We start from the raw sequence: 228,033 nt of genomic DNA, 5'->3' as shown, positions 1-228,033 counted from the left end.
AAAGCGGTTGGTGGTCAATGAGTTCGGTCTTGCAGCTGCTCTTACCGATCCGGCCAGCGCGTTGTCGAAACTATCGCTGACCGATCCGATCGAACGCACGATCCTCTCGTCGGTCAGATGCTCCGTGAACGCCACAGCGGTATATTGAGAGTCTGCGTTGCTGTGATGGATTAAATCAACCAAAGCGGTTGCACCAGAACGCTTCCTGGTATTGATAGCGTGATTGATCGCACCGTGCGCCAGGCAAGTGATTCGTCGGCGTCCTGCACGGTTGCCTACGCCACCACACCGCCTACGACGAACAAGGAGCCTGGACGCACCGACAACCTGACAAGGCAACGTGGCAACTTAAGACGGCGGTATGTCTGACCGAAACTTCACCTGCTCGAGCACTTCGCGTGTTGCTGCCGCGGCAGCGGATTGCTGGCCGCGGCAAGGGCTAAGCGGCTGGACAGATGCCGCGGCCTGCCAGCCGACGCGCCGGTATTGTCAGAAACGCCCGAATAGGAGCTAGGCAATTCGTTGAGAACCTGGCGCCCTCAGACCGACGGTGCGGCGCCCCACGGGGCAGGGCCTAGAAGAGAAAGCGTGACAATGAGCCCAAAACGTGTCGTGATCCTTTCCACTGCGGACTTCAACAGCGCAATATGGACGAACAAGCAACACTTAGCGCGCGAACTTGTCCGTCAACTTCCTGTCAGTTACATCGAATCCTTCGGGCTTCGGCGGCCCACATTGGGGTCGACTGACATACGCCGCGCGATATCGCGACTGCGGGCTAGCCGAGCCGTCACCATTTCAAGTGCCGAAACGTGGGGCATTGAAGTCATACACCCCATGGTGGTCCCTCTTCACGGTCTCCGACCGGTTCGTGCTTTGAACAAGCGTCTTGTGGAACGCCTACCCGTCGACGGGCAAGACGCCGTACTGTGGACATTCTCGCCGGTTACCTACGGCCTCGAAGACCGCTTTGCCCGCACGGTTTACCATTCGGTCGACTTGTTGCATACTCAACCTTTGTGGCCGGCCGAGGTTTGCCTGGCCGCTGAGGAGTCGCTCCTCGCAAAGGCCGACTGTGTCATTGCGAGCAGTTCGGGGGTCCGCAATCACCTGCAGAGCATGGGCCGTAAAGACGTCCTGCTCTGGGAGAACGTAGCCGATACCGACCTTTACGAAGCCGCTAACGAAATGCGCCAGCCTCGCGCAGTTTTCGCTGGAAACTTGACGCCGACCAAAGTGGATTTTGACCTGCTGAGGTCGTTGACTGCCGCGCAAGTGCCAGTCGTTGTGGCTGGACCGACAGCGATCGACGGCACGTCCGCCCGACGAGAAATGGACGATCTATTCGCTTCACCAGGTATCGACTACGTCGGTAATCTGGCGCCCCAAGAACTTGCTCGACTCTTGGCCTCATCAACTGTTGGAATCATTCCGTATCGATTAAATGATTACACTTCGGGTGTCTTTCCGATGAAAGTTTATGAGTACTTGGCTGCGGGACTACAAGTTGTTTCAACCGCGCTGCCCAGTCTCGAGCATACGAAATCGGAAGATATTGTCTTGGCAGAAGGCGGTGCATTTCTGCTCGCCGTTCAAAAAGGCATAGCGACATGGTCCGAGCAAGCGGCCGCGCGGCGGCGAACAGTAGCGCGAGGCCACTCCTGGCGCTCACGCGGCGAGCAGGCGCTAACGCTGCTGGAAGGCCTGTTTCCCAAGTGACGGCGTTACTCGTCGAATAAGGTCAAGTCTGGGGACGTCGTGTATGACGTCGGTCAACGGCCCGAGGGTGATCTGCGGTTCCAGTCGGCATTGGACAAGCCGGGTTCGCGGAATCCGGCGCCTGCACGGTTCCGGAGTGCAGCGTGGACATATTGAAGAGCACCCAGCGCTGTGCGTTGAGCCCAGGTGTTCGATCGAGCGCGATTCTCACCGGTTTGACCCACGATCTGCACCTCGGTCGCACCCGAGGCGGTCTTTACGGTGCGCACATAGGCCACCCCCGCAGCCTACGGCGCCAACTTAATGCACAAATTCTCGCCGAACCGAACAATAAAACACAGGTCAAAATCCTACGGCCACCATCAAGCCAAGAACGTGATCCAAGTCAGGTCAAACCCCTGCGCTCGGCCACCATCGACATCAACGGCGTCTGTCAGTGTGCGGTCTCAGGACATGCTTGACGACTCTGCTTCCGGGCGCCCTTGACAGATTCGCTCTGCGTCGACGGCTGCGGAGAACAGATGCTGTGGCGCCGGGACAGGCCTCGAAGATGGTGACGTCGCTGTCGAGTTGTCTTGCGTGGGTGCAGATCTCAGTGCCGTCGATGAAAACGCGAAAAACGGTGTCTTCAATGGCGATAGCGACCGTCTGGCCTTGGTAACTGTGTCCGATGCGTAGCCGTTGGCCGGCGACGGTGTCTGTTCCGTTGGCCGCTACGCGGCGCAAGGCTCGGTGTGAAGGCGGTGGCAAGGGTTCAGAGGTGGGTCGCGTACCGCGCGGAGCGGTGCGCCGGCAGTGTCTTGAACAGTCTGCCGTTGGCCACGATGTGCGTCGGTGTGCCCTCGGGGCGCACGATGACGCGCCGGCCGTCCATCGCTGACTCCAGCAGCACTTTGTGGCCACCCAGTCGGTGCAGCCTTCGCGGGACACGGCGCGCGCGCTAGCCGGGCAGGCCGGGCAGGCTTCGCACGATCTCGCCGGCTCAGCTTCCGGCCTTGCGCCGCCTTCCCGGGGCCGGGGCTTCCTCCGACTTGGAAACGTCCGCGCTTGGCGATCCGGGGTCAAGCGCAGCAGGCGGCGCGGCAGGCATTTGCGAGCTATCAACCCCGTAATAGGTGTAGCTGTAGCTATACGACGAACTTCCGCGCGTGGGCATAAGAGTGAACACTGCACCGAGCAGTGGAGCACCCACACTCTCAAGATTGCCTACCGCATGCTCGAGTTGGTCTAGCTTGGTGTGCCCGAACCGCGCAACCAGCAGGACGCCATCTCCGCCAGCCGCCAAGATTGCAGCGTCAGTCACCGCTAGCAGCGGGGTCGAGTCGACAATCACATAATCAAACTTCGAGCGCAGCTCGCTGAGCAGATGTTTTGCCGACTGAGAGCCGAGCAGTTCACTCGGGTTTGGAGGGATCGTTCCCGATGTGAGAACAGTAAGGCCAGGAAAGCGCGTCTTCTGGAGCGCCTCATCGAGGGAAGCCGCGCTGCTCAGCACTGTACTGAATCCAACGGCGCCCACTAAATCTAGGTACTTATGAATCGTTGGACGTCGCATATCGCCGTCGACGAGAACCACATTGTGCTCCGCCTCTGCGAGTGCCAGAGCAATGTTTATTGACGTAGTGGATTTTCCCTCGCTCGGCATCGAACTCGTAACAACGATTACGCGAGGCGGGTTATCCACGGACACGAACTGCAGATTGGTCCGGAGCTTTCGAAAAGACTCCGCTATCCCGGAATTATCGTTGTCGAACGAGATCGCCGGATGCTTACGCCGCTCTTTGTCGAGCGGGATACTTCCCACTACCCCAGTGCCGGTGATTTCTTCAAGGGCCTCGCGACTCTTGACGGTGTTATCTAGCAAATCACGAACAACTGCAAGCCCCACACCCAATGCAACACCAAATGCCAGAGCGATCGCTATGTTTTTAGCGGTCTCTGGCACTACAGGGTCACGAGGAATCGAGGCGCGTTGCTCTACCACCACGCGGGAGTCCGGCGGTGCACCATTCTCCGGCGTCTCCAATTCCCGCACCATGGCAACGAACTCATCGGACAAGGTATTGGCAATATCACGAGCCCTGACCGGGGATTCGTCGAGAACTTCGACGTTAATCAGGACGGTATCGGGCTTCGCGCTGGCTGTCACATTCTCCCGAAGCTCAGCTGCGGTCATATCTAAACCCAGTTTATCGACAGTGTTCTGAGCCAAAGTCTCGCCCATCAGCAACTCTGCGTACGACACCACGCGTTCTTGCGAGAAACGGCTGCCCTGATACGCATCGGAGAGAGAGGAACCGGCGTTCGTGGAGACGAACAATCTTGTCGTCGCCTGGTACAGCGGCGTCGTGAGTAAGCTGAGTACAACTCCTCCGAGCACTGCCACAAGGACGGTTACGCACACCGTGATCCACCGAGAGCGCAGTACTTTGACGAAGTCTCGCAGATTCAATGCAACCCCCCTCTTGCTGTGTTCATTTGCTGCGGAGCTTCGCTCTGCTTGATCTGCCCCGCGCTCAAGAACCCGATCAACCCGAGCACTCAGGCACCATCACCTTCGGAGTCACCGTCTCCACTAGAGGCTGGCTGGGCGCTTGGGGCGGTCCCGACACCGTTGGTTCAGAGAGTTGAAACATGATGTCAGCGGTTTGGCCGGCCGTCATGATTACCTGCACCTCGAACACCGGGTGACCCCTTTCGGTGTAGTGAATCGCCGGTACTCGTTCGCCGTTGAGGATCACGCCCGACAACTCCGAGCCTTTGGTGGCGAAAAGCCGCACAGACGTGACGCTCGTGCCCTCGGGAAGATTGAGCCCTAGATCGGGTGACAGTCCGGAAGCTCCCGCGACGTAGTCGGGTAAGGGTCCGTTCGGTACTGCGTTCGTCAACTTGACAGTGACCGTCGATGCTCGAGTCGGACCGTGACATTCATCTGCCGCGTATTCGATCTGTGTCTTGAGGTAGTAGTCGAGTTTGTTACCCCCGAGGTTGTTAAGGACCACTGCGGCGAATGGCCCTTCACCGTCAGGAAGGACATGGGCTAGTGGAGTCTCCTCTAGGAGTTGTTGCTCCTCCGGTACCGCGCTCCAAATCGCAATCCGACGCTCGCCTACGGCCTTTCCAAGCGCATCCAGGAGCTGACTGGGCGACCCGACTCGTCCGGTCATCTTGGTCACGACCGCATTAGCGATGTCCTGCAGGTACTGCTTCCGTGCAACTTGATCGGTCGGAAATCGAAGGTAGGCCGTCGACTCCGTCAGTTCGACTACGTTGTCCTTCGTCACAACCTCGCCGTCGGGCATCGTCACCGGTCCGACGGCGCCCAGAATATAACTCAACGCGACAGGATCGATGGCGATCACGCCGTCGACATTCATCCCCGTTCGTTCCAGCCACATCCCCTGCCAAATCTGCGCGGCATACGGGAAGTGCGGACTGATGTTGCTGTTACGGAAGTCGAAGAACGGCTGCTGGTACCCGTACTGCAGGTCGTACTCGTCGCCGAACTCCACGGGTGCCACCGCGTCATCGAGAGTCGAATTAGGGGCGAGCGTGTCGACGCTCGGGACCCCGTTGTCGAATCGGAGAATGCCGTAGCCACCCAGCAGTCCCCCGGTGCCACGTACTTCGGCGTTGGTTTGAAATCCCATGAAGTAGTTACGCGGACCGTCGACGCCCATCATCGACGGTGCAAGTCGCGCAGCCAAAGCGACATTTTCGATCAGCGAAGTGACTTCGGAGATCTGACTTTGTAGCTGGGAGCGCGCGTCACTCAACAGGGATACGTATCGGGGATCCGTGATCGCGGCAGCTTCGCCGTTGAGGCGCGTTGCACTAGTTGATAATTCGCGCAGATCGGGTTCTTGACTACGTAGCAGTTCGACGTCCACTCGGCCGTCTCGATACAGCCTCTCAGGAGAAATCGTCAGGCCGACGTCGGCCGCCGGTCGCAGAACGTCGGACGCGAGGCCGAGAACGACTTCGGTGACCTGTTGACCGGTCTTGAACGGGCTGCCGATCCATGGCACTCCCGAGACGATGTTCCATGCTAGGGAGTGCGTCGCGTCCCGCGCATCTTGCGCGTGGGATAGGGCTTCGTCAGCTGACCGCGATGCGGCTTCGGTATCGCCCTCCAGCAGAGAGTCTTTCGCTTGCTGCGCACTCGTACGGGCCTGCTCGAGGTTGGACTTCGCCTGGAAAGCGCCGACAGCTATCCAGCACCCCAGCCCGACGATGATAAGCACCAGCAACCCAGCGGCCAAGAGAAAGCCGCGCCGTCCTCGACCATCTTCATAGCCGGTTTCGGTGTCATCGCCGTCATCGGCATTGGAACTCGGGTCAGATCGGCGTCTCGGAAAAAATCGCACTCAGCATTCCTGTAAAAGATTGAAGCCTGCACGCCAAGTCGACGTGCAGGCTTCAATATTTAGCATTTGTATGAGCGTCAGACCTACGTCGTGCAGGTTCCCGTCGAGACGTTTCCATACGATCCGGCGACAATGGACGTCGACCGACCGTTGAAGCACGCCGAGACATTGACCTGCCCGTAGCGGGTCAGCTGAGCATTCAGCTGGTTGAGCCGGCGCTGATAGAACGAAGCGAAAATCGAGTTCGGGTTAGCCGCCAGCAACGACTGGTAGTTCAGGATGGTATTACGGGTGAAGTACACCGACGTGCGCGTCACTGCGCCGGTGAACTGCACCGAGAAGACTCCGAACAGGCCCTGCGGCTGTTGCGCGAGGTCGGAGATGGCCGGTGCTGCCGGCAGCTGGATGGCCGGAGCGGCGTTGGCGGCGACCGGAACAAAGACTGCGCTCGCAGCCATGGCCGCAGCGGCTGCCGACACCTTCACCTTAGTAGCGATGGCGTTCATGTGATTTCCCCCCAAAAGGTTCGTGATCCTTTGTGTGTTGCTGGAAGCATCCCAGACCCCGCACACCCTGTCAACCGGAATGGAAGAACTCGATCGATCTAGACCGCAATCTCCAAAAGGGGCGTTCACCTGCACGTCATCTTCTCATTGCAACCCCGTTCGACATCTCCGGCACCGTTTGACACGGGTCAAGACACACGCTCGTAACTCTCCTTAACCGCCCGTCATAATTGTTTGCAGCGTCGATTGATTGCCCTGGCGGGATCTTTTGGTTTGAAAGCAAGTCGGCCGCGAAAAGATCTGGCAACGCCTGTATGAGCCTGATCTTGGCCTGGACCATCGCAGCAGCTGTGCGGTACCCCTCCCCGCGAAGTCGTGACATCGCACGCCACCCCGAAACGCCACAATCCTAAGGGACCGATAAGACCCACCCGCGACACCGCGTCGGCCCGCCGTTAGCATCAAGTCTCATGACCAGCGTGACTGAATCTTCTCCGACGCCCTCCGCCGAACACGAGATCGACATTCACACCACCGCCGGGAAGCTCGCCGATCTGCGACAGCGCGCCGAAGAGGCGCTGCACCCGGTCGGTGAGGCCGCCGTGGAGAAGGTGCACGCAAAGGGCAAGCTGACGGCCCGCGAACGCATCCTGGCGCTGCTCGACGAGGGCTCGTTCGTCGAGCTCGATGCGCTGGCCAAGCACCGCAGCAAGAACTTCGGCCTGGAAAAGAACCGGCCCACCGGCGACGGCGTGGTCACCGGGTACGGGACCATCGACGGCCGCGACGTCTGCATCTTCAGCCAGGACGCCACCGTCTTCGGCGGCAGCCTTGGCGAGGTGTACGGCGAGAAGATCGTCAAGGTTCAGGAGTTGGCCATCAAGACCGGCCGCCCGCTCATCGGCATCAACGACGGCGCCGGCGCCCGCATCCAGGAAGGTGTCGTCTCCCTGGGCCTCTACAGCCGCATCTTCCACAACAACATCAAGGCCTCCGGCGTTATCCCGCAGATCTCGCTGATCATGGGAGCCGCCGCCGGCGGACACGTCTACTCCCCCGCCCTGACCGACTTCGTCATCATGGTCGACCAGACCAGCCAGATGTTCATCACCGGCCCCGACGTCATCAAGACCGTCACCGGCGAAGACGTCACCATGGAAGAACTCGGCGGCGCCACCACCCACATGGCCAAGTCCGGGACCGTGCACTACGTCGCCTCCGGCGAACAGGACGCCCTCGACTACGTCCGCGACCTCCTGGGCTACCTGCCGCCGAACAACTACGCCGAGCCGCCGCGCTACCCGGCGCCGCTTGGAGGCCCGATCGAGGAGAGCCTCACTGACGAGGACCTCGAGCTCGACACGCTGATCCCGGATTCGCCGAACCAGCCCTACGACATGCACGAGGTCATCACCCGGATCCTCGACGACGACGAATTCCTCGAAGTACAAGCCGGTTACGCGGGCAACATCGTCGTCGGCTTCGGCCGCGTCGACGGCCGCCCGGTCGGCATCGTGGCCAACCAGCCCACCCAGTTCGCCGGCTGCCTCGACATCAACGCTTCCGAGAAGGCCGCCCGGTTCATCCGGACCTGCGACTGCTACAACATCCCGATCGTCCTTCTCGTCGACGTTCCGGGCTTCTTGCCGGGCACCGACCAGGAGTACAACGGCATCATCCGCCGCGGCGCCAAACTGCTCTATGCCTACGGTGAGGCCACCGTCGCCAAAGTCACTGTCATCACGCGTAAGTCCTACGGTGGCGCGTACTGCGTCATGGGGTCCAAGGACATGGGCGCCGACGTCGTCGTCGCCTGGCCGACCGCTCAGATCGCGGTGATGGGTGCCTCGGGCGCAGTCGGTTTCGTCTACCGCGGCCAGATCAAGGAAGCCGCCAACAACGGCGAGGACGTCGACGCCCTGCGCCTGAAGTTGCAGCAGGAATACGAGGACACCCTCGTCAACCCCTACATCGCCGCCGAACGCGGATATGTCGATGCGGTCATCCCGCCGTCGCACACCCGCGGGTACGTCGCCACCGCGCTGAAACTGTTGGAACGCAAGGTCGTTCAGACCCCGCCGAAGAAGCACGGGAACATCCCGCTCTGATCCGGCGCCTGCCTTCTACGACAAGGAATTCAGCTATGAATCACGACGCCGACATCGTCGAGGTCTCCGACCCTCGGGACATGACGATCGACGACCCGCCCGCCCCCGCACCGCATTTCAACGTCGTCAAAGGCGAACCCTCCGTCGAGGAACTCGCTGCGCTCGTAGCGGTACTTGCCGGCGCGGGCGGCGGCGCCCAGGGCGAGCCGGGCCCTCAAGAGCTCAACCTGTGGGGCCACCCCGTCGACAAACTGCGCTACGACGTCACCAGTTGGCAGCGCATCACGCTCTGGGAACGCATGCACATGCGCAAATGACGCGAGTCGTACTCGCGTCGGCGTCTCAAGGCCGACTGCGCGTGTTGCGCCAGGCGGGCATCGAGCCTCTGGTAATCGTGTCCGACGTTGACGAGGATGCGTTGATCGCCTCGCTCGACCGGGAGCTGCCGCCGGAGGCGGTCGTCGCCAAGCTTGCCAACGCGAAAGCGCTCAGTGTTGCGGCGCAACTGCCGGACGAGCTGACCACGGATTGCCTTGTGATCGGCTGTGATTCGATGCTGTACCTCGACGGCCAGCTGTGCGGAAAGCCCGGATCAGCCGAAGCCGCCCGCCGCCAATGGGAATCGATGGCGGGCTCCACCGGGCATCTGCTCACGGGTCACGCCCTCCTGCGTCTCACCGCGGGCGTCATTACACACACCGAGGGCGACACCGGAAGTACCACAATCCATTTCGGCCACCCATCCGCAGACGAGCTGAGCCGCTATGTCGGCAGCGGCGAACCCCTCAACGTCGCGGGCGCCTTCACCCTCGACGGGCTCGGCGGATGGTTTATCGACCGCCTCGAGGGCGACCCCTCGAACGTGATTGGACTGAGCCTGCCGCTGATTTACCGGATGGTGCGGCAGGCCGGTATATCGATCTCGGAGCTGTGGGATCGCCGAGCGATCTAGCAGCCGGACGCACGGCGCTGGAGCGCCATGCTCACGCGTTGAGGCTTTTCGCCAACTTTCACGGTGGCGTCCGCCCGTGGCGACTGACCGCACACGACCCAGTTGGTGTAGTTGTACACAACCTGATTGTTTCCGGCGTCGTAGATGTTAAAGGTGACGTTGTCCGCTCCTGCGGCTTCGAGCACGCTGTCGACGGCGTTCTGGAGAACTTCTTCCCTCAGCGAAGGCATGGTCCAGGATCCCTCCTGCGCGGCCGCGACGGGCGCCGTCGCTCCCAGTACCACCCCGAAAGAAACCGCCGCGATAGCGGCACCGCGAGCATGTCGCTTAAACCCCTTGGACTCCATGACGAGAACCCTAGTAGAGGCTGTCAGTTTCCTCCCAGGCGTTTGATAACAATTGAGTCACCGCTACACCCCGCAGTTGTCGGCGCCCGGGCGCTCGACCAACAGCGTCACGCCCTTCGTCTTCTTCGTGAGGTCGGTCCCCGCTTTCGGCGATTCTCCGCAGACGACCCAGTCCTCCAGGTTGTAGACGGGCGCGTTATTCGGCGCCTGCGTCTTTATTTTCAGCGGCATCTGCTCGACGACGGTCTCGACGTCCGCCTCGGCCGTGAAGAGGATCTCGTCCTTCAGATCCGGCATCACCCACATCGCATTGGGCTCTTTGTACTGAATCATCGCGTCATCGGCATGCGCACTTGCTGGCCCCGCTGTCGCAAGGCCACCGGCGACCACGGCGCAAGCCGTCGTTGCTATCAAGATCGTCTTCTTCATCGTCAGTCCCTCACGTCAATCATGAAATGACCCGGCATGTGCGCATCTCCTCAGGAGAAGTCCGGGTTACGCCAGCTGTCGCGACTTTGCTAAATCAGCTGAATCGGTGTCCCGATGACTGTAAGGCGGCACGGCCCCCGACGCTCTACGCCCCAGCACATCAACAGAATTCGCGAAGTTGACGCGCAGGCTTAACCTGCCGTCACAGCGCCGAAACGGGCGGTTGCGACCTCGTGATCTGTAACACGTACAGGTTGCACACTGTGCCACTTACGGGTAGACAGCGAATTACTAACGTGCACGCATATTCATTGCATGTGGGGGGCAAAACATGGTCACAAGACTCGATCGAATACGGCAATCATCCGCTCGTCGACGCCGACGTGCAGAACGAGCAAACTACCGCCTCGACATCCAAGGGCTGCGGATGGTTGCCGTCCTCGCAGTCCTCGCGTTCAACCTCACTGGCTGGCCACACGGTGGCTTCGTCGGCATCGACGTCTTCTTCGTCGTTGCCGGATTCCTTGTAACTGAAAGTTTGCTGCGAGCGGCCGCCGATTCGGGACCCCCGTCACTGAGCACGTTCTTCCTCGCACGGGTCCGACGCATCGTCCCAGCGGCGACCGTCGTGCTGGCTTTGACCGTTGCCGTATCCGCGGTCGTGCTGCCGTCTCGTCTTGGCAGCATCAGCGTCGACGCGCTCTATTCGTTCTTCTTCCTGGGCAACTGGCGTTTCGCTGCCAGCGGCACCGCGCATACGGCAGCTACTGACACCGCATCACCGCTCCTGCACTTTTGGCCGCTGTCGATTGAAGAGCAGTTCTTCGTCGTCTGGCCGCTGCTGATCGTCGCGGTCGCCGCCATCGCGATTCGCAGTTCGTGGTCCGACGCGCGCCGCCGCATCGTTATCGGCGCAGCAGCCGGCACTGTCGTCGTCGCGTCTCTCGCCTGGGCGCTGTACGAAACGGCCGCCTCCCCCGGCTGGGCGCGTTTCGGCACCTTCGCGCGCATCTGGGAACTCGGCATCGGCGCGCTGCTCGCGACCGCGACGTTGACCCTCGCCCGCATCCCGGACGTGGCGCGACCAATCCTGTCCTGGCTGGGCCTGGCCCTCATCGGCGCCTCGCTCGTGTTCATCGACGGATCCGCAGGCTTCCCCGCACCCTGGGCGCTGCTTCCTGTCGCCGGCACCGCGCTCGTCATCGCCGCGGGCATCGGCCGCGAACCCGACCTACAGCCCTTCCTGCGCAACCGCGTCAGCACCTACCTGGGCGACATCTCCTACTCGCTGTACCTGGTGCACTGGCCTGTCTTCGTGCTGCTGGCGGCCACGAAGGAGCCGACCCTCTACTACTACGCCAGCGCGCTGACCCTGACCTTCGGGCTGGCTCTGCTGCTCTACCACTTCGTCGAGAGCCCGCTGCGCGACGCGAGCTGGGGCCGATTCCAGCAGGCCCGCCAGGACATGAAGCACGGGCTGCACCAGGTCGAGCTGTCGACGAAGGTCGGCGTGGTTGGCGGCCTGATCCTGATCACGGTCAGCATCATCAGCTTCGCGATGAGCCCCGGGGCCATCACCTAACTGGGCACGCTTGCGCCCAAAGCTTTCTGTGAGCCACCGGTAGGCTCGGACACGTGCCGCTACCTGCTGATCCCAGCCCCGCCCTGCAGTCATATGCCCACCCCGAGCGGCTCGTCACCTCCGACTGGCTGTCGGGCAATCTCGGCAGGCCCGGCCTCGCGATCGTTGAGTCCGACGAGGACGTCCTGCTCTACGACACCGGCCACATTCCGGGCGCCGTCAAGATCGACTGGCACACCGACCTCAACGACGCGAACGTGCGCGACTACATCACCGGCGAGCAGTTCGCCGACCTGATGAACCGCAAGGGCATCTCGCGCGACGACACCGTCGTCATCTACGGCGACAAGAGCAACTGGTGGGCCGCCTACGCCCTCTGGGTCTTCACGCTGTTCGGCCACCCCGACGTCCGCCTGCTCGACGGCGGACGCACGCTGTGGATCTCCGACGGCCGCGACACCACGCTCGACGTGCCCAGCAAGGAAACCACCGGCTATCCGGTCGTCGAACGAAATGACGCCCCGATCCGCGCGTTCAAAGAGGACGTCCTCAACGCCCTCGGCACGCAACCGCTGATCGACGTGCGCTCCCCCCAGGAGTACACCGGCGAGCGCACCCACATGCCCGACTACCCCGAAGAGGGCGCGCTGCGCGGCGGCCACATCCCCACCGCGGTGTCGATCCCGTGGGGCAAGGCCGCCAACGAGAGCGGACGCTTCCGCAGCCGCGCCGAGCTCGACGAGCTGTACGGCTTCCTCGCCGACTCGCCGAATACAATCGCCTACTGCCGCATCGGCGAGCGCTCCAGCCACACCTGGTTTGTACTGACCCACCTCCTGGGCCTTCCGGGCGTGCGCAACTACGACGGTTCGTGGACCGAATGGGGCAACGCCGTCCGGGTGCCCGTCGCCGTCGGGGAAGAGCCAGGCGAAGCGCCGTGAGTATGCCGGCCGCGCTGGCCGAGGTGGTCTCCGACTTCAAAGATGTTGAGGGACAAGACAAGCTGGCCCTGCTCCTCGAGTTCGCCGACGAACTTCCGCCGCTGCCTTCCGATCTCGAAGAGGCGGCGATGGAGCCCGTCCCGGAGTGCCAGTCGCCGCTGTTCCTTCATGTCGATGCCGGCGACCGCGACCATGTGCGGCTGTACTTCAGTGCTCCCGCCGAGGCTCCGACGACGCGGGGCTTCGCGGCAATTCTCGCGACTGGCCTGGACGGTCTACCCGCCGACGACATCCTCGCCGTGCCCGACGATTTCTACACCGACCTCGGCCTCGCCAAGCTGATCAGCCCGCTGCGCCTGCGTGGCATGTCAGCGATGCTCGCCCGCATCAAGAACCGGCTGAAATAGCCACCCGTCTCCGTAACACCCGCACACCACCGCCGATAAGCAGACGACCGCACATAGCGCCATGAGGAGATACATGCCGAAAACCAAGTTCGTCGCGTGGGGCGCCGTCCTCGCCGCACCCGCCGCGCTCCTCGCACTGTCGAGCGGCACCGCGTCCGCCGACGAGATCAAGCCCGGTCACACCGTCACCAGCGGCCAGGGCACCGTCTCCCGCGACGCCACCTTCGGTGAAGTCCGCGGCGCCGGCGACTACCTGAATGGCCAGGGCGAGATCCGCGACTCGATGATCGCGGTCCCGGGACGCGTCCCCGGCACCCGCGCCCGGCCCTTCATGCCCAACTGGTCCGGCGGCCCCGGCATCGGCGGCTGGTGAGCTAACCGCCCCCTCCACACCGGTTCACCCCCGTACCCTCTCGTACGGTGAACGCGGTTTTGCGGTGGTGGCGACTACCCGACCACTACGACTGGCTGTCGAGCTACCTGCACGCCCGCAATTTCACCCGCCCCGTACAGCTCGGCATGGCAACGATCTGCGGGGCCGCGGTGCTGTTCCCCGCGAACGCGGTCCTCTTACCTGACACACCTCAACGCGTTACCTACATCGTCATCGGCGTCGTCTTCGCCGTCGTCCACCTGGGATGGGCGGCTCTGTGGTTGACGCGATGGCCCAGCCGCGCCCAATCCGTCGCGTTCGGCATGACCTTCTCGGCAAGCATCGGCCTGACGACCTGGCTGTCCGGTGACCCCTCGGTCGGCGTGGTCGGGTGTACGGCGCTGGCACTCTCCGGGGCGTACCTCGCGTTCTTTCACACCAGCCGCATGGTGACGGCGAACTTCGTCCTCGCACTGGTCATCGCGGCCGTGCACGCGGCCTCGCTTCCCTGGCCACAGAACGCGGTGCTGACCCTGTCGATGATCTTCCTCGTCATCGAGCTCAACGCCGGCGTCCCGCTGGCCGTCCAGCTCGTCGTCCATGCGCTCGGTTTCGACCTCGTGCAATCCGACCGGGATCCGTTGACCGGGCTCCTCAACCGTCGTTCCTTCGAACGCGAGATCATCGCCGCGGTGCTCGACGGTCAACGTCGCGGCAGCCACCTGATGCTCACCATGATCGATCTCGACCGCTTCAAAGCCCTCAACGACGCCCACGGCCACCACACCGGTGACGCGGCGCTGGTGGCCGTGAGCGAGGCACTCACCGAATATCTTCCTGACACCGCGGTCCTCGCCCGCGTCGGAGGCGAGGAGTTCCTCGCAGCCGACATCGTCGCCGCCACCGACATCGCCGATCTCGCCGAACGCGCCCGGCATGCCGTCACCACCACCGACTATCGGTTGACCGCCAGCGTGGGCACCGCATACGTCGACGTGTCGGTCGTCGAGAGCACGGACATCGTCGACTCGCTGCGATGGCTGACCGCACAGGCCGACGTCGCCATGTACCGCGCCAAGCGGGCCGGCGGAAATCGCGTGCGTCATCTGGAGCTCACGGAACCTACCGAGGAGTAACCGATACCGGCTTGGCGTGGTCACAAGGCTCTTGCTTAAACTGCCCGATAAGTTCTTAAAGACGTTTCTTAGAGATGGCCGTCCGGGCCATCACACCATGCCGTCAGGAGGCGCAGTGGCCAGTCACGCCAGCTCGAAGATCTCCAAGGTGCTCGTCGCCAACCGTGGAGAAATTGCGGTCCGCGTGATCCGCGCAGCCAAGGATGCAGGACTGCAGAGCGTGGCCGTCTACGCCGAACCCGACGCCGACGCCCCGCACGTCCGTCTCGCCGACGAGGCCTTCGCCCTTGGCGGTCAGACCTCCGCCGAGTCCTACCTCGTGTTCGAGAAGCTCCTCGACGCCGCCGCCAAGTCCGGCGCCAACGCCGTCCACCCCGGATACGGCTTTCTCTCCGAGAACGCCGACTTCGCCCAGGCCGTGCTCGACGCCGGGCTGATCTGGATCGGCCCCAGCCCGCAGTCGATCCGCGACCTCGGCGACAAGGTGACCGCCCGCCACATCGCTGCCCGCGCCGACGCTCCCCTGGTGCCCGGCACCCCGGACCCCGTCAAGGACGCCGACGAGATCCTGGCCTTCGCCAAGGAGCACGGCCTCCCCATCGCCATCAAGGCCGCCTTCGGCGGTGGCGGGCGCGGCATGAAGGTCGCCCGCACCATCGAGGAGATCCCCGAGCTGTTCGACTCGGCCACCCGTGAGGCCGTCGCCGCGTTCGGTCGCGGCGAATGCTTCGTCGAGCGCTACCTCGACAAGCCGCGCCACGTCGAGGCACAGGTCATCGCCGACACCCACGGCAACGTCGTCGTCGCGGGCACCCGTGACTGCTCGCTGCAGCGCCGCTTCCAGAAGCTGGTCGAGGAAGCGCCCGCGCCCTTCCTCACCGACGCGCAGCGCAAGGAGATCCACGAGTCCGCCAAGCGCATCTGCAAGGAAGCCGGCTACTACGGCGCGGGCACGGTTGAGTACCTGGTCGGTCAGGACGGTCTGATCTCGTTCCTGGAGGTCAACACCCGCCTGCAGGTGGAACACCCGGTCACCGAGGAGACCTCCGGCATCGACCTGGTTCAGCAGCAGTTCAAGATCGCCAACGGCGAAGCTCTCGACATCACCGAGGATCCGACCCCGCGCGGTCACAGCTTCGAGTTCCGCATCAACGGCGAGGACGCCGGCCGCGGCTTCCTGCCCGCCCCCGGACCCGTGACGCGCTACGACATCCCCACCGGCCCCGGCGTGCGGCTGGACTCCGGGGTGGAGGCCGGCTCCGTCATCGGCGGCCAGTTCGACTCCATGCTGTCCAAGCTGATCGTCACCGGCGCCACCCGCGAAGAAGCCCTGGCCCGGTCGCGCCGCGCGCTGGCCGAGTTCCACGTCGAGGGTCTCGCGACCGTCATCCCGTTCCACCGCGCTGTCGTCTCCGACCCCGCGTTCATCGGTGACGGTGAGAAGTTCGACGTGCACACCCGCTGGATCGAGACCGAGTGGGACAACACCGTCGAGCCGTTCACCGGTGGCGACCCGATCGACGAGGAAGACACCATCCCCCGGCAGACCGTCGTGGTCGAGGTCGGCGGACGTCGCCTCGAGGTGTCGCTGCCCGGCGATCTCGCCCTCGGTGGCGGTGGCGGTGCACCCGCGCACGGCGCGATCCGCAAGAAGCCGAAGGCGCGCAAGCGTGGCGGTGGCGGCGGTGCCGCGGCGTCCGGCGATGCTGTGACGGCCCCGATGCAGGGCACCGTCGTGAAGGTCGCGGTCGAAGAAGGCCAGACCGTGGCCGCCGGCGATCTGGTCGTCGTGCTGGAAGCCATGAAGATGGAAAACCCGGTCACGGCACACAAGGACGGTGTCGTCACCGGGCTGTCCGTCGAAGCGGGCGCAGCGATCACCCAGGGCACTGTCATCGCGGAGCTCAAGAGCGCCGAGTAATTTCTGACTGCCGAAGCGGGGTGTCATCAGTTGATGACACCCCGTTTCGCGTCATTGCTGAGCAACTAGTTCACAACGATTTCACGTAAACGTAGGCATTGAGTTTCACACGTCGACTTAGCTATTAGTTGGCCGCACCGTTGCCTGGCCGCCCCAACGTTGCGCGGTGCCTCGCGATGCCGTGCACGAGTTTCACGAACCGACAGTGCATTTCGGCGACATCCGATAGCGTTTGCTCACGCAAGATTCATCGGTTTGCCAAGGGGCGTTGCGGCTTCGACGAGTAGGACCGAGGGGTGAACGGCCCCGTTTTCCGCGGCGACGCCGCGGAGGGCGGGGCCGATCCCGTTCCCGGCACGTGGCAAGCTGGCCGGGTGGAGCCCGTCGAGATCAACGCCGGCGCCTGGTATCTGCGCGCATTGCGTGCCGATGACCGCGTCGACGACCGGCCCGCACTGGGCGAACTCGGCGAGCAGAGGCTTGACTACGTGGAAACCTCTGCCGCGCACTGGGATTCAGAGACACTGTTCACCTGGGCGGTCTGCGAGCCCACGACGGGTGAGCTGCTCGCCGAAGTGACGCTCGACCCCGCGACGCGGGTCGTCGCGACACGGGCGCGACCCGGCCACGACGACGCGGCCGCCACCGGGGCCGACGCCGTCGCCCGCTTCGCCGACGCGATGCTCGGCTAGGGGCGCTCGTCGATATCGCGACCGGTCCCCAGGTCCGCACATTCGACGTCGACGACGTCGGGACGCCCTCGCAGAAATGGGCCCGCTCCGTCGTCACCCGTCAGGACGCCCAGAAGCTCCGGCCAGTGCCTGCGTGCCAGCACCACCGGATGACCCGGACGCCCGTCATAGCGCGCACGAGCGAGCCCCGACTCCGCCTCCGTCGCCGCGCTCAAGACCCGCCGCACGGCGGCCGCGCCCACGTCAGGGGTATCGACAGTCGTCAGTACGACGAACTCCGCGGACCCGTCGGCCGCCAGAATGCCGGTGCGCACCGACGCGCTGATACCGTCCGCCCAGTTGTCTGCGACCACCGCCCGCGACCCCGCAGGCACGTCGACCACGGCAGCCCCGAGCACCACCACGACGTCACGGCAGCCGCCGTCGCGCAGCGCGGCGACACTCATCCGCAACCACCGGCCCTCCTCGGCAAGCACCTTCGGCATGCCGAAGCGTTTCCCCCCGCCCGCCGCGAGAACTATGCCGGTAGCCCAAAGCTCCTGTGCCACAATAACTTCAGCGCACCTTCCCGATGATTTTGACGCCGGCGACAACTCCGTGCTGAGTGTTTGTTAATAACCTCTCACATTCGTTGTCCCTGGCCACGGCAAGAGCGTATGGTTCGTGCAGGGTTGAAATCGCAGCCTTCTGCAACGCCCGCGCTGGCTTTGAGACCTAGGGCCCACCTTGGCGTGAACCGCAGCACGAATACGCACTCTCGAATGGAGTCACCGTGCCTCACGTCCCCCCGTCTGACCGACCGCCAGACCGCTTTGTCTGCCGCACGGCCTACTTCGAGACCGCCTGGCCCCAGTCCGCGACCGCCGTCGTGAAAGCTCACGGTGAGCTCGACGCGGCCAACGGCATCACGTTCGTCAACTACGCGCTGCGCCACAGCGCCACGACAAACTGGCTCGTCGTCGACCTGTCGGGGCTGAGCTTCTTCTCAACGGCCGGCTTCTCGGCGCTCCACACGCTGAACGTGCGGTGCGTCGGTGAGGACATCCGGTGGGCAGTCGTGCCCGGCAAGGCCGTCAGGCGCGTGCTGAAAATCTGCGACCCTGATTCGGCGTTGCCGATCTGCGCCGACATCTCCGACGCGCTGACAGCGGTTCAGCAGGAACCGCCGCAGTCATTCCAGCTGATCCCGCAGACGAGCTAGCGACTTCGCGAGCAGTCGCGACACGTGCATCTGCGAGATGCCGACCCGCTCGGCGATCTGTGTCTGCGTCATCGATTCGAAAAACCGCAACACGAGTACCGTGCGTTCCCGCTCGGGTAGCTGCGCCAGCAGCGGTCGCAGGGCTTCGCGGTTTTCGATCTGATCGAGGGTGAGGTCGACGTCGCCCAGCGTGTCGGCGATCGCGGGAGCCTCCTCGCTGCCGCTGCCGCCGCTGTCGATGGACAACGTGTTGTACGAGCTTCCAGCGACGAGACCTTCGACCACCTCGTCGCGATCCATCTCCAGTTCGGCGGCCAGCTCGGTGGCGGTCGGCGCACGACCCAGACGCTGCGACAGCTCGGCCGTCGCGGCACCCAGACGCAAATGCAGCTCCTTGAGGCGGCGCGGAACCTTCACCGACCAGCTGTTGTCGCGGAAATGGCGGCGAACCTCGCCCATGATGGTCGGCACCGCGAACGAGACGAAGTCCGAACCGGCCGTCACATCGAAGCGGATGACCGCGTTCACCAGACCCACCCGCGCGACCTGAACCAGATCGTCGCGGGGCTCGCCGCGGCCGTCGAAGCGGCGGGCGATGTGGTCGGCCAGCGGAAGGCAACGCTCGACAATGCGGTCGCGCTGACGCTGGAACTTCGCCGACCCCTCCTCGAGTTTGGCCAACTCGCGGAACATGTCGGCAACGTCGGAGTATTCAGAACTCGACCGTGACGAGCCCTTCGACGACGGCCGCGTCACTGCAACGAACTCGCTCGCCTTGTCGTCATGGAGATGCCGAAGACCTCGCCGTCCCCGGCCGACTGGCCATCAGAAAATGTGGTGACCTCATCGGTCAGGGAGCTCAGGACGTGCCAGCTGAAGCTGCCCGGCGCGAGGATGTCCGTGCTGTCGCACGTGGTCGAGGCGTGCACAACGAGTGCCTCGGGTTGCGGATCGACGACGACGAGGAGCGTCGACTCCGGCACCGCCGACCTGATCAGCCGCGTGCAGGCCTCGTCGACGGCGAGCCTGAGGTCGGCGACGGCGTCGAAATCGAGATCCTCGAACGTGCCGACTGCGGCCACCAGGGTGCGCAGCACCGCCAAATTCTCCAACGTAGCCGCAACTCGGAGCTCTACCGACTGCGGGCTATGACGTTGTCCATTGCTGTGGCTCGCGACATCGGCCATGTGACCTCCCGGAAACTTCCAAGCGAGATTACCCCAGGCTGTGTCCCCACTATCCATGGGCGCTCCGGGCATTGACGAGTGCATTTGTTAGTGACCATTCCGACCCGGGTAACCCGACAGAATGAACCAGAACATCAAGCCGCTGCGCCGGATTCTGGTGATCGCCGTAAGCATTCTTGCGGCCCTCATCCTGATAGGCGTCGCCATCTACGCCGGCGCTTTCCTCATCCTCGCGCCGATCATGCAATGACGCAGCCTGCAGTGTCAGTCTGTTCATGGTGCGTGGTTCATACCCCGTGACCCGTGAGGACCAAACCGGGTGAGCTGCGTACGCCATGGCACGCGGCGTACCCGTGACGGCCCTGGACAAACCCAGGGAAAACCGTTGCTACCGAGTCGTTATCGGGTGAGACGACAGTCACCCGTTTAGCGGCTTCGGCGCCCGGGAAGCCTCGGTGTGGCTCAAGAACTGGGCTTCCAATATCCACCCACCAACGGAGGCAGATATGAGCGACAAGGACAGTGGCCCCGAGGCCGGCATCAAGGGCGTCGTCGAAGACGTGAAGGGCAAGGCCAAGGAAGCGGTCGGTACCGTCACAGGTAACGACGACTTGGCGCAAGAGGGCGAGGCTCAGCAGGACAAGGCCGACGCGCAGCGCGACGTCGCCAAGAAGGAAGGCGAAGCCGAAGCTGCCCGTGCCGCTGCGGAAGCCGCCGAGGCACGCCAGAAGGCTGCCGAGTAGGACTTCCCGTGATGGGCCCGACCAGGAGACTGGTTGGGCCCATTGCTATTTCGGCTTCGGGTTAAGCGTTATGCGCCGATGTTGCGCTGACGGCGGTTGCGTCGGCGGGTTTGCGGCCGTGGACGCAATCTGGGCGTGTAGCCGCGACGCGCGAACGCCTCACCGACCCGCGACAGCACGAAGGCTGCCGAATGCTCCTTCACCACTTTGATGGTGATCCAGCCGCAGCGATCGATGAATTCCGAGCGCCCGATGTCATAGACATAGGTCCCGCGATCCTCGCTGTGGTGTGACCCCTCATATTCGAGGCCGACCATTGGCGCGTCATAACCCATGTCGAGGTGCGCCCGTCCTCCGCCCACCCCGATTTGTGTCCGCACCGGGTCGAGCCAGGTATTGACTAGAAGCAGGCGTAACTATGACTCTTTCGGTGACTGTGCGCCGCCGTCAGTCAGAGCCAGAGATTCGATCGCCCGGCGGATACCCCTGGCAGCCGGATAGCGCCGCGCGAGAAGCAGCGCATCGACGGCCTCGACCTCAGTGGCATTCGCGAGGGCATCCAACCGCGCCACAGCCTGATTGCGCGGCAGATGTCTGGCGAGATCGAAAGCGGTCCGTTCTGGTGTTGTCACCAGCACGCCGCCAACCTCGACGACCTCGTCGCCGTCGAGACGTTCGTTGCGCACGACAATTCCGGGTGGCGGACGGCCGCAGCGGTAGATCATCTCGATCTGTGTTTCGGCGCTCACCCACCGGGCGCCGTGCAGCGCCGATGCGGCCGCGCCGGCGATGACGCCAGCCCGACGGGACCAGAGCCAAGCCCCGATCGTGCGATCGCGCAATGTCGGTACGGCTTTCGCGTCGATATAGACATCGGGAAAGATTCGCTGGTAATTCCATCGAAGCGCCGACCGCGTCAACAGCCCCGACGCGAGTGCCTCACTTGCGATGAAAACCCTTCCCATGCAGCGATCGTCGGCACGGGATCCGACAGGTTGGGCCGTTGCGCGCCCAAACTGCGCTCAGGGCTGTGGATAACGATCCTCCCGCAGCCCTCAGCGCAATCTCGGCGCCAACCCCTCAGCTGTTGGGGTGCTGCCGGTACGACCCGGGATGATCTGCGTACCAACGCTGTTCGAGACGGCGCACGCGCTGATGCTCGACGATCAACCACCCTCCCCCGAACACGAGGCCGGCCAGCGCGATCGCGCCGAACATGAGACCGACACCGTGATGGGAAGTGGCGAACGCCGACAGCGCCGCGACGAAACTGACCAGCGACAGACCGATCACCACGAGCCCCGGCATGATCTTGTTGTCCTTTATCGACTCACCGGCGTGCGGGCGTGTCGTACGCACGTGATCGACAGGATCTTGGGGACCCTTCATGCGGTACTCCTTAGAACTACCCCTCCAGTGTGCTACTGACCGGGTAGTGAAGGAAGGGCCAAAACGGTGCACAGCACCGCAAGCACGAGCAGGCTCCAACCTGCGGCCTGCCAGGCCAACCACGCATTCTGCTCGTTCTTGACGCGCATGCCACGGACGAGCGACCACACGCCGCCCGCCAACAGAATCGCCGGTGATCCGAGCGCCAGCATCGCCTGTTCCGGGACCCCGCAGCCGACCGCCTGAGCGAGCGAGCCGGTGCACGTGCCGTTCCACATGTCGGCCACGAGCAGGAACACCAGACCTACCGCCGCCAGACCCAGTCCGGTGCGGGCGGCCTCGCGCACTCCGGCGTCGATGCCGCCGCCGTGGCGGCGCAACTCACGGGTCTGGTGAGACAGGTCGGCCATCGTGTGGTCTCCGTTTTCGCGAAAAGAAGCCGGTGCTTCGATTTGCGGGGAGTTCCCGTCACGCTTTCGAGATAAACCTGTGATGTCGGTACGCCCGCTTAGGATGCGGCCGTGACAACGCTGAGGTGGAAGCTCTACATGGCCCTTGGCATCGCGGCTGGGGCCACCGTGTATCTCGCCGGATCCCACGTCGTGCTGAGCCTGGTCGCTGCGTTGCTGATCCCGGTTCTCGTGATGGCCGCGCCCCGTTTCCTGCGCGCCGCCATCGTAGGCGCCGCGACGCCCGGCGCGCATGAGCGACCAGCCGATGCCGACATGTCGGGCCTGGAGTTCGAGGACTACGTCGCCCGAATCGCCCGCACGTGCGGGGTGCCGGTGATCATGACCCCGCTCAGCGGTGACTGGGGTGTCGATCTGATCGTCGGTCACCGGCCCCATCGATTGGCGGTCCAGTGCAAACGACTGTCCCGGCCGGTCGGCGCAAGCGCCGTGCAGGAAGTCGTCGCGGGCGCGCCGATGCAGGACTGCACCCGAACCATGGTCGTCACGAACCACGAATTCACCCCAGCGGCAAGAAAACTCGCCGAACTGCACGGCTGTGAACTCGTCGGCGGCGCGGACCTACCGCGCCTGCGGTCGACGATCCGTCGGCTCACCCAGTCTGCAGCGTCCTGAGGACCGCACGCACCGCCACGAGCGCCGCGTCGATCTCGGCGCGCGACACCGTCAGCGCCGGCCGGAACCGGACACTGTCCGCTCCGCACCCGAGCATGATCACGCCACATTCCCACAGCCCCGCGACGAGCTCGTCGCGCTGGGCCGCCGACGGCATGCTGAACGCGCACATCACCCCGCGGCCGCGGACATCGCGCACCAATCCGGGGAACTCACTTGCCAATTCGCCGAGGCCGTCGAGCAAGTAGCCGCCGACATCCGCCGCGTGATCGAAAAGTCCGTCGGCCTCGATGATCTCGAGGATTCGCCGGGACCGGACCATGTCGACCAGGTTGCCGCCCCACGTCGAGTTGATCCGTGAGCTGACGGAGAACACGTTGTCGGCGATCTCGTCGACGCGGCCCCCGGCCATCACACCGCACACCTGCGTCTTCTTGCCGAACGCGACAACATCCGGCTGAACACCCAATTGCTGGTAGGCCCAGGCAGTTCCGGTGATCCCACACCCGGTCTGAACCTCGTCGAAGATCAGCAGCGCGTCGAACTCGTCGCACAGGTCGCGCATCGAAGCGAAGAACTGCGGGCGGAAGTGCCGGTCGCCGCCCTCCCCCTGGATCGGCTCGGCGATGAAGCACGCGATGTCGTGCGGATGAGCGACGAACGCCGCGCGGGCCTGACGCAGCGACTCGGCTTCCAGCGCGTCGATGTCGGCGCCCGCACGAAGGTAGGGAGCGTCGATCCTCGGCCAGTCGAATTTCGGGAAGCGCGCCACCTTGTTCGGGTCGGTGTTCGTCAGCGACATCGTGTAGCCGCTGCGACCATGGAACGCGCCGCGCAGATGAAGCACCTTGGTGCCCAGCGCAGGATCGACGCCCTTGGATTCGTTGAGGCGGCTCTTCCAGTCGAACGCGACCTTGAGCGCGTTTTCGACGGCGAGCGCACCGCCGTCGACGAAGAACAGGTGGGGCAGCTTCGGGTCGCCGAGGACGCGAGCGAACGTCGCGACGAATCGGGCCATCGGGACGCTGTAGACGTCGGAGTTGCTTGGCTTGTTCACTGCCGCCGCAGCAAGCTCTGCGCGGAATTCGTCGTCGTCGGCGAGGCCCGGGTGGTTCATCCCCAGCGCGGACGACGCGAAGAAGGTGAACATGTCGAGGTAGCCCCGGCCCGACCGCGCGTCTATCAGGTAGGACCCGTGCGACCGGTCGATGTCGAGGACCAGGTCGAGCCCGTCGGCCAGGATGCTGCGGGCCAGTACGCCGCGCACGTCGGCGGGGGCCACGGACGTCGTGGCGACATGGCGTGTTTCCGGAAGAACAGCGGTCATACCGCCGAGCTTAACGGAATATTTATGCTCAGTCGACCTTGAACAAGAACTATTCCGGTATGTATCGGCGATCGCTGTAAAATTTATGTAGGATGATCGTGCTTCGCGTCTTCACGTCGGCCGCGGTGCGGATCTTCTGCAGCAGGCCTTCCAGCGCCCGCGCCGACTCGACGTGGACCAGCAGGACGTAGCTGTCCTCACCGGCGACGGAGTAGCACGCCTCGATTTCGGGGATGTGCTCCAGCCTCGCGGGTGCATCATCGGGTTGAGAGGGATCGAGAGGAGTGATGGCGACGAACGCCGACAGCATGCTGCCGACGGCATCCGGGTCAATACGGGCCGCGTACCCGCTGACGACTCCGCGTGCCTCCAGGCGCCGCACCCTCGACTGCACCGCCGACACCGATAGCCCCGCCGTGGCCGCCAGATGCGCCAGCGTGGCCCGCCCGTCGGCGACGAGCTCGCGCGCCAGCACCCGGTCGATCTCGTCGAGCGGCGCGTGCGACTGGGGTTCGACGGGCTCGGTCATGGCCGCACTGTATCGGAGGGTTCGTGGGTAGTTCTGTTGAAACCTGGCAATTGCGGGCGCAATTCGCCGCCGGACTGTCGAGCATGTACGGCGCCGAGGTACCGGCCTACCACACGCTCGTGGAAGTCAGCGGTCTCGTCAACGCCGAGTACGCCTCGTCGCATGCACAACGGCTCGGATCGCTGGAGCGCGTCACCGCCGAACGCCACGGCGCGATCCGTGTCGGCAACGTCCGTGAGCTGACACAGGTCGCCGACCTGTTCTCCGCATTCGGCATGCACCCTGTCGGCTACTACGATCTGCGCGAGGCCGCCTCCCCCGTGCCCGTGGTCTCCACCGCGTTCCGGCCCACCGACCAGAATGAGCTGGCGCGCAATCCCTTTCGCGTCTTCACCTCGATGCTCGCATCCGCCGACGAACGGTTCTTCAGTTCAGACCTGCGCTCCCGGGTCGACACGTTCATCAGCAGCCGCGAACTGTTCGACCCGTCGCTGATCGCCCAGGCACGTCGGATCGCCGCATCGGGCGGATGCTCAGACACCGAGGCGAGCGACTTCGTCGCATCCGCGGTCTCGGCGTTCGCGCTGTCCCGCGAGCCGATCGATCACCGCTGGTACGAAGAACTCTCGGCGGTGTCCGCCGTCGCCGCCGACATCGCCGGTGTCACGTCGACACACATCAACCATCTGACCCCGCGCGTCCTCGACATCGACGCACTGCAGCGCCGTATGACGGAACGCGGAATCACAATGATCGACCACATCCAGGGCCCGCCGCGGATCGATGGGCCGCAGGTGTTGTTGCGGCAGACGTCGTTTCGGGCGCTGGCCGAACCCCGGCGTTTCCGGCAGTCGGACGGCGCAGTCACGGACGGAACGCTGCGGGTGCGCTTCGGCGAGGTCGAGCAGCGCGGGGTGGCACTGACCCCGCTGGGACGTCAGCGCTACGACCTGGCAATGGCCTCTCCCGACCCCGCCGCAGCGTGGCAACAGCACTTTCCGCCCACCGACGTGGAGATGGCAACCGCCGGGCTGGCCTACTACGTGGGCGGAGATCCGACGAAACCCGTTGTCTATGAAGACTTCCTGCCGGCCTCGGCGGCCGGGATCTTCCGTTCCAACCTCGATACCGACGCCGCGGTGTCTTCCGGAACCGACGAGACCCATTACAACCTCGAGTGGATGGCCGGCCAGATCGGACATCACATTCACGACCCCTACGACCTCTACGAGAAAGTCGCATGCTCATGACCACCGTGCTGTCCTCCCCGCTGCCCACCGCCGACGCCCTGCGCTCACGCGTCCGCGACGCCTTATCCGCCGTCGGCGCCACCGTCACGTTGGGTGAACCCGGCGACCATGGCCTGCCCGCCAGTACACCGATCACCGGTGACGTGCTGTTCACTGTGCCCGCGTCGACGGTCGCCGACACCGATGCCGCGATCGAGGCAGCCTCCGCGGCCTTTTCGACGTGGCGGACGGTTCCGGCACCGGTGCGTGGCGCGCTGGTCGCGCGGTTGGGCCAGCTGCTCGTCGAGCACAAGGCGGCGCTCGCCTCGCTGGTCACGATCGAGGCAGGCAAGATCAACTCCGAGGCACTGGGCGAGGTGCAGGAGATGATCGACATCTGCGAGTTCGCCGTGGGCCTGTCCCGCCAGCTGTATGGCAAGACGATCGCGTCGGAGCGACCCGGTCACCGGCTGATGGAGACGTGGCACCCGCTCGGGGTCGTCGGCGTCATCACCGCGTTCAACTTTCCTGTCGCCGTGTGGGCCTGGAATACCGCGGTCGCGTTGGTGTGCGGCGACACGGTGGTGTGGAAGCCCTCCGAGCTGACGCCGCTGACCGCGGTCGCCTGCCAGGCCTTGATCGAGCGTGCGTGTGCCGATGTCGGGGCACCTGCTGAGGTTTCGCGGCTGGTGCTCGGTGAGCGCGAGGTCGGCGAGAAGCTGGTCGACGACCCGCGGGTCGCGTTGGTGTCGGCGACCGGGTCGGTGCGGATGGGCCGCGAGGTGGGACCGCGGGTGGCTGCCCGGTTCGGACGTTCCCTGTTGGAACTGGGCGGGAACAACGGCGCCATCGTGACACCGGCCGCCGATCTCGACCTCGCGGTACGCGGCATCGTGTTCTCCGCGGCGGGCACTGCCGGCCAGCGGTGCACGACGCTGCGGCGGCTGATCGTGCATAAGTCGATCGCCGACGAGCTGGTGTCGCGGATCGTCGCGGCCTACGAGCAGCTGCCGGTCGGCGATCCTTTCGGCGACGGCACGTTGGTCGGTCCGCTGATCCACGAACGGTCCTACCGGGACATGGTGGGCGCGTTACAGCAGGCCGAGGCTGAGGGCGGCTCGGTGACCGGCGGACACCGGGTCGACGTGGACGCGGAAGGGTTCTACGTGACACCCGCGGTCGTCCGGATGCCGGCGCAGAGCGCGGTCGTGCATCAAGAGACGTTCGCGCCGATCCTCTACGTGCTGACCTATGAAACCCTGGACGAGGCCATTGCACTCAACAATGCTGTGCCTCAGGGTCTTTCGTCATCGATCTTCACGCTGGACGTCCGCGAGGCCGAACGCTTCCTGGCGGCCGACGGTTCGGACTGTGGCATCGCCAACGTGAACATCGGCACGTCGGGCGCCGAGATCGGCGGCGCGTTCGGCGGCGAGAAGGAGACCGGTGGCGGCCGCGAGTCCGGGTCGGATTCGTGGAAGGCGTACATGCGGCGCGCGACGAACACGGTGAACTACTCGTCGGAGCTGCCGCTGGCCCAGGGCGTCCACTTCGGCTGAGTCGGTTGCCGGCCTGCACCGCGAGCGCGCGGGTTTGCCCGGCGACACGCGGCAACCCACGTACATTTTGGGCGCGCTCGCCGCGCAGAATCGGACCATGGAGTTACAGGGCAAGACAGCGATCGTCACCGGCGCGGCATCGGGTATCGGCGCGGCGCTGGCCGCCGAACTGGCATCCCACGGCGTCAGTGTCGTCGTCGGCGATCTCGACGACGCCGGAGCGCACACCACCGCAGCTTCCATCCGGGATGCGGGCGGCAACGCAGCCGCGTTGCGCGCCGACGCCTCCGACGTCGGCGACATCGAGGCCCTCATCACGCTGGCGACCCGCGAGTTCGCGCCCGTCGACATCTACGTCGCCAACGCCGGCGTCATCGGAAAGCCCGGCCTCGGAACGGAATCCGACTGGGACATCATCCTCGACGTGAACCTGCGCGCACACATCCGGGCGGCTCGGCTGCTCGTTCCCCACTGGCAGTCGCAGGGATCCGGGCATTTCGTGTCGGTGGCGTCGGCGGCTGGTCTGCTGACACAGTTGGGTGCGGCCGGGTACGCGGTGAGCAAGCATGCCGCGGTCGGCTTTGCCGAGTGGCTCGCCATCACCTACGGCGACGACGGCATCGGGGTCAGCTGCGTGTGCCCGTTGGGCGTGGAAACGCCGCTGCTGCAGACGATCCGAGGGATCGACGATCCGGATGCGAAGCTCGGGGCGTCGTCGATCGAGCAGTCGGCAAACGTGCTCAGCGCGGCCGATGTGGCAACGACGACCGTCGAGGCGATCCAGGCGGACCGCTTCATGGTCCTGCCGCACGCCGAACTGCTCGAGATGTACCGCCACAAGGGCGGTGACTACGACCGTTGGGTCAGCGGGATGCGGCGGTATCAGCGGGCACTGCGGGCGCTTTGAAAGGCGGCGAGGGCGCGCAAAATGCCGGAGGGCGCGGCGCGGCGGCGTGCAGACACGCGCGCTCGCGGTGCAAAGCTACCGATGCATCAAGGTGAGGTGGAAGTCCTTGGGCATCAACGTGAGTCGCTGCGCGACCTGCAGCCGATAGTCGGGGTCCGGGACGAACTCATAGCGCCGGATGAGCACAGCCAGCAGCAGGATTGCTTCGTGGAGCGCGAACTGCCGCCCGATACAGGAGCGCGGGCCGGTGCCGAACGGCTTGTACAGCCCGGCCGGGCGGGCCTTGACCTGTTCTGGCGCGAAACGATCGGGATCGAAGACGGCGGTGTCCCCGCCCCAGCGCGGATCGCGGTGCAGCGACAGCGTCAACGCCAGCACCCAGTCTCCCTTGCGCATCGGATGCACGCCGGCGAGCACGGTGTCCTCACGCGCCTCCCGGTAGTAGCCCGGCACCGTGGGCTGCAACCGCAAGGCCTCGTCGAAGATCCGTCGCACATACCGTAATTTCGCGATCATCTCGAAGGCCGGCCGATCCTCGACACCCCATACCTCGGCGACCTCGGCGCGCGCCTTCTCCGCGACCTCAGGATGCCGCGACAGGTAATACAACGCGAAAGACAAGGCGCCGGAGGTGGTTTCATGTCCGGCGACCAGGAAGTTGATCAGCTGGTAGCGAATGTTTTCTCGATCGAGGTCCGAGGTCAGCATCAGCTCGAGGAGGTCGTCATGGCGTCCCAGGCCCTGGCGGACCCGGTCGGCGATGATCTCGTCGGCGATGGCGTGCATCTTCGCAGCGTGCTGCCGCACCGGCCGTTCCGCCCGTCGCGCAACGTATTTCGGCAGAAATGTCTGCCGATACACCCCGACTTTGTCCGAACCCCGCAGACCCGCCACCATGTGCTCGACGAAGGGATGGGTCTCCTCGGAGGCGAAACATCCGAACGGATGGCCGGCCGCGCACCGTCCGATCGTCTCAAGCGTCACCCGCGTCGTGTCGGCCGAAACGTCGACGACCTCACCGGTGAGGGCCCGCGCATCCCAGCGCGCGACCAGCTCGTCGGCGACATCGAACATGATGGAGTGATAGCGCCGCATCGCCTGCTGGCTGAACGCGGGCATCAGCACGTCGTGCGCTTTCTGCCAGTTGGGCTCGTCGTTGTATGCCGTGAACAGTCCGTCGCCGCCCAGCAGGCGCAGCGCGTCGATGTCGGGGCCAACATGCTTGCAGAAGCGACTTTCGTCGCTCAGCTCGGCTACCGCCTCCGCGCCCGCGGCGACCACCCAGCGGGCACCGAGAAAACGGAACTCGAACACCGGACCGAGGCCCGCGAGATCTGACGACGGTTGCGAGAGAATGTCCGGGCTGATGCCGAGCACATCGCCCAGCACAGGCAGTCGACGCGGCGGATGGGGCAATTCCGGAAACGACCGCCGGTCGTCCACAATGGCCATATCACCAAGCCTCCGCCGCTGTTATACATGTGTCAACTAGTATCGTGCCATGGCTGAGGCGCGCCGCAGGCTCTCCCCCGATGACCGCCGCAACGAACTGCTGGCGCTCGGTGCCGACGTGTTCGGCCAACGACCCTACGACGAGGTGCGGATCGACGAGATCGCCGAGCGCGCCGGAGTTTCCCGCGCCCTGATGTACCACTACTTCCCGGATAAGCGGGCGTTCTTCGCGGCCGTCGTCCGCGCCGAGGGCGAGCGGCTGTTCGAGGCGACGAACACCCCGCCACTACCCGGGCAGACCCTGTTCGGTCAGGTCCGCGCCGGCGTCCTGGCATATCTGCAGTACGACGAGCATCACCCGCACGGCGCCTGGGCGGCCTACATGGGGATGGGCCGATCCGACCCGGTGCTACGCGGGATCGACGACATCGACAACGACCGGCAGGCCAATCGCATCATCGACCGCATCACCCATGAGGTCGGCGACATCGACTCCAAAGTGGAACGGGACCTGCGGGCCACCGTCTACGGGTGGCTGGCGTTCACGTTCGAGATGTGCCGCCAACGGCTGATCGACTCGTCACTGGACGCCGACTTCATCGCAGACCTCTGCGCGCACGGATTGATGGACGCGATCGGCCGGGTGCCGGGGATTCCCGCGGTGCTCGCGGAAGCGGTGGCGCTCGGCCAACGCTGAATCACACCGGCGGCTGCAGGTGATGGCAGCGATGCCGGAAGTCGGTCAACGGCTGCCGGATACCCCGCAACTCGGCCGCGATCTGCGGATTCGCGTCGGCGTATTCGGTCACCGCCGCCTCCTTCTCGTCAGGACCCATATCGAGAAGCGACGTGAAGAACTCGTTGACCGGTGGATGCGTGAACAAATATGCCGACGTGGCAGCGCTGACGCCGGTCGCGATGCCGGCAAGGTCGGCCGCCGTGCAATTCGGCGCCGGCTGAGCCTGCGCGGGGATGGCGACGGCGAGCAGGACACCACCGCTGCCGAGGGCTGCGGCGACCGAGCGCCGTACGAAATGGGAACGCACACCCGAATGGTAGGCCGCCGTCAGCCGCAGCGGTTCCGGAAGTCCTTCATCGGCTGGCGAATCCCCTGAAGTTCCGCGCCCACTTGAGGGTTGGCAGTCATGAAGGCTTCGAGTGCTGCGCGACGCTCCTCGGGTGATTTCCCCTTCAGGGTGGAGAAGAAGTCATTGACCGGCGGGTGGGTGAACAGGTACGCCGACGTCGCCGCCATGACGCCGGTCATCACACCGGTGAGGTCGGCCGACGAGCAGTTCGGTGGAGCAGGCGGCTGGGCATGTGCCGCGGCGGGGCCGAGTGCGATGACACCCGCGAGGGCCGCCCCCGCAAGGACCAGTGAACGAAACGCCATGTGGTTCTCCTCGTTTGCCGTTCTCATCGTCCGCGCCCGCCGCCGCGGCCGCCGCCCCCACCAAAGCCACCGCCGCCGCCGCCGAAGCCGGGCCCGCCGATACCGCCCGGCCCGCCCGGTCGACCCGGTCCGCCGGGGCCTCCCGGCCCTCCCGGGCCACCGGGACGTCCGGGATCCCAGTCGATGTCGGCGTCCAGGTCGAACTCGACCCCCCACCACTCGTCGCAGTCGTACCAGTCGATGTCGCACGGATACGGGGCGTACGGCCCCGACGACCCGCTGGGGCCGTCGCCGGTGTTACTGCCGCGCACGGTGCCTTGGGAACAGATGGTCGTTCCGCCGGCACTCGTGCAATCGGCCGCGGCAGGGGGCGCCACCGCCACCGCAGTCGACACCACTACAGGTGCGACTAACAAGGTGGCCAACCGCATCGCAGACTCCTCCCGCGCTGATTCGGACCTGAGGTTAGGCACCGAAAACCATGAGGACATCCCCCACAAAGGGTGAAACTTTGCTGATACGGACCGTCCGGGGACCGAACCGGGGTAGCGTCGAATTCGCCTGGGGTCAGGCCACTTCGGCTGTCCCTAGCAGCCACGCCGCCCGGCGTGACCCCAGGCTCTAATATTGCGAGCTTCCCCCAGTTCGGGGGAGGACACCGTATGCGGGCCGTCCTAGCATCCGATCGACACGATCGGGAGGGTGGTCATGGCGGACGACACTTGGGCGAGGCCCGCAGCGATGGCGATCCCACCCGAGGGGTACCACGAACTCGAGCGTGGCCGCTACGGACCGGTCTTCCCCCGCACGCCGGCGTGCCACGGCTTCTCCATCATCGCGAAAGTCAAGGACGGGCGCGAGGACGCCGTCCGTGCCTATGGCAAGCAGATCGAAGAAGCGATCGCGGGCAGCCCCGACGTGCTCGCCCCACTGCGCCTGCACTACCTGCGCTGGATTCTGTTCGACGTGGGGTCGGGGCTGCACTTCCAGTATCAGGGCATCTTCGACACCGACTTCGACAAGTACACCGAGGACGCGGTGCGACTGTTCAGCGCGACCGGTATCACCACTGTCTTCACCAATCTCGAAGGCTTCCCGGAAGATTGGAAGACCAACCCCGAAGCGTTCATCAACTTCGTCCGCGAACATCAGGTTCCGAGCTTCCTGGAGTACGGCGAGTACCCCTACGTGACCGCCGACGAGATCAAGAAAGCGCTGCGGCTCAAGGCCGCGTTCTCCGACATGCTCGACCAGATGCAGTGACCCAGTGGAAGCCACGCTCGATCTCGACGACATCCAGCACATCCTGCTGACCCGGACGCCGGCCATGACGGGTCGGTACGAGTTCCTGACGTTCGACACCCCTGCCGGGGGACGGGCTTGGTTGTCGGAGCTTCTCGATCGGGTGCAGTCGGCGTCGGACGCTGCCGCCACCATGGATGCGTCCAAACGGTGGATTACGTTGGCGTTCACCTGGACTGGGCTTCGCGCGCTCGGCGTTCCCGAGGAAGCACTGGCCACCTTTCCCGACGAGTTCCGCGAGGGCATGGCAGCCCGCGCCGACATCCTCGGCGACACCGGTGCCAATGCTCCGGAACACTGGGTGGGCGGGCTGGCCGGAGACGACATCCACGCGATCGCCATCCTTTTCGCCCGCGATGACGAGGAACACCGGCGCTGCGTCGGTGAACACGACAAGCTCGTCGCGCGCTGCGACGGCGTCCGCACGGTGTCCTATCTCGACCTGAACGCCAACCCGCCGTTCAACTACGCCCACGACCATTTCGGGTTCCGGGACAGGCTCTCCCAGCCCGTCATGAAGGGTTCCGGAGAGCAGCCGACGCCAGGGTCGGGAGCGCCTCTGGAACCCGGCGAGTTCATCCTCGGCTACCCCGACGAGTTCAGCCCGACACCCGAGATCCCAGAGCCACAGATACTGTCGCGCAACGGAAGCTACATGGCCTACCGGATGCTTCAGGAGCACGTCGGGGCCTTCCGCTCCTATCTTGCGGACAACGCCGCGAGTCCTCAAGAGCAGGAGTTGTTGGCCGCCAAGTTCATGGGGCGCTGGCGCAGCGGCGCTCCCCTCGTACTGGCACCCGACGCCGACGACCCCGAGTTGGGGGCGGATCCGATGCGCAACAACGACTTCGACTACAAGGAGATGGACCCTCTGGGCTACGCATGCCCACTCGGTTCGCACGCGCGCCGCCTCAATCCGAGGGACACCGCCCATAACATGAACCGCCGCAGGATGATTCGTCGCGGCGCAACCTACGGGCCGGCTCTGCCTGACGGTGCGCCCGAGGACGGCGTCGACCGCGGTATCGCCGCGTTCATCATCTGCGCGAGCCTGATCCGCCAGTTCGAGTTCGCGCAGAACGTGTGGATCAACGACAAGTCGTTCCACGAACTCCGCAACGAACACGACCCGATCTGCGGCACTCAGGACGGCACGTTGGACTTCACCGTGCCCAAACGTCCGATCCGCAAGGTCCACAAGGGAATCCCAGCGTTCACCACGCTGCGCGGTGGCGCGTATTTCTTCCTGCCGGGCCTCAACGCGCTGCGCTATCTGGCAGAGGGACCCCAATGAGAGTACGAGCGGCCCGCACGTACAACCAGGACCATCTGCCCCGGCCGCGCGACGGCCGCCGTCGGGTCAGCATCTACTGGACGTGGAGTTATCCCTGGGAAGCACAACGTGATCCGGCAGCAATGTCGAATCGGTTCTCCACTCTCACCGAAGTTCGCAACGTCGTCTATCCCGCCTACGAGAAGCCTGAGTTCGAAGCCGAGAATTTCCTCCAGGGCATCGCCGGGACACTCGAGCTCTTCCATCGCTCCACCCTCTCCTTCCAGGACCTGGCGGGAGAGGAAACCGGCCATCCCGTCGCCGTCTTCCAGCGTGTCGACCAGGCCGGCTACCGGCAGCCGATCGACGAACGGATCCTCGCAGACACCGACACGTTGATGATCTTCGGACTCGATCACCTGAATTCGGGACTGGAAGCCGACCGCGAAGAGGTCGAAGCGATCCGCGAATGGCTCCGCGGTGAAGGCACCTGCCTGTTGCTCGCCCCACATCACGACGTCGGATTCACCGACGACCTCGCCCAACGTCAGATCGAGTACGAACACCACGGCGACAGGCTTGTGCCACGCAAGCAACGATTCAGCCGCTATACCCGATCACTGATGCGTGCGCTGGGCGTCCCGGTGCACAACATCTGGGGCCTTCGGCCGGCGCTTCAATCCGGCACCCGAGAACCTTTACCACTGACCACTTTTCGTGATTTCGATGAGCTCGCGCTACTGGCTGGGGTTTCGACGCTGAGCTTCCACCAGCACCTGCCCCACTACGAACTGACGGCCCCCGAAGGCGCCGCGCTTCGGGTGCTGGGGCGCCAGCCGGTCGATCTCGACCGGCCGCACCCGTTCACCGCGTCAGGCAATATCGAGTTCAACGCAGTGATCTGGATGCCGCCGGACGGTGACCGGGCCGGCGACATCGTGCTCATCGACTCCACGCATTTCACAACGCTGTTCGGCGGTACCGAGAGTCTGCAGAACCTATGGCGGAATGTGGCGAGAATGACCTATGGATGAGACGCCCCAGGCTCACTCCGGGATCAGACCGACCCTCTTGGCTTCGGCGACCGTCTCAGCGCGGGATGAGACTCCGAGTTTTCGGTAGATCGATGTCGCCTGGCTCTTCACGGTTTCACGACCGAGCACTAGTTCTTCGGAAATCCGTTGCAGCGAAAGATGGGTGGCCAGCTGCGGTAACAGTCGAAGTTCGGCGGCTGTGAGGGGATGGGTGCCACCTGCCGCCATCGCTTTCACCCGCTCGACGCGTTGCACCAGTGCGATGGCGTCAGGTTCGCGGTGGCGGATGCGGTCCGCCACGGCGAGATGGCCGCTGAGCATTTCCGGATCCTGCATCACCGCCGCCGTCCAGGCGAGCAGTCCGTGCCCCAGCAGTGCGGTGCGCGCCGACAGGTGTCCCAGACGGTCGAGCAGCGTCTGGGCCGTCGCAGCTGAGCTCCGCGCCCCTGCCTCGTCCCCCACGCGTGCCGCCATGACCGCACTCGTCGAGTACACGACGATCATCGGCACCACGTCGCACAGGTCGTACTTGTCGACGAGCATCCGGGCCGCGTCGGAACGTTGCACGGCCCCTTCGTCGTCTCCGGCACCCAGATCGAGAAGTGCGAGGTGCGCCAGCGCCGCGGCGTGAAACCCGGGCAGATCCTCGATGACCGGTAGGGCGGATTCCAAGAGCAGGCGCGCCTTGTTGACCTGCCCCCGCATGGCTTCGGCGGCGCCTTTCATCACGGTCGCCGCACCCCACCATGGGTTGACCAGGCTGTCACCGGCGGCGCGGACGATATCGGCATGCCGCACGACCTCGGCCACTCCGCCGGCGCCCACGAGCGAACTGATCAGGGCTACAGCAACATTGACCGACGGCGTGCCGTCGGACAGTGGACTTCCGTGATCGCTGCGCAGCGCCAGCATCAGTGACCGCTGGATGAGCTCGGCGTCGGCCTTCGTGACGCCGAGCCATGCGCGCGCGACCGCGGCGTCCGGATGCTCGGCGAAGGTGCGTGCGTCGAGCATGCTCAGCCTTCTGGCGAGCACACCGACTCGGCCGTCGAAGCCGAGCCGGACCGCTTCGCGGCCCACCAGCGCGGCGGCGCGCTCCCGGTCCCCCGCCTCGAGCGCATGAAGAAGGGCACCGTCGATATCACCCACACGTTCCAGCAGATCTGCTGCGCCAGAGGCCAACGTCCGAAATCGAGCCGGCTGGACATCACGCAGACGACCCCGCAGCACATCCCCGAAAAGGTGATGGTACCGAAACCAATCCCCTTGGTGATCAAGAGAAATCAGGAAGGGATTGCCCGATGTCGACATCACGCCCAGCATGCGGGCCGAGTCATCACGCCCGAGGACAGCATCCAACTGTTCGGCGTTGAAACGGTCGAGCACCGCCGATTCGAGAACGAAAGTCGCCGTGTGGGCGTCGAGTCGGTCGATGACCTCCTCGACGATGTAGTCGACCACGAAGTTATTGCGCCCCGCGAGCGCCTCCAGCGCGGCACCGTCGCGCAGTGCCATCGCCGTCAGGATCACCCCGGCCGCCCAGCCCTCACACAGGTTGACCACCGCAGCCAAGGTGGCGTCGTCGCTGAGTCCGATCACCGACTCGACAGCGGCCACCGCCTCGTCAGCAGAGAAACGCAACAGATCCTGCCCGACTTCGATGACGTCGCCCTGGAGTCGGCGGCGCGGGACTTCCAGCGGCAACAGGTAGCGACCGAGGAGGGCAATGGTCGTCGTCGGCGGAGCCGCATCGACGAGGGCGTGCAGCGTCGTGGTTGCCTCAGGAGTCGATAGCTTGTGGACGTCGTCGAGCACCACGACCACGGGCCCGCATTCCTCAAGAAGCTGGACGACCGCAGGCAAGAGGTGCGTGTTCGCATCTCGACCGGGTCCGCCGAGGAAGGACAGCAGGTTGTTGTCGGCATCGGTGCTCCGCACGATCGCGGTGGCGATGTGCAGGAGCAGGTGAGTGGGGTCGTCGTCGAGGTGGTCGATACGTGCCCACGCGAACGTGCGGCTGTCCTCGGTATCCCACACCGCCGCCGCGGTGGTCTTGCCGTAGCCCGCTGGGGCGGTCACGACCACGAGGTCACCACCGGCAGCCGCTCCCAGCTTCGTGAGCAGGTCCGGACGCCGGACGATGCGGTCGGCGATTCTCGGCCGCCCCAAAGTCGCGGCCGGAACATGCGGCCGCCAATCCCCCGCCACCACGATCAAGATCTTATGTCTGAATCTGACAAAAGGTCGCCGTTATTGACGGTGCCGATCCCGCCCACCCGCCTAATTGTCGGCACCTGAGGGCACCATGGACCCATGTCCACCACGACCGACCCGCTGGCGCGTTTCAGCGGACTCACACGTGAGTGGTTCACGGGCACGTTCGTCGAGCCGACTCCGGCGCAGGCCGAGGCGTGGAACGCCATCGCCGACGGTGATAACACGCTGGTCATCGCACCGACCGGCTCAGGTAAGACGCTCGCCGCGTTCCTGTGGGCGATCGATGGCTTGGCTCGCGAGCCCCGAGACACCCGCGCCACCCGGGTTCTGTATGTCTCCCCGTTGAAGGCGCTGGCTGTCGACGTCGAGCGCAACCTTCGCACCCCTCTGACCGGGATCTCACGCATCGCCGAGCGCGTCGGCGAGGAGCCGCCGGCCATCAGCGTCGGGGTCCGGTCCGGCGACACCACCCCCAGCAAGCGCCGGGAGCTGATCACTAAGCCGCCCGACATCCTGATCACCACACCCGAATCTCTGTTCCTGATGCTCACGTCGGCGGCCCGCGAGACGTTGGCAAGCGTGCACACGGTGATCATCGACGAGGTGCACGCCGTCGCCGGCACTAAGCGTGGCGCGCACCTGGCCCTGTCCTTGGAGCGCCTGGACGCGATGCTGGACTCGCCCGCCCAACGGATCGGCCTGTCCGCGACGGTGCGTCCCGCCGAGGAAGTCGCGCGTTTCCTGTCGGGCGCATCCCCGACGACCATCGTCGCCCCGCCCGCCGCCAAGACGTTCGACCTGTCGGTCCAGGTTCCCGTGCCCGACATGGCCAACCTCGAGGACAACTCGATCTGGCCGGATGTCGAGGAACGGATCGTCGACCTCGTCGAAGCGCACAATTCGTCGATCGTCTTCACCAACTCCCGCCGCCTCGCTGAACGACTGACGGCCCGGCTCAACGAGATCCATGCCGAGCGGGCCGGTGTCGAACTGGGCGCCCACAACCCCGGTGTGGCCGGCGGGGCGCCCGCCCACATCATGGGCAGCGGGCAGACCTACGGCGCGGAGCCGGTGCTGGCCCGCGCCCACCACGGCTCGGTGAGCAAGGAAGCCCGCGCCGACGTCGAGGACGCCCTCAAGAGCGGTCGGCTCAAGGCCGTCGTCGCCACATCGAGCCTCGAGCTCGGAATCGACATGGGCTCGGTCGATCTGGTGATCCAGGTCGAAACCCCGCCCTCGGTGGCCAGCGGCCTGCAGCGCATCGGCCGCGCCGGCCACCAGGTCGGCGAGATCAGCCAGGGTGTGCTGTTCCCCAAGCATCGCACCGACCTCATCGGGTGTGCCGTCAGCGTGCAGCGCATGCTGGCCGGACAGATCGAGACGATGCGGGTGCCCGCCAACCCGCTCGACGTTCTCGCCCAGCACACGGTCGCCGCCGCGGCGCTGGAGCCCATCAGCGCTGAGGCGTGGTTCGACACCGTGCGGCGCAGCGCACCGTTCGCGACACTCCCGCGCAGCGCTTTCGAAGCGACCCTCGACCTGCTCTCAGGCAAGTACCCGTCGACGGAGTTCGCCGAGTTGCGCCCCCGCATCGTGTACGACCGCGACACCGGCACGCTGACATCGCGGCCCGGTGCGCAGCGGCTCGCGGTCACGTCCGGTGGCGCGATTCCCGACCGCGGCCTGTTCACGGTGTTCCTGGCATCGAGCGCCGATTCCGAGAAGCCCTCTCGCGTGGGTGAACTCGACGAGGAGATGGTGTACGAGTCGCGGCCGGGCGACGTGATCTCCCTCGGCGCGACGAGCTGGCGGATCACCGAGATCACCCACGACAGGGTGCTCGTGATTCCCGCCCCGGGTGAGCCGGCCCGCTTGCCGTTCTGGCGCGGCGACGGAGTCGGGCGGCCCGCTGAGCTGGGAGCGGCGATCGGCGCGTTCACCGGTGAGCTCGCCCGGCTCGACCGCCCGGACTTCGAATTGCGTTGTCAACAAGTCGGATTCGACAGCTACGCGACAGACAATCTGTGGCAGCTGATCGACGAACAGCGCGCGGCGACGTCGGCGGTGCCGTCGGACACCACGCTCGTCGTGGAGCGATTCCGTGACGAGCTGGGCGACTGGCGGGTGATCCTGCACTCTCCCTATGGACTTCGGGTTCACGGCCCGCTGGCCCTTGCTGTGGGCAAGCGGCTTTACGAGCGGTACGGCATCGACGAGAAACCGACCGCCTCCGATGACGGCATCATCGTGCGCCTGCCCGACACCGATGACACCGCCCCCGGTGCCGACATTTTCGTGTTCGACGCCGACGAGATCGAACCTTTGGTCACAACGGAGGTCAGTTCGTCGGCGCTGTTCGCGTCGCGGTTCCGGGAGTGCGCCGCCCGTGCGTTGCTGCTGCCCCGCCGCCACCCCGGCAAGCGCTCACCGCTGTGGCACCAGCGTCAGCGAGCCGCTCAACTGCTCGACGTCGCGCGCAACTACCCCGACTTCCCCATCGTGCTCGAAGCGGTCCGGGAATGCCTGCAGGATGTCTACGACGTCCCCACGCTGAGCGCATTGATGGGCCGGATCGCCCAACGCCGGGTGCGGCTCATGGAGGTCGAGACGCAAACCCCGTCCCCGTTCGCGGCGTCGCTGCTGTTCGGATACGTGGGCGCGTTCATGTACGAGGGCGACAGCCCCCTGGCCGAACGGCGCGCCGCCGCACTCGCTTTGGATCCGACGCTGCTGGCCGAGCTGCTGGGCCGCGTCGAACTGCGCGAGCTGCTCGACGCCGACGTGATCGTGAACACGACGCGCCAGTTGCAGCACCTCACCCCGGAACGGCTCGTGCGCGACGCCGAGGGTGTGGCAGACCTGCTACGTCTCCTCGGGCCGCTGACATCCGACGAGATCGCCGAGCGGTGCGCTCAATCGGAGGTCGGTGGTTGGCTCGAAGGTCTGCTGACCGCCAAGCGGGTCGTGACGGTCTCCTACGCCGGACAGACCTGGTGGGCGGCAGTCGAGGACATCGGGCGGTTGCGTGACGGTGTCGGCGTGGCCGTGCCCGTCGGCGTCCCGATGGCGTTTCTCGAACCCATTGTCGATCCGTTGGGTGAACTGCTGTCGCGGTATGCGCGCACCCGCGGGCCGTTCACCACCGCCGACGCGGCGGCGCGGTTCGGCCTGGGGCTCCGAGTCGCCGCCGACGTGCTGGGCCGACTGGCCGCCGACGGCAAGCTCGTCCGGGGCGAATTCACCGACGTGCCCACCGATTCCGGCGGGGTCGACCAGTGGTGCGACGCCGAGGTGCTGCGCATTCTGCGTCGGCGCTCGCTGGCCGCCCTCCGCGCACAGATCGAACCGGTCAGCACGGCGGCGTTCGGCCGGTTCCTCCCTGCATGGCAGATGCTGGGTTCGGACTCGGTGTCCGGGGTGGACGGCCTCGCGTCGGTGATCGACCAGCTGGCCGGGGTGCCGATGCCCGCCTCGGCGGTCGAGCCGCTGGTCTTCGGTCAGCGCGTCCGCGACTACCAGCCCGGCATGCTCGACGAATTGCTGGCCTCCGGCGAGGTGCTGTGGTCGGGATCCGGGTCGCTGTCGGCCGCGGACGGTTGGGTGTCGTTCCACCCGACGGATACCGCACCGTTGTCGCTCGCACCGCCGGGCGAGCTCGATCTGACCGACGTCCACCATCAGGTCCTGGCGGCGCTGTCGGGTGGTGGCGCCTACTTCTTCCGGCAACTGTCCATTGACGGAGTGTCGACAGAGTCGTTGAAAGAAGCTCTGTGGCAGTTGATCTGGGCCGGCTATGTCGGTGGGGACACGTTCGCTCCGGTGCGGGCGCTGCTGGCAGGCACGAAGGGATCGGGTAGCCGGCGGACGGCCACGCCGTCGCATCGACACCGGCGGGCGCCGCGGTTGAGCCGTTACAGCCTCAGCACGTCCAGCCTCAGCGCACACCGTGATTCCGATCCGACAGTGGCCGGGCGGTGGTCGGCGCTGCCCGTGGCAGAGGTGGATTCGACTGTGCGGGCGCACTACCAGGCCGACCAACTACTGGCACGCCACGGAGTGCTGACGAAAGGCGCGGTGGCCGCCGAGAACATTGCCGGCGGGTTCGCCTCGATGTACAAGGTGCTGACCACGATGGAGGATGCGGGCCGCTGCCAGCGCGGCTATTTCGTCGAATCCCTTGGCGGCGCACAGTTTGCGACCGCCAGCACCGTCGACCGGCTGCGCAGTCACGCCGACAGCATCGACGATAAGCAACAGAGCCTGCGCGCCATCGCGTTGGCCGCCACCGATCCCGCCAATCCCTATGGTGCCGCGCTTCCGTGGCCGACCCGAAGCACCGACGGCGAAACCGCCCACCGACCCGGTCGTAAAGCGGGCGCTCTCGTCGTGCTCGTCGACGGCGAGCTGACCTGGTTCGTGGAACGGGGTGGCCGGTCGCTGCTGAGCTTCACCGCCGACCCCGAGACGGCCAACGCCGCCGCGGCTGCACTGGCTGAACTCGTGACGCGCCAACGGGTTCCGGCATTGCTTGTGGAACGCATCGACGGGGTGCCCGTCCTGGAGTCGCGCGGGTCGGCGATGGTCGAGGCGTTGACGACGGCCGGGTTCTCGCGGACACCCCGAGGACTGCGGCTGCGCTGATGCCCGAAGGTGACACCGTCTTTCGCGCCGCCTCCAAACTGCGGGACGCTCTGGAGGGCCGGCAACTGACGCGGTGCGACGTCCGCGTCCCGCGCTATGCGGCGGTGGACCTTTCGGGTCAAGTCGTCGACGAAGTGCTCAGTCGCGGTAAGCACCTGTTCATCCGGGTGGGTCAGGCCAGCATCCATTCGCATCTGAAGATGGACGGCGCGTGGGTGATCGGCCGGGTCCGGGTCCCGGCATACAAGATCCGCATCGTGCTGGAGACCGCCGAGTCCCGGGCCTCGGGTGTGGATCTCGGGGTGCTGGAGGTCCTCGACCGCGCGACCGATATGGAGTCGGTCGCGCACCTGGGCCCGGATCTGCTCGGGCCCGACTGGTCGGCCGAGCTGGCGGCCGCCAATATGGTGGCCGACCCCGATCGGCCGCTGGCCGAGACGCTGCTGGATCAGCGGGTCATGGCCGGCGTCGGCAACGTGTTTGCCAACGAGCTGTGCTTCGTGTTCGGGCTGCTGCCGTGGACGCCGGTTCGGGAGGTCACCGATCCGCTCCGGTTGGCCACGCGCTCGCAACAGATGTTGTGGGCGAACCGATTACGCAACAATCGCACGACGACCGGCAACACCCGCCACGGCCAGGATGTGTGGGTGTATGGACGGGCCGGCCTCCCCTGCCGTCGATGCAACACGCCTATCGAGACCGACAAGGACACCGAACGCGTCACCTACTGGTGCCCGAACTGCCAGCGCTAGTTCCCGCCGAAATTGCATTCCAGCAGCAGAAGTTCGAGTAGACGTCTGCGCATACGCAATCTCGGCGGTCGCTGTGGATAACATCGGTGGCAGGCCTCAGTTTCGTCGGTCCCCACGACGACCATTCGGCCATGAGCAACATCATCATCGGCACCGAAGCGATCGCGAATGGCGTCGTCACCCGACACGAGCTATGCCGGCACTACCAACCGATATTCAGAAATGTTCACGCACCACGGGTTCAGAGCCTGACAGTCCGTGATCGCGCGATCGGCGCGTGGCTCTATTCGCAGCGCGTCGCAGTGATCAGCGGATTGGCGGCAGCGGCACTGCACGGCGCGCAGTGGATCGATGACACCGTCGATATCGAGCTGGTCTACAAATGCCCCCGCCCACCGGGTGGCATCATCGCCCGGAACGAGCGGATCGCCGCGGACGAGTGGCAGGATCTCGACGGTCTGCCTCTCGCATCCCCCGCCCGCACTGCATTCGACCTCGGCCGCTATCGACCCGACTACGACGCCATGGCGCGCCTCGATGCGCTCATGGCGGCGCGGCCGTACTCAATCGAAGACGTCTTGGTCTTGACCAAGCGGTACAAGGGAGCCCGCGGCGTCGCGCGCCTCAAGGCCGTACTTCCCTTCGTCGACGGTGGCGCCCAGTCGCCTCGCGAGTCCTGGTGGCGAAAGCTCGTCATCGACAGTGGCTTTCCGATCCCCCAGACCCAGATTCCCGTCGTCGACGAACACGGGAAGCACATTCGCACCGTCGACTTCGGCTGGGACGGCTATCAAGTCGCCTTCGAGTACGACGGGGGCCAACACCAGTCCGATCGCAAGCAGTATCTGTTGGACCGATACGCCATTCCTGCACTGCGCCGCCGCGGATGGGCCGTCTCCGTCGTCGTCAAAGAAGACGACCCCATCCACGTCATAGAGGAGCTGAAGGCTGCGATGTATGCCCGTGGTTGGCGTGGTGCGGTGCAGATCCCCCGCTACGCCTACTCATCCCGGCGCCGCGCCGAGATTGCTTCCAGACAGGGAAAGTGCGAGTAGAGCCCTGCTGGAATGCAATTTCGGCGCGCGTGAAGGAAGCTAGACCGTGCAGTCGACGCCGGCGACGTCGCGCGCGATCACGCAGGCCGACGGGTTCGACAGCTTCCAGGTGCCGTCCTGGTCGATCCAGTAGATGTTGTGCGTCTTGGTACCGAAGATCGGGATGGTGACGGCGATCTGCGCATCGAGCTGGTTGCCGTTGAGCACCGGGTTCTGGACCTGCCAGTTCACCATGCCTCCATAGGTGTTGAGCCGGTTGGCAATGTTGTCGGCGGTCGGCACGGCGGCGTCGCCGCCGGCCAGCTTCGACGCGCGCACCTGGGTCGGCGTTCCGGTGTTGAGCACCTGCTGCAACTCCGACGTCAGCTCGCCCGCAGAGGGAACCGGGGGTTGTGCCCAGGCAACGCCGATCCCGCTCAGGGCACCTGCTGCCGCCAACACCGATACCGCCGCAACCGCAGCACGCATGAAACGTTCCTTCCGCAAAGATGACCCGACCCTGCACACCTCACCATGCGGACAGCGTTCCGACAAGACCTACGTCCCGAGACCGTAGATGCCGAAAATCGCACTCCACGCGGCGGATCCGACGGGCGGGCCGCGTGGAGTGCGATTCGAACAAGATCAGAAGGGAAGCGCGAACTTGACGATCTTGCGAACCACCGTCGCAAACTGCTTCGGCAGCGGACCCGTGTTGTAGGGCACGCCGTAGCGCTCGCAGATCTCGCGAACCTTAGGCGCGATCTCCGCGTGCCGGAACGCCGGAATGTCGGGGAACAGGTGGTGCTCGATCTGGAACGACAGGTTGCCGCTCAAGATGTGGAACAGCTTTCCGCCCGTGAGGTTGGCGGAGCCGAGCACCTGGCGGAAGTACCACTGCCCGCGCGTCTCGGCCTTGGTCTCCTCGATCGAGAACTCCTGGACGTCTTCAGGGAAATGTCCGCAGAAGATGATCATGTACGACCACACGTTGCGCATCAGGTTCGCGGTCAGATTCCCCGCGAACACCCACGGCGCGAACGGTCCGGCCAGCAGCGGGAACGCGACATAGTCCTTGAGCGTCTGGCGCTTCGTCTTCGCCCAGATCTCACTGAGGATCTCCCGCTTGTCGGTCAGCGTGATCTCACCGGACGCGATCTTCTCGCTCTCCAGCTCGTGCAACGCCACCCCGTACTGGAACAGCACCATCAGCAGGAACGCATACACCGGGTTACCCAGGTAGTAGGGCCGCCACTTCTGGTCGGAACTCATACGCAGGATGCCGTAGCCGATATCACGGTCCAGCCCAACGATATTGGTGTAGGTGTGGTGCATGTAGTTGTGCGAGTGGCGCCACTGGTCGGCCGGGCACGCGGTGTCCCATTCGAAGCCCTTGCTGGAGATCGCCGGGTCACCCATCCAGTCGTACTGGCCGTGCATGACGTTGTGGCCGATCTCCATGTTGTCGATGATCTTCGACAGACCGAGCATCGCGGTGCCGGCGAGCCAGAACGGCGGGAAAATGCCGCCGAACAGGAGCGCCCGGCCACCGATCTCAAGGCCGCGCTGCGCCTTGATCATTCGCCGGATGTAGGTCGCGTCGCGCTCGCCGAGGTCGGCGATGACACTTTCCTTGAGTGCGTCGAGCTCGCGGCCGAACGCTTCGGCCTGCTCGGGTGTCAACGTGATGGGCTTGCCCGCCACGGTCTTGGTGATGGTCCGCGCCTGCGCGGCGGTGGTGGCGGCGGTGTTGTCGAGAACTTCAGTCATGACTTTGCCTCCCTTGTCTATTCAGGTCCGATTTAAAGGTCGATGCAGACGTCGCCGACGGGTGCGGACACGCAGATCTGCACGTCCTCTTCCTCGCTCGAGGACACCGCTCCGGTGACGACATTGCGGACGATTCCGCTGGTCTTGCGTCGTGTGCAGGAGAAGCAGATGCCCATGCGGCATCCGCTCTCCGGAGTCAGGCCCGCGTCCTCGGCCTGGTTGAGAAGCGGCCTGCCGTCGTCGACGACGTCCTGGCCGCTGGCGGTGAAGCGCACCGTGCCTCCGGTCGATTCCGAGGCCGAGAAGTCCGGGGGCACGAAGCTTTCCGACTGCGCTTCGGGGAACACCTCCCGGACCGCGTCGACGAGCGATGGCGGCCCGCACACGTACACCGCGTCGGGATCGATGTCGACGTGCTCACGGCCGAAGCGGCCGTCCAGGTTCGAGCCGATGCGGTTGCGCGTGAACCCGTGCAGCACGGTCACATTCGGCATCGCATACGCAATCTCGGCGAGTTCTGCTCGGTAGCAGGCCTCGTCGGCAGAGCGGGCGTAGTGGACGAACACCACCTCACCGGTGTGCCGCCTCGCACGCAGCGTGCGCAGCATCGACATGACGGGTGTGATCCCGCTGCCGCCGGCGACGAACAACACTCGGCCCACCCCGGAGGCAGGCAACGTGAAGTCGCCTCCGACCGAGTCGAGGCCGACGACCATGCCGGGGCGCGCGTGCTCGAACAGGTAGGTCGACATCAGTCCGCCGTCGTGGCGGCCGATGGTGAGCTCGATGTTGCCCTCGTTCTCGCCGTTGGCGGGCGAGTACGGCCGGGTCCGGCGGCGACCGTCGATCTCGACGGAGACATTGATGTGCTGGCCGGCGCGGAAACCGGTGAACGCGCGATTGGGCGCCAATGTCAGGGTCACACTTCGCGACGTGGTGCGTCGCACCCCGATGACCCGGGCGCGGCCCTGACCACGCGTCCAGGTGGGGTCGACCAGCTCGGTGTACCGGTCGACGCCGTGCGGACCGGTCAGGAGGTCCAGCAGGGCGGACCGCTTACTCCGCTTGGTCAATGTTTCAGTGAACATATGTACACCGTGCGCGCCACGGATCGGCTGCGTCAAGAGATCGACCCAGCTTGTGGTAGGTTTCACATAGTGAACAGTCGTACGCCCAGCTCACGATCGGGGCGTTCACGCAGGGATCGGGACGACAAGACCCAGTCACGCGAGGAACGTAAGGAAGCCACCCGCCGCGCCATCGTCGACGCGGCACTACACCTGCTTGCCGAGCGCGGCTTCAGCGCCCTGAGCCTGCGTGAGGTCACCCGCGAAGCCGGGATCGTGCCCGCGGCGTTCTACCGCCACTTCGAGTCGATGGAGACGCTCGGTCTCGTCCTGATCGACGAGTCCTTCCGGTCGCTACGCGACATGTTGCGGGGCGCACGCGCCGGCAAGCTCGACCCGAACCGCGTCATCGAATCGTCGGTCGACATCCTCATCGACGGCGTCCAGGCGCGTCGCGAGCACTGGCGGTTCATCGGGCGGGAGCGGTCCACCGGCGTCACCGCGCTGCGCTACGCCATTCGCACCGAAATCCGGTTGATCACTTCGGAATTGGCGATCGACCTGGCCCGCTTCCCCAATCTGAACACCTGGAGCAGCGAGGACCTCAACATCCTGGCCAGCGTGTTCGTCAACACGATGATCGTCATCGCCGAGTCGCTTGAAGATGCCACGGACCCGGCCAGTGTCGAAGAGATCCGGCGCACCGCGGTCAAACAACTGCGGATGATCACTGTCGGCGTGGCGGGTTGGCGCAGCAGTTAACGTGACGGGCATGTCGCCCGTACTGGAAGTCGTCCATCCCCGACCCGAGATCGCGGTCGTCACGCTGAATCGGCCCGACAAGCTCAATGCGCTGTCCTACGAGCTGGTCGAGGCGTTGCACGCCGCGCTGGACGCCATCGCCGCCGACAACACGTGCCGTGTCGTGGTGCTCACGGGTGCGGGACGGGGTTTCTGCTCCGGACTGGACCTGAGCGTGCCCAATCCGGACGAGGCCGGCGGCGGGACCGAATTTCCACGGTCGGGCATGCGGTGGCAGGAGCGCATCGCCGATCTCACCGCCAAGATCCACCGCCTGCGCCAGCCGGTGATCGCGGCCGTCAACGGCGTGGCCTACGGCGGCGGGCTCGGAATCGCCGCGGCGTGCGATCTGCGCATCGCGTCACCGTCGGCACGGTTCTGCACACAGTTCATCAAGCTGGGACTCGGAGGTTGTGACATCGGAGTCAGCTACACCCTGCCCCGAATCGTCGGCGCCGGTGCAGCTTTCGACCTCATTCTCACCGCTCGCGCGGTGGATGCCGACGAAGCACTGCGCATCGGACTGGTGTCGCGGGTGAACGAAGCACCCCTTGATGAAGCGTTGTCTGTCGCCGAAACCCTCTGCGGCTATGGAAAATTCGGCGTCGAATCGACCAAGCAGGTGCTGTGGGCGAACCTTGAAGCATCGAGCCTGGAGGCCGCTCTGCACTTGGAGAACCGCAGCCAAATCCTGTCGTCGACCAGCGGCGAGATGCGCGAGGCCGCCGCGAAGATCCTGAAGAAGGCCTGAGCGCTGCAGGTCAGTCCAGCGCGACGCCCAGCTCGCCCGCGAGCACACGGATCATGTGCTGCACGCCGATCTCGTTGCGGCCGATGACCATATGGTCGTGCTGTCCGTGCCGCACTCCTTCCCCACATTGGGGCAGCATCACGAAATCCTCGTCGCGCACGGCGGCGTGCACCTGGCTGTAGATCTCGTCGTAAAACGCGCGTTGCGCGTCGTCAGTCGCCGGGTAGCGCGCCATCCAGCTGTGCCGCACCGAGCACCGCGTAGGCTCACCCGCGGGCAGGATGTCGATGATCTCCACTCCCACGGGGCTGTTGGCGAGGACCAGGTTCGGATAGATCCAGTAGATGACACCCATGCGCAGGATGGGATCCCAGTCCTCGGACGGGCTTTCGTTGAGATCGGCGATGTTGTTGAACGGGAAGCCGATTCGGTGATGACGCCCCCATTCGTCATAGACGTGCGTGTTGGCGACGGTGTTCTGCCCTATGACGCTCTGGCCGTGGACGAACGGGAAATGGTAGCCCTCGGCGAATGCCTCCAATGCCCCCTTCCAACTGGTTTCGGATTCGAACTCGCGCTGGTCGTGGTAACCGAACGCCGCGTAGTTCCACTGGTCGAGCTCGGCGGCAAAGCTGCCCAGGTGTGCGTCGAGGTCGATGTCGGCTCCCGCTGTCAGCACCGCCCAGACGAAGCCGAAGCGTTCCTCGTTCGGCAGCTCGAGGAGCCCGTAGCCATCCGGGTCGATTCCGTCGAAACCCGCTTTCCCGGGTATCCGCACCAACTTGCCTGCAGTGTCGTAATTCCAAGCGTGATAAGGACATACGAAGCGACGGGCGTTGCCGCTGCCGCAGGCGGGCATGGCGCCACGGTGGCGGCAGTAGTTCAGGAAAACGTGCGCCCGCCCTTCGCCGTCGCGGGTGACCAACAGGGAATCGCCCAGCACCGAGCGCACCACATAGTCGTGGTTCTGCGGGATCTGCGCACTCGGCACGATCGCAAGCGGAGTGCGCCGGAGGATCGACGACTCCTCGATCTCGGTGATCTTGGGGTCGCGGTAGTAGTGCAGCGGCACCCGCAGGACTGAATCCGCCATGTCGGTGGTCTTGCCGTTCACCAGAGCGAGGCCGCGCTCGGTCAACGTCCGATCGATCGTCATACCGTCACCATACACATCGACTCATGCGTATGGTCAACAACTGGCGGGTGGCCCTACCTGGGCGTCCCACCACCGTCGACGATGATGACCTGCCCGGTCATGTAGCTGCCGGCATCCGACGTGAGCAGCAGCGCGGGCCCAACCATCTCGTCCGCGGTCGCAAGCCGCCCGACCAGCGTGCCGCCGACCATGCCGTCGATGGCCTCCTGCGGGTTCTTGCGCATCATGTCCGTGTCGACGGGCCCCGGCGCCAAGGCGTTGACGCGAATGCCGTCCTTGACGAGTTCGGCCGCCATCGACCTGGTGAACGACATCATCGCCGCCTTCATCGACGCGTAGATCGACAACATCGGCGCGAAGATGAACGCCCCGACCGAGACCATGTTCAGCACCGCGGCGTGCTCGCTGGCCTTCAGATGCGGCATCGCCTCCTGCACCAGCAGAACGGGGCCGCGGAGGTTGACGTCGAAGGACTTGGTCATCGCCTCTGCGGTGATGGTGCCCAGCGGCATCGCCAGCGGGTTCGCGGCGTTGTTGACCACGACGTCCAGGCCGCCGAACTCCGAGACGGTGCGTTCGACGAGCGCACCGACATCGTCGACCTCCCCCAGATGCGCAGGCACACCGACGGCCTGGCCGCCAAGTTCACGTAAATGCTGCGCCGCCCGCTCACACGCCTCGGCCTTGCGGCTCGCGACGACGACGCGGGCGCCGGCCAGGATGTATCCCTCCGCGAGGGCCAGCCCGATCCCGCGCGTGCCGCCGGTGACGATGACGGTCCGATCGGTCATGTCGAAAAGCCGGTCGAAAGACGAACGGTCCATCAGATGCACCCGCTCACGTTGATCCTGCGTCCGACGTCGGCACAGACCGCGACGTTCGGCGTCGGCGGGATGTACACCGGCGGAGGCGGCGGGGGCGGGGGATAGTCCAGGACGTCGTTGAGCTCGGACAACGGGTCCGAGCAACCGGTGACGTCCAGATGCACGCCACCGACCGACCCGCAGACCACCGCCCGGCTTGGCGGGGCGGGCGCCAGAGCCCCTCCCAGGACCACTGCTGCCGCCACCACGAGCCAGCTCGTACGCAAGGCCACTCCTCTGCTTCGGGCGGTCGACGCCGCCGACATCTTGCAGATTGTGGCAGCCGTTACGCCGCCATGAGGCTCAACTCGCGCAACACGAAGCGGTCGACGTGCGCACGCGAGCACTGCACCCAAGGACTGCGTGATCTTTGCCGCACTTGCACTGTGACGGCGCGTTTTCGCGCATAGATACAGCATTTGACCTTGGTATGACGCCAGCGCAAACACCGCGCTTAGTAGCCGAAATTCAGCCTAGTGCGCAAATGAACTATACAAACGACTTGTCGGAGCTTTGCCTAGTCAGGGCGTAGATTGACGGGGAAGCCAAATCGGTCAGCGAACTCTTTGCGGATGCAGTACATTGCCGTGTGTGCGGAGTCGGGGCCGCGCGGGCACGGAACGGAAATCGCGTCACAACGCTTCCGGTGTGCGCTCAGATCGCGATCATGCGCGATCGACCGAGGGGAGTCGCGATCTGAGCGCACACTATCCGCCCGCCACCATCCGATCACTGGCGAATCGGCGGTAGATGCCCGTCAGCGGATCCCTGAACTCCAGCGACTGCGCGAGAAGCGCCAGCGGTGCGGAGAAGTCAGCGGGATCGACGTCGATGATGTTGGGATACAACGGATCTCCGGTGATCGGCACGCCGAGCCTCGACATGTGCACGCGTAGCTGGTGAGTACGACCCGTCCTCGGGGACAGTCGGTACAGACCGTCGACATGCTCGACCAGCGTCTCCGCGTTCGGCTCACCTGGCTCCTCCACCGCTTGCAAACTCCCCCGCCGCTTGACGATTCGGCTTCGAACCGTCACGGGCAACTCCAGCTCGGTGTCCGTCGAGGAGTGCGCCAGGTAGATCTTCGTCACTTCCCCGCGCGCGAACAGGGTCTGGTACGCGCCGCGGATCTCGCGGCGGACGGTGAACAGCAGAACACCCGCGGTCAGTCGGTCGAGCCGATGTGCAGGACTCAGATCGGGCAACGCCAATTCCCGCCGGAGCCGGACCAGTGCCGTCTGGACGACGTGCCGGCCGCGCGGCATGGTCGCGAGGAAGTGCGGCTTGTCCACGACGACGATGTCGCTGTCGCGGTACAGAATGGGAATGTCGAAGGGAACGGGCACTTCGTCGGGCAGATCGCGGTACAGGAATACATGCGAGTTCGGCGGCAGCACCGTCGACGCGGTCACGACTGTGCCGTCGGCGCAGAACACCTCTCCGGCAAGGACTTTCGCAGCAGCAGGTTCGCCGAAGCGGTCGGCCATCTCGACCAGGACCGCTCCCCCGCGCAGTCTGACCCGCGCCGGTCCGAGGCCGTCCCGATCCGGCAGCGGGCGAGGCCTCAATTCAGCGGTACCGGCTCAAGGATCTCGGCCCGCGCCTCAGGAGCAGCGGCCCGCAACGCATCTGCGGACGCGTCGTCGGGTTGGGTCTGGGAACGCACCTCGGCCTCGACCCGGGCCAGGTACGTCTGAACTTCACGGTCGACGTCCTCGGGGCTCCAACCCAGAATGGGCGCAACGACTTCGGCGACCTCACGCGCACAGTCGACGCCCCGGTGGGGGTACTCGATGGAGATGCGCATCCGGCGGGCGAGGATGTCTTCGAGGTGCAGCGCCCCCTCGGCCGCGGCCGCATAGGCCGCTTCGACTTTGAGGTAGACCGGCGCCTCGGTGATCGGTCCCAGCAGTTCAGGTCGGTCTTCGGCGAACTTGAGCACTTCCCCGATCAGCGAACCGTAGCGATCCAACAGATGCCTGACCCGATACGGATGCAGATCGTAATGCGAACCGACACTTCCTGTTTGGTTGACCAGAGCGAAGTATCCGTCAGCTCCCATCAACGGGACCTTCTCGGTGATCGATTTCGCCACCCGCGTCGGGATGAACTCGGCGGCAGCGTCGATCGCATCCTCGGCCATCACGCGATAGGTGGTGTACTTGCCGCCGGCAATCGCCACCAGTCCCGGCGACGGTACCGCCACCGCATGCTCACGCGAGAGCTTCGAGGTCTCTTCGCTCTCCCCCGCCAGCAGCGGACGCAGCCCGGCATAGACCCCGTCGATGTCGTCGTGGGTCAGCGGGGTGGCCAGCACCTTGTTGACGTGACCCAAGATGTAGTCGATGTCGGCCTTCGTCGCGGCCGGGTGGGCAAGGTCGAGATTCCAGTCGGTGTCGGTGGTCCCGATGATCCAGTGCGTGCCCCACGGGATGACGAACAGCACCGACTTCTCGGTACGCAGGATGATCGCCACCTCGCTGACGACACGGTCCCGCGGCACCACGATGTGCACGCCCTTGGACGCGCGCACCCGGAACCGGCCGCGCTGCTTCGACAGCGCCTGGATCTCGTCGGTCCACACGCCGGTGGCGTTGACGACCACGTGGCCCCGCACCTCGGTGACGGCGCCGTCCTCGGAGTCCCGCACCCGCACACCGGTGACCCGGTCACCCTCGCGCAGCAACGCCACCACCTGCGTCGACGTCCGGACGACAGCACCGTAATGCGCCGCGGTGCGCGCGACGGTCGTGGTGTGGCGCGCATCGTCGACGACCGTGTCGTAATAGCGGATCCCGCCGATGAGGGAACTGCGCTTCAGCCCCGGCGACAGCCGGAGAGCACCCGAACGCGTCAGATGCTTCTGTGCCGGAACGGATTTCGAACCGCCCAGTTGGTCATAGAGGAAGATGCCGGCTGCGATGTAGGGCCTCTCCCAGTACCGCTTGGTCAGCGGGAACAGGAACGGCAGCGGTTTCACCAAATGCGGCGCCAGCGTCGTCAGCGACAGCTCACGCTCGTGCAGTGCTTCCCGCACCAGCCCGAACTCCAGCTGCTCGAGATAGCGCAACCCGCCGTGGAACATCTTGCTGCTGCGACTCGACGTCCCGGACGCGAAATCGCGCGCCTCGACAAGCGCCACCTTCAGGCCGCGGGTGGCCGCGTCCAGGGCGGCACCCGCCCCGACGATGCCCCCGCCGATGACGATGACGTCGAACTGTTCGCTGCTGAGCCGCTCCCAGGCGCGACCGCGCTGGTCAGGGCCCAGGAATGTCTGCCCGTTGCCTGGAGCTGGGATCGGGTCACTCACGCTGGCCGACTCCTCGGTTACTCGTCAGTACGGATTGCCGTTCCCAGGCTAGCCGGATGACGATCGGGCGGCGAGGAAGCAGGTACCGAAACCGGACAACCGGCTAGTCGAGATCGTCGTGGGCCATCAACCGGCGGGCAGCCTCCACGATGGACCCCGACAACGACGGATACACCGACAGCGTCTGCGCCAGGTCGGTCACCGACAGGTTGTTCTGCACCGCCAGCGCGATCGGCAGGATCAGCTCCGAGGCGATGGGCGCGACCACGACGCCGCCGATCACGACGCCCGTCGCCGGCCGGCAGAAGATCTTCACGAAGCCGTGCTGCAGCAGCGACATCTTCGCGCGTGCGTTCGTGCTCAGCGGCAACATCAAGGTCCGAGCGGGCACACTGCCGTCGTCGATCGCCGACTGCGGGATGCCGACGGCGCCGATCTCGGGGCGGGTGAACGTCGCCGCCGCAACCGTGCGCAACCGGATCGGCGACACCCCCTCGCCGAGCGCGTGGTACATCGCGATGCGGCCCTGCATGGCGGCCACCGACGCCAGCGGCAGCAGCCCGGTGCAGTCACCGGCGGCATAGATGCCGGGGGCGGGAGTGCGCGACACCCGGTCGACCGGGATATAGCCGCCCGGTTTGAGCTCGACGCCGACGCGGTCGAGCCCCAGCCCCGACGTGTTGGGCACCGACCCGACGGTCATCAGGGCGTGACTGCCGTCGATGACACGTCCATCGGCGATCGCGACGCGGACACCGGTGTCGGTGCGCGTCACGGAGTCCGCACGCGCGTTCTTGACCAACGTCACGCCCCGCTGCTCGAAAACCTGCTCGAGAACCGCGGCCGCATCGGAGTCCTCGTGCGGCAGGATCTGATCGCGGCTGGCCACCACCGTCACCGTCACACCGAGCTCGGTGTAGGCGTTGCAGAACTCCGCACCCGTCACGCCGGAGCCGACGATGATCAGGTGCGTCGGCAGCTCGTTGAGTTCGTAGAGCTGGCGCCACGTCAGGATCCGCTCGCCGTCGGGGACCGCATGCGGCAGCACCCGCGGCTGCGCACCGGTGGCAATGAGCACGACGTCGGCTTTGAGGACTCCCACCTTGCCGTCCGCGGTGGTGACCTTCACGCGGTGGTGTGCCATACCGGGGACGTCGTCGACCAACTCGCCGCGGCCGCCGATGATCGTCACGCCCTGGTTGAGCAGCTGGCTGCCGATGTCGGCGGACTGCGAGGCGGCCAGCGTCTTGGCCCGGTTGTTGATCTTGGGCAGCTCGATCTTGGCGGCGTCGATGTCGATGTCGAAGCCCATGCCACCGGCGCGGCGCAATTCCGTGCGAACACCCGTCGAGGCGATCAGCGTCTTCGACGGCACGCAGTCATAGAGAACGCAGGCGCCGCCGAGCCCGTCCTCGTCGACGACCGTCACCTGGGTGACGTCACGTCCCCGGGCGGCCGCCACCAGCGCCGCCTCGTATCCAGCCGGTCCTCCGCCGATGATGACGATGCGCGTTACCACTGTTCCAACCTAAGGCACCGAGGTGACGATGGCCCCCAAGCGTCGGTACCGCCGGATGGCAGCCGTCTCAACACGATGCGTTTAAGCTTCTCGCGTGCCGATCTACGCCGCCTACGGCTCGAATATGCATCCCGAGCAGATGCTGGAGCGGGCTCCGCACTCCCCGATGGCGGGGACGGGCTGGCTGCACGGGTGGCGGCTGACGTTCGGCGGCGCCGACATCGGCTGGGAGGGCGCGCTGGCCACGATCGTCGAGGACCCGACGTCGAGCGTGTTCGTCGTGCTGTACGACATGACCAAGGAAGACGAGGAGAGTCTCGACCGCTGGGAAGGTTCCGAGCTCGGATTCCACAAGAAGATCCGCTGCCGGGTGCACCGCACGTCGTCGGATACGACGACCGATCCCGTGCTGGCGTGGCTGTATGTCCTCGACGCGTGGGAGGGCGGAATCCCGTCAGCGCGCTATCTCGGCGTGATGGCTGAAGCCGCTGAAATCGCCGGCGCCCCTGCCGAATACGTGCACGATCTGCGCACCCGCCCAGCAGGCAACGTGGGCCCCGGCTCGTAGCGGGTTCAGTCGGCACCGCGAGCGCGCGTGTCTGCACGCCGCCGCGCTGCGATATCTGGCATCTCGCGCTCGCTCACGCCGCGCGAGCGCTGCGCAACTGCTCACCGATGCGGCCCGCCATCTCCCAACCTCCGTCTCTCAGGTCGTCCGCCACGATCGAGATGACGGTGAGTCCCACGGCCATCAACGCGGCCTGACGCTGCCGGTCACGCTTGAGGGCGTCCGGGTCCGAGTGCCAATCGACACCGTCGTACTCCGCAGCGACACCGCGGTCCGGCCAGGCGAAGTCGAGCCGGCGCAGGTCGCCGTTCCCGTCGATGACCTCGTACTGCAACTCCGGGACAGGCAAACCGCCGTCGAGCATCGCCAGGCGCGCCATACTCTCGCCCGGAGACTCGGCCCGTGGGTCGGCGATCGGCAGCAGGTTGCGCACCGCGACGATGCCGCGGCGGCCTTTCTGCTCCAGGGCTGCGCGCCAGAGATCCGGCAGGCAGCACGTCTGGCTGCGCAGCGCGGCGTCGAGAGTGGCCAACGCGCGCGGCCGTCGCACGCTGCGAGCCACTTCGATCGCCGTCCACGCCGGCGACGTAGCCCGACGACCGTCGACGAGGACCAGCGGCGCGCCGTCGCGGCGGTGCACGACGAGCCCGTCCGCGTCGCGCAAAGCGCACCCGGGCGGGTTGAGCACATGCAGGTCAGCAGGTCCCTCGGTGTCGAACCCGTACATCGCCGCCGCCGTGCCGAGGCACACCGCGACCCGCTTCCCCGCCGACAGGTCCAGGCCGCGCAGACGCATCTCGTCGTTCGGCTCACCCACGCAATAGATTCCTTGCCAAAGCCGTTCCAGCACACCGGTTTTCACTGCCCGCTCGAAGGCCCGCCGTGGCATTCGGTCGAGGATCTGGCCGCTGGTCGCGACTCCACCCTGCGCCCGAAAAAGCTGTCGGAGTTCGTCGTTCATGACGTCGATGCTGCGACGACGAAGTGATGTCAGCTAGCGCCGATGGGTCCGTCTGGGGATGAACGAGCGTTTGTGCATAACTCGCGGGCCGCGAGCGGGCGTGAGATGCCGTTAGATGCGGCGCGTCACTGTTCAGACACGCGCGCTCGCGGTGCGAGTCCCCCTGAACCCCACGGCACCGGGCGCGGCCTCAGCCGCACCTTCTGCGGCCACCAGAACCACCGACCGAGCATCGCCGCGATGGACGGTGTCATGAACGACCGGATCACCAAGGTGTCGAAGATCAGACCCATGCCGATGGTCGTACCGACCTGACCCATGATCGTCAGGTCGCTGACCGCCATCGTCATCATCGTCAGCGCGAAAACCATGCCCGCCGCGGTCACCACCGAACCGCTGCCGCCCATCGTGCGGATCAAGCCTGTGTGCAGACCGGCGTGGACCTCTTCTTTGAGGCGCGACACCACCAGCAGGTTGTAGTCCGCGCCGACGGCCAACAGGATGATCACCGCCATCGGTAACACCATCCAGTGCAACTCGATACCCACCAGGTGCTGCCACACGAGCACCGACAGCCCGAACGACGCACCCAGCGAGAGCACCACCGTGCCGACGATCACCGCGGCAGCCACCACAGCCCGCGTCAAGATCAGCATGATGATGAAAATCAGTCCGATGGCGGCGATTCCGGCGATCAGGAGGTCGTACTGGGTGCCGTCGGCCATGTCCTTGAAGGTGGCTGCCGTGCCGCCCAGGTAGATCGTCGACCCCTCCAGCGGCGTGCCCTTGATCGCCTCTTTCGCCGCGGTCTTGAGCGCTTCGATCTTCGCGATGCCGTCGGGGCTCAGCGGATCGCCCTCGTGGGCGATGATGAACCGCACCGCATGGCCGTTGGGCGAAATGAACTGCTCCAGACCGCTCTGAAAGTCCTTGTTCTGGAACACTTCCGGCGGCATGTAGAAGGTGTCGGCGTTCATCGCGTCATTGAACGCGTCACCCATGTCGGTGGCGTCGCCGCTCATCTCGGCCGACGCCTTGAGCTGCCCACCCTGGGTCTGCTGCATCGTCAGCATCATGTCGCGCTGCGAGCGCATCGATTCGATCTGCGACGGCATCAGTTCGAGCAGCTTGGGCATGGTCGCGGCGAGGCGCTCCAGCTCGGGAACGAGATCCTGCACGTTGTCGGTCAGCAGGTTCGTGCCGTCGATCAGGTCGAAGATGGACCTCATCGAGTTGCAGACCGGGATGTTGTAGCAGTGCGGTTCCCAGTAGAAGTACGCACGGATGGGGCGGATGAAATCGTCGAGATCGGCGATGTGGTCCCGTAATTGGGCGATGTCCTCGGCCATGATCGTGGTCTTGGCCACCATGCTGTTGGTGATCTCCGACATCTGCCCCATCAGCGACATCATCTTTGTCATCGTCGCGATGGTGTTGTCGAGCGATGCGGCCTGGACGGACATGTCGTCCATCCGATCCAGCATGTACTTCTCGTTGAGCTTCTGCGTCCCGCCTTGGCGGCTCATGATGTACGGGATCGTGGTGCCCTCGATCGGCGTCCCGTCCGGTCGGGTGATCGTCTGCACGCGGCCGATTCCCTCGACCGCGAACAGCGCTTTGGCGATCTTGTCGATGACGATGAAGTCCGCCGAGTTCCGCAGATCGTGATCGGACTCGATCATCAACATCTCGGGGTTCAGCCGCGCCGGTGAGAAGTGCCTCTCGGCAGCCGCGTAACCGATATTGGAGTCGATGTCGGCCGGCAGATAATTGCGATCGTTGTAACTGGTTTGGTAGCCGGGCAGGGCAAGAAGGCCGATCAACGAGACCGCGACGCTGGCCACCAGGATGGCGCCCGGCCAGCGCACCGTGGCCGCACCGATCTTGCGCCAGCCGCGAACGCGCATGGCGCGCTTGGGTTCCAGCAGCCCGAACCGGCTCGCTACGACGACTACCGCGGGTCCGAACGTCATCGCCACACAGATCAGCACCAGCATGCCCAGCGCCAGCGGCACACCGAGGGTCTGGAAGTACGGCAGCCGCGTGAAGCTCAGACAGAACGTCGCGCCAGCGATGGTCAGGCCGGAGCCGACGATGACGTGCGCGTTGCCGCCGAACATCGTGTAGTAGGCGGCTTCTCGCGTCTGCCCGCTCCCCCTCGCCTCCTGATAGCGGCCGATGAGGAAGATGGCGTAGTCCACCGCGATCGCAATGGCCAGCGTGACGAGCAGGCTCGTCGCAAACGTGGACAGCCCGATGATGCCGTGGAAGCCGAGGAACGCGACCGCACCCCGGACCGTCATCAAGCTCAGGCCGACCATGACCAGAATCAGCAACGTCGTCACGATGGAGCGGAAGAACAGCACCAGCATGATCGTGATGACGAGGAACGTCAGCGCCTCGACCATCCGCAGGCTTTCGGTACCCGCCGTCTCCTGTTCGGCGGCGAGCACCGAGGCGCCGGTCACGTAGGCCTGCACGCCTGCCGGAGGCTCGCTGTCGGCGACGAGCTGCTGGACGGCGGCCACCGACTCGTTGGCCAGCGCCTCGCCCTGGTTGCCCGCGAGGTTGACCTGGAAGTACATCGACTTGGCATCAGCGCTCTGCACGCCCGCGGCCGTCAGCGGATCACCCCAGAGGTCCTGCACATGCTCGACGTGTTTGGAATCGGACTCCAGCGCCTCGATCAGCCGGGCGTAGTAGGCGCGCGCGTCATCGCCGAGCGGCTCGTCGCTTTCGAGCACGATCATCGCCGAGCTGCTCGATTCGTACTCCTCGAACACCGCGCCGATGCGCTCCATCGAGATCACGGCCGGCGCCTCGTCGGGGCTCATCGACACCGACCGCAATTTGCCGACGGCTTCGAGCTGCGGGACGGCGATGTTCAGGAAGGCGGCGAGAGCCACCCAGATGAGGATGATCGGCAGGGACGCTCGTCGGATAAAGCGGGCGATGCCGTAGAAGTGCGGCTTGGTCTCTTGCTCTGTCACCGAAGCCCCGTGCACCGTGTCGACCCCTCTTGTCGAAAGTCGTTACGGCGGGGCCGTGTTCGACAGGAATTATCCGTTTAGCAGAGCTAACCTATCCAATCGGCTAACTTCACACAAGCCGTCCGACTAACTAGTGATCTGCCACAGCGTCAACCCGGCCGCGTGACCTGGGATACAGTTCCGCGGATCGGTGCGCGAAGGGGGTGGCATGGCCAAGCCGGTGGCAACGCGCGGCTTCGCGCGCGAGCGCGTGCTCGACGCTGCCCTCGAGCTTTTCTCCGATCACGGCGTCAGTGGCACCTCGCTGCAGATGATCGCCGACCGCCTCGGGGTGACGAAGGCCGCCGTCTACTACCAGTTCCACTCCAAGGACGACATCGCGCTGGCCGTGGTGAAGCCGGTGTTCGACGACATCGAGCACCTGCTGCGCATCGCCGACACGCTGCCGACGACCGAGACGCGGCGCAGCGTGACGATGGGCGGCATGGTCGAGCTGATCATCCGGCACCGCCGAGTTTCCAGCGTCTTCTACGGCGACCCCACGGTGCATCACCTGCTGGAGGGGCACGACGAGTACCGCCTCATCGGCGACAGACTCGCCGACGTCTTGCTCGGCCCCGAGCCTGACGCGACCACGCGCGTGGCGGTGTCGATGCTCAGTGGCGGCATCCACGGCTGCGTCGGCGACCCCATGATCGACGACCTGGACGACGCCGAGTTGCAGAAAATTCTGCTCGATCTGACGAAACGGTTTTTGGAAGTGTGCGTGCCTCAGGGCTGAGCCCCTCAAAGGACCGAGGCGCTGTTCTCCACCAGGTTGACCAGCAGCCGCACCCCGACACCGAGCGCGCGCTCGTCCAGATCAAACGTCGGCTGGTGCAGATCCAACTGCGGGCCACGTCCGTCCCACACACCGAGGCGGGCCATCGCGCCGGGCACCTCCTCGAGGTACCAGGAGAAGTCCTCGCCACCACCGGACTGCTGGGTGTCGGCGAGCACGTCGGGCCCGATCGCCTCGATGGCGTGGGTCATGATGCGGGTGGAGATCTCCTCGTTGACCACCGGCGGGACCCCGCGGCGGTACTGCACCACATACTCGATACCCAGCGGCGCAAGCAACGACGAAATCGCTTCCTGCACAACATCTTCCAAAGTCAGCCAGGTCTCCCGGCTGGCAGTACGGATGGTGCCCGCCATCGTGCCCGTCTGCGGTATCGCATTCGCCGCGACACCGGCGTGCACTGCACCCCACACCATGACGGTGCTGTTGCGTGGATCGATCCGGCGCGACAGGATCCCAGGAACCCCGGTGATCAGCGTGCCGAGACCGTAGACCAGATCGCCGGTCAGATGCGGCCGCGACGTGTGGCCACCGGGCGAATGCAGCGTCACCTCGATGTGATCGGCCGCCGACGTGATCGGACCCGCCTTCACCGCGACGCGCCCCACCGCCAGGTGTGGATCGCAGTGCAGCGCATAGATCCGCGACACCCCGTTCAGCGCACCCGCCTCGATCGCGTCGATCGCACCGCCGGGCATCAACTCCTCGGCAGCCTGGAAGATCAGCCGCACACCGACCGGCAGCTCGGCCTCCGACGCCATCGCCATCGCCGCACCCAGCAGCACCGAGGTGTGGGCGTCGTGGCCGCAGGCATGCGCTGCGCCCGCCACCTCCGACGAGAACGGCAACCCTGTGCGCTCGGTCATCGGCAGGGCGTCCATGTCGGCACGCAACGCCACCCGCGGACCGTCGTCCGGCCCGAAGTCACACGTCAAGCCGGTCCCGCCGGGCAGCACCTTCGGGTTGAGGCCCGCGTCGGCGAGCACCGACGCGACGAACTGCGTCGTCGCGAACTCCTGCCGCCCGAGCTCGGGATGCCGGTGCATGTGCCTGCGCCACCCGACGAGGTCGTCGTAGTGTTCGCTCAACCAGCGCGCGGCGGCATGCTTCAACACGCTCATGAGGCCCGCCTCTGCCACTGCTCCAGCACCCGGCTCCTCTCGACGTCGGACTCCGCCAGCGCCACCACGGTACGGCCCAGCATGATGGCCCCTTCGACGACCGCGACGTCCGCGCTGTCTGACACCGCGGCAGCGGTGAACGCGGGCTGGTGGATGGACGCACCGCCGGCGTCGATCCCGACGATCGGGTGGATGCCGGGCATCACCTGCGTCACGTTGCCCATGTCCGTGCTACCCAACGGCAACGTCGCCTCCAGCTCGGCAGGCAGCGGAGTCCGGCCGACGCGCACCATCTCGGCGCGCAACGTCTCCGCAAGCCATGGATCGGGTGACAACTCTGCGTAGGCAGGCGCGGTCTCGGTGACGACGTGCTCGCATCCCGTCGCGACAGCACCCGCTGCGAAACACCCCGCCATGCGAGATTCCAACTCGCGCAACGACTCCGAGTTCGTCGCCCGCATCGTGTAACGCAACTCGGCGTAGGCGGGGATGACGTTGGAGGCCTGACCGCCGTCGGTGACGATGCCGTGCACCATCTGACCGGGCGCCAACTGCTGGCGCTGAAGACCGATGGCCACCTGTGTCACCGTGACGGCGTCGGCGGCGTTGATACCCAGATACGGCGCGACCGCGGCGTGCGACTCCCTGCCGGTGTAACCGATCGTCACCTCTGAGAGCGCGAGCGAGCGCGCCGCGGCAATATCGACGGGGCCCGGATGCAGCATCACCGACGCCGCGATGTCATCGAATGCGCCCGCGTCGAGCATCAGCGCCTTGCCGCCGCCGAGTTCCTCGGCCGGGGTGCCGAGCAGCACGACCGTCAACCCGAGTGCGTCGGCGACCTCCGCCAACGCCAGCGCCGTGCCGACCGCCGACGCCGCGATGATGTTGTGGCCGCAGGCGTGCCCGATGCCGGGCAGCGCGTCGTACTCGGCGCAGACACCGATGACGAGCGGTCCGCTGCCGAATACGGCACGGAACGCGGTGTCCAGTCCGGCGACCGGTGAGATCTCGAAACCCCGCTCCGCGACCAGCGCCTTGGTCTTGGCGCAGCTGCGATGCTCGGCGAACGCCAGCTCCGGCTCGGCGTGAATCGCGTGCGACAACGCGACCAGGTCCGTACTGCGCCCGCGCACCGCCTCTTCGACGCATGTCGATGGGGCGGCAGTGGGCATGCAGGCAAGTATCGCACTGCGCGATTAGGCTGCCGCCTGTGGACGATCCGGCAGCACAGGCCCGGCTGGCAGCGAACACGTTGCGCGAGCGCACCGGCGTCGACTCCTATGACGTGGCCGTTGTCCTCGGATCAGGATGGGCGCCCGCCGCGGCGCAGATCGGCGAACCCACGGCCACCGTCCCGATGGCAGAACTCCCCGGCTTCACGCCGCCCAGCGCCCAGGGGCACGGCGGCCAGGTGTTGTCGCTGCGCGTCGGTCCGCACCGGGTTCTGGTGCTGCTCGGCCGCATCCACGCCTACGAGGGACACGCGTTGCGTCACGTCGTGCACCCCGTGCGGACCGCATGCGCGGCCGGCGCGCGCACCGTCGTGCTGACCAACGCCGCCGGCGGTCTGCGGTCGGACTTCTCGGTGGGCGAACCGGTGCTGATCAGCGACCACCTGAACCTGACCGCCCGCTCACCTCTGGAGGGTGCGCAGTTCGTCGACCTCGTCGATGCGTACTCGCCGCGGCTGCGCGCCATCGCGCGCGAGATCGATCCGTCACTGGCCGACGGCGTCTACGCCGGATTGCCCGGCCCTCATTACGAGACGCCGGCCGAGATCCGGATGTTGCGCACGCTCGGCGCGGACCTGGTGGGGATGTCGACGGTGCACGAGACGATCGCGGCCCGCGCCGAAGGTGCCGACGTGCTGGGGGTGTCGCTGGTGACGAACCTTGCAGCGGGCATGACGGGACAGCCGCTGAGTCACGACGAGGTGCTCGAGGCGGGCCGTCAGTCGGCGACGCGGATGGGTTCCCTGCTGTCTTCGGTGATCACCCGGCTGTGACCCTCTGACATGCGGCGACCTCCGGTCAGCTTTCGGCTCGCCCACACCACGCCGCGGGCCATCAGCGGCGCCGCGAACAGCATCAGCAGGATCCGCACCACCTGTGCGGCGATGATGAACGTGACGTTCGAGCCGGTCTCGACCGCGGTGGCCAGCACGGCGTAGACACCGCCCGGGCTGGTCGCGAGGTAACCCTCCAGCGGGGTCAGCCCTGCCACGTGTGCCAGCACGATGCCGAGCCCGGCCGTCGCGACACCGATGAACACGATCAGCGCCAGAGCCGCGGGCAGCATGCGCCCGACATCGCGCAACGACTCACGGGTGAAGGCCAGACCTGCCTGCCAGCCGATCAGCATGTAGCCGGCCTGCACGAGCAGCATCGGCACCGACAGTCCGAACGACCAACCGCTCACCTCCAGCGCGACCGTCAGCGCGAGGGGCCCGAGCAGCCCAGCACCGGGAAGGCGGATCAGCCGTCCGCCGGCCACACCGACGACGATCAGCGCGGCCATGATCGCAACGCTGAGATACCAAGGTGCCGCAGTGGTTTCGGTGACCTGCGCAGCCTCATGCGACCGGTCGGCGTGGTAGATCAACGTGACGACGACGGGCATCGACGCGGTGACGAGCGCGACGCGCAGGTACTGCACCACGGCGACGACACGGTCGTCACCGCCGAGTTCCCGGGCGATGGCCACCAGCCCTGAGGCTCCGCCCGCCACCAGCGCGAGTGATCCCGTCAGCGGGGTGACGTCCCGGCGCATCCCGAGTAAAGCGCCGGCGATGACGCTGAGCAGCAGCGTCCCGACAGCGACCGCGACGACGATCAACCAGTCACCTTGAAGCGTGGAGAGGGCGTCCTGCTGCACCATCGTGCCGATGTAGACGCCGAGGACACCTTGCGCCGCGACACCCAACCTCCTCGGCACCCTCTCGGGGCCCACCGCGAACAGTGCGAGGACGATACCGACCGCAAGGGCGGCGAACAGCGCCGCTGACGGCACGCCGAGCTTCGTCAACGGAACGGTGACCGCAACGGTCACCGCGAGAAGAATCGTCCACCTGAGTACTTGTCGCCACCACTTCATCCTGATCGCAAGTATGCTCTTGGCAATTCAAGATCTCAACAAGGGACGATGTTGCATGGGGCACACCTATTACCAAGGTTTATCTTGGTAATCATGGACACGAGCTTTACGAGCTTTTCAGCGGCCACTGAGCTGCGCGAATCCATGATGGCGGTGACACGTCAGCTTCGACGCCACCGTCCCGACAACGGGCTGACGCTGAGCCAGATGCAGCTGCTCGGCGAGATCAGCCGAGCCGGCGTGACCACCCCCGCCGAGCTCGGCGTGCGGATGCACGTCAAAGTCCAGTCGCTGACCGATTCGCTCAACGAGTTGGTGGCGCGGGACCTGATTGCGCGCAGGCCCGACGAAGCCGACCGTCGTCGCCAACTGGTCGAGATGACCGCGACGGGGACGACGCTGCTGGAGGCCGACCGCGCCGAGCGCGACGCGTGGCTGCACGAAACCATGCGCGACACCCTTACCGAGCTGGAGTTCGACCTGCTGATGCTGGTGGCTCCGATCCTGCGCAAGCTCGCCTCTGGTGGGGTGGAAAGGTGACCTCGGACGCCGTGCAGGAGTGGATCGCTCACGATCCCGACCCCGACGCGGCCGCCGAACTGGAGGCCTGCAGCGCCGACGAGATCGCCGACCGTTTCTCACAGTCGCTCACCTTCGGCACCGCGGGGCTTCGCGGCCCGTTGCGGGCAGGACCCAACGGGATGAATCTCGCCGTGGTGATCCGGGCGACGTGGGCCGTCGCCCAGGTACTCAAGGCGCGCGGGCTGGGCGGCGGCGACGTGATCGTCGGCTACGACGCCCGCCACCGCTCCGCGGCGTTCGGGCAGGCCGCCGCAGAAGTCTTTGCCGCCCATGGTTTCTCAGTGACCTTGATGGCCGCACCGGTGCCGACTCCCGCCGTCGCCCACGCTGTCAAAAACACCGGTGCTGCGGCAGGCGTACAGATCACCGCGTCGCACAACCCGCCGACAGACAACGGATACAAGGTGTATTTCCCGGGCGGCCTGCAGATCGTCTCGCCCACCGACCGCGACATCGAAGCTGCCATCGCCGCAGCGCCACCCGCCGACGAGATCGCCAGGACACCGGTCAACGCGTCCGGGACCGAACTGCTGCGCGCCTACCTCGAACGTGCCGCGTCGGTCCGCCGCACCACCGGCTCCACCCGGATCGCGCTCACGCCGATGCACGGCGTCGGCGGCGAGTTCGCGCTGGATGCGTTGGCGCTCGCCGGTTTCGCCGATGTGCACGTCGTCGATCAGCAGTTCGCCCCGGACCCCGACTTCCCGACCGTGCCGTTCCCCAATCCCGAGGAACCTGGCGCCTCGGACGAATTGCTCAAGCTGGCCGCCGACATCGACGCCGACATCGCGATTGCGCTGGACCCCGATGCCGACCGGTGCGCCGTCGGCGTGCCCGGACCGGATGGCTGGCGGATGCTCAGCGGCGACGAAACCGGTTGGCTGCTCGGCGAATACATCCTCTCATCCGGAGTTGCGGATGCTGTGGTGGCCAGCACCGTGGTCTCGTCACGCATGCTGGCGAGCATCGCGTCCGCCCACCGAGCTCGGCATGTCGAGACGTTGACGGGGTTCAAGTGGCTGGCCCGTTCCGACGAGGACCTCGACGCGACACTGGTGTACGCCTACGAGGAGGCCATCGGACACTGCGTCGATCCCGAGGCGGTACGCGACAAAGACGGCATCAGCGCTGCGGTGCTGGCGTGTGATCTGGTTGTCGCGCTGCGCAATCAGGGGCGCACCATGCCCGATGCGCTCGACGATCTGGCCCGTCGCCACGGGGTGCACACCACCGTCGCCGTCACCCGGCGCGTCGACTCCCCCGAGGACGCCGCCGCCCTGATGACACGGCTGCGCGCTGAACCCCCAACGGAAGTTGCCGGATTCTGCGTCACCGTCGCCGATCTCAAGCCCGACACCGACGCGCTGATCTTCACCGGCGGAGACGACGACGCCTCGGTCCGGGTGGTGACGCGGCCGTCGGGTACCGAACCGAAACTGAAGTCCTACATTGAGATTCGCTGCGGCGGAGAACTCGGAGCGGCACGCACGAGGGCAGCGGAACTGCTAACGCGGACCGAACTGGCGGTCGCCGGCATCACCCAATCCGGGGACGATATAGGCGATGTCGTTGAGGCCTGAGTCGATCGACGCGGTGAACAGCCGTAGTTCCGGCGCCGCTTTCTCCAGCGCCGCAATACCTTCCGGCGCAGCGACCACACAGATCACCGTGACATCGACGGCGTCGCGCGAATAGAGCAACTCCAGCGTGTGCACCATCGACCCACCGGTGGCCAGCATCGGGTCGAGCACGATGACCGGTTGGCGGCTGAGATTGTCGGGCAGGGACTCCAGATACGGCGTGGGCTGGTGGGTCTCCTCGTTGCGGGCCACCCCGACGAATCCCACCCTCGCCTCGGGGATCAGCTCGTGCGCCTGATCGACCATGCCGAGCCCCGCCCGCAGCACCGGTACCAGCAACGGCGGCACCGTTAACTTGGTGCCCGCGGTCTCGGCCAACGGAGTGCGCACAGGGATGGTGTCGGTCGGCAGTTCCCGCGTGGCCTCGTAGACGAGCATCAGCGTGAGATCGCGAAGCGCCGCGCGGAAGCCCGCATTGTTGGTGCGCTCGTCGCGCAGGGTCGTGAGTCGGGCCGCGGCCAGCGGGTGATCGACGACGCGCACATCCATGGGTCACGACCTTAACGGGAACCGACGGGCGTTTCGCGGCGTCATAACCATATGTTCGTGAGCCTGTCCGCAGACACCGGCCTGATCCGTGACTACGCTGCCGCCTGCTCCGCCCACGCCGAGCGGCTGCAGCGGGCGGCCGCGGCGATGGCAACTGCGGGCGGCGGGTCCGAGGCGATGTTCGGGGCCGTCGGGGCGCGGTTCCTCGGCGCGCTGGCCAGGGCGGGGTGCGACGACGCCGACAGCATCGCCCGGCTGAGTACTTCGCTGATGGCGGGGCGAGCCGCGGCGATGGAATCCGCGGACGCCTACGCGCGTGCCGACGACGACACCGGCAGCCGCATCGCAGGCTCTCTCTGATGACTGTCGAGGCGCTGTCCGCTCCGCTGCGGCGGGTGCAAGCGCTGGTCGGGCCCGGGTGGAGCGCCGATCCGGGAGCTGATCCGGTCGCCGCGCTGACCCGGGTGCGTGACGTGCTTGCCGACGTCGCCGGGGCGGCCGGTCAGGCATGGGTTCACGCCGGCGACGGCTGGACAGGCGCCGGAGCCGACGCCGCCGCCGACTTCGCAGCCTCTACGACCGCGGCGATCAACGGCGCCGCCGACCGGGCGGATCTGCTCGGTGTGCTGACTGAGGACGCCGCGCGAGCGGTCGCCGATGCCCACCGCAGACTGCAGGACATCGTCGATGAGTTCGAGGCCAAGGCTGCGGGGCTGGAACCGCATCTCGATTCGCCCGGAGTGGCGCGAGAACTGCTGACCGCGGCACGCGACGCACTCACACGGGCGATTGCGATCGTCGAGGAACTACAGGACGAGCTCGACGGGCATGCGGCCCGTCTGGATTCCCGCGCTCCTGCGGCGGCTCCGACAACACCTGCGGGATTTTCAGGCGGGGGCACTGGACTTCCGGCGGCCTCACCTGCGGGAGGCTTCGGGTCTGCCGGCGGAGCCGGTCTCGGAGGCTTCGGCAGCGGTGTGGGCACGCCCGCCGAGCTGGCCTCGTTCACACGCCCCGACGGGATCGATACGCCGGAGGCCGCGGAGTTCGGTGAAGGCGTTGCGGTGCGGTTGCCCGACGGAAGTGTGGTGATGGCACCGAATGCCCTGGCGGCCAGCGCTGTTCGGCACGCACTGACGCAGCTGGGCGTGCCCTACCAGTGGGGTGGGACCACACCGGGCGTCGGGCTGGATTGCAGCGGGCTGACGCAGTGGGCGTATCAGGAAGCGGGACTGAACATTCCGCGGCTGGCTCAGGAGCAAGACGTCGGTGCCGCGGTGCCCTCGGGTTCGCTGCTACCGGGCGATCTTGCGGTGTGGGACGGCCATGTTGCGATGGTCGTCGGCGACGGCGTCATGATCGAGGCGGGCGATCCCGTGAAACTATCGCCGATCCGAACGGCGAACGCAGGTCAGGGCTTCCAGGGATTCTGGCGACCCACTGGCTGAGATCCTGAATCGATGAACTCCTGCCGAATTAGCACTGACTTCGAATAGGCACTGGACACGATTGCATTGCTCGGCTTCGTAGATTCTTTCGTTTCCGAGGCGTCATCTTTGCGGTGAACATTGAGCAACTTCTGCGACGCGCACGATCGCCGAACGATGCAACTTCGCCAGCGGTAGGCATCGACATCGGCCGTTTCCGCACTTCAAATGCGCCCCGCAGGCGCCATGCGAATCCGCCGCGGGCGACGCCCGATTTAGTAAAAGGGAGTTGTATTTGCAAGTGCACTTACTTGCCCTAACGTTGCTGCAATTGCTAGACGCTTTACTGTCCCTCCAGTAAATTTATGCCGTAATGCGCGTCAATCAGGCAGCGTAGTCCGGGGGGCGAACATCGTGCCGGTTCGAAAATGCTCGTATGTCAACGGCAAGGTCACTTCAATTCCGCCGCAGCGCGGCACGCACTGGATAGCCAGTACCACTCTGGCGGCCACGGGCCTGGTGGCATTTTGGCTCGCTCTATCTGCACCGGTCGATTCGCCGCCGTCCGTAGCGCTCGTCAGCGTCACCTCCGAAGACGACGCACCGACCGACAAAGGGGACTCGCAAGATCCTGCTGGTGCCATAGACGCCCCAGAGGTGCCGACCGAATCGAATGACGCGGAGAACGAGGGCGAATCGGAAGATGTAACTCCGCCCTCGGATACAACGGAACTTCCCGAAAACGACGTCGATTCCACCGACGGTGACGACAGTGACCCGAGCAACGCTGACCAGGACGGCGATGGCTACACCGATGCGGAGGAATCAGCTGCTGGCACTGACCCTCTCGACGCCAACAACTACCCCGGATCCGGGGGCACCGGACCCGACTACACCGACTCCGACGGAGACGGCTACACCGACGCCGAGGAAAACAACTCCGGCACCGACCCCAACAACGCATCGAATTATCCGGGGTCCTACAACACCGACTCCGACGGTGACGGCTACAGCGATTCCGACGAAACCGCCTCCGGCACCAACCCCAACGACGCCTCCAGCTACCCCGGCTCAACCAGCTACACCGACTCCGACGGCGACGGCCACTCCGACGCCGACGAACTAGCCGCCGGCACCGACCCCAACAACCCCTCCAACTACCCCGGCTCAGGCTCCGGTGATTCCGATGGCGACGGGTTCAGCGACGACGACGAAAACGCCTTCGGCAGTGATCCATCCAACCCATCGAGTTACCCCGGATCTGATGACGGATACTCTGTCGACACCGACGGCGACGGCCACCACGACGGCGACGAAATCGCCATGGGCACCAATCCCAACGATCCGACCAGCTACCCCGGCTCCGACTACGACTCGGATGGGGACGGCGTCTCGGACGGCAATGAAATCGGCTCCGGAACCGACCCATACAACCCGTCCTCCTACCCGGGTTCCGATACGGATTCCGACGGAGACGGCTATACCGACGCCGATGAAACCACCTCGGGCACTGACCCTTTCGATGCGAATAACTATCCCGGCTCGGGCGGACCTGACTACTACACCGATTCCGACGGCGATGGATACACCGACGCCGAGGAAAACAACTCCGGCACCGACCCCAACAACGCATCGAATTATCCGGGGTCCTACAACACCGACTCCGACGGTGACGGCTACAGCGACTCCGACGAAGCCGCCTCCGGCACCAACCCCAACGACGCCTCCAGCTACCCCGGCTCAACCAGCTACACCGACTCCGACGGCGACGGCCACTCCGACGCCGACGAACTAGCCGCCGGCACCGACCCCAACAACCCCTCCAACTACCCCGGCTCAGGCTCCGGAGATTCCGACGGCGACGGCTACACCGACGACCAAGAAACCCTGGCCGGCACCGACCCCAACAACCCCTGGAGCTACCCAGGATCCGGCGGCCCCAACTACACCGACTCCGACAACGACGGATACACCGACGCCGACGAGGCCACTGCCGGCACCAACCCCTACGACAACACCAGCTACCCCGGCGCACCCCCCGTCGACTCCGATGGCGATGGCTACTCCGACGTCGACGAAACCGCCTCGGGCACCGACCCTCTCGACGCCAACAACTACCCCGGATCCGGGGGCACCGGACCCGACTACACCGACTCCGACGGCGATGGCTACACCGACGCCGACGAACTAGCCGCCGGCACCGACCCCAACAACCCCTCGAATTATCCGGGGTCCTACAACACCGACTCCGACGGTGACGGCTACAGCGACTCCGACGAAACCGCCTCCGGCACCAACCCCAACGACGCCTCCAGCTACCCCGGCTCAACCAGCTACACCGACTCCGACGGCGACGGCCACTCCGACGCCGACGAACTAGCCGCCGGCACCGACCCCAACAACCCCTCCAACTACCCCGGCTCAGGCTCCGGAGATTCCGACGGCGACGGCTACACCGACGACCAAGAAACCCTGGCCGGCACCGACCCCAACAACCCCTGGAGCTACCCAGGATCCGGCGGCCCCAACTACACCGACTCCGACAACGACGGATACACCGACGCCGACGAGGCCACTGCCGGCACCAACCCCTACGACAACACCAGCTACCCCGGCGCACCCCCCGTCGACTCCGATGGCGATGGCTACTCCGATATCGACGAAACCGCCTCCGGCACCGACCCTCTCGACGCCAACAACTACCCCGGATCCGGGGGCACCGGACCCGACTACACCGACTCCGACGGAGACGGCCACTCCGACGCCGAGGAAAACATCAACGGCACCGACCCGTCCGACCCCAACAACTACCCCGGCTCCGACGCCGACGGCGACGGGTTCAGCGACGCCGACGAAAACTCCTTCGGCAGCGATCCCAACAACCCCTACAGCTACCCCGGCTCCGACGACGGATACTCCGCCGACACCGACGGCGACGGCCACCACGACGGCGACGAAATCGCCATGGGAACCGACCCCAACGACCCCTACAGCTACCCCGGCTCCGACTACGACTCCGACGGCGACGGACACACCGACGGCCAAGAACTATCCGCCGGCACCGACCCCAACAACCCCTCCAACTACCCGGGATCGGACACCGACTCCGATGGCGATGGCTACTCCGACGTCGACGAAACCACCTCGGGCACCGACCCTCTCGACGCCAACAACTACCCCGGATCCGGGGGCACCGGACCCGACTACACCGACTCCGACGGAGACGGATACACCGACGCCGAAGAAAACAACTCCGGCACCGACCCCAACAACGCATCGAACTATCCGGGGTCCTACAACACCGACTCCGACGGTGACGGCTACAGCGACTCCGACGAGAACAACTCCGGCACCAACCCCGGCGATGCCACCAGCTACCCCGGCGCACCCCCCGTCGACTCGGACGGCGACGGCTACTCCGACGTCGATGAAACTGCCTCGGGCACTGACCCTCTCGATGCCAACAACTACCCCGGCTCCGGGGGAACCGGACCCGATAACACCGACTCCGACGGAGACGGTCACACCGACGATGAGGAGAACACGGCTGGCACCGACCCCACCGACCCCTCGAGCTACCCCGGCTCGACGCCTGACCCCAGCGATACGCCTGGCGACACTGATTCCGACGGTGACGGCGCTAGCGATGCAGATGAGGTCGCTGCGGGCACAGATCCCGACGATGCCAACGACACGCCCACACCGCCCGAAAATCCAGGCACGGATCCTGGGACACCGGAAGAGCCCCAGCCCGGTTTCTTCGAAAGAGTGGCAGCAGCTTTCAGAGAGGCCGTTTCCAACACGGTGGCATTCATCTCAAGTCTGTTCAGCATGTTCCTCGGCCTGTTTGGGCTGCGAACCGGTTCGGATGGCTGGTGGCAATAGCGGGCCAGCGGCAACCACGGGTCCGCAAACGAGCCAGCTGGTAGGTCCGGGGTCTAGCCGTGTCGTGATTGAACGGTTGACCACAGACTCCCGTTCGCTCTTACATGCGAACGAGAGCCAGGGATTTCAGGGACTTGGCAAACCTTCAGGAACTCCTCAGCGAATTTATCTACGGCATCGTTAGCGTCGGCACTCATGGTCGCGCGTTGGAGGCTGCTGGATTGGCCGCTGAAGATCACTTTGGGCATCGCGGCTCTGTTCATCTGCTTAGCGGCCGTCGGAGTCGTCGCCGGTTATCGCCATCTGAACCACATCGAGCAGGCAGCCGTCCAGGACTGCGTGGATACAGCCAACCAGCACCGTCGGAGTGTGCACGACTGTCACATCCCCGCCGACTCATCGCTGTTCTCGGATGACTCGACCCAGGCCAACCTGCAACTGATCAGGGTGGCCGCAGGCACGCCCTAGCTTCCTAGTGCAGGGGCAGTCCGGCGCGAGAAACTCAGGCGCGCACCCGCAGCCACTTTCCGGCCAGATCCGCGATCCACGCCTCGGCGGCGATCGGGTCCGCCGGCGGCCCCGCGACGAGGACGAGTTCGTCGATGCCCGCGTCGGCCAATCGCATCGCGTCGGTCGGTACCGGGTCTTGCAGCGACACCGCCAACCTCAGTTCGGTCGGATCACGGCCGACTTCTCGGCACAGCGCCCGCAGCTTCGACGCGCGGTAGGCCGCCTCCTCCACGTCGGCGAGGTTGAAGCCGTACCAGCCGTCGCCCCATTCGGCGACACGGCGCAGCGCAGCGTCCGAGTTGCCGCCCAGCACGATCGGGACCGCTCGGCCGTGCGGTTTCGGGTTGATCCGCACCCGGTCGAACGAGACGAACTCGCCGGAGAAGGACGCCACATCGTCGCGCCACAGCGTCCGCATCGCCGCGACGTACTCGGCCATCCGCGCCCCACGTCCCTCGAACGGAACACCGAGCGCGTCGTACTCCTCTTTCGACCACCCGACCCCGACGCCCAGCGACAGCCGGCCACCCGTCATCCGGTCCAGAGACGCGGCCTGCTTGGCGACTATCACCGGGTTGTGCTCAGGCAGCAGCATCACGCCCGTCGCCAATTCGATGCGGTTCGTCGCGGCCGCCGCGAAACTCAATGTGATCAGCGGGTCCAGCCAGTCGGCGTCCGCGGAGATCGCGATCCGGCCGTCGTCGCTGTACGGGTAGTGCGAATCGGACTCGTCGACCATCACGACGTGCTCGCCGACCCAGAGCGTTGCGAAGCCGGAGCGCTCGGCCGCCGCGGCGACGGCATCGATCACGGTGCGTTGCGCACCCGCGGCGATACCGAGGCCGTGCAGGCCGAGTCTGATCATCCGGCCATCCTGGCAGGCCTGACAAACACTCCAAGCGACGAACGGGTTGCGGTACGGCAACAGTGAGCCGACCGTCCTCTTACCCCAACCATGCCCTCGGTACCACCAGCGCAGGTGGTTAGGCTGTGCCGCATGGCTGCTGACATCGTGCCGATCGGGCTGAAGCTGACCAAGGGCGACGTGTACACACTGTGGGCGCCGCGGTGGCGTGCCGACGGCGACGAGTGGGAGGCCTTCCTCGGCAAAGACGAGGACCTCTACGTCCTGGAATCGGTCGCCGATCTGGTCGCGTTCGTTCGCACCAACAACGACAACGATCTCGCCGACCACCCGGCGTGGGAGAAGCTGACCTCGGCCAACGCCCACCGGCTCGATCCGAGCGAAGACCACACCCACGACCTCGTCGTGCTGGAGGAGCTGCTGTCTCAGAAGCCCACCGAGGAGAGCGTGCGCGCTCTTCACGGGGCACTGGCCGTCGTGTCGTCGATGGGATCGGTGTGTGAGCTGCCCGCCGTCACGAAGTTCTTCAACGGCAACCCGGTGCTCGGAACCGTCGGCGGAGGGGCGGAGGCGTTCGCCGGCCGCGCAGGACGCAAGCGCTGGGCCGAGATCGAGAAGATCATCGCCCGGAGCTGGGACAACGTGATCGAGGCACTCGACGCCGTGATCACCGTCCCCGACGTCGACGCGGCCGCCGCGGAGAAGGCGCAGGCCGAGCTCGACGAGGACGCCCCCGAACTCGACGACGACCTCGTGATCGATGACATCGTCGACACGGAGGAGGAGGCCGACGACCTCGCCGCCGAGGCCGAGACCAAGGTCCTGGGTAGCGACAAGGACTTCTGGGAGCGCGTTGGCATCGACCCGATCCGCATCATGATGACCGGCGGCACCTACTTCACGCTGCGCTGCTACTTCGACGACCGGCCGATCTTCCTCGGCCGAAACGGCCGCATCAGCGTGTTCCCGTCCGAACGCGCGCTGGCCCGCTACCTCGCCGACGAGCACGACCACGACCTGTCCGACCTGGCCACCTATGACGACATCCGGACCGCGGCGACGGACGGTTCACTGCGCGTGGACGTCACCGACGACAACGTCTACGTGCTGACCGACATCGTCGACGACCTCGCCGAAGGCCCCGACGCACTCGACCGCGACCAGATCGACCTGGCGGTCGAACTGCTGCGCGACATCGGCGACTACTCCGAGGAGACGACGGTCGACACCAAGCTCGACCCGGACACCGAACTCGGCCGCGTGATCGCGTTCGTGCTCGACCCCGAGTCTGCCAAGCGCCCGAGCGCGCCTTATGCCGACGCGGTGACGCAGTGGGAGTCGCTGGAGCGCTTCGTCGAGTCCCGGCTGCGCAGCGAGTCCTAGGCTCCTAGCCCACTAGGACGGCGTAGCGGGGTTTGATCACCTCGTCGATGATCGTGAGCCGCTCGCGGAACGGGATGAACGCCGACTTCATCGCGTTGATGGTGAATCGCTCGAGATCGCTCCAGCCGTAGCCGAACGCCTCGACCAGACGCAGCATCTCCTGGCTCATCGTCGTATCGCTCATCAAGCGGTTGTCGGTGTTCACCGTGACCCGGAAGCGCAGTCTCGCCAGCAGAGCGAACGGATGCTCGGCGATGCTCGCGACAGCTCCGGTCTGCACATTGCTGCTGGGACACAGCTCCAGTGGAATCCGCTTGTCCCGCAACAGGGATGCCAGACGTCCCAGGGTCGCGTCGTGATCGGTGTGCACTTCGATGTCGTCGACGATGCGGACGCCGTGGCCGAGCCGGTCAGCACCGCAGAACGCGATCGCCTCGTGGATCGACGGCAGGCCGAAGGCCTCCCCGGCGTGAATTGTGAAGCGCGCGTTGTTGCCTCGCATGTATTCGAACGCGTCGAGGTGACGGGTGGGAGGGTAACCGGCCTCCGCTCCGGCGATGTCGAACCCCACAACACCCTTGTCCCGGAACCGGACCGCGAGCTCTGCGATCTCGCGTGAGCGTGCAGCGTGGCGCATCGCGGTGACCAGACAGCGCACCGTGATGGTGCGCCCGTCGGCGGCAGCGGCCTTCTCACCGTCAGCGAACCCCGCCAGAACAGAGTCCACGACGGCATCGAGCGACAGCCCGTTGTCGATGTGCAGTTCGGGCGCGAACCGGACTTCGGCGTAGACGACGTTGTCGTTGGCGAGGTCCTCGACGCATTCGCGGGCGACGCGGTGCAGCGCGTCGGGAGTCTGCATCACGCCGACGGTGTGCGCGAAGGGCTCCAGATAGCGCACCAGCGACCCGCTGTGCGCCGCGGTGCGGAAGAACGTCGCCAGCCCGTCGACATCGGAGGCAGGCAGGTCGCGGTAGCCGTGCTCCTGGGCCAGCTCGAGCACCGTCGACGGTCGCAGTCCCCCGTCGAGGTGGTCATGGAGCAGCGCTTTGGGCGCTTTCCTGATGTTGTCGAGAGTCAGCGGTGTCGTCACGGGATCCCCTACCTCTTCGGTCGATCAAAAGCGGCCGATGCCTCCATCGTGCCACCGACGAGTTCGCTTGCGGCGCCGCGGCGCCGACGGTCACGGCGTCTCCTCCGCGGGCACCGGGTTGCGCGCCAGATCGTCGGGCCCGAAAGCATCGGGAAGCAGTTCGCCCAGAGGGCGCGGCCCCAGGGGGTGGTCGATCAACAGGGCCGTGCCGCCGTGCTCCAACAGGACCTGCCTGCACCGCCCGCACGGCATCAGAACCTCACCGTCGGGGCCCACACACGACAGCGCGATCAGCCGTCCACCACCGCCGGAATGTAGGGCGCAGACCACTGCACACTCGGCACAGAGACCTAGGCCATATGAGACATTTTCCACATTGCATCCGGCCACAATGCGATGATCGTCGACCAATGCGGCCGCCCCGACGCGAAATCGCGAGTAGGGCGCATAAGCGTGCTCCGATGCGTCGATTGCCTTGCGCCGCAACATTTTCCAGTCAACTTCAGTCGTCACGTCACGCCTCCCGCTGCGATTCTGAATCCATTCCGAACCCCCTGCCGCGTGACCCGAAGCCGCAGATAGGGCACCCTAACTCGGGCCCCAATCGGCGGCATTTCGCTTCACGCTAGTTCGTTGAAGAGTACGAAGGGGATTAGAGTCGCCCCGAGGTTTGGGGCCCGGTAAGCAGCACCGAATTCCCAAGCCTCCACCGATGGCGTTGGAGGGTCCTATGAGTACGGCTACACCAGCCGATACCGATTTGCCGGCACCGCGATCAAAGCCGACGCGCCGCCGCACTTTCTACCGCGGCGACCCGGGTATGTGGTCGTGGGTATTGCACCGCATCTCGGGCGCGACGATCTTCTTCTTCTTGTTCGTCCACGTGCTCGACACCGCCCTGGTTCGCGTCAGTCCGCAGGCCTACAACGAGATCATCGAGACGTACAAGACCCCGATCATCGGTCTGATGGAGATCGGGCTCGTCGCCGCGGTCCTCTACCACGCCCTCAACGGGATCCGGATCATCCTCATCGACTTCTGGTCGGAGGGGCCGCGCCACCAGCGCAAGATGCTGTGGGTGATCGCGGGCATCTTCCTCGTCCTGTTCATCGCGTCCGTCGGAGTGATCGGCATGCACATGGTGGAGAGGTTCTTCTGATGCCTGAGAACCCCTACGACCACATCTCCGACCGCGGCGGACCCGCGCCCGTCATGCAACGCAGCTTCGACCGTCCCGCCGGCCTGGACAACCCTCGTGCGCCGCGCCGCGCGGGGGGCATGCCGAACTTCGAGAAGTACACCTGGCTGTTCATGCGCTTCTCGGGCATCGTGCTCGTCTTCCTGGCGCTGGGCCACCTCTTCATCATGCTGATGTGGGAGAACGGCGTGTACCGCATTGACTTCAACTACGTCGCCGAACGCTGGTCGTCGCCGTTCTGGCAGACCTGGGACCTGCTGCTGCTGTGGCTGGCCCAGCTGCACGGCGGTAACGGGATGCGCACGATCATCGCCGACTACACGCGCAAGGACTCCACGAAGTTCTGGCTCAACACGCTGCTTCTGCTGTCGATCGTGTTCACCGTGGTGCTGGGGACCTACGTGCTCGTGACGTTCGACGCGTCGATTTCCTGAAACGGAGAAGCCGAATGATTGTTGAACACCGCTACGACGTCGTCATCGTCGGCGCAGGTGGCGCCGGTATGCGCGCGGCCGTCGAGTCCGGACCCCGCGTCCGCACGGCCGTGCTGACCAAGCTCTACCCCACCCGGTCGCACACCGGCGCGGCCCAGGGCGGCATGTGCGCCGCGCTGGCCAACGTCGAGGAAGACAACTGGGAGTGGCACACGTTCGACACCGTCAAGGGCGGCGACTACCTCGCCGACCAGGACGCCGTCGAGATCATGGCCAAGGAGGCCATCGACGCGGTGCTCGACCTGGAGAAGATGGGGATGCCGTTCAACCGCACCCCCGAAGGCCGCATCGACCAGCGCCGCTTCGGCGGCCACACCCGCGACCACGGCAAGGCGCCTGTGCGCCGCGCCTGCTACGCCGCCGACCGCACCGGCCACATGATCCTGCAGACGCTGTACCAAAACTGCGTCAAGCACGACGTCGAGTTCTTCAACGAGTACTACGCGCTGGACATCGCGCTGACCGACACACCGTCGGGCCCCGTCGCCACCGGCGTCATCGCCTACGAGCTGGCGACCGGCGACGTGCATGTGTTCCACGCCAAGGCGATCGTGTTCGCCACCGGCGGCTCGGGCCGCATGTACAAGACGACGTCGAACGCCCACACGTTGACCGGCGACGGCCTCGGCATCATCTTCCGCAAGGGACTTCCCTTGGAGGACATGGAGTTTCACCAGTTCCACCCGACAGGTCTTGCCGGTCTCGGCATCCTGATCTCCGAGGCGGTGCGCGGTGAGGGCGGGCGCCTGCTCAACGGCGACGGTGAGCGGTTCATGGAGCGCTACGCCCCGACGATCGTCGACCTGGCACCGCGTGACATCGTCGCTCGCTCAATGGTTCTCGAGGTTCTGGAAGGCCGCGGCGCCGGACCGAACAAGGACTACGTGTACATCGACGTGCGCCACCTCGGCGAGGACGTCCTGGAAGCCAAGCTGCCCGACATCACCGAGTTCGCCCGGACGTACCTCGGCGTCGACCCGGTCAAGGAACTCGTGCCGGTGTATCCGACATGCCACTACGTCATGGGCGGCATCCCGACGACCATCAACGGTCAAGTGCTGCGGGACAACACGACGATCATCCCCGGCCTCTACGCCGCGGGTGAGTGCGCGTGTGTGTCGGTGCACGGAGCCAACCGGCTGGGCACCAACTCGCTGCTCGACATCAACGTGTTCGGCCGCCGGGCCGGTATCGCCGCCGCGAATTACGCACTGGGACACGACTTCGTCGACCTGCCCGAGCGTCCGGCGGAGATGGTGGTCGGCTGGGTCGGCGACATTCTGAGTGACCACGGCAACGAGCGTGTTGCCGACATCCGTGGCGCGCTGCAGCAGTCGATGGACAACAACGCCGCGGTGTTCCGCACCGAGGAGACTCTTAAGCAGGCGTTGACCGACATCCACGCCCTCAAGGAGCGGTACTCGCGAATCACGGTGCACGACAAGGGCAAGCGCTACAACAGCGACCTGCTCGAGGCGATCGAGCTCGGCTTCCTGCTGGAGCTTGCCGAAGTCACCGTGGTGGGCGCGTTGAACCGCAAGGAGTCTCGCGGCGGCCACGCGCGCGAGGACTACCCCAACCGCGACGACACCAACTACATGCGCCACACGATGGCCTACAAGGAAGGTTCCGACCTTCTCAGCGACATCCGGTTGGACTACAAACCTGTGACGCAGACCCGGTATGAGCCGATGGAACGGAAGTACTAATGACCAGCGTTCTCGAGAAGCCCGAAACCGGCGACCCCGAGCTGCCTCCCGTGCCCGACGGCGCGGTGATGGTGACGCTCAAGATCGCCCGGTTCAATCCGGAGTCGCCCGATGACGCCGGCTACCAGAGCTTCCGGGTGCCGTGCCTGCCGTCGGACCGTCTGCTCAACCTGCTGCACTACGTGAAGTGGTACCTGGACGGCACGTTGACGTTCCGCCGGTCCTGCGCGCACGGCGTGTGCGGCTCGGACGCGATGCGCATCAACGGCGTCAACCGCCTGGCGTGCAAGGTGCTGATGCGCGACATGCTGCCGAAGAAGGCGTCCAAGCAGCTGACCATCACGATCGAGCCGATCCGCGGGCTGCCCGTGGAGAAGGATCTCGTCGTCGACATGGAGCCGTTCTTCGATGCGTTCCGGGCGATCAAGCCGTACCTGATCACGTCGGGCAATCAGCCCACCCGCGAGCGCATCCAGAGCCAGACCGACCGCGCCCGCTACGACGACACCACCAAGTGCATTCTGTGCGCGTGCTGCACCACGTCGTGCCCGGTGTATTGGAGCGAGGGTTCCTACTTCGGCCCGGCGGCGATCGTCAACGCCCACCGCTTCATCTTCGACTCGCGTGACGAGGGGGCGGCCGAGCGGCTCGACATCCTCAACGACGTCGACGGGGTGTGGCGCTGCCGGACGACGTTCAACTGCACCGAGGCCTGCCCGCGTGGGATTCAGGTGACGAAGGCGATCCAGGAGGTCAAGCGCGCGCTCATGTTCGCGCGCTGACGAAAGCGGGCGAGGGACGAGCCCGACGAGGAAGCGCGCCATCCAACACCGCGCGCTGACGAACGCGGGTGGCAGAGTGTGCCACCGCCGTAACACACCGTTGAGAACGACTAACTAGGATCTCGGCTGTGGTCGATGCGGCGCCGTCCTACGATGACGAGAAGGTCATCGCCGCGCCGACGCCTGCCATCATCGCGTTGGCGACTCCGTATCTCCCTTTGATCCAGTTCCACGCCGAGGCCCTCGTCGACGACTTCTACGCGAGCTTGCTTCAGCGGACCGAGTCGCATCGGTATCTGAACAATTCTGTCGTCGAGACCCGACTGAAGACCGAGCTGGTGTCGTGGCTGCGGCACGCCTTCTCTGTCGAGGCACTGAACGACCCCGCCGCGTTCGAGCAGAGACAGCAACAGATCGGCGAATTCCACGCCAGGCTGCGCATCCCGATCCATCTCGTCCACATCGGCGCGCTGCGCCTACGCACCCGGATCTCCGAGTTGGTGCGCGACGACGTCACCCAACCGTGGGAGAACTGCTACGACGTGATGCGGTTTTTCGACGCCTGGATCGACGGGGCGATCACGGCAATGAGCCGTTCGGGCATCCGTCGCATCGTCAACCGCACCCGCCTCGAGGAGTCCTACCGGTTGTTCTCCCTCGACCAGGACATGAACCTGGAACGCGAACGGCAACGCGCCAGTCTCCTCGAGTGGTCGCAGTCGACCCTGCTGAGCGTTCTTCACAGCCACGCCAACAATGCACCGACCGACCCTCTGGCGCTGGCGCCGTTCGGGCTCTGGGTGCGTCACCGCGCCGAGGTGATGTTCGAAACCGCACCGCAGATGGCCGAGATCAAGCAGGCCGTCGCCCGCGTCGACGATGTGCTGCTGCCATCGCTGCGCTCACCGGATTCGGGTCGGCAGACGTCGGCACTGCAGGCGCTGGGCGCTGAGGTGGACCGGATCCTGGCTCTACTCGGCGACATGTTCCAGGGTCTGTCGGAGGTCGAACTCGGTCGTGATGCGTTGACGCGCACCTTGAATCGCCGGTTCCTGCCTTCGATCCTGCTGCGCGAGATCGGCTTCGTGTCGCGAACGTCGATGAGCCTGTCGGGCTTCATGCTCGACGTCGACAACTTCAAGAACATCAACAGCATTCACGGACATCACACCGGCGATGCGGTGCTGCGCACGCTCGCCGGGATCCTGTCCGACAACGTCCGTTCGACCGATTTCATCTTCCGCTACGGCGGCGAGGAGTTCTTTGTCCTGCTGGTCGAGACGCAGCTGCACGAGAGTGTCGAGACCGCCGAACGGGTCCGCCGTGCCGTCGCCGATGCCGACTTCCGCGCGGGCGACACGAGCATCAACGTGACCGTCTCGATCGGGGTGGCGACGCACAACGGCCACCCCGACCCCGACGATCTGGTGAAGCGGGCCGACTTCGCGTTGATCGAGGCCAAACAGGAGGGGCGCAACCGCGTCGTCGTTTCCGGCTAGTTCACAGCCGGCGCGACAGGAAGTCGCGGATCAGACCGGTCACCGCTGGCAGGTCACTTTCGAGGAGAAAGTGGCCGCCGTCGAGCAGGTGGATCTCACCGTCGACGGCGTCGTCGCCGAAGGCCCGCGCCCCGTCGGGACCGAAGAACGGGTCCTTGTCCCCCCAAACAGCAAGCAGCGGAACGGCACTCGCGCGCAGATAGTCGTGCAGCGCCGGGTAGATCTTCGGGTTGGTGGCGTAGTCGAGGAACAGCTTCAGCTGGATCCTGTCGTTGCCCGGACGTGACAGCAGCGCGTAGTCGTGGTGCCACGTGTCGGGGCTGACGACGGACTCGTCGGGTACGCCGGCGACGTACTGCGTCTTGGTGGCTTCGAAACTCAGGAAGCTACGCAGCGCCGCCTCGGTCTCGGGTGTCTGTTCGCGTTGGTAGTTCCACACCGGCACCCAACCGTCGGTGACGAACCCAGCGTCGTAACCGTTGCCGTTCTGCGTGACGATCGCGGTGATCGCCTGCGGATCCCGCAACGCCAGCCGCCACCCGACGGGCGCGCCGTAGTCCTGAACGTAGATGGCGTACCGGGACACGCCGAGCTGCGCGAGCAGACCCGCGACGAGTGCTGCCAGCGCGTCGAAGGTGTAGTCGAACTCGTCGACCGAGGGCGCGTCGGAGTAACCGAAGCCCAGGTAGTCGGGCGCGATGACGTGATAGTCGTCGGCGAGTTCGGGGATCAAGTTGCGGAACATGAACGAACTGGTCGGGAATCCGTGAAGCAGGACGACGACGGGGGCGTCGGCGGGGCCGGCCTCCCGATAGAACAACTGATGGCCGTCGACGGTGGCGTAGCGGTGATGAACGTCTGCCATGACTAACTCCTTATTTCTGATTTAACGGTTAGTCGGAGTAAACCCGTGGTGATGTAACCTGTCAATAGCACTTTGGAGGTTAGACATGGATGTGTGTGCCGCTACGGCCGACGACGAGAAATTTCTGCTCGACCTGTTGAACACGACACCGGTCATCGACGGCGTGCACACCGACGCACTCCCCGACCTCGCGGGCTCCGCACAATGGCTCTCCGACCACGACGTCGCCGCCACCGAGCAGGAGTGGGCGACGCTCGTCGACGCGCGCGCGTCGCTGCAGGCGGTGATTCGCGGCGACGCAGCACCGACCGAGCTACACCGATTCCTGTCGAACGTTCAGCTGGCACCGACGATGACCGCCGACGGGGTCCAGTGGCGCCTCGACGGCGCCAACGGTGCCGCCCGCGCGGTGCTGGCGTGGGACGGCCTCCGGATCACCAGTCCCGGACGACTGCGCCCGTGCGCCAACACCGAATGCCACCTGTTTCTCATCGACCGCAGTAAGCCGAACACCGCGCGCTGGTGCTCGATGGCCATCTGCGGCAATCGCATGAAGGCCCGAAGGCACTATCAGCGGTCGCGGGGCTGAACCTCCTCCGACTCCTCCTGCTCCGATTCGGCCACTTCAGCATCCGCAGTCTCGCCTGACTTCTCGGCGACCTGCTCGCCGTAGTACCGGATGATGACGGCCGCCGCGGCCGCCACCGGAACCGCCAGGAAGGCGCCGATGACGCCAAAAGTGGACGCGCCCAACGTCACTGCCAACAGCACGATCACCGCATGCAGATTCATCGACTTCGACTGCAACCACGGCTGCAGCACGTTGCCTTCGATCTGCTGCACAGCGACGATGATCGCGAGCACGATGAGCGCGGTCACCGGCCCGTTGGCGACCAACGCGATCAACACCGCGAGACCACCGGCGACGAACGCGCCGACGATCGGCACGAAGCCCGCGATGAACGTGATGATCGCCAACGCGTAGGCCAACGGCACCCCGAGGATCACCAGCCCGATGCCGATGAGCACTGCGTCAACCAGGCTCACGATCGCCTGTGTCCGAATGAAACCGCCGAGCGTCGACCACACCCGCTGAAGCACCTCGGCGAGATGCCGCCCAGCGGGCGCGCCGACGACGCGTCGCAGCCACGGAAGGAATCCGGGCCCGTCCTTGAGGAAGAAAAACGTCACGACGACGGCGGTGAACACCGTGACCAGAGCCGACGTCGCCGCCCCGACCCCGGTGAACACGCCCGACGCTATCTGCGCGCTGCTGGAGTTCAGCCTGTCGGTGATCGCGGCCACCGCCGAATTGAGTTGTTCCTCACTGATTTTCAGCGGCGGACCACCCAGCCAGTCGCGCACCTGCACGACACCGGCCGTGGCCTGCTCGGCGAGTTCGGCCGTCTGCCCGACGATCGCGGGTGCCACCGCGGCGACGATGCCCGCGATCACGCCGACCGCGACGAGCAGTGCCAGCAGGACAGCCAACGCCGGCGGCACTCCCCTGTCCCGCAACCAGCGCACCGGCGGCCACAGGACCGTGCACACGATCAGCGCCAGCACCACCGGCAGGAGGATCACCCACGTCTGTCCCACCACCCAGGACAGGACCCACAGCGCGGCGGCCACCGCGATGAATTGGAGAGCGACCACCGCAGTCGATCGCAGGTGGGCGCTGTAGACCGCGCCTCGGTTCGGAGCGTTTTCTGTCACGCCCCACATCTACCCGACAGCCACCGAGTCACACTTCGAGGTGTCGCCTCGTCTGACAGGTATGACCACCACACGCCTCGAACCCGTCCCACCGCACCGCGCATCGCTGATGACCCGACTGATGTGGCATTACGCCAAACGTCGCTTCGGTGAGGTTCCGGAACCGTTTGCCATCTACGCCCACCATCCCGGGCTGATGGTGGCCGGCGCCCTGCACGAGGGGATGCTGGAGCGCGCCTCCGACGAGCTGCCCGCCAGCGTCCGCGAGCTGGCCGTCTTCTGGGTGGCCCGGCAGATCGGATGCTCCTGGTGCGTCGACTTCGGGTCGATGCTGATGCGCCTCGACGGCCTGGACCTGCTGCGGCTCAAGGATATTGACGACTATGCGACCTCGCCTGCCTTCTCCGACGACGAGCGCGCGGCCATCGCCTACGCCGCGGCCGTGACGACCGATCCGCACACGGTGACCGACGAGCAGGTAGCTGATCTACGCCGCCGCTTCGGCGACAAGGGTGTCATGGAGCTCACGTACCAGATCGGTGTCGAGAACATGCGGGCCCGGATGAACGCCGCGCTGGGCATCACCGAGCAGGGCTTCAGCTCCGGCGACGCCTGCCGGGTGCCCTGGAGCTGACATCCGATCGTCTGGTTAGGGTACCCTAACCGGCTATGCGATTCGGCGTACTGCTCAACATGGGCGCGAGCCTGGGCGCGACTGCCGGCGATGTCGTCGACCTGACCGTGACGCAGGCCGAGCTCGCGGAGGAGCTCGGCTATGACGAGTTGTGGGTCACCGAGCATCACTTCATCCGGTTCGGGATCAACCCCAGCGCACTGACCGCCGCGGGATTCCTGCTCGGGCGTACCCGCACGATCCGCGTCGGCACGTCCGTCGTCCTCTCACCGCTGTGCCACCCGGTCGACCTCGCGGAACGGGCCGCACTGCTCGACCAGCTCAGCGGCGGCCGTTTCGAACTCGGACTCGGCCGGGGCGGCTACCGGCGCGACTACGAGATGCTCGACGTCGACTTCGCTCGGTGGAACGACGAACCCCACGCGACGGTCGACCGGCTGGTCGACTTGTGGTCATCGCCGGAGATTCAGCCGCCCATACGCACCAGCCCGCACCCGCCGCTGCTGATGGCCACCTCGAGCGACGCCGGTCTCAAGTGCGCTGCCGCCAACGGCTTTGCGCTGCAACACTATTTCGCCACCCCGGCGTCGGCGCGGGTGGCGCTGGAGCAGCGCTACCGCGACATCGCAGGCGCCGATCCGCACCACCTGCATACGGTGATCGCCATCGTCGACGACGCGGCCGATGCCAGGGAGCGCCTCATCGCGTCGCTGCGAACGTCATTCCGGGACGGCGACCATCCGCACGTTCCGCAGGCGCCCGAGCGTCACCTCGGGCCGGACGGCACCCCGATCGACGCGGATGCGATGGCCGAGATGGTCGGGGCGGCCGCGATCATCGGACCCGTCGGTCAGGTCGTCGACGAACTCGGCGACTTCATCCTCGAAACCGGTGCACGCCGCGTGGCGGTCTATCACGAGGCGATCGGCAGCCCGGTCCGCGCGCTGGGGTCGCTGCGCGACTTCGGCGAGTACGTGGTGCCGCAGCTGTCGCAGATGTAGCGGTCACACTCACCGCAGCGGCGAACCCGTGAACTTGTCCGGGTTGGCGACGTCGTAGATGGCGACCACCCGCCCGTCGTGCACAGTCATCGCCTGGATCCGCGGCGTGATCGCCGGCGCACCATCGACGGCGTCCGCACCCGGTGAGTAGAGCCCGAGTTCGCCGTTGACCAATCCGAGGACGCTGCTCGCCAACAACCGATCCGGTCCGTACTTGGCGCCGAGGCCGAGCAGGAACCGGGCCACCTTGTCCGAACCGTGGATGACCCGCGCCGCCGTCGGCGCCCTGCGGTTCGCGTCGCCCGTGAACGTCACATCCGGGTGCAGCACCGCCACGACCGACGAGAGGTCCCCCGACGCCATCGCCGCCAACAGCTTTCCGACGACCTCGGCGTGCTCGGACGCGGGTGGCGGCGCCGCTGATACGGCACGGCGGGCCCGCGACGCCAACTGCCGTGCCGACTCCGCCGTCGACCCGAGGATGTCGGCGATCTCGGTGAACGGCACCGAGAACCCGTCATGCAAGACGAAGGCGACGCGCTGATCCGGTGTCAGGTTCTCCAGCACCACCATCGCCGCGAACCGGGCGTCCTCACCGGCGACCACCGCAGCCAGTGGATCGGACCCGTCCAAGTCCGTCACCACCGGCTCCGGCAGCCACTCGCCGACGTAGGCCTCGCGCCGATGCGCGGCCGACCGCAACCGGTCCAGCGCGAGCCGGCTCACCACCGTCGTCAACCACGCCTTCAGATTTTCGACCGCGAGGCTGTCTCGTGCGGCCCATCGCAGCCACGCGTCCTGCACGATGTCCTCGGCGTCGGCGACCGTACCGGTCAGGCGATACGCGACCGAGAGCAGATGCGGTCGCATCTGCTCGAATTCATCGACGCGCGCGCTCGCGGTCACGCCTTTGAGTCTATGACGGGGCCTCCCGCGAACGGATTTCGTCGCAAAGTTTCCTGCATGCAACGATTTCCGCGTACATCACGCACGGCTACCACCGGAAACGTATATTTCGGCCATGGCAATCACGGAGGAACCGTCGACTCCTGCTGTCGGCGGTAAGGGTCTGCAGTCGGGGGCCCTCGGCCTCGTCGGCAACGTCGTCATCGGCCTCGGCGCTGTCGCCCCCGCATACAGTCTCGCAGCGACGCTCGGCTACGTCGTACTGAACGTCCAGGAGAAGGCGCCGGCGATGTTCGTGCTGGCGTTCATCCCGATGCTCCTCGTGGCCTTCGCCTACAAAGAGCTCTCCCAGGACACCCCGGACTGCGGCACCACCTTCACGTGGGGCACCAAGGCGTTCGGGCCGTGGATCGGCTGGATCGGCGGCTGGGGCCTGGCGGTGTCGGCGATCATCGTGCTGGCCAACGTCTCCGAGATCGCCGCGATCTACCTCTACAGCTTCCTCGGCCTCGACAACCTCGCCGAGAGCGTGCCCGCGACAGTGGGCCTCGGCTGCTTCTTCATCATCGCGATGACGCTGGTCTCCGCCCGCGGCATCGTCGTCAGCGAGCGGGTGCAGAACGTCCTCATTGTCATCCAGTTCGGCGTGCTGATCATCGTCAGCGTCATCGCACTGATCCGGGTGTTCAGCGGCACCGCCGGGGCGCAGGCCATCACCCCACAACTGTCCTGGCTGTGGCCGAGCGGACTCGACGTGTCGTCGATCGCCGCCGCCGTCATCCTCTGCATCTTCATCTACTGGGGCTGGGATGCCTGCCTGGCCGTCGGCGAGGAAACCAAGGACCCGGGCAAGACACCCGGCATCGCGGCGCTCATCACGACGGTGATCCTGGTGTGCACCTACGTGCTCGTCGCCTACGCGCTGCAATCCTTCGCAGGCTTCAGCGAAGTCGGCATCGGACTGAACAACCCCAACAACACCGATGACGTCCTCACCGTCCTCGGCGAACCGGTCGCCGGCCAGATCGCCGCATCCGCACTCCTGTTGACCGTGTCGGTATCGGCGCTGTCGTCGACCCAGACCACGATCCTGCCGACCGCGCGCGGCACCCTGTCGATGGCCGTCTACGAGGCGATCCCCAAGCGCTTCGCCAGCGTGCACCCGCGCTACATGACCCCCGCCTTCGGGACCATCGTCATGGGGATCTCGGCGCTGTTCTTCTACCTGGTCCTGAAGATGCTGTCCGAGAACGCGCTGCTCGACTCGGTCGCCTCGCTCGGCCTGGCAGTGGCGTTCTACTACGGTGTCACCGCGTTCGCCTGCGTCTGGTACTTCCGCAGGACGCTGTTCCAGTCGGCCCGAAACCTGTTCTTCCGCGGCATCTTCCCGTTCCTCGGCGGCGCCGCGATGGCCGCGGCGTTCATCATCAGCGCCAAGGACATGATCCAGCCCGACTACGGCTACACCGCCTTCGGACCCATCGGCGGCGTGTTCGTCCTCGGCATCGGGATGCTCGTGCTCGGCATCCCACTGATGCTGGCGTGCTTCGCCTTCGGCACCAAGCGGTTCTTCCGTGGCGAAACGCTGAACGCGACCACCGAAGTCAAGGTCCCGGACACCTTCTAAAGAGAGAGTCCCGCAATGCATTTGACAGTCGGCTACCTCGCCACCCCGACCGGTGACGACGGAATCGCACTCGCCAGCGCCCTCGCCAAGACCTTCGATGCCAGCGTCGACGTCGTCATCGTCGTCCGCGAAGAACTGCCCGACGGCCACCCCGGCCGCGCCGAGTACCAGAAGATGCTCATCAGCCGCGGCCAGGAGTGGGTCGCCAAAGCCGTTGCCGCACTGGCCGCCGACGGTGTCAGCGCAGGATCTGAGGTGATCGTCGGAGAGTCGTTCGCGCAGACGCTGGTCGACTTCGCCGAACAGAAATCGTCCGACCTGATCGTGGTCGGCGGGGCGCGCGACGGATTCTTCGGACGGCACACCATCGGCCCGGTCACGTCGGCTCTGCTGCACGTGTCGCCGATTCCTGTCGCCCTGGCCCCTCGCGGATACGCCGAGGACCCCGACGATGCGATCGAGACGTTGACGGCCGCGGTTCCCACCCGGCCGGGCGACGACAATCCGCTGCCGTTCACGATCACGCTGGCGAGTGCGGCGGGACTGGGCATCCGGATGCTCTCGCTCGTGTCGTCGGAGAACCTGGCCGAAGCGGGCAGCGCCAAAGAAGTCCGCGCGCTGCAGCGCGAGGCCGCGGAGGAAAATCTTGCCGTCGCCGCCAGGGCCCTGCCCGACGCACCCGAGATCGAGTCGTTGGTCGCCGACGGTATGACGTTGGAGTCGGCGCTGAAGAAGCTGCGCTGGGAGGACGGCGATCTGCTGATCGTGGGGTCGTCGCGCTTCGCCGCGCCGCGACGCATCTTCCTCGGCTCCACGGCGTCACGAATCCTCGCAGGCGTTGACGTGCCTGTGATCGTCGTGCCGCGCGACGACGAGTAGACAAGAAGTAGTCCCTTTGGAAGTCAACGACAAGGAGTGAGTGAAGTGTCGATGTATGCGGTGATCGATCCGGCGACCGGCGACGTGGTCAAGGAATACCCGACCGCCAGCGACGCACAGATCGAGGAGGCGATCGCCTCAGCCGCCAAAGCGCACAGCGACTGGTCGAAGAACTCGACTGTGGCCGAACGGGCCGCCCTGATCCGCCGGGTCGCCGAGCTGCACAACGAGCGCAAGGAAGAGCTGGCGAAGATCATCCAGCGCGAGATGGGCAAGCCGCTCGACCAGTCCGAGGGTGAGGTGGAGTTCAGCGCCGCGATCTACGAGTTCTACGCCGACAACGCGGAGAAGTTCCTCGCCGACGAGCCGATCGATCTGCTCGAAGGCGAAGGCTCGGCACTGATCCGGCGCAGCTCCGTCGGCGTGCTGCTGGGCATCATGCCGTGGAACTACCCGTACTACCAGGTCGCCCGGTTCGCCGGCCCGAACTTGGTGCTGGGCAACACGATTGTGCTCAAGCATGCTCCGCAGTGCCCCGAGTCCGCCGCAGCGCTGGAGAAGATCTTCCTCGATGCCGGGTTCCCCGAGGGCGCCTATGTGAACGTCTACGCAACCAACGAGCAGATCGCCGACGCCATCGCCGACCCACGGGTCCAAGGGGTTTCGCTGACCGGCTCCGAGCGGGCCGGTGCCGCCGTCGCCGAGATCGCCGGGCGCAACCTGAAGAAGGTCGTGCTGGAACTCGGTGGGTCCGACCCGTTCATCCTCTTGTCGTCCGACGACCTCGACGCAGCGGTCGAGGCCGCTGTCGACGGTCGGTTCGAGAACACCGGGCAGGCGTGCAATGCGGCCAAGCGGATCATCGTGGACGAGGGCATCTACGACGCGTTCCTGGAGAAGTTCACGGCGAAGGTGCTGGCCAAGGCAGACGGGCTGGCACCGTTGTCGTCGGTAGCTGCTGCCGAACGCCTCGACGAGCAGGTCCAGCGGGCCGTCTCCAGCGGTGCAGCGCTGACGTCGGAGGGGCAGCGCAACGGCGCGTTCTACCCGCCGGGCGTGCTGACCGGGCTGCCCACGGACTTCCGTGAGGAGCTCTTCGGGCCCGTCGCGTCGGTGTACAAGGTCAGCTCTGAAGCCGAAGCCGTCGAACTGGCCAACGACACCCCGTTCGGTCTCGGGTCCTATGTGTTCACCACCGACAGCGAGCAGGCCAAGCGCGTCGCCGACAAGATCGACGCGGGCATGGTGTTCGTGAATGCCGTTGGCGCAGAAGGAGCCGAGCTGCCGTTCGGCGGCGTCAAGCGTTCGGGCTTCGGCCGCGAGCTGGGCAGGTTCGGCATCGACGAGTTCGTGAACAAGAAGCTGATCCGCATCGCGGGGTAGCTCGTCGCGGGTTTCCGTGAAATATCATTCCGGGTTGCGGTCACGGCCGATTTCACAACCCGGAATGATATTTCGCGGCTGGGCCCCGACCCTCAGTCGTCCAGGTTGAAGGGCGCCCGCAGAGTGTCGAACATCGGATAGTGCCGGATGTTCAATGTGGCAAATTCGTGGCCCCGCACGTCCACGCTCGCGGCGATCAAATAGTCGCCGAGTCCGATCCCGTTGTTACTGCGTCGGTACTGCCGCCGGTAGTCGCCGGCACGTCGCGCGATGATCTCGGTGACCGGTTCGACGCGAAATGACGCCAGCAACCGCCAGACCTCGCGCCGCTCGGAACTGCGCATCCCGCCGACGATTTCGGCAATGGACACCACGCTGATCGCCAGCGGGCCCTCCCGCCGAGCGCCGGTGAGCCAGTTGCGTGCCGCGTCGACTCCGCGCAGGTGAGCGATCAGAACATCGGAGTCGACCAGGATCACGACGTGCGTCGCCACATCCAGTCGAGATGGCGTTCACGATCACCGGGACTGCGCTCCGGCGAATCCGCGTCACGCAGCACGCCGAACGAATCGCCGATCGCCTTGAGGTCGGATTCCAGATCGTCGTCGGCATTGTTGAGCGCCCGATCCAGCAGGTTGCGGATGACTTCGGCACGTGACACACCCTGCTGCTCGGCGAGCTTGTCGAGACTGGCCGCCTGCGCCTCATCGAGATAGATGTTGGTGCGCTTCATACACCACAACATACACCGCTAGACGTGAGCCCTCTCGCGAGCGCGCACAGAATGCCAGGAATGCCGGCGCGCCGCTGTGCAGACACGCGCGCTCGCGGTGCAAGGTTCCCCTCGACGAACTACCGCTTAGTGAAAATTGTTCTGTGCCAACCCTTGTCGACCGTGCCCGTGATGTCGCTCATCACATGCTTGATCGATAGGTATTCCTCGAGCGAGTACTGGCTCATGTCCTTGCCGAAGCCAGAAGCACCGAAACCGCCGTGCGGCATCTCGGAGATGATCGGAATGTGGTCGTTGATCCACACACAGCCGGCGTGAATTTCACGCGAAGCCCGTTGTGCGCGATACACATCCCGCGTCCACGCCGACGCCGCCAACCCGTAGGCGGTGTCGTTCGCCTGCCGCAGCGCATCGTCGTCATCGGTGAACGACCGCACGGCCAAGACCGGGCCGAAGATCTCGTCGCGCCACACCTCTGACTGCTCGGATACATCGGCGATCAACGTCGGCCGGTAGAACGACCCCGGACCCTCCGGTGCGACACCGCCCGTCACGATCCGCCCGCCCTCCCCCGGCGCGCGCTCCACCATGCCCGCGACCTTCGCCCGGTGCGCCTTCGTGATCAGCGGGCCCAGATCCGTATCCGGATCCGCCGGGTCCCCGATGACGATCGACGACATCACCTCGGCGACGCCCGCCACGAAGTCGTCGTACAGATCCCGCGACACGATCGCGCGCGTGGCCGCCGTGCAGTCCTGCCCCGTGTTGATCAGCGACCCCGCGACAGCTCCGTACACAGCCGCATCCAGGTCCGCGTCGTCGAACACGACGAACGGCGCCTTGCCACCCAGCTCCAGCTGCGTGCGATGCCCATGTTCCGCGGCGGCGAGCATGACGCGCCGCCCCACTGGCGTCGACCCCGTGAACGTCACCATGTCCACGTCGGCATGCCCGGCCAGCGCCGCGCCGACGTCCGCGCCGGCACCCGTCACCACGTTGAACACGCCGTCCGGCAGCCCCGCCTCCGAGGCCAACCGGGCCAGCGTCAGCGTCGTCAGCGGTGTGATCTCCGCAGGCTTGATCACCACCGAACAACCGGCCGCCAACGCGGGCAACACCTTCCATACCGCCATCTGCAGCGGGTAGTTCCACGGCGTGATGGTGGCGACGACACCGACGGCCTCGCGCCGGATCGACGACGTGTGATCGCCCGAGTACTCCGCCGACGCCTTGCCTTCGAGGTGTCGCGCCGCGCCCGCGAAGAAGTCGATATTGTCGACGCTGCCCGGAACGTCGAACTCGGTGGCGAGCCGCACCGGCTTACCGGTCTGGCTCACCTCCTCCTCCACCAGAGAAGTCGACGCCTCGTCGGCCAGCTTCGCGAGCTTGGCCAGCACCGCCGAACGCTCCGCAGGGGTCGCCCCCGCCCAGCCCCCCAACGCCGCGCGCGCTGATGCCACGGCCGCATCGACATCGACGGGTTGCGCCAAGGCATACTCGGCGACGGGGGTGTCGGTCGCCGGATTGACGACCTGATGGATGGGTCCGCTGGTCTTCACCGGCGCGCCGTCGATCCAGCTGCTTGCGACAGTCATGGGTCAACGCTATCGCGGACAAGGCCCGAGAGCTACGCATACCGCATCGTCAGACAGCCCCAACAATTGATTTCGCCGTCATGGTTGCCCGATACGACGGATTCCGTGCACAATCTCATGCATGGCTAACCCCGGGTTACCGCATGCCGTCGGGCCCGTCTCGTTCCGTGTCAATCAGTCTCGCCCGGGCGCCGCATTCCAGCTCGACGAACTGTCCAAAGCGATCATCGAGAAGCTCCAACAGGACGGTCGCCGCTCCTACGCGGGCATCGGAAAGGCCGTCGGGCTGTCCGAGGCCGCCGTCCGGCAACGCGTGCAGCGCATGGTCGACGCCGGGGTCATGCAGATCGTCGCCGTCACCGATCCCCTGCAGCTCGGTTTCGCACGTCAAGCGATGATCGGCATCAAGTGCACCGGCGACACCACGAAGATCGCCCAGAAACTCGCCGAACTCGAATCCGTCGATTACGTCGTGCTCACCGCCGGCTCGTTCGACGCCATCGTCGAGGTCGTCTGCGAGGACGACGACAGCTTGCTCGAACTACTCAACACCCAGATCCGCGCACTGCCGGGAGTGATATCCACCGAAACCCTTGTCTATCTCAAACTCGTTAAACAGCAATACAATTGGGGTACACGATGACCATCATCTCCGAAACTGAAACTTCCTCAACCTCCGCCATGGGCGCCAAGGCGAACCGTCATCTGTGGGGGCATTTCGCTCGCCACGGCGCGGGCATCACCCCGACGATCATCACCCGCGGTGAAGGCGTCAACATCTGGGATAGCAACGGCAACAAGTACATCGACGGACTTTCCGGCCTGTTCGTCGTCCAGGTCGGGCACGGCCGCGCCGAACTGGCCGAGGCGGCCGCCAAGCAGGCCGAAAGCTTGGCGTTCTTTCCGCTGTGGTCCTTCGCGACGCCGCCGGCGATCGAGCTCGCCGAACGCATCGCCAATTACGCTCCCGGTGATTTGAACCGCGTCTTCTTCACCACCGGCGGCGGAGAAGCTGTCGAGAGCGCCTGGAAGCTGGCCAAGCAGTACTTCAAGCTGACCGGCAAACCGGGTAAGTACAAGGTTCTTTCGCGCTCCATCGCCTACCACGGCACGCCGCAGGGCGCGCTCGCCATCACCGGTATCCCTGCGTTCAAGGCGCCGTTCGATCCGCCGACCCCCGGCGGCTTCCGCGTCCCCAACACGAACTTCTACCGGGCACCGGAGCAGTACAGCACCGACCCCAAGGCCTTCGGCCGGTATTGCGCCGACCGCATCGCCGAGGCCATCGAGTTCGAAGGCCCCGATACCGTCGCCGCAGTGTTCCTCGAGCCCGTGCAGAACGCCGGCGGCTGCTTTCCACCGCCACCGGGATACTTCGAGCGGGTCCGCGAGATCTGCGACGAGTACGACGTGCTCCTGGTGTCCGATGAAGTGATCTGCGCCTACGGCCGCATCGGATCGATGTTCGCCTGCAACGACTTTGGCTACGTGCCCGACATCATCACCTGCGCGAAAGGTCTGACGTCGGGGTACTCGCCGATCGGCGCGATGATCGCCAGCGACCGGCTTTTCGAGCCGTTCGACGACGGGCAGACGGTGTTCGGGCACGGCTACACGTTCGGCGGGCACCCGGTGTCGGCGGCGGTGGCATTGGCCAACCTCGACATCTTTGAGCGCGAGGGCATCAACGACCACGTCAAGGAGAGCGCTCCGGCCTTCAGGTCGACGCTGGAGAAGTTGTACGACATCCCGATCGTCGGCGACGTCCGCGGCGAGGGTTTCTTCTACGGCATCGAGCTCGTCAAGGACAAGGCCACCAAGGAAACTTTCAACGACGACGAGTGCGAGCGTCTGCTGCGCGGCTTCCTCACCCCCGCCCTGTTCGAGGCTGGGCTGTACTGCCGCGCCGACGACCGCGGCGACCCGGTCGTGCAGCTCGCCCCGCCGCTGATCTGCGGGCAGGCCGAGTTCGACGCCATCTACGACATCCTGCACAACGTCCTCACCGAGGCTTCCGCCCGGATGTAGGCGTCGGGCGGTGAAGCCCCCAGCGGCTGGCCCGGGGATTAACGTCGTCATGGTGAGCACAGCCAAACCGCCGATCGATCCGGCGCGTTGGAACGCACCGCCCGTCGACCCGCTGCCCGAACTCCCGCGCGCCGAACTCACGTTGGTGCCGGTCCCGGGCGGCGAACCGGAAGACGTCGTCGTCGACGCCGACGGCAACCTGTGGGTCGGCGCACGCGACGGCGGCATCGTGCGGCTTGCGCCAGACGGCACCGCGCCCGAGGTGATCGCCAACACCGGGGGCCGTCCGCTCGGGCTCGCCTTCGCGCACGACGGGCGCCTTCTGGTGTGCGACAGCCCGCGCGGGCTACTCGCCCTCGACACGACGACTGGTGCCATCGAGACACTGGTGACGTCCATCGGCGGACGTCCACTGAGGTTCTGCTCGAACGTCACCCAAACCGACGACGGCACAATCTACTTCACCGAATCGACCAGTGCTTTCACCATCGATCACTACGTGGCTGCGATCCTGGAAGCGCGTGGCCGCGGCGCGTTGCACCGCCTCGAGCCCGACGGCACCGTCACCACGCTCGTCGACGGGCTCTACTTCGCCAACGGCGTCACCCCGACCGCGGACGGCTCGGCGCTCGTCTTCGCCGAGACGCAGGGCCGCCGGCTGTCGAAGTACTGGCTCACCGGCCCCAAAGCGGGATCGGTCACGTCGTTGGTTGCGAATCTGCCCGCAATGCCCGACAACTTGTCGACGGGCCCCGACGGCAGAATCTGGTGCGCGATGGTCACTGCCGCCAATGCCGTGGCCGATCGATTCGCCGGCTGGGCGCCGGTACTGCGCAAGGTCGTGTGGGCACTCCCCCCACGCTTGCAGCCCAAACCGACGGCCGTGGTGTGGGCGGTCGCATTCGATCCCGACAGCGGCGAGGCGGTCAGTGGACTGAAGATGACGCACCCCACCTTCAGCATGGTCACGGGGCTCGTGGAGGTCGGTCACCGGCTGTGGCTCGGCAGCATCGGCGGCCCGCACCTCGGCTGGGTCTACCTCCCGACGACGCTTTAGAGGCCGAGGTCGCTGAGCCCTGGATGGTCTGCCGGCCGCGGCCCGCTGGAATCCCAATGGAACAGCCGTTCGCCCTCGGCGATCGGAACGTCGTTGATGCTCGCGTGCCGCGCCTTCATCAGACCGTCGGCGACGAACTCCCAGTTCTCGTTGCCGTAGGCGCGGTACCAGGCGCCGGATTCGTCGTGGTACTCGTAGGCGAACCGCACCGCGATCCGGTCCGCGCCGTAGGCCCACAGCTCCTTGATCAGCCGGTAGTCGAACTCGCGCTGCCACTTGCCCGTCAGGAACCCGACGATCTCGTCGCGCCCCTGCACGAACTGCGACCGGTTGCGCCACCAACTGTCCGGCGTGTAGGCCAGCGCCACGCGCTGCGGATCCCGCGTGTTCCACAGATCCTCGCCGGCACGGACTTTGGCCACAGCGGAGTCGTGGGTGAACGGCGGTGCAAGCGACATGAGGTCAGCCTTTCAGGAACTCGAGCAGTTCAGCGTTGACCACATCGGCGTGCGTGGTGGGCATGCCGTGCGGAAAGTCCTTGTACGTCTTGAGGATTCCGTTCTTGAGCAGCTTGGCGGACTTCGGCCCGGCGGCGACGTAGGGCACAATCTGGTCGTCTTCGCTGTGCATCACCAGCACCGGCACTGTGATCTTGGTGAGGTCCTCGGTGAAATCGGTCTGCGAGAACGCGACGATGCCGTCGTAGTGCGAGTAGGCGTCACCCATCATCCCTTGGCGCCACCAGTTCGCGATGATGGCCTCCTGCGGCTCGACACCGGGACGGTTGAACCCGTAGAACGGCCCGGAGGCGAGATTGCGATAGAACACGGACCGATTGGCCGCCAGCTGCGCCTGCAGATCGTCGAACGCCTCCTTCGGCAACCCTTCCGGATTGGCCTCGGTGCGCACCATCAGCGGCGGTACGGCGCTGATGAGCGCGGCCTTGGCCACCCGGTCCTCGCCGTGGCGGGCCAGGTACCGCACCACCTCACCGCCGCCGGTCGAGTGTCCGATGTGGATGGCGTCGTGCAGGTCCAGGTGGGCCACGACGGCGGCGAGGTCGTCGGCGTAGTGGTCGACGTCGTGCCCGCCCGGCGTCTGGGTGGATCTGCCGTGCCCGCGCCGGTCGTGAGCGATGACGCGATAGCCCTGCCGGAGAAAGAACAGCATCTGGTTGTCCCAGTCGTCTGACGACAGAGGCCAGCCGTGGCTGAACACGATGGGCTGCCCTGTGCCCCAGTCCTTGTAGAAGATGTCGGTGCCGTCAGAGGTGGTGAGGATGCTCATGGTCTCACCTAAGACGCCTCCCGGCGATCGGGCATCGACGCTGACCGCCATCACATCTACCGGTTAACCCCCAGATCGATTCCTGCCAACCGGCATCGAAATCCTGCCACGTGAAATGAACCTGCGGGACCGAGGGTTTATCCCATCAGAACCGACAAAAGGGAAGAGCAGGAACCGAAATGAAGAACCTCGCGATCACCACCGCCGCCGGAGCCGCACTCACCGCCGGGTTGTTCGCCCTGGCCGCCCCCGCCGCAGCAGCGCCCGCAGGCGGCGACGCACAAGACACCATCAGCCAGCTGGAAGCCGACGGCAACCGCGTCATCGTCAACCGGCTGTCCGACACCCCCTTGTCCCAGGCCACCGTGGTCGGTGTCAACCCGGGCGCCGACATCCGCGGAACCGTTGCAGGGCAGGGCGACAGCAGCGCCCAGCAGAACACGATCACCGGCAAGATCTACTACGTGAACGTCCAGTAGTAGCTTCACCAGACTCAAAGGGGCGCCTTCTTCTCCCCCGCTGGAGGCGCCCCTTTGCCGTGCCTAGGGAATGAGCCGCAGCAGCCGGGCCCGCGACACCGATTCGTACCGGGTGCGCGTCCCCAGCTTCGTTGCCGCACTGTGTAAATAGCTCTTGACGGTCTCTGGCTTCAGTGAGAGGCGCTGTGCAGCTTCGGCATTGGTGCAGCCGAGAGCGACCTGAGCCAGCACATCCAGCTCACGCGGAGCGAGTGCCACGACGGGTGAGTCCTCGGCCGCCCCCGACAGCGTTTCGGCCATGGCGCGCAACCGTTCCTGCATCGCAGGCGGTGCGGAAACGGCTAGCAGCCGAAGCTCGGCGTGCACCTCGCGGATCTTCTCGGCACTCACATCGCCGCGGTTGGCCAGCTGCGTCTCCCGCAGCCTCAGCCGCCTGTCCACCTCGTCGCGGATGCGCAGCTCTTCGCTGAGCCGCCGCGCCGATTCCACCAACAGGTCTGCCGCGCGCCCGCCGAACGGCGCGGCGCTGCGGTAGGCGCCGTAGAGCATTGCGCGGGCCCGGCCGTCGACCAGAACCGGCACCGCCAGCACCGACTGGATCCCCTCGGACAGCACCGGGCCGTCGTAGTCGTGGGTGATCGACGATGCGCTGCGGTAGTCCGCCACCGACAGAGGCCGGCCGGCCACCATGCTGGCCCCGCCGAGGCCGGAGCTGGACCGCACGGCCAGCCCACGCAGGCCGCCGGTCCGCACACCCAAGTACTCACTGATGAGCAACGTGTCGCCGTGCACCTCGCCGCCGAACATCACCGGAACGTCACCCGTGGCGGCGACTTTCCGCAGCTCAGCGCGCAACGCATCGCCGTCGCGCGGGCGCAGGAGAAGCATCCGACCGATACCCAACTTTCGGGGGTAGTGCACGGGCAAGTGTGACCTGGATCCTATTAGGCATGGCCACCAACACCGAGCTGTTCCGCAACGCCCGTGACCACCTGGTCGACGCCATAGCCGACTACGACAAAGCCGTCGACACGTTTTCGTGGCCCCGGCTGACGGGTGCCTTCAACTGGGCGACCGACTGGTTCGACGTCATCGCCTGCGACAACGACCGCGTCGCGCTGTGGATCGTCGAAGAGGAGGGCAGCGAGACCAAGGTGACGTTCGACGAGATGGCGCGCCGTTCGGATCAGGTCGCCTCATGGCTGTCCGGGCTCGGCGTCGCCAAGGGCGAGCGCGTCATCCTGATGCTCGGCAACCAGGTCGAGTTGTGGGAGGCGATGCTGGCGGTCGCGAAGCTGGGCGCGGTCATCATGCCGACGACGGGTGCACTCGGACCTGCCGACCTGGCCGACCGCATCGGCCGGGGTGGCGCCGGTGTCGTCATCGCGAACGCCGCGGACGCACCGAAGTTCGACGACGTGCCCGGCGGGTACACCCGCATCGCCGTCGGCGATGCCGTCCCCGGCTGGCACCCGTACTCGGACTCGTTCTCGGCGACACCGCAGACGCTGGACCCGGGCACGACCGTCGACGATCCGCTGCTGGTGTACTTCACCTCAGGCACCACGAGCAAGCCCAAACTCGTCGAGCACTCCCAGATCAGCTATCCCGTCGGACATCTCACGACGATGGCGTGGATCGGCGTCAAACCCGGCGACGTGCATCTGGCGATCAGTTCACCGGGCTGGGCCAAGCACGCGTGGAGTTGTTTCTTCGCGCCGTGGATCGCCGAAGCCACGATTTTCGTCTACAACTACAGCCGGTTCCAGCCGGCGGCGCTGCTCGAGCAGATCCGACGGGCCGGTGTGAACACGTTCTGCGCGCCCCCGACGGTGTGGCGGATGCTCATCCAGTCCGACCTCGGCGAGAAGCCCGCCGCGCTGCGGGAGGTGCTCGGAGCCGGGGAGCCGCTGAACCCCGAGGTCATCGGCGCGGTGGAGCGCGCCTGGGGGCTGACGATCCGCGACGGGTTCGGCCAGACCGAGACCACTCTGCAGGTCGGAAACACTCCGGGACAACCGGTCAAGGCAGGCTCGATGGGCCGTCCGATGCCCGGCGTGCCCGTCGTACTGGTCGACCCGCTGACGGGTGAGCTCGCCGACGAAGGCGAGATCTGCCTGGACCTGAGCCGCGCACCGGTGAACCTGATGACGGGATATCTCGGCGACGACCACCGCAACGCGGCGGTGATGCGCGACGGCTACTACCACACCGGCGACGTCGCAGGTCGCGACGCCGACGGCTACATCACCTACATCGGGCGCACCGACGACGTCTTCAAGTCCTCCGACTACAAGGTGTCCCCGTTCGAACTGGAGAGTGTCCTCATCGAGCATCCGGCCGTCGTCGAAGCTGCCGTCGTGCCGCAGCCCGACGACACCCGGCTGGCGGTGCCGAAGGCCTACGTTGCGCTCGCCGACGGATGGGCGGCCGACGCCGACACCGCGCGGTCGATCCTCGAGCATTCCCGAGACCACCTCGCCCCCTATCTGAAAGTGCGGCGTGTGGAGTTTTACGAACTGCCGAAGACGATCTCGGGCAAGATCCGTCGGGTGGAGCTGCGCCGCCGCGAGGAGGACGCGCACCACCGCTCACAGCCGATCGACACCGAATACCGATACGAAGACCTGGTGCAGTGATGAAGTCCATTGACGCGGGCCCGAAAGACACCCCGATCCTGGAAGAGACGATCGGTGCCAACTTCGAGCGGATCGCCGCGACCTATCCCGGTCACGAGGCGCTGGTCGACGCGCCGAGCGGCCGACGCTGGACCTACTCCGAGCTCGACGATGAAATCGACACGGTGGCAAGGGGTTTGATGGCACTCGGGGTTGCAGCGGGCGACCGCGTCGGCATCTGGGCACCGAACTGCCCCGAGTGGACGATCACCCAGTACGCCACCGCGAAGATCGGCGCGATCCTCGTGAACATCAACCCGGCCTACCGGACGCACGAACTGCGCTACGTACTCGACCAGTCGCAGGTGAGCACACTGATCTCGGCCACGCAGTTCAAGACGTCCGACTACGTCGCGATGATCGACGAGGTACGCCCCGAAGTCGTTGCGCTGCAACGTGTCCTGTTCATCGGCACGCCGGACTGGGATGCGTTGCGCGCCGGCGCCGCCGACGTCGACGATGGTCAGCTGAGGAAGCGCGGTGCGTCGCTGTCGAACCGGGACCCGATCAACATCCAGTACACCTCGGGCACGACAGGCTTCCCGAAGGGCGCCACCCTGTCGCATCGCAACATCCTCAACAACGGCTTCTTCGTCACCGAGCAGATCCGCTTCGGGCCCGGGGATCGCCTGTGCATCCCGGTGCCGTTCTATCACTGCTTCGGCATGGTGATGGGCAACCTGGGCTGCACCACGCACGGCGCGACGATGGTGATCCCTGCCCAGGCGTTCGACCCGGGCGCAACCCTGCGTGCCATCGAAAAGGAAAGGTGCACAGGCATTTACGGGGTACCGACAATGTTCATCGCGATGCAGAACCACGCCGAGTTCGCCCAAGTCGACCTGTCGTCGCTGCGCACCGGCATCATGGCCGGCGCCGTCTGCCCCGTCGAGGTCATGAAGCGCTGCATCGAAGAGATGCACCTGACGGAGATGTCGATCGCGTACGGCATGACCGAGACGTCTCCGGTGTCATGCCAGACGCTGCACGACGACGACCTGGAACGTAGAACGTCGTCGATCGGCCGCGTTCATCCGCATGTCGAGATCAAGATCATCGACCCCGAGACCGGCGACGTGGTGGACCGCGGTGAGCCGGGAGAGTTCTGCACGCGGGGTTACTCGGTGATGCTGGGGTACTGGCGCGATGACGCCAAGACCGCGGAGGCCGTCGACGCGGACGGCTGGATGCATACCGGTGACCTGGCGGTGATGCGGCCCGACGGCTACTGCAACATCGTCGGACGCATCAAGGATCTCGTGATCCGCGGCGGCGAGAACATCTATCCCCGCGAGATCGAAGAGTTCCTCTACACCCATCCCGATATCGAGGACGCGCAGGTGATCGGCGTGCCCGACGACAAGTACGGCGAGGAGTTGTGCGCCTGGATCCGCATGAGGCCTGGCCGCGACTCCGTCGACGCGACCACGCTGCGCCAGTTCGCGGACGGCAAGCTCGCCCACTACAAGATCCCGCGCTACGTGCACATCGTCGACGAGTTCCCGATGACGGTGACGGGCAAGATCCGCAAGGTCGAGATGCGCGAAGTGAGCACCCGGGTTCTCAACCTGTAGACCTGTACGCACGGAGAAGGGGCGCCCCCACCACCAGGAGCGCCCCTTCTCCGCGCGACTAGACGACCCGCAGGGGCGGGGTCAGCGCTCGGGATTGAAAGGCTGGGTGCCTGCGCATGGCCTCTTCGAGTTCGCGCGATCGCCGCTCTGCGGCCTTCCACGCGGGATGGGTATCGAGTCGAACAACAACGGCGCCTGTTTCCGTCATCATCCACGCCCTTTCAGTGAACTCTGTGTTCTTTAAGGGTGCTGGCCGCTCCTGAGCGTTGAGACCAGAAGAGACCGTGAAGTTGCTTAGAAATGCCCCTTCGTCCGCTCATCTAAACCTCAGCCACCGACAAGTTGGATCACGCTGATATCCGGTGGCGCCCCCACACGGACGGGCGGTCCCCAGAACCCGGCCCCGCGCGACACATACAGCTGCGTGTCCCCCACCGTCGACAAGCCCGCCAGCGACGGCTGTGCCAGCTCGACCGCGTAGTGGAAGGGCCACATCTGGCCGCCATGGGTGTGGCCGGACAGTTGCAGATCGACACCGCGATCGGCGGCGTCGGCGACCATGATCGGCTGGTGAGCCAGCAGCACGGTCGCACCGGTGGGGTCTACGCCGGCGAGCGCCCGGTCGAAATCCGGCGGGTCCGACCGCTCCTCTCCGGCGATGTCGTTGACGCCGGCAAGCGCGAACGCCGCACCGCCGCGCGAGATCCGTGTGTTCTCGTTGCGCAGCACATTCAGACCGAACCGTTCCAGCTCCCGCATCCATTCCGCGGTGTCGTCGACGAAGTATTCGTGGTTGCCGGTGACGAAGAACGACCCTTCGCGCGCCACCAGATCCTGCAGCGGTTCCGCCGCGGCGCCCAGTTCCGCGACGGTCCCGTCGATGAGATCGCCGACCACGGCCACCAGATCCGGCTCGGTCTCGTTGATCATCCGCACGATGCGTTCGGTGTGCGCGCGACCCAGCAGCGGACCGAGATGGATGTCGGACACCACCGCGATGCGAAAGCCGTTGAACGCCGGGTCGAGCCGCGGCAACCGCACCGGCACCCGAAGCACATCAGGCGGTCCCAGTGCCCGGGCGACACCGAATCCCGTCACGCCGACGGCGGCGACGCCGGCCGTCAGCGCGGCGGTCCGCGCGAGGAACAGTCGCCGGTCGGGTTGCTCGGGCGCGTCGGGTTCGGTGCGTTCTGGGGCGCGCTTGACCCACCGGCGCAGCGCCAGCCGAACCGGTTCGAGCACCAGGGAGGCCAGGAACAGATAGGCGAGCAGGCCGAACCACAGGTAGCCGGGCCACGCGAGCCATCCCGACTCCTCCACATCGAAGAACCGGGGCACGAACAGCGTCGCGACGAGCAGCAGCATCAGCGCGACAACGAGGGCGGACAGCACGCGGCGGGAACGGCCGGGCCGGGTCGCGTCCCTGACGTATCGCTTCCAGACGTACAGGTGCATCAACGCAAGGACAGAACCCAGAACAAGAATGAACATGCACGCCCTTCACGCGGCTCACAGGAAATCACCAGCCTAGTGACGCCAACCGCGTCGGCCGCGATTGCATTCCAGCCGGTTCCCGCAGCCAGAGTGCGGCCAGATCGCCCATCCCGGGGATTTCGCGATCTGTGCGCACTCTCGGCGCCCCGCGCCGCGCGGTACCCCGGCCAGTCACATTTGAAACTCTGACCACACCAGTCACCGCGTGGCTCCCGGATCGGAGGCGCCGCATCGCTTAATCTGCGCGGACGATGGCGACCTTACGCACTGTCCTGACGCGCGCATCGGCGCTGGTCACAGCCTCCCTGCTGACACTGGCACCTGTTGCTGCCGCCCAGCCCGACCCGGCGGCAGACCCGTGCCCGTACCGCGTGTCGACACCACCGGCCGTCGACGCCTCAGAGGTTCCGAAGCCTGGCGATCCGACGCCCGGTCCGCTGGCTGTGCCCGCCAAGCCGGTGGGCGGAGACGCCATGTCCGGTTGCGGGATCATCGTCGCCCCCGGCACCCCGCCGGTCCCCGGTGACGTCTCCGCCGAGGCTTGGCTGGTCGCGGATCTCGACACCGGCGACGTCATCGCCGCCCGCGACCCACACGGAAGGCACCGACCCGCCAGCATCATCAAGGTGCTGACCGCCATGCAGGCGATCACCGACCTGCCGCTGATGAAGACGGTGCCCGGCACCGAAGAGGACGCCGCCCAGGAGGGCACCAAGGTCGGTGTCGGAGAAGGCGGCATGTACACCGTCAACGACCTGCTGCACGGCCTGCTCATGTACTCGGGCAACGACGCCGCGCATGCGCTGGCGATGCAGATGGGCGGCATGCCGACCGCCCTCAACAAACTCAACGTGCTCGCCGGCAAGCTGGGCGCCCGCGACACCCGGGTCGCCACGCCGTCGGGCCTCGACGGCCCCGGCATGAGCACCTCGGCCTACGACATCGGCCTCTTCTACCGGTATGCCTGGCAGAACCCGGTGTTCACCGACATCGTCGCCACCCGCTCCTCGGAGTTCCCGGGCCGCGACGGCGCCGGCTACCCGATCGAGAACGACAACAAGCTGCTCGCAAACTATCCGGGCGCGATGGGCGGCAAGACCGGCTACACCGACGATGCGGGCCAGACGTTCGTCGGCGCCGCCGAGCGGGATGGCCGCCGCCTGGTCGCGGTCCTGATGCGCGGAACGAGGCAGCCGATCGCACCGTGGGAGCAGGCCGCCAGGCTGCTGGACTACGGCTTCGCTCTCCCTGCCGGCACCAAGGTCGGCACGCTCGTCGAACCGGACCCGTCGCTGCAGGGCACGGAAGGGGACACCGCCGCAGCGACATCGGCGACGAAGAACAACGCCGGCGCCGTGCTGCCCGATGTCGACGCGACGCCCGTCCGGATCGGCGTCGGCGTCATCGGCGCGGCCATCGTCTTCAGCCTGATCATGGGCGCGCGGGCACTCAACCGCCGCCCCGCCCGCTAACGTCTCCGGCGCGAAAAGCTCAGCGCGCCAAGCGCTCCCACTGCAAACGCGGTTGCGGCCTGCCAGATCTGCAGCCCGGGCCGCGCGATGATGCGGTTGTTGATCACCGCGGGTTCAGGCGGGGGAATCTCGTTCTCGCCCAAGTTCTCGGGTGTCGTCGCCGCCCAGCAGGTGGAAAACAGGATCAGCCGGGACGTGATGTAGGCGAACACCATCAGGCCCAGCACCGGACCGAACGTCGCGCCGGCGGGACCGGTGAGCACCGAACGCAGATAGATCGACGCGACCAATTTGAACACTTCGAACGCGACCGCGGCGATGAGGCCGGCGCGCACGCTGCTGCGGAAGCTGATCGACTCCCGGGGCAGCCGGGCGATGATCCAGCTGAACAGCAACCACGACACGAGCACCGACACCGTGATCGAAGTCAACCGAAGCACGACGCTGAGAACCGGGGAGTCCGGAAAACCGAACCAGTTCAACACGTTTTCCATCACCGACGAATTGCCGAGCGCGGACAGGGCGAGCGTGACGACGATCGCCAGGAACGTCGACAGCAGCGCGCCGAGATCCGACAGCTTGGTCTTGATGAACCCGGGTGGCTCGTCGCGGAACCGGCCCCACATCTGGCTCAGGGCCTCACGCAAATTGGCCATCCAGCCCAACCCAGCCCATGCGGCCGCCGCCAGACCGATGATGCCGACGGTCCCGCGCGAGTCGATCGCCGAATCCATCAGGGTGACCAGTTGCTGACCGAGATCACCGCTGAACGTCGACCTGATCCGCCCCTCCACGTCGTCGAGCAGCTCCGGCTGGTTGGCCAGCACGAAGCCGCCGATCGCGAAGCCGACCATCAACAGCGGGAACATCGCGAAGATGGTGTAGTACGTGATGCCCGCGGCGTAGAAGTCGCCTTTGCAGTCGTTGTAACGCTGCTGCGCGCGCATCACGTGGTCGAACCACGGCATCCGCGCGCGGAGCCGGTCGAGGAGACCGGGCTTCTCTCCGGCGTCGGTGGTGGAGTCGGTCACTGCGGGTGGCGCGGTCATCCAACCCCCTTGTGGTTATCGAGACGCTAGGAACCCTAACCGGTCATATACCCGGCGCAGCGTTTGTCCAGACACCTCGCGTGCACGCTGAGCACCGGTGGCCAGCACGCTCTCGAGTTCGGCCTGATCCCTGAGCAATTCGTCGACCCTGGCTTTGATCGGCGTCACGAACTCGACGACAGCCTCTGCCGTTTCCTTCTTCAGATCGCCGTATCCGCGGCCCGCATAGCCCTCGACGAGCTTGTCGATGTCGGTGCCCGTCACCGCCGCCTGGATCGTGAGCAGGTTGGACACCCCGGGCTTGGCGTCGCGGTCGAAGCGGATCTCACGCTCGCTGTCGGTGACCGCCGAGCGAATCTTCTTCGCAGTCTTGGCCGGATCGTCGAGCAAGCTGATCAGCCCGGCGTCGGACTCGGCGGACTTGCTCATCTTCGCCGTCGGATCCTGCAGGTCGTAGATCTTGGCGGTGGCCTTCGGGATCATCGCCTCGGGGACGACGAATGTGTCGGGGAACCGTGCGTTGATGCGTCCGGCGACGTCGCGGGCGAGCTCGAGATGCTGGCGCTGATCTTCCCCGACGGGCACCAACTCGGTGCCGTAGAGCAGCACGTCGGCCGCCATCAGCACGGGGTAGGTGAACAACCCCACGGTGGTGGCGTCGGCGCCTTGCTTCAGCGATTTGTCCTTGAACTGCGTCATCCGCGATGCCTGCCCGAAACCGGTGAAACATCCGAGCACCCAAGCCAATTCGGCGTGGGTCGGGACGTGGCTCTGCACGAAGACGGTGGCGCGGGCGGGGTCGATGCCGAGAGCGAGGTACTGGGCGGCGGTGACGAGGGTGCGCTTGCGCAGCGTCGCCGGGTCCTGCGCGACGGTGATCGCGTGCAGATCGACGACGCAGAAGTAGGCGTCGTATCCGTCCTGCAGGGCGACCCACTGGCTGACCGCCCCCAGCGCATTGCCCAGGTGCAGTGAGTCAGACGTGGGTTGCGCGCCCGAGAAGACAACGGGCCTGGCTGTGGTGCTCATGATGAATTCCATCTTTCCACTGGCCCCCGGCGCGTCATTCTCGGGTCAGCCGCTGCAGCGCGCGCAGGAACACCGCACGCTCCCCGGCGCTGAGCTCCCCGAGCCAGTGCTCCTCGCCGCGTTGGATCTCCGCCTGGACGGCGTCTTTGACCGCACGACCCTTGTCGGTGATCGCGAGGAGCCGAACCCGCCGGTCGTCCGGGTCGGGGTGGCGCTCGATGTAGCCATCGTCCTGCAGCTCGTCGAGGGTGCGGATGATGCGCGTCTTGTCGGCGTTGATCGCCTCCGCGAGCGCAGCCTGGGTGCGGAACGCACCGCGGTCCAGCGTGCACAGCACCGCGTAGCCCCACATCGTGACGCCGTGGCGGGCCAGCACCGGCTCCTCGGCGGCGATCAGCGCGCGGACCAGCGGCACGAGCATCGCTGCCAGGTCGGGACGCGAATTGGGTGACACCGACCCAGGGTAAGCATTGCGCAATCATATGCTCCTGCTTACTATATGCTCATGCGTACTTTCAAGGAACTGCATCACACGGCGCTCCAGTCCTCCACCGACATCGTCAGCACGGTCCGCCCCGACCAGCTGACGCTGCCCACCCCGTGCGCGGGGTGGCGCCTCGCCGACCTGCTCACCCACATGACCGCCCAGCACCACGGGTTCGCCGCGGCCGCCCGCGGTCACGGCGCCGACCTCGGCCGGTGGCGTACCGAACCTCTCGCCGATGCCGTCGCCGCCGACCCCGCAGGCGCCTACGCCGCCGCGGCCCGCGACGTCCTCGAGGCCTTCGCCGCCCCCCGCGTCGAGGATGTCGCGTTCGCCCTGCCCGAGTTCGGAGCCGACGTCACCGTGCCAGGCGCCATGGCGATGGGCTTCCACTTCGTCGACTACGTGGTGCACGGCTGGGACGTCGCCGCGTCACTGGGGCACCCGTTCTCCGTGCCCGACGACGTCGCCGCCGCCGCCCTGCCGATCGCGCTGGGTGTGCCCGACGGCGAGGTGCGCGACGCGGAGAACTCGCCGTTCGCACGCGCGACGACGCCGGCCGACACCGACGACGACTTCGCGCGCATCCTGCGCCATCTGGGGCGCAATCCCGAATACCGTTAGGCCCGTGCGCCGATTCGCGATCGCCCTCGCCTGTTTGATGGTCACGTCGATGCTCGGCGCCGGAAACGCCCATGGCGCACCGCAACCCGCGGGGCGCGCGGTGGTGATCGTGTCCGGCGGCGACGCTACGAGCCCGTTCACGACGCCCGACCAGGCGTGCATGTCAGGCCTGGCCGCGGGAAACACCGACACGGCGCTGCGGCAGCACCTGCTCGACCACGGCTACCGGGCGTTCACGTCCCCTGCCCTGGCGGGCCGAGGCCCGGTGGTCGACCAGGCCGGGTTCGGTGCGTTCGGGAACTGCCCGATCACGTTGCCCGAGAACATGACTGTCAACTCCACCGGCAGCATCGACACCGCGGGCGAGCATCTCGCGCGGTTCCTCACCCACCTGCACGACACCTACGGCGTCAGGGAGATCGACGTCGTCGGCCACTCCATGGGCGGGCTGTACTCGCGCGCCGCGTTCCGAGTACTGCAGAGCCTCGGCTCCCCCATCAGGATCCGGTCGCTGACGACGATCGGCACACCGTGGCAGGGGTCGTACCTGTCCGACTACGCCAACGGCATCACGTCGAGGTCCGACTGCCTCGGCGACCGGTTCTGCGAGGTCGCGATGGACGGCATGAAGGACGAGGTGCAGCGGCTGATGGCCGGCTCCGGGCGTGAGGTCAACCAGGCGTTCCTGATGGGCCCCGACGGCTGGAACGACTATCAGACCGGGGTGCTCGACGGGATTCCCGTCACGTTGATCGCCGGCAACCGCTTCGCCGCGCCCGCAGCCGGCGCGAACCCGACGGTGTGGCCGAACGACGGCATCGTCGCCGAGTGGAGCGCCCTGGCCACCGACATCAGCTCACGGGTGCTGCCGAACCGGCGGACGTTCACGTTCGACGACACCCACAGCATCTACGTCTCGAATGAGGCCGGGCTGCCCTGGGAGACGGGACTCACGTGGGATCCGCGGGTGCTCGGCGTGGTTCGCGACGCGATCGATGCGGCGTGATCAGCCGTAGGCGACCGTGACCGGGCAGTGGTCCGACCAGCGCAACGCGTAGGCAGCCGGGCGTTCGGTCGCGACCGACGCGACGCGCGCGGCCAGTCCCGGCGTCGCCAGGTGGTAGTCGATGCGCCAGCCCGCGTCGTTGTCGAACGCCTTGCCACGCCAGGACCACCACGCGTACGGGCCCGCCACATCCGGGTGCGCCACCCGCACCACGTCGACCCAGCCGGTGCCCAGCAACTCCGTCAGCCACTGCCGTTCCTGCGGCAGGAACCCGGCCTTCTTGACGTTGCCCTTCCAGTTCTTGATGTCGTTCTCGGTGTGGGCGATGTTCCAATCGCCGCACAGCACGGCGTCTTTCCCGGCCGCCAGTAGCACCGCCATTCGCGTTGCGACGGCGGCCATGAACCGTTCCTTCTCCAGCTGACGGTCCGTCTCGGCCTCGCCGGTCGGGAAGTACACGCTGGCCACCGTCACCCCCGCCGTGTCGGCCTCGACGTAGCGTCCATGGGTCGCGAATTCCTCGGCGCCGCAGCCGATTCTGATGTCGTCGATCGGCGCGCGAGACAGCACCGCCACGCCGTTACGGCCCTTCACCGACGGTTCCGCCGAGGCGAGATGCCACCCGTCGGCCAGTACCGGGCCCAGCGCATCGGTCAGTTGATCGTTGTCGGCGCGCGTCTCCTGCAGACAGACGACATCGGCCGTCGTCTCCTTGAACCACGGCAGCATCCCGAGGTTCTCCGGGGAGCGCTGCTTGACCGCCGCGCGGATGCCGTTGACGTTGATCGTGCTTACCGTTATGGGCCGCGTCACGTCCGCAGACCCTAACCGAAGCGCACCACTGCTTCTTGCGGTACCGACGGTATCACCTTATCGTCGGCCCATGGCGCCACGAGACCCGATCCACGCCGGGACCGGCGAACCGATTCTTTTGCTGCATCCGTTCCTGTGCTCCCAGAACGTCTGGAACACGGTGGCCGGCCAGCTCGCCGACACCGGCCGCTTCGAGGTGTATGCGCCGACGATGGTCGGCCATCACGGCGGGGAGAAGTCCCCGACCTGGCTGCTCGACACCACACACTTGGTGGACGACATCGAGCGGCGCCTTGACCAGCTCGGATGGGAGACGGCGCACGTCGTCGGGAACTCATTGGGCGGTTGGGTCGCGTTCGAGCTCGAACGCCGGGGACGGGCTCGCACACTCTCCGCGATCGCCCCCGCGGGCGGCTGGTCGCAGCACTCTGCCACTAAGTACGAGACCGTTCTCAAGTTCATCGCGGGCGGCCCCGCGCTGATCGCCGCGCGGTTGCTCGGACCACGCATCCTAAAGCTGCCCGGCGCGCGCAGGCTGGCGACCCTGCCGGTCAGCGGCCCCGCTGACGGCCCGTCGCAGGCCGACCTGCTGGCGCTGATGGAAGATGCCACCCACTGCAGCGCCTACCTGCAACTGCTGGTCAAGACGCTGCGACTGCCGGGCCTGCTGGAGCTGGCCAGCCTGGGCGCCCCGACGCAGCTCGTGCTGTGCGAAAAGGACCGCGTGTTCCCCACCCCGCGCGGGAACCGCTACTTCCTCGATCACCTGCCCAAGGACACCCGCGTGGTCCGCCTCGACGGTGTGGGCCACATCCCGATGCTCGAAGCACCCGGGATCGTCACGGAGCTGATCGCCGGATTCGTCGACGAACACACCAGCCCGAACGAAGCCATCGGCTGACCGTCGACACAGGCGCGGCCAACCTAGTGGCATCGTCTGCGCCGCGTGAGATACAGTTCGTTTCGGTCATGAGTGCCAGCGCATAGCCCCGGCTTGCTGGCCGGCAACCCTCCAACCGCGGTGGGGTGCCCCGGGAGACGACCAGGTTGAGTAGCCGACCACGGCTATAAGGCAAGCGCGGGTCCACCGTGAAATGGGCCCCCCGGTTTCATGGAGGAGCACGTCAAATGACCGAACCCGATCCCACTGCTGCGTGGGCGTTCGAGACCAAGCAGGTGCACGCGGGGCAGACCCCCGACATCGCGACCAACGCGCGCGCCCTGCCGATCTACCAGACCACCAGCTACACGTTCAACAGCACCGAGCACGCCGCGGCGCTGTTCGGGCTGGCCGAGCCGGGCAACATCTACACCCGCATCATGAACCCGACGACCGACACCGTCGAGCAGCGCATCGCCGCGCTCGAAGGTGGTGTGGCCGCGCTGTTCCTGGCGTCGGGGCAGGCTGCGGAAACGTTCGCGATCCTCAACATCGCCAACCACGGAGATCACATCGTCTCCTCGCCCCGGCTCTACGGCGGCACGTACAACCTCTTCCACTACACGCTGCCCAAGCTGGGCATCGAGGTGTCGTTCGTCGAGAACCCGGACGATCTGGAGTCGTGGCGCGCGGCGGCCCGGCCGAACACGAAGGCGTTCTTCGCCGAGACGATCTCCAACCCCCAGATCGACATCCTCGACATCCCTGGCGTCTCGGGCGTCGCGCATGAGATCGGTGTGCCGCTGATCGTCGACAACACCATCGCCACGCCGTATCTGATCCAGCCACTCGCCCACGGCGCCGACATCGTCGTGCACTCGGCGACAAAGTATCTGGGCGGGCACGGCTCGGCGATCGCCGGAGTCATCGTCGACGGCGGCACGTTCGACTGGACCAACGGGCGATTCCCCGGGTTCACTGAACCGGACCCGAGCTACCACGGTGTCGTCTTCGCCGAACTCGGCCCGCCTGCCTACGCGCTCAAGGCGCGTGTGCAGCTGCTGCGCGACCTCGGCTCTGCCGCTTCACCTTTCAACGCGTTCCTCATCGCCCAGGGCCTGGAGACGCTGAGCCTGCGCATCGAACGCCACGTGTCCAACGCCCAGCGGGTCGCGGAGTTCCTGGAGGCGCACCCCGACGTGACGTCGGTGAACTACGCCGGTCTGCCGTGTTCACCGTGGTACGAGCTCGGGAAGAAGCTGGCCCCGAAGGGAACTGGCGCCGTGGTGGCGTTCGAGCTCGCAGGCGGGATCGAGGCGGGCAAGGCGTTCGTCAATGCGCTGTCACTGCACAGCCATGTCGCCAACATCGGCGACGTGCGGTCGCTGGTGATCCATCCGGCATCGACGACGCACCAGCAACTCTCGGCCGAAGAGCAGCTGGCCACCGGCGTGACGCCGGGTCTGGTTCGGCTCGCGGTCGGCATCGAGGGGATCGACGACATCCTCGCCGACCTCGAGCAGGGTTTCGCCGCCGCCAAGGCTGTGCACTCCAGCGCTGTGGGTGTGTCGTGACGATCGTGGATGTGACAACGGATTTGGTAACCCTGCCGCCTGAAGGCGAAGTCGGCATCGTCGAGATCGGCAACCTCACGCTGGAGAACGGCGAGGTCATCGAGGATGCGTTCATCGCGGTGCAGCGGTGGGGTGAACTCTCGCCCAACCGAGACAACGTCGTCGTCGTTCTGCATGCCCTGACCGGTGATTCACACATCACCGGCCCCGCCGGACCGGATCATCCGACCCCGGGCTGGTGGGACGGCGTCGCAGGCCCCGGGGCGCCGATCGACACCGACAAGTGGTGCGCGATCTCGACCAACGTGCTCGGTGGCTGCCGCGGCTCGATCGGTCCCAGCTCGGTGGCCCCGGACGGAAAAGCCTGGGGCTCACGTTTTCCCGTGATCACGGTGCGTGACCAGGTGAGCGCCGATGTGGCCGCGCTCGAGCGCCTCGGCATCACCGAGGTGGCCGCCGTGATCGGCGGATCGATGGGCGGCGCACGGGCGCTGGAGTGGATCGTGGCTCACCCGGACAACGTCCGCTCGGCGCTGGTGCTTGCCGTCGGCGCACGTGCCACCGCCGACCAGATCGGCACCCAGAGCACTCAGGTGGCGGCGATCAAGGCCGATCCGCACTGGGCCGGCGGCGACTACCACGACACCGGCCACTCTCCCGATGCCGGACTCGAAATCGCCCGGCGATTCGCCCATCTGACGTACCGCGGCGAGGCCGAACTCGACGACCGGTTCGGTAACGACGCCCAGGCCGGCGAGGACCCGGGCACCGGAGGCCGGTACGCCGTGCAGAGCTACCTGGAATACCAGGGCCGGAAACTGTTGGCGCGCTTCGATGCCGGGACCTACGTCACGCTGACCGACGCTCTGTCCAGCCATGATGTGGGACGCGGCCGTGGCGGAGTCGCTGCGGCGCTGCGCGACTGCCCGGTGCCGACGGTCGTCGGCGGAATCACCTCCGACCGGTTGTATCCGCTGCGGTTGCAGACCGAACTGGCCGAACTGCTGCCCAGCTGTGAACGACTCGACGTCGTCGATTCGGTGTACGGGCACGACGGCTTCCTGGTGGAGACCGACGCCGTCTACAAGTTGATCCGGCGGACGCTGGAGCTGGCATGCAAATGAGCGGGCGGTGAGTCCGTCACCGGATCCCCGCCCGCTGTCTTTCGGCGCGGAGGCGGCCGCCTACGAACGAGGTCGTCCGTCGTACCCGCCGGAGGCGATCGACTGGCTCCTGCCCGACGCCGGTTCGAATGTCCTCGACGTGCTCGACCTCGGCGCCGGCACAGGCAAACTGACCACCCGGCTGGTCGAACGCGGACTGAATGTCATTGCGGTGGACCCGATCCCCGAGATGCTGGAACTGCTGTCGTCGTCGCTGCCCGACACGCCTGCACTGTTGGGCACCGCCGAGGAGATCCCGCTGCCCGACGACAGCGTCGACGCCGTACTGGTCGCCCAGGCATGGCACTGGTTCGACGAGGAGCGGGCGGTCAAGGAGATCGCCCGCGTGCTGCGGCCCGGCGGCCGACTCGGCCTGGTGTGGAACAACCGTGACGAAAGGCTGGGCTGGGTCAAGGATCTCGGCAAGATCATCGGCCACGAGGTCGACCCGTTCAGCCAGATGGTCGAGTTCGCCGCGCCGTTCGGAGAATCGGAGCGACACCTCGTCGAGTGGACGAACTACCTGACGCCGCAGGCTGTCGTCGATCTGGTTGCCTCGCGCAGCTACTGCATCACGTCGCCCGAACAGGTGCGCACCCATACGCTGGACCGGGTGCGGGAACTACTGAACACCCACCCCGCGCTCGCCAACAGCAGCGGGCTGGCGCTGCCCTACGTCACGGTCTGTATACGCGCGACGCTGAGCTGAACCACCGCGATACCGCCTCGTCCAGCCCGGGTTTCGCGAGATCGTCTGCGGCCCAGGCGACATAGCCGTCGGGGCGCAGAAGCATCGCCGCAGGTCCCTCGACGACGTCGCGCACGATTACAGGGCGCGCGTCGTGAAGCAGTTCTGCCACGCGACGTCCGTCGGCGAGCGTGAAGTCCGGCACCAGATAGCCCGACAGCGGGTGGTCGTCTCCGACGTCGTAGCGCACATCCGATCCCGCGAGGAGCGCGCCGATATGACCGGCAACACCTGGGACACTCATCAGCTCGGTGAAAAGCTCGCGCAGAGCGCCGATTTCGGGACCCGGCGAGAAGAGCGCGGTCTGTGACATCGAATGCATCATGACCCGCCGCCCGACCGGGTACCGCTCACTTTCGTACGTGTCGAGCAACCCGGACGAGGCCTGGCCGGTGGCGGCGGCGGCGAGCTTCCAACCGAGGTTCATCGCATCCTGCAAACCCAGATTGAGACCGGGGCCGCCCATGGCGGAATGGACGTGCGCCGAATCCCCCAGTAGCAGGACGCGTCCCGCGCGGTAGCGCGTCGCTTGGCGCGTGTTCTGTCCGGCGATCCGGCGCAGCGCCTGTGGGCCGCCGTCGGCGGGCTCCTCGATCGGGAGATCGACACCCAGTACCCGCGAGACGCTGTCACGGAGTTCGCCCACCGTCATCGGATTCTTATCTGACGCCGAACCGGCGGCCCCGGAACCGAACTCGATCGTGCCGAGCATGGGCCTGCCCGGCTCGAACTCGGCGTAGACGATGCCGCCGCGATCCAGCCGGGTATGCCCGAACTCGACCCTGCCGAATCCCGGCACGTCCAGCCCGCCAGAACCGGTGCGCCACTGCTCAGGAACGCGCACGTGCCCGATGCGGGCCACCGTGTCGGCCGTGTGACCGGGAAAATCGATACCCGCCAGTTTGCGCACCGCGCTGCGCCCGCCGTCGGCGCCGACGAGATACTGCGACGAGAACGCGTAGACGCCCTCCGGTGCCGCCACGGTGGTGACGATGCCGTCACCCCTGTCCTCGAAGCCAACGACCTCGTGGCCCCAGCGGACCTCGGCGCCGAGCTCGCGGGCGCGGGCGTACAGCAGCCGGACCAGTTCCGGCTGCGCGATGAGCTGCGCGTACACCGGATTGTCGGCGACTTCGGCGAGAGGCACCGGGACTCCCGAGAACATCCATGCCGCAACCGGTTTCGGTGCCGACGACGATTCGGCGATCCTGGCGTAGAGCCCGCGCATGTCGAGTTGACGCACCACCTGGCCGACGAGCCCGTTGGCCTTGGGTTCTTCGCTGGGCGCGGGCAGCCGGTCGACGACGACGGCGCGCACGCCCGCCAGCGCGAGCTCGCACGCCAGCATCAGGCCGTTCGGCCCCGCTCCCGCGATGATCACTGGTGCTTCAGGCATTTCGCGTGCTCCCTTCGGGCAGTCCTGCGGCTATCGCCGCAAATCCTTGACGCAGCAGATCGACATAAGGTGTGGGAGGGTCGGCACTCGTGTAGCTGTCCACCGCCGCTTCCCCCACCGCACGGATCGCACCGACGACCAGGCGTGGATACATGTCGCCAGGCTGGGCGCCGACCCGGTCGGCGACAGCGACAACCCACTCCTCGACGAGCGTCTTCGACACCGCGGCGCGGGCTTCGGGCGCCAGAAGAACTTTGCGAATCTCGTCGCGTTGCGCAGCCGTCGGGACCACACCCGCGGCACCTTCCTCCAGCAGCGGGTCGATGACCGACTCCGAGATCGCATCCCACAGCGGTTGATCGGCCGGTTGGTCGCGAAACCGTGCCAGCGCCAATTGCATTCGTTCAATCTGGCGGTAGGCCACGGCCTCGTACTTGTTGGAGAAGTAGTTGTTGAAGGTCCGCAACGACACCCCGGCCGTCGCGGCGATCTCGTCGCGGGTGACGTGATCGAGCCCCCGCTCGAAGGCGAGCGCGAGCGCGGCGTCACTGAGCGCACGTCTTGTGTCCAACTTCTTACGCTCGCGCAAGCCCGTCATGACTCCGACCGTACCCCAAATATTGCCCGATAGGCAATAATGCCTAGTGGGCAATAAACATGAGTAGAACTACCCACCGGCCACCAGACGACACTTGGAACATGAACGCACTCAACGACATCTCCAAGAGCACGTCGGCATTCTTCGTCCAGGCCGCCATCTCGTTCGGCGTGAGCTTCGTGGGCGCGGTCGGCGGAATCTACTTCCTGCCGCTGGATCCGTGGCAGCGGCTGTTCCTCGCGATGACGGTGTTGTTCCTCGTCGCCAGCTCATTCACACTGGCCAAGGTCATCCGCGATCAGCAGGAGGCCGCGAGCATCCGCGTCCGTCTCGACGAAGCCCGCATGGAAAAGCTCATCTCCGAACACAATCCGTTCACCACGAGCTAGAACGGCGCGGGCTAGCTGGTGCCCAGCGGGTCGATCGTCCATGCGATGTAGAGCATCGCCGCGCTGACCGACGCGGTGGTGACCACGTCGACCGTCCGTGTGCGCACCGCGAGCAGACCCGCCCGGTCGTCGGACAACGTCAGCCGCAAAGCAGCGGCCGCGGCGACGCCGAACGCCAAGACGAGCGCACCGCGTCGCCAGTACCCGCCCGCGACGAGAGCGAACGCAGCGATCAGGAATAGGGCGACAACCAGGATCGGCCATTGCCCCGTGAAGACCTTGCGCACGAACTCCCGTGCGGTCACGCGAGAACTTCGGCCCGCTCGACGACGTTGGTCAACAGGAACGCGCGAGTCAACGGCCCGACACCACCCGGGTTCGGCGACACGTGGCCAGCCACCTCCCACACATCGGGCGCCACGTCGCCGACGAGCTTGCCCGCATCGTCACGACTCACGCCGACATCGACGACGGCCGCCCCCGGCCGCACCATCTCCGCGGTCACCATGTGCGGCACCCCCGCCGCGGCGACGATGATGTCCGCCTCGCGGGCGATCTCGGGAAGGTGGCGGGTTGCGGTGTGACACAACGTGACCGTCGCGTTCTCCGAACGGCGGGTCAGCAGCAGACCCAACGGGCGCCCGACCGTGACACCACGACCGATCACGACGACGTGCGCGCCCGCGATCTCGACCTCGTAGCGCCGCAGCAGATGGACGATCCCGCGGGGAGTGCACGGCAGCGGCGCGGGTTCGTTGAGGACCAGCCGCCCCAGGTTCGTCGGATGCAGGCCGTCGGCGTCCTTGCCCGGATCGACCCGCTCCAGTGCGGCGTTCTCATCGAGGTGCTTGGGCAGCGGCAGCTGCACGATGTAGCCGGTGCACTCCGGGTTGGCGTTGAGCTCGTCGATCGTCTCGTCGAGCGTCGCCTGGCTGATGTCGGCGGGCAGGTCCCGGCGAATGGAGTTGATGCCGACCTTGGCGCAGTCGGCGTGCTTGCCGCGGACATAGGCGTGTGATCCAGGGTCGTCTCCGACCAGCACGGTGCCGAGCCCCGGCGTCCGGCCGGCCTCGGTAAGCCGCGCCACCCGCTCCTTGAGGTCGACGAAGATCTCGTCGCGCGTGGCCTTGCCGTCCAAAGTGATCGCACCCACGACGATCATTGTGACAGGCTCAGCGACATGACAGCCCCACGCGATGTGTTCACTCCCGCCAAGCTCGGCCCGGTGACCCTGCGCAACCGCATCATCAAGGCCGCGACGTTCGAGGCGTCCACGCCGAACGCACTGGTCACCGACGACCTGATCACGTATCACCGGCTGCCTGCCGCGGGCGGTGTCGGTATGACGACCGTCGCCTACCTCGCGGTGTCCCCCGGTGGGCGGACCGAGGGCAAGCAGATCTACTGGCGCTCCGAGGCGATGCCGGGCCTGCGCAGGCTGATCGGCGAGATCCATGCCACCGGGGCCGCGATCAGCGCGCAGATCGGGCACGCCGGGCCGGTGGCCAACGCCCGTTCCAACAAGGCCAAGGCATACGCACCCGTCCGGTTCTTCAACCCGCTGTCGATGCGGTTCGCCAAGCGGGCCACCCGCGACGACATCGACGACATCGTCGAGGCCCACGCCAACGCCGCGAGGATGGCCGTCGAGGTCGGCTTCGACGCGGTCGAGGTCCACCTGGGCCACAACTACTTCGCGAGCTCGTTCCTGTCGCCGTTGATCAACCGGCGCGACGACGAGTTCGGCGGGTCCTTGGAGAATCGCGCCAAGGTCGCCCGCGCCACGGTGATGGCGGTGCGTCGCGCGGTGGGCGATCAGATCGCGGTGACGGCCAAGCTGAACATGACCGACGGAGTGCGCGGCGGGATCTCGACCGAGGAGTCACTGCAGACCGCCAAATGGCTGGAGTCCGACGGCGGACTCGACGCCATCGAGCTCACGGCGGGCAGCTCACTGGTCAACCCGATGTACCTGTTCCGGGGCGACGCGCCGATCAAACAGTTCGCGGGCGCGTTCAAGCCGCCACTGCGTTGGGGCATCCGGATGACCGGCAAGAAGTTCCTGCGCGAGTACCCGTACCGCGAGGCCTACCTGCTGCGCGACGCGAAGCTGTTCCGCGCCGAGCTGACGATGCCATTGATCCTGCTGGGCGGCATCACCAACCGCGAGACCATGGACCTCGCGATGGCCGAGGGCTTCGACTTCGTCGCGATGGGCCGGGCTCTGCTCGCCGAACCCGACCTGATCAACCGCATCCAGGCCGACAGCGCCCAGCGCTCGATCTGCAACCACTGCAACCAGTGCATGGCCACCATCTACAGCCACACCCATTGCGTGGTGACAGGGTCACCGGAGAAGCCGGTCAGTTCGGGGGTATGAGCGCCCGCGCGCACGCCGCGACGATGTCGTCGGCGCTGGCCGGAATGGCCTGACGCGCGCGCAGGTGCCGGCGCACGACCGCCGCCGGTACATCCATGACCGCGGCGTTCACCCGGCCGCCGTCGTCGGGCAGTTCACCGAGGACCTTTCGCAACTTGCGCTGCAAGCGTTTCCGGCGCCCCGAGACGGTTTCGGGCCAGTCGACCATGCCGAGCTCGTTGGGGCCGGCGAGGAGAACCTGCGCTTCGACGGGGTTCTCGCGGCACCATGCCACGATGCGCAGCGCACCCGCCACGCAGCGCTGCTGCGGATCGTCGTCGGCGCAGAGCGCTTCGAGCAATCCCTCCTGGAAGCGCTCTTCGGTGCGCACCCACAGCTCGCCGCACAACGCTGCACGCGTCGGGAATCGGTGGTAGACGGAGCCGCTGGGAGCACCGGTGGTGCGGGCGACCGCCGACATCGTCACTGCCGCAGGCCCTTCAGCGGCGAGCAGTTCGGCGGCTGCGTCGAGAAGGACGTCGACGGTGTATCTGGCAGGCCGCGGCATTGTTCTAGCGTAAAATAGAGGATAGCCTCCAAAAAGAGAGCAGATCCCTTGAACACCACCACAGAAGTCGCACATCGCTTCTATCGCGCACTGGCAGAAGGTGACGGAAGCGCGTTATTCGATTTGCTCACAGACGATTTCGAGGGTGTGGTCAGCGCAGGCATGCCACACGGCGTAGGTGGCGAACATCATGGGCGTGTCGCGATGATCACTGACGTCTGGGCGCGCATCGATTCGCTGTACGACATCCGGCCGGTGCCGGCGCAGTTCCTGGCCACCGAGAATCGCGAACAGGTCGTCGTCCTCGGCGCCTACCGCGGATCGGCACGCGCTGGAACCGAACGAGTCGACGCGGCGTTTGCCCACATCATCACCGTGAGAAACGGGCAGATTACGGCGCTGCAACAGATCACCGACACCGCTAGGTGGCACATCCCCGCATAGGCGGCTACCGATACAGTTGGTCACGATGTTTAATGTCGCCGCCGGAGCGGCTCCGTGAGTCGACCCGCATCCCCCACGCTGACCGTTCGTTACGACGGATCGACACGCACCTTCGCGGCAGGCAACGACGTTGTCGTCGGCAGGGACCTGCGCGCCGACGTCCGGATCGCCCACCCGCTGATCTCGCGCGCCCACCTCGTCCTGCGATTCGACCAGGGCCGATGGATCGCGATCGACAACGGCAGCCTCAACGGCATGTTCGTCGGCGGCCGCCGGGTGCCCGCCGCCGACATCGCCGACGGCGGCCAGATCCACGTCGGCAACCCCGACGGGCCGTTGCTGACATTCGAGGTCGGCCGCCACCAGGGCTCCGCGGGCACACCGCCGCCCACGCAGGCCGTACCCGTGCAGTCCCCGGGCCGCCCGAGCGCGACCTGGCCGTCGCAGCACCAACCCCCCACCGGCCGCCCGCCGGTGCAGCGTCCGCCCACGCAGGGCGGCCTGTATCCGCCGAGCCAGCCGCATCGCACGCCGCCCCCGCCCCCACCGAGCCAGCCCCACCCCGTCGCGCAATCGCACAGCGCCCCGGTCCACCAGCCCATCTCCGCGCCGGCGATGGACCCCGTCACGGTGATGGGACCCGCGGCCGCACCCCGGTCCAGCAGTGGCGACGGCAACCTCGCCACGAGCATGCTGAAGATCCTGCGGCCCGGCAGTCCCCCGAAGGCACCACCCGGGTCGATCACGATCGGTCGCGCCAGCGACAACGACATCGTCATCCCGGACGTGCTGGCCGGCCGTCACCACGCCACCCTGGTGCAGACGCCCAGCGGCACCGAGATCCGCGACAACCGCAGCATCAACGGCACGTTCGTCAACGGATCCCGCGTCGACGCCGCGCACCTCAACGAGGGCGACACCGTCACCATCGGCAACGTCGACCTGCTGTTCCGCGACGGAACACTGGCACGTCGTACCGAGACCGCCGCCGCCACCGCCACCGGCGGCCTCGAAGTCCACGGCGTGACCTGGACGATCGAGAACAACAAGACGCTGCTCGACAACATCTCCATCGCGGCACGGCCCGGCACGCTCACCGCGGTCATCGGACCGTCCGGCGCAGGCAAGTCGACCTTCGCGAGACTCGTCGCGGGCTACACCCACCCGACGTCCGGGCAGGTGTCGTTCGAAGGCCACGACGTCCACGCCGAGTACGCCTCGCTGCGCTCCCGAATCGGCATGGTTCCGCAGGACGACGTCGTGCACGGCGAGCTGACGGTGCGCCAGGCCCTGATGTACGCCGCCGAGCTGCGGCTGCCGCCGGACACGACGAAGGCCGACCGCGAGCAGGTCGTCAACGAGGTGCTCGAAGAGCTCGAGATGACCAAGCATCTCGACACCCGCGTCGACAAGCTCTCCGGCGGCCAGCGCAAACGCGCGTCGGTCGCGCTCGAGCTGCTGACCGGCCCGTCGCTGCTGATCCTCGACGAACCCACCTCCGGGCTCGATCCGGCGCTGGACCGCCAGGTCATGACGATGCTGCGGCAGCTGGCCGACGCCGGCCGCGTCGTCCTCGTCGTCACCCACTCGCTGACCTACCTCGACGTCTGCGACCAGGTGCTGCTGCTCGCCCCCGGTGGCAAGACCGCCTTCTACGGTTCGCCGAGCCAGATCGGCCCGTCGATGGGCACCACGAACTGGGCCGACATCTTCAGCTCCGTCGCGGGCGACCCCGACGCCGCCGCGCAGCGCTACCTTCAGCAGAACGGGCCACCACCGCCGCAGCCGCCCGCGCTGACGCCATCCGAGCTCGGCAGCCCGACGCGCACGAGCTTGCGACGGCAGCTGTCCACGATCGCGCGACGCCAAATCCGCTTGGTGATCTCCGACCGCGGCTACTTCACCTTCCTCATGCTGCTGCCGTTCATCATGGGCATCCTGTCCCTGTCGGTGCCCGGCGACGTCGGCTTCGGTGTGCCCAAAACCGCGCTGGAAGGCGGCGAGGCGCCCAACGAGCCGGGCCAGATCCTGGTCATGCTCAACGTCGGCGCCATCTTCATGGGCACCGCGCTGACGATCCGCGCGCTGATCAACGAACGCGCCATCTTCCGGCGCGAACAGGCCGTTGGCCTGTCCACCTCGGCCTACCTGCTCGCTAAGGTGATGGTGTTCACCGCGTTCGCGATCGTGCAGTCCGCGATCGTCACGTCGATCGCCATTCTCGGAAAGGGCTGGGGCCCAGGGGCAGTCGAGAGCGGCGCCGTCATCGGCAACCGCAGCATCGAGTTGTTCACCGACATCGCGGTGACGTGTGTGGCCGCGGCGATGGTCGGGCTTGCCCTGTCGGCGCTCGCCAAATCCGCCGAGCAGATCATGCCGCTGCTGGTCGTCGCGATCATGTCGCAGCTGGTGTTCTCCGGCGGCATGATCCCGGTGACCGATCGCATCGTCCTTGACCAGATGTCCTGGCTCACGCCGGCTCGGTGGGGATTCGCCGCATCGGCGTCGACCGTCGACCTGATCCGATTGGTGCCCGGTCCGCTGACCCCGCAGGACCGGCACTGGGAACACACCTCGGGCGCGTGGCTGTTCGACATCGGGATGCTGGCGGCGATCAGCGTCGCCTACCTGGCGTTCGTCAGGTGGCGGATCCGGCTGAAAGCCGCGTGACGACGAAGCGCCGAGGTACGAGGTGCGAGGAGTCGCGCCATCAAATTCCGCAGGCTAGGGTCTATCGAAGACCGACGCGTCGACTTCCTGACCGGTCACCATGCTGACCGCGTCGAAGACGAACTCGTCGTCGGTCATGCCCGCTTCCGCGGCGATCTGCGACAGCGTCTCGTTGACCAACGGAAAGCCGGCCGCCAGGTCGAAGGTCCACTCCGAACCGACGCGGGCGAACTCCCATTCGACCCCGCTCGGCGCGGCGTCCAACAGCATCTCGGCGTACCCGCGGTCGCCCTCGACGCGGATCTCACCGAGGCTGTTGCCGTCGACCGACGACGCGTCGATCATGCCCTCGTCGACGCCGTAGGCGAGTAGCCCGGCGCCGTCCATCGACGCGAAGTCCGGCGGAGTCTCGACACGCAACCGGGCGATCATGACGCGGTCCATGACGCCGGTGCCGGCGATCTCGGCGGGGCCGGCCGTCTGCGCGAGGTCCACCACGTAGTCGTAGTGCTCGATCGTCGACGGGCTCACCAATGCCGGTACGGCGGCGCCGTTCTGGGCCAACAGCTCGCTGCGGTACTGCTCGAAGGTGGCCTCGATGGCTTCGATGTCGGCTGCGGGATCGCCGGATTGGGCGGTACCGGTCTCGGCCGCGGCGACCGGGTGGCCCGGCACCTGCCGGTCGCCGCCACAGCCGGCGATCAACACCGCCGACGAAACCAACACACTTGTCGCCCAATGAAGTCGCACTCAGACCACCCTAGTACGACGCTGTGAATCTGCTGTGCCCCGCATTTGGTTGAAAGGCACAGCAGATGCGTCCGGTTTCCGTACGCTCGTCGCCGGGACAGGGGGTTGTCGAGTTGTCGGACCACGACATGACGCAACGCACCGCCGCGATCGAGGCGGCGTTGGCGGAAGTGCAGCAGTGGGGCGTCGATCGCTTCCGCATCGAAGGGGTGGCGCATCGTGCCCGTCTGAGCCCCGAGTATCTACGTCAGACGTGGCGCAACGAACACGAGCTGATCGCCGAGGCTCTGCTGAGCTACAGCGAGGCAGCGATGGACCTGCCCGACACTGGCACGTTGCACGGCGACCTCACCGGACTCGCGCTGGCTCTGGCCGCCTACCTCAACGAGCCGGTGGGCCGCCGGATCTCTCGCATGATGGTCATCGACAGTAAATCCGAGGCCGTCGACCCGACCACGCGTAACCATTTCTGGACGATCCGGCGCGAGATGGTCGAGGGGATGTTCAGGCGAGCCGCCGAGCGCGGCGAATTGCGGGACGACGTCAAACCCGTCGTCGCCCTGCAGTTGCTCACCTCGCCCTTGCACACCTTCGCGTTGTATTCGAACGACGCCATCGGTGAGGACTACTGCCGCACGATCGCCACGCTGGTGGCACGAGCGATCTGCAAGAACTAGCCCAACAGCCAGTCGTCGGGCGAGAACAGGAGCAGTTCAGCCGCCGATATCGAGACCGTGTGCGGCGGCGAACGCGATCGCCTGGTCGATGTCGACCTTGGCGCCACGGAGTTTGGCGGTGGTCCAGAACGTGGGGTCGACCCGGGCGCCGCGCAGGTCCGCGGATTCCAGCCGGGCGTCCTGCACGCGGGCCCCGGTCAGGTCAGAACGCGCGAGCGTCGCCTCGCGCAGGTCAGTGCCCACCAGGCTGGTCTCACGCAGGCGGCAGTCCGACAGGTCCGCCTTGCGCAGGTCGGCGCCGGCGAGCACAGCGAGCGTGAAATCCACTTCGATTAGTGTCAGCGGCCGCATCCGGCACTCCGTGAAATTCGAACCCAAGAAGCTGCAATGGCGAAACGTGCTGTGCCACAACGATGTACGGCGAAAGGTGCAGTTGCGGAAGGCGGATCCGGTGTGCTCGGAATCCGACAGGTCGGCACCCGTGAAATCGCATTCGGTGAAGACCACCCGCTCGGTGCGCAGCCGGCTGAGATCCTCGTCGCGAAAGCTCTGCCCCTCGAACTCGCGGTCGGCTTCGGTAGGGTCCATCCGTTCAGCCGGTCGGCGCCAGCCGGCTCAACGCATACTCCGACACGGCGATCAGCGCGGCCTTCGCCGATTCGCGGCTGCGCGCATCCACGGAGATCACCGGGATGTGCTCGGACAGCGCGAGCGCCTCGCGGACCGCGTGCAGCGGATGGCGTGGAGCACCGTCGAACTCGTTGACGGCAACCAGAAACGGCAGCTTGCGTGCCTCGAAGAAATCGACGGCGGCAAAGCTGTCCTCAAGCCTGCGGACGTCGACCAGGATGATGGCGCCGATCGCGCCACGCACCAGGTCGTCCCACATGAACCAGAACCGGCGCTGCCCGGGCGTGCCGAACAGGTAGAGCACCAGGTCGTCGCCGAGGCTGATGCGCCCGAAGTCCATCGCGACGGTCGTCGTCGACTTCTCGGGGGTGGCGGCCAGACCGTCGAACCCCGTCGACGCGTTGGTCACCAGCGCCTCGGTGCGCAACGGCACGATCTCCGACACCGCGCCAACGAACGTCGTCTTGCCCGCGCCGAAGCCGCCGGAGACGACGATCTTCGTCGACGCCGCTCGGCCGCGGACGCGATCAGAGTGCCCTGAGGCCACGCAGTGTCCTTCCGATCAGTTCTCGTCGTTCGTCGGCCGTCGCGGCCTCGCCCAAGGTGGCGTGAACCCGCACATAACCCTGCATCACCAGATCCCCGACGAGTACCCGCGCCACGCCGAGCGGCAACGAGAGATGCGCGGCAATCTCGGCGACCGACGGCCGGTCTGCGCACAACGCGAGGATCTGACTGCGGACGTCGTTGCCCGGCCAGCCGGACTGCAGGGCCGGGGTCACGATACCGACGGGCGCCTCCAGCGGAAGCGGCACCGCGGCATCGGTGCGACCTGCCGTCAGCGTGTACGGACGTACCAGGTTGGGCTTGTCGCTCACGAGTGATGCGGGGAGCGGCGCTGCGACTGCACGACCGTGCCGACACGTTCGACGAGGATCGCCATCTCATAGCCGATCTGACCGATGTCGCAGTTGCGGGTGGCAAGCGTGGCGAGATTGGAGCCGTCGCCCACCCGCATCAGCAGCAGATAGCCGTTCTCCATCTCGACGACCGACTGCAGGACGTGCCCGCCGTCGAACAGTTGGGCGGCCCCGACCGACAGGCTCGCCAGCCCTGACGCCACGGCGGCGAGCTGGTCGGCACGCTCCCCCGGCAGGTGTTCGCTCGCCGCGACCAGCAGCCCGTCCGCCGACACCAGGATCGCGTGCGACACCCCGGCCACTTCGCGGGCGAACTTGGCGACCAGCCAGTCCAGCGAAGATCCGGGTTCCGTCGGCGCACTCACTGGAAGTCGGTCCCTCCCGTTTCCTGGGCTCGACGGCGGCCGGCATGCACGCCGCCGAAGTGGCCCCCGATGCTGGCACGCACCGCGTCCGGGTCGCGGACGGGCAACGCGTGCCCGTTCTCGGGCTCGTCGGCCGATGGTACCGGCCGTTCTTCCGCGTGGCCGGGGACCAGTCGCGCGCCCGGCTGCCGGACCGGAAGCCCGTCGACGGTGTGATCGCGCACCGGGGTGGCTTCCGCGGCCTCGGCCGCCGACCAGCCGTTGTCCCACACCGACTTCCAGTTGAGGTCGGAGCTCTGCGACAGCTCGTGCGGGTCGACGAGCCACTCGGACAGCATCTTCTGATAGATCGCGTCGTCGTCATCGTCGATCGTGGCGTGCCCGGCGCGGGGAGGGGCGGGCTGGGGCTCGACCTGCGGCTGGGGCTCGACCTGCGGCTGGGGCCGCGCGGAAAAGAACGACGACACATCGGTGCGCACGGGCGGCTCGTGCGCCGGAGGTTCCGGCCGCGGCGGAGCAGGTGCGGCCGGAGTCTCGGTGATACCGCTGGCGCCGGGGCGCCGCTGGGGCAGCAGCTCCGCGGCAGGCTGGGCGACGGGTGCAACGGGTTCGGCAGCGGGCGCAGGGTCAGGGACCACGGTGGGTGCGGCCGCCGGCCAGCGCGCGCCCTCGAGAGCCAGAGCGGTCACCAGACCGGCATGGGCGTCGGCGGGCACCCGCCGGGCGCTGCCGTTGCGTACCTCGGCGCGGGCGTGGATCAGCAGACGGCTCGGGATGTAGACCCCGGCCGTGGTTCCGGAATCCGCTTGGCCGGCGACGGTGCTACGCAGCCGCACGACGAGGCCGTGCTGTGCGGCGAGCCGGCCCACGACGAACAGGCCCATGTGGCGGGCCGTGTACGGGTTCACCTCGCCGCCGGATTCCAGCCGGGTGTTCGCAACCCGCAGGTCGGATTCCGTCATGCCGAGACCCGTGTCGCTGACCTCGATGACCAGGCCGTTGTTGCCGGTGTGTACCGCCGAGACCGTCACCCGCGTGGTCGGCGGCGAGTAACGCAATGCGTTGTCGAGAAGTTCGGCGAGCAGGTGCACGAGGTCGCCCGCGACGACGCCGTCGATCTCGCTGTCGGGCAGACCGGCGGTGACGACCCGGGTGTACTCCTCCACTTCGGAGGCGGCGGCGTTGACCAGAGCCGCAGTGGGCACCGATTCGGCCTGCTCACGTGACATCGGCGCACCCGCCAACACCATCAGGTTGGAGCCGTTGCGTCGCATGCGGGCCGCCAGGTGGTCCAACCGGAACAGGCTCTCCAGCCGGGCCGGGTCCTCTTCGTCGCGCTCGAGCTGATCGATGAGCGAGAGCTGTTGATCGACGAGCGAGCGGTTGCGCCGCGACAGCGTCTCGAACATGTCGGTGACCTGAAGCTGAAGACGCGCCTGCTCCCCGGCCAGCATGATCGCCTGCTGGTGCAGCTCGTCGACAGCATGCGCGACCTGGCCCACCTCTTCGGAGGTGCGCACCGGGATGGGCTGCACCGGAAATTCCTTGCCGTCGCTGCGCACGTGCTCGACCTCGCGGGCGAGGTCTTCGTGTGCGACCTTCAACGCGCTGTCGCGCAGTGTCCGCAGCGGAAGCACGAGCGAGCGGGCGACGAGGGTGACCAGGATCAGCGCGATGAGGATCGCGGCGCCGACGAGGGCGGCATCCCTGATCGCGGCGGTACGCGCCGCATCGGCCTGACCGCCGACGGTGGCCGGTATCGCATCGGAGGTTTGGGCGATGACGCCGTCGGCGATGTCGCCGGTGATCTGCTGGGAGGCCAGCAGATCAGGGTTGCCGACCAGCACCGCCCCGGGATCTGAGATAACAGACAGCCGCTTGACCATCTCGGAGCGCAGCGCCGCCGCCTGGTCGGTGGTGCCGCCGAGGAAGGTGCCCATCGCGGCAACCGTGGCGGGTTCGGTACCTGCGATCGTCACGATCGCCGAGCGCAGCTCGGGCTCGGGAAGCTCCCCGCCTCGGGTGACGAGCATGCGCTGCATGGCCATCTGCCCACGGGCACCGACAGCGCGCGCCAGCACGTCCCCCTCGGCACGCACCGTCGCATCGTCTGGGCCGACGAGCCCGGTGATGGCCGTCTCTGCGGTGATCAGCAGCGGCGCGTAGGTCATTACCCGGGCGCGCAGATCGACCGTATTGGCAGCGATCTTGTCGAGCAGGTCCTGCCCGTAGTCCATCAGGGTGTTCGTCGCGAGCCGGACGCTGTCGTCGACGTCGGTCGCCTCCAGCAGATGGTGCAGCTCGGTCTTGCTGGAGTCGAACTCCGCCAGGGCCGCGGAGGTGTCCGCGCCTTCGGTGGCCGTCACCATCGCACGTTCGAGGGCGGCCATGTAGTCGACGACGGCAGGCACCATCGCGCCACGGTCGGCGGACTCCCGAAGGTCCATCGCCGCGGTCGCGCTCGTCGACACCCTCAGCCCGCCGAACACGCACGCGAGCACGAGCGGGACGAGAACGATGGCCAGTACTTTCGCCCGCACCGGCCAGTTGGACAGCGCCAACCGGGACGGCCGTTTGTCGGGCTTCATCGATTACCCGCGCCGGCGAGCGGGCGCGCGCAGATCACGGATCGAGCGTCGTTCATAAGGCTTCCTGCGGATGGCGCCCTCATGCACGGGGGACGTGAACTGGGCGAGCCTGGCGATTGCACGAGTATGCCAGCCCATACGTGCCCTTTCCACAGCTGGCAACGCCCAGCGCCACCCCGCAAACACGCCCACCGGTGCGGGGCGTTGCTTGCCAGCAAAGGCGTGGTCGAGCGCCGCCGACAGCGACGGAATTGCCCCGGTGAACCGGTAGAAGATCGTTATCGGTCCGAGTCGGACACGCGCTGATGGCCGCGAAGAATTTGATCAGGACGCGCGTAGCTTGGGAGTAAGGAACCAGCACAACGGAGGTGCACTATGGTCCGGAACGGCGTCGAGGTTGCCCTGTTGGCAGATGCCTCGGAAATCGGCGACTCACCCATGATGCGGGCAATGAGCAGCGAGGTGGTCGACCTCGACACCCTCGCGGGCCTGGTCTCCATCGCCAGCTACGAAACCTGCCTGGACTGACTGCGGGTCAGTCCAGCCCTTCTTCGTAGCGACAGATCGAAGCCAACCGGTCGTGGGTCTCACGGCTGACCACTTCGTTCTTCATCACCCGCATCATCGGCGAATCACCGATCAGCGACACATCGGCCAAAGTGGCTAAATGTGGTGAATTGTCGCCCGTCATGAATACCTCCACTCGACAAGGCGTATTTACCCTGCTTAGCGGTGGTCCAATCCCTACGATCCGAAACAATTCGCTCAGCAAATCCGCGGAAATTGCAAACACAACCGGTGGCGTGCCGCCCCGGCCGCGTGGCCGTGGAGCAATGGACGTAAATTTCGCGATCGGCCGGGGATTTCGTGGCCGTCGAGCACACAGGAAAGGTGGCGGGTCGTGTTCAGGGTGCTGTTCTACTCGCCGCGCATCGCACCCAACACCGGCAACGCGATCCGGATGGTGGCCGGCACCGGGTGCGAACTACATCTGGTCGAACCGCTCGGCTTCGACCTGTCCGAACCGAAGCTGCGCCGCGCCGGACTCGACTATCACGACCTCGCGTCCGTCACCGTGCATCCCGATCTGGATACGGCGTGGTCGGCACTGATGCCTGCTCGTGTGTTCGCGTTCACCGCGCACGCCACCAAGCCGTTCGCCGACGTCGCCTATCAGCCCGGTGACGTCCTGATGTTCGGCCCGGAACCCACCGGCCTCGACCAGGAAACGCTGGCCGACCCGCACATCACGTCGCAGCTGCGCATCCCGATGCTCAGCGGCAGGCGCTCACTGAACCTGTCCAACGCCGCAGCGGTCGCGGTCTACGAGGCGTGGCGTCAGCACGGATTTCCAGGAGCTGTGTGACTACCTTCCGATGAGCGCTTGCGCGAAGAGCATTACCAACTGTTCCAGTGCGTCAACTGCTCGGCGGGCAGCCGCTTGGCCTTCTTGAAGTCGGTGCCCTTGGTGTAGGCGATCGGGAACAGCCCGCCCTGCGAGTACTTCTCGAACGGGATGCCCAACACTTCGGCAGCCTGCTTCTCGCCGTCGCCCATCAGATGCAACGTGGTCCATGCCGACCCGAGGCCACGCGAACGCAGCGCCAGCATGAAGCTCCACGCTGCGGGCAGCAGGGAACCCCAGAACCCCGCGCTCATCCCGGCGGGCGCGCCGTCGGGCCGACCCTCCAGGCACGGGATCAACATCACCGGCACCTCGTGCAGACGATCGTTGAGGTACTTGGCGGAGTCGACAACGAGTGGGGTCCGCTCGTCGCGGATGTCGCCGTACGTGGGCTTCTCCGCGTCGAGATACGGCGTGGCCGCGGTCCGGTAGATGTCGGCGATTGCCTTCTTCTTCTCGGGATCGTCGACGAACATGAACTGCCAGCCCTGCGCGTTCGATCCGGTGGGTGCCTGGAGGGCGATGTCGAGACATTCCATGAGCACCTCGCGTGGAACCGGCTTGTCGAAATCGAGGCGCTTGCGCACCGAACGGGTCGTCGTCAGAACTTCATCGGCAGACAGGTTGAGCGTCATCTCGCCGAGACTACATTCGGTGCATGGCGGTGAATTTTTCCGACGAGGTCACCCAGCGACTGACGTCCGACGCCTTCGGCTGGCTCACCACGGTGGCCACGTCGGGGCAGCCCGTCCCTCGTCTCGTGTCCGCAACCATCAGCGGGTCAGCCTGAACCTGGACTCCGACGGGCACGGGTCGGGAATCATCGCCGTCGGTGGTGTCGCGACAGTCGACGCCGAGGGCGCCGATCCGCGTGAGGACGCCGCGTACTGGGCGAAGTACTCCGCCTACGCGGAGCAGATCGGGATGACCGACATGATGGGCAACTACGACCTCCGCCTGCGGATCGCGATCGACAAGGTATGGACGACGCCGACGCAACCGGCATGACCCGGCGTCGGCGTAGCCTTCGACCATGGGGGACTTCGCGACATACCGCGCCGTGACCGCCGATTCGCTGGCCAGTGCGGTCAGCGCGCGGGAGCCGGGACCGGCGCTCGGGGCGCTGGCGCTCAGCGACCGGGATGAAGGTCTGCGGCTGGATCTGACCAACGCGTACGGCCCGCTGGTGTACGTACTGGCGGGGCCCGACGGTGACCGCGAGGATTTCGACGACCCTCTGGTCGCGGCGGTACTCGGACACGAGGAAGTCGCGTTCGACTCGCCCACGGTCAACGACGTGCAGTGGACGGCGGAGATCGAACGCGCGCTGATGGATTTCGACCGGGCGCTGATCGCCGAGCATTTCGACGCGGAGGAGATGGACGACGAAGGGGTGGAGCCTGGCGGCTTCTCCTCCGATCCCGGCTGGCTCGGCACCGTGCGCGAGGCGTTCGACCAGCTGCGCGAGTTCTATCGTTCGGCGGCCGAGAACGAGATGGCGGTGCTGGTCCTCATCGGCTGAGGCTCACCGGAAGTCGCGGGATTTCGACGCGACCCGCATGTTGATCGGGCTCATCCGGTCGGCGACGACGGTGACGGCCCCGGTCGCGTTCTGCACGATGCCGCGGACCACCAGCGCCGACGCGGTCTGCGCCAACTTGCGGTGCCGGGCCCAAACCCCGCGGGAACACAGCACATTGACCATGCCCGTCTCGTCCTCGAGGTTCATGAACGTCACCCCCTGCGCGGTGGCCGGCCGCTGCCGGTGCGTCACCGCTCCCGCCACCAGCACCCGGGTGCCGTCGCGCACCGACAGCAGCCGATCGGCGGGCACCACCCCTATTGCGTCCAGATCGTCGCGGAGAAACTCCGTCGGATAGCGGTCCGGTGACACGCCGGTGGCCCACACATCGGCGGCGGTCAGCTCCAGTTCCGTCATCCCGGGCAGCGACGGAACGTGTGATGCCGACCCGACGCCGGGTAGCCGGTCGGGCCGTTCCGTGGCGGCGGCGCCCGCGGCCCACAGACCTTCCCGTCGCGAGATCCCGAAGCATCCCAGCGCCCCCGCGGTGGCGAGTGCCTCGGTCTGTGGCACCGACAGCTGCACCCGCCTGGTCAGATCGGTGAGAGATCCGAAGGGGCCGTGAGCTTTTCGCTCCTCGACCAGTTGCTCGGCCAGCTCGGTGCCGATGTGCCGGACGCTGCCAAGGCCGAGCCGAACGTCCAACCCCCGGTTTTCCAACGTCGCATGCGGGAGGCTGGCGTTCACGTCGGGGCCGTGGACGACGACACCGTGCCTTCGGGCATCGGCGACCAGCGTCTGCGGCGAGTAGAAACCCATCGGCTGGGCACGGAGCAGCGCCGCGCAGAACGCCGCGGGATGGTGCAGTTTGAACCATGACGAGTAGAACACCAGCGATGCGAAGCTCAGCGAATGGCTCTCCGGGAAACCGAAATTGGCGAATGCCTCCAACTTCTCGTAGATCCGTTCGGCCACTCCGCCGGTGACGCCGTGCAGTTCGGCCATCCCGTCGAAGAACCGCTGCCGCAGTCTGCGCATCTTCTCCGTCGAGCGTTTCGACCCCATCGCACGACGAAGCTGATCGGCCTCAGCGGCGGAAAAGCCGGCACAGTCGACGGCCAGTTGCATCAACTGTTCCTGGAACAGCGGAACTCCCAACGTCTTTCGCAGCGACGACTCCATCGAGGGGTGGTCGTAGGTGACCTCCTCCTGGCCGTTGCGTCGCTTGATGTAGGGATGCACGGACCCACCCTGGATCGGGCCGGGGCGGATCAGCGCGACCTCGACCACCAGGTCGTAGAAGACTCGCGGTTTGAGCCGAGGCAGGGTGGCCATCTGCGCCCGTGACTCCACCTGGAACACGCCGACGGAATCCGCGCGCTGCAACATCTCGTACACGGCAGGTTCGGACAGGTCCAGCTTCGACAGGTCGACCTCAAGATCCTTGTGTTCGGCCACCAGGTCGATGCAGTAGTGCAGCGCCGAGAGCATGCCGAGGCCCAGCATGTCGAACTTCACCAAACCGATTGCCGCGCAGTCGTCTTTGTCCCACTGCAGCACGCTGCGGTTCTCCATTCGCGCCCATTCGACAGGACACACGTCGGCGATCGGCCGGTCGCAGATCACCATGCCCCCGGAGTGGATCCCCATGTGCCGGGGCAGGTTGGCGATCTGCTTGGCCAGATCGATCACCGGCTCGGGGATGTCCTCGGTGTGGGTGGCGTCGGCGAGGTTGCCCCACTGACTGATCTGCTTGCTCCAAGCGTCCTGCTGCCCCTGCGAGAACCCCAGCGCGCGGGCCATGTCGCGAACCGCGCTGCGGCCGCGGTAGGTGATCACGTTGGCCACCTGTGCGGCGTACTCACGCCCGTACGTCTTGTAGACATATTGAATCGCGTTCTCGCGCAAGTCGGATTCGATGTCGATGTCTATGTCGGGTGGACCGTCGCGGGCCGGCGACAGGAAGCGTTCGAACAACAGCTCGTTGGCGATCGGGTCGACGTTGGTGACCTTGAGCGCGTAACAGACCGCCGAGTTGGCCGCCGACCCTCTGCCCTGCGACAGGATGTCGTTCTCCCGGCAGAACCGGGTGATGTCGTGCACCACCAGGAAGTAGCCGGGAAAGTTCAGCTCCTCGATGACCCTGAGCTCGTGCTCGATCTGGGCGTAGGCGCGCGATGCCCGTTCGGGTGGCCCGTAGCGCTCCCGAGCCCCCTCCATCACCAACTGCCGCAGCCAGCTGTCCTCGGTATGCCCGGCGGGCACCTTGAACGGCGGCAACTGCGGCGCGATCAGAGCCAGCCCGAAGGCGCACTGCTCCCCCAGATCTGCGGCAGCCGTCACCACCTCGGGACTGTGGGCGAACACCCGCGCCATCTCCTCTCCCGAGCGCAGATGTGAACCACCCAGCGGCGCAAGGTAACCCGCGGCCTCGTCGACGGAATTCCTGGCCCGGATGGCCCCCATCGCCATGGCCAGGCGGCCCCGCGCGGGGGCGGCAAAATGCGCGGCGGTGGTGGCGACGACGCCGAGACCGAACCGCGGCGCGAGAGCGGCAAGCGCGGCGTTGCGTTCACTGTCGAGAGGATGCCCATGGTGGGTGAGCTCGACGGTGACCCGGTCCCGGCCGAACCGGTCGACCAGATCGGCGAGCGCCGCCTCGGCAGCCTCCGGCCCACCCGCCGAGAGCGCCTGACGGACATGGCCTTTGCGGCAGCCGGTCAGTACCTGCCAGTGCCCGCCTGCCGCCTCGGTGAGTGCGTCGTAGTCGTAGCGCAGCAGTCCCTTCTCCCCGCCTGCCAGATGCGCGGCGGCCAGCTGCCGCGACAACCGCCGGTAGCCCTCCGGCCCCCGTGCGAGCACCAGCAGATGCGGCCCTGGCGGGTCCGGAACGTCGGTGCGGGTTCCGCCCCCCAGCGACAGTTCGGCGCCGAACACCGTGGCCATGTCGAGCTCCCTGGCCGCCTCGGCGAACCGCACGACACCGTAGAGCCCGTCGTGATCGGTCAGTGCGATGGCCCGCAGATTCAGCCGGGCCGCCTCCTCGACGAGCTCTTCCGGCGTGCTGGCGCCGTCGAGGAAGCTGTAGGCCGAGTGGGCGTGCAACTCGGCATAGGGCGTACCGCCGGCCGCCCGGCCGTGAGCATGCGGGGCCTCGTACTGCCCCCGCTTGCGCGACCACGCCGGGCTGTCCCCGCCGTCACCGACCTGGGCGTCGATGGGCCAGCCGGCACGGCGCGGCTTGCCTTCCAGCACGCGCCGCATTTCGCCCCAGCTCGGCGGACCGGTATGCCAACCCACCCGGGCAGTCTATCGAACAATTGTTCGAAAATCAGGCGGTCTTGCCGGCTCCCGGCCAATCGTCGTCGGCGCCGCCGTCCCCGCCGGGGCCGTCTTCGAGGTTGGGCCGCAGAACGTAGCGGACCTGGTTACCGCCGGTCATCCTGGCCTGCTCGATGGCCTGCTTGGCGATCGCGATCAACTTGTCGAGAACCTCGTCGGGCGGTTCCGCCGCAAGTGGCGGCAGCGGGGTGACCACCACGCCGATGCTGGCCGTCAACCGCTGCGGAGTCGCGGCGATCGACCCACGGATGCGCTCGACCAGTGGCGACGCGTCAGCAGTGGTGAAGGTGTCGGCGATCAGGAAGTCGTCGTCGGCGACATGAGCGACGATCGCGTTATGCCGCACGGTCTCACGCAGCGCCTGCCCGACCGTGACCCTGGCCCGATTGCCACCCCCCGAACCGGAGAGCCCGAGCAGCAACGAGAAGCTGTCGATGTTGACAGCGAGGACGACGAGATACTGATCCGCGCTGCGACTGCGGGACGCCAGCAGCGTGGCGACGGAGTTGTAGAAGGCGTCACGGTGCAGCAGGCCGGTGAGCTGCTCGATGTCGCCGTGGTGGGCGTCCGGCTTGAGCAGTTTGATCACCGCGCGGCAGGAGATCGCGACGAAGACGTTGAGGAGCACCACGGTCACCAGCGCGCAGATCGCCACCGCGAGATCGGTTGCCATCAACCGGACGAAGAGCACGCCGAGCGCGACCGCGGCGATGGTCCACGTCAGCGTGAGCAAGCGAGTGGCGTGGAAATACACGACGAACACCGTGAGCACCACATAGGTCGCGGTGCCGAGAAACCCGATGACCGGGTTGCCGACGATCAGGGAAGAGATACACACACCGACAGATACGGCGGCGACGCAGAACAGCGACTGCACCCGCGTCGGCCAGTGATCCCGCAACCATAATGCAGCCAGTGCCAGCGAACCGACGGCGACAACCGCTGCGACGATCCGGGCGCCGACCGATTGCGGACCGAACGCGCTGGCCAACAGGCCGACCGGCAATAGTCCCAGGGCCGCAATACACAGCGCTACCAGGCGACATGCTGCTGTCTGATACCCGCGCGCGGCGAGCACAGCGGTGAACCAGTAGTACTGATCGAACTTCCACAGAGCAGGACCGATCGCGGCAGCGGACGTACTCCGCAAACCATCAAACATCCGCCCACCCCTGTCGCAAGCGTCCTAGGTCCAGATCACAACCGCCGCGCATCGCGAAGGCTACCAGTACAGCAAATAATTGCCCAGCTTCGATATTTGCTGGGCGACCCTATTGTGCGGCGTATTCGACCTCGCCGTCTTCCAGGACCAGGCGGGGATTGGATCCGTCGGTGTCGGACGCCTCGGTGCGGAAAACCGCCCGGCCCGATTCTAGGCGCCATATCGAGGTCGTCAGCACATCTCCGGGGAATACGGGAGACGTGAAACGCGCCGCGATCGCGGTGACCTTGGAGGCGTCCCCGCCGCCGAGTTCGGCGACCAGTGCCCGCCCGGCGACGCCGTACGTGCACAACCCATGCAGGATCGGCTTCGGGAAACCGGCGAGCTGAGCAAACCACGGATCGCTGTGCAGCGGGTTGCGGTCACCGGACAGTCGGTAGATCAGCGCCTGGTCTTCCCGGGTGGGCAGCGGGACGCGGGCGTCGGGTTCGCGGTCGGGAATCTCCGGCGCCGGTGGGCGCTGGCCGGGCTGACCGCCGAATCCGCCCTCCCCGCGGATGACGAGGGTGGTCAGCGACTCGGCGACGGCTTCCCCGGAATCGGGATCGCTGCCGGTCGCCCTGAGCATGACGACGGCGTTCTTGCCTTCACCTTTGTCCTGGATGTCGGCGACCTCGCAGACCACGCTGAGCTTGCCTGCGGGCGGTAGCGGGGAGAAGACCCGGATGCTCTGCGACCCGTGCAGCAGCCGGCTGAAGTCGAACGATCCGATCTTCGTCGCCGCGGCGAACGGCGAGCACGCGATGACGGCGTAGGTCGGCAGGACCTGCTGGGCAACCTCGTGACTGTTCTCGGTGGTGAACGCGAGATCGTCGGTGCCTGCGCCGACGCCGAGCGCGTACAGCAACGTGTCGCGGTCGCCCCAGCTGAACGTCTGCGCCGGTGTGGTCTCGCCGATGGCATTGGGATCGATGGGCATGGGCCGACAGTAACCACATTGCCGCCGCCGTCGTTGACACCCGGCCAGGAGCGGGTGAACATGTCTCGCATGCGCTATGTCGTTACCGGCGGTACCGGGTTTATCGGCGCCCGATTGGTCACCCGACTCCTCTCCCTCCCCGACACCGCGGCGGTGCACGTGCTGGTGCGCCGACAGTCGCTCGGCCGCTTCGAGCGGCTCGCGCAGCGCTGGGACGATCGGGCGCTGCCGCTGGTCGGAGATCTCACCGAAGCCGATCTGGGGCTCACCGATTCGACGCTCGCGGAGCTCGGTTCGGTCGACCACATCGTGCATTGCGCGGCGATCTACGACATCACCGCCGCCGAGGACCGGCAGCGCGCCGCCAACGTCGACGGCACCAAGGCCGTCATCGCCCTCGCCCGACGGCTCGACGCGACCCTGCACCACATGTCGTCGATCGCCGTCGCGGGCACCTACCGCGGGGTCTTCACCGAAGACGACTTCGACGTCGCCCAGAGCCTTCCGACGCCGTATCACCAGACCAAGTTCGAGGCCGAGCTGCTGGTGCGTTCGGCCGATCGGCTCCGGTACCGGATCTACCGACCCGCGGTCGTCGTCGGGGACTCGCGCACCGGTGAGATCGACAAGATCGACGGGCCCTACTACTTCTTCCCCATCCTGTCGGCACTCGCCGCCCTTCCCCGGTTCACGCCGATGGTGCTGCCCGACAGCGGACGCACCAACATCGTGCCGGTCGACTATGTCGTTGAAGCTGTCGTCGCCTTGATGCACCTCGACGGGCGCGACGGGCAGACGTTCCACCTGACGGCTCCGAAGACCACCGGGCTGCGCAGCATCTACCGCGGCGTCGCACCAGCTGCCGGCCTGCCACCGCTGGTCGGGTCACTTCCCCGCGCGACCGCCGCACCGCTGCTGCAGGTAACAGGACGCGCGAAAATTCTGCGCAACATGGCCGCGACGCAACTGGGCATTCCCGGCGAGATCCTCGACGTGGTGGAACTGGCGCCGACGTTCACCTCCGAGCGCACCGACGAGGCGCTCCGCGGCACCGGGATCAGCGTGCCGGAGTTCGCGTCGTACGCCCCGCAACTGTGGCGCTACTGGGCCGAACATCTCGACCCGAACCGCGCGCGGCGGAACGATCCGGCCGGACCGCTCGTCGGCAAGCACGTGGTCATCACCGGTGCGTCCAGCGGTATCGGCCGCGCCTCGGCGGTCGCTGTAGCCGCACACGGAGCGACGGTGTTCGCGCTGGCCCGCAACGCCACCGCACTCGACGACCTCGTCGACGAGATCCGCGGGTCGGGCGGTGATGCGCACGCATTCACCTGTGACGTCACCGATTCGGCAGCTGTCGAGCACACGATCAAGGACATCCTCGGCCGCTTCGGCCACGTCGACTATCTGGTCAACAATGCGGGACGCTCGATCCGGCGTTCCGTGGCCGCCTCCACCGACCGGTTGCACGACTACGAGCGGGTGATGGCAGTCAACTACTTCGGCCCGGTGCGGATGGTGCTGGCACTGTTGCCGCACTGGCGGGAACGAAAGTTCGGGCATGTCGTCAACGTCTCCAGCGCCGGGGTGCAGGCCGCCAGCCCGAAGTACAGCGCCTACGTCCCCAGCAAGGCCGCGCTGGACGCGTTCTCGGAAGTCGTTGGCACCGAGACACTCTCGGATCACATCACGTTCACCAACATCCACATGCCGCTGGTCGAGACGCCGATGATCGCGCCGTCGCGTAGGCTCAACCCGATGCCACCGATCACCGCCGAACACGCCGCCGCGATGGTGGTCCGCGGGCTCGTCGAAAAGCCCGCGCGGATCGACACCCCCGTCGGCACCCTGGCCGACCTCGGGATGTACTTCACTCCGAGGTTGTCGCGGCGGGTACTGCATCAGGTGTATCTCGGCTACCCGGATTCCGCTGCGGCACGCGGCATTACGCGCGACGAGCCGGAAGCGGTAGCCGTCAGACGGCCGGAGCCGCCCGCCCGGCCCAAGCCGTCGTTGCGTGTCCCCGGCCCGGTCAAGCGCGCCGTGCGGCTGGTGCCCGGCGTGCACTGGTGAGCGGAGTGCGACACCCCGTCTTCCTCGATGTCGACACCGGCGTCGACGACGCGATGGCCCTGGTGTATCTGTTCGGCAGCCCGGAGGCCGACCTGGTCGGTATCGCCTCGACCGCGGGAAACGTTGGCGTGCACGATGTCTGCCGCAACAACCTGGCGTTGTTGGAGTTGTGCGGGATCGCCGGCGTTCCGGTGTCCCAAGGCTCGGAAACGCCGCTGGTGGCACCATTGCGCACCGCCGAGGACACCCACGGGCCTCAGGGCCTCGGGTACGCGCAGTTGCCCGCACCCACCACGGAGCTCACCGACTTCGACGCCGCCGAAGCATGGGTGCGCGCCGCGCGCGCCCATTCCGGTGAATTGATCGGCATCGCGACGGGACCGCTGACCAACCTGGCGCTGGCGCTGCGCTCCGAACCTGCGCTGCCGCACATGCTGAAGCGGCTTGTCATCATGGGTGGCGCATTCGACTACCGCGGCAATACGACGCCGGTGGCCGAGTGGAATGTCAGCGTCGACCCGGAATCGGCCGCCGAGGTTTTCGCGGCATGGCACCACGCAGACGTCGAGAACCTGCCGATCGTGTTGGGGCTCAACCTCACCGAGCACGCCGCGATGACACCAGAACTGCTGAGCCAGCTGGCCGTCGCAGCCGGAGCGCCGTCGTCACCGATGTCGGTGCTCGACCCACGCGGAACGCGGTCGACCGCTGCCAACCCGCTGATCCGGGTGCTCGAGGACGCGATGCGCTTCTACTTCGAGTTCCATCACGACCAAGGCGAAGGCTATCTGGCGCATCTGCACGATCCGCTGGCGGCCGCGGTCGCGCTCGACACCGCACTGGTCCGGTACCGTCCCGCGGCAGTCGATGTCGAGCTGACCGGCACCCTCACGCGCGGCATGACGATCGCCGACTGGAGCAGGCACTGGGGGCGGGAACCCAACGCGCTCATCGGTGTCGAGGTCGACCCCGCCGAGTTCTTCGACCGTTTCATCGCACGCGTCGGTGCATTCGCGGCGCAGCTCGGTCACTCGTAGACGCCTTCCAGATACCACCTCCTCTGCCGGTAACACAGCAACAGCGCGTGCGTCTCGTCGAGCAGCACCTGCGCTCGTGCTGTCCTGCCGCTCCTCGCGTGCGCAGAATCTGTTTCGCTCCTCGCGTGCGCAGAATCCCACCACCTCTCGTCGACCGGCCACGGCCCCGCCCACCACGACAACCGGCCGGACCTCCCCGGTGCGTGCAGCCGGAACGGATCGGCGGAGAACAACCCGCGGCTGGTGACCCGCACCAGATCTCCTTCGGCGTCGAAGAGTTCGACCGGGTCGTCGAGCAGAACGGTCGGTGACGGCTCCGGCAGCCGTCCCGGCCACGGCTGGTTCGGATCAGACTGTGGCGCAAGCTCATCCCCCAGGGGAATGAACGTGATGCGTTCGGCGGGACCGCGGCCGCCGCTGAGCACCGGAACCCTGACCGCGTCGGGACCCAGCAGGCCCTGCACCCGCACCAGCGCCCGCCGCGCGCGCAGCCTGTCCTCTTCGCCCACCCCACCCCACAGCGGTAGCTGCAACGCCTCGGCGGACACCACCTCCACCGGGCGCAGACGCAGCACCGTGATCGGCGCAGACGGACGGTCGCCGGCATTCCGCCGGTTCAGCCACCCATCCAGCTGCCAGCGCACCCGGTCGGCCGTCGCGTCCTCGGTCAGCGGCTCGGCACACCGCCAAACCCGTTCCAGCTCTTGACCGTTGGCAGTCACGGCGTGGATGGCCAACCGGGTACATCCCACGCCCGCCGCCTCAAGGCTTCGGTGCAGCACGCTGGCCAGCGACCGCCCCGCGAAGGCCGCGGCATCGACCCTGTCGACCGGCGGATCGCAGTTCATCACCGCGTCGAGTTCGGCTTCGGGCTCCCTCCCCGACGGGCCGCGGGTGGGCTCCCCACGCGCCACCTGGTGCGCAGCGACGGCGTCGGCCCCGAACCGGGAGGCCACATCACTGCGGGACAGCTCAGCGAACTGGCCTACCTTGCGAATCCCCATGCGCCACAACAGGTCGACCAGATCTTCCCGGGTGGCCGGGGCGAGGCTCGGTTCGGTGGCCAGCTGCCGGATGGACAACTCCGACAGGAAGGGCGCGTCCCCACCGGCATCAACGATCCGACCTGCCCTGGCCGCGAAGACCGCCGTGGGCAGCTGATCGGCCACACCGATCTGGCATTCGGCCCCGGCCGCCGCCACCGCGTCGATCAGCCGTTCAGCCGCGGCCTGCTCGGAGCCGAAGTACCGGGCGGCACCGCGGACCGACAGCGCCAGCAGCCCGGGTCGCAGCACCTCGGCGCGCGGCACGAGTTCGTCCACGGCGAGCGTGACGTTCTCGAAATGCCGGGCGTCGCGGGCCGGATCGGCGGCGACGACGTGCAATTCAGGGCAGCGGGCCTGCGACTCCCGACGCCGCAACCCCCGTCGCACGCCCACGGCCCTGGCCGCTGCCGAACACGCGATGACCCGGTTGGCCAGAGTCACCGCGACCGGAACGGTCGGCGACAGCTCGGCCGCCGTCGCGGCGGCGACGGCGGGCCAGTCCATGCACCAGAGCGCCAGAACTCTGCCCGCCATCTCATCCGCCCACGGCGCGTGCCGGGCGACCGACGGAACGCCCCCTGGCGCGCATGGCCAGCCGCACCCTGCTGATCCGCCCGCACCCAGGGGTGGGAACCCCGTCGCGACCGCCCGCGATGTCGTATCCGCTGACGTGGGCGTCCAACCGTGCGGAAGCGCCCTGCCAGTCCCCATCAGTGACGAGCAGCGTGCATCCTCGCTGCCGGGCGCGAGCCACCACCGCCCTGGCCCTGGTCGAGGTCACCGTGCGGCCGCCGAGACCGAGGACAACCAAGTCCATTCCGTCCATCAGGACGGCGGCCACCTCGACCGGATCGGCCCCTGGTTCCGGGATCACCGCGATCCTGCTCAGGTCGGCGCCCATTTCTGCCGCGGCCAACAGCCCGACGTCGGGTTGGCCGATGATCGCGACGTGCCCGCCGGCGGCCGTCACCGCCGCCACCATGCTCAGCTGCAGCGAACGAGCCCCGGAAAGGACTGCCACAGTTCCGCGCGGCAACGAATCGGGAAGCACTTCAGTCAGGGATTCCGGCACCGGCAGCAAAGAATCCGGAGTGCTCGACAGCTCCGGAACAGGGGCAACGGCGCGTCGGCTACCACCCACCTTGCTGGACACCGACGCAATCTGCTTGCGCAGCTGTTCTACCTGCTCAGCGCGCGTGACAGAGCACTGACTCAGGCTTTTTGGCGTTGCCACAGCAGCACCTTTCGCCCCATCCGACACTTCCGTTTTTCGAAACTTTGTTCGATGCCGCCAGTAAACACCCACCCACCGACAAGCGTCAACAGAACGGACCCTGGTCAACGCTGACACCACCAAATAGTGACATTGACAAATGTCATCATTCGGGGTTGTATCCGACACGTGCTCAACGAAGAGACCGGCGAACTTCCGCGCGGATCGTGGCGCTCCCGCAGCGCCGCATTCGTCAGCAGCCTCACCCTGCGACAGATCAGCACCGTGCTCCCACCCGATCAGGCCTGGGGGTTGTGGGCCTCCCGGCAGATCGTCGCCGGGATCATGGACACCTTCGGGCCCTCACTCGCCGGGACCAAGGCCGTCCGGGTCGACACCACCACTCACGACGATCGCCGCGTCGTCGGCGAATGGGTGTGGGGCGCAGGCGTGCCCCGCGGCACCACCACCCAGGCGATCTACTTCGTCCACGGCAGCGGCTACGCCCTGTGCTCCCCCCGCACACACCGCCGGCTCACCGCATGGCTATCCCAGCTGACGGGACTTCCCGTCTTCAGCATCGACTACCGGTTGGCTCCGCGGCACCGGTTTCCCACTGCCGCAGACGATGTCCGCAACGGCTGGGACTGGCTCACCGAAAGGTGCGGCATCGCCCCTGACCAGATCGTGGTCGCCGGAGACTCGGCGGGCGGACACCTCGCCGTCGATCTCCTGCTGCAACCCGACGTGCGTCATCCCGCAGGCCTGGTGCTGATGTCCCCGCTTGTGGACCTCACGTTCGGCCTTGCCCGGTCACGCGAACAGCACCGCCCAGACCCCGCGATCCGGTCCCGAGACGCGGCGCGCCTCGTCGAGTTGTACTGCACAGGAACCGAATCCGGCCACCCCCGGCTGCGTCTGGAAGTGGCGGCAGGACGCCAGTTGCCTGCGACGCTGATCCAGGCCGGCGGCGCAGAGATGCTCGCGGCCGACGCGATCGCCCTCGCCGAGGATCTCCGCACGGCAGGTGCGCAGTGTGATCTGCAGATCTGGCCCGACCAGGTGCACGTTTTCCAGGCGTTACCGCGGCTCACCCCGGAGGCAATGCCCGCGATGCGCGCGATCTCTTCGTTCATCGCCGACGCGTTGTCCGACAACACCATCGAACAGGCGGGCTGAGCCATGTGGCCGTTCGGAACCAAGCGCACCCATCAGGCAGACGCGGTGATCACCGGTGCGGGCAGCGGCATCGGCGCCGCGTTCGCCAAAGAGCTCGCCCACCGTGGCGGGAGGGTGGTGTGCAGTGACATCGACCTCGACGCGGCGAAGGCCACTGCCCACGAGATCGGCGAGAAGGCCCTGCCGCTGCGCTGCGACGTATCCGACGTCGACGAGGTGTATCTCCTTGCCCGCGATGCGCAGTCGTGGTTCGGCGGCCCACCGACGCTGGTGATCAACAACGCGGGAGTCGGAGCGGGCGGAGCGATGATCGGCGACTCCGATCTCGCCGACTGGCAATGGGTGCTCGACATCAACCTCTGGGGTCCGATCCACGGCTGCCATGTCTTCGCCCCGATCCTGCGGGAAGCCGGTCGTCCCGCCGGAATCATCAACGTCGCCTCCGCGGCCGCATTCGGCGCCGCCCCCGGTATGGCTGCCTATAACGTCAGCAAGGCGGGCACACTGTCGCTGTCGGAGACGCTGGCCGCCGAGCTCGCAGGCACCGGCATCAACGTCACCGCGCTGTGTCCGACGTTCGTCAAGACGAACATTGTGAGCTCTGGCCGTATCCCCTCGGAGACAACACAACTGGCCGACAGGCTGATGCGGATCACCGGCTTCTCCCCCGAACGCGTCGCCCGCACCTGCCTGGACACCCTCGACCGCGGCGGTCTCTACTGCATGCCGCAGCCCGAAGCCCGGATCGGATGGGGCATCAAACGTTTCACCCCGACGGTGTACACCCGCGCCGCCGGACTGGCCACCCGAGTCACCACGTAGGAGGATCGAAGATGGCGATCGACATGGATGTGATGCTGGCGAAGATCAAGGACCGGCAGTGGGCCCTGGCCGACATCGACTGGGCAGCTCCGGGTGCTGAGAAGATCACCGACGAGCAACGGCCGAAACTGAAGGCATTCATGGCCGATCTGTGCTGGATCGAGAACATCGGTGCGCGCGGTTTCGCGGCGCTGGCCAAGAAAGCACCCACCCCGACGATCGCCGAGATCTACCGCTACTTCCACGCCGAGGAGCAGCGCCACGCGAATGCCGAACTGGCGCTGATGAAGCGGTGGGGAATGCTCGACGATGGAGAGATGCCCGAGCCCAACGTCAACATCAGGATGGCGATGGACTGGCTGGACACCTACGCCGACGACATGTCGCTGTCGATCCTGGGCACCGTCATCCCGATGCTCGAGGTCGCGCTCGACGGTGCGCTGCTGAAGTTCCTGCTCGAAGAGGTCGACGACCCGGTCTGCCACCAGGTGTTCGAGAAGATCAACAACGACGAATCCCGGCACATCGCCGTCGATTTCGAGGTGCTGAACATGATCGGCCACGCCGACCTCCGGCGACTGGCCATCGAGTTCGTCGGCAACGTCGCCACCCCAGGCTTGATCATCGGGGCGATCATGTACGTCCCGCTGCTCAACCGCATCCGCAACGAGATCGTCGGTATGGGGCTGGAACCCGACCGGCTCTACAACGCGGTCAAGCGCTTCCAAACTCTCGGCGAGCGAGGCGAATTCACCCACCGGGTGCCCACCTACCAGGTGCTCAAGCGGCACGCCTCGGCGGTGGTCAACCCGCGCCATCCCTACCATCTGCTGGCCAATTCGATGGTGTGGGTGTCCGAGCTCTACCCCAGGAGGCTGCTGAAGCCGATACCGAGCTGGTTCAAGGAACTGACCCACGAGCCGGCGGCCTGACCATGACCGTTCACGACACGCTTGTCATCGGTGCCGGGTTCACCGGGCTGGGCACCGCCATCAAGCTCAAACAGGCCGGCGTCGACGACATCGTCATCGTCGAACGCGGCGACGGCGTCGGTGGCACCTGGCGTGACAACACCTATCCCGGTGTCGCGTGCGACATCCCGTCGCTGCTCTACTCGTTCTCGTTCGTCAAGAACCCGTCGTGGTCGCGGGCGTACCCGTCGGGCACCGAGATCTGTGACCACATCGAGGCCATGACCGACCAGCACGGTCTCCGGCCGTTGATCAGGTTCAACACCGAGATCACCGGTCTGAGCTTCGACGAACAGACCGGAGTGTGGACCGCCACCACGAAGCAGCGCAAGCGTTTTCAAGCGCGCACGGTGGTCCTTGCCTCGGGCCCGCTGGCCGACCACAAGTTCCCGGAGATCCGTGGCATCGACACCTACGAGGGGCACAAGATCCACAGTGCATCGTGGGACCACGACTACGACTTCACCGGGAAGCGCGTCGCCGTCATCGGAACCGGCGCCACCGCCGTACAGATCATCCCCGAGCTCGTCAAGACCGCGCAGTTCGTCAAGGTGTTCCAGCGCACCCCCGGCTGGGTGCTGCCGCGGCTCGACGTTCCGATGCCGTCCGCAGTCCAGTCGCTGTTCGCCAAAGTTCCTGCGACACAGGAGATTGCCCGCCAGGTCCTGTACTGGGGCCACGAGGCAACCGCCACCGCACTGGTCTGGAACTCTCCACTGTCGGGCTTGGTCGCCCGGCTCGGGAAGGCGCATCTGCGGGCTCAGGTCAAGGATCCCTGGATGCGCCGCCAGCTCACCCCCGATTTCACGCCCGGCTGCAAGCGCATGCTGATGTCCAGCGACTACTACCCCGCACTGCAACGCGACAACTGCAAACTGATCGACTGGCCGATCGCCACCCTCAGCCCAGTCGGGATCCGCACCAGCGACGGCGTGGAACACCACCTGGATGCGATCGTGTTCGCCACCGGGTACGACGTCCACCTCTCGGGTCCCCCGTTCCCCATCACGGGGCTGGGAGGGCGCTCGCTGCAACAGGAATGGTCCGACCACGCCGAGGCGTACAAGAGCGCCAGCGCCCACGGCTACCCGAATCTGTTCTTCATGACGGGCCCGAACTCCGGACCCGGACACAACTCGCTGCTCGTGTATGTCGAGGGACAGATCGACTACGCCGTCACCGCCATCACCGCGATCCTCGACCAGAACCTGCGTTACCTCGACGTCCGCGCCGATGTCCAGCGACGGTACAACGACCGCATGCAGCAGCGCCTGACCAAGACGACGTGGATGTCGGGCTGCAACAGCTGGTATCTGACGGCCGACGGATTCAACGCCTCGATGTATCCGGGTTTCGCGACGCAGTATCTTCGACAGATGCGCACGATCCAGTTCGAGGACTACGTCACCTCGACGGCCTGACACATGTCTGGTCCGATTCCCACCATTCTCCGGCGCATCCGCCGCGGTTCGCGCGATGTGATCGAGAATGCCGTGTCCCAGTTGTTCGATGCGGCCGTGCAGCCGCACGGCGTCGCCGAATCCGGCGAATACCGCATCGACGAACTGGCGCGGCTCGCAGGCACCACCACCCGCAACATCAGGGTGTACCGCGACCGTGGGCTGCTGCATCCACCGCTGAGGGTGGGCCGCATCGCACTGTTCAACGACACCCACCTGACCCGGCTCCGCCTCATCACGTCGATGCTGGACCGCGGCTACAACATCGCCCACGTCAACGAGATGCTCTCGGCGTGGGAGCAGGGTAAGGATCTGGGCGACATGCTCGGACTCGAGTCGGCGATCGCGGGTAGCTGGGCCACTGAGAAACCGCAGCGGATGTCATTGTCGCAGGCGCGCAAGCTGATCGACGATCCGGCCGGGTTCGAGCGGCTGGTCGGCCTCGGGATCATCCGGGTGGACGACGATCACGCCACGATCGTGCGACCCACGCTGGTGGAGGCGTTCACCGAGATCCGCCAGCACGGTGTGGCGCTCGACAAGCTCATCGACGTCCACGTCGAGGTGAGCCCGCTACTGGATCAGATCAGCGCGATCCTGGTGCGGGCCGGACTCGACGAGGTCCTCGACAAGATCAACCCCGGCGCGGCGATGCCCGACGACGTCGAAGTCGCCGAGCTGGTAACGACTTTGGTGCGCTTCCGCACGCAGGCGGTGGCGGCGGTGGGAGCGACGCTGGCGTTCTCCATCGAGGCGGCCGTGGAGTCCACGGTCGCCCAATTGCTCGGCGACCTGATCACCAAGAGCGACGAGGCTGCCGGGGAGTAACCTGCCTGGGTGCTTGACGATTTGTGGGCTGAGGCCACCCGACACCGGTTCCTCGACGCGGTGCGTGACGGCGCCATCACCGATGCGGACTTCAACCGGTGGCTCGTGCAGGACTCCGTGTTCGTCGGTGATCTCCTGACGTTCCAGGCGCGACTACTGGCCAGGGCGCAACGCAATGCTCAGGCGACGCTGGCCTCTGGCTGCGTTGCGCTGGAGTCCGAGCTCGCTTGGTTCGACGAACAGGCCGCCCTTCGCGGCATCGACATGGACCAGCCTCCGCTGCCGGCGACGCTCGCCTACCGCGCACTGCTCACACGTCTCGACGAAGCGCCCTACGACACCGCCATCACCGCACTATGGGTCGTCGAAGAGGTGTACCTGCGTGCGTGGACCACCGCCGCGTCCGAGTCCTCGCCCTACCGAGAGTTCGTCGAGCACTGGACCGATCCGGGCTTCGCCGCCTACGTCGCGGCACTGCGCGACCTGGCGGTGCCCGCTGGCCGCGACGACATCATCGCCGAGGTGCTGTCCCACGAAATCGCCTTCTGGGACATGGCTTTGACGAACACCTGACGAACTAATCGCCGCTCAGCTGAGGGCCGGGCCGATCGTCGTGTTCCACGACTCCTGCATCTCGGACTCGAACAGGCCCCAGGTGTGGGAGCCATCCGGCCTGACGACGTAGGTGATGGGGACGCCCGCAGCGGCGGCGCGGTCGGCGAACACCCGCGTGCTGTCGGCGACGATGCGCTCGATGAACCCGCCGGTGATGTTGGGCCCGAAGCCCGGGGGCAGCCGGTCGACGGCTCCCGCGTTGCCCGAGGGCGACGCCGCGACGTAGACCGCGACGCCGCGCAGCTTCTCGACATTCTTCGACGGGTCGTGCGCCACCCACAGCGGGTCACCCGGCGGGCCCCACATCGCGGCGGCGTTGGCACCGCCGCTGCTGAGCGTCAATTCGACGTTCTGCACGTTGTCGGACGGGTTGAGGATCCCGCTGTACGACCCGACTCCCTGATAGAGGCCGGGTACCTGCACCGCGTAGTCGAGGGCTGTGCCGCCGGTGCTGGACAGGCCGCCCACGCCGTTCTTGCCACTGGTGTCGTACTCCGCGTCGATCAGCGGAGGCAGCTCCTGGGTCATGTAGGTCTGATACTGCTTGCTCGGATCGCCGACCCAGTTTGTGTACCAACTGAATTGGCCGCCGAGCGGCGAGACGACGTTGACGTTCTTGTCGGCGAAGAAGCCGGGGATGTCGGCCATGCCGAACCAGCTCTTCATACCGGGGGCGATGCCGCCGCCTGCGATGTCGTCGCCACCGTCGATGCCGGGCAGCAGGTAGAAGGTCGGCGCTCCGGCCTTGCCCGCCTTGTACACGTCGTTGACGACGACCTTGTTCATCGACGGCGAGAACACCGACACCTTGTCCCAGCGCTCGTTGACGTGCTCGATGCCGGTGATGTGGGCGCCCTGCGGCTGCGCCGAGGCGGTGGGAACTACCAGGAAACTCAATACAGCGGTCAACACAATAGCAAGCGTGGCATTTCCGCGCGTCAGGCTGATCACCGGCTGATTATGTAGTCGACCCCTGATTTCAGCAAGCCTTTGCGTGTGATTGCCATTTGCAATCTTTGCGGAACGACCGCGACATGTTCCCCAACGAGTTTGCTGATCTAGAGAGCTCTCACTACCACGGGAGGGCTTGGAGCCCAACGTGATCCGTGCCCGTCACTCCCACTCGATGGTGCCCGGCGGCTTGCTGGTGATGTCCAGGACCACCCGGTTTACCTCCGGCACCTCGTTGGTGATCCGCGTCGAGATACGTTCCAGCACTTCGTAGGGAACCCGTGTCCAGTCGGCCGTCATCGCGTCTTCGCTCGACACCGGGCGCAGCACGATCGGATGTCCGTACGTGCGGCCGTCGCCCTGCACACCGACCGACCTGACGTCGCCCAGCAAAACAACCGGGCACTGCCAGATCTGGTGGTCCAGTCCGGCCGAGGTGAGTTCCTCCCGCGCGATCGCGTCGGCGCGCCGCAACGTATCGAGCCGCTCAGCGGTGACCTCCCCGACGATCCGGATCCCGAGCCCGGGACCCGGGAAAGGTTGGCGGGCAACGATTTCCTCGGGAAGCCCGAGTTCGCGTCCCACCGCGCGGACCTCATCCTTGAACAACAGCCGCAGCGGCTCGACGAGGCCGAACTTCAGGTCCTCGGGCAGGCCGCCGACATTGTGGTGACTCTTGATGTTGGCCGTCCCGGAACCGCCACCGGACTCCACCACATCTGGGTAGAGGGTGCCCTGGACGAGGAACTCGACATCACCGTCGGCTCCGCCCAGTGCATCGCGGACCGCCCCTTCGAACGCGCGGATGAACTCGCGGCCGATGATCTTGCGCTTGCCTTCGGGGTTGGTCACCCCGGACAGCGCTTCGAGGAAGCGGTCGGCCACGTCGACGGTCACCAGCTTGGCCCCGGTCGCGGCGACGAAATCGCGCTGCACCTGCGCCCGTTCACCGGCGCGGAGCAACCCGTGGTCGACGAACACACAGGTGAGCCGGTCACCGATCGCGCGTTGCACCAGCGCGGCCGCCACGGCGGAGTCGACACCACCGGAGAGCCCGCAGATGGCCCGTCCGTCGCCGATCTGCGTCCGAACCTGCTCGACGAGGGCGTCGGCGATGTTGGCGGGCGTCCATGTGGCGTCGATGCCGGCGAAGTCGTGCAGGAAGCGGCTCAGCACCTGCTGGCCGTGCGGGCTGTGCATGACCTCGGGGTGGTACTGGACGCCGGCCAGGCGCCGCTCCCGGTTCTCGAACGCGGCGACAGGCGCACCGGCACTGGTGGCCACCACATCGAAGCCGTCGGGCGCCGCGGTGACCGCGTCGCCATGGCTCATCCACACCGGCTGCGTCGCGGGCAACTCGGAATGCAGTTCCCCGCCAGCGACTTTCAACTCGGTACGACCGTATTCGCTGGTGCCGGTGTGGGCGACCGTGCCACCGAGCGCCTGCGCCATCGCCTGGAAGCCGTAACAGATGCCGAACACCGGGATGTCGAGGTCGAACAGCGCGGGATCGAGCCGCGGCGCCCCGTCGGCGTAGACGCTCGCCGGCCCGCCGGACAGGACGACGGCCCGCGGATTGCGGGCTTTGATCTCCTCGACACTGGCGGTGTGCGGAACGACTTCCGAGAACACCCGCGCCTCACGAACGCGGCGTGCGATCAGCTGCGCATACTGCGCGCCGAAGTCGACGACCAACACGGGACGGGGAGCTGCTGATTCCACCGGGTCAGTGTAGTTAAGGCCCAGGGACAACGTGATCACCGGAGCGCCAGAGCATTCGGCGAACCCCCTTGCCGCCGATCACCTCACCTGCGCTTCCGGTGACCACATCGGCTCCCCCAAGCACTGCACACGCTAACCACGCGCCGCTGCGCTGTCTGTCGGCCGAACGAATGAACCTTTCAGGTCGACACAGCTAGCCGAGATCCTTGAGGCTCAGGATGCCGTCCTCGATGGCCCGCGCAAGCAGGGCCGACTTGGTCGATGCCGAGCGCCCCACGCTGGCGTACTTGGCCCGGGCCCGCTGGAGGTGGGTCCGCACCGTCGTCGGCGCGATGAACAGTCGCTTGGCGACGAGGTCCTTGCTCTCGGTCTGGAACCACGCGATGAGCACCTGCTTCTCGCGGTCGGTCAGCTTGATACGGCCCATCGTGCTGTCGTTGAGCATGGCTTTGCCCATCCGCGGGCCGACGTAGGGCGTTGTGGTGTGCGCGGAATGGATCGCCTCGATCAGGTGCCGTTTGCCCTCCGACTTGACCAGGTAGGTCACCGCCCCCAGGTCGAGACAGGACAGGATGACCTCGTCGGTGGTGATGTGCGAATACACGATCACTCGCCTGCCGGTGTCGGCGAGCTTCGCCAGCGTCTCGAAGTCGGGCCGGTTGCCTTCGATCTGCAGATCGAGCAGCACCACGTCGACGTCGTCGCCGGCCGAATCCGGATGGCTGTCGAAGAACTCGCCCGGCCGCATGAAGCTGTCGACGAGGGCGATGGGAGGGTCGGCCTCCGTGCACCATGCCTGAATTCCCGCGTGCACGACATCGTGATCGTCGATGATCGCGATACGCACCGGCCGCGCAGTTCCCTCGCGGGACATCCCCCCACACCTCCCCCTGCTAGACACCCGTGAGACAGGTGTCTGCTCCCCTGCGCGTATTTAATCGCAGCGCGTAGTTCAACGCGAGACAAACACTCGTTGAAATTGCACAAACGTCAATTTCTCCGTACATTCCAGCTCCAGTCGAGCCTAGGAAGCGGCTCGCAGAGAGTGAAAGTCGACGTCGGGAATTGATACGTTCGACCGACGCTTCGGCGACGCGCGTGGGCACTGGGGAGGGCCGTGGCGACAATCGAGGGGCCGGCCGCCCGCTATCAGCTGATGAGCCGGGCGGCCATGGTCGGGCTGCTGATGCGCGGCAGCATCAATCTCGGGGTAGCGCTGATCGCGCTCGCCGACCCCGGCTCGCTGGCCGTTCCCGCGGGCAAGTGGCTACTCGTTGCACTCGCCGCATGGTCCGGCTACCGGCTCCTCACCCGCTCTCAGAACGCCATACCCCTCGCCGCGGATTACGCGCTGACGCTCGCGGTGTGCCTGGCCATCCCGCTGCTCGCGCCGGCCACCGACTTCTTCATGTCGAACACCGCTCCGCAGGCCATCGCCGGAACCGCGGTGATCAGCATCTGTGTCTCCGTGTCGGTGTCGGTGAGCATCCCGATGACCCTCGGCATCGCGGCGGCCTACGCGACGGGCGCCGCGCAGGTCATCGGGTGGGAATCCCTGTCATCGGTGACGGCGCTGTACTACTTCGCAGTCCAATGCGCGACGGCGTCGATCATCCGATTCATGTTGTTGCGCGTTGCCGGTGCCATCGACACGGCGCGCCGCGACCGCGCTGAAGCCGAGGTGGCCCGACAGGTATCCGTAGCGGTCCGCGACTACGAACACGAACAACTGGCATTGCTTCACGACACCGCCGCATCGACGCTGCTGATGGTCGGCCAGGGCCTCCCACTCCCCTCCGGCCGACTCGCCGCCCAGGCACGCCGCGACCTGGACCTTCTCAACGAGGGCGCCTGGGTGGCTCCGCCGCCGCGCGTGGAACTCGTTGCCGCCCTGCGTGAATGCGCCAGCCACCTAATGACTCCGGTGCGATTCACGGGCTGCGAACTGCTGTGGCTGCCCGGAGAGCAGGCCCACCCCGTGATAGCTGCCGCCCGGGAAGCGATGACGAACGTCGACCGGCATGCCCGGGCGTCGCTTCTGACGGTCACCGTCTCCGACGCGGCCGTCGCCCTCGCCGACGACGGGGTCGGGTTCGATCCCGACGAGCCGCACCACGGCCACGGCATCGACGACTCGATCCGCCGGCGTATGGCGCGTGCCGGCGGCCACGCAAGGATCAGATCCGCACCCGGGTCAGGGACGACAACCGAATTAAGCTGGGTGCCAACACAATCTGTCGCCGCAACCATCAAGGTCGACCCCGATCGTCTCATCGACAGGACCCGGACCCGTTACGGCCTCGCTCTCACCGTGTACGCGGTGGTGAACCTCGCCGTCACGGTTCGACCCGAGGACACCGTCCTCGGCGCCATCGCCGGGCTTGCCACCCTTGCCGCTGTGCCCGGAATCCTCTGGCAGCGTTGGATATACGCGTGGCCGGCCGGCGCCGCGATCGTGGCGGTGGCGGTCGCCCAACCCGCGCTGCTTCCCCAGTCGGATGTCCTCGGCTACGCGCACTGGGCGCAGGGCGCAATAGGCTGGTGCGTACTGCCGCTCCTCCTGTCCCTGCCCACCGGCGCCGGCGGTGCGATCATCACCGGACTCTGGGTGACCAACAGCGTCGTGCTCCTGGTCCGCGATCCCTCGCCGGAAATCCTCGTCAACATAGGTCTGGGCAGCGCAAGCATTCTCGGTGTGCAACTCTTCGCGCTGGCCTTCGCCGGACTGATGCGCGAAGCAGCGGCGGTGGTCGAGCAGGAGGACGGCGAGCGCCGCCGGCTCCTCACCCGCGACCGGATCTCGCAGGCGCTACAAGGCGAGTATCAGCGGCGATACGCGACCATCGTCGACAATGTCGTGCCCCTTCTGCAGGAGCTCGGTCGCGGTGGCGACGTCGATCCGGCGATGCAGCGCCGGGCGCGTGCCGAATGCCGGCGACTACGGGCACTTTTCGACCAGGCCGCCACCTTCGATCACCCGCTGACGCAGGCGATCCGGCCGCTCATCGATGCAGCCGAGGCTCGGCATGTCGACGTGGCCACCGACTTGTCCGGTGCGCTCCCCGATCTCGACGACAGCCAGATCTCCGCACTGATCGAGCCGTTGTCCCACGTCCTCGATCGTGCTGCGACGTCGGCACGGATCGTGATGGCCGATATCGGCGATGAGGTGGAAATCAGCGTCGTCATCGACACGGAGAACGGCGCCGGGCCGCCGCCCGAGGGCAGCATCACCGATGTCATCGTGTCCGGCCGCGAAATGTGGTGCCTCATTCGCGCCGCCACAGCACCGACGCCGCTTCGGTAACCTTCTCCATCACCTCGAAGCCAGCCACGCCTCCATCAGAGCGTGCACTTCGCGCCCGAACGGCTGCAGCACCACGGGCTCTCGGTCGGGTAGCTCGAATCTGATTGCCCGCCAAGACCCCAACGGGATCGGTCCCACTGTGCGCGTCCGGTTCGCCTCGATGATCCACAGCCGTGTCGCCCCTGCACCGACGAGTACCCACTCGGAACGGCGTCAGGTGAAGTTCGCGACAGCTGCGAGCGGCTCGGCGGCGAACGGCTGCGCTCGATCGATGAGCTTGCGCGCCCGCCGCCGGTGCAGCATTTAGCCCGCCGAGCTGACCGGTTCGATAGGGATTCTGCGAAGCGCGGCGGGGGCATCGGCCGGCACCACGGGGTGGGCCGGCTCGATCGGCGACAGCCGCCGATACGGCTCACCCTGGGCCGGGCGCAGATCCTCTTCGCCCTTGTTCGGCCACAGCGATGCGACGCGCTCGGCTTGCGCCGTGATCGAAAGAGACGGATTGACACCGAGATTCGCCGAGATCGCGGCACCGTCGACCACCGAGAGCGTCGGGTAGTTCCACACCCTCTGGTACGCGTCGATGACGCCCGCGTCGGGGCTGTCGCCGATCGCGGCGCCGCCGAGGAAGTGCGCGGTCAGCGGGATGTTGAACAGCTCGCCCCAGGTGCCGCCCGCCACGCCGTCGATCTTCTCGGCGATGCGGCGGGTCACCTCGTTGCCGGCGGGGATCCAGCTCGGGTTCGGTTCACCGTGGCCCTGCTTGCTGTCGAGCATGCGGAAGCCGAGTTTGGTCTTGCGGGTGAACGTGGTGATCGAGTTGTCCAGGTTCTGCATGACGAGCGCGATCATGGTGCGCTCGCTCCAGCGCCTCGGGTTCAGCAGCCGCAACGTTCCCTTGCGGTCCTCGCGCGCCAGGTCGAGCAGCTGCTTCCAGCGCGGGACATCGGTGCCCTGCGGCCCGGCGCCGTCGGTCATCAGCGTCTGCAGCAGGCCCATCGCGTTGGAGCCCTTGCCGTAGCGGCAGGGCTCGACATGGGTGTCGGACGTGGGGTGGATCGATGACGTGATCGCGACGCCGTGGGTCAGGTCGAGATCGTCGCCGACCTTCAACCGGCCCGCGCCGACGATGGATTCGGAGTTGGTGCGGGTGAGCACACCCAGCTTCTCGGACAGTTTCGGGAGCTTGCCGCGGTCGCGCATCTTGAAGAGCAGCTTCTGGGTGCCGTACGTGCCGGCGGCCAGGATGACGTGGTTGGCGGTGAACGTCTTGCGGCGGCGACGCAGCTTGCCGCCGGTGCGTGCCGTCGTCACCTCCCACACCCCGTCGGGGCGCTGCTCGAAGCTGGTCACCATCGTCAGCGGATGGACGCGTGCACCGGCCTTCTCGGCCAGCCCGAGGTAGTTCTTCAGCAGCGTGTTCTTCGCGCCGAATCGGCATCCGGTCATGCAGGAACCACACTCGATGCAGCCGGTGCGCTGCGGACCGGCTCCGCCGAAGTACGGATCGGGGACGGTCTTGCCCGGTGCCTTCTCACCGTCGGGCCCGAAGAACACACCCACCGGAGTGGGCACGAACGTGTCGCCGACGCCCATGTCCTCGGCGACTTCCTTCATGATGCGGTCGGCGTCGGTGAACGTCGGGTTGGTGACGACGCCGAGCATCCGCTGGGCCTGGTCGTAGTGCGACATCAGTTCGGCGCGCCAGTCGGTGATGTCGCGCCACTGCGGGTCGTTGAAGAACGGCTCCGGCGGGACATACAACGTGTTGGCGTAGTTCAGGGAGCCGCCGCCGACGCCCGCGCCGGCCAGGATCATGACGTTACGCAGCAGATGGATGCGCTGGATGCCGTACATGCCGAACTGTGGCGCCCACAGGAACTTCCGCAGGTTCCAGGACGTCTTGGCGAACTCCTCGTCGGCGTAGCGCCGGCCGGCCTCCAGTACGCCGACGCGGTAGCCCTTCTCCGTCAAGCGCAGCGCACTCACGCTGCCGCCGAACCCCGAGCCGATGATCAGCACGTCATAATCTGGACTCATTGGACCAGTATGAACTTACCCGTCGGTAACCTGCTAGAGAGGCGACCCTAATCCCCCAAGGCATCACAGCTCGCGAGGCAAAACGCCTGCAGACGCGAGAGCGGCTGCTCGGTGCCGCGATCGTCGAGTTCAAGCGCGCCGGCATGGCGGACGCCGACGTCGGCGCGATCGTTGCGGCGGCCGGCGTTGCCCACGGCACGTTCTTCTTCCACTTCCCCACCAAGGAACACGTGCTTCTCGAGCTCGAGCGCCGCGAAGAGGACCGCATCGCCAAGCGCTTCGCGACGTTCGCCAAGACCCATCAAGATCTCGCAGCCCAACTGCGCGAGGCCGCCGACCTGGCGCTCGGCCTCGAGCGCCGCCTGGGCGAAGTGCTGTTCAAAGACTTTCTGGCGCTTCATTTTTCGCCGACCCGCCCTCCAGCTGAGCATGGTGACGACCATCCGCTCATCGTCCTCGTCGCCGATCAGATCGAGAACGCCAGACAGCGCGGCGAGACCGCAGCCGACGTGACGCCGATGAACAGCGCGATCTACTTCCTGCTCGGGCTCTACGCGCTGCTGATCACCACCGACGAATCGACCGGCCGGTCCGAACTGGTCAGCGACTATCTCGCTCGCACGCTGCGCAGCATGCAGTGAGCGTCAGCTTCCGACGGTGAGCCCGACCTTCTGGAATTCCTTGAGGTCGCAGTAGCCGGCCTTGGCCATCGACCGGGCCAGCCCACCGACGAGGTTCAGCGAGCCGAACGGGTCGTCGGACGGCCCGTCGAGAACCTGCGCCAGCGAGGGGCGCTCCTCGTCGGCCACCTGCAGCAGCGAGCCACGCGGCAGCGACGGGTGCGCCGCCGCGGACGGCCAGAACCAGCCGCCGCCAAGGGCTTCCGCCGCGATGGCAAGCGGGGTGCCGAGCACCACGGCGTCGGCACCGCACGCGATCGCCTTCGCGAGATCACCTGACGTGTGGATGTCGCCGTCGGCGAGCACGTGCACGTACCGGCCACCGGTCTCGTCGAGGTATTCGCGGCGCGCAGCGGCCGCGTCGGCGATCGCCGTCGCCATCGGCACGCTGATGCCGAGCACCTCGTCCGACGTCGTCACCCCGGACGTCGACCCGTAGCCCACGATCACGCCGGCGGCCCCGGTCCGCATCAGATGCAGCGCCGTGCGGTGGTCGAGCACGCCGCCCGCGACGACCGGGATGTCGAGCTCGGAGATGAACGTCTTGAGGTTCAACGGCTCGCCAGCTCCGTCATGATCCTTGGCGACCCGCTCCGCGGAGATGATCGTGCCCTGGATGACCAGGAGATCGATGCCGGCGGCCACCAGTGTCGGCGTCAGCGACTGCGCGTTCTGCGGGCTGACGCGCACCGCGGTCGTCACGCCCGCCTCGCGGATCCGCGCGACAGCGGCCCCGAGCAGCTCGGGATCCAAAGGCGCGGAATGCAATTGCTGCAGCAGCCGAGTCGGCGCCGACGGGTCGGGATCCTTCTCGGCGATGTCGATCACCTGGGCGATCTTGTCCTCGACATCGGCGTGCCTGCCGATCAGACCCTCACCGTTGAGCACGCCGAGCCCGCCGAGGCGGCCCATCTCGATCGCGAACTCGACCGACACCAGCGCGTCGGTCGGGTGGGCGAGCACCGGGATCTCGAAGCGGTAGGCATCGAGCTGCCACGCTGTGGAGACGTCCTTCGACGACCGGGTGCGCCTCGACGGCACGATGTTGATGTCGCCGAGTTCGTAGGTGCGACGGGCGGTCCGGCCCATGCCGATTTCCACCATGTCTCGCATTGTTCTGACTCCCCTGTTCGGCCCTTGAGACCCTAGCGGGTGGTGTAGTTCGGGGCCTCGACCGTCATCGTGATGTCGTGAGGATGGCTCTCCTTGAGCCCCGCCGCCGTGATCTGGACGAATTGCGCCTGCTGCAGATGTTCGATCGTCGGCGAGCCCGTGTAGCCCATCGCGGCGCGCAAACCGCCGGTGAGCTGGTGGATGACGGTGGACAGCGGGCCGCGGAACGGCACCCGGCCCTCGATGCCCTCGGGCACCAGCTTGTCCTCCGACAGCACGTCGTCCTGGAAGTAGCGGTCCTTGGAGTAGGAGCCCCGCAGGTTGCCGGTAGCGCCGCGGCCCTGCATGGCGCCCAGCGAGCCCATGCCGCGGTAGCTCTTGAACTGCTTGCCATTGACGAAGATCAGGTCACCGGGCGATTCCGCGGTGCCGGCCAGCAGCGAGCCGAGCATCGCGGTGGATGCACCGGCGGCCAGGGCCTTGGCGATGTCGCCCGAGTACTGCAGGCCGCCGTCGGCGATCACCGGAACGCCGCGGGGAGCGCACGCGGCGACGGCTTCCAAGATCGCGGTGATCTGGGGCGCGCCGACGCCCGCGACCACGCGCGTCGTGCAGATCGAGCCGGGTCCGACGCCGACCTTGACTGCGTCGGCGCCCGCGTCGACGAGGGCGGCGGCCGCGGCGCGGGTCGCGACGTTGCCGCCCACGACGTCGACTCGGTCACCGACGGCCAGCTTGAGCCGGTGCACCATGTCGAGCACGCCGCGGTTGTGGGCGTGGGCGGTGTCGACGATCAGCACGTCGGCTCCCGCGTCGGCGAGGGTCATCGCACGCGTCCACGCGTCGTCACCGACGCCGACAGCGGCACCGACGAGCAGCCGGCCGTCGCTGTCCTTGGTCGACAGCGGGAACTGCTCGGTCTTGACGAAGTCCTTGACGGTGATCAGGCCGGTCAGCTTGCCGTGTCCGTCGACGATGGGCAGCTTCTCGATCTTGTTGCGGCGCAACAGGCCTAGCGCGGCCTCGGCCGACACACCCTCCTGCGCGGTGATCAACGGGGCCTTGGTCATGACCTCGGACACCGGCTTGGACTGGTCGACCTCGAAGCGCATGTCGCGGTTGGTGATGATTCCAACGAGCTGCCCGTCCTTGTCCACGACCGGCAGACCGGAGATCCGGAACCGCGCGCACATCGCGTCGACCTCGGCGAGCGTATTGTCCGGCGAGCACGTCACCGGATCGGTCACCATGCCGGCCTCGGACCGCTTGACTGTCTCGACCTGGCCGGCCTGTTCGGCAATCGGCAGGTTGCGATGCAGCACGCCCATGCCGCCGGCGCGGGCCATCGCGATCGCCATCCGCGACTCGGTGACGGTGTCCATCGCGGAACTCACCAACGGCACCTTCAGCCGGATCCGGCGGGTGAGCTGACTGGAAGTGTCTGCTGTGGCGGGGATCACATCCGACGCGGCGGGCAGCAGTAGCACGTCATCGAATGTGAGCCCGAGCATCGCGACCTTGGTGGGATCATCGCCGCCGGTGGGGACCGGCACGGCGATGGGGATGCTGCTTTCGGCGATCGACATGTAGGAAGCCTCCCGTGCACCTGGAAAGGAACATCCTATCGGCTCCTAGCTGATGGTTCTGTTCCCCGCGACGTGCCGGGAGAGCGCTGGCGAGATACCTGGGCGGTTGCGTAGTCTGGGGGCGTGCGAGACCACCTGCCACCAGGATTGCCGCCTGATCCGTTCGCCGACGATCCGAGTGATCCGTCGGCGGCGCTCGACGCCCTGGAGCCGGGACAGCCGCTCGATCCGCAGGAACGTACCGCCGTCGAAGCCGACCTGGCCGACCTGGCTGTCTACGAGGCATTGCTGGCGCACAAAGGAATTCGCGGTCTGGTCGTCTGCTGTGACGAATGCCAGCAGGATCACTACCACGACTGGGACATGCTGCGCGCGAACCTGCTGCAGCTCCTCGTCGACGGGACCGTCCGCCCGCACGAGCCGGCCTACGATCCCGAGCCTGACTCCTACGTCACGTGGGATTACTGCCGCGGCTACGCCGACGCCTCACTCAACGAGGCCACGTCGGAGCCTGACGGCTATCGCTGATAGCTGAATTCCTCGGGGTTCTACTAACCCTCTGAATCCGCTCCCGGCAGGACCGGCGTTGTCGTCGTCGGAACCAACGCGACCGTCGGTGACGGCGCTTCTGGCGTCGGCAGCGGCGCCTCGGGCGTCGGGATCGGTGCGGCCGTCGGCGTCGGAGCCGGCACAGCCGCAGACGGCGTCGGTAGCGGCGCCCGCGTCGTCGTAGTCGACTGAACCACGATCGTCGTCGATGTCGGCGACGGCGAACGCGTTGTCGTCGTCGGTGCCGTCGTGGACGTCGGTGCCGCCGTAGAAGTCGTGGACGTCGGCGACGGCGAACGCGTCGTCGTCGGTGCCGTCGTCGTCGGTGCCGCCGTGCTTGTCGGCGCCGTCGTCGAGGACTGCGTCGCGCCGACCGATGTCGACGGGGTGCTCGAGGGTGCCGACGTCGCGGAGGACGGTGGCGTCGTCTCCGGCGACGTGCCCGATGACGGAGGGGTGGACGGCGTCGTCTCGGTGCTGGTTCCCGAGCTGGTCTCCCACGGCGCCAGCGGCACCGTTGCGGGATCGAGCAGCTCGGTCGGAATGTCGGGGAAGGTGGGCAGCGGAACATCGGGGGCCACCGTGGCGACAGGGTCCTGAGCCTCGACCTTGACCGTCAGCTCCTGCCACTGAGTGATCAATTCTTGTTTCTGCTCAAAGTCATTCACCGTTGCGACCGTTGTCGTGACAGCTTCCAGCCTCTGCTGCGCACCAGCCCAGTCGCCCTGATCGATGAGCTGCTGCACCTGCTGCATCTCCGTCTGGGCGGCCAGGATCACGGCGTCGTCACGGGTCTTCGTCTGCTGCTCACCGAACAGCATCGTGCGCAGGCCGTAGAGCGCATCACCGGGACCGGAGCCGGCCACCACGGCGCCGAAGCCACCGATCGCGAGCATCGCTGCCGCGGCCGAGCCGACCACCGCCAGCGAGAACCGCCGCCTCGGCGCAGGCTTGGTCACGCGGTCCAGCGCGGCCGCCGCATCCTGCGGAGTCAGCACGTGCCCCATCGGCGTTTCGCGCACGTCGTCGCGCCAGCCCGCCAGCAACTGCGCCAGCTCGGCCTCGTCGCGATCGATCACATACGGCCGCTGCTGCGCGGCGAGCGCGTCGAGGAACTGGTCGGTCCGGTTGATCTCGTTGAGCGAAGGATCACCGCCGCTGGCATTCCACCGTCCGAAATCAGGCATAGTCGCGCCCCTGCCCTGACGCACCGATCTCCGCCTTCAACCGAGACAGCGCGCGGTGCTGAGCCACCCGTACCGCTCCCGCAGTGCTGCCCACGGCTTCCGCGGTTTCTTCCGCGCTCATACCGACGACGACACGCAGGATGATGATCTCGCGCTGCTTCTCGGGAAGGACCTGGAGCAGGGCAGCCATTCGGGCCGACGATTCGGAATCGATCGCCATCTGCTCTGGACCGGCCTCACCGGAGGAACGCTCCGGGACCACATCCATCGGATCGGCCCGGTTGCGACCAGCTGCCCGGTGCGCGTCAGCAACCTTATGCGCTGCAATCCCGTATACGAAGGCCAGGAATGGTCGTCCCTGATCCTTGTAACGCGGCAGCGCCGTTATGGCGGCCAAGCACACCTCCTGAGCTACGTCATCAGCTGAGAGACCGCTACGTTCCGCAGTCCCTACCCGTGCCCGGCAATACCGGACAACAAGGGGGCGGATGGTCTCCAGCACCTCCCGGAGTGCGTTCCGATCACCAGTCACCGCTTCAGCAACGACAGCATCGAGACGTTCTCCCGAAATTGTCATCGTGAGCAGGCTCTCCAGCGTTACGTCGGGAACACACATCCCGGAAGGGACGTGGCTACAGCAGGTCGGCACCAGAAGGTGCCGGTCAGCTAAACAATAACGACAGACATGGGCACAATCCGGTTAGCGCGGGCGCCACACGCCGCCCCTCTTGATCACCTTTTCGGCACTGACGTCACGAACAGCCAGAATCTCGGCTTCCGACCGCTCATCGGAACCGATATCGGCGAGCAGGCTGGCGACCGCCCACTGCAGCGGAACGAGCCCGGCATCCTCGGCCTGACCCAGCACGGAGTCGCCTTCGCGCCGAGCCGATGCGAGGTCCCCGGCGCTGCACAGCGCGGCCGCGAGGACGACTCGGGACTTCACAGCGTGGCGCACCGACACGAAACCCGATGCCAGGCGCACCCCCTGTTCGGCGTGCTCGACGGCCGTCGAACCGTCGCCACAGAACATCGCCAACTCGGCCGACACCCACGCCAGTCGAATCGGCAGCCTCGGCGACCCGGACGCGTCGACGGATTCGGCCGCGCGTTCCAGGGCACGCGCGGACGCGGCAAACCGCCCGACGCCCAGCGCGTCGGCGGCGAGACCGATCATCGCGTCTGCCCGCGCCTCGTCTGTCTGCGCGACCGCCGCCGCGCGGCCGTCCCACAGACGAGCAACGTCATGCCACCCGAGCTGACGCAGAAACGACGCACGAGTGCTCAGCGCGAGCGACGCGACGACCGCATCCCCCGAGGTCCGGCGGACCCGATCCAGGTCGGCCAGCGCCGTCGCGTAGCGGCCCTGCCCGCCCGCGGCGACCGCGCGCAGCCACAGGGCGCGGGCGTCGACGGCGGGCGGCAACGGCCACGAACCGGGGTTGCTGTGGAAGGCGGCGGCCTCGATTGCGTTTGCGGTACTCGCAGGCTCCGTGCTCATTGGACCGCGACGGTATCAATCACCGAGTGTTTTTGAAATCACGTTAGTTAACAGTTGATGGACCGCTTGTTACAGCCATATCAACTGGCAACCGGACAAACGTAGAGGAATGTCAGGTCCCGTCAGTGGCGAGCAGCCGAAACCATGGTCACCGACAGCGACATCACCGCCCGTTAGCACCAGTTCCGTTGGCAAAACATCACTTCGATGAACGTGATGTAAATTTTCAGCCTGCGGATATGTGGTTCAGCACACCGCGGGGCTATTGACGACAATTCGCAAGCCCTTCTACGTTGTCTTCACGAGTGGTCATCGGCGACTGTGCTCGGATTAGTTCCACGACTCACGTATCCACCGTGATGCGTACCGGGTCTGAGGGAGAGGTCTTCCATTGCCACAGCCGCAACAGCTTCCGGGACCGAACGCTGACATCTGGGATTGGCAGATGCAGGGAGTTTGCCGGGGCGTCGAATCATCGATGTTTTTCCATCCTGACGGCGAGCGCGGCCGCGCCCGCGCGCAGCGCGAAATGCGGGCCAAAGAGATGTGCCGCCGCTGTCCCGTCATCGCACAGTGCCGTTCTCATGCGCTCGCCGTCGGCGAGCCCTACGGCATCTGGGGCGGACTGAGCGAATCCGAGCGCGAGCTTCTGCTCAAGCGCGGAATCCGCCGCACCGCCTGACACACCTTTCGAAGAGCCCACCCCGGGAGTCGCCGCCGGGGTGGGCTTTTTGATGGGCGCTTTCCCGTCAATCGCGCCCGATCGCAGCAGCTTGTTGAGAGTATTTAGCTGTCTCGGGTTCCGACGAAGGGCACTGCCATGAGCACCGCCGCTGAACGCGCCACCCAGCTCGAGCTCGTCGCGCGGCTCAAGTCCGCCTTCCCTGAGCTTCCCGATGCCCCGACGCCCGATCTGCTCGACCATGCGCGGATCAAGGCCTACCTCAAGCCTGTCCACGACGTCGGCGGCGAACCGGACGCGCCGATGAAGTACGAGAACAAGCAGTACGAGCAGTGGGAAGAGCTGACCTACGTCATCTGCGAGGTGCTGGCCTGGCGCGGGATCTGGTTGTCGGAGGAGCGACGTCGCATCGGCAATGTCGACGTCGGGCGCGCCGAGTACCTCGGCCTGCCGTACTACGGTCGCTGGCTTCTGTCCGTCGCGCGCATTCTGGTCGAGAAGCACCACATCAGCCTTGGGGAGTTGAGCGAACGCATGGCCGAGGTACAGGCCCGCTACGCCGACGGACTTGGTGGCAAAAAGCTTGAGGCACAACCCAAATCGGAGGGCGACGGTTCCCAGGTCAAGCGCAACGCACATCACATCCACGCCGTCGGCAAGGGCGACCCGCAGGTCTATGCCGGACTTGCCGGCGAGCCGAAGTTCACAGTCGGCGACGCCGTCGTGGTGCGCGATCTCCCGGTGATCTTCTACACCCGCACCCCCGAGTACGTGCGCGGAGCGACGGGCGAGATCGCGACGGTCGCCTACGAGAGCCCCGCCGCCGAGGACGAGACCTGGGACAGGCCCGATGCCAAGCCGGAATGGTTCTACGTCGTGAAGTTCACGATGGCCGACCTGTGGCACGGCTACACCGGGACTGCCACCGACGTCCTGCGGACCGAGATTCCCGAGCGCTGGCTCGAAGCCGCCCACTGACTCGCTCTGCGCAGGAGAGGAATTCGCTCATGTCACACGACCACGACCATGATCATGACCGGACCGTCAAACCGATGGTGGACGAGATCACCGACTTCGAGGTGCTGGAGATCGCCCTTCGCGAGTTGTGCATCGAGAAGGGGATTTTCACCGCGGAGGAGCATCGCCACTTCACCGAGTTCGCCGAGCAGATCGGGCCGACTCCGGCAGCGAAACTGGTGGCCAAGGCGTGGCTGGATCCCGATTTCAAACAGCTCGCGCTCACGGAGCCGATGACGGCGAGCAAGGAGGTCGGAGTCGATTGGATGGAGCCCACCGGTTTCGGGACTCCCAGTGATTTCACGGCTTTCGAGATCCTGGCCGACACCCCGACGTTGCACAACGTGATCGTGTGCGCGCTGTGCTCGTGCTACCCACGGCCGATCCTCGGGAACTCTCCTGAGTGGTATCGGACGCCGAATTACCGTCGCCGCCTTGTCCGTTGGCCGCGCCAGGTCCTGGCGGAGTTCGGTCTTTACCTTCCCGACGACATCGACGTCCGCGTTCAGGACTCCAACCAGAAGCACCGGTTCATGGTGATGCCGTTGCAGCCCGAAGGCACCGAAGGCTGGACCGAAGACCAGTTGGCCGAGATCGTCACGCGCGATTGCCTCATCGGCGTCGCGCTCCCCAAGGCCGGCGTCACCACGAACGTCATCGTCGACACCCGTCCCGCCGTGCATCCGATCACCGACTGACGTGGACGCATCGGACAGAGTGGCAGCGCTCGATCAGATCGTCGATCGCAACCAGGTGTGGCCGCGGATGGCCGCCAAGTACGGCGTCGAAAATCCCGTACCGCCGTGGAAGACGAGTCTCGACGGCTTCTGCGATGCCCTCGATCACGCGTCGTGCGACGCGGAGGTGCCGACGTTCAAGGAGCGCCGCGACGAGGAGGACGCGTTGTCGGCGACCCTCTACGCCGATCTTCCGTATCCGGAGAACCAACTCGTCGCTCTCGCGCATTCACTGCTGACGCGCGGCGTCATTGACGAGGCGGCTCTGGCTCAGAAGATGGCTGCTGTTCGGGCTCGACTGGAGGCGTGACCTCAGCATGCGGCGCCGCGGCGCTGCGCGCCTGCGACACCCGGACGATGCCGTAGACGATGGCACCGAGCACGACGACGACACCGAGCCACGGCAGCATCAGGCCGAGGATCAAAATCGCGCCACCCGTGACAGCGACGAGCCCGTCCCAGCCTCGCCGGACCTGGCCGAGAAACCCGACGTACTCCTCGGGTGCGGGACCGCCGACCACTTCGGCGTAGAACGTCACGTCGACGGTGCTGTAGGAGACGCGATCGCCCAGCGCCTCACGTTGCGCGCGAAGGCTGTCGAGTTCGGCCTGCCGCTCCGAGAGCGCGTCCTCGGCCGTGATCAGGGCCTCGGGATCGCGGGCGTCACGCATGATCCCCAGCAGCCGGTCCACCGAGGTCCGCAGCGCCTCGATCCGGGCGTCCAGGTCGACCCGCTGGGCCGTGACGTCCTCCGATGTCGTCGACGCCGTCTCGACGACGCCGAGCTCCTTGAGCTCGCGCATCACCTCGTCGAGCTTGGCCACCGGCACCCGCAGGACCACGGACGTGACCGCCCGGCCGGTGCCGGAACCCGCGTCCTCGGTGCGGCTGTCGACCCGGCCGTCGGACCGTTCGACGATGACGGCGGCCTCGTCGGCGGCCTCGGACGGGTCGGGCACAGTCACCGTCATCGACGCGGTCTTGACGACGTCGCGCTTCTCTTCGACCGGCGGTGGCGCCTGGGGCGGCCCGAACTCGGGCGCGGCCCCGACGAACGAATCCGTTGCGCCGCCCGGTGTCGCGACCTCTGTGGCCGCCGACTCGTTGCTGGACGGCGCCTGCCCCGCACAACCGGTCATGATCCCCAGCGTCGCGATGCCCGCGACCGTCAGCGCCATGGCGCGGGTGATCTTGTTCATGGCTGGAAATCTACTGCGAGGCAGCGCCTCCAAAGCTGAGAATCAGCCGTGGTTTGCGAGCTCTCGCAACACCAGATCGGTTGCACCCCAGTCCATGCACTTGTCCGTCACCGACTGGCCGTAGGTCAGTGGACGGGATTCGGGTGCCTGCGCTCCTGCCACCAGGAAGCTCTCCAGCATCACGCCGCTGACGGGGAGGCCGTCGCGCACGAGCTGCGCGACATCCACGGCGACCTGCGCCTGACGGATGTGGTCCTTGCCGGAATTGGCGTGGCTGCAGTCGATCACGACCCGCCCGGGCAGACCCGCCTTGACCAGCTTGGCGGCCGCGTCGGTCACCGATTGGCCATCGCAGTTCGGCCCGTCGGTGCCGCCCCGCAGGATCACGTGGCAGTCCTGGTTTCCGGTGGTGCTCACGAGTGCGCCCCGGCCGAGGTCGTTCATGCCGAAGAAGACGTGCGGGGCCGCCGCCGCCTTCACCCCGTCGACGGCGACCTGGATGTTGCCGTCGGTGCCGTTCTTGAAGCCGACCGGCATCGACAGGCCCGACGCCAGCTGGCGGTGCACCTGTGATTCGGTGGTGCGGGCCCCGATCGCGCCCCACGCGACCGCGTCGGCGATGTACTGCGGGCTCGTGGGCTCCAGGAACTCACATCCGACGGGCAGGCCGATGTCGATGATGTCGAGCAGCAGCTGGCGGGCGATGCGCAGGCCGCGGGTGACGTCGAACGTGCCGTCCATGCCCGGGTCGTTGATCAGGCCTTTCCAGCCGATCGTGGTTCGGGGCTTCTCGAAGTACACGCGCATGACGATCTTGAGCCGATCGCCGAGTTCGTCGGCCACCTTGACCAGCCGGCTGGCGTACTCCAGGGCGGCGGCGGGGTCGTGCACGGAGCACGGTCCGACGACGACGAGCAGCCGGTCGTCGCGCCCGGCGAGGATGCCGGCGATCTCGTCGCGGTCGCGGGCGACCCGTTCCGCGCGGCGGGCGCCCAGCGGGAACTCGGCGAGGACGGCATGGGGGCTGGGGATGTCGCTGAAGCTGCGGATGCGCCTGTCGGACGTCGTTTCCGGGGTGGCGATCTGCGCCATGTTCACGGTGGTGCCTTTCTGGTGTGGGCACCTGCCTGTGGTTCCGGTGCCCTTGAATGACGAAAGGCAGCGACCAGATGGTCACTGCCTGGGCTCCGGGTGGATGCGTTGCTTAGCGCTGCGCTTTATCGGCTCCGCCCGGAGCCTGGATAAAGCGCCAATAGGCGGCGCGCACAGCGGTGTTCACGGGGTCGAGGGTATACCGGCTTCCGCGGGCATTCCAAACCGGGTCAGGGAACCCGCACCCACGGTTGACAATTCCGCGACTCGAAGGCCTTGACCGTTTCGTTGATGGTCGCGTACATCGGGCCCATCGAGATGTTCGTCGCGACGACGTTGTCCTTGTTCGTATCTGGCGTGCTGTAGGTGAACCACAGGCACATCGAGTCCTCTGTCGGCACATCGTTGATCCACACCCCGAAAACCGACCCCGAGCCGTCCGTTCGGTACAGGCCGGGGGCGACGTCGGGGCCCACGAGGAAGAACCCGTTGCCGGGGATGGGGTTCAGCGGATCGGCCGCCGCGGGCGGCGCACACAGCAGCGCGACTGCGAGGGCGAGGAGCCCGGCCGGAAAGCGAGGCATGGTCGGCAGCGTAACTCTCGTCGACACATTGCCGATTACATATCTGTGAAGTCGACTCCGGTGATCCTGGCCGCTCTGGCGATCCCGGCAGTGCTGGGCATCGCGCCTGCCCACGCCACCCCCGCACTACCCTCGTCGTGCACGCCCGCCGTTGTCGTCGACGGGGTGTGCACGGCACGGCTGGCGTCGGTGACGGCGGACGTCGTGAACGGCACGATCACCGGGACGCCCGTCGGCGGCACGGAGGTGGTCACGCTCGCCGGACCGGCAGAGGCGTATCTGAAGTCGGAGGGTTTCGGGCCGACGCCGCCGGAGGCGGTACAGAGCTGGGATACCACGATCGAACAGACCGCTGGTCTCTCCGTCGACCCGTCCGATCCCAACTGGTACGGCAACGCGAAAGCCAGGGTGTTCCTGTCCAGGACGTTGAACGGCCTGGCCACCCAATTTCCCGCCGACACTTTGGTGGTCCGGTTCGTGGCCGACGAGGCTCAGCCGTACGCGCTGCGTCTCGTCTCGATCCAGCCGGTCGCGCAGTAGTACGAAAACACCCCCGGCCCAACAGGACCGGGGGCGATTTCGTTACTGCCTAGTGGTGGTGATGACCGTGGCCATGCCCATGGCCGTGGCCGTCATCCTCCGGCTCGGCCGGCTTATCGACAACCGCGGTCTCAGTGGTGAGAATCATCCGTGCCACCGATGCCGCGTTGACCACCGCGGAGCGAGTGACCTTCACGGGATCGATGACGCCGTCGGCGATCAGGTCGCCGTACTCCAGCGTGGCGGCGTTGAAGCCTTGCCCCGCAGGAAGTTCCGAGACCTTGTTCACCACAACCGCTCCGTCGAGACCGGCGTTGGTGGCGATCCAGTACAGCGGCGCGGACAGCGCGGCGGCGAACACGTCGACGCCGATGGCCTCGTCACCCTTGAGCTCCGAGCGGAGCTTGTCCAGGGCACTGCGGGCCTGCACGAGGGCGGCGCCGCCGCCGACGACGATGCCTTCCTCGACAGCTGCCTTGGCTGCCGACACGGCGTCCTCGACGGCTTCCTTGCGCTTCTTCAGGTCCGTCTCGGTGGCTGCGCCGACCTTGATGACGGCAACGCCGCCGGCCAGCTTCGCCAGACGCTCTTCGAGCTTTTCGCGGTCCCAGTCGGAGTCGGAAACCTCGATCTCCGAACGCAACTGGGCCTTGCGGCCCTCGATCGCGTCCTGAGTGCCGCCTCCGTCGACGATCACGGTGCTGTCCTTGTCGACGACGACGCGGCGCGCCGTGCCCAGCACCTCCAGGCCGACCTCGCGCAGGACCAGGCCCACGTCGGGGTTGACGACCTGGCCGCCGGTGACGACCGCGAGGTCGTCGAGGAACGCCTTGCGACGGTCACCGAAGAACGGCGCCTTCACGGCGACGGCCTTCAGCGTCTTGCGGATCGCGTTGACGACCAGGGTCGAAAGCGCTTCGCCCTCAACGTCTTCGGCGACGATCAGCAGCGGCTTGCCGGCCTCGGCGACCTTCTCCAGCAGCGGCAGCAGGTCCGGCAGGGAGCTGATCTTCTCGCGGTGCAGCAGCACCACCGCGTCCTCGAGAACCGCTTCCTGCGAATCGAAGTCGGTGACGAAGTAGGCCGAGATGAAGCCCTTGTCGAAGCCGACGCCCTCGGTGACCTCGAGCTCTGTGTTCAGCGTCGAGGACTCCTCGACCGTGACGACGCCGTCGGTGCCGACCTTGGTCATGGCCTCGCCCACCAATTCGCCGACCAGTTCGTCACGCGACGAGACGGTGGCGACCTGGCCGATGGACTTGGCGTCCTTGACCGGGGTGGCGGCAGCGAGTAGCGCCTCCGAGACGGCCTCGGCCGCCTTGGAGATGCCTTGGCCGAGTGCGATCGGGTTGGCACCGGCCGCGACGTTGCGCAGACCGGCCTTGACGAGCGCCTGGGCCAGCACGGTGGCGGTGGTGGTGCCGTCGCCGGCGATGTCGTTGGTCTTGGTGGCCACCGACTTGACCAGTTGCGCACCGAGGTTCTCGAAGGGGTCCTCGAGGTCGATGTCACGGGCGATGGTCACGCCGTCGTTGGTGACGGTCGGGCCGCCCCATGCCTTGGCGAGCACCACATGGCGGCCGCGCGGGCCCAGCGTGATCTTGACCGCGTCGGCGAGCTTGTCGACGCCGGCCTCCATGGCGCGACGCGCGGTTTCGTTGAACTCAATCTGCTTGCTCATATTTGTCCTTTTACGCGGACCGCCCCGGACATCACCGCGCGGATGCGCACGGGATCTCCGGGGCGGTCACAGTCGCTTACTTGGAGACGACAGCCAGCACGTCGCGGGCCGACAGGATCAAGTACTCCTCGCCGTTGTACTTGATCTCGGTGCCGCCGTACTTGCTGTAGATGACCACGTCACCCTCCGACACGTCCAGAGGAATCCGCTTCTCGCCATCCTCATCCCAGCGGCCGGGGCCAACTGCGACGACGGTGCCTTCCTGCGGCTTTTCCTTGGCGGTGTCGGGGATGACCAGACCGGAAGCGGTCGTGGTCTCGGCCTCGTTGGCCTGAACGAGGATCTTGTCCTCGAGTGGCTTGATGTTCACGCTCGCCACGATGGAGCCCCTTCACTTTTGTTTACGTAGGTGTCTGCTTACGCGGTGGCCGATGCCTACCCTCGCGCCGTCGTCGCGGGTGCCGACACAGGGGTGAACCGACCTGCCGCCTAGCACTCTATACACGAGAGTGCTAGCGCTCAAGATCGGGGCCGCACCGTTCTTCCGTCAGCGAACGACGCGGTACCGCAGATGGGCGACACCAGGAGCCTCAAGCACGCGTTGGAGCTCCATTTTGGGAGCCCCCGGAGCGAAGCCGTCGAAGAGTCGCTCGCCGGCGCCGAGGATCTCGGGGCTCACTTGCAGGTCGATCTCGTCGACGATTCCGGCCGCGATGGCCTGTCGGGCACACGAAGCTCCGCCGGCGATCGAGATGGATCCACCCGCGGCCACCTCGGTCGCCTGCCGATAGGCGGACTCGATCCCGTCGGTGACGAAGTAAAAGGTGGTCCCCTTCAGTTCGATCGGCTCGTGCGCAAAGTGCGTCAGCACGAAAACCGGGCAATGATAGGGCGGCTCGTCACCCCACCAGCCCTGCCATTGCGATGCACCCCACTCGCCGCGAACCGGGCCGAACATGTTGCGGCCCATGATCGTGGCCTTCATGCCATCGAGCATCTCCGATACGACCTGCTTGTTGACCGGATGCTCCGCGTCGGGACCGATGTGCCACTTGTGCAGCAATTCGCCGCCAATGCCGAGCGGATGCTCCTCGCTCTGATTCGGCCCGGCGACGTACCCGTCCGCCGAGATGGACATCGAAAGATTCGTTCTACTCATGTGCGCCTCCGTATCAAGTCACCGTTATAGACGTCGACGCGTGGAAGAAGTCATCGCGACGGGAGATCGGGGCGTTATCCACAGGCAAGTCGCGAATACGGAGTTATCCCCAGGTGCGGTTGCGCCCGCTCGTGGGGCACTTCGCACCTCGATAGACTCGCACATATGTTCGATAAATCGGTTCCCGAACCCAGCCGACTGGCTGAGCTGACGGCGGCCGAACTGATCGACGCCGCCGGCGTCACCGGCCGGGCCGAGAACGCCGCATGCGCCCGCAAACTGGCCGTGATGGCCGAGTTGTTTGCGCGCCGCACCGGCCTGGCCCCCGAGGATCGCCTCGACTGGTGGGTCGACCCCGACGCCGCCGTGGCCGCCGAAATCGCCGCCGCGTTCGGCATCACCCAAGGCCTGGCCCTGCACCAGACCTACCGCGGCGTCGTCCTGCGCGTCCGCCTGCCCAAAATCGGTGCACTGTTTCTTGACGGACTAATCAGCGACCTGCTCGTGCGGGCCATCATCACCCGCACCGACTGGATCATTGACAACACCCTCATCGCCGCCGTCGATACCGACCTGGCCGCCGAAATCCTGGGCTGGGGCCCACTATCGATCAAGAAAACCGCCGCCGCCATCGACGCGATCGTCGCCCGCCACGACCCCGACGCGGTGCACCCATCCCGCGACGCAGACCTCGACCGCACCGTCGAATTCGGCCAACCCGGCGACGCCCCCGGCTTCAGCACCATCTACGCCCGCCTCTTCGCCGCCGACACCGCCGCCGCCGAACGCACCATCACCGCCATGGCCTACAGCGTCTGCGACGCCGACCCCCGCACCCTCGCAGACCGCCGCAACGACGCCTTCACCGCCCTCATGCACGGAAACCTCACCCTGGCCTGCCACTGCAACACCCCCGACTGCGAAGCAGCCACCAACCCCACACCGCTACGCGACATCACCCTCTACGCCATCACCGACAACACCACCCCAGCCGCCAAGACCGAAGCTGAGGTCGACGTCGACCTGTCCGCCGGCAACAACGCAGCGGGGGCCGAGGCGGACGTGGTGGTGACCGACGCCGAGGCGCCGCGGCCCGTCCCCGAGCCGCCTACCGACGAGAACGCAACGGCGGCCCAAGCGGAAGTGGCCGACGCCGCTGAGCCCAATGAGACCGGAGCGAAGCCCGGCGACGAGCCGGCTGACGACATCGCAGAGGCGAACAAGCCGGCGCAGGCCCGGCCCGGCTACATCTTCGGATCCGGGTTCATGCCCGCACCCCTGTTCGCCGCCATGACCGAGGGCGCCGCCACCACCCGCGAAATCACCCACCCCGGCAACGCCGCACCCGAGGCCGGACGATTCCCCTCCGCCGCCCTGGCCGCGTTCATCCGCTGCCGCGACCTGACGTGCCGCTTCCCCGGCTGCGACAAACCCGCCACCGGAGCCGACATCGACCACACCGTCGCCCACCCGGCCGGACCCACCCACGCCTCAAACCTGAAGGCGCTCTGCCGTTTTCACCATCTCCTGAAAACCTTCTGGACCGGACCCGGCGGCTGGCGCGACCGACAACTGCCCGACGGCACCATCATCTGGACCGCCCCCACCGGCCACACCTACACCACACACCCCGGCAGCAAACTGCTCTACCCGACGCTGTGCCTGCCCACAGCCACCCTCTGGCACGGCGACCCACCCCCACCGCCGTCAACCCCCAATAAAGGCGACGACAGCATGCCCCGCCGCCGACGCACCCGCGCCCAAGGCCGCGCCGGCTACATCGCCGCCCAGCGACTCCGCAACCGCACCGAACGCCTCACCCAGACCGCCCTCAACAACGGCGACACCCTGCCACCGGACTACGACTACCAAACCGACCCCGCCGGCTACGGCAACGACCCACCACCGTTTTAGCCGAGGCGATCAAGGTAGTTGAACAGCGCCACACCGGAATCGTCACTGACCTTGTCCAATTGCTCTGGTGTGGCGGTCATCTGGTCGCCCTGCAGCCGGTCCACCACCGTGGCGCAGATCATCGCGAACTTCGGGAAACCCCAATGGTTGAGGTAGCCCGCCAGCATCGCGCCCTCCATTTCGATGTTGCGCACACCGGCATCGTGGAGCCACTGCAACCATGCCATTTTGGACTCCGGCGTCTCGAAACTGACCGCACCGTCCAGGCGGTACTGCTCCAGAAAGAAGTCGTTGGCGGATACCGTCTTTCCCGCCACGATCTCGAAGTCGACCTCCCGGTTGGCGGCCATGATCGCATCGGCGGTCTCGGCGGGGAATGTGCCGTCGAACCAGTACTCCCCGTCACGCCCGCGCAACAGCCGGTACGGCTTGAGGTCGGCCATCAACCCCTCCGTCGACACCACCACGCTGCCGCCAGGCACTCCGACTGCCCCGCTGGTGCCGACGCGGCACCAGAACACCTCGTCGAGGGCCTCGAGGTCACCGCGCTTGAGGACGAACACCAACCGCATGAGTTCCTGCACGGCAATCGATGCGCTCGCCATCCCCATGCCGTGCGAGACGAACAACACGCCCGCGGTGTACCGGCTGACGAACCGGTCCTCCTTCGGGAAGGCGATGATTTCGGAGCCACCGTTGCGCTCACTCCACAGGCGCGCGAACTTCCGGATCCGCTCTCCGGAGCCCGCCATCACCACGGCCCGCACATCGCGGAGCCCGGCCGTAATCGGCTCGGACGCAGCAATACCGAGGTGGTAGTAGATATCGTCGTAACTGCCGTCGAGAACGCCGTCGAGGAATGCGCGGTTGATGTTCTCGGCTCTCACGCGACCTGGCCCTGCACCACAGGCAATCCCGGGTTGCTGACCGCGTCCAGTGGCGACGGCGCCGCACCGGCGGCGATCAGATGCGCCGCGAACGACGCGATCATCGCGCCGTTGTCCGTGCACAGCCGCGGCCGTGGAATCCGCAACGTCATCCCTGCCTCCTCGCACCTGCGCGCCGCCAACTCCCTGAGCCGTGAATTCGCCGCCACTCCCCCGGCGATCAGCAGCGTGTCCACCTCGAGTTCCTTGGCCGCACGCACCGCCTTGGCCGTCAGCACGTCGGCGACCGCCTCCTGAAAGCCTGCGGCCACATCGGCCTGCGACGCCTCCGGATGACTTTCCACATAGCGCGCCACAGCGGTCTTGAGGCCGGAGAAGCTGAAAGCATACGGGGCATCCCGCGGCCCCGTCATGCCGCGGGGAAACCTGATCGCCGTCGGATCACCCTCGCGCGCAAGCTCATCGAGCACCCTGCCACCGGGATACCCCAGCCCCAACAGCCTGGCGATCTTGTCGTAAGCCTCCCCCGCCGCATCGTCGACGGTCGAACCCAACTCGACGATCGGCTCCCCGAGCGACTTCACATGCAACAGATTCGTGTGCCCACCCGACACCAGCAGACCGATACTCTCTGGCAGCGGCCCGTGGTCGAACACATCAGCGGCCAGATGCCCGCCGAGGTGGTTGACCGCGTAGAACGGCACCTGCCACGCCGCCGAATACGCCTTGGCGGCAGCGACTCCCACCAACAGCGCGCCCGCCAGACCGGGGCCGATCGTGGCCGCGACGACATCGGGCTTGGACACTCCCGCGGTCGCCAGCGCCCGCCGCATCGTCGGCCCCAATGCCTCCAGGTGTGCACGGGATGCGATCTCGGGTACGACACCGCCGAACCGGGCATGTTCGTCGACGCTGGAGGCGACCTCGTCAGCGAGCAGCGTCACCGACCCGTCGTCGCCGAGTTCGGCGATACCGACTCCTGTTTCGTCGCAAGAACTCTCGATGGCCAAGATGATCATCGCTGCTCCTGTTGTTCGCGCTTCATCGTGTAGGCGTCCGCGCCGCTGACCCGGTAATACCGCTTGCGCACACCGATCTTCGCGAAGCCTTCGCTCTCGTACAGCGCGATCGCCGCTGCGTTGTCGGTACGCACTTCGAGAAAAATCGTTGCGCCGTCGGCGTGGTCGAACAGACGGTGCAGCATCGCCCTGCCGATGCCCTGCCCCTGATACGCCGGGTCCACCCCGATCGTGTGGACCTCGTATTCGAACGGTTTGAACCGGCCGAGTCGCGCGATGCCCGCATAGCCGACGAGCTTGTCGTCGACACGGGCACCGACGTACAGGTTGTGCTTGGCGGCGAGTTCGGCGAGGAACGCACGCTCCGGCCACGGGTCGTCACTGTCGAAAAGCTCGGCCTCCAACTCTGCGCACCGCGCCGCGTCGGCCGGCATCAGCGGGCCGTACTGCGCGGTCACTGTCCCGCCTGCGGCTTGGCGTCGGGCCTGCGCAGGTACAGCGGGACCAGCGGCTCGGGCTCGGCATCCCAATCAGCCACCGCTGCAACCAATCCCGCCGATGTCGGATACACCGGACCCAGGCGCGGGAGGTCGAACAACGCCACGTGATCGGGAGACCCTGTGACCGCCGCCGCGCCCGCAGGCACGTCGACCGCGGCGTTCACGGCGGGCCCGTCGACGCGAGCCCCGTCCCGGTAGCGCGCCCAATACACCTCACGCCTGCGGGCATCGGTCACGACGAGGACCTCCCCGTCCGTGCCCGCCGCGATCGCGTCCAGGCTGCACACGCCATGCACCGGGGCACCCAGGGCATGACCGAACGCCGCCGCCGTCGCCATTCCGACCCGGAGCCCCGTAAACGGTCCCGGACCGCAGCCCACGACCACCGCGTCGAGCTGATCCATCGCAATCTCGGCGTCAGCGAGCGCCCCGACGATATTGGGGGTCAACTGTTCGGCGTGCGCCCGGGCGTCGACGGTCACCCGTTCGGCCAGCACCTCCACCGCATCGCCGTCGACCCGGACCACCCCAGCCGTCACCGCAGGCGTTGCGGTGTCGACGGCCAGCACCAGCCTGCTCACGCGCGACTCCACGTCCACAGTGCGGTGCGCGCCTCGGTGTCGGCCGACCGCTCCAACCGGATGTCGAGGTGGCGCTCCGATAGCCGTTCCGCGAGGCCCTCTCCCCACTCGACCACCACGACGGCGTCGTCGAGATCGGTGTCGAGGTCCAGCGAGTCCAGTTCTGCCAGAAGGTCCACCGAATCCTGGTCGAGCAGCCGGTACAGGTCGACGTGGATCATCGCCGGGGCGCCGTCGGCCCGCGCGCGGTGCACCCGGGCCAGCACGAACGTCGGCGAAACCACCGGCCCCTCGACGTCCATAGCCTGCGCAATTCCCTTGGCCAGCACCGTTTTACCCGCACCCAGCGGGCCGGACAGCACAACCACATCGCCGGCACGAAGCTGCTTACCGAACTCCGCGCCCAACGCGATCGTGTCGTCAGCGGTCATCAACTCCGCCGTTCCCGAGGTCTCAGCCATTGGAGCGCACCCGTTCCTTGACGCGCCTGGTCAATGCGGTCAGCTTCGACGGCGTGGCCCGCTCGACGAGTCGCACGAGCGCGTCGTCGATGACTTCCGGCTGCTCCAACTGGACGAGATGTCCTGCACCCTCGACGATTACCAGCTCCGACTTCGCCAGCGCGTCCGCCATTTCCTGCGAGTACTCCATCGGCGTCAGCAGGTCGCTGTCACCGCACGCCACCAGTGTCTCGATCTTGTTCAACGTTTCCAGGCCACCTGTCTCGTCGTGGACTTCCAGCGCATGCAGGAATTCGACCAGCGTGGCGATCGGGGTGTCGTGCATCATGCGTTCGGAAAAGGCGACGACGCTCGGGCTGACCTTCTCGTCGCCGTAGGACGCGGCCCGAAGGATCGGCCCGATGATGGACCGCGCCGCGCCGCGGCCGCGGTGCACCGTCTTCGGCGCGTAGCGCGCTGCGAACCGTACGGCTTCCAGCGCAGGGTTTTTCAGGATCTCGCCCAGCGGGGAGCGAGAAACACCTTCCGCAGCTGACGAGATCAGCGCCGCGCCGACGATCCGCGACGGGTACCGCTGCGGGAACTGCCGCGCGTGGGACAGCACCGTCATACCGCCCATCGAATGGCCGACGAGCACGACGGGCCCACGCGGAACCATCACGGCCAGCACACTTTCGAGATCTTGGCCCAGCTGTTCCACCGTGTACGTCTCCGGCGGCGCCTCGCCGGAGGCGCCGTGGCCGCGCTGGTCGTAGAAGACCATGCGCACCTGGTCACCCCACTGCTCGGTGAGCCGGGCCCGCTGAAAGTGGAACGACCCCATGCGAAGACAGAAGCCGTGCGCGAACACGACGGTCAGCGGTGCGTTGCCGGGACCCACTTCGCGGGCCACCAACGGCACGCCGTCCGGAGTGGTGACGACGCAGCCACGGTCGGCGTCGAGCAGTTCGAAGTCCTCGTCGCGGTGCGGGTCTTCGTCGGTGACCCGGCGCCGCAGCGACCGTGCCACCGTGACACCGGCGGCCGAACCGACGGCAGCCACGCCCGCCGCACCGGCGAGCCAGCCTGCTCCGCCGCGGCTCATCGGGGACCCCCGATGTAGGTGCGCCCGATTCTGCCGCGCGGACTCGTCACCACCTCGTAGTTGATGGTGCCCAGCAGCTCCGCCCAATCCTGCGCCGTCGGCTCACCATCGGTTCCCGGACCGAAAAGGATGGCGTCGTCGCCCTCGGCCACGGCCACAGGACCCGGCCCCAGATCCACCACGAACTGGTCCATGCACACCCGCCCCACATTCGGATAGCGGCGGCCGTTGATCAGCACCTCGAAGCGGTTGCTCAGCCCGCGGAACACCCCGTCGGCGTACCCGGCGGGCACCAGAGCCACCGTCGTATCCCGCGGCGCGGTCCACGTATGTCCATACGACACACCGTCACCCGCGGACAACGAACGAACGAGAACCACAGGACATTTCACTGTCATCGCCGGGCGCAGATCCATGTCACCACGCTCGGGGATCGGCGTCTGCCCGTACACCGCAATTCCGGGCCGGACCATGTCGAACGCGAGGTCGGGTCGAGTCATCGCCGCAGGCGAATTGCTCAAGTGCACAACGTCGTACGTCACACCGGCGGTATGTGCCACCGAAACCAGTTCGGTGAGCCGGCGGGCTTGCTCGCCGTTGAACGGGTGGTCCGGGACATCGCCGTGCGCCAGATGCGACATCAGGCCGCGCAATCGCACCGCGTCACCGGCCTTCTGCAGGTCGGCCAGAACGCCCGGATAGTCGGCCGGGCTGACGCCGTTGCGGCTGAGCCCGGTGTCGGCCTTGATCGTGACGACCGCGGTGCGGCCGGTGCGCTCGGCCGCGTCAAGCACCTCGGCCACCTGTCGCCGCGAGGTCACCGCGATCTCGACATCGGCGGCGAGCGCGGGCGCGAAGTCGGTGCCCGGCGGATTCAGCCAGGACAGCACCGGGGCCGTGATCCCATCGCGACGCAACGCCAGCGCCTCGTCGACGGTCACCACGCCGAGTTCGGCGGCGCCCGCGGCCAGCGCGGCGCGCCCCACCTCCACCGCGCCGTGCCCGTAGCCGTCGGCCTTGACGACCGCCATCACCGCAGCTGAACCGGCACGTTCGCGCAGTACACCCACGTTGTGGGCGATGGCGTCGAGGTCGATCACCGCGCTGGACGTGTTCATGAGCCTGTTCTCGGTTGTGGTCACCGCCCGCAATTCTCCCAGGCCCAGCCTCAGTGGGCGAAATGCTCCTCTTCGGCGAAGCCGCCGATCCCCGCCTTCTCCACTTTGCCGATCACTTCGATCAGGTCGTCGCGCAGGGCCCGGGCCAGGTTCGCCGAGAAGCCTTCACGCACCACAATGCGCAGGACAGCGACGTCGGTGGCGTTGTCGGGCATCGTGTACGCGGGCACCTGCCAGCCATAGCTGCGCAACAACGCTGAGACGTCGAACACCGTGTACTTGGCACCTTCTGCCAGTTTGAACGCGACCACGGGGATCGCCGAGCCATCGGTGATGACGTCGAACACCGGCTTGTTGTCGGACCCGGTCATGGCGGCCAGTTCCCGCGACAGCCACGTCGCCGTCTCGGACAGGCACTTCATCACCTGGGTGTAGCCGTCGCGGCCCAGCCGCAGGAAGTTGTAGTACTGCCCCACCACCTGATTGCCGGGGCGGGAGAAGTTCAGCGTGAACGTGGGCATGTCGCCGCCCAGGTAGTTCACCCGGAACACCAGATCCTCGGGCAGGTGGTCCTTGTTGCGCCAGACGACGAAGCCGATACCCGGGTAGGTCAGGCCGTACTTGTGGCCGCTGACGTTGATCGACACGACTCGCGGCAGCCGGAAATCCCACACCAGCAGCGGATGCAGGAACGGCACGACGAACCCGCCGCTGGCCGCGTCGACATGCACGGGAATGTCGAGACCCTTGTCCTGCGCAAGCTTGTCCAGCGCGGCGCAGATCTCTCCGATGGGCTCCAGCTCGCCCGTGAAGGTCGTGCCGAGGATGCCGACCACGCCGATGGTGTTCTCGTCGACGGCATCGAGCACCTGCTGGGGCGTGATGACGTAGCGGCCCTCCTCCATCGGTAGATAGCGCGCCTCGACGTCGAAGTAACGGCAGAACTTCTCCCACACCACCTGCACGTTGGAGCCCATGATCAGGTTGGGGGTGCGGCTCTTCCAGTTCTCACCGACCTTGTCGCGCCACCGCCATTTCATGGCGAGCCCGGCCAGCATCACGGCCTCACTGGAGCCGACCGTCGACACACCGATCGCGGTCGACGGGTCGTCGTCGCGGAGATCCTCGGCGTGGAACAAGTCGGCCACCATGCACACGCAGCGCTGCTCGATCGCCGCGGTGACCGGGTACTCGTCCTTATCGATCATGTTCTTGTCGAACGTCTCCGACATCAGCTGGCCCGCCTCGGGGTCCATCCACGTCGTCACGAACGTCGCCAGATTGAGCCGCGAACTGCCGTCGAGCATCAGCTCGTCGTGAATGAACCGGTAGGTCTGCTCGGGCTCCATCGACTCGTCCGGCAGCCGCAGCGCCGGGACGGGAGATGTCGAGAGCCGACCGCAGTAGGCGGGGGTCAGCGACGAGTGGTGCGAAATGTTCGGCATAGCCTCATTTCTAGAGGATCGAAGCCAGTGCCGTACGCAGATGAGCCAGGACGCGCGACGCGGACGTCGGCGCGGGCGCCGGACCGGGGTCGTGGGCGGACAGATCCGCGGCGCGAGCGTGGACGAACGCCGCCGCAGCGGCCGCCTCGCCCGGGTCGCGACCGGCAGCCAGCAACGCGCCGACGACGCCCGACAGCACATCGCCCGAACCCGCGGTGGCCGCCCACGAATTACCTGCCGCATTGAGGTGCACCCGGCCCCCCGGTTCAGCGATGACGGTGACGTTGCCCTTCAACAGCACCGTCACTCCGAGCCGGTCGGCGAGCCTGCGGGTGTCGGCGATGCGGTCGTCCCCCGGCGGCGCGCCGGCCAGCCGGGCGAACTCGCCCGCATGCGGGGTCAGGACCGTCGGGGCGGTGCGGCCGGCGACGAGCTCGGGGTGCGCGGACAGGATCGTCAATCCGTCGGCGTCGACGAGGACGGGAAGATCGGTCTCGAGCGCGAACACCAAAGCGGCCGCGGCGGTCTCGTCGGTGCCCAGTCCGGGACCGACCACCCACGCCTGCACGCGGCCCGCCGTCGCGAAGCCGGGTGTCGCGATGACTTCGGGCCAGTGCGAAACCACCTCGCCCGCAGCAGTTCCCGCGTAGCGCACCATGCCGGAGGTGGCGGCCACAGCAGCTCCGGTGCACAGGATGGCCGCGCCGGGATACGTCGACGAACCGGCCATCACACCGGTGACGCCCTGGCTGTACTTGTCGTCCTTCACCCCGGGCACGGGCCAGCGCTGGGCGACGTCGGCAGCGTCGAAGGCGCGGATGTCGCTGGGCGCCAGGTCGAGTCCGATGTCCACGAGTTCCACGCGACCGCAATCACCGAGGGCGTGGACGGGTTTGAGCCCGCCGAAGGTGACGGTCAGCGCCGGCGACACGTGAGGGCCGTCGGTGGTTCCGGTGTCGACGTCGACACCGCTGGGCAGGTCGACGGCGACGACGGGTGCGCTCAGGTCTTCGAAGACCGCCGCGGCATCAGGTCGCAGGGGTCCCGAACCCGAGATCCCGACGACGCCGTCGATGACCAGATCCGTTGCCTCGGGGACGGTTTCGACGATCCGTCCGCCCGAGCGCAGGAACGCCGCGAGGGCTTGCCTGTGGGTCTTCTCGGGCTTCAGCAGCACTGCGGACGCGCCGGCGCCGCGCCTACGCAGGAACGTCGTCGCCCACAGCGCATCGCCGCCGTTGTCACCGGAGCCGACGACCGCGCACACGGACTTGCCGGAGACGGTGCCCAACTCCCGGGCGATCGCGGTGGCCAGACCGAACGCCGCCCGCCGCATCAGCACCCCGTCGGGAAGTGCTGCGAGCAACGGGGCCTCCGCGTCGCGGATGGCGTCGGCGCTGTAGAAGTACCGCATCGGACCCAGGCTACGTGGATATCCGTGTGCGATAGAACCGCCGGTCTAGCCTTGCCGACCGTTTCTGGCTTCGGCCAGTGTGGGATAGAGGTCGAGCACCTCGTCGAGGCGCATCATGCGCAGCGGCCGGCTGGTCGCCGGACCGTCGGCGACGACCCGCAGGGAGATGCCCGCGCGGTCAGTGAGGCGGTGCGCCTCGACCAGCAGGCTGATTCCCGCCGACGACAGAAACCCCACATCGGTGATGTCGACGATCAGCAGTTCCGGCGAGTCGGTCAGGGCCACGTCGAGGTGCGTGCCCAGTGTCGGTGCGGTCAGCACGTCGAGGTCGCCGGAAACGTGCAGCACCAAGATGTCGTCATCACGGCGCGGCAGGACAGTGAACCTGCCACTACGCGCGTCTGTTCTCGAGTTCATTGCCGTCCCCCGGCCCATAGCTTGCTGTCCTTCTGCAGGCCACATGTCTAGAGCCGCACCCGCTACGTCGTAACGGTCATTTCCTTGATTATCGTCCGAGGCGCCGTCCGCGTTAACGCCGAGGCCACGCTCAAGCCTCACGATGCGTCGACACCGTCCCAGAATGCGCAGGTAGAGGCGGTGATCTCGGCGGGATATTCGCCGTTGATGGCGTGCGACGCATGAGGCCAGAGTTCAACGTGTGCCTGCGGCAACAGCGTGCGCGCCGCCCGGCCGAGGCGATCAACGCCGCGACAGGATCCGAGTCGTCGACGTCCGCACCGCCGGCAATCCACCGCATGACCCACCGCCGGTATCGCTGCGGCGTCGCAGGGATACTCATCGGGATCGATGCCAGCAGCATCCGAAAGGCGATGGGCGCGAACGTCATCGCCGGATCCAGCAGCACCAGCGACGCCACGCGGCCGGGGCGGCGCACCGCGAAATTGGTCGCTGACCAGCCACCGAACGAAACGCCCATCAAGTGCGGAGCGTCCAGACCCAGTACGTCGAGCATCTCGCCGAACCACTGGGCCTGGTCTTTCAGAACCCGTGATCGGCCGCTGCTGTACCGACATTCCCGGCTCGCCCAGAAGATCGACGGCGAACACCGTGCGGTGCGCGACAAACCCCGGCAGGTTGTCCGCCCACATCGGGGTGGAGCCGGTGCGGCCGGGCAGCAGCACAACCGGCCGTCCCTCGGGGCCGTCGAAGCGGCACACGCGCACCGTCCCGAAATTCGTTGGCACATCCAATGACTCGTCATAGGAAGGCATGCACGCGTCATACACCGCGACGAAGCGCGCACGCGCCGCCGCGTCGCGGAAGTGACCGACCCGCGCGCTATTCGACAGTGACAGACTTCGCCAGGTTGCGCGGCTTGTCGACGTCGTAGCCGCGAGCCTGGGCCACGCCCGCAGAGAACAGCTGCATCGGGATCGTCGACAGCAGAGGCTGGAAAAGCGTTGACACCGCCGGGATCTCGATCAGGTGATCGGCGTACGGCCGCACGGTGTCGTCGCCTTCCTCGGCGATGACGATCGTGACGGCGCCGCGGGCCTGGATCTCGCGGATGTTCGACAGCAGCTTGGAGTGCAGCACGGCCGAGTTCTTCGGCGACGGCATCACGACGATCACCGGCAGGTCGTCCTCGATCAGAGCGATCGGACCGTGCTTGAGCTCACCGGCCGCGAACCCCTCGGCATGCATGTATGCCAACTCTTTGAGTTTGAGCGCACCCTCGAGCGCGACGGGGTAGCCGACGTGGCGACCGAGGAACAGCACCGTCTGCGAGGACGCGAACTGCTTCGCGAGCTCCCTGACCGGGTCCGCTGTTGCCAGCACACGGGCGATCAGCTCCGGCATCGCCTCGAGGTCGTGGTATTCGCGGGCGACCTCGTCGGGGTACTTGGTCCCGCGCGCCTGCGCAAGCGCAAGTCCGACAAGGTAATTCGCGGCCACCTGAGCCAGGAACGTCTTGGTCGAGGCGACACCGATCTCCGGCCCGGCGCGGGTGTAGAGCACCGCGTCGCATTCGCGCGGGATCTGCGAACCGTTGGTATTGCAGATCGCCAACACCTTGGCCTTCTGCTCCTTGGCGTGCCGCACCGCCTCCAACGTGTCGGCGGTCTCACCGGACTGCGAGATCGCAACGACGAGGGTGTGACTGTCCAGAACCGGGTCCCGATAACGGAATTCGCTGGCAAGCTCGACCTCGACGGGCAGTCTGGTCCAGTGCTCGATCGCGTACTTGGCCAGCAACCCGGAGTGGTACGCCGTGCCGCAGGCGACGACGAAGACCTTGTCGATGTCGCGGAGTTCCTGATCGGAGAGCCGCTGTTCGTCGAGCACGATGCGGTTGTTCGCGAAATGCCCCAGCAGCGTGTCGGATACGGCTGCGGGCTGCTCGGCGATCTCCTTGAGCATGAAGTACTCGTAGCCGCCCTTCTCGGCGGCCGAGGTGTCCCAGTCGATGTGGAACGCGCGGTAGTCGTCGGTGTCGGTTCCGTCGAAGTTGGTCACCCGATAGCTGTCGGCGGTGACGACGACAGCCTGGTCCTGACCGAGTTCGACGGCGTCTCGGGTGTGCTCGATGAACGCGGCGACATCGGAGCCGACGAACATCTCACCGTTCCCGACGCCGAGCACCAGCGGCGTCGACCGGCGCGCGGCCACGATGGTGCCGGGGTCGTCGGCGTGGGCGAACACCAGCGTGAAGTGGCCCTCCAGCCGCCCGAGGACCGAGAAGACCGATGCGGGGAAATCACCCGCGGTCTCGCCCTCGGCGTAAGCGCGGGCGACCAGGTGCACCGTGACCTCGGTGTCGGTGTCGCTGGCGAACTCGACACCGGCGGCCTCCAGTTCGGCGCGCAGTACCGCGAAGTTCTCGATGATGCCGTTGTGGACGACCGCGACCTTGCCTGACGCGTCGCGGTGCGGGTGCGCGTTGCGGTCGGTGGGCCTGCCGTGCGTCGCCCAACGGGTGTGGCCGAGGCCGGTCGCCCCTGCGGGACTCTCGGCGCCCGCCTCGGCCAGCGCCGCCTCGAGATTGGCCAGCCGGCCTGCCTTGCGGCGGACGGTAAGCCCGCCGTGGCCGTCGAGCAGCGCAACGCCGGAGGAGTCGTAACCTCGGTATTCCATGCGGCGAAGCGCGTCGACGACGATGTCGCAGGCAGGGCGCTGCCCGACATAGCCGACGATTCCACACATAGCCATCCAGGGTACGGCAGAACGCACCTCGAACCCGGTTGGGCTACGGTCATCAGGTGGCCAGCACGAAGAAGCTCTACACCGCGTTGACCCGCCGCGGACCGCATCGAGTTCTCCGCGGTGACCTGGCCTTTGCCGGCCAGCCGGGCGTCGTCTACACGCCTGCGGAGGGCAAGAATCTGCCCGGCGTGGTGTTCGCCCACGATTGGGTCACATCCGCCGGCCGCTACGACGGAACGCTGGAGCATCTCGCGTCGTGGGGCATCGTGGCCGCCGCCCCCAACACCGAGACCGGTCTGGCGCCGTCGGTGCTCAACCTTGCCTACGACCTGGGCACGACGCTCGACATCATCGCTGGTGTCCGGCTCGGCGAGGGCAACATCAGCGTGCACCCCGACAAGCTGGGCATCGCGGGCCACGGATTCGGAGCATCCGCGGCGGTGTTCGCGGCTGCGGGCATGCCCGTCAAACCCAAGGGTGTCTTCGCGGCCTATCCGACCGTCTCCGCCCCGGCCGCCGAGGATCCCGCGTCGGGACTCGCGGTACCGGGCCTGATCCTCACCGACACCGGCGATCCGATGACGCTGCGCTCCAACGCCGTGGAACTCGCCCGCGCGTGGAAGACCGCCACGCTGCGGGCGACGTCGAAGACCAAGTCGGGCGGACTCGTCGAGGGACGGCGCCTGGCCAAGGTGATCGGCCTTCCCGGTGCCGACACCGGCACCCAGAAGATCGTCCGTGCCCTGATGACGGGGTTTTTGCTGCATCTACTGGCCGGCGACAAGGCCTACCGGGACTTCTCCGATGCCGAGGCGGAACTGCCCCGGACAGAGGTGATGGACCCGTTCGCCGACGACCCGGTCGCCCTGGAGAACAAAGTGGTGGCGCTGCTCAAGCCCTAGCTTTCCTAAAGCCCTAGCTTTCCCAACCAACCGGTTGGGTGTTATACCTGTCCCATGCGCACCGGGATTTTCCTCAGCTATGCAGGCGGCTTCCTCGAAGCGGTCGACGAAGTCGTCGAGATGGAGAAGCTCGGCGTCGACATCGCCCTGGTCGCCGAGGCGTACTCCTACGACGCGATCAGCCAGCTCGGCTTCCTGGCGGCGCGGACATCGCGGATCGAGCTGGGCACCGGCGTCGTCCCGATCTACACCCGCACCCCCGCCCTGATGGCGATGACGGCCGCGGGCGTCGACTACGTCTCCGACGGCCGCTTCCGGCTCGGGCTAGGCACGTCCGGCCCGCAGGTGGTGGAGGGCTTCCACGGCATCCCGTTCGATGCACCGCTGGGCCGCACCCGCGAGGTCGTCGAGATCTGCAGGCAGGTGTGGCGGCGCGAGCGGGTCAGCTATGACGGCAAGTACTACCAGCTGCCGCTGCCGGCCGAGCGCGGCACCGGTCTGGGCAAGCCACTGAAGCTGATCAATCACCCGGTGCGCGAACAGATCCCGATCACCATCGCGGCGCTGGGCCCGAAGAACGTCGAGCTGACCGCCGAGATCGCCGAAGGCTGGCAGCCGGTCTTCTTCTACCCCGAGAAGGCCGACGACGTCTGGGGCGACGCGCTGCGCGCCGGCGCGTCCAAACGCGACCCCGCCCTCGGCCCGCTGGACGTCATGGTCAGCGCCAGCCTCGCGATCGGCGACGATGTCGAGGACCGATTGGCTTGGGCCAAGCCACAATTGGCGCTCTACATCGGCGGCATGGGTGCTCGCGGCAAGAACTTCTATCACAACCTCGCCACGCGGTACGGCTTCGGCGAGGTGGCCGACCACATCCAGGATCTGTACCTCGCCGGCAAGAAAGCCGAGGCCGTCGACGCGGTGCCCGACGAGCTCGTCCGTCAGGTCTCGCTCGTCGGTCCGGCCGGGTTCGTCAAGGAACGGCTCGCCGCCTACGCCGAGGCCGGTGTTACGACGATGCTGGTGCATCCGCTCTCCGGTGATCGACAGGAGACGGTGAAGTTCGTGGAGCAACTACAGTCGCTGGTATGACGGAGCTGACCGAAGACGTCATCGCCTTCCTCTCTGCAGGCACCCGCACGGCCAAGCTGAGTTACCTGGCCAAGGACGGCAGACCCCTGATCGCACCGGTCTGGTTCGTCGTCGACGGGCAGCAGCTGGTCTTCAACACCGGCAGGGACACCGCCAAAGGCCATGCGCTGTCGCGTGATCCGCGCGTCGCGATCTGCGTGGACGACGAGCGGCCGCCGTTTTCGTTCGTGCAGATCCAGGGCACGGTGACGTTCAGCGAGGATCCCGACGAACTGCTGGACACCGCTACCCGGATCGGCGGGCGCTACATGGGCGCCGACCGTGCCGAGGAGTTCGGCCGTCGCAACGGTGTGCCGGGCGAACTGGTGGTCCGGGTGACGCCGACGAAGGTCATCGCCGCCTTCGACATCGCTGATTGAACAGAGCGAGCCGACTAGCTACCGGAGAGCGTGTCCTCCCAGAACAACAACCGCGCGCGGACTCTCGGATTGCTCAAGTTGTCGAGCACCTTCAGGCCCGCCGTCGTCAGCGCGGGCACACCGACGAGGCGGTGGAACATCCGGCCGCGCCGATACTCTCTGCCCCACGTCGCCTCGACCACCTGCTGATAGTTCGTGAAATCGTCGGGGCCGCCGTTCGTCAATGCCGCGACCGCGCACTCGCCCGCCGCCAGCCCCGACTGCACAGCTTTGGAGATGCCCGCGCCCGAGACGGGACGCGCCGCGCCCATCGCGTCGCCGACGAACAGCACCCCGGGCCGCCACGGCGGCCACGCCGTGAATCCCATCGGCAATCGCCAGGCCTGCAACGCTTTTGATCGCTGAAGTTCGGCGACCGAGGGCAGGTTCCACTCCCGTGGCAGCCCGTCCATGAAGTCGCCGAGCAGGCGGGCGGCGTTGATCTCATGCCAGCGCTTGTAGCTGTTGACGTAGCCCACCCCGATGTTGACCCGGCCGTCGCCCAGCGGGAAGACCCAGCCGTAGCCGGGAAGCTGCTGCCCCTGATGTGAGATCTTGAGGTGGATGTCGAGCGAGTCGGCGTCGGGGCGATTCGCCGACATCTCGGCCCGGATCGCGATCGCCGAGTAGCCGTTGTACTTCGACGCCAGATTCAGCGAACGTTTGACCGGTGAATACGTGCCGTCGGCGGCGATCACCGCGTCGGCGCGAATCACCTCACCGCTCTTGAGCGTGAGGCCGTTGACGCGGCCCCTGTCATCGACGGTCGCCCCGTCCACCTCGGCGCCTTGACGGACCTCGGCGCCCGCGGACGCGGCGTGCATCAGCAGCATCGTGTCCAGTTCGGTACGCCGGATTCCGTGCCCGTGGTCGGGCATGCCGGGACGGCGCGGAAAGGACAGTTCCCACTCGGTCGGGCTGAAGATCGTCGCGCGGTTGAGCCGGTGGAACTTCGCGACCTCGTCGGCCAGGCCCATCTTCTGCAGGAAGCTGACCGCGCGCGGGGTGAGCCCGTCGCCGCAAGGCTTGTCCCGCGGAAATTCCGCCTTGTCGAGCACGATCACCTTCGCGCCGGTTTTCGCCGCTTTCCACGCGGCCGCTGACCCGCCCGGGCCCCCGCCCGCAACCGCCACGTCGTATCGATCCGCCATATCGTGTATTCGGAGCCGACGTACCGACGGATGGGTGTGGATCAGGCCTGAATTCCGCCGGTGAGGATCGCGGCCAGCTCGCGGTAGGCGGCCGCGTCGTCGAGGCCGGTGTTGCCGCGCACCACTCTCTGCTGGATCTGCACCATGACGGTGGCGACCAACTCGGCCGCGAACGCGGCGTGCACATCGCGGAACTCCCCCGCCTCGACTCCTTCGGCGATCAGCTCGCGGACCCGCCGCGCCGCGATGCGCGTGTTCTTCTCGTACGTCGCGCGGGCGGGCGCGAAAGCGTCGAGGTCGGCCATGAACTGGTCCGATGCGGGATCGAGCGCCGTCCCGACGGCCTCGAGGTAGGCCGCGATGCGACCGCGGGCCCCGGAGACGGCACCGACGCGGGCTTCGACCGACTCTGTCGCTGTCCGGAAGAAGTGCACGGTCGCCGCTTGCACGAGCTGTTCCTTGCTGCCCGCCAGCGCGTAGAGCGTGGACTTCGAACAGCGCAGACGCGCCGCGATCTCGTCGAGCGTCAGGTGCGCGAAGCCCTCGGCCAGAAACAGCGACACCAGCGCGTCGAACAGCTCCGTCTGTCGCCGAGTGGCGAACGCAGGCCTGGTCACGCCGTAATAGTACTGCGAAAGGTCCTGTAGTACTGTCCAGCGTATGGCAGTGGATCGACTCCTTCCCAACGACGAGTCCCGCGAACTGGTCGATCTGGCCCGCCAGATCGCCGACAAGGTCCTGGATCCGATCGTCGACCAGCACGAAAAGGACGAGACCTACCCCGACGGAGTGTTCGCGACGCTCGGCGAAGCAGGGCTTCTAAGTCTGCCGTACCCCGAGGAGTGGGGCGGCGGAGGTCAGCCCTACGAGGTGTATCTCCAGGTCCTCGAGGAGCTCGCTGCGCGGTGGGCCGCCGTGGCCGTCGCCGTCAGTGTGCACAGCCTCTCGTGCCACCCGTTGATGAGCTTCGGCACCGACGAGCAGCGGCAACGCTGGCTTCCCGACATGCTGGGCGGATCGACCATCGGCGCCTACAGCTTGTCCGAGCCGCAGGCCGGCTCCGACGCAGCCGCGCTGACATGCAAGGCGACAGCCGTCGACGGCGGCTATCGCATCAACGGCGCGAAAGCGTGGATCACCCACGGCGGCATCGCCGACTTCTACAACCTGTTCGCTCGCACCGGCGAAGGCTCACAGGGTATCTCGTGCTTCCTCGTTCCCAACGGCACTGAGGGGCTGACCTTCGGCAAGCCAGAGGAGAAGATGGGTTTGCACGCGGTCCCGACCACCGCCGCACACTACGACGACGCGTTCCTCGACGCCGACCGGCGAATCGGCTCCGAAGGACAGGGTCTTCAAATCGCCTTCAGCGCACTCGATTCCGGCCGCCTGGGCATCGCGGCGGTCGCCGTCGGGCTGGCGCAGGCGGCGCTCGACAACGCCGTCGACTACAGCCAGGAGCGAACGACGTTCGGCCGCAAGATCATCGACCACCAAGGGTTGGCATTCCTGCTCGCCGATATGGCCGCCGCAGTCGATTCGGCGCGGGCGACCTACCTCGATGCGGCGCGGCGGCGCGATGCGGGCCTTCCGTATTCGCGGCAGGCGTCGGTGGCCAAGCTCGTCGCCACCGATGCGGCGATGAAGGTCACCACCGATGCCGTACAGGTGCTGGGGGGCGCCGGTTACACACGCGACTATCGCGTCGAGCGGTACATGCGCGAAGCCAAGATCACCCAGATCTTCGAGGGCACCAACCAGATTCAGCGGCTGGTCATCAGCCGGCATCTGGCGCGCGGCTGACGCTGTCGCAGACGAGCGTGGCGGCTTGCGGCCTGCGCGCGGCGGCCAACTCGGCGAGCAGTGCGACGACGACGCCGAACGCGTAGTACAGCGGCACCAGGAACGGGCCTACCCCGAAAAGCCCGTCCGAGCCGGGGCTGTAGGCGAACACCCCGATCTCGACCAGGCCGATCTCGACGGCGGGGCCGACGACCGCGATCGCCGCGCCGCACACCGCGCCCGGCCCGTCGCCGAGGACGCACCAGGTGAGGACGGCGGCGACAACGAGCAGCGCGGTGGCGGGGACGACGGGTGCGCCGTGTAACAGCGCCGTCGTCACGTACATGCCGACGACGGTCGCGATGCCGGCCAAGGCCTGTCTGGCGGTCACGCCGTCGCGTATCCCCGGTAGATGCAGTCGCAGCTCGGCCAGCGACACGGTGGCCCCGCCGACGAGCAGCGGGAACCAGAACGGGCTGCTCCATACGAACGGGACGGCGTCGGTGTAATAGACCGTGGTGCCGGTGACGACGTGGCTGTGATCGCCGATCAACGCTGCCAGCCCGCCGACCACGAACAGCACGACCGCTTCCGGGATGCGCAGCTTCACGCGGCCTGACGCTACTCCGCGTTACTTCTCAGGCTCTCCGACTTGCGGCACTTCGCCGGCCGCGACCTCACACGGGGTCGACTCAGCCGCAACGGGTTCGGCAGGCGGCAGCGGCTCGGCCGGTGGCGGGGGCGGCGGTGGTTCCGGAGCAGGCTCGCACGGCGCCTCCTCGACCGGAGCGGCTTCGCCGGTCTCGATCACCGCTTCGGCCGGCGGTTCTTCGGCAGCCGGCGCCCCGTCGTCCTCGACGTCATCGTCCTCGAGCTCGTCTTCTGTGAGCTCTTCTTCAGGCTCCTCGACCTCGGGCTCGTCCGGGTCGAGCTCCGGCGGTTCGGGGAGCTCGCCGCCGATATCGCCTGCGCCACCGAGCAGCCCACCCAAGGTGTCGGCGAACTGCTGGCCCAGGCCCGACCGGCCACCGCCCAGGTCCGGCAACGCCGAACCCATGGCGCCCAGTGGCGGTGCCACCGGTGGGGCAGGAGCCGGTGCCGGGACAGGCTCGACGGGTGCGGGGACAGGAGGCGCAGCAGTCCAGGCGGCCGCCGGCACGGTGGCGGCCGCCGGCGCGGTGGCGGGAGCCGGCGCCGGCGCCACACCTGGAGCCGCAAGCACGCTCCGCAGCTCATCGCACTCGGGTCGGGAGGGCGGGCAGTCTGTTTCGACGGTAGGTGGGCACGCCGGCCCGAAATCACCCGGGACGTCGAACACCGGTGCGGGTTCGGCATCGATCTCGGCGACCGCGCGCTCGTAGGCCGCAGTCACCGAGCCTGTCGCCGTCCGCATCGCGCCCAGCCATTCGGTGCCGATTGTGTTGTCCACGAACGGTTTCACGGCCTGGTCGACGAGCTCGCTGGCCGCGGCCTGGTCCCCCGCACCTGTCGTCACTGTTGCCGACGCCGCCGACCATTCGGCACGTGCGCCCTCGGTACGCCCTTCGATGGCGACGACGGCGTCCACCTTCGCACCAACAGCCCGCCACAGCTCTTCTCGCAGAGCGGCCAACGCATCCGCGGCCGTCTGCACCGCTGCCGCGACGGTTGCCGACGCATCACTGTGCCGTCGCAGGAATTGGTGCGCCGCCTGTCCGCCGACTCCCCGCCAGGCCGTCGGAATCTCGGCAAGCTGGCGCTCCTGAATCGTCAGCGCCTCCTGCGACGAGCGCACCGCGGCGTCCAGCGCCAGACATCCTTGCTGCAGGGCGCTGAGATCCATCCCATCCTCGGTGGCATACCAGTCGGAGACCTGCGCCGGGTTCAGAGTCAGATCCTGGTGTTGATAGCCGAGTCGATGGCACGCCCACACGTAGCGCTGCACGGTCTCGACGGCGGGCAGGCCCTGCGCCAACCGCGAAGCCACGTCATAATTTTCGGCCATCGTGCTAGCCCAGCCGCCGGGCCGCCGCAGCGTCCGAGTCCTCGTAGCGGTCGGCAGACGTCTCCAGCACCGCGGCGATCTCGGCGGCCGCTCGCGACCACTCCTGCAGCGATGCCGCCACCCCGAAGATCGTCTGCCGCAGCGCGTCGCCGTGATGGACATAGGCACGCCCTGCCGTCGCTCCCCCGAAATCGAAGTGGCTCAGGTGTTTTCGCACCGCGTCATCGACTATGGACGAGACTGCACCGAACTCCTGCGCCATCGCGCGCACCGCACCTGTGTCGACGCGCGCCGCGTCTGCCGTCCCCATATGAGATAGGACGCACGCACGCGTGCGACGGTTCCCACAGGTTTTAGCTTTCCGCGCTGACCGACTCCGCGACGCGTACCGCCATCTGCCGGGCGGTGTCCTCGTCGGCGGCTTCGACCATGACGCGCACCACCTGCTCGGTTCCCGAGGGCCGCAACAGGATTCGCCCGCTGTCGCCGAGTTCCTCTTCGACCTGGGCGACCGCGTCGCGCACCGAAGGCGCGTCGGCGACCGTCGCCTTGTCGGAGACCTCGACGTTGATGAGCACCTGAGGGAGGGTCTGCATGGGCTCGGCCAGACTGGCCAGGCTGCGTCCGGTCTGCGCCACGCGCGCCATCAGCCGCAGCCCGGTCACGATGCCGTCGCCTGTGGTACCGAAATCCGGCAGCACGATGTGGCCGGACTGTTCACCGCCGAGGGTGAAGTTGCCGGCCCGCAGTTCTTCGAGGACATAGCGGTCGCCGACGCCGGTGGTGCGGACGTCGATGTCGGCCGACCGCATGGCCAGATGCAACCCCATGTTGCTCATCACGGTGGCGACCAGGGTGTCGGATGCCAGTTCGCCGGCCTCCTGCATGGCCAGCGCGAGGACGACCATGATCGCGTCACCGTCGATGACACGGCCGTGCGCGTCCACCGCGAGGCAGCGGTCGGCGTCACCGTCGAAGGCGAGGCCGAGATCGGCGCGGTAGGAGACCACTGCGGCGCGCAGGCCGTCCATGTGGGTCGAACCGCAGCCGTCGTTGATGTTGAGACCGTCGGGCTCGGCGTGGATCGGGATGACGTTGGCGCCCGCGGCGCGAAAGGCCAGCGGTCCGGCCACCGACGCCGCACCGTGCGCGCAGTCGACGACGACGGTCAAGGAGTCCAGACGGGTGGTGGCGGCCTTCCCGGCATGACGCAGGTACCGCTCGAGAGCGTCCTCGGCGTCGAGGACGCGGCCGATGCCGGCGCCCGTCGGACGGCTGCCGGGGCCCTGGTGCACAAGCTCCTCGATGCGGTCCTCGGTGTCGTCGTCGAGTTTGTGCCCACCGGGCCCGAAGATCTTGATGCCGTTGTCGGGCATCGGGTTGTGCGAGGCGGAGATCATGACGCCGAAGTCGGCGTCATAGGCGCCCGTCAGGTACGCCACCGCCGGTGTGGGCAGGATCCCGACGCGCAGCGCGTCCACGCCCTCACTGGTGATTCCTGCAATGACAGCCGCTTCCAGCATCTCGCCGCTGGCCCGCGGATCCCGACCCACCACGGCAACGCGGTGGCGCTCCCCCGGTCTGCCGAGCCGCCGGGCCGCCGCCGCACCAAGAGCCATCGCCAATTCGGCGGAAAGTTGCTGGTTGGCGACACCGCGCACGCCGTCGGTGCCGAACAGTCGAGCCATCGTGACAACCTCTCACACGTGAGGGCCCCCGAGCTAATTGCACGCCCCCGGGTGATTATCGCCCGTTTTGGGCCGGAAACGCCTCACCGCCCGCACCCGGGCGTGGATGCGGGCGGTGAGAGTGGCTCAATCAGCCCTCTTCGCTGGGCAGCGGCACGAAGCCGCCGTCCGCGGTACCGGTGCCCTCGGGCGCGCCGAGGCCGTCACCGCTGCCGGTGTCGCCCGCGCCGTCCTCGGCGGGAGCTTCCTCAACCGGGACCTCCTCGGCCGGGGCGGCAGGCGCTTCCTCGGCAGGTGCCGGGGCGGGCGCGGCCGGAGCCGGGGCCGTTACGGACGCGTTCTGGGCGACCACCAGGTCGCCACCGGGCAGACCCGAGCACACGGTCTGCGCGCTGCCATCGCCGTCGACCTGGGTCACCAGCGCGGTGACGTCGGCAGGCACGCCGCCGCACAGGGCGCTCGCGGCAGTTGCGGCGGTATCGGCGGTCACGCTCTCCAGCAGCGTCACCTCGCCGACCGAAAGATTCACGAGACCATCCGGAGCGTCCACAGGCTGCGCCTGCGCCATTCCGAGTCCGGCGGTGAAAAGCAACGATCCACCGAGGACAGCACCCGCTGCGGCGTTCTTGACGAAGCTCATCAATCACTCCTTTGCGTTCACGAAACCACGTATTGGCTTCGGAATTGAGCGTTGCGTACGCCGCTGGGCGAATTCAAATTGCATCCCTATGTGAATGCGAAAAGGGCAATTCCCCTAATTAACTATTTGCGCATCAAACCAGCGCATGGCTCCGGACAATTTTCCTGAAATGGCCTTTATGGGACAGGTCACACTTTTCCTGTGAGGCGAAAGTCCAATGACAAACGCCCGGCCACTCGCTGGGCGAGTAGACCGGGCGTCCGTCGAAGAAACGATCAGCGCTTGCTGTACTGCGGCGCCTTACGGGCCTTCTTGAGGCCGTACTTCTTGCGCTCGATGGCACGCGGGTCACGCGTGAGGAACCCGGCGCGCTTGAGTGCGGGCCGGTCTTCCGGCTGCACCAGGATCAGCGCACGGGCGATGGCCAGACGCAGCGCGCCGGCCTGGCCCGAGGGGCCGCCACCATCGAGGTGGGCGAAGATGTCGAACTGCTCCACCCGGTCGACGGTCACCAGCGGAGCCTTGATCAGCTGCTGGTGCACCTTGTTGGGGAAGTAGTTCTCCAGGGTGCGACCGTCCAGGTTGAACTGGCCGGTGCCGGGCACCAGGCGGACGCGGACGACGGCCTCCTTGCGGCGGCCGACGGTCTGGATCGGACGGTCGATGATGACGGGCTCGCGCGGGGCCGCCTCAGACTCGGCACCGGACTCAACACCAGAATCGACGACGACGTCGGTCTCGGGAGCTTCTGCGGCCTCGGGGGCTTCTGCGGTCTCGACGCCTTCGACGTCGGTCACTTCAGTCTCGGTCACTGCGCCACCTGCTTGATCTCGAACGGAATGGGCTGCTGCGCGGCATGCGGATGCTCCGGGCCTGCGTAGACCTTCAGCTTCTTCTGGACCTGGCGCGACAGCTTGTTGTGCGGGAGCATGCCGACGATCGCGTTCTCGACGACGCGGGTCGGGTGCTTGCCCAGCAGCTCGCCCATGGTGCGCTTACGCAGGCCGCCGGGATAACCCGAGTGGCTGTAGGCGAACTTCTTGGTGAGCTTGTCGCCGCTGAGGGCGATCTTGTCGGCGTTGATGACGATGACGAAGTCACCGCCGTCGACATTCGGCGTGAACGTCGGCTTGTGCTTGCCGCGCAGCAGCTTGGCTGCTTCGACGGCGAGCCGGCCGAGCACGACGTCGGTGGCGTCGATGACGTACCACGAACGTGTGGTGTCACCCGCCTTCGGCGTGTACGTAGACACAGCGCTACCTTCTATCTTCTCGGGTGGATCCCGGGTGACCCGGGGGCCGGTCCGGCCTGCGCTGAAGGAATTCACCTCGGCGACCGGCGGGGACCCAAGGTTCCGGCGAGCCAGCGCACGCCAACGACGCAGCTTACGCGCGGATATCCGCGCAGGTCAAAACGCGGATATCCGGGACAACCGGGCGAGTAGCTCCTGGTCGCCGGATGCGACCACCGCACCGTGCACTGTGGAGCGCGACTCGACCCGCAACCGGGTGATTCCCGGGGCCGTCGAATTGGGCAGCAGCGGGCCACCATAGTGGTCCAGTGCCGTACGGACGTCGCCGGCTTCGAGGGCGCGCAACACGATGTCGAGATCGCTGGTCACGGGCTCGAGCAGGCGATACGGCTTGGACCCCACGAAGCGTGCCCCGATGGCGCGCCGCAGCCGGGTCACCTCGGCCCGTACGGTCACGACGTCGAGGTCCTCGCTGTCGAGCAGGACGGCCAGATGGTCGGCGGACAGTCCTTCGGGATGCCGGGTCAGCAGCACCAGGATGTCGGCGTGACGCGGCGCCAACGTGCTGGTCCGCGTCACTCCGGCCGCGTCGCGGGCCGTCCAGGTCGCGCGTTCGGCGCCGAGCACGGTCAGCCGCGCAGCCGAATCATCGGTCGCCGGTTCGGCCGCCGGCTCGGTCAGCCGCTGCAACGCGATGTACTTTCCGACCGCCTCCGCGGTGGCACGGACGAGCGCGAGGGTCTGCGGCGTCGCGGCCGACGAGAGACCCGTCAGATCGATGGCGCCGAGGACGACGCCGGTGGTCGGATCGAGTACCGGTGCGGCCGTGCAGCTCCACGGCTGCGCGACTCGGGAGAAGTGCTCCCACCCGCGGATCTGCACCTCCCGCCCCAGAACCAGCGAGGTCCCCGGCGCGTTGGTGCCCGCGCTGCGCTCGCTCCAATCGGCTCCGGGAAGGAAATTCATGTCCTCGGCCTTGCGGATGGCGCGGCGATGGCCCTCGACCCACAGCAGCGTTCCGCGCACATCGGTGACGGCGACCATGAAGCCGGAGTCGGTGGCGTCGTCGACGAGCAGCCTTCGGATCATCGGCATCGCTGCGGTCAGCGGGTTGTCCCGACGGAGAATTTCGAGGACGTCGTCGGTCGCCGAGCGCGGACCTTGCCGGTCCGGATCCACTCCCTTGCCGAGGCTGCGCCGCCAGCTCTCCGCGACGACACCGGGCAGCGGCAACTTGACGAGTTCGGTCGGATCCACCTGGCCCCCCACGACAAGGTCGTGTAACGCACGCACCTGCTTCTGCGGCAGGCGGTGGCGGGACACTCCGTTGAACGCGGGTTGAGGCAGCGGTGACTCCTTATGACGCGCACACTCACCGGAAACGGTAGTGGATGTTCGCGCCGTCGGGCGTCCGCGCACGTCAGAGTCGCAGCGGGATACCGACAACGATCCGCGCCGCGTTGTGTCCGGCTCTGCGCGCAAACGACGGTGTGGCCGCGCCACCCGACACGAGCCCCGGCACCGGTTCACGCAGCATTTCGTGGGCGACGCTGATCCGGCCGTCGGCATCGATGCCCACTCCGACGTCGAGACTGGAACGGCGCGCCGCTTCGCGGGCCAGGTCGTCGGCGGATGCGGCGTTGCGGGGCCGCACGACGATGCACGGCACTCCTTCTTCCTCGATGCCCGCGAGGACTTCGCGTTCAATGTCGGAGTTGACCGCGCTGCGCACCTGGATCGCGGGGGGCTCTGGCTGGCCGCCCTCAAGCACGGTGCCCATCAAACCCGGCGCTCACCTGAGGCGAACGCCTCGACCAGGCCGGAGGCGACCGCGTTGCGCGGCCCCTCGGTGCCCCGCACGTTGCCGGTTCCGCAGACGATTCCGTAGGGCGCCACGGCGTCGGCGATGAGTTGCGGGATCTCGAAATCCAACGCGCACCCTCCGAGCAGCACAACGAAGCCGATCCGGCGCAAATCCGCCGCGGGGGCGATGCTGCGCAGCGCGCGCAGCGCGTTGACGACGAACACCCGTTCTTTGGCGGTGCGGCGCACGTCGCGGATGCGGTCGAGTGAGTGCCGGGTGGGGATGGGGTTCATCAACGCGTCGCCGACCCCGCGATCGAACAGGGTCACGACCCTCGCGAACGCGGTGGACGGCAGGGGTGTCTCGAAGAACTGCGCTGTCCCGTTCTCCAGCCGGATGTGGAAGAAGCTCTCGGCCTTTCCCAGCGGAGACCGCTTGATCTCCTCGGCGAGCTCGAGGTTCTCCAAACCGAGTTCGGAGTCGATGAGCTTCGTGACGAGATCTCCGGCACCGGCGAGGTGGACGGCGTCGATGACGCCGTCGGTGCCGATCACCGCGGCGTCGGTGGAGCCGCCGCCCATGTCGAGCACCACGAGCGGACGGTCGGTGCCGGGCGTGGTCAGCGCGCCGCGCACCGCCATCTCGGCCTCCACTCCACCGACCACGGCGCTGACCCGCTCCGCGCCGGCGATCCGCAGACGCTCGGCGATCGCGTCGGCGACCGCCTGCATGCCGCTCTCTCTGGTCCGCACCATCGCAGCGAGCGCCACCGCATTCTCCAGTGCGACTTCGCCTGCCACCCCGCCGCGCACCTCCTGCGGGACCTGCGTGTCGATCGCGAGCAGGTCGGTGATCTTGACGTCGCGGATCTCATGCTTGGACAGGTCGGCCATGTTCTGGCGCACGTTCGCGATCATTCCGCCGGCGTTGGTCCCGGACTCCCCCACGACGTCGACCAACGGACCGACGCGCTCCACCTCGGCCATGATGTCGCGTGCGCCACGCGAGACATCCACCGAGACAACCCTGTTCGGGCCGACGAGCTCCAGTGAGCCTGCCGGGATGGCCCGGTCGGCCACATCGCCGGAGGGCGTGCGGACGACGACGGCGGACCGGTTGCCCGTCAGCGCCCGCGCCACCGGGGAGACCACTCGCGTCTGGTCGGCATCCAACCCGAAGATGGTGGCCAGGCCATACGCGTTGGACAGCGTGCGGATCGACTGGCCCGGCGCCACCACCTCGACGGCGGCGAGCATGCCTCTCGGGACGGCGTCGATGCGCGAGACCTCGTCGATGATCGGGATCCGCGTACTCAGGCGGTTCGACACCAGGACGGCGTCGTCGTTGCCGAGGATCGCGGCCGCCACCTCCACACCGCGGCCCACCGCGGCCTCGATTCCGGCGGCGGCGTCCTCGAAGTCGATGCCCTTGGGCACCAAGGCGATTACCGGTTCGGTGGCAGTCCGCTCGGCCAACGATGCGAAGTCGACGATCACCCCGACACCGAGGCCGCGCCCGCCCGGCGTCCTCGGGTCGTGGCCGATCATCGTCGACTCGGTGATGATGGTCTCGGTGATCGTCTCCATGGCCAGGCCGCTGATCACCGGGGTCGCCTCGTTCAGCAGGACGACGTCCAGGTCGGCAAGGGCGACGCGGGCGTCCTCGAGCGCCCGGGTGACCGCCTTGAGCACACCGTCGACGTTCTTGACGGTCCCCTTGATGCCCGTCGTGTGGGTCAGCGCGACACCGATGTAGTGGACCGATCCGTCCGAATCGACCCGCGCGACACTGGCTTCCGTGGTCGAGTTGCCGATGTCGACCCCGACGACGATCCGTTCCGCAGTCACCACTGTCAGGAGAACACAGCTTTCACCTCGAGCGGCTTCGCCCCCTTGACGATCTGCTCGGTCTCCTTGAGGTGCAGCAGCGCCGCCTTGGCCTGCCACCGCGGGCGTGCCATCTGGTCGTTCAGCGTGGGAACCGGTTGCGGCGAATCGCCTTTCGCATACTGCGCGGCGTTGGAGCCGATGCTGCGGTAGGTCTCCAGGGTGAGCAGCGGGCACTGCGGGAACAGTTCCAGGCTCGACAGGCGGGGCAGGTCGCGCTGGTGGATCATCGACGTCCCCCGGGAGAGGATGCCGATACCGATCCCCGACCCGGACAGTTTGGCGGCCGTATGCGCCACCACCGCGAGGTCGGAGCTGTGCCGCACCCGCACGATGCGCATCGCGACCTCCTGCTCCTCGATGCCGGCCAGGATCTGCCGCAACACCTCACCGTGAGACACGTTGACGATCGTCTGGCTGAAGAAATCGGCGAACGCGGGCGACACCCCGATCACGACCTCGTCGGAGCGAGATCCCCGCTCGGCGGGCCCGACCTCGTCGAACGTGACGGTCCGCTGCTCGGTCTCTGTTGTCGCCACGCTCATTCCACCTCTTCTTCCGGATTCGACGCACTGGTCACGTGCCGCAGCCGCTTCATCTCTTCCCACCGTTTGCCCGATGGGCGGTAGCCGGTGCCGGGACCCAGATAATCGTTGTCGTCGTTGACCGCCGACAGCGGAGTGAAGTCGGGCGTCATGATCGCCGAGGTCTGCAGCATGTCACCGGAAACTCGTTGCCGCAGAACCGACAACAGATTCGACGCCATGTCCGAGAAGCCCGTCGCGTCGAGCGCCTTGACCAGGTCCAGACCCGTGATTCCGCGGTCCATGACCTGCTGGGCGCCCTTGAGGTCTTCCAGCACATCGCGCGGGATCAGATCGCGGGATCCGTTGGCGTACACCGCCGCATCGATCTCCGCATCGGTGATCGCGGGCAGGTCCAGATAGCCGAAGACCGCCTGCAGCGCCTTGGCCGCCCTCATGCGCACTTCGAGGATCTCGGACTCCCTGACGTGCCGAAGGCCGCCGTCGATCTGGAGATCACGCTGGATCGTGTTGAAGTCGTCGAAGTCGTCGCTGTCGACGTTCGAACCGGCGAACATGTTGTCGTAGTTCGGCGTCGCCGAGTAGCCGGAACAGACGAAGTCCGTCCCCGGCATCATCTGGGGCATCAGACGCGCCGTCCGCCGCATCGGCGAGTGCGAGAACGACTGATCGTTACCCGAGGCGCATTCGAGGTCAAGCGCGGAAGCGATCATGTTCTCCGCCGCGACGGCCCGGATGCCCGCGGGGACCGCGCCCGGCACACCGATGCAGGAGATGGAGCCGTTCTGCAGCCCCTGCACGCCGGCACCCTTCGTCACCATGATGCAGCGAATTTCCAGGTACAGCATGGACTTTCCCTGCGCGTTGCCCATCTGCACCTCGGATCCGGTGCCGGAGGTGAACCGCATCTTGATACCGCGCGACGCGTAGGCGGCCGCCAGAAACGCCTTCGACCACGGGGTGTCGTCACCGTCGACGAAGACGGGTTCGGTGCCGTAGACCGAGATCGTCTCCGCGTAGCCGGTGATGCCGCGCATGCCGAGTTCGAGTTCGGTTGCCTCTTCCAGCGCGCACTGCGTCATCGGTCCGCCGGGGTTGACCTGGCCGCCGATCTGCAGCGCCATCGCCACCAGCGGCGCGTACCGCACCACACCGAGAGTTGTTTCCACCTCGGCGAATCCGCGGATGGCGGCCTCGGCCGCCTCGCACACGACCTGCAGCGGATTGTCGCGGGCACTGGTGCAGTGCGCCTGGTTGGCGGGCGTACGCCGGGCCCGCATCTTCTGCATGCCCATCATGATCTCGACGATGTTCATCGTCTTGGCGACCTCGAGCAGCTTGGCTGCGGTGAGCCCACGGGTGATGTCGATGACCTCGGCACGAGAGACATTGGGATCGACCAGCATTCGGGCTATCTCGACGGCCGGTATCGCCATCGACGCCTCGGTGGTCTCGATGTCGATCGCTTTGTCCGCGATGAACTGGTCGATGAAGTCGAAGTCGGCGCGGGCGGTCCCGTCCATCTCGACGATCACGCCGTTCTCGACGCGGACGCTCGGCTGGGGGTCGAACGCGCTGTCGAGGGCCACCATGCCGACCTCGGGCCACTCCTCGACGAACCCGTCGAGGTTGACCGGTCGGCTTTCAAGGGCTTCGGTCCGCAGGGACCGGCGGGTGCCGTCGGTCGAAGACCGCTGGGGCGCTTCTGCGGCAGTCATTACCTTTGTCTCTCCTATTCGCTCGTCGCCAGAATGTCGCGGCGCTCGTAGACGTCTGCCGCCTCGCGCACCAACTCGGCCAGAAGTTCAGCTCCGTACTGCGAAGAGAGCTCGTCGGCGATCGACTCGAGCTCCTCCTTCGTCGACGCGTTCGGCCGCAACGCGTTATAGATCTGCAGCACCCGCTCGTCGGAGATCGCCGTCATCTCCGCGGCCCGGCGCAGGTTGGCGCCGAGTTGCACGCGCCCGGACTTCTCCGAGATCTGCGCCTGCAACCGCAGTGTCTCCGGTGAGATCCGCAGATCCGCAGCCTCGATGTCGCCCGCGACGACAGCGGACATCGTGATGGCGTCGATCGGCTTTCCCGTCGGCGTGCGCAGCAGATCGCCGCGATTGACGCTCAACGGATAGTCCACGGCAGGGTCGAGGTCGGGTTCTTGCATGGCGGATTCGTGCATGGCCACAGTGTGGCTCCCGTCACGTTGCACCGACGTTGCAGTTTTCGTCTACCGTGATCGACCCATGGAGCGCCGACCGTTTCCGGGACGAGTCGAGCGGCTCGGCGAGTACTTCACGCTCACCGAACCGCATGGCGCGGGGTGGCGGCCGATGGCCGAGCTCGATGACGACACCGTCTGGCAGGGCCTAGTGGCCGGAACCCGCCGCGCCATCGCAATTTACGCGAAAGTCGAATCCACGGCCGTGCCGGCGCGGGTCGCCGCATCGTCGTTGCACCTGTCGACGGCATCGCGACTCCTCTCGCCGGTCATCGGCACATTCGCCGTCGGAGCAGGGATTCCCTTGCTGACCGCAGACGTGCTCCGCTGGCGCACCGTCGGTCACTCCGTGCACTTCGCGGCCAGTGCACCGGCATGGCGCGACGCCCTCGATTCTCGCGCCGCCGCCGACCTCATCGACGGGTCGCTGGTGGCGTCGGTGCTGGCCCCGATCATCGATCGGTTGAGCGCGGTGACGGCGCTGTCGACCAAGGTGATGTGGGGAAACCTGATGTCGGCGGCCAACGGGGCCGTCACGGTGATGGGCCTGTCGGACTCCGAATTGGCATCTGCGGGGCAGACATTGGTGCGCTCAATGCTGGAACTGCCACACTTCGAGGGCACGGCGACGCTGACCGGATCGACGTTCCGGCGCCGCAACTGCTGCCTGTTCTACCTCGCGCCGGGCGGAGGCCTCTGCGGCGACTGCGTGCTGAACGAGGCGAGGGCGTCACACTGACCCACCGGAGTGGATCTGGTCTCATTGCAACGTCGATGCAACGCGACGCTGGCTAGCATTCACCCCCGCCGACCGACCGACGGAGTCACAGATGAGCCTGTCCCACCCGGGATATGCAGCACCGCTGGATATCGATCGCCATCCGCGTCCCCGGGTGAGCGCCAAGATCGGTTCCGCGCGAACAGGTTTCGGGAATCTTCGCCGACGCCGCACCGCGGTGCTGATGGATGACGAACTGCTGCGCCACGGCGTGGTCCACATGATGGCTCGCACCGATGCGGTGCAACTCGTCGCCGACATGCGGCCGGGTCCCGACGCGGTGGCGCGGCTGCGCGATCTCCGGCCGGAGCTGCTGGTGCTCGGCTCCGACAGCGGAGCGCGGCTGGCCGAACTCCTCGACGGACTGGCGCCGCGGCCCAGCGTGATCGTCGTCGTCGACACCCAGGACTCGCACTTCGATCCTGTCGCGCTGATCCGCTCCGGCGCCGACGGTCTCATCGACCGCCGCTCACCGTCAGGGGAACTGCTCGTCACGTTGATGCGGGTCGTCAACGGGCACCCGGCGCTGGACTCGGCGAGCACCGACGCCATCGTCGCCCGGCTGCGCACCAACGATCCTTCGCTTGAGTCGGCAGACATGCCCGCGCTGACGCGGCGCGAGCGCGAGGTACTTGGCCTGGTCACCGACGGCCACGACAACCGTACGATCGCCCGCCACCTCTTCATCAGCGAGGCGACAGTGAAGTTCCACCTGCACAACATCATGGCCAAGTTCGGTGTGCACAAACGTGCGGCGCTCGTCGCGACGGCACTGCGGGGTAACTGGAGCAGCGCGCCCTGATGTCAGCCGTTCCCGTCGACCTGCCGGTCCGCGGCCACCCGGTAGTAGTCGCAGGATCCGCGCCTCGGGCCATCGCGGTGACGGCTTCACTGCTGGATGCCGGTGCGACCGTCACGGTGGCCACCGCCGATCCGACGCCCTACTTCGACGACCTTGCCGCGCGAGGGTTGGTGACACTGCATCGTCGCGATCTCGTCGAGGGCGACATCGATTCGGCCGCAATCGTATTCGCGCACACCGGCGATCCGTCCCAGGACCGGCTGATCCGCAAACTGGCGCTGGTGCGCCGACGATTCTGCGTCCTCGATCCGGACGACTCGGGCAGCGCGCCGCCGACCGAGGGCACCGGACGGGTCATCCTCGTCGGTGGCGGTCCCGGCGACCCCGGCCTGCTGACCGTCGCGGGCCGCGACGCGCTGGCACGCGCACACGTCATCGTCACCGACCGGCTCGCCCCGGTCGGGGTGCTGGCCGGGATCGCGCCGCACGCGACGATCATCGATGTGTCCAAGATCCCCGGCGGCAGACGTACCGAACAGAAGACGATCAACGAGCTGCTGGTCGAACACGCCGCCATGGGGCGCACCGTGGTGCGCTTCAAGGGCGGCGACGGCTTCGTCTTCGGCAGAGGCGGCGAGGAACGCGACCACTGCGAGCGGGTGGGCATTCCCGTCGACGTGATCCCTGGCGTGAGCTCGTCGATCGCGGCGCCCGCCTCGGCTCGCATCCCGGTCACCCATCGCGGCCTCACCCAGGGGTTCACCGTGATCACCGGGCACGTCCCGCCGGGACATCCGGAATCAACCATCGACTATGCCGCTCTCGCCCGGTCCAACACCACGCTGATCCTGATGATGGCCGTGGCCAACCTGGGTGCCATCGCCGGTGAGTTGATCACCGCCGGAATGGATCCCGACACCCCGGCCGCGGGCGTCGCCGACGGCTGCTTGCCGTCGCAGCGCGTGGTGCGCGCGACCGTGAGCACGATAGCCGCGGCCGCCTCGGCGGCAGACATCCGCCCGCCGGCCACGACGATCATCGGCCAGGTGGCCGCGTTCGCCGCCGAGCGTCAGGCCAGTGCACCGGCGAGCAGCGCCGCCAACGCCGCACCGACGAGCGGACCGAAGACCGGCACCCACGAGTAGGACCACACCGCATCGCCTTTGCCCTTGATCGGCAACAGCGCGTAGGCGATTCGCGGCCCGAGGTCACGCGCGGGGTTGATCGCATAACCGGTGGGACCACCCAGACCGAAGCCGATGGCCATGATCACGAAGGTCACGCCTGCGTAGCCCAGCGTGTTGTTGATCTCGGGCGTGGTCAGCACCCACAGGATCAACACGAACGTCGCGATCACCTCGGTGGCGAAGTTCCAGCCGATGCCCTTGATCGCCGGGGCGGTGCAGAAGATGCCCCGGGTGCCGGAGTTGTCCTCGTTGGCGTCGAACTGCAGTTTGAACACCACCCAGGCCAACGTGGCACCCACGATGGCACCGAGCATCTGCCCGGCCCAGTAGAACGGGACGGCCCCCCACGGCAGATCGCCGCTGATCGCGACAGCCAAGGTGACCGCCGGATTGATATGCGCACCAGACGGACTGGCGATGCTGGCCGCGGTGAACACACCGAAGCCCCAGCCCAGCACGATCACCAGCCAGTTCCCGCCACCACCGTGTGAGAACGAGTTCGGCAGCACCACCGCAGCCACCGACCCGCTGCCGATGAGGATGAGAACCGCGGTGCCGATGAACTCCCAGATGAAGAAGTCGGTGTAGGACACTGGCCAACCTTCCTGAAGGTGCGATTTCATTCAGTGTTCGCGCCCGGAAGGCGAAAAAGGTTGTGCCGTGCTATCTCCCAACCCCTAACTGTCCTACACCCTGAGCATTCGGATAGGTTGTGGCCATAATCACCCAGGGAATACCATGAGCCCATGACTTCCCTGCCGTTGGCCAAGGCCCAGAACATCATTGACGCGGCGATCGCCAAGGCGAACGAGATCGGCCAGCCGATGAACATTGCCGTGGTCGACGACGGCGGTCACCTGATCGCCTTCGCCCGCATGGACGGAGCCATCAAGGCCAGCATCGACATCTCGACCCGCAAGGCGCGCACATCGATCCTGATGAACGCCCCCACTGCCGCCCTGTCGGACCTGGTGCAGCCGGGCGCTGAACTCTATGGGCTGGAACAGCTTTCGGGCGGTCTGGTGATCTTCGGCGGTGGAATCCCGCTCGAGATCGACGGCACGGTCGTGGGCGCCATCGGCGTCAGCGCCGGCAGCGTCTCCCAGGACGTCGCCGTCGCCGAGGCCGGGGTGGCTGCCCTTTGAGTCAGACCTGACTGGCTCCACCGTCGACGTAGATTTCTGAGCCGGTCATGAACGTGCTGCCGTCGGAGGCGAGAAACGTGATCACACTTCCGATTTCCTGCGGGTGGGCACGGCGCTTCATGGGGATCGACGCGGTCAGGTTCGCGAGTCCATCCTCTGCACCGGCGAAAAGGCCCGCGAGCCCGGGCGTCTCCGTGACCCCGGGGGCAACGACGTTGACGCGGATCCCTCGGTCCACCAGTTCCGCGGCCCAGCTCCGGCCCAGCGACCGGATCGCGGCCTTGGACGCGGCATAGACACTCGTCCCCGGCGCCGCCTTCACGTCACCCGCGGATCCGCAGAGGATGACCGATGCGCCCTCGTCGAGCAGCGGAAGGATCGTCTGCACCGTGAAGATGATGCCGCCGACGTTGGTGTTGAACGTCGTGGAGTAATGCTCCCAGCTGAGATCTCCGAGCGCCGCCACCTCGGCGATGCCGGCGTTGGCGAAGAGGATGTCGAGTCTGCGCCCGGTCGCCTCTATGGTCGACGCGACCCGGTCCAGGTCGGACTGCTCGGTCACGTCGGCACGAATGAAAGCGGCTCGCTCCTCACCGATCTCGGCCTGGATCTCGGCGGCGGCGTGCTCGAGCGCATCCTGGCGGCGCCCGACCAGGAAGACGTAAGCACCTTCGCGGGCGAGCGCCCGGGCCGCTTCGCGGCCGATCCCTGACGTCGCCCCGGTGACGAGCGCGGTCTTTCCTGTCAATGACGACACGTGGTCCTCCAGTTTTGTACCGATCGGTTGCGCAGCCGACACTACCAGTTTTGTACCGTTCGGTAGGATCGGGCCATGAGCGCAGAACCTCGGAGCGTGAAAGGCAGGCCGCGCGCATTCGACGAAGACGACGCGCTCGATCGCGCCACCGAGGTGTTTTGGCGCCTCGGCTTCGAGGGGGCATCGATGGCCGAGCTGACCCAGGCCATGGGCATCAACAAACCGAGCCTGTACCAGGCGTTCGGCAGCAAAGAGGAACTCTTCGTGCGCGCCCTGCAGCGGTACCGGCTCTCCTATTTCGACCGCCTCACGACGCTGCTCGCGCAGCCCACCGCCTACGGCATCGTCGAGTCCTATTTGCGCGCGACGGCGAACGCCGTCCGCGCGGGAGCGGTACCGGGGTGCCTGTCGATCCAGGGCGGGCTGTCCTGCGCGCCGACCAATGCGCGCATACCCGAGATGCTCGCCCAGTACCGCCACGGCATCGAGGACGCCATCGCCGCCGCACTGGCAAGCTGCGAGGATGCCGAAGCGGGCATCGACACCGCAGCGTTGGCGGGATACGCGGTGACGATCGGTCAGGGCCTCGCCGTGGACGCCGCCGGCGGCGCATCGCAGCCCAGGCTGGACGCCGTCGTCGACGTCGCTCTGGCAGGGCTCGCGAAACTCCTTGCCCCCCAGTCAGAAAGACGGGGACGCTAGTCGACGTCGACCCAGTCCAGTGTCCGCTGGACCGCCTTCTGCCATCCGGCGTAGCCCTGCGTCCGCTGCTCCTCGCTCCACTGCGGGGACCAGCGCTTGTCCTCCTGCCAGTTGGCACGCAGCTCGTCTTCGTCTTTCCAGAAGCCGACCGCCAGCCCCGCCGCATACGCCGCGCCGAGCGCAGTCGTCTCGGCCACAACGGGTTTCACGACGTCGGTACCGATCACGTCGGCCTGGATCTGCATGCACAGTTCGTTGGCGGTGATGCCCCCGTCCACCTTGAGCACCTCGAGGTGCACACCACTGTCGGCCTCCATGGCGTCGACGACGTCGCGCGTCTGGTAGCAGATGGATTCCAGGGTGGCGCGCGCGAGATGCGCGTTAGTGTTGAACCGGGACAGCCCGACGATCGCACCGCGCGCGTCGGAACGCCAGTAGGGAGCGAACAGTCCGGAGAACGCCGGCACGAAGTAGACGCCGCCGTTGTCCTCAACCTGGCGGGCCAGCGACTCGCTCTGGGAGGCGCCGCTGATGATGCCCAACTGATCGCGCAGCCACTGCACTGCCGAACCGGTCACAGCGATCGAACCCTCAAGGGCGTAAACAGGTTTCGCGTCGCCGAAGCGGTAGCAGACCGTCGTGAGCAGGCCGTGCTCGGAGCGCACGATCTTCTCACCGGTGTTGAGGAGAAGGAAGTTTCCGGTTCCGTAGGTGTTCTTGGCCTCCCCCGCCGACAGACACACCTGGCCCACCATGGCGGCCTGCTGATCGCCGAGGATTCCCGTCAGCGGGATCTCGGCGCCCAGCGGCCCATCCGACCGTGTCACGCCGTAGGCCTCCGGCGCCGACGACGAGGCGATCTCCGGCAGCATCTGCCGCGGAATCCCGAAGAACCCCAACAGTTCCTCGTCCCAGTCCAGCGTCTCCAGGTTCATCAGCATCGTGCGGCTGGCGTTGGTCACGTCGGTGACGTGCACACCGCCCCGCGGACCGCCGGTCAGGTTCCACAGCACCCACGTGTCGCAGGTGCCGAAGATCGCGTCGCCCCGCTCGGCGGCTTCGCGGACACCGTCGACGTTCTCCAGGATCCACTGCACCTTGCCGCCCGAAAAATACGTGGCCGGCGGCAGCCCCGCCTTCGTCCTGATGACGTCACCGCGGCCGTCGCGGTCCAATGCGGAGGCGATGCGGTCGGTTCTGGTGTCTTGCCACACGATGGCGTTGTAGTACGGGCGGCCCGTCTTGCGGTCCCACACCAGCGCCGTCTCCCGCTGGTTCGTGATACCCAGCGCGACGATGTCCTCGGTGGAGAGCTTGCCCTTGTTCAGCGCGGTCTGGAGCACCGAGGCGGTGCGTTCCCAGATCTCGACCGGATTGTGCTCGACCCAACCGGCTTTCGGAAGGATCTGTTCGTGCTCGAGTTGATGCCGGGCGACCTCGCGGCCGGCGTGGTCGAACACCATGGCCCTGGTGCTGGTCGTTCCCTGGTCGATAGCCGCTACGAAATCGCCCATGTACCAACTCCTTTGTGAGTACGCACTGTCCACCTGCGTTCCTTGCCGAACCTACCGACCGCAGGACTCCCGCATGAGAGGTCTGACCCTCACCTGACCGAATGATCAGGGTCACCCACCCTCGAATGCACAAACTCGCACGGACCAAGGGGGGTCCGTGCGAGTCTGCGGCTGATGAGCTGAGGCTTGGGAATCAGAAGAATCCGAGGGCCTGGTCGCTGTAGCTCACCAGCAGGTTCTTCGTCTGCTGGTAGTGGTCGAGCATCATCTTGTGGTTCTCGCGGCCGATGCCGGACTGCTTGTAGCCACCGAACGCGGCGTGCGCGGGGTACTGGTGGTAGCAGTTCGTCCACACCCGGCCGGCCTTGATGTCGCGGCCCGCGCGGTAGGCGGTGTTGCCGTCGCGGCTCCACACGCCGGCGCCGAGGCCGTACAAGGTGTCGTTGGCGATGCTGATCGCGTCGTCGTAGTCGGTGAACGACGTGACGGCCACGACGGGCCCGAAGATCTCCTCCTGGAAGACCCGCATCTTGTTGTTGCCGGTGAAGATCGTCGGCGCCACGTAGTAGCCGCCGTTGAGGTCGCCGCCGAGCTGGGCGCGCTCGCCGCCGGTGACGACCTGCGCACCTTCGCTCTTGCCGATCTCGATGTAGGACAGGATCTTCTCGAGCTGATCGTTGGACGCCTGCGCGCCGATCATCGTCTCGGTGTCCAGCGGGTCGCCCTGGCGGACGGCCTTGGTGCGGATGGCGGCCAGCGCCAGGAACTCGTCGTAGATGTCGGCCTGGATCAGCGACCGCGACGGGCAGGTGCAGACCTCACCCTGGTTGAGGGCGAACATCGTGAAGCCCTCGAGCGCCTTGTCCTGGTAGTTGTCCGCCTGAGCGAGCACATCGCTGAAGAAGATGTTGGGGCTCTTGCCGCCGAGCTCCAGAGTCACCGGGATCAGGTTCTGCGAGGCGTACTGCATGATCAGCCGGCCGGTGGTGGTCTCACCGGTGAACGCGATCTTGGCGATCCGGTTGGACGACGCGAGCGGCTTGCCCGCCTCGACACCGAAGCCGTTGACGACGTTGACCACGCCGGCGGGCAGCAGGTCGCCGATGATCTCCATCAGGTACAGGATCGAGGCGGGAGTCTGCTCGGCCGGCTTGAGGACGACGGCGTTGCCTGCGGCCAGCGCGGGGGCCAGCTTCCACACCGCCATCAGGATCGGAAAGTTCCACGGGATGATCTGCCCGACGACGCCGAGCGGCTCATGGAAGTGGTAGGCCACGGTGTCGGCGTCGACCTCCGACAGCGAGCCCTCCTGCGCACGGATGCAACCGGCGAAGTAGCGGAAGTGATCGACGGCCAGCGGGATGTCGGCGTTCAGCGTCTCGCGGATCGGCTTGCCGTTGTCCCACGATTCGGCCAGCGCGATCGACTCGAGGTTTTCCTCGATGCGGTCGGCGATCTTGTTGAGGATCACGGCGCGCTCGGCGGCCGAGGTCTTGCCCCAGGCGGGCGCGGCTGCGTGGGCGGCGTCCAGGGCCTTGTCGATGTCGCTCTCGTCGGAACGCGCGACCTCGGTGAACGGCTGGCCGGTCACGGGTGTCGGGTTCTCGAAGTAGCGTCCGGCGTTCGGCGCGACCCACTGGCCGCCGATGAAGTTGTCGTAGCGGGGCTTGAACGACATCAGGGCGCCGTCAGCCCCGGGGCGGGCGTACACAGTCATGGTGAGTCTCCTGCTCGTGTGGTGTGCGTCACTGAACCTACGGCCCCAACCGTTGCAGCGCAGTTGCACGGTTGGGCAGACTTGCACCCATCGACCAGAACCGCCGCACGCCCCGCCAGCAGCGCTCCCGCGACACGGTGAACACGCTGGTGGAGGCGGCCGCGCAGGTGTTCTCGCGCGAAGGCGTCACCGCGACGACCAACCGCATCGCCGATCGGGCAGGTCTGTCGATCGGCACGCTGTACCAGTACTTCCCCGACAAGCTGGCGCTGCTGCGGGCGGTGGCCGAGCGGCATGTGCGCGACGCCGATGGGCGGCTGACGCCGATGTTCGCGCAACTACGGGACGAGGCGCCCCCGTTCGAGAGGACCATGCGGCTGTTTCTGGAGGCGCTGGTCGATCTGCACGCCGACCAGCCGGGACTGCACGCACTGTTACACCGCCTCGTGCAGCCGACGCTGGAGCAGCTCGACGAGATGCGCGGCTTCGAGGACAGGATCTGCGACGAGGTCGCGTTTCACCTCAAGCGGTGCGACCGCGGGGGTGACGACCTGGAGCTGACGGCGCGCACGCTGGTGCACACGATCGACGCCCAACTACACCGGGTGCTGACACGCCACGCGCTCACGGTCGACGCGCTGATGGTCACGGTCGACCGGCTTGCACCTGGCTGAGCACGGTCCGCATCGCGTCACGTAGTTGCGTCAGGCCCGGCTCCTCGATCGGGAAGTGGCCACAGTTCTCCAGCATCACCAGTTCGGTGCGTGCCGAAATACGTTGCATGAAGCGGATACTCAGTTCGGGTGGGGTCCACTTGTCGGCGGCGGGCGCGACGAGGGTGACGGGCGCGCCGCGGTACTGCTCGGGGACGGTGTGCGTATACGTCATGAAGCTCGACAGGAAGCCCAGCGGTGCGCTGCCTCCGCCTCCGCGGGGATCGGACGCGCACAGCTGCGACAGCCGCGGATCGTTGCTCATGTTGTCCATGTCTTCGAGCCAGCGCAGTGGCACCCGAAGGCGGCCGAGGACCGGTGTGAGCGCGGGAAGCAGATGCGGGGCGGATCTGCCCATCCACGGGTAGCGGGTCGCAGCGGCGCGGGCGGCGGAGTCGCGCATGTCGAGCAGGCAGGTCGCGACGACAGCCGCGATGTCACGAGTGCGGGCGGCCACCTCGTAGGCGAGCATTCCCCCCATGCTGGCGCCGAAGAGGATGAGCGGCCGCGGATCTCGCGTTCTTTCGGCACGGACGAGGTCGCTGAGCAGGTCGACCCAGTCGTCGTAGCGGACGCGCGACGCGTCGGCGGGGACGGTGTCGCCGAACAGCGGCAAGTCCGGCGCGAAGACTTCGAAGCCCTCGTCGGCGGCCATTCCCGAGACGGGCCACAGCGCGCCGCTGTGCCCGCCGCCGCCGTGGATGACCATCGCGCGCACCGCCGCCTCGGGGGCCTGAGAGCGCGCGATGTGGACGTGGGTGTCCCGCCACTGCCACCAGGTGCTGACGGGCGGGATGAGGTTGTCGGTGTATGCGGCGGGCAGGAACTCGGCGTACGCGCGGTAATCCATGCCTCAATCGTGGAACTGGTTGCAGCTCTTGACAACTCGCATCTTTATACCGCCTGAGCTGGCGTTATGCCGGGTTGCTCAGGTTTTCAGCCGAGTTCGAAGTCGAGCCCCGCGAGGTGGCCGCGGGCCTGCGCCCGCGCTACGGCGGTGAGCCCGGCACTGTCGCGCAACGCCTGCCAGCCGTCGCGGTCGTCGCGTCCTTCGGGCAGGTCGAGCCAGCGGCGCAGCAGGTCGGTACGCCCCTGCGTGTTCTCGGCGAGCACGGCGTCGCGAAGGGTCGCCGAGAGTTGGGTGCGCAGCCGGGCGATCGCCGGGGACACCGACTGCGTCAGCAGCGGGCCGGCGTAGCGGTTCATGGCGGTCTCGACGTCGCCGGCGTCGAGGGCCTCGAACACCTCCGCGATGTCGCTGGTGATCGGCGTGAGCAGCCGGTACGGCCGCGAGCCGAGGCTGTCAGGCCCGATGACCTTGCGCAGCCGCGACATCTCGGCCCGCACGGTGACGACGTCGAGGTCCTTGTCGTCGAGCAGCACTGCGAGGTGGTCTGCCGAGAGACCTTCGGGGTGGCGGCTGAGCAGTACGAGGATGTCGGCGTGCCTGCCGGTGAGATGGGTGGCCTGCAGGTGGCCGTAACTGTCGGTGGTCACCCAGCGCGGGCGGTCTCCACCGAGGACGACGAGGTGCGGTTTGCGGGCGGCAGGTTCGGCACCGACGCCGGCCAGCCGCAGCAGCGCCAAATGGTTCTCGACGGCCACCGCTGTCGCGCGGACCAGCGCCAGCGTCTGCGACGTCGCGGTCTGCGTGCCGCCGGTCAGGTCGATCGCGCCGAGCAGCGCCCCGGTGGTGGGGTCGTGCACGGGTGCCGCGGTGCAGCTCCAGGGCTGGACGATGCGGGAGAAGTGTTCGGAGCCGTGGATCTGGAGCTCGCGGTCGAGCGTCAGCGCGGTGCCGGGGGCGTTGGTGCCCGCACCGTGTTCGCTCCAGTCGGCGCCGGGAACGAAGTTCATCGCCTCGGCTTTGCGGCAGGCCTTCGGGTCGCCTTCCACCCATAACAACGTGCCGTCGGCGGCGCTGACCGCGACGACGACGCCGGAGTCCAGGGCGTCGTCGACGAGGAGACGCCGGATCACCGGAAGCGCCGGCGCCAGCGGATGCGTGTCCCGCAGCCGTTCGACGGCGGCGACGGCGGACACGGCGCGTGCCCCGTCGAGGTCGGGGTCGACCCCACCTGCGAGGCTGCGTTCCCAGCTCTGCGCGACGACAGGACGGATGGAATTCGAGTTCAGATAGGTGGCGTCGACCTCGCCGGCGATGAACAGCTCATGGACCGCCTGCAGACGCGCCGGTGACGGGCGGGTCGTGCCCCGTCCGGTTGAGGTGTTTGAAGCTGCCACCCGGCTTTAGTCCTTTATCCAGCGGTGTGTGCGCCATCACACGTGGTGCCAGCCTAGCGCGATCGGCGGCGCGATTGGGTTGCGTGCAGAGAGTACTGTGCGGCTCCCCGTTCGGCTCCCCTCCTCCCGGGGAGCCGCACAGACTCGGGGCGGGGCGTCAGGCGCCCCAGGCGTTGGCGGCTCTACGGTCGGTGTCGGCGACGTCCTCGGAGCCGTCGCGGACCGCATTACCGAGGCTGACGAGGATCTCGTTGAGCGCTCCGGCGGACTGTTCCCAGCGCGCCTGCTCGATGCGGTAGGCCTCGGCGGCCTCGCGCGTCCATGTCGCCTGTAGCGGTGCGATCTGCGCGCGCAGGTCTTCCAGTGCGGCGTTGAACCGGGCCGACGTCGAATGGATCTCCTGACGGACCGTGTACTCGATCTCACCGAAGTCGTAGTTCAGCATGTTCGTCATCTCGCCGTCCCCTACATGCTTGCCGCGACGGAACCGATGCGCTGCGAATGGCCGTCGGCGACGTCCTGCAGGACGCGCTGGTTGTCGCGGATGGTCTCGGCGATGCGCTGCAGGGACGAATGCAGTTTCAGGGACTCGGCGTTCCAGCGCTCCACCACCTCCCGGAACCGCACGGCCGCGGCGCCGCCCCACACCGAGGGCGGCACATTGCTCATGGCCGTGATGAAGGACTGCAGCATCGCCCGGATCTCGTCGTTGCGGGTGTCGGTCTTGGCGGCGACCGACACCATGAGCTCCAGGTCGGTGGCCAGCGCGGCCCCTGATGACGTCGACATGTGAATCCTTTCCGTTCCTGTTGAGGTTCTCGGCATCTATTAGATTGGACGCGCCGGTGCCGAATTCGGTTCCATGGAATCGCTTTTCAGTCCGGTACGTGTACCGAGCGCACGGCCTCGTCGCAGATCGCCTCGATCGAGGCGCGGTGCGCGGAGGCGTGCTGGCAGCCGATCGCGATGCGCGTGACGCCGTCGACGACGACGGCCCAGCGGGTTTCCGTGCCTGCCCGGCGTTCGACGTAGGTCACCGCGGGCCGCCCTCCGCGATCTGCCGCCGCCTCGAAATCGACGAACACACCGGCCGGCTCGGAAGCGATTGCGTGGCGCAGTGTTTCGGCAACAACATCGAGCGTCGCCTTCTGCGCACCGGAGGATTGTGTGATGTGCAGAGCCGGAAGCCCGCCGGGTGCGGAGACCCTCACCCGGGCCGTTACGGCATCATCGGTGACGCGCTCGGCAGCCCAGGTGGCCGGGACGGAAAGCTCAACCCGGCCCTCGGTCAAAAGTCGGGTCGCGTCGCCGCCAGCCCGCTGCGGCGTGAACGTCTGTGCCGCCCAACCCCCGACGACAGCGGCCGTCGTCACCGCGACGCCCGTCATGACCGCGATCGTGCGGCGACCCGGGCGGGCGACGGTGCGCCGCCGCCGGCACGGCACCTCGGGGATCGCCCGGGCGGCGGCGTCGCGCATCCGGTGACGAGCGCTGTACGACACAGGGATTCCGCGCTGTCGAAGCCGCGCGAGCACGTCGGCGCACAGCGGTGCCACGCCTTCGGGAACATCGACGAGCACCGATGGGGCGGCGGTCAGGTGCGCCTCGACTTCGGCGTCATCACGGTCGAGGACGCGGCAGTCCGATGCCGGCGGCGTCACGACGGCGAAGTCGGCGGACAGTTCGACAACCGTGGCATCGCTGTCGCGCGCCAAGATCGAACGTTGCAGGACAACGGCTTCAGCGAAGATCTCCTCGGCGGCCGCGGCGACGATCCGGATACGGCCCGCCGGCCACCACGTCGGGGTGACGATCGCGATCGTCCCGTCGTGATCACCGGTTGCGTGACCGAGGACGTCGCACCACAGTTCGTCGACGTCGACCGCGCGGTCGTCGATCAGTGCGAGCCGATCGTCGATGCAGGCCAGCGCCGCCGTCATCGTGTCCTGCGGGACAGCTTCTGGGCCACACACTGTTTCGGGGCCGACTTCGACGACGATCACGGGGGTGGTTCCACCCACGCGACCTGGATCAGTTCCTCAGGCCTGCCACGAGCGACGAGAGTCCCGCGGCCCGGCGGAAGCGCCGACGGTCGGACGCTGCCCAGCAGCACCCCTTCGTCCGGGGCGGCGCTCATCATCAGCCCGGCGCAGCCCATATCCCTCATCCGCGCCAGCACCGGGTCGAACATCGCCCGCGCCGCACCACCGGACCGGCGGGCGATCACAAGGTGCAGGCCGAGATCCTTGGCGTGGGGCAGGAAGTCGGCCAATGGCGTCAGCGGGTTTCCGGTCGCTCCTGCGACGAGGTCGTAGTCGTCGACGACGATGTAGATCTCGGGCCCCTGCCACCACGAGCGGTCCCGCAGCTGGCGCTGGGTGACGTGCTCGTCGGGCATTCTGCCGGTCAGTGTCTGCGTCAGCGCGGCCATCCGCGATGTCACCGCCTTCGGCGACACCGAGTAACCGGTCTCGACGACGCCGAGCAGCGTGCGGCGATAGTCGACGATCTCGAGCGCGACCTCGTTCGACCCGGCCAGTTCGGTACACAACAGGCGCAGGAGATTCGTCTTGCCGCAAGAGCTTTCGCCGAGAACCAGCAGATGGGGGTGCTCGGCGAAAGCGAGTACGACAGGGGTGAGGTCACGCTCGCCGAGGCCGAGGACGACGTCACCGGCTCGACGTGCGACGGTTGCCATCGCACGGCGCTCGACCCGGTCCGGGAGCAGCTCGACAGGCGGAGCCGCGCGGCCATCGGCACGGCGACGCACGCGGTCCGCGCTGGGCAGTGCGATCGCCGTCTCGCGGCCCTCCCGGGTGAGGCCGCGGCCTGGGGGTCTTTCGGCGAGGTCACGGGCTCGCCTGCGATCCATCTCGGAATCGGCGGGGTCTCCCAGTCGAAGCTCGATCCGCGTGCCGATCTGGTCTTTGAGACCGGGCCGCAGATCCGCCCAGCGCGACGCGGCGATCATCACGTGGATCCCATAGGAAAGTCCCTGCGCCGCAATCGCGGTGATCGCCGGCTCGAGTCCGTCGAAGTCCTGCCGCAGGGCCGCCCAACCGTCGATGACGAGAAACACATCGCCGCGAGATGCCCTGTCGGCGCCGGATTCACGGGCCCGCAGCAGCGCTTCGACCACCGCCACCGTGCGCCGGGACAGGTCGCTGTCACGCCGGCCCGCCACCGAGCCAACATGAGGCAGATCCCGCAGCGCCGCCAGATCGCCGCCACCGAAATCCAGGCAGTAGAACTGCACCTCGGTCGCATCGTGCGTTGTGGCCAGCGCGCAGATGATCGTCTTCAGGGCAGTCGATTTTCCCGTCTTCGGTGCGCCCACCACGGCGACGTTGCCTGCCGACCCGGACACGTCGACGACGTACGGGTCTCGTCTCTGCTCGTAGGGACGGTCCACCACGCCGATGGGCACCCGCAGCCGGCGCGCGGGTTCGGAAGGCAGCAGATCCTGCAAGGCGGGCGGCGACCCGAGTGGCGCCAACCAGACCCGGTGCGCCTGCGCCCCGCGGCCGGCCAGCTGACGCAACACGGTGGGCAGCAGCGGTCGCTGCCGGGCGGGCGCCGCCTGTACCCGGCCGTCGTCACCGAGGGAGAAACGGTGCACCGCACGGGTCTGATGCGCCGGGAAAGGACGCCGCGGGGTGTAACCGCCGGACACGAAGGCCGTCTGAAACCGGGTCAGCCCGCCTGCGGCCGTCTTCAGGTAGGCCGCCCCCGGTTCCGACGGTAGATGATAGGCATCGGGAACACCCAGCACCGCGCGTGATTCGCTCGCCGAGAACGTTTTCAGGCAGATCCGGTAGGAAAGGTGCGTTTCGAGTCCCCGAAGGCGCCCTTCGTCGAGCCGCTGGCTCGCCAACAGCAGATGGATGCCCAGCGACCGGCCGAGCCGACCGATGGCGACGAACAGCTCGGCGAAATCGGGATGCTGGCTGAGCAACTCGGAGAATTCGTCGACGATGATGAACAGCGCGGGCAGCGGAGCCAACGCACCACCGTGTGCGCGGGCCCGCGCGTACTCGCCGATGTTCGTCAGATTCCCTGCCGCCCGCAACAGCTCCTGTCGCCGGTTGACCTCCCCCGACAGCGCCTCACGCATCCGCGACACCAGCGCGGCCTCGTCGGCCAGATTGGTGATCACCGCCGAGACATGATGGGCCGTCTCCAGGCCGAGGAATGTCGCACCGCCCTTGAAGTCGACCAGTACGAGGTTCAGGGTGTCCGGGGAATGCGCCGTGATCATTCCGAGCACGAGCGTGCGGAGAAACTCCGACTTGCCCGAACCCGTTGCCCCCACGCACAATCCGTGTGGGCCGAGCCCGCCCGCTGCAGCCTCCTTGATGTCCAGATCGACGATGGTCCCGTCGTCGGCCACACCGATTGGCACCCGCAACGCGGCAGCCCCGGCCGACCTCGACCAGAGCGCGTCGGGGTCGATCCGCTCGGGGTCGGCGATACCCATCAAGGCGGGCCAGTCCAACCGCCCCCGCGGCCCCGACGACCCCTGCGGTCTGTACCGCGCGATCTGCCGTGCGCATGCCACGGCGTCGGCCCGAGACATGTCGTCGCACACCACGTCGCGTGGCCCGCCATCCGGTTGGACATCGATGACCGTCGTCGCCGCTGCAGGAGCGGGCGCCGCACCGTCCTCACAGATCACAATCCTGTGCACCGACCGGTGAACACCCTGGTGTGGAAGCCATTTCACCCAGTCCCACTCCGGTGACGCAGGGACAGACACCGCGACCGTATCGGGGTGGTGAAACATCGCAGCCTGGCACACCAACGCCCGCGCCGCTGCCCGGGGCAGTTGAATCGACGCCGACGAGTGCAGCGGCACCGTCACCGGCACATCGGCGACCGTCGCTCGATGGTCCACCAACCGCCGGAGCGCGCCGACCGTCACCGGATCCGCTTCCGCATCGGGCCCGAGATTTGGGACAACCGCCAGCGTCGTCGCGGGCTGCGCGCCCACCCCGATGCGGACGACAAGGAAATCCGGGTGATCTTCGCCGCGCTCCCACATGCGATCTCGGCCTGCGAGCATCCACAACGACACCGGATGGGGATGGTCGCCGTGTTGCGAGCGGTACTGGTCCTCGGCGGCGGCCATCAGCACACCGTCGAGAGTGTCGAGATAGCGCAGATATTCGGTCCGCTGGGCGGTGACCTCACCCGTGCGGGCCGCGCCGCTCCTGCCGCCGTAGGCCAGTGTGCCGATCAGTGACACCAGCATCATGACGGGGAAGAACAGGAACATCGGATTGCGCGCAGCGCTGTCCGTCGACGTCAGATACAAGGCCGTCATCCCGCCCATCGCGACGATCATCGCGACGGGCATCAAGCGCGCCACCGGGTTCACCGGTGCGGGCACCGGCGGATCCGGTGGTGCCTCGATGACGATCCGACTCGACTCCATGTGTGAGTAGACGCACGGCACGCCGCGTGCGTTCCATCCACAGCCCACAAAGTCGTGCATCGGGCGGGGTGCACGGCGAGTTAGGTTGAAACGGTGCCGGATACGTTGTGCAGACTCGCCGTTGAGGTGACCGGCGCAGATCAGTCCGGGGTGGTCGATCTCGTTCTGCCTGCCGAGTGCCCGCTCGGTGAGTTGATGCCCTCGCTGGTCGACGCGGTCTTCGGCGACTCTGCGGAACCTCGACGCTGGCACCTGACGCGCATGGCAGGGTCCGCATTGGACACGTCGGTCTCGCTGCGGGACAACCAGATTCGGGACGGAGACCTGGTGACGCTCGCACCGTATCCACTGCCGCCACCGCGCCTCACACCCACCGAGTTCTCGGGCGTGGTGGCGCTGACATCGGATAGGACCGCGTTTTCCCGCGATGCCGTGCTCGCCGCGGGTATCGCGGGCGTGTTCGCGGCGGCCGTCGCTCTGGTCTGGTCAGGTGTCGTGGGTCCGTCGGTCTGGCACGTCTGGTCGGCGGCGGCGCTCGCCATCGCGGCGGCAGCGACGGCGGTCGCGGTCGACCGGAGCGACCGCGGGACTGCGCGGTTGGCGAGCTCGGGAGCGGTGCTCTTCGCCACGGCGACAGGAGCACTCGCGGTCCAGGGTGCCGGCTGGGCTGCATCGGCGCTGCTTGCGGCGGCGTCGGCGTTGGCGATGTCCACCCTGCTGATGCGCGTCACCACCGACGACGGGCTGCTGATCGCCTTCGCTGCCGCCGCGGGGGCGACGCTGGCCGCAGCGGCGTTATGTGTCACGGCGACAACCCATTTCGACGTGGCCGGCACCACCTTGGTGGTCATCGCACTGGCCGGGCTGGCGGCCGCCCCGAGAATCGCGGCCCTCACGGCGCGTCTCGACGCCGGCGCCGCGCACCGGGTGTTGACCGGACTTGTCGCCGGCTGGTCGGTGGCAGCGGCGCTGGGCGCCGCACTCATCGTCGTGGAAGCAGTGCGCCCCGGTTCGTCGGCGACGCTCGCCGCCGCGTTCTGCGCCGACCTCGGGCTGCTTCTGGTTCTCCGCCAGCGGTGCTACGCGGATATCCGACGTCGGCTCTGGCTGACGGTCGGCGGAGTCGTCGCCCTGGTCTCCTCGCTGTTCGTCTCAGTGGCAGCCTTTGCGGGACACGGGCATTGGTCGTGCATGGCCTTCGCCGTCGCCTGCGCGGTCTGCGTGTGGTGGTCGGGCCGCGCGACCGAGCCGAATCCGATCATTCGACAGAGCATCCAGGTGACCGAGTACCTGGCGTTGGCGGCCATCCTGCCGCTGGCGTTCTGGCTGACCGGACTTTACGGGTGGGTCCGCGAGTCGAGCCTGTCGTGACGGGGCGGGCATCGCGGGTGCTCATGGTGACGGCGTTGACGATCGCGCAGTCTTCCGCTGTGGCCGGCGCGGTCAGCCCACCCCCGATCGACGAGCACAGGCTTCCCGCCGCGGGCCCGGCCGCCCCGGCCAGCCCGACCGCGCAGTTCGCCACCTGTGTCGTCGCTCCGCCCGAGCCCACCGCCGCCGCGGGTCAGCTGACCGGACTGGACCTGCCCAGTGTCTGGGCGTTGACGCGGGGCGCCGGGCAGACGGTCGCCGTGATCGACACGGGGGTGGCCCGTCATCGCCGGCTGCCGCACCTGGTGGCCGGCGGAGACTATGTCTCCCACCACGATGGCACCGCCGACTGCGACGGTCATGGCACGATCGTCGCAGGAATCATCGGCGCCACGCCCGACTCCGCCGATCCCGGCGGCTTCTCCGGCGTCGCGCCGGACGTGTCGGTGTTGTCGATCCGCCAGTCCAGCAATAAGTTCCACGCGATCGACGATCCAGGCGCAACCGGCGTCGGCGACGTCGCGTCGCTGGCGGCGGCCGTCCGAACCGCAGCCGATCTCGGCGCGACGGTCATCAACATCTCGACCGTCGCGTGTGTACCCGTGGGAGCCGAACTCGACGACCAGGAACTGGGAGCGGCGCTGTCGTACGCGGTCGAGCTGAAGAACGTCGTCGTGGTGGCCGCGGCAGGAAACGTCGGCGGTCCGGGTCAGTGTCTGGAACACAATCCCCGAGAAACCCCGAGCGCAGACGAGGTCGCCGTGGTGGTGAGTCCGGCGTGGTACGACGGCCTGGTGCTGACGGTCGGATCCGTCGGCGCCGACGGCGCGCCGTCCGATTTCAGCCTGGCCGGGCCGTGGGTGGACGTCGCCGCCCCGGGCGAGAACGTCGTGTCGCTGGCGTCGGCGGGCGACGGATTGGCCGGTGTGTCCCCGGCTGGCGCGCCGCTCTCGGGCACCAGCTATGCGGCGCCCGTCGTGAGCGCGGTCGCCGCCATGGTTCGGGCCCGGTTCCCCGAATTGACCGCGCGACAGGTCATGCAGCGCATCGAGGACACTGCACACCATTCATCGTCGGCATGGAATCCCGTCGTCGGCCACGGTGTTGTCGATCCGCTGGCGGCGGTCAGCGGTCCCGGCGCGACATCGGCCGCACCGTCTGTGGCGGTGCCGATCAGAACCGCCACGGCGACGGCTGCCGAATCCGCACCTCTGCGCAAGGCGATCGACGGCGCGGCCATCTGTTTCGCACTGACGGTTACCGTCGCGGCACTGTCGGCCGCCGTTGCCCGGTTACGGCGCCGCGTCGAGGCCGTCTCTGACGACTGATGCGCCGCCGCGGCTGAGCTCGGGTCCGCGCGGCAGCACAGCGAGAACCGGCCATGGCGCAGGGGCCGGGACATCCGCCAGTCCGAGGGCCGCCGCGCTCTCGTCGTCGCGGATCCCGTACCGCACACCGGTGTCCGCGACCAGGAACAGCGATCCCGAGGTCCTGCCGTCGCCGGTGAGCGCGACGGACCGCACGAACACGCTACGTCCCGTCGGGACGGCGACGGAGTCCACAGCCGGCCCCTCGCCGTCGGCCTGCGCCAACACGACAGACGCCGCGACGCGCGGTATCTGCTCCCCCACGAGAACTCGGGTGTGCGAACGACCTTCGGTGACATCGTGGTCCCATTGCGCGCAGATGACGGGTTCCGTCGTGACCCCCGCGCTCTGCGGGTACGTCGTCACCGGCAGTGTCGTGACGACGGGCACGGCCCCGACGGCATCACCGGACAGGGTGGGGATCTCCGCGCCGGCACGCGCGTCCGTGTAGCGGATCAGATCCGCGGCCACCTGACCGATGCGCTGGAGACCGTCGACGAGGACGACGAAAAGGTCGTCGCCGGAGCGCAGGACCGTGCCCACGGGGTGGTCACCAACAATTCCCGCCGTGCCGAGTTCGGCGATGCGCGGAGGCTCGATTGCGGGCGCCTCGGGGATGGCCGCGAGCACCGACGGTGACACCGGTTGCGGGACAACGCCGTCGATGCGCAGAGCCCGCACCACGGCGGCGTGCCGCAGATCGACCCTGGCCCGCCAGCCGCCGTACAGGAGGTAGGTGATTGCCGCGCTCTCCCCGCGTGGCGTGACCAGCACGCTGCGCCCAGGACCCACCCCGTCCGGGGTGACCGGACCGGCGATCACCGACGTGGAACCGTCCTGATCGTCACACACCAACCAGTGGGCGTCCTCGGCAGCCAACGGTGTCGAGATCTGATCCGGCGCAACGGGAATGCCCATCATCGGCCCGCGCTCGACGCGATCCACCGCCCTCTGTGACACCACGCGGGGCTGCGCCGCCTGCCCGACGATGAGCCGCGCCGAGGCGAGATTGAACACCGGGTGCAGCATGTCCTCGACACTCACGAACATCGCCCCCGACTCACGCACGACGACGATGGGCGCGTCACCGACCTCTCCACCCGGACGAATGAACGCGAGCACCGCGCACACGGCGACGCCGATCACCGCCAGCACAGCCCCGGCCACCAACGAAAGCGATTGGGCGCGAAGCGGATCGTCGAGCATGCGGGTATCACCGCGCACCAGCGCGTGGTCCATCCTGCGCGCCATGAAGCGGTGTCCGCTGACCTCCAGCCGTGTCGTCGGTTGTGCCATCACTCCCCCTCGGCCAGCGTAACGGCGGCGCCTGAGGGGTCAGATCACTTGTTGGAGCGGCGTTCCCGGTAGGCGGCGACGTGCTGGCGGTTGCCGCAGTTTCCGGTGTCGCAGAACTTGCCCGACCGGTTGCGCGACAGGTCGACAAGGGTGGCGTGGCAGTCGGGCGCGGCGCAGACCTTGAGCCTCCGCAGTTCCCCGCCGCGGATCAGGTCGGCCAGCGCCATGGCCATCTCGGCGCCCATCCGCTGCCAGAGCGGGTCGTGGATCGACGCGAGGTGCAGATGCCACTCGGGCATCTCCGGATGCCGCGTCAGCCACGGCGAGGCCTTCGTGTCGGACAGCAGCGCATTGACCTGACCGACCGCACGAGGCTCGTCGTCGGCGGACTCCCAGATGCGGCCCAGCCGCTCGCGCAACTGGTGTACCGCCGTCAGCTCGGCAGCGTCATGGTCGCGACGGCCCGTCCACCCGAACCCGTGGAGATATTCGTCGAGCGCGGCGAGGTCGCCCATCTGCTCACCGTCGACCCGGTTGCTGTTGATCAGGACACTCGCGGCACGCAGTGTGAGCTCAGTGTCATGGGTAAAAAGCATTTGACTCCTGACTCCCCTCTCGGCTAACGTCATGACCAACGTTCACTTTACTCATGACATCCCTTATCAGACCACGGAGGTGTTCCCCCATGACCGCACTCGAGACCCCGCGCGCCCGGGCGGACCACTTTCGGTCAGGCCTACTCTTCGCGATCGGCTCCGCCTTTGCGTTCGGTTCGTCAGGTCCGTTCGCGAAAGCATTGATGGAAGCCGGCTGGACCCCGACCGCCGCGGTGACGGCACGACTGGCCGCCGGGGCGCTCGCCATGGCAGTGTTCGCCTTCGTCGTGCGCCCAGGCTGGCTGCGCGAGGCGCGCACGCACGCCAAGACCGTCGTCCTCTACGGCCTCGTGCCGATCGCCGGCGCCCAACTCTTCTACTACAACGCCGTCTCACATCTGTCGGTCGGCGTCGCACTCCTGCTCGAATACACCGCACCGATCCTCGTCGTGGGCTGGCTGTGGGCCACCACCCGTAGGCGGCCCACCAACCTGACACTCGCAGGCGTGGCGCTCGCCGTCGCCGGAATCATGTTGGTACTCGGCATCTTCGGGCCGGGCGGGCTTGCCGCCGCCCACATCAACCTCGTCGGTGTCGGGTGGGGGTTGGCCGCGGCCGTGTGCGCGGCCTGCTACTTCCTGATGTCGGACAAGGCCGGCACCGAAGGCCCCTATGGCGAGGCTCCGGTGCACCCGATCACGCTGGCCGCGGGCGGCCTCGTCGTCGGCGCCGTCACCGTCGCCGCACTCGGCGCCTCGGGGATCATGCCGCTGACCTTCACCGCCAACGACGCGGTGATCGCGGGCTGGACCACATCGTGGATCGTGCCCGTTGTCGCGCTCGCGCTGATCCCGACCGCCATCGCCTACACCCTCGGAATCGTCGGCATCGCCCGGCTGCGGCCCCGGTTCGCGTCACTGGTCGGGCTGTCCGAGGTGATGTTCGCCGTGCTCGCCGCGTGGGTGCTGCTGGGCGAGGCCATGAGCGTCACCCAAGCCGTCGGCGGTGCGATCGTGCTGGTCGGGTTGGCGCTGGCCCGCCAGGGTGACCGCAGCGAAGTCGACGAGACAGACCTGCTGACATGGCCGGATGCACCGATCCACCCTGAGGTCAGCCGCTAGTCCAGCTAACATCGGTCGGGTGAAGATCGATCTTGTTGCCGGCCCGCGCAGGGTCGCCGCGTTCGCTGCCGCTGCCGTCACCGCCGCCGCCCTGCTCATCGCCCCGACCGTGACGGCGCCGGCCGCGAACGCGCAGGGCTGCCCGGACATCGAGGTCGTCTTCGCCCGCGGCACCGACGAACCAGCGGGCCTCGGCCGCGTCGGATCAGCGTTCGTCAACTCGTTGCAGGGCCGCGTCGGCGGACGGTCCGTCGGTTCGTACGCGGTCGTCTACCCGGCGACGTTCGACTTCCTCGCGGCCGCAGGCGGAGCTAACGACGCCAGCGCGCACATCCAGTACATGATGGCCAACTGCCCGGCCACGCACCTGGTTCTCGGTGGATACTCGCAAGGCGCCGCCGTCATGGACGTCATCGCCGCGGTGCCGTTCCCGGCCGTCGGATTCACCAACCCGCTGCCGCCGAACGCCCCCGATTTCGTCAAGGCCATCGCACTGTTCGGCAACCCGACGACCAAGGTGGGCCTGCCGATCACCGCCAGCCCGGTGTGGGGTTCACGCTCGATCGATCTCTGCAACGCCGGCGACCCGGTCTGCTCACCCGGCGACAACATCGCCGCGCACAGCAACTACGGTCCGGCCGGCTTCACCGACCAGGCCGCCGCGTTCGTCGCCGGTCTCGTCTAGGTCAGCTAAGTGTTACGGTGTCTTGTGCATTCTGATCGACCGAGCCGCCGGATTCTCGCGGCCGCAGCAGCTGTGATGGCCCCGTTGGCCCTGATGGCCGTTGCGCCCGCTGTCACCGCTTCCGCCCAGCCCTGCCCCGATGTCGAGGTGGTGTTCGCCCGCGGAACCAGTGAGCCTGCCGGTGTCGGGCGCGTCGGCCAGGCGCTCGCAGACCAGCTCCGCAACCAGCTGGGTGGTCGCACCGTCGGCACGTACGGCGTGAACTACCCCGCGACGTACGACTTCTTCACCTCCGCCGACGGCGCCAATGACGCCGCCAACCGCATCGCGACCATGGCATCGCAGTGTCCCAGCACACGCATCGTGCTCGGCGGCTACTCGCAAGGTGCGGCCGTCGTCGATATGCTCGCCGGCGTCCCGCCGCTGGGCAACAGGGTCGGCAACATCGGCTCCGCGCCTCCCCTGGCGGGCGGCCTGAACGGCAACGTCGCCGCCGTCGCGGTGTTCGGCAACCCCTCGGCCAAGTTCAGCCTTCCGCTGTCGTCCAGTGGCTCGTTCGCCGGGAAGGCGCTCGACCTGTGTGCCGATGGCGACCCGATCTGCTCAGACGGCCGTAATCCATTCGCCCATACGAGTTACGAACGTTCCCCGTTCATCGGTCAGGCCGCCGGCTTCGCCGCAGGCCGGGTCTGAATGCTGACAGCCAACTAGGATCGGCCCAGTGATTGGTCAGTTGCGAAAATTCCGGGTTCTCCCGCTCGTCGCCGCGCTCGTGATGGGTGTCGCCGCACTGATCCTGCCTCCTGCGGCATCGGCGCAGTCGTGCCCCGACGCCGAGCTGATCTTCGCCCGCGGCCGTGTCGAACCCGCAGGCGTGGGGCAGATCGGCAACGCCTTGATCAGCGCGCTGCGCTCGAAGACCGGTAAGAACATCGGGCTCTACGCGGTGAAGTATCCCGCCGACACCGAGATCGACATCGGCGCCAACGACATGAGCAACCGCATCCAGTGGAACATGGCCAACTGCCCCAACACCCGGCTGGTGCTGGGCGGCTACTCCCTCGGTGCCGCCGTGACGGACGTGGTGCTCGCCGTTCCGTTCGCGGCGTTCGGGTTCAAGAGACCGCTGCCGCCCGGAGCCGATCAGCACATCGCTGCGATCTCACTCTTCGGCAACGGCATCGCGTGGGTCGCCCCGATCGCGAACTTCAATCCGCTGTACCGGGAACGCACCATCGAGCTGTGCCATGGGGACGACCCGATCTGCAGCCCGACCGATCCGGAGAACTGGCAGGACTACTGGCCCGACCACCTCGCCCCCGCCTACATCAGCGCGGGCATGGTCAACCAGGCCGCCGACTTCATCGCTCCGCGTATCTGACAGCTGTCTGCTGCACAGC

222 protein-coding genes, 5 pseudogenes and 1 riboswitch are annotated in these 228,033 nt (G+C 66.8%); of the genes and pseudogenes, 103 read left to right on the top strand and 124 right to left on the bottom strand.

From position 1 onward, the window contains the following. Positions 1-51: 51 nt before the first annotated feature. Positions 52-180 (bottom strand): annotated as a pseudogene (locus P9A17_RS06420) (IS3 family transposase); the annotation flags it as partial. A 696-nt stretch (positions 181-876) separates the two neighbouring features. Here P9A17_RS06420 and P9A17_RS06415 point away from each other — a divergent pair. Next, the gene (locus P9A17_RS06415; RefSeq protein WP_278037741.1) at positions 877-1,719 is read left to right on the top strand and encodes a glycosyltransferase; all 843 of its coding nucleotides are present in this window, start codon (positions 877-879) and stop codon (positions 1,717-1,719) included. Positions 1,720-2,259: 540 nt separating this feature from the next. Here P9A17_RS06415 and P9A17_RS06410 read toward each other — a convergent pair. From P9A17_RS06410 to P9A17_RS06395, 4 genes and pseudogenes are all read right to left on the bottom strand, one after another. Next, positions 2,260-2,658 (bottom strand): annotated as a pseudogene (locus P9A17_RS06410) (IS481 family transposase); the annotation flags it as partial. Between the two features lie 43 nt (positions 2,659-2,701). Then, entirely contained in the window at positions 2,702-4,171 is a 1,470-nt protein-coding gene (locus P9A17_RS06405; protein WP_278037740.1) for a polysaccharide biosynthesis tyrosine autokinase, read from the bottom strand. A 76-nt stretch (positions 4,172-4,247) separates the two neighbouring features. Beyond that, entirely contained in the window at positions 4,248-5,966 is a 1,719-nt protein-coding gene (locus tag P9A17_RS06400; RefSeq protein WP_278038624.1) for a DUF4012 domain-containing protein, read from the bottom strand. Positions 5,967-6,169: 203 nt separating this feature from the next. Continuing rightward, positions 6,170-6,592 carry a hypothetical protein gene (locus P9A17_RS06395; protein WP_278037739.1) on the bottom strand — a complete coding sequence of 141 codons (423 nt, stop codon included), beginning with the start codon at positions 6,590-6,592 and terminating at the stop codon, positions 6,170-6,172. A gap of 470 nt (positions 6,593-7,062) precedes the next feature. On the opposite strand from P9A17_RS06395, the gene P9A17_RS06390 reads away from it, so the two are divergent. Genes P9A17_RS06390 through P9A17_RS06380 form a run of 3 tightly spaced genes read left to right on the top strand, consistent with a single transcriptional unit; the run spans position 7,063 to position 9,652 of the window. Next, positions 7,063-8,700 carry an acyl-CoA carboxylase subunit beta gene (locus P9A17_RS06390; protein WP_278037738.1) on the top strand — a complete coding sequence of 546 codons (1,638 nt, stop codon included), beginning with the start codon at positions 7,063-7,065 and terminating at the stop codon, positions 8,698-8,700. Positions 8,701-8,735: 35 nt separating this feature from the next. Beyond that, positions 8,736-9,017, top strand: a complete 282-nt coding sequence (locus tag P9A17_RS06385; RefSeq protein ID WP_278037737.1) for an acyl-CoA carboxylase epsilon subunit — start codon at positions 8,736-8,738, stop codon at positions 9,015-9,017. After that, complete coding sequence (locus P9A17_RS06380) at positions 9,014-9,652, top strand: nucleoside triphosphate pyrophosphatase (protein WP_278037736.1); 639 nt, start codon at positions 9,014-9,016, stop codon at positions 9,650-9,652. The genes P9A17_RS06385 and P9A17_RS06380 overlap by 4 nt, the downstream gene beginning before the upstream one ends. On the opposite strand, the gene P9A17_RS06375 is transcribed toward P9A17_RS06380, so the two are convergent. Further along, a complete protein-coding gene (locus tag P9A17_RS06375) occupies positions 9,649-9,999 on the bottom strand; it encodes a hypothetical protein (RefSeq protein WP_278037735.1) in 351 nt (116 codons plus the stop codon). The two genes, P9A17_RS06380 and P9A17_RS06375, sit on opposite strands and share 4 nt — an antisense overlap. 63 nt (positions 10,000-10,062) lie before the next feature. Continuing rightward, positions 10,063-10,428 carry a hypothetical protein gene (locus P9A17_RS06370; RefSeq protein WP_278037734.1) on the bottom strand — a complete coding sequence of 122 codons (366 nt, stop codon included), beginning with the start codon at positions 10,426-10,428 and terminating at the stop codon, positions 10,063-10,065. Between the two features lie 331 nt (positions 10,429-10,759). Between P9A17_RS06370 and P9A17_RS06365 the strand changes: the two genes are divergently transcribed. The 7 genes from P9A17_RS06365 to P9A17_RS06335 all read left to right on the top strand — a co-directional run bounded on the left by P9A17_RS06365 (position 10,760) and on the right by P9A17_RS06335 (position 17,480). Further along, positions 10,760-12,010: an acyltransferase gene (locus P9A17_RS06365; RefSeq protein ID WP_347403828.1), complete on the top strand. Its 1,251-nt coding sequence runs from the start codon at positions 10,760-10,762 to the stop codon at positions 12,008-12,010. Between the two features lie 53 nt (positions 12,011-12,063). Next, positions 12,064-12,951: a sulfurtransferase gene (locus P9A17_RS06360; RefSeq protein WP_278037732.1), complete on the top strand. Its 888-nt coding sequence runs from the start codon at positions 12,064-12,066 to the stop codon at positions 12,949-12,951. Then, a complete protein-coding gene (locus P9A17_RS06355) occupies positions 12,891-13,358 on the top strand; it encodes a SufE family protein (RefSeq protein ID WP_278037731.1) in 468 nt (155 codons plus the stop codon). Before P9A17_RS06360 ends, P9A17_RS06355 begins: the two co-directional genes overlap by 61 nt. Positions 13,359-13,431: 73 nt before the next feature. Further along, positions 13,432-13,731: a hypothetical protein gene (locus P9A17_RS06350; protein WP_278037730.1), complete on the top strand. Its 300-nt coding sequence runs from the start codon at positions 13,432-13,434 to the stop codon at positions 13,729-13,731. A 47-nt stretch (positions 13,732-13,778) separates the two neighbouring features. Continuing rightward, positions 13,779-14,867, top strand: coding sequence for a sensor domain-containing diguanylate cyclase (locus P9A17_RS06345; protein ID WP_278037729.1), 1,089 nt, complete (start codon positions 13,779-13,781; stop codon positions 14,865-14,867). Positions 14,868-14,982: 115 nt separating this feature from the next. Continuing rightward, positions 14,983-16,788 carry an acetyl/propionyl/methylcrotonyl-CoA carboxylase subunit alpha gene (locus P9A17_RS06340; RefSeq protein WP_278037728.1) on the top strand — a complete coding sequence of 602 codons (1,806 nt, stop codon included), beginning with the start codon at positions 14,983-14,985 and terminating at the stop codon, positions 16,786-16,788. 374 nt (positions 16,789-17,162) lie between these two features. Further along, the gene (locus tag P9A17_RS06335) at positions 17,163-17,480 is read left to right on the top strand and encodes a hypothetical protein (protein ID WP_278038623.1); all 318 of its coding nucleotides are present in this window, start codon (positions 17,163-17,165) and stop codon (positions 17,478-17,480) included. Here the strand turns inward: P9A17_RS06335 and P9A17_RS06330 are convergent. Further along, positions 17,477-18,028, bottom strand: a complete 552-nt coding sequence (locus tag P9A17_RS06330) for a nucleotidyltransferase family protein (protein WP_278037727.1) — start codon at positions 18,026-18,028, stop codon at positions 17,477-17,479. The genes P9A17_RS06335 and P9A17_RS06330 overlap by 4 nt on opposite strands. Positions 18,029-18,252: 224 nt before the next feature. On the opposite strand from P9A17_RS06330, the gene P9A17_RS06325 reads away from it, so the two are divergent. After that, positions 18,253-18,681, top strand: coding sequence for an STAS domain-containing protein (locus tag P9A17_RS06325; protein WP_278037726.1), 429 nt, complete (start codon positions 18,253-18,255; stop codon positions 18,679-18,681). Here P9A17_RS06325 and P9A17_RS06320 read toward each other — a convergent pair. Together P9A17_RS06320 and P9A17_RS06315 are read right to left on the bottom strand one after the other, a co-directional pair. Continuing rightward, the gene (locus tag P9A17_RS06320) at positions 18,652-19,437 is read right to left on the bottom strand and encodes an RNA polymerase sigma factor SigF (RefSeq protein WP_278037725.1); all 786 of its coding nucleotides are present in this window, start codon (positions 19,435-19,437) and stop codon (positions 18,652-18,654) included. The two genes, P9A17_RS06325 and P9A17_RS06320, sit on opposite strands and share 30 nt — an antisense overlap. Then, complete coding sequence (locus P9A17_RS06315; protein WP_278037724.1) at positions 19,434-19,868, bottom strand: ATP-binding protein; 435 nt, start codon at positions 19,866-19,868, stop codon at positions 19,434-19,436. The genes P9A17_RS06320 and P9A17_RS06315 overlap by 4 nt, the downstream gene beginning before the upstream one ends. Before the next feature lie 121 nt (positions 19,869-19,989). Between P9A17_RS06315 and P9A17_RS06310 the strand changes: the two genes are divergently transcribed. Together P9A17_RS06310 and P9A17_RS06305 are read left to right on the top strand one after the other, a co-directional pair. Continuing rightward, a complete protein-coding gene (locus P9A17_RS06310) occupies positions 19,990-20,118 on the top strand; it encodes a hypothetical protein (RefSeq protein WP_278037723.1) in 129 nt (42 codons plus the stop codon). A 256-nt stretch (positions 20,119-20,374) separates the two neighbouring features. Then, on the top strand, positions 20,375-20,611 hold the full coding sequence (locus tag P9A17_RS06305; RefSeq protein ID WP_278037722.1) for a CsbD family protein: 237 nt from the start codon (positions 20,375-20,377) through the stop codon (positions 20,609-20,611). Between the two features lie 68 nt (positions 20,612-20,679). Here the strand turns inward: P9A17_RS06305 and P9A17_RS06300 are convergent. The 3 genes and pseudogenes from P9A17_RS06300 to P9A17_RS06290 form a co-directional block, all read right to left on the bottom strand. Further along, a pseudogene (locus P9A17_RS06300) lies at positions 20,680-21,576 on the bottom strand (hypothetical protein). Positions 21,577-21,691: 115 nt separating this feature from the next. Continuing rightward, positions 21,692-22,000, bottom strand: coding sequence for a protein UsfY (usfY, locus tag P9A17_RS06295; protein WP_278037721.1), 309 nt, complete (start codon positions 21,998-22,000; stop codon positions 21,692-21,694). 32 nt (positions 22,001-22,032) lie between these two features. Beyond that, positions 22,033-22,410: a hypothetical protein gene (locus P9A17_RS06290; protein WP_278037720.1), complete on the bottom strand. Its 378-nt coding sequence runs from the start codon at positions 22,408-22,410 to the stop codon at positions 22,033-22,035. 111 nt (positions 22,411-22,521) lie between these two features. Between P9A17_RS06290 and P9A17_RS06285 the strand changes: the two genes are divergently transcribed. Further along, positions 22,522-23,085: a restriction endonuclease gene (locus P9A17_RS06285; RefSeq protein WP_278037719.1), complete on the top strand. Its 564-nt coding sequence runs from the start codon at positions 22,522-22,524 to the stop codon at positions 23,083-23,085. Here P9A17_RS06285 and lat read toward each other — a convergent pair. Next, positions 23,063-24,412, bottom strand: coding sequence for an L-lysine 6-transaminase (lat, locus tag P9A17_RS06280; RefSeq protein ID WP_278037718.1), 1,350 nt, complete (start codon positions 24,410-24,412; stop codon positions 23,063-23,065). The two genes, P9A17_RS06285 and lat, sit on opposite strands and share 23 nt — an antisense overlap. Before the next feature lie 49 nt (positions 24,413-24,461). After that, positions 24,462-24,941, bottom strand: a complete 480-nt coding sequence (locus P9A17_RS06275; protein WP_278037717.1) for an Lrp/AsnC family transcriptional regulator — start codon at positions 24,939-24,941, stop codon at positions 24,462-24,464. A 23-nt stretch (positions 24,942-24,964) separates the two neighbouring features. On the opposite strand from P9A17_RS06275, the gene P9A17_RS06270 reads away from it, so the two are divergent. The 3 genes from P9A17_RS06270 (at position 24,965) to P9A17_RS06260 (ending at position 28,636) form a co-directional block, all read left to right on the top strand. Continuing rightward, positions 24,965-26,191: a VOC family protein gene (locus P9A17_RS06270; RefSeq protein ID WP_278037716.1), complete on the top strand. Its 1,227-nt coding sequence runs from the start codon at positions 24,965-24,967 to the stop codon at positions 26,189-26,191. Next, positions 26,188-27,729, top strand: a complete 1,542-nt coding sequence (locus tag P9A17_RS06265) for an aldehyde dehydrogenase family protein (RefSeq protein WP_278037715.1) — start codon at positions 26,188-26,190, stop codon at positions 27,727-27,729. The genes P9A17_RS06270 and P9A17_RS06265 overlap by 4 nt, the downstream gene beginning before the upstream one ends. Positions 27,730-27,826: 97 nt before the next feature. Continuing rightward, on the top strand, positions 27,827-28,636 hold the full coding sequence (locus P9A17_RS06260) for an SDR family NAD(P)-dependent oxidoreductase (RefSeq protein WP_278037714.1): 810 nt from the start codon (positions 27,827-27,829) through the stop codon (positions 28,634-28,636). A 75-nt stretch (positions 28,637-28,711) separates the two neighbouring features. Here the strand turns inward: P9A17_RS06260 and P9A17_RS06255 are convergent, their stop codons facing one another. After that, entirely contained in the window at positions 28,712-30,088 is a 1,377-nt protein-coding gene (locus tag P9A17_RS06255) for a cytochrome P450 (RefSeq protein WP_278037713.1), read from the bottom strand. A gap of 49 nt (positions 30,089-30,137) precedes the next feature. Between P9A17_RS06255 and P9A17_RS06250 the strand changes: the two genes are divergently transcribed. Next, complete coding sequence (locus P9A17_RS06250; RefSeq protein WP_278037712.1) at positions 30,138-30,785, top strand: TetR/AcrR family transcriptional regulator; 648 nt, start codon at positions 30,138-30,140, stop codon at positions 30,783-30,785. 1 nt (position 30,786) lies between these two features. Here P9A17_RS06250 and P9A17_RS06245 read toward each other — a convergent pair whose 3' ends face one another. From P9A17_RS06245 to P9A17_RS06235, 3 genes are read right to left on the bottom strand one after another with little or no spacing between them, the layout of a single operon-like run. Beyond that, positions 30,787-31,134, bottom strand: a complete 348-nt coding sequence (locus P9A17_RS06245) for a heme-binding protein (protein WP_278037711.1) — start codon at positions 31,132-31,134, stop codon at positions 30,787-30,789. 20 nt (positions 31,135-31,154) lie between these two features. Beyond that, a complete protein-coding gene (locus P9A17_RS06240) occupies positions 31,155-31,481 on the bottom strand; it encodes a heme-binding protein (protein WP_278037710.1) in 327 nt (108 codons plus the stop codon). Positions 31,482-31,504: 23 nt separating this feature from the next. Continuing rightward, positions 31,505-31,912, bottom strand: a complete 408-nt coding sequence (locus tag P9A17_RS06235) for a hypothetical protein (protein WP_278037709.1) — start codon at positions 31,910-31,912, stop codon at positions 31,505-31,507. 277 nt (positions 31,913-32,189) lie between these two features. Between P9A17_RS06235 and P9A17_RS06230 the strand changes: the two genes are divergently transcribed. From P9A17_RS06230 to P9A17_RS06220, 3 genes are all read left to right on the top strand, one after another. Then, positions 32,190-32,744 carry a hypothetical protein gene (locus P9A17_RS06230; protein ID WP_278037708.1) on the top strand — a complete coding sequence of 185 codons (555 nt, stop codon included), beginning with the start codon at positions 32,190-32,192 and terminating at the stop codon, positions 32,742-32,744. A gap of 64 nt (positions 32,745-32,808) precedes the next feature. Further along, a complete protein-coding gene (locus tag P9A17_RS06225) occupies positions 32,809-34,077 on the top strand; it encodes a peroxidase (protein WP_278038622.1) in 1,269 nt (422 codons plus the stop codon). Further along, entirely contained in the window at positions 34,074-35,090 is a 1,017-nt protein-coding gene (locus tag P9A17_RS06220; RefSeq protein ID WP_278037707.1) for a hypothetical protein, read from the top strand. Before P9A17_RS06225 ends, P9A17_RS06220 begins: the two co-directional genes overlap by 4 nt. 12 nt (positions 35,091-35,102) lie before the next feature. Here P9A17_RS06220 and P9A17_RS06215 read toward each other — a convergent pair whose 3' ends face one another. After that, positions 35,103-37,301 (bottom strand): AAA family ATPase, encoded by a 2,199-nt coding sequence (locus P9A17_RS06215; RefSeq protein ID WP_278037706.1) that lies wholly within the window; start codon positions 37,299-37,301, stop codon positions 35,103-35,105. A gap of 102 nt (positions 37,302-37,403) precedes the next feature. On the opposite strand from P9A17_RS06215, the gene P9A17_RS06210 reads away from it, so the two are divergent. From P9A17_RS06210 to P9A17_RS06200, 3 genes are all read left to right on the top strand, one after another. Further along, complete coding sequence (locus P9A17_RS06210; protein ID WP_278037705.1) at positions 37,404-41,948, top strand: ATP-dependent helicase; 4,545 nt, start codon at positions 37,404-37,406, stop codon at positions 41,946-41,948. Continuing rightward, positions 41,948-42,700, top strand: a complete 753-nt coding sequence (nei2, locus tag P9A17_RS06205; protein WP_278037704.1) for an endonuclease VIII Nei2 — start codon at positions 41,948-41,950, stop codon at positions 42,698-42,700. The genes P9A17_RS06210 and nei2 overlap by 1 nt, the downstream gene beginning before the upstream one ends. Positions 42,701-42,831: 131 nt before the next feature. Further along, positions 42,832-43,755 carry a hypothetical protein gene (locus tag P9A17_RS06200; protein ID WP_278037703.1) on the top strand — a complete coding sequence of 308 codons (924 nt, stop codon included), beginning with the start codon at positions 42,832-42,834 and terminating at the stop codon, positions 43,753-43,755. 39 nt (positions 43,756-43,794) lie between these two features. On the opposite strand, the gene P9A17_RS06195 is transcribed toward P9A17_RS06200, so the two are convergent. The 3 genes from P9A17_RS06195 to P9A17_RS06185 all read right to left on the bottom strand — a co-directional run bounded on the left by P9A17_RS06195 (position 43,795) and on the right by P9A17_RS06185 (position 46,592). Continuing rightward, the gene (locus P9A17_RS06195) at positions 43,795-44,223 is read right to left on the bottom strand and encodes a hypothetical protein (protein WP_278037702.1); all 429 of its coding nucleotides are present in this window, start codon (positions 44,221-44,223) and stop codon (positions 43,795-43,797) included. Between the two features lie 156 nt (positions 44,224-44,379). After that, positions 44,380-45,504, bottom strand: coding sequence for an acyl-CoA desaturase (locus P9A17_RS06190; RefSeq protein WP_278037701.1), 1,125 nt, complete (start codon positions 45,502-45,504; stop codon positions 44,380-44,382). A 32-nt stretch (positions 45,505-45,536) separates the two neighbouring features. Next, a complete protein-coding gene (locus P9A17_RS06185; RefSeq protein WP_278037700.1) occupies positions 45,537-46,592 on the bottom strand; it encodes a ferredoxin reductase in 1,056 nt (351 codons plus the stop codon). Positions 46,593-46,661: 69 nt separating this feature from the next. On the opposite strand from P9A17_RS06185, the gene P9A17_RS06180 reads away from it, so the two are divergent. Beyond that, positions 46,662-47,333: a TetR family transcriptional regulator gene (locus P9A17_RS06180; RefSeq protein ID WP_278037699.1), complete on the top strand. Its 672-nt coding sequence runs from the start codon at positions 46,662-46,664 to the stop codon at positions 47,331-47,333. Between the two features lie 10 nt (positions 47,334-47,343). Further along, positions 47,344-48,123, top strand: a complete 780-nt coding sequence (locus tag P9A17_RS06175) for an enoyl-CoA hydratase-related protein (protein WP_278037698.1) — start codon at positions 47,344-47,346, stop codon at positions 48,121-48,123. A gap of 10 nt (positions 48,124-48,133) precedes the next feature. On the opposite strand, the gene P9A17_RS06170 is transcribed toward P9A17_RS06175, so the two are convergent. From P9A17_RS06170 to P9A17_RS06145, 6 genes are all read right to left on the bottom strand, one after another. Beyond that, positions 48,134-49,279 (bottom strand): aromatic ring-hydroxylating dioxygenase subunit alpha, encoded by a 1,146-nt coding sequence (locus P9A17_RS06170; RefSeq protein ID WP_278037697.1) that lies wholly within the window; start codon positions 49,277-49,279, stop codon positions 48,134-48,136. 53 nt (positions 49,280-49,332) lie between these two features. Further along, entirely contained in the window at positions 49,333-50,103 is a 771-nt protein-coding gene (locus tag P9A17_RS06165; RefSeq protein ID WP_278037696.1) for an SDR family oxidoreductase, read from the bottom strand. Continuing rightward, positions 50,103-50,369 (bottom strand): RNA-binding protein, encoded by a 267-nt coding sequence (locus P9A17_RS06160; protein WP_278037695.1) that lies wholly within the window; start codon positions 50,367-50,369, stop codon positions 50,103-50,105. Before P9A17_RS06160 ends, P9A17_RS06165 begins: the two co-directional genes overlap by 1 nt. A gap of 480 nt (positions 50,370-50,849) precedes the next feature. Continuing rightward, complete coding sequence (locus P9A17_RS06155) at positions 50,850-51,710, bottom strand: pseudouridine synthase (protein WP_278037694.1); 861 nt, start codon at positions 51,708-51,710, stop codon at positions 50,850-50,852. Next, complete coding sequence (gene glpD, locus P9A17_RS06150) at positions 51,707-53,452, bottom strand: glycerol-3-phosphate dehydrogenase (protein ID WP_278037693.1); 1,746 nt, start codon at positions 53,450-53,452, stop codon at positions 51,707-51,709. The genes P9A17_RS06155 and glpD overlap by 4 nt, the downstream gene beginning before the upstream one ends. A gap of 103 nt (positions 53,453-53,555) precedes the next feature. Beyond that, positions 53,556-54,971, bottom strand: a complete 1,416-nt coding sequence (locus P9A17_RS06145; RefSeq protein ID WP_278037692.1) for an NAD(P)H-quinone dehydrogenase — start codon at positions 54,969-54,971, stop codon at positions 53,556-53,558. A 94-nt stretch (positions 54,972-55,065) separates the two neighbouring features. On the opposite strand from P9A17_RS06145, the gene P9A17_RS06140 reads away from it, so the two are divergent. Next, positions 55,066-55,539 (top strand): gamma-glutamylcyclotransferase, encoded by a 474-nt coding sequence (locus P9A17_RS06140; protein WP_278037691.1) that lies wholly within the window; start codon positions 55,066-55,068, stop codon positions 55,537-55,539. Positions 55,540-55,612: 73 nt separating this feature from the next. Here P9A17_RS06140 and P9A17_RS06135 read toward each other — a convergent pair whose 3' ends face one another. Together P9A17_RS06135 and P9A17_RS06130 are read right to left on the bottom strand one after the other, a co-directional pair. Beyond that, a complete protein-coding gene (locus P9A17_RS06135; protein ID WP_278037690.1) occupies positions 55,613-56,500 on the bottom strand; it encodes a type IV toxin-antitoxin system AbiEi family antitoxin domain-containing protein in 888 nt (295 codons plus the stop codon). 125 nt (positions 56,501-56,625) lie between these two features. Then, entirely contained in the window at positions 56,626-59,490 is a 2,865-nt protein-coding gene (locus tag P9A17_RS06130; protein ID WP_278037689.1) for an MMPL family transporter, read from the bottom strand. 208 nt (positions 59,491-59,698) lie between these two features. Between P9A17_RS06130 and P9A17_RS06125 the strand changes: the two genes are divergently transcribed. Then, positions 59,699-60,271, top strand: a complete 573-nt coding sequence (locus P9A17_RS06125) for a TetR/AcrR family transcriptional regulator (RefSeq protein WP_278037688.1) — start codon at positions 59,699-59,701, stop codon at positions 60,269-60,271. Between the two features lie 5 nt (positions 60,272-60,276). Here P9A17_RS06125 and P9A17_RS06120 read toward each other — a convergent pair whose 3' ends face one another. Both P9A17_RS06120 and P9A17_RS06115 read right to left on the bottom strand, forming a co-directional pair. Then, positions 60,277-61,452, bottom strand: a complete 1,176-nt coding sequence (locus tag P9A17_RS06120; protein ID WP_278037687.1) for a M20 family metallopeptidase — start codon at positions 61,450-61,452, stop codon at positions 60,277-60,279. Then, positions 61,449-62,627 (bottom strand): M20 family metallopeptidase, encoded by a 1,179-nt coding sequence (locus P9A17_RS06115; protein WP_278037686.1) that lies wholly within the window; start codon positions 62,625-62,627, stop codon positions 61,449-61,451. Before P9A17_RS06115 ends, P9A17_RS06120 begins: the two co-directional genes overlap by 4 nt. On the opposite strand from P9A17_RS06115, the gene P9A17_RS06110 reads away from it, so the two are divergent. After that, positions 62,603-63,460, top strand: coding sequence for a purine-nucleoside phosphorylase (locus P9A17_RS06110; RefSeq protein ID WP_278037685.1), 858 nt, complete (start codon positions 62,603-62,605; stop codon positions 63,458-63,460). The two genes, P9A17_RS06115 and P9A17_RS06110, sit on opposite strands and share 25 nt — an antisense overlap. On the opposite strand, the gene P9A17_RS06105 is transcribed toward P9A17_RS06110, so the two are convergent. Further along, positions 63,406-64,548, bottom strand: a complete 1,143-nt coding sequence (locus P9A17_RS06105) for an AbrB family transcriptional regulator (RefSeq protein ID WP_278037684.1) — start codon at positions 64,546-64,548, stop codon at positions 63,406-63,408. The genes P9A17_RS06110 and P9A17_RS06105 overlap by 55 nt on opposite strands. A 93-nt stretch (positions 64,549-64,641) precedes the next feature. Here P9A17_RS06105 and P9A17_RS06100 point away from each other — a divergent pair, with 93 nt between their 5' ends. Both P9A17_RS06100 and P9A17_RS06095 read left to right on the top strand, forming a co-directional pair. Continuing rightward, positions 64,642-65,088 carry a MarR family transcriptional regulator gene (locus tag P9A17_RS06100; RefSeq protein WP_278037683.1) on the top strand — a complete coding sequence of 149 codons (447 nt, stop codon included), beginning with the start codon at positions 64,642-64,644 and terminating at the stop codon, positions 65,086-65,088. After that, complete coding sequence (locus tag P9A17_RS06095; protein ID WP_278037682.1) at positions 65,085-66,710, top strand: phospho-sugar mutase; 1,626 nt, start codon at positions 65,085-65,087, stop codon at positions 66,708-66,710. Before P9A17_RS06100 ends, P9A17_RS06095 begins: the two co-directional genes overlap by 4 nt. Here P9A17_RS06095 and upp read toward each other — a convergent pair. Continuing rightward, positions 66,636-67,259 carry a uracil phosphoribosyltransferase gene (gene upp, locus P9A17_RS06090; RefSeq protein ID WP_278037681.1) on the bottom strand — a complete coding sequence of 208 codons (624 nt, stop codon included), beginning with the start codon at positions 67,257-67,259 and terminating at the stop codon, positions 66,636-66,638. The genes P9A17_RS06095 and upp overlap by 75 nt on opposite strands. Before the next feature lie 51 nt (positions 67,260-67,310). Between upp and P9A17_RS06085 the strand changes: the two genes are divergently transcribed. The 4 genes from P9A17_RS06085 to P9A17_RS06070 all read left to right on the top strand — a co-directional run bounded on the left by P9A17_RS06085 (position 67,311) and on the right by P9A17_RS06070 (position 73,039). Beyond that, entirely contained in the window at positions 67,311-67,619 is a 309-nt protein-coding gene (locus P9A17_RS06085; protein WP_278037680.1) for a type VII secretion target, read from the top strand. Next, on the top strand, positions 67,619-68,707 hold the full coding sequence (locus P9A17_RS06080; RefSeq protein ID WP_278037679.1) for a C40 family peptidase: 1,089 nt from the start codon (positions 67,619-67,621) through the stop codon (positions 68,705-68,707). Before P9A17_RS06085 ends, P9A17_RS06080 begins: the two co-directional genes overlap by 1 nt. 636 nt (positions 68,708-69,343) lie before the next feature. Next, a complete protein-coding gene (locus P9A17_RS06075; RefSeq protein WP_278037678.1) occupies positions 69,344-72,571 on the top strand; it encodes a hypothetical protein in 3,228 nt (1,075 codons plus the stop codon). Between the two features lie 195 nt (positions 72,572-72,766). Then, positions 72,767-73,039, top strand: a complete 273-nt coding sequence (locus P9A17_RS06070; RefSeq protein ID WP_278037677.1) for a hypothetical protein — start codon at positions 72,767-72,769, stop codon at positions 73,037-73,039. 34 nt (positions 73,040-73,073) lie between these two features. Here the strand turns inward: P9A17_RS06070 and P9A17_RS06065 are convergent, their stop codons facing one another. Beyond that, positions 73,074-73,943 carry an LLM class F420-dependent oxidoreductase gene (locus P9A17_RS06065; protein WP_278038621.1) on the bottom strand — a complete coding sequence of 290 codons (870 nt, stop codon included), beginning with the start codon at positions 73,941-73,943 and terminating at the stop codon, positions 73,074-73,076. 135 nt (positions 73,944-74,078) lie between these two features. On the opposite strand from P9A17_RS06065, the gene P9A17_RS06060 reads away from it, so the two are divergent. Beyond that, positions 74,079-75,329, top strand: coding sequence for a primosomal protein (locus P9A17_RS06060; RefSeq protein ID WP_278037676.1), 1,251 nt, complete (start codon positions 74,079-74,081; stop codon positions 75,327-75,329). Between the two features lie 4 nt (positions 75,330-75,333). Here the strand turns inward: P9A17_RS06060 and P9A17_RS06055 are convergent, their stop codons facing one another. Both P9A17_RS06055 and P9A17_RS06050 read right to left on the bottom strand, forming a co-directional pair. Then, positions 75,334-76,422: an adenosine deaminase gene (locus P9A17_RS06055; RefSeq protein WP_278037675.1), complete on the bottom strand. Its 1,089-nt coding sequence runs from the start codon at positions 76,420-76,422 to the stop codon at positions 75,334-75,336. A 90-nt stretch (positions 76,423-76,512) separates the two neighbouring features. Further along, the gene (locus tag P9A17_RS06050; protein WP_278037674.1) at positions 76,513-76,935 is read right to left on the bottom strand and encodes a cytidine deaminase; all 423 of its coding nucleotides are present in this window, start codon (positions 76,933-76,935) and stop codon (positions 76,513-76,515) included. 217 nt (positions 76,936-77,152) lie between these two features. Here P9A17_RS06050 and sdhC point away from each other — a divergent pair, with 217 nt between their 5' ends. From sdhC to P9A17_RS06025, 5 genes are all read left to right on the top strand, one after another. Further along, positions 77,153-77,581 carry a succinate dehydrogenase, cytochrome b556 subunit gene (gene sdhC, locus P9A17_RS06045; protein WP_278037673.1) on the top strand — a complete coding sequence of 143 codons (429 nt, stop codon included), beginning with the start codon at positions 77,153-77,155 and terminating at the stop codon, positions 77,579-77,581. After that, positions 77,581-78,054, top strand: a complete 474-nt coding sequence (locus tag P9A17_RS06040; RefSeq protein WP_278037672.1) for a succinate dehydrogenase hydrophobic membrane anchor subunit — start codon at positions 77,581-77,583, stop codon at positions 78,052-78,054. The genes sdhC and P9A17_RS06040 overlap by 1 nt, the downstream gene beginning before the upstream one ends. A 14-nt stretch (positions 78,055-78,068) precedes the next feature. Continuing rightward, positions 78,069-79,823, top strand: a complete 1,755-nt coding sequence (gene sdhA, locus P9A17_RS06035) for a succinate dehydrogenase flavoprotein subunit (protein WP_278037671.1) — start codon at positions 78,069-78,071, stop codon at positions 79,821-79,823. Then, positions 79,823-80,605, top strand: a complete 783-nt coding sequence (locus tag P9A17_RS06030) for a succinate dehydrogenase iron-sulfur subunit (RefSeq protein WP_278037670.1) — start codon at positions 79,823-79,825, stop codon at positions 80,603-80,605. The genes sdhA and P9A17_RS06030 overlap by 1 nt, the downstream gene beginning before the upstream one ends. A 128-nt stretch (positions 80,606-80,733) precedes the next feature. After that, positions 80,734-82,104 (top strand): GGDEF domain-containing protein, encoded by a 1,371-nt coding sequence (locus tag P9A17_RS06025; protein WP_278037669.1) that lies wholly within the window; start codon positions 80,734-80,736, stop codon positions 82,102-82,104. A gap of 1 nt (position 82,105) precedes the next feature. On the opposite strand, the gene P9A17_RS06020 is transcribed toward P9A17_RS06025, so the two are convergent. Beyond that, entirely contained in the window at positions 82,106-82,969 is an 864-nt protein-coding gene (locus P9A17_RS06020) for an alpha/beta hydrolase (protein WP_278037668.1), read from the bottom strand. An 85-nt stretch (positions 82,970-83,054) separates the two neighbouring features. On the opposite strand from P9A17_RS06020, the gene P9A17_RS06015 reads away from it, so the two are divergent. After that, complete coding sequence (locus P9A17_RS06015; protein ID WP_278037667.1) at positions 83,055-83,558, top strand: CGNR zinc finger domain-containing protein; 504 nt, start codon at positions 83,055-83,057, stop codon at positions 83,556-83,558. Here P9A17_RS06015 and P9A17_RS06010 read toward each other — a convergent pair. Next, positions 83,540-84,685, bottom strand: a complete 1,146-nt coding sequence (locus tag P9A17_RS06010) for an AI-2E family transporter (protein WP_278037666.1) — start codon at positions 84,683-84,685, stop codon at positions 83,540-83,542. The two genes, P9A17_RS06015 and P9A17_RS06010, sit on opposite strands and share 19 nt — an antisense overlap. Before the next feature lie 61 nt (positions 84,686-84,746). Between P9A17_RS06010 and P9A17_RS06005 the strand changes: the two genes are divergently transcribed. Together P9A17_RS06005 and P9A17_RS06000 are read left to right on the top strand one after the other, a co-directional pair. Next, positions 84,747-85,319, top strand: coding sequence for a carboxymuconolactone decarboxylase family protein (locus P9A17_RS06005; RefSeq protein WP_278037665.1), 573 nt, complete (start codon positions 84,747-84,749; stop codon positions 85,317-85,319). A 35-nt stretch (positions 85,320-85,354) separates the two neighbouring features. Further along, a complete protein-coding gene (locus P9A17_RS06000) occupies positions 85,355-86,320 on the top strand; it encodes an LLM class flavin-dependent oxidoreductase (protein ID WP_278037664.1) in 966 nt (321 codons plus the stop codon). Positions 86,321-86,329: 9 nt separating this feature from the next. Here P9A17_RS06000 and P9A17_RS05995 read toward each other — a convergent pair whose 3' ends face one another. After that, positions 86,330-87,226: a sigma-70 family RNA polymerase sigma factor gene (locus P9A17_RS05995; RefSeq protein ID WP_278037663.1), complete on the bottom strand. Its 897-nt coding sequence runs from the start codon at positions 87,224-87,226 to the stop codon at positions 86,330-86,332. 115 nt (positions 87,227-87,341) lie between these two features. On the opposite strand from P9A17_RS05995, the gene P9A17_RS05990 reads away from it, so the two are divergent. The 3 genes from P9A17_RS05990 to P9A17_RS05980 are packed head-to-tail and all read left to right on the top strand — an operon-like array spanning position 87,342 to position 91,115. Next, positions 87,342-88,853: an APC family permease gene (locus tag P9A17_RS05990; RefSeq protein ID WP_278037662.1), complete on the top strand. Its 1,512-nt coding sequence runs from the start codon at positions 87,342-87,344 to the stop codon at positions 88,851-88,853. A 15-nt stretch (positions 88,854-88,868) separates the two neighbouring features. Then, on the top strand, positions 88,869-89,732 hold the full coding sequence (locus P9A17_RS05985) for a universal stress protein (RefSeq protein WP_278037661.1): 864 nt from the start codon (positions 88,869-88,871) through the stop codon (positions 89,730-89,732). A gap of 45 nt (positions 89,733-89,777) precedes the next feature. Beyond that, positions 89,778-91,115, top strand: a complete 1,338-nt coding sequence (locus tag P9A17_RS05980) for an NAD-dependent succinate-semialdehyde dehydrogenase (RefSeq protein WP_278038620.1) — start codon at positions 89,778-89,780, stop codon at positions 91,113-91,115. Positions 91,116-91,207: 92 nt separating this feature from the next. Here the strand turns inward: P9A17_RS05980 and P9A17_RS05975 are convergent, their stop codons facing one another. From P9A17_RS05975 to P9A17_RS05965, 3 genes are all read right to left on the bottom strand, one after another. Further along, positions 91,208-91,594: a type II toxin-antitoxin system VapC family toxin gene (locus tag P9A17_RS05975; RefSeq protein ID WP_347403835.1), complete on the bottom strand. Its 387-nt coding sequence runs from the start codon at positions 91,592-91,594 to the stop codon at positions 91,208-91,210. Beyond that, complete coding sequence (locus P9A17_RS05970; RefSeq protein WP_278037659.1) at positions 91,591-91,848, bottom strand: CopG family transcriptional regulator; 258 nt, start codon at positions 91,846-91,848, stop codon at positions 91,591-91,593. The genes P9A17_RS05975 and P9A17_RS05970 overlap by 4 nt, the downstream gene beginning before the upstream one ends. Positions 91,849-91,967: 119 nt before the next feature. Next, on the bottom strand, positions 91,968-93,443 hold the full coding sequence (locus tag P9A17_RS05965; RefSeq protein ID WP_278037658.1) for a gamma-aminobutyraldehyde dehydrogenase: 1,476 nt from the start codon (positions 93,441-93,443) through the stop codon (positions 91,968-91,970). 121 nt (positions 93,444-93,564) lie between these two features. Between P9A17_RS05965 and P9A17_RS05960 the strand changes: the two genes are divergently transcribed. Genes P9A17_RS05960 through P9A17_RS05950 form a run of 3 tightly spaced genes read left to right on the top strand, consistent with a single transcriptional unit; the run spans position 93,565 to position 96,528 of the window. Next, the gene (locus P9A17_RS05960; RefSeq protein WP_278037657.1) at positions 93,565-94,086 is read left to right on the top strand and encodes an Lrp/AsnC family transcriptional regulator; all 522 of its coding nucleotides are present in this window, start codon (positions 93,565-93,567) and stop codon (positions 94,084-94,086) included. After that, on the top strand, positions 94,083-95,471 hold the full coding sequence (locus P9A17_RS05955; protein WP_278037656.1) for an aspartate aminotransferase family protein: 1,389 nt from the start codon (positions 94,083-94,085) through the stop codon (positions 95,469-95,471). The genes P9A17_RS05960 and P9A17_RS05955 overlap by 4 nt, the downstream gene beginning before the upstream one ends. Before the next feature lie 49 nt (positions 95,472-95,520). Beyond that, complete coding sequence (locus P9A17_RS05950) at positions 95,521-96,528, top strand: SMP-30/gluconolactonase/LRE family protein (protein ID WP_278037655.1); 1,008 nt, start codon at positions 95,521-95,523, stop codon at positions 96,526-96,528. Here P9A17_RS05950 and P9A17_RS05945 read toward each other — a convergent pair. Both P9A17_RS05945 and P9A17_RS05940 read right to left on the bottom strand, forming a co-directional pair. Continuing rightward, complete coding sequence (locus P9A17_RS05945; protein WP_278037654.1) at positions 96,525-96,986, bottom strand: nuclear transport factor 2 family protein; 462 nt, start codon at positions 96,984-96,986, stop codon at positions 96,525-96,527. The two genes, P9A17_RS05950 and P9A17_RS05945, sit on opposite strands and share 4 nt — an antisense overlap. 4 nt (positions 96,987-96,990) lie before the next feature. After that, entirely contained in the window at positions 96,991-97,815 is an 825-nt protein-coding gene (locus P9A17_RS05940) for an alpha/beta hydrolase (RefSeq protein WP_278037653.1), read from the bottom strand. 179 nt (positions 97,816-97,994) lie between these two features. Between P9A17_RS05940 and P9A17_RS05935 the strand changes: the two genes are divergently transcribed. Then, a complete protein-coding gene (locus tag P9A17_RS05935) occupies positions 97,995-98,294 on the top strand; it encodes a hypothetical protein (RefSeq protein WP_278037652.1) in 300 nt (99 codons plus the stop codon). Between the two features lie 63 nt (positions 98,295-98,357). Here the strand turns inward: P9A17_RS05935 and P9A17_RS05930 are convergent, their stop codons facing one another. After that, entirely contained in the window at positions 98,358-99,182 is an 825-nt protein-coding gene (locus P9A17_RS05930; RefSeq protein WP_278038619.1) for a LuxR C-terminal-related transcriptional regulator, read from the bottom strand. A gap of 62 nt (positions 99,183-99,244) precedes the next feature. Here P9A17_RS05930 and P9A17_RS05925 point away from each other — a divergent pair, with 62 nt between their 5' ends. Together P9A17_RS05925 and P9A17_RS05920 are read left to right on the top strand one after the other, a co-directional pair. Then, the gene (locus tag P9A17_RS05925) at positions 99,245-100,933 is read left to right on the top strand and encodes an AMP-binding protein (protein ID WP_278037651.1); all 1,689 of its coding nucleotides are present in this window, start codon (positions 99,245-99,247) and stop codon (positions 100,931-100,933) included. After that, on the top strand, positions 100,933-102,546 hold the full coding sequence (locus P9A17_RS05920) for an AMP-binding protein (protein ID WP_278037650.1): 1,614 nt from the start codon (positions 100,933-100,935) through the stop codon (positions 102,544-102,546). The genes P9A17_RS05925 and P9A17_RS05920 overlap by 1 nt, the downstream gene beginning before the upstream one ends. Before the next feature lie 327 nt (positions 102,547-102,873). Here the strand turns inward: P9A17_RS05920 and P9A17_RS05915 are convergent, their stop codons facing one another. Next, positions 102,874-104,037, bottom strand: a complete 1,164-nt coding sequence (locus P9A17_RS05915; RefSeq protein WP_278037649.1) for a metallophosphoesterase — start codon at positions 104,035-104,037, stop codon at positions 102,874-102,876. 254 nt (positions 104,038-104,291) lie between these two features. On the opposite strand from P9A17_RS05915, the gene P9A17_RS05910 reads away from it, so the two are divergent. Continuing rightward, positions 104,292-105,512: a D-alanyl-D-alanine carboxypeptidase family protein gene (locus P9A17_RS05910; RefSeq protein WP_278037648.1), complete on the top strand. Its 1,221-nt coding sequence runs from the start codon at positions 104,292-104,294 to the stop codon at positions 105,510-105,512. On the opposite strand, the gene yhjD is transcribed toward P9A17_RS05910, so the two are convergent. From yhjD to P9A17_RS05895, 3 genes are read right to left on the bottom strand one after another with little or no spacing between them, the layout of a single operon-like run. Further along, complete coding sequence (gene yhjD / locus P9A17_RS05905) at positions 105,509-106,561, bottom strand: inner membrane protein YhjD (protein ID WP_278037647.1); 1,053 nt, start codon at positions 106,559-106,561, stop codon at positions 105,509-105,511. The genes P9A17_RS05910 and yhjD overlap by 4 nt on opposite strands. A gap of 15 nt (positions 106,562-106,576) precedes the next feature. Next, positions 106,577-107,590: a tryptophan--tRNA ligase gene (gene trpS / locus P9A17_RS05900; RefSeq protein ID WP_278037646.1), complete on the bottom strand. Its 1,014-nt coding sequence runs from the start codon at positions 107,588-107,590 to the stop codon at positions 106,577-106,579. Positions 107,591-107,624: 34 nt separating this feature from the next. Next, positions 107,625-108,011, bottom strand: coding sequence for a MarR family transcriptional regulator (locus P9A17_RS05895; RefSeq protein ID WP_278038618.1), 387 nt, complete (start codon positions 108,009-108,011; stop codon positions 107,625-107,627). An 84-nt stretch (positions 108,012-108,095) separates the two neighbouring features. Between P9A17_RS05895 and P9A17_RS05890 the strand changes: the two genes are divergently transcribed. Both P9A17_RS05890 and P9A17_RS05885 read left to right on the top strand, forming a co-directional pair. Then, positions 108,096-108,698: a TIGR03086 family metal-binding protein gene (locus P9A17_RS05890; RefSeq protein ID WP_278037645.1), complete on the top strand. Its 603-nt coding sequence runs from the start codon at positions 108,096-108,098 to the stop codon at positions 108,696-108,698. A gap of 4 nt (positions 108,699-108,702) precedes the next feature. Beyond that, positions 108,703-109,704 (top strand): alpha/beta fold hydrolase, encoded by a 1,002-nt coding sequence (locus tag P9A17_RS05885; protein WP_278037644.1) that lies wholly within the window; start codon positions 108,703-108,705, stop codon positions 109,702-109,704. Here P9A17_RS05885 and P9A17_RS05880 read toward each other — a convergent pair whose 3' ends face one another. Further along, entirely contained in the window at positions 109,705-110,517 is an 813-nt protein-coding gene (locus P9A17_RS05880; protein WP_278037643.1) for an exodeoxyribonuclease III, read from the bottom strand. It lies immediately after the preceding gene. A gap of 70 nt (positions 110,518-110,587) precedes the next feature. On the opposite strand from P9A17_RS05880, the gene P9A17_RS05875 reads away from it, so the two are divergent. The 4 genes from P9A17_RS05875 to P9A17_RS05860 all read left to right on the top strand — a co-directional run bounded on the left by P9A17_RS05875 (position 110,588) and on the right by P9A17_RS05860 (position 114,843). Beyond that, positions 110,588-111,418, top strand: coding sequence for an alpha/beta hydrolase (locus P9A17_RS05875; RefSeq protein ID WP_278037642.1), 831 nt, complete (start codon positions 110,588-110,590; stop codon positions 111,416-111,418). 64 nt (positions 111,419-111,482) lie between these two features. Beyond that, a riboswitch (SAM riboswitch) is annotated at positions 111,483-111,602 on the top strand. A 43-nt stretch (positions 111,603-111,645) separates the two neighbouring features. Then, entirely contained in the window at positions 111,646-112,971 is a 1,326-nt protein-coding gene (locus P9A17_RS05870; RefSeq protein ID WP_278037641.1) for a bifunctional o-acetylhomoserine/o-acetylserine sulfhydrylase, read from the top strand. Beyond that, positions 112,968-114,095, top strand: coding sequence for a homoserine O-acetyltransferase (locus tag P9A17_RS05865; protein WP_278037640.1), 1,128 nt, complete (start codon positions 112,968-112,970; stop codon positions 114,093-114,095). The genes P9A17_RS05870 and P9A17_RS05865 overlap by 4 nt, the downstream gene beginning before the upstream one ends. A gap of 7 nt (positions 114,096-114,102) precedes the next feature. Then, a complete protein-coding gene (locus P9A17_RS05860; protein ID WP_278037639.1) occupies positions 114,103-114,843 on the top strand; it encodes a class I SAM-dependent methyltransferase in 741 nt (246 codons plus the stop codon). On the opposite strand, the gene P9A17_RS05855 is transcribed toward P9A17_RS05860, so the two are convergent. Both P9A17_RS05855 and P9A17_RS05850 read right to left on the bottom strand, forming a co-directional pair. Next, a complete protein-coding gene (locus P9A17_RS05855; RefSeq protein ID WP_278037638.1) occupies positions 114,812-116,278 on the bottom strand; it encodes an FAD-dependent monooxygenase in 1,467 nt (488 codons plus the stop codon). The genes P9A17_RS05860 and P9A17_RS05855 overlap by 32 nt on opposite strands. Beyond that, complete coding sequence (locus P9A17_RS05850; RefSeq protein WP_278037637.1) at positions 116,271-116,876, bottom strand: TetR family transcriptional regulator; 606 nt, start codon at positions 116,874-116,876, stop codon at positions 116,271-116,273. The genes P9A17_RS05855 and P9A17_RS05850 overlap by 8 nt, the downstream gene beginning before the upstream one ends. Positions 116,877-116,977: 101 nt before the next feature. On the opposite strand from P9A17_RS05850, the gene P9A17_RS05845 reads away from it, so the two are divergent. After that, entirely contained in the window at positions 116,978-117,265 is a 288-nt protein-coding gene (locus P9A17_RS05845; protein ID WP_278037636.1) for a YiaA/YiaB family inner membrane protein, read from the top strand. Between the two features lie 11 nt (positions 117,266-117,276). Here P9A17_RS05845 and P9A17_RS05840 read toward each other — a convergent pair whose 3' ends face one another. After that, complete coding sequence (locus tag P9A17_RS05840) at positions 117,277-117,570, bottom strand: DUF3017 domain-containing protein (protein ID WP_278037635.1); 294 nt, start codon at positions 117,568-117,570, stop codon at positions 117,277-117,279. Then, complete coding sequence (locus P9A17_RS05835) at positions 117,567-118,418, bottom strand: bifunctional methylenetetrahydrofolate dehydrogenase/methenyltetrahydrofolate cyclohydrolase (RefSeq protein WP_278038617.1); 852 nt, start codon at positions 118,416-118,418, stop codon at positions 117,567-117,569. Before P9A17_RS05835 ends, P9A17_RS05840 begins: the two co-directional genes overlap by 4 nt. Before the next feature lie 27 nt (positions 118,419-118,445). Here P9A17_RS05835 and P9A17_RS05830 point away from each other — a divergent pair, with 27 nt between their 5' ends. Then, positions 118,446-119,645, top strand: a complete 1,200-nt coding sequence (locus P9A17_RS05830; protein ID WP_278037634.1) for an NADH:flavin oxidoreductase — start codon at positions 118,446-118,448, stop codon at positions 119,643-119,645. Here P9A17_RS05830 and P9A17_RS05825 read toward each other — a convergent pair. Next, positions 119,629-120,192 (bottom strand): helix-turn-helix domain containing protein, encoded by a 564-nt coding sequence (locus tag P9A17_RS05825; RefSeq protein WP_278037633.1) that lies wholly within the window; start codon positions 120,190-120,192, stop codon positions 119,629-119,631. The genes P9A17_RS05830 and P9A17_RS05825 overlap by 17 nt on opposite strands. A 48-nt stretch (positions 120,193-120,240) precedes the next feature. Between P9A17_RS05825 and P9A17_RS05820 the strand changes: the two genes are divergently transcribed. Then, positions 120,241-120,636: a nuclear transport factor 2 family protein gene (locus P9A17_RS05820; protein WP_278037632.1), complete on the top strand. Its 396-nt coding sequence runs from the start codon at positions 120,241-120,243 to the stop codon at positions 120,634-120,636. Positions 120,637-120,690: 54 nt separating this feature from the next. Continuing rightward, a complete protein-coding gene (locus P9A17_RS05815; RefSeq protein WP_278037631.1) occupies positions 120,691-123,306 on the top strand; it encodes an ATP-binding cassette domain-containing protein in 2,616 nt (871 codons plus the stop codon). 54 nt (positions 123,307-123,360) lie between these two features. Here the strand turns inward: P9A17_RS05815 and P9A17_RS05810 are convergent, their stop codons facing one another. Further along, positions 123,361-124,056, bottom strand: coding sequence for a hypothetical protein (locus P9A17_RS05810; RefSeq protein ID WP_278037630.1), 696 nt, complete (start codon positions 124,054-124,056; stop codon positions 123,361-123,363). 128 nt (positions 124,057-124,184) lie between these two features. Between P9A17_RS05810 and P9A17_RS05805 the strand changes: the two genes are divergently transcribed. Beyond that, positions 124,185-124,733 (top strand): TetR-like C-terminal domain-containing protein, encoded by a 549-nt coding sequence (locus P9A17_RS05805; RefSeq protein ID WP_278037629.1) that lies wholly within the window; start codon positions 124,185-124,187, stop codon positions 124,731-124,733. A 36-nt stretch (positions 124,734-124,769) separates the two neighbouring features. Here P9A17_RS05805 and P9A17_RS05800 read toward each other — a convergent pair whose 3' ends face one another. From P9A17_RS05800 to P9A17_RS05780, 5 genes are read right to left on the bottom strand one after another with little or no spacing between them, the layout of a single operon-like run. Beyond that, entirely contained in the window at positions 124,770-125,321 is a 552-nt protein-coding gene (locus tag P9A17_RS05800) for a pentapeptide repeat-containing protein (protein WP_278037628.1), read from the bottom strand. Between the two features lie 4 nt (positions 125,322-125,325). Beyond that, positions 125,326-125,910 carry an ATP/GTP-binding protein gene (locus tag P9A17_RS05795; protein WP_278037627.1) on the bottom strand — a complete coding sequence of 195 codons (585 nt, stop codon included), beginning with the start codon at positions 125,908-125,910 and terminating at the stop codon, positions 125,326-125,328. Beyond that, entirely contained in the window at positions 125,891-126,241 is a 351-nt protein-coding gene (locus tag P9A17_RS05790; RefSeq protein ID WP_278037626.1) for a DUF742 domain-containing protein, read from the bottom strand. The genes P9A17_RS05795 and P9A17_RS05790 overlap by 20 nt, the downstream gene beginning before the upstream one ends. After that, on the bottom strand, positions 126,238-126,648 hold the full coding sequence (locus P9A17_RS05785; RefSeq protein WP_278037625.1) for a serine protease inhibitor: 411 nt from the start codon (positions 126,646-126,648) through the stop codon (positions 126,238-126,240). Before P9A17_RS05785 ends, P9A17_RS05790 begins: the two co-directional genes overlap by 4 nt. Next, positions 126,645-129,236 (bottom strand): ATP-binding protein, encoded by a 2,592-nt coding sequence (locus P9A17_RS05780; protein ID WP_278037624.1) that lies wholly within the window; start codon positions 129,234-129,236, stop codon positions 126,645-126,647. Before P9A17_RS05780 ends, P9A17_RS05785 begins: the two co-directional genes overlap by 4 nt. A 375-nt stretch (positions 129,237-129,611) precedes the next feature. Between P9A17_RS05780 and P9A17_RS05775 the strand changes: the two genes are divergently transcribed. Further along, positions 129,612-129,764, top strand: a complete 153-nt coding sequence (locus tag P9A17_RS05775) for a hypothetical protein (RefSeq protein ID WP_278037623.1) — start codon at positions 129,612-129,614, stop codon at positions 129,762-129,764. Between the two features lie 7 nt (positions 129,765-129,771). Here P9A17_RS05775 and P9A17_RS05770 read toward each other — a convergent pair whose 3' ends face one another. Continuing rightward, positions 129,772-129,927, bottom strand: coding sequence for a hypothetical protein (locus tag P9A17_RS05770; RefSeq protein ID WP_278037622.1), 156 nt, complete (start codon positions 129,925-129,927; stop codon positions 129,772-129,774). A 210-nt stretch (positions 129,928-130,137) separates the two neighbouring features. Here P9A17_RS05770 and P9A17_RS05765 point away from each other — a divergent pair, with 210 nt between their 5' ends. Beyond that, positions 130,138-130,602, top strand: a complete 465-nt coding sequence (locus tag P9A17_RS05765; RefSeq protein ID WP_278037621.1) for a tRNA (cytidine(34)-2'-O)-methyltransferase — start codon at positions 130,138-130,140, stop codon at positions 130,600-130,602. A 32-nt stretch (positions 130,603-130,634) separates the two neighbouring features. On the opposite strand, the gene P9A17_RS05760 is transcribed toward P9A17_RS05765, so the two are convergent. Continuing rightward, positions 130,635-131,276, bottom strand: a complete 642-nt coding sequence (locus tag P9A17_RS05760; protein WP_278037620.1) for a nitroreductase family protein — start codon at positions 131,274-131,276, stop codon at positions 130,635-130,637. 23 nt (positions 131,277-131,299) lie between these two features. On the opposite strand from P9A17_RS05760, the pseudogene P9A17_RS05755 reads away from it, so the two are divergent. Then, a pseudogene (locus P9A17_RS05755) lies at positions 131,300-131,649 on the top strand (TIGR03667 family PPOX class F420-dependent oxidoreductase). A 25-nt stretch (positions 131,650-131,674) separates the two neighbouring features. After that, the gene (locus P9A17_RS05750; protein ID WP_278037619.1) at positions 131,675-132,163 is read left to right on the top strand and encodes a DUF1877 family protein; all 489 of its coding nucleotides are present in this window, start codon (positions 131,675-131,677) and stop codon (positions 132,161-132,163) included. 3 nt (positions 132,164-132,166) lie between these two features. Here the strand turns inward: P9A17_RS05750 and P9A17_RS05745 are convergent, their stop codons facing one another. The 3 genes from P9A17_RS05745 to P9A17_RS05735 all read right to left on the bottom strand — a co-directional run bounded on the left by P9A17_RS05745 (position 132,167) and on the right by P9A17_RS05735 (position 137,646). After that, complete coding sequence (locus P9A17_RS05745) at positions 132,167-135,463, bottom strand: error-prone DNA polymerase (protein ID WP_278037618.1); 3,297 nt, start codon at positions 135,461-135,463, stop codon at positions 132,167-132,169. Positions 135,464-135,494: 31 nt separating this feature from the next. Then, a complete protein-coding gene (locus P9A17_RS05740) occupies positions 135,495-136,667 on the bottom strand; it encodes a diguanylate cyclase (protein ID WP_278037617.1) in 1,173 nt (390 codons plus the stop codon). A gap of 109 nt (positions 136,668-136,776) precedes the next feature. After that, on the bottom strand, positions 136,777-137,646 hold the full coding sequence (locus P9A17_RS05735) for a MaoC/PaaZ C-terminal domain-containing protein (protein ID WP_278037616.1): 870 nt from the start codon (positions 137,644-137,646) through the stop codon (positions 136,777-136,779). Between the two features lie 69 nt (positions 137,647-137,715). Between P9A17_RS05735 and P9A17_RS05730 the strand changes: the two genes are divergently transcribed. Beyond that, on the top strand, positions 137,716-139,719 hold the full coding sequence (locus P9A17_RS05730) for an SDR family oxidoreductase (RefSeq protein ID WP_278037615.1): 2,004 nt from the start codon (positions 137,716-137,718) through the stop codon (positions 139,717-139,719). Further along, positions 139,716-140,756: a nucleoside hydrolase gene (locus P9A17_RS05725; protein WP_278037614.1), complete on the top strand. Its 1,041-nt coding sequence runs from the start codon at positions 139,716-139,718 to the stop codon at positions 140,754-140,756. The genes P9A17_RS05730 and P9A17_RS05725 overlap by 4 nt, the downstream gene beginning before the upstream one ends. Here the strand turns inward: P9A17_RS05725 and P9A17_RS05720 are convergent. Next, entirely contained in the window at positions 140,747-142,336 is a 1,590-nt protein-coding gene (locus P9A17_RS05720) for a DNA polymerase Y family protein (protein ID WP_278037613.1), read from the bottom strand. The two genes, P9A17_RS05725 and P9A17_RS05720, sit on opposite strands and share 10 nt — an antisense overlap. Position 142,337: 1 nt before the next feature. Then, positions 142,338-143,036 carry a hypothetical protein gene (locus P9A17_RS05715; protein ID WP_278037612.1) on the bottom strand — a complete coding sequence of 233 codons (699 nt, stop codon included), beginning with the start codon at positions 143,034-143,036 and terminating at the stop codon, positions 142,338-142,340. A gap of 168 nt (positions 143,037-143,204) precedes the next feature. On the opposite strand from P9A17_RS05715, the gene P9A17_RS05710 reads away from it, so the two are divergent. From P9A17_RS05710 to P9A17_RS05685, 6 genes are read left to right on the top strand one after another with little or no spacing between them, the layout of a single operon-like run. Continuing rightward, the gene (locus tag P9A17_RS05710) at positions 143,205-144,194 is read left to right on the top strand and encodes an alpha/beta hydrolase (RefSeq protein ID WP_278037611.1); all 990 of its coding nucleotides are present in this window, start codon (positions 143,205-143,207) and stop codon (positions 144,192-144,194) included. Positions 144,195-144,197: 3 nt separating this feature from the next. Further along, the gene (locus P9A17_RS05705) at positions 144,198-145,016 is read left to right on the top strand and encodes an SDR family NAD(P)-dependent oxidoreductase (RefSeq protein WP_278037610.1); all 819 of its coding nucleotides are present in this window, start codon (positions 144,198-144,200) and stop codon (positions 145,014-145,016) included. 11 nt (positions 145,017-145,027) lie between these two features. Then, positions 145,028-145,948, top strand: coding sequence for a ferritin-like domain-containing protein (locus tag P9A17_RS05700; RefSeq protein ID WP_278037609.1), 921 nt, complete (start codon positions 145,028-145,030; stop codon positions 145,946-145,948). Positions 145,949-145,950: 2 nt separating this feature from the next. Next, positions 145,951-147,408 carry an NAD(P)/FAD-dependent oxidoreductase gene (locus P9A17_RS05695; protein ID WP_278037608.1) on the top strand — a complete coding sequence of 486 codons (1,458 nt, stop codon included), beginning with the start codon at positions 145,951-145,953 and terminating at the stop codon, positions 147,406-147,408. Positions 147,409-147,411: 3 nt separating this feature from the next. Beyond that, positions 147,412-148,275, top strand: a complete 864-nt coding sequence (locus P9A17_RS05690; protein ID WP_278037607.1) for a MerR family transcriptional regulator — start codon at positions 147,412-147,414, stop codon at positions 148,273-148,275. Positions 148,276-148,284: 9 nt separating this feature from the next. After that, positions 148,285-148,848, top strand: coding sequence for a TenA family transcriptional regulator (locus P9A17_RS05685; RefSeq protein WP_278037606.1), 564 nt, complete (start codon positions 148,285-148,287; stop codon positions 148,846-148,848). A 15-nt stretch (positions 148,849-148,863) separates the two neighbouring features. Here P9A17_RS05685 and P9A17_RS05680 read toward each other — a convergent pair whose 3' ends face one another. From P9A17_RS05680 to P9A17_RS05670, 3 genes are all read right to left on the bottom strand, one after another. After that, positions 148,864-149,802, bottom strand: coding sequence for an alpha/beta hydrolase family protein (locus tag P9A17_RS05680; protein ID WP_278037605.1), 939 nt, complete (start codon positions 149,800-149,802; stop codon positions 148,864-148,866). A gap of 201 nt (positions 149,803-150,003) precedes the next feature. Next, the gene (guaA, locus tag P9A17_RS05675; protein ID WP_278037604.1) at positions 150,004-151,563 is read right to left on the bottom strand and encodes a glutamine-hydrolyzing GMP synthase; all 1,560 of its coding nucleotides are present in this window, start codon (positions 151,561-151,563) and stop codon (positions 150,004-150,006) included. Between the two features lie 193 nt (positions 151,564-151,756). Next, positions 151,757-152,437 carry a response regulator gene (locus P9A17_RS05670; protein ID WP_278037603.1) on the bottom strand — a complete coding sequence of 227 codons (681 nt, stop codon included), beginning with the start codon at positions 152,435-152,437 and terminating at the stop codon, positions 151,757-151,759. A 243-nt stretch (positions 152,438-152,680) separates the two neighbouring features. Here P9A17_RS05670 and P9A17_RS05665 point away from each other — a divergent pair, with 243 nt between their 5' ends. Next, complete coding sequence (locus P9A17_RS05665; protein WP_278037602.1) at positions 152,681-154,870, top strand: ATP-binding protein; 2,190 nt, start codon at positions 152,681-152,683, stop codon at positions 154,868-154,870. 303 nt (positions 154,871-155,173) lie between these two features. On the opposite strand, the gene P9A17_RS05660 is transcribed toward P9A17_RS05665, so the two are convergent. Beyond that, entirely contained in the window at positions 155,174-156,910 is a 1,737-nt protein-coding gene (locus tag P9A17_RS05660; protein ID WP_278037601.1) for a GMC family oxidoreductase, read from the bottom strand. Between the two features lie 50 nt (positions 156,911-156,960). On the opposite strand from P9A17_RS05660, the gene P9A17_RS05655 reads away from it, so the two are divergent. Beyond that, the gene (locus P9A17_RS05655) at positions 156,961-157,551 is read left to right on the top strand and encodes a TetR/AcrR family transcriptional regulator (protein ID WP_278038616.1); all 591 of its coding nucleotides are present in this window, start codon (positions 156,961-156,963) and stop codon (positions 157,549-157,551) included. Between the two features lie 3 nt (positions 157,552-157,554). On the opposite strand, the gene P9A17_RS05650 is transcribed toward P9A17_RS05655, so the two are convergent. Then, positions 157,555-158,694 (bottom strand): GuaB3 family IMP dehydrogenase-related protein, encoded by a 1,140-nt coding sequence (locus P9A17_RS05650; protein WP_278037600.1) that lies wholly within the window; start codon positions 158,692-158,694, stop codon positions 157,555-157,557. A gap of 41 nt (positions 158,695-158,735) precedes the next feature. Continuing rightward, a complete protein-coding gene (gene guaB / locus P9A17_RS05645) occupies positions 158,736-160,289 on the bottom strand; it encodes an IMP dehydrogenase (protein WP_278037599.1) in 1,554 nt (517 codons plus the stop codon). 123 nt (positions 160,290-160,412) lie between these two features. On the opposite strand from guaB, the gene P9A17_RS05640 reads away from it, so the two are divergent. Then, complete coding sequence (locus P9A17_RS05640; RefSeq protein ID WP_048630151.1) at positions 160,413-160,817, top strand: DUF5319 domain-containing protein; 405 nt, start codon at positions 160,413-160,415, stop codon at positions 160,815-160,817. A gap of 23 nt (positions 160,818-160,840) precedes the next feature. On the opposite strand, the gene P9A17_RS05635 is transcribed toward P9A17_RS05640, so the two are convergent. The 3 genes from P9A17_RS05635 to P9A17_RS05625 all read right to left on the bottom strand — a co-directional run bounded on the left by P9A17_RS05635 (position 160,841) and on the right by P9A17_RS05625 (position 163,526). Next, positions 160,841-162,025, bottom strand: coding sequence for an anti-sigma-D factor RsdA (locus tag P9A17_RS05635; protein WP_278037598.1), 1,185 nt, complete (start codon positions 162,023-162,025; stop codon positions 160,841-160,843). Beyond that, positions 162,018-162,602 carry a sigma-70 family RNA polymerase sigma factor gene (locus tag P9A17_RS05630; protein ID WP_278037597.1) on the bottom strand — a complete coding sequence of 195 codons (585 nt, stop codon included), beginning with the start codon at positions 162,600-162,602 and terminating at the stop codon, positions 162,018-162,020. Before P9A17_RS05630 ends, P9A17_RS05635 begins: the two co-directional genes overlap by 8 nt. A 123-nt stretch (positions 162,603-162,725) precedes the next feature. After that, complete coding sequence (locus tag P9A17_RS05625; protein WP_278037596.1) at positions 162,726-163,526, bottom strand: hypothetical protein; 801 nt, start codon at positions 163,524-163,526, stop codon at positions 162,726-162,728. 391 nt (positions 163,527-163,917) lie between these two features. Between P9A17_RS05625 and P9A17_RS05620 the strand changes: the two genes are divergently transcribed. The 4 genes from P9A17_RS05620 to P9A17_RS05605 all read left to right on the top strand — a co-directional run bounded on the left by P9A17_RS05620 (position 163,918) and on the right by P9A17_RS05605 (position 166,272). Beyond that, on the top strand, positions 163,918-164,208 hold the full coding sequence (locus tag P9A17_RS05620) for a WhiB family transcriptional regulator (protein ID WP_278037595.1): 291 nt from the start codon (positions 163,918-163,920) through the stop codon (positions 164,206-164,208). A gap of 138 nt (positions 164,209-164,346) precedes the next feature. After that, positions 164,347-165,186 carry a nitrile hydratase subunit beta gene (locus P9A17_RS05615; protein WP_278037594.1) on the top strand — a complete coding sequence of 280 codons (840 nt, stop codon included), beginning with the start codon at positions 164,347-164,349 and terminating at the stop codon, positions 165,184-165,186. Between the two features lie 29 nt (positions 165,187-165,215). Then, on the top strand, positions 165,216-165,923 hold the full coding sequence (gene scnC, locus P9A17_RS05610; RefSeq protein ID WP_278037593.1) for a thiocyanate hydrolase subunit gamma: 708 nt from the start codon (positions 165,216-165,218) through the stop codon (positions 165,921-165,923). A gap of 67 nt (positions 165,924-165,990) precedes the next feature. Next, complete coding sequence (locus P9A17_RS05605) at positions 165,991-166,272, top strand: thiocyanate hydrolase (RefSeq protein WP_278038615.1); 282 nt, start codon at positions 165,991-165,993, stop codon at positions 166,270-166,272. Here P9A17_RS05605 and P9A17_RS05600 read toward each other — a convergent pair. The 3 genes from P9A17_RS05600 to P9A17_RS05590 all read right to left on the bottom strand — a co-directional run bounded on the left by P9A17_RS05600 (position 166,211) and on the right by P9A17_RS05590 (position 168,837). Then, entirely contained in the window at positions 166,211-167,161 is a 951-nt protein-coding gene (locus P9A17_RS05600; RefSeq protein WP_278037592.1) for a DUF4349 domain-containing protein, read from the bottom strand. The two genes, P9A17_RS05605 and P9A17_RS05600, sit on opposite strands and share 62 nt — an antisense overlap. A 42-nt stretch (positions 167,162-167,203) precedes the next feature. Continuing rightward, complete coding sequence (locus P9A17_RS05595; RefSeq protein ID WP_278037591.1) at positions 167,204-168,259, bottom strand: 3-deoxy-7-phosphoheptulonate synthase; 1,056 nt, start codon at positions 168,257-168,259, stop codon at positions 167,204-167,206. Between the two features lie 224 nt (positions 168,260-168,483). Continuing rightward, complete coding sequence (locus P9A17_RS05590; protein WP_278037590.1) at positions 168,484-168,837, bottom strand: hypothetical protein; 354 nt, start codon at positions 168,835-168,837, stop codon at positions 168,484-168,486. A gap of 45 nt (positions 168,838-168,882) precedes the next feature. On the opposite strand from P9A17_RS05590, the gene P9A17_RS05585 reads away from it, so the two are divergent. Further along, positions 168,883-169,377 carry a hypothetical protein gene (locus tag P9A17_RS05585; RefSeq protein ID WP_278037589.1) on the top strand — a complete coding sequence of 165 codons (495 nt, stop codon included), beginning with the start codon at positions 168,883-168,885 and terminating at the stop codon, positions 169,375-169,377. 49 nt (positions 169,378-169,426) lie between these two features. Here the strand turns inward: P9A17_RS05585 and groL are convergent, their stop codons facing one another. The 3 genes from groL to P9A17_RS05570 all read right to left on the bottom strand — a co-directional run bounded on the left by groL (position 169,427) and on the right by P9A17_RS05570 (position 172,217). Continuing rightward, positions 169,427-171,058: a chaperonin GroEL gene (gene groL, locus P9A17_RS05580; RefSeq protein ID WP_278037588.1), complete on the bottom strand. Its 1,632-nt coding sequence runs from the start codon at positions 171,056-171,058 to the stop codon at positions 169,427-169,429. A gap of 76 nt (positions 171,059-171,134) precedes the next feature. Next, positions 171,135-171,437, bottom strand: coding sequence for a co-chaperone GroES (groES, locus tag P9A17_RS05575; RefSeq protein ID WP_003929249.1), 303 nt, complete (start codon positions 171,435-171,437; stop codon positions 171,135-171,137). Between the two features lie 168 nt (positions 171,438-171,605). Then, positions 171,606-172,217, bottom strand: coding sequence for a dihydrofolate reductase family protein (locus tag P9A17_RS05570; protein WP_278037587.1), 612 nt, complete (start codon positions 172,215-172,217; stop codon positions 171,606-171,608). 165 nt (positions 172,218-172,382) lie between these two features. On the opposite strand from P9A17_RS05570, the gene P9A17_RS05565 reads away from it, so the two are divergent. Next, the gene (locus P9A17_RS05565) at positions 172,383-174,131 is read left to right on the top strand and encodes an HNH endonuclease signature motif containing protein (RefSeq protein WP_278037586.1); all 1,749 of its coding nucleotides are present in this window, start codon (positions 172,383-172,385) and stop codon (positions 174,129-174,131) included. Here the strand turns inward: P9A17_RS05565 and P9A17_RS05560 are convergent. The 12 genes and pseudogenes from P9A17_RS05560 to glmS form a co-directional block, all read right to left on the bottom strand. Then, positions 174,128-175,018, bottom strand: coding sequence for a uridine phosphorylase (locus tag P9A17_RS05560; protein WP_278037585.1), 891 nt, complete (start codon positions 175,016-175,018; stop codon positions 174,128-174,130). The two genes, P9A17_RS05565 and P9A17_RS05560, sit on opposite strands and share 4 nt — an antisense overlap. Continuing rightward, a complete protein-coding gene (gene tsaD / locus P9A17_RS05555; RefSeq protein WP_278037584.1) occupies positions 175,015-176,037 on the bottom strand; it encodes a tRNA (adenosine(37)-N6)-threonylcarbamoyltransferase complex transferase subunit TsaD in 1,023 nt (340 codons plus the stop codon). The genes P9A17_RS05560 and tsaD overlap by 4 nt, the downstream gene beginning before the upstream one ends. Next, the gene (rimI, locus tag P9A17_RS05550) at positions 176,034-176,495 is read right to left on the bottom strand and encodes a ribosomal protein S18-alanine N-acetyltransferase (protein ID WP_278037583.1); all 462 of its coding nucleotides are present in this window, start codon (positions 176,493-176,495) and stop codon (positions 176,034-176,036) included. Before rimI ends, tsaD begins: the two co-directional genes overlap by 4 nt. Further along, a complete protein-coding gene (tsaB, locus tag P9A17_RS05545; RefSeq protein WP_278037582.1) occupies positions 176,492-177,118 on the bottom strand; it encodes a tRNA (adenosine(37)-N6)-threonylcarbamoyltransferase complex dimerization subunit type 1 TsaB in 627 nt (208 codons plus the stop codon). Before tsaB ends, rimI begins: the two co-directional genes overlap by 4 nt. Then, entirely contained in the window at positions 177,115-177,579 is a 465-nt protein-coding gene (gene tsaE / locus P9A17_RS05540) for a tRNA (adenosine(37)-N6)-threonylcarbamoyltransferase complex ATPase subunit type 1 TsaE (protein ID WP_278037581.1), read from the bottom strand. The genes tsaB and tsaE overlap by 4 nt, the downstream gene beginning before the upstream one ends. Further along, a complete protein-coding gene (locus P9A17_RS05535; RefSeq protein ID WP_278037580.1) occupies positions 177,572-178,663 on the bottom strand; it encodes an alpha/beta hydrolase in 1,092 nt (363 codons plus the stop codon). Before P9A17_RS05535 ends, tsaE begins: the two co-directional genes overlap by 8 nt. Beyond that, a complete protein-coding gene (gene alr, locus P9A17_RS05530) occupies positions 178,660-179,781 on the bottom strand; it encodes an alanine racemase (protein ID WP_278038614.1) in 1,122 nt (373 codons plus the stop codon). The genes P9A17_RS05535 and alr overlap by 4 nt, the downstream gene beginning before the upstream one ends. A gap of 50 nt (positions 179,782-179,831) precedes the next feature. Beyond that, on the bottom strand, positions 179,832-181,226 hold the full coding sequence (locus P9A17_RS05525; protein WP_278037579.1) for a glutamate decarboxylase: 1,395 nt from the start codon (positions 181,224-181,226) through the stop codon (positions 179,832-179,834). Positions 181,227-181,236: 10 nt separating this feature from the next. Then, on the bottom strand, positions 181,237-182,640 hold the full coding sequence (locus P9A17_RS05520) for an NAD(P)H-hydrate dehydratase (protein WP_278037578.1): 1,404 nt from the start codon (positions 182,638-182,640) through the stop codon (positions 181,237-181,239). A gap of 45 nt (positions 182,641-182,685) precedes the next feature. Continuing rightward, positions 182,686-183,057, bottom strand: coding sequence for an STAS domain-containing protein (locus P9A17_RS05515; protein ID WP_278037577.1), 372 nt, complete (start codon positions 183,055-183,057; stop codon positions 182,686-182,688). A 137-nt stretch (positions 183,058-183,194) separates the two neighbouring features. Beyond that, a pseudogene (locus P9A17_RS05510) lies at positions 183,195-183,872 on the bottom strand (alpha/beta fold hydrolase). 67 nt (positions 183,873-183,939) lie between these two features. Continuing rightward, positions 183,940-185,805, bottom strand: coding sequence for a glutamine--fructose-6-phosphate transaminase (isomerizing) (gene glmS / locus P9A17_RS05505; protein ID WP_278037576.1), 1,866 nt, complete (start codon positions 185,803-185,805; stop codon positions 183,940-183,942). Between the two features lie 56 nt (positions 185,806-185,861). Between glmS and P9A17_RS05500 the strand changes: the two genes are divergently transcribed. Genes P9A17_RS05500 through P9A17_RS05490 form a run of 3 tightly spaced genes read left to right on the top strand, consistent with a single transcriptional unit; the run spans position 185,862 to position 188,218 of the window. Continuing rightward, positions 185,862-186,707: a hypothetical protein gene (locus P9A17_RS05500; RefSeq protein ID WP_278037575.1), complete on the top strand. Its 846-nt coding sequence runs from the start codon at positions 185,862-185,864 to the stop codon at positions 186,705-186,707. Positions 186,708-186,761: 54 nt separating this feature from the next. Further along, positions 186,762-187,799 carry an LLM class F420-dependent oxidoreductase gene (locus P9A17_RS05495; RefSeq protein WP_278037574.1) on the top strand — a complete coding sequence of 346 codons (1,038 nt, stop codon included), beginning with the start codon at positions 186,762-186,764 and terminating at the stop codon, positions 187,797-187,799. Continuing rightward, positions 187,796-188,218, top strand: a complete 423-nt coding sequence (locus P9A17_RS05490; protein WP_278037573.1) for a PPOX class F420-dependent oxidoreductase — start codon at positions 187,796-187,798, stop codon at positions 188,216-188,218. The genes P9A17_RS05495 and P9A17_RS05490 overlap by 4 nt, the downstream gene beginning before the upstream one ends. Positions 188,219-188,232: 14 nt before the next feature. Here the strand turns inward: P9A17_RS05490 and P9A17_RS05485 are convergent, their stop codons facing one another. Then, positions 188,233-189,408 carry a geranylgeranyl reductase family protein gene (locus tag P9A17_RS05485; protein ID WP_278037572.1) on the bottom strand — a complete coding sequence of 392 codons (1,176 nt, stop codon included), beginning with the start codon at positions 189,406-189,408 and terminating at the stop codon, positions 188,233-188,235. Between the two features lie 41 nt (positions 189,409-189,449). Then, positions 189,450-190,025, bottom strand: coding sequence for a TetR/AcrR family transcriptional regulator (locus P9A17_RS05480; protein WP_278037571.1), 576 nt, complete (start codon positions 190,023-190,025; stop codon positions 189,450-189,452). A gap of 43 nt (positions 190,026-190,068) precedes the next feature. Here P9A17_RS05480 and P9A17_RS05475 point away from each other — a divergent pair, with 43 nt between their 5' ends. Next, positions 190,069-191,211 carry an acyl-CoA dehydrogenase family protein gene (locus P9A17_RS05475; protein ID WP_278037570.1) on the top strand — a complete coding sequence of 381 codons (1,143 nt, stop codon included), beginning with the start codon at positions 190,069-190,071 and terminating at the stop codon, positions 191,209-191,211. Here P9A17_RS05475 and P9A17_RS05470 read toward each other — a convergent pair. The 13 genes from P9A17_RS05470 to P9A17_RS05410 form a co-directional block, all read right to left on the bottom strand. Further along, on the bottom strand, positions 191,186-191,800 hold the full coding sequence (locus tag P9A17_RS05470; RefSeq protein WP_278037569.1) for a hypothetical protein: 615 nt from the start codon (positions 191,798-191,800) through the stop codon (positions 191,186-191,188). The two genes, P9A17_RS05475 and P9A17_RS05470, sit on opposite strands and share 26 nt — an antisense overlap. Positions 191,801-191,821: 21 nt before the next feature. Beyond that, positions 191,822-193,156: a hypothetical protein gene (locus tag P9A17_RS05465; protein ID WP_347403827.1), complete on the bottom strand. Its 1,335-nt coding sequence runs from the start codon at positions 193,154-193,156 to the stop codon at positions 191,822-191,824. A gap of 22 nt (positions 193,157-193,178) precedes the next feature. Next, positions 193,179-193,484: a type VII secretion target gene (locus P9A17_RS05460; RefSeq protein WP_278037567.1), complete on the bottom strand. Its 306-nt coding sequence runs from the start codon at positions 193,482-193,484 to the stop codon at positions 193,179-193,181. Positions 193,485-193,527: 43 nt separating this feature from the next. Beyond that, a complete protein-coding gene (gene glmM / locus P9A17_RS05455; RefSeq protein WP_278037566.1) occupies positions 193,528-194,862 on the bottom strand; it encodes a phosphoglucosamine mutase in 1,335 nt (444 codons plus the stop codon). A gap of 130 nt (positions 194,863-194,992) precedes the next feature. Continuing rightward, entirely contained in the window at positions 194,993-195,502 is a 510-nt protein-coding gene (locus tag P9A17_RS05450) for a hypothetical protein (RefSeq protein WP_278037565.1), read from the bottom strand. A gap of 275 nt (positions 195,503-195,777) precedes the next feature. Then, positions 195,778-196,170, bottom strand: a complete 393-nt coding sequence (gene rpsI / locus P9A17_RS05445) for a 30S ribosomal protein S9 (RefSeq protein WP_278038613.1) — start codon at positions 196,168-196,170, stop codon at positions 195,778-195,780. Positions 196,171-196,310: 140 nt separating this feature from the next. Further along, positions 196,311-196,754 carry a 50S ribosomal protein L13 gene (rplM, locus tag P9A17_RS05440; RefSeq protein ID WP_278037564.1) on the bottom strand — a complete coding sequence of 148 codons (444 nt, stop codon included), beginning with the start codon at positions 196,752-196,754 and terminating at the stop codon, positions 196,311-196,313. Between the two features lie 156 nt (positions 196,755-196,910). Then, positions 196,911-198,023, bottom strand: a complete 1,113-nt coding sequence (locus P9A17_RS05435; protein WP_278037563.1) for a GAF domain-containing protein — start codon at positions 198,021-198,023, stop codon at positions 196,911-196,913. Between the two features lie 151 nt (positions 198,024-198,174). Continuing rightward, a complete protein-coding gene (locus tag P9A17_RS05430; protein ID WP_278037562.1) occupies positions 198,175-198,534 on the bottom strand; it encodes a glycerol dehydratase reactivase beta/small subunit family protein in 360 nt (119 codons plus the stop codon). Then, on the bottom strand, positions 198,534-200,405 hold the full coding sequence (locus P9A17_RS05425; RefSeq protein WP_278037561.1) for a diol dehydratase reactivase subunit alpha: 1,872 nt from the start codon (positions 200,403-200,405) through the stop codon (positions 198,534-198,536). Before P9A17_RS05425 ends, P9A17_RS05430 begins: the two co-directional genes overlap by 1 nt. 5 nt (positions 200,406-200,410) lie before the next feature. Beyond that, a complete protein-coding gene (locus P9A17_RS05420; RefSeq protein WP_278037560.1) occupies positions 200,411-200,989 on the bottom strand; it encodes a propanediol/glycerol family dehydratase medium subunit in 579 nt (192 codons plus the stop codon). Continuing rightward, positions 200,986-202,707, bottom strand: a complete 1,722-nt coding sequence (locus P9A17_RS05415) for a propanediol/glycerol family dehydratase large subunit (RefSeq protein ID WP_278037559.1) — start codon at positions 202,705-202,707, stop codon at positions 200,986-200,988. The genes P9A17_RS05420 and P9A17_RS05415 overlap by 4 nt, the downstream gene beginning before the upstream one ends. Before the next feature lie 14 nt (positions 202,708-202,721). Beyond that, a complete protein-coding gene (locus P9A17_RS05410; RefSeq protein WP_278037558.1) occupies positions 202,722-203,165 on the bottom strand; it encodes a diol dehydratase small subunit in 444 nt (147 codons plus the stop codon). 64 nt (positions 203,166-203,229) lie between these two features. On the opposite strand from P9A17_RS05410, the gene P9A17_RS05405 reads away from it, so the two are divergent. The 3 genes from P9A17_RS05405 to cobA all read left to right on the top strand — a co-directional run bounded on the left by P9A17_RS05405 (position 203,230) and on the right by cobA (position 205,929). Further along, positions 203,230-203,943 carry a (2Fe-2S)-binding protein gene (locus P9A17_RS05405; protein ID WP_278037557.1) on the top strand — a complete coding sequence of 238 codons (714 nt, stop codon included), beginning with the start codon at positions 203,230-203,232 and terminating at the stop codon, positions 203,941-203,943. Between the two features lie 91 nt (positions 203,944-204,034). Then, positions 204,035-204,784 carry a response regulator transcription factor gene (locus P9A17_RS05400; protein ID WP_278037556.1) on the top strand — a complete coding sequence of 250 codons (750 nt, stop codon included), beginning with the start codon at positions 204,035-204,037 and terminating at the stop codon, positions 204,782-204,784. Beyond that, positions 204,784-205,929: a uroporphyrinogen-III C-methyltransferase gene (gene cobA, locus P9A17_RS05395; protein WP_278037555.1), complete on the top strand. Its 1,146-nt coding sequence runs from the start codon at positions 204,784-204,786 to the stop codon at positions 205,927-205,929. Before P9A17_RS05400 ends, cobA begins: the two co-directional genes overlap by 1 nt. On the opposite strand, the gene P9A17_RS05390 is transcribed toward cobA, so the two are convergent. Further along, positions 205,854-206,564: an MIP/aquaporin family protein gene (locus tag P9A17_RS05390; protein ID WP_278037554.1), complete on the bottom strand. Its 711-nt coding sequence runs from the start codon at positions 206,562-206,564 to the stop codon at positions 205,854-205,856. The genes cobA and P9A17_RS05390 overlap by 76 nt on opposite strands. A 153-nt stretch (positions 206,565-206,717) precedes the next feature. On the opposite strand from P9A17_RS05390, the gene P9A17_RS05385 reads away from it, so the two are divergent. Beyond that, positions 206,718-207,116, top strand: a complete 399-nt coding sequence (locus P9A17_RS05385) for a heme-binding protein (RefSeq protein WP_278037553.1) — start codon at positions 206,718-206,720, stop codon at positions 207,114-207,116. Between the two features lies 1 nt (position 207,117). Here the strand turns inward: P9A17_RS05385 and P9A17_RS05380 are convergent, their stop codons facing one another. Next, on the bottom strand, positions 207,118-207,873 hold the full coding sequence (locus tag P9A17_RS05380; RefSeq protein ID WP_278037552.1) for an SDR family oxidoreductase: 756 nt from the start codon (positions 207,871-207,873) through the stop codon (positions 207,118-207,120). Positions 207,874-207,948: 75 nt separating this feature from the next. On the opposite strand from P9A17_RS05380, the gene P9A17_RS05375 reads away from it, so the two are divergent. Further along, positions 207,949-208,575, top strand: coding sequence for a TetR/AcrR family transcriptional regulator (locus tag P9A17_RS05375; protein WP_278037551.1), 627 nt, complete (start codon positions 207,949-207,951; stop codon positions 208,573-208,575). Here the strand turns inward: P9A17_RS05375 and glpK are convergent. Next, on the bottom strand, positions 208,572-210,089 hold the full coding sequence (gene glpK, locus P9A17_RS05370) for a glycerol kinase GlpK (protein ID WP_278037550.1): 1,518 nt from the start codon (positions 210,087-210,089) through the stop codon (positions 208,572-208,574). The two genes, P9A17_RS05375 and glpK, sit on opposite strands and share 4 nt — an antisense overlap. A gap of 193 nt (positions 210,090-210,282) precedes the next feature. Continuing rightward, a complete protein-coding gene (gene adh, locus P9A17_RS05365; RefSeq protein WP_278037549.1) occupies positions 210,283-211,806 on the bottom strand; it encodes an aldehyde dehydrogenase in 1,524 nt (507 codons plus the stop codon). A gap of 137 nt (positions 211,807-211,943) precedes the next feature. Between adh and P9A17_RS05360 the strand changes: the two genes are divergently transcribed. Further along, positions 211,944-212,480, top strand: coding sequence for a TetR/AcrR family transcriptional regulator (locus P9A17_RS05360; protein ID WP_278038612.1), 537 nt, complete (start codon positions 211,944-211,946; stop codon positions 212,478-212,480). On the opposite strand, the gene P9A17_RS05355 is transcribed toward P9A17_RS05360, so the two are convergent. The 6 genes from P9A17_RS05355 to eccCa all read right to left on the bottom strand — a co-directional run bounded on the left by P9A17_RS05355 (position 212,452) and on the right by eccCa (position 220,197). Further along, positions 212,452-213,369, bottom strand: a complete 918-nt coding sequence (locus tag P9A17_RS05355; protein WP_278037548.1) for an alpha/beta hydrolase — start codon at positions 213,367-213,369, stop codon at positions 212,452-212,454. The genes P9A17_RS05360 and P9A17_RS05355 overlap by 29 nt on opposite strands. Before the next feature lie 86 nt (positions 213,370-213,455). After that, on the bottom strand, positions 213,456-214,763 hold the full coding sequence (locus P9A17_RS05350; RefSeq protein ID WP_278037547.1) for a helix-turn-helix domain-containing protein: 1,308 nt from the start codon (positions 214,761-214,763) through the stop codon (positions 213,456-213,458). A 157-nt stretch (positions 214,764-214,920) separates the two neighbouring features. Next, positions 214,921-215,217: a WXG100 family type VII secretion target gene (locus P9A17_RS05345; RefSeq protein ID WP_278037546.1), complete on the bottom strand. Its 297-nt coding sequence runs from the start codon at positions 215,215-215,217 to the stop codon at positions 214,921-214,923. Between the two features lie 11 nt (positions 215,218-215,228). After that, positions 215,229-215,552: a WXG100 family type VII secretion target gene (locus P9A17_RS05340; RefSeq protein ID WP_278037545.1), complete on the bottom strand. Its 324-nt coding sequence runs from the start codon at positions 215,550-215,552 to the stop codon at positions 215,229-215,231. An 86-nt stretch (positions 215,553-215,638) separates the two neighbouring features. Beyond that, positions 215,639-216,784, bottom strand: a complete 1,146-nt coding sequence (locus P9A17_RS05335) for a type VII secretion-associated protein (RefSeq protein ID WP_278037544.1) — start codon at positions 216,782-216,784, stop codon at positions 215,639-215,641. Next, positions 216,763-220,197 carry a type VII secretion protein EccCa gene (gene eccCa / locus P9A17_RS05330; RefSeq protein WP_278037543.1) on the bottom strand — a complete coding sequence of 1,145 codons (3,435 nt, stop codon included), beginning with the start codon at positions 220,195-220,197 and terminating at the stop codon, positions 216,763-216,765. The genes P9A17_RS05335 and eccCa overlap by 22 nt, the downstream gene beginning before the upstream one ends. Positions 220,198-220,290: 93 nt before the next feature. Here eccCa and eccD point away from each other — a divergent pair, with 93 nt between their 5' ends. Both eccD and mycP read left to right on the top strand, forming a co-directional pair. After that, positions 220,291-221,568: a type VII secretion integral membrane protein EccD gene (gene eccD, locus P9A17_RS05325; protein WP_278037542.1), complete on the top strand. Its 1,278-nt coding sequence runs from the start codon at positions 220,291-220,293 to the stop codon at positions 221,566-221,568. A gap of 23 nt (positions 221,569-221,591) precedes the next feature. After that, positions 221,592-222,896, top strand: a complete 1,305-nt coding sequence (gene mycP / locus P9A17_RS05320) for a type VII secretion-associated serine protease mycosin (protein ID WP_278038611.1) — start codon at positions 221,592-221,594, stop codon at positions 222,894-222,896. Here mycP and eccB read toward each other — a convergent pair. Both eccB and P9A17_RS05310 read right to left on the bottom strand, forming a co-directional pair. Further along, complete coding sequence (eccB, locus tag P9A17_RS05315) at positions 222,861-224,231, bottom strand: type VII secretion protein EccB (RefSeq protein ID WP_278037541.1); 1,371 nt, start codon at positions 224,229-224,231, stop codon at positions 222,861-222,863. The two genes, mycP and eccB, sit on opposite strands and share 36 nt — an antisense overlap. A 44-nt stretch (positions 224,232-224,275) precedes the next feature. Next, positions 224,276-224,827, bottom strand: coding sequence for a CGNR zinc finger domain-containing protein (locus P9A17_RS05310; RefSeq protein ID WP_278037540.1), 552 nt, complete (start codon positions 224,825-224,827; stop codon positions 224,276-224,278). An 89-nt stretch (positions 224,828-224,916) separates the two neighbouring features. Between P9A17_RS05310 and P9A17_RS05305 the strand changes: the two genes are divergently transcribed. From P9A17_RS05305 to P9A17_RS05290, 4 genes are all read left to right on the top strand, one after another. After that, positions 224,917-225,948: an EamA family transporter gene (locus tag P9A17_RS05305; RefSeq protein WP_278037539.1), complete on the top strand. Its 1,032-nt coding sequence runs from the start codon at positions 224,917-224,919 to the stop codon at positions 225,946-225,948. Between the two features lie 19 nt (positions 225,949-225,967). Next, positions 225,968-226,633: a cutinase family protein gene (locus P9A17_RS05300; protein WP_278037538.1), complete on the top strand. Its 666-nt coding sequence runs from the start codon at positions 225,968-225,970 to the stop codon at positions 226,631-226,633. 75 nt (positions 226,634-226,708) lie between these two features. Further along, positions 226,709-227,326, top strand: a complete 618-nt coding sequence (locus P9A17_RS05295; protein ID WP_278037537.1) for a cutinase family protein — start codon at positions 226,709-226,711, stop codon at positions 227,324-227,326. Between the two features lie 28 nt (positions 227,327-227,354). Further along, positions 227,355-228,014 (top strand): cutinase family protein, encoded by a 660-nt coding sequence (locus P9A17_RS05290; protein ID WP_278037536.1) that lies wholly within the window; start codon positions 227,355-227,357, stop codon positions 228,012-228,014. Positions 228,015-228,033: the final 19 nt, after the last annotated feature.

It is taken from the genome of Mycobacterium sp. 236(2023), from assembly GCF_029623955.1.
Taxonomy (GTDB): domain Bacteria; phylum Actinomycetota; class Actinomycetes; order Mycobacteriales; family Mycobacteriaceae; genus Mycobacterium.
This window is presented reverse-complemented; position numbering and strand designations above follow the sequence as displayed.

Bases quoted from the DNA above. Each gene is read 5' to 3' on its own strand.
- P9A17_RS06395 (WP_278037739.1), bottom strand. From the start codon at position 6,592: ATGAACGCCATCGCTACTAAGGTGAAGGTGTCGGCAGCCGCTGCGGCC.
- P9A17_RS06390 (WP_278037738.1), top strand. From the start codon at position 7,063: ATGACCAGCGTGACTGAATCTTCTCCGACGCCCTCCGCCGAACACGAG.
- P9A17_RS06385 (WP_278037737.1), top strand. From the start codon at position 8,736: ATGAATCACGACGCCGACATCGTCGAGGTCTCCGACCCTCGGGACATG.
- P9A17_RS06380 (WP_278037736.1), top strand. From the start codon at position 9,014: ATGACGCGAGTCGTACTCGCGTCGGCGTCTCAAGGCCGACTGCGCGTG.
- P9A17_RS06375 (WP_278037735.1), bottom strand. From the start codon at position 9,999: ATGGAGTCCAAGGGGTTTAAGCGACATGCTCGCGGTGCCGCTATCGCG.
- P9A17_RS06370 (WP_278037734.1), bottom strand. From the start codon at position 10,428: ATGAAGAAGACGATCTTGATAGCAACGACGGCTTGCGCCGTGGTCGCC.
- P9A17_RS06365 (WP_347403828.1), top strand. From the start codon at position 10,760: ATGGTCACAAGACTCGATCGAATACGGCAATCATCCGCTCGTCGACGC.
- P9A17_RS06355 (WP_278037731.1), top strand. From the start codon at position 12,891: ATGGGGCAACGCCGTCCGGGTGCCCGTCGCCGTCGGGGAAGAGCCAGG.
- P9A17_RS06350 (WP_278037730.1), top strand. From the start codon at position 13,432: ATGCCGAAAACCAAGTTCGTCGCGTGGGGCGCCGTCCTCGCCGCACCC.
- P9A17_RS06315 (WP_278037724.1), bottom strand. From the start codon at position 19,868: ATGGCCGATGTCGCGAGCCACAGCAATGGACAACGTCATAGCCCGCAG.
- P9A17_RS06310 (WP_278037723.1), top strand. From the start codon at position 19,990: ATGAACCAGAACATCAAGCCGCTGCGCCGGATTCTGGTGATCGCCGTA.
- P9A17_RS06305 (WP_278037722.1), top strand. From the start codon at position 20,375: ATGAGCGACAAGGACAGTGGCCCCGAGGCCGGCATCAAGGGCGTCGTC.
- usfY (WP_278037721.1), bottom strand. From the start codon at position 22,000: ATGAAGGGTCCCCAAGATCCTGTCGATCACGTGCGTACGACACGCCCG.
- P9A17_RS06290 (WP_278037720.1), bottom strand. From the start codon at position 22,410: ATGGCCGACCTGTCTCACCAGACCCGTGAGTTGCGCCGCCACGGCGGC.
- lat (WP_278037718.1), bottom strand. From the start codon at position 24,412: ATGACCGCTGTTCTTCCGGAAACACGCCATGTCGCCACGACGTCCGTG.
- P9A17_RS06275 (WP_278037717.1), bottom strand. From the start codon at position 24,941: ATGACCGAGCCCGTCGAACCCCAGTCGCACGCGCCGCTCGACGAGATC.
- P9A17_RS06265 (WP_278037715.1), top strand. From the start codon at position 26,188: ATGACCACCGTGCTGTCCTCCCCGCTGCCCACCGCCGACGCCCTGCGC.
- P9A17_RS06260 (WP_278037714.1), top strand. From the start codon at position 27,827: ATGGAGTTACAGGGCAAGACAGCGATCGTCACCGGCGCGGCATCGGGT.
- P9A17_RS06255 (WP_278037713.1), bottom strand. From the start codon at position 30,088: ATGGCCATTGTGGACGACCGGCGGTCGTTTCCGGAATTGCCCCATCCG.
- P9A17_RS06250 (WP_278037712.1), top strand. From the start codon at position 30,138: ATGGCTGAGGCGCGCCGCAGGCTCTCCCCCGATGACCGCCGCAACGAA.
- P9A17_RS06240 (WP_278037710.1), bottom strand. From the start codon at position 31,481: ATGGCGTTTCGTTCACTGGTCCTTGCGGGGGCGGCCCTCGCGGGTGTC.
- P9A17_RS06235 (WP_278037709.1), bottom strand. From the start codon at position 31,912: ATGCGGTTGGCCACCTTGTTAGTCGCACCTGTAGTGGTGTCGACTGCG.
- P9A17_RS06230 (WP_278037708.1), top strand. From the start codon at position 32,190: ATGGCGGACGACACTTGGGCGAGGCCCGCAGCGATGGCGATCCCACCC.
- P9A17_RS06225 (WP_278038622.1), top strand. From the start codon at position 32,809: ATGACGGGTCGGTACGAGTTCCTGACGTTCGACACCCCTGCCGGGGGA.
- P9A17_RS06220 (WP_278037707.1), top strand. From the start codon at position 34,074: ATGAGAGTACGAGCGGCCCGCACGTACAACCAGGACCATCTGCCCCGG.
- P9A17_RS06210 (WP_278037705.1), top strand. From the start codon at position 37,404: ATGTCCACCACGACCGACCCGCTGGCGCGTTTCAGCGGACTCACACGT.
- nei2 (WP_278037704.1), top strand. From the start codon at position 41,948: ATGCCCGAAGGTGACACCGTCTTTCGCGCCGCCTCCAAACTGCGGGAC.
- P9A17_RS06200 (WP_278037703.1), top strand. From the start codon at position 42,832: ATGAGCAACATCATCATCGGCACCGAAGCGATCGCGAATGGCGTCGTC.
- P9A17_RS06195 (WP_278037702.1), bottom strand. From the start codon at position 44,223: ATGCGTGCTGCGGTTGCGGCGGTATCGGTGTTGGCGGCAGCAGGTGCC.
- P9A17_RS06190 (WP_278037701.1), bottom strand. From the start codon at position 45,504: ATGACTGAAGTTCTCGACAACACCGCCGCCACCACCGCCGCGCAGGCG.
- P9A17_RS06185 (WP_278037700.1), bottom strand. From the start codon at position 46,592: ATGTTCACTGAAACATTGACCAAGCGGAGTAAGCGGTCCGCCCTGCTG.
- P9A17_RS06175 (WP_278037698.1), top strand. From the start codon at position 47,344: ATGTCGCCCGTACTGGAAGTCGTCCATCCCCGACCCGAGATCGCGGTC.
- P9A17_RS06170 (WP_278037697.1), bottom strand. From the start codon at position 49,279: ATGACGATCGATCGGACGTTGACCGAGCGCGGCCTCGCTCTGGTGAAC.
- P9A17_RS06165 (WP_278037696.1), bottom strand. From the start codon at position 50,103: ATGGACCGTTCGTCTTTCGACCGGCTTTTCGACATGACCGATCGGACC.
- P9A17_RS06135 (WP_278037690.1), bottom strand. From the start codon at position 56,500: ATGAACGACGAACTCCGACAGCTTTTTCGGGCGCAGGGTGGAGTCGCG.
- P9A17_RS06125 (WP_278037688.1), top strand. From the start codon at position 59,699: ATGGCCAAGCCGGTGGCAACGCGCGGCTTCGCGCGCGAGCGCGTGCTC.
- P9A17_RS06120 (WP_278037687.1), bottom strand. From the start codon at position 61,452: ATGAGCGTGTTGAAGCATGCCGCCGCGCGCTGGTTGAGCGAACACTAC.
- P9A17_RS06110 (WP_278037685.1), top strand. From the start codon at position 62,603: ATGTCGATGGGGCGGCAGTGGGCATGCAGGCAAGTATCGCACTGCGCG.
- P9A17_RS06115 (WP_278037686.1), bottom strand. From the start codon at position 62,627: ATGCCCACTGCCGCCCCATCGACATGCGTCGAAGAGGCGGTGCGCGGG.
- P9A17_RS06105 (WP_278037684.1), bottom strand. From the start codon at position 64,548: ATGAAGTGGTGGCGACAAGTACTCAGGTGGACGATTCTTCTCGCGGTG.
- P9A17_RS06100 (WP_278037683.1), top strand. From the start codon at position 64,642: ATGGACACGAGCTTTACGAGCTTTTCAGCGGCCACTGAGCTGCGCGAA.
- upp (WP_278037681.1), bottom strand. From the start codon at position 67,259: ATGGATGTGCGCGTCGTCGATCACCCGCTGGCCGCGGCCCGACTCACG.
- P9A17_RS06085 (WP_278037680.1), top strand. From the start codon at position 67,311: ATGTTCGTGAGCCTGTCCGCAGACACCGGCCTGATCCGTGACTACGCT.
- P9A17_RS06080 (WP_278037679.1), top strand. From the start codon at position 67,619: ATGACTGTCGAGGCGCTGTCCGCTCCGCTGCGGCGGGTGCAAGCGCTG.
- P9A17_RS06070 (WP_278037677.1), top strand. From the start codon at position 72,767: ATGGTCGCGCGTTGGAGGCTGCTGGATTGGCCGCTGAAGATCACTTTG.
- P9A17_RS06060 (WP_278037676.1), top strand. From the start codon at position 74,079: ATGGCTGCTGACATCGTGCCGATCGGGCTGAAGCTGACCAAGGGCGAC.
- sdhC (WP_278037673.1), top strand. From the start codon at position 77,153: ATGAGTACGGCTACACCAGCCGATACCGATTTGCCGGCACCGCGATCA.
- P9A17_RS06040 (WP_278037672.1), top strand. From the start codon at position 77,581: ATGCCTGAGAACCCCTACGACCACATCTCCGACCGCGGCGGACCCGCG.
- sdhA (WP_278037671.1), top strand. From the start codon at position 78,069: ATGATTGTTGAACACCGCTACGACGTCGTCATCGTCGGCGCAGGTGGC.
- P9A17_RS06030 (WP_278037670.1), top strand. From the start codon at position 79,823: ATGACCAGCGTTCTCGAGAAGCCCGAAACCGGCGACCCCGAGCTGCCT.
- P9A17_RS06020 (WP_278037668.1), bottom strand. From the start codon at position 82,969: ATGGCAGACGTTCATCACCGCTACGCCACCGTCGACGGCCATCAGTTG.
- P9A17_RS06015 (WP_278037667.1), top strand. From the start codon at position 83,055: ATGGATGTGTGTGCCGCTACGGCCGACGACGAGAAATTTCTGCTCGAC.
- P9A17_RS06005 (WP_278037665.1), top strand. From the start codon at position 84,747: ATGACCACCACACGCCTCGAACCCGTCCCACCGCACCGCGCATCGCTG.
- P9A17_RS06000 (WP_278037664.1), top strand. From the start codon at position 85,355: ATGCGATTCGGCGTACTGCTCAACATGGGCGCGAGCCTGGGCGCGACT.
- P9A17_RS05990 (WP_278037662.1), top strand. From the start codon at position 87,342: ATGGCAATCACGGAGGAACCGTCGACTCCTGCTGTCGGCGGTAAGGGT.
- P9A17_RS05985 (WP_278037661.1), top strand. From the start codon at position 88,869: ATGCATTTGACAGTCGGCTACCTCGCCACCCCGACCGGTGACGACGGA.
- P9A17_RS05970 (WP_278037659.1), bottom strand. From the start codon at position 91,848: ATGAAGCGCACCAACATCTATCTCGATGAGGCGCAGGCGGCCAGTCTC.
- P9A17_RS05965 (WP_278037658.1), bottom strand. From the start codon at position 93,443: ATGACTGTCGCAAGCAGCTGGATCGACGGCGCGCCGGTGAAGACCAGC.
- P9A17_RS05960 (WP_278037657.1), top strand. From the start codon at position 93,565: ATGGCTAACCCCGGGTTACCGCATGCCGTCGGGCCCGTCTCGTTCCGT.
- P9A17_RS05955 (WP_278037656.1), top strand. From the start codon at position 94,083: ATGACCATCATCTCCGAAACTGAAACTTCCTCAACCTCCGCCATGGGC.
- P9A17_RS05950 (WP_278037655.1), top strand. From the start codon at position 95,521: ATGGTGAGCACAGCCAAACCGCCGATCGATCCGGCGCGTTGGAACGCA.
- P9A17_RS05945 (WP_278037654.1), bottom strand. From the start codon at position 96,986: ATGTCGCTTGCACCGCCGTTCACCCACGACTCCGCTGTGGCCAAAGTC.
- P9A17_RS05940 (WP_278037653.1), bottom strand. From the start codon at position 97,815: ATGAGCATCCTCACCACCTCTGACGGCACCGACATCTTCTACAAGGAC.
- P9A17_RS05935 (WP_278037652.1), top strand. From the start codon at position 97,995: ATGAAGAACCTCGCGATCACCACCGCCGCCGGAGCCGCACTCACCGCC.
- P9A17_RS05930 (WP_278038619.1), bottom strand. From the start codon at position 99,182: ATGCTTCTCCTGCGCCCGCGCGACGGCGATGCGTTGCGCGCTGAGCTG.
- P9A17_RS05925 (WP_278037651.1), top strand. From the start codon at position 99,245: ATGGCCACCAACACCGAGCTGTTCCGCAACGCCCGTGACCACCTGGTC.
- P9A17_RS05920 (WP_278037650.1), top strand. From the start codon at position 100,933: ATGAAGTCCATTGACGCGGGCCCGAAAGACACCCCGATCCTGGAAGAG.
- P9A17_RS05915 (WP_278037649.1), bottom strand. From the start codon at position 104,037: ATGTTCATTCTTGTTCTGGGTTCTGTCCTTGCGTTGATGCACCTGTAC.
- P9A17_RS05910 (WP_278037648.1), top strand. From the start codon at position 104,292: ATGGCGACCTTACGCACTGTCCTGACGCGCGCATCGGCGCTGGTCACA.
- yhjD (WP_278037647.1), bottom strand. From the start codon at position 106,561: ATGACCGCGCCACCCGCAGTGACCGACTCCACCACCGACGCCGGAGAG.
- trpS (WP_278037646.1), bottom strand. From the start codon at position 107,590: ATGAGCACCACAGCCAGGCCCGTTGTCTTCTCGGGCGCGCAACCCACG.
- P9A17_RS05895 (WP_278038618.1), bottom strand. From the start codon at position 108,011: ATGCTCGTGCCGCTGGTCCGCGCGCTGATCGCCGCCGAGGAGCCGGTG.
- P9A17_RS05890 (WP_278037645.1), top strand. From the start codon at position 108,096: ATGCGTACTTTCAAGGAACTGCATCACACGGCGCTCCAGTCCTCCACC.
- P9A17_RS05875 (WP_278037642.1), top strand. From the start codon at position 110,588: ATGGCGCCACGAGACCCGATCCACGCCGGGACCGGCGAACCGATTCTT.
- P9A17_RS05870 (WP_278037641.1), top strand. From the start codon at position 111,646: ATGACCGAACCCGATCCCACTGCTGCGTGGGCGTTCGAGACCAAGCAG.
- P9A17_RS05855 (WP_278037638.1), bottom strand. From the start codon at position 116,278: ATGCCTGAAGCACCAGTGATCATCGCGGGAGCGGGGCCGAACGGCCTG.
- P9A17_RS05850 (WP_278037637.1), bottom strand. From the start codon at position 116,876: ATGACGGGCTTGCGCGAGCGTAAGAAGTTGGACACAAGACGTGCGCTC.
- P9A17_RS05845 (WP_278037636.1), top strand. From the start codon at position 116,978: ATGAACGCACTCAACGACATCTCCAAGAGCACGTCGGCATTCTTCGTC.
- P9A17_RS05830 (WP_278037634.1), top strand. From the start codon at position 118,446: ATGACAGCCCCACGCGATGTGTTCACTCCCGCCAAGCTCGGCCCGGTG.
- P9A17_RS05825 (WP_278037633.1), bottom strand. From the start codon at position 120,192: ATGCCGCGGCCTGCCAGATACACCGTCGACGTCCTTCTCGACGCAGCC.
- P9A17_RS05805 (WP_278037629.1), top strand. From the start codon at position 124,185: ATGACGCAACGCACCGCCGCGATCGAGGCGGCGTTGGCGGAAGTGCAG.
- P9A17_RS05800 (WP_278037628.1), bottom strand. From the start codon at position 125,321: ATGGACCCTACCGAAGCCGACCGCGAGTTCGAGGGGCAGAGCTTTCGC.
- P9A17_RS05780 (WP_278037624.1), bottom strand. From the start codon at position 129,236: ATGAAGCCCGACAAACGGCCGTCCCGGTTGGCGCTGTCCAACTGGCCG.
- P9A17_RS05775 (WP_278037623.1), top strand. From the start codon at position 129,612: ATGGTCCGGAACGGCGTCGAGGTTGCCCTGTTGGCAGATGCCTCGGAA.
- P9A17_RS05770 (WP_278037622.1), bottom strand. From the start codon at position 129,927: ATGACGGGCGACAATTCACCACATTTAGCCACTTTGGCCGATGTGTCG.
- P9A17_RS05760 (WP_278037620.1), bottom strand. From the start codon at position 131,276: ATGACGCTCAACCTGTCTGCCGATGAAGTTCTGACGACGACCCGTTCG.
- P9A17_RS05750 (WP_278037619.1), top strand. From the start codon at position 131,675: ATGGGGGACTTCGCGACATACCGCGCCGTGACCGCCGATTCGCTGGCC.
- P9A17_RS05740 (WP_278037617.1), bottom strand. From the start codon at position 136,667: ATGTTTGATGGTTTGCGGAGTACGTCCGCTGCCGCGATCGGTCCTGCT.
- P9A17_RS05735 (WP_278037616.1), bottom strand. From the start codon at position 137,646: ATGCCCATCGATCCCAATGCCATCGGCGAGACCACACCGGCGCAGACG.
- P9A17_RS05730 (WP_278037615.1), top strand. From the start codon at position 137,716: ATGCGCTATGTCGTTACCGGCGGTACCGGGTTTATCGGCGCCCGATTG.
- P9A17_RS05720 (WP_278037613.1), bottom strand. From the start codon at position 142,336: ATGGCGGGCAGAGTTCTGGCGCTCTGGTGCATGGACTGGCCCGCCGTC.
- P9A17_RS05705 (WP_278037610.1), top strand. From the start codon at position 144,198: ATGTGGCCGTTCGGAACCAAGCGCACCCATCAGGCAGACGCGGTGATC.
- P9A17_RS05700 (WP_278037609.1), top strand. From the start codon at position 145,028: ATGGCGATCGACATGGATGTGATGCTGGCGAAGATCAAGGACCGGCAG.
- P9A17_RS05695 (WP_278037608.1), top strand. From the start codon at position 145,951: ATGACCGTTCACGACACGCTTGTCATCGGTGCCGGGTTCACCGGGCTG.
- P9A17_RS05690 (WP_278037607.1), top strand. From the start codon at position 147,412: ATGTCTGGTCCGATTCCCACCATTCTCCGGCGCATCCGCCGCGGTTCG.
- P9A17_RS05670 (WP_278037603.1), bottom strand. From the start codon at position 152,437: ATGTCCCGCGAGGGAACTGCGCGGCCGGTGCGTATCGCGATCATCGAC.
- P9A17_RS05660 (WP_278037601.1), bottom strand. From the start codon at position 156,910: ATGAGTCCAGATTATGACGTGCTGATCATCGGCTCGGGGTTCGGCGGC.
- P9A17_RS05650 (WP_278037600.1), bottom strand. From the start codon at position 158,694: ATGGTGGAAATCGGCATGGGCCGGACCGCCCGTCGCACCTACGAACTC.
- guaB (WP_278037599.1), bottom strand. From the start codon at position 160,289: ATGTCGATCGCCGAAAGCAGCATCCCCATCGCCGTGCCGGTCCCCACC.
- P9A17_RS05635 (WP_278037598.1), bottom strand. From the start codon at position 162,025: ATGCCTGATTTCGGACGGTGGAATGCCAGCGGCGGTGATCCTTCGCTC.
- P9A17_RS05630 (WP_278037597.1), bottom strand. From the start codon at position 162,602: ATGACAATTTCGGGAGAACGTCTCGATGCTGTCGTTGCTGAAGCGGTG.
- P9A17_RS05625 (WP_278037596.1), bottom strand. From the start codon at position 163,526: ATGAGCACGGAGCCTGCGAGTACCGCAAACGCAATCGAGGCCGCCGCC.
- P9A17_RS05615 (WP_278037594.1), top strand. From the start codon at position 164,347: ATGAGCACCGCCGCTGAACGCGCCACCCAGCTCGAGCTCGTCGCGCGG.
- scnC (WP_278037593.1), top strand. From the start codon at position 165,216: ATGTCACACGACCACGACCATGATCATGACCGGACCGTCAAACCGATG.
- P9A17_RS05605 (WP_278038615.1), top strand. From the start codon at position 165,991: ATGGCCGCCAAGTACGGCGTCGAAAATCCCGTACCGCCGTGGAAGACG.
- P9A17_RS05600 (WP_278037592.1), bottom strand. From the start codon at position 167,161: ATGAACAAGATCACCCGCGCCATGGCGCTGACGGTCGCGGGCATCGCG.
- P9A17_RS05590 (WP_278037590.1), bottom strand. From the start codon at position 168,837: ATGCCTCGCTTTCCGGCCGGGCTCCTCGCCCTCGCAGTCGCGCTGCTG.
- groL (WP_278037588.1), bottom strand. From the start codon at position 171,058: ATGAGCAAGCAGATTGAGTTCAACGAAACCGCGCGTCGCGCCATGGAG.
- P9A17_RS05570 (WP_278037587.1), bottom strand. From the start codon at position 172,217: ATGAGTAGAACGAATCTTTCGATGTCCATCTCGGCGGACGGGTACGTC.
- P9A17_RS05565 (WP_278037586.1), top strand. From the start codon at position 172,383: ATGTTCGATAAATCGGTTCCCGAACCCAGCCGACTGGCTGAGCTGACG.
- tsaD (WP_278037584.1), bottom strand. From the start codon at position 176,037: ATGATCATCTTGGCCATCGAGAGTTCTTGCGACGAAACAGGAGTCGGT.
- tsaE (WP_278037581.1), bottom strand. From the start codon at position 177,579: ATGGCTGAGACCTCGGGAACGGCGGAGTTGATGACCGCTGACGACACG.
- P9A17_RS05535 (WP_278037580.1), bottom strand. From the start codon at position 178,663: ATGAGCCGCGGCGGAGCAGGCTGGCTCGCCGGTGCGGCGGGCGTGGCT.
- alr (WP_278038614.1), bottom strand. From the start codon at position 179,781: ATGAACACGTCCAGCGCGGTGATCGACCTCGACGCCATCGCCCACAAC.
- P9A17_RS05525 (WP_278037579.1), bottom strand. From the start codon at position 181,226: ATGCCGAACATTTCGCACCACTCGTCGCTGACCCCCGCCTACTGCGGT.
- P9A17_RS05520 (WP_278037578.1), bottom strand. From the start codon at position 182,640: ATGCGGTACTTCTACAGCGCCGACGCCATCCGCGACGCGGAGGCCCCG.
- P9A17_RS05515 (WP_278037577.1), bottom strand. From the start codon at position 183,057: ATGAACTCGAGAACAGACGCGCGTAGTGGCAGGTTCACTGTCCTGCCG.
- glmS (WP_278037576.1), bottom strand. From the start codon at position 185,805: ATGTGTGGAATCGTCGGCTATGTCGGGCAGCGCCCTGCCTGCGACATC.
- P9A17_RS05495 (WP_278037574.1), top strand. From the start codon at position 186,762: ATGCGCACCGGGATTTTCCTCAGCTATGCAGGCGGCTTCCTCGAAGCG.
- P9A17_RS05490 (WP_278037573.1), top strand. From the start codon at position 187,796: ATGACGGAGCTGACCGAAGACGTCATCGCCTTCCTCTCTGCAGGCACC.
- P9A17_RS05485 (WP_278037572.1), bottom strand. From the start codon at position 189,408: ATGGCGGATCGATACGACGTGGCGGTTGCGGGCGGGGGCCCGGGCGGG.
- P9A17_RS05475 (WP_278037570.1), top strand. From the start codon at position 190,069: ATGGCAGTGGATCGACTCCTTCCCAACGACGAGTCCCGCGAACTGGTC.
- P9A17_RS05460 (WP_278037567.1), bottom strand. From the start codon at position 193,484: ATGGGGACGGCAGACGCGGCGCGCGTCGACACAGGTGCGGTGCGCGCG.
- glmM (WP_278037566.1), bottom strand. From the start codon at position 194,862: ATGGCTCGACTGTTCGGCACCGACGGCGTGCGCGGTGTCGCCAACCAG.
- P9A17_RS05450 (WP_278037565.1), bottom strand. From the start codon at position 195,502: ATGAGCTTCGTCAAGAACGCCGCAGCGGGTGCTGTCCTCGGTGGATCG.
- P9A17_RS05430 (WP_278037562.1), bottom strand. From the start codon at position 198,534: ATGGGCACCGTGCTTGAGGGCGGCCAGCCAGAGCCCCCCGCGATCCAG.
- P9A17_RS05420 (WP_278037560.1), bottom strand. From the start codon at position 200,989: ATGAGCGTGGCGACAACAGAGACCGAGCAGCGGACCGTCACGTTCGAC.
- P9A17_RS05415 (WP_278037559.1), bottom strand. From the start codon at position 202,707: ATGACTGCCGCAGAAGCGCCCCAGCGGTCTTCGACCGACGGCACCCGC.
- P9A17_RS05410 (WP_278037558.1), bottom strand. From the start codon at position 203,165: ATGCACGAATCCGCCATGCAAGAACCCGACCTCGACCCTGCCGTGGAC.
- P9A17_RS05405 (WP_278037557.1), top strand. From the start codon at position 203,230: ATGGAGCGCCGACCGTTTCCGGGACGAGTCGAGCGGCTCGGCGAGTAC.
- P9A17_RS05400 (WP_278037556.1), top strand. From the start codon at position 204,035: ATGAGCCTGTCCCACCCGGGATATGCAGCACCGCTGGATATCGATCGC.
- cobA (WP_278037555.1), top strand. From the start codon at position 204,784: ATGTCAGCCGTTCCCGTCGACCTGCCGGTCCGCGGCCACCCGGTAGTA.
- P9A17_RS05385 (WP_278037553.1), top strand. From the start codon at position 206,718: ATGACTTCCCTGCCGTTGGCCAAGGCCCAGAACATCATTGACGCGGCG.
- P9A17_RS05375 (WP_278037551.1), top strand. From the start codon at position 207,949: ATGAGCGCAGAACCTCGGAGCGTGAAAGGCAGGCCGCGCGCATTCGAC.
- glpK (WP_278037550.1), bottom strand. From the start codon at position 210,089: ATGGGCGATTTCGTAGCGGCTATCGACCAGGGAACGACCAGCACCAGG.
- adh (WP_278037549.1), bottom strand. From the start codon at position 211,806: ATGACTGTGTACGCCCGCCCCGGGGCTGACGGCGCCCTGATGTCGTTC.
- P9A17_RS05355 (WP_278037548.1), bottom strand. From the start codon at position 213,369: ATGGATTACCGCGCGTACGCCGAGTTCCTGCCCGCCGCATACACCGAC.
- P9A17_RS05345 (WP_278037546.1), bottom strand. From the start codon at position 215,217: ATGACGAACATGCTGAACTACGACTTCGGTGAGATCGAGTACACGGTC.
- P9A17_RS05340 (WP_278037545.1), bottom strand. From the start codon at position 215,552: ATGTCGACGTCATCAGGGGCCGCGCTGGCCACCGACCTGGAGCTCATG.
- eccCa (WP_278037543.1), bottom strand. From the start codon at position 220,197: ATGGAGTCGAGTCGGATCGTCATCGAGGCACCACCGGATCCGCCGGTG.
- mycP (WP_278038611.1), top strand. From the start codon at position 221,592: ATGGTGACGGCGTTGACGATCGCGCAGTCTTCCGCTGTGGCCGGCGCG.
- eccB (WP_278037541.1), bottom strand. From the start codon at position 224,231: ATGGCACAACCGACGACACGGCTGGAGGTCAGCGGACACCGCTTCATG.
- P9A17_RS05310 (WP_278037540.1), bottom strand. From the start codon at position 224,827: ATGCTTTTTACCCATGACACTGAGCTCACACTGCGTGCCGCGAGTGTC.
- P9A17_RS05305 (WP_278037539.1), top strand. From the start codon at position 224,917: ATGACCGCACTCGAGACCCCGCGCGCCCGGGCGGACCACTTTCGGTCA.
- P9A17_RS05295 (WP_278037537.1), top strand. From the start codon at position 226,709: ATGGCCCCGTTGGCCCTGATGGCCGTTGCGCCCGCTGTCACCGCTTCC.